The sequence below is a fragment of the Lentzea sp. NPDC055074 genome, from assembly GCF_053608005.1.
In genome coordinates this window covers 1-224,087 of sequence record NZ_JBSGUQ010000002.1, presented here as the reverse complement: position 1 = coordinate 224,087, position 224,087 = coordinate 1, and the positions used below count along the sequence as shown (strand labels likewise).

At 69.0% G+C, this 224,087-nt stretch carries 221 protein-coding genes, 1 tRNA gene and 1 pseudogene (1 of these 223 running past the window's edge); 122 read left to right on the top strand and 101 right to left on the bottom strand.

Going from position 1 to position 224,087, the window contains the following annotated elements:
* The 4 genes in view from ACWF7A_RS05045 to ACWF7A_RS05030 are tightly spaced (at most 47 nt apart) and all read left to right on the top strand, a layout consistent with a single transcriptional unit that may run on beyond the window.
* Positions 1-567, top strand: partial view of an RraA family protein gene (locus ACWF7A_RS05045; RefSeq protein WP_452249120.1) — the 3' portion only. It extends 105 nt beyond the left edge of the window; 567 of the gene's 672 nt are visible here — the last part of the coding sequence; its start codon lies off the left edge, out of view; the stop codon is at positions 565-567.
* Positions 568-571: 4 nt separating this feature from the next.
* Complete coding sequence (locus ACWF7A_RS05040) at positions 572-1,138, top strand: TIGR03086 family metal-binding protein (RefSeq protein WP_452249119.1); 567 nt, start codon at positions 572-574, stop codon at positions 1,136-1,138.
* Positions 1,139-1,185: 47 nt separating this feature from the next.
* On the top strand, positions 1,186-1,584 hold the full coding sequence (locus ACWF7A_RS05035; protein WP_452249118.1) for a VOC family protein: 399 nt from the start codon (positions 1,186-1,188) through the stop codon (positions 1,582-1,584).
* Between the two features lie 5 nt (positions 1,585-1,589).
* A complete protein-coding gene (locus ACWF7A_RS05030; protein ID WP_452249562.1) occupies positions 1,590-2,000 on the top strand; it encodes a YciI family protein in 411 nt (136 codons plus the stop codon).
* A 37-nt stretch (positions 2,001-2,037) separates the two neighbouring features.
* Here ACWF7A_RS05030 and ACWF7A_RS05025 read toward each other — a convergent pair whose 3' ends face one another.
* From ACWF7A_RS05025 to ACWF7A_RS05015, 3 genes are all read right to left on the bottom strand, one after another.
* On the bottom strand, positions 2,038-5,190 hold the full coding sequence (locus ACWF7A_RS05025) for a S8 family serine peptidase (RefSeq protein WP_452249117.1): 3,153 nt from the start codon (positions 5,188-5,190) through the stop codon (positions 2,038-2,040).
* Positions 5,191-5,285: 95 nt separating this feature from the next.
* Positions 5,286-5,978 carry an aspartate/glutamate racemase family protein gene (locus ACWF7A_RS05020; protein ID WP_452249116.1) on the bottom strand — a complete coding sequence of 231 codons (693 nt, stop codon included), beginning with the start codon at positions 5,976-5,978 and terminating at the stop codon, positions 5,286-5,288.
* Positions 5,979-5,986: 8 nt separating this feature from the next.
* The gene (locus ACWF7A_RS05015) at positions 5,987-6,541 is read right to left on the bottom strand and encodes a TIGR03086 family metal-binding protein (RefSeq protein WP_452249115.1); all 555 of its coding nucleotides are present in this window, start codon (positions 6,539-6,541) and stop codon (positions 5,987-5,989) included.
* 66 nt (positions 6,542-6,607) lie between these two features.
* On the opposite strand from ACWF7A_RS05015, the gene ACWF7A_RS05010 reads away from it, so the two are divergent.
* On the top strand, positions 6,608-7,378 hold the full coding sequence (locus tag ACWF7A_RS05010) for a DUF6597 domain-containing transcriptional factor (RefSeq protein ID WP_452249114.1): 771 nt from the start codon (positions 6,608-6,610) through the stop codon (positions 7,376-7,378).
* Here ACWF7A_RS05010 and ACWF7A_RS05005 read toward each other — a convergent pair.
* Entirely contained in the window at positions 7,371-7,808 is a 438-nt protein-coding gene (locus ACWF7A_RS05005; protein WP_452249113.1) for a VOC family protein, read from the bottom strand. The two genes, ACWF7A_RS05010 and ACWF7A_RS05005, sit on opposite strands and share 8 nt — an antisense overlap.
* Before the next feature lie 108 nt (positions 7,809-7,916).
* On the opposite strand from ACWF7A_RS05005, the gene ACWF7A_RS05000 reads away from it, so the two are divergent.
* Both ACWF7A_RS05000 and ACWF7A_RS04995 read left to right on the top strand, forming a co-directional pair.
* Entirely contained in the window at positions 7,917-8,507 is a 591-nt protein-coding gene (locus ACWF7A_RS05000; RefSeq protein ID WP_452249112.1) for a LysE family translocator, read from the top strand.
* A 117-nt stretch (positions 8,508-8,624) separates the two neighbouring features.
* On the top strand, positions 8,625-10,505 hold the full coding sequence (locus ACWF7A_RS04995) for a hypothetical protein (RefSeq protein ID WP_452249111.1): 1,881 nt from the start codon (positions 8,625-8,627) through the stop codon (positions 10,503-10,505).
* Between the two features lie 14 nt (positions 10,506-10,519).
* On the opposite strand, the gene ACWF7A_RS04990 is transcribed toward ACWF7A_RS04995, so the two are convergent.
* From ACWF7A_RS04990 to ACWF7A_RS04940, 11 genes are all read right to left on the bottom strand, one after another.
* On the bottom strand, positions 10,520-11,764 hold the full coding sequence (locus ACWF7A_RS04990) for an RNA polymerase sigma factor (RefSeq protein WP_452249110.1): 1,245 nt from the start codon (positions 11,762-11,764) through the stop codon (positions 10,520-10,522).
* 7 nt (positions 11,765-11,771) lie between these two features.
* The gene (locus ACWF7A_RS04985) at positions 11,772-12,002 is read right to left on the bottom strand and encodes a hypothetical protein (protein WP_452249109.1); all 231 of its coding nucleotides are present in this window, start codon (positions 12,000-12,002) and stop codon (positions 11,772-11,774) included.
* Positions 12,003-12,065: 63 nt separating this feature from the next.
* On the bottom strand, positions 12,066-12,902 hold the full coding sequence (locus ACWF7A_RS04980) for an NAD(P)H-binding protein (protein WP_452249108.1): 837 nt from the start codon (positions 12,900-12,902) through the stop codon (positions 12,066-12,068).
* Positions 12,899-13,654 (bottom strand): TetR/AcrR family transcriptional regulator, encoded by a 756-nt coding sequence (locus ACWF7A_RS04975; RefSeq protein WP_452249107.1) that lies wholly within the window; start codon positions 13,652-13,654, stop codon positions 12,899-12,901. Before ACWF7A_RS04975 ends, ACWF7A_RS04980 begins: the two co-directional genes overlap by 4 nt.
* Before the next feature lie 62 nt (positions 13,655-13,716).
* On the bottom strand, positions 13,717-14,412 hold the full coding sequence (locus ACWF7A_RS04970) for a hypothetical protein (RefSeq protein ID WP_452249106.1): 696 nt from the start codon (positions 14,410-14,412) through the stop codon (positions 13,717-13,719).
* Positions 14,413-14,499: 87 nt separating this feature from the next.
* Complete coding sequence (locus ACWF7A_RS04965; RefSeq protein WP_452249105.1) at positions 14,500-15,009, bottom strand: general stress protein; 510 nt, start codon at positions 15,007-15,009, stop codon at positions 14,500-14,502.
* Positions 15,010-15,047: 38 nt separating this feature from the next.
* Entirely contained in the window at positions 15,048-15,824 is a 777-nt protein-coding gene (locus tag ACWF7A_RS04960; protein ID WP_452249104.1) for an arylamine N-acetyltransferase family protein, read from the bottom strand.
* Positions 15,802-16,311, bottom strand: a complete 510-nt coding sequence (locus ACWF7A_RS04955; RefSeq protein ID WP_452249103.1) for a GNAT family N-acetyltransferase — start codon at positions 16,309-16,311, stop codon at positions 15,802-15,804. The genes ACWF7A_RS04960 and ACWF7A_RS04955 overlap by 23 nt, the downstream gene beginning before the upstream one ends.
* Entirely contained in the window at positions 16,293-17,903 is a 1,611-nt protein-coding gene (locus ACWF7A_RS04950) for an MFS transporter (protein ID WP_452249561.1), read from the bottom strand. The genes ACWF7A_RS04955 and ACWF7A_RS04950 overlap by 19 nt, the downstream gene beginning before the upstream one ends.
* Before the next feature lie 88 nt (positions 17,904-17,991).
* A complete protein-coding gene (locus ACWF7A_RS04945; protein ID WP_452249102.1) occupies positions 17,992-19,248 on the bottom strand; it encodes a hypothetical protein in 1,257 nt (418 codons plus the stop codon).
* Positions 19,245-19,823, bottom strand: a complete 579-nt coding sequence (locus ACWF7A_RS04940; RefSeq protein ID WP_452249101.1) for an RNA polymerase sigma factor — start codon at positions 19,821-19,823, stop codon at positions 19,245-19,247. The genes ACWF7A_RS04945 and ACWF7A_RS04940 overlap by 4 nt, the downstream gene beginning before the upstream one ends.
* A 113-nt stretch (positions 19,824-19,936) precedes the next feature.
* On the opposite strand from ACWF7A_RS04940, the gene ACWF7A_RS04935 reads away from it, so the two are divergent.
* A complete protein-coding gene (locus tag ACWF7A_RS04935) occupies positions 19,937-20,197 on the top strand; it encodes a hypothetical protein (RefSeq protein ID WP_452249100.1) in 261 nt (86 codons plus the stop codon).
* 493 nt (positions 20,198-20,690) lie between these two features.
* A complete protein-coding gene (locus ACWF7A_RS04930; RefSeq protein WP_452249099.1) occupies positions 20,691-21,422 on the top strand; it encodes an SDR family oxidoreductase in 732 nt (243 codons plus the stop codon).
* Here the strand turns inward: ACWF7A_RS04930 and ACWF7A_RS04925 are convergent.
* Positions 21,404-21,907, bottom strand: coding sequence for a DUF2087 domain-containing protein (locus ACWF7A_RS04925; protein WP_452249098.1), 504 nt, complete (start codon positions 21,905-21,907; stop codon positions 21,404-21,406). The two genes, ACWF7A_RS04930 and ACWF7A_RS04925, sit on opposite strands and share 19 nt — an antisense overlap.
* Positions 21,908-21,980: 73 nt before the next feature.
* The gene (locus tag ACWF7A_RS04920; RefSeq protein WP_452249097.1) at positions 21,981-22,457 is read right to left on the bottom strand and encodes a hypothetical protein; all 477 of its coding nucleotides are present in this window, start codon (positions 22,455-22,457) and stop codon (positions 21,981-21,983) included.
* Between the two features lie 49 nt (positions 22,458-22,506).
* On the opposite strand from ACWF7A_RS04920, the gene ACWF7A_RS04915 reads away from it, so the two are divergent.
* Entirely contained in the window at positions 22,507-23,475 is a 969-nt protein-coding gene (locus tag ACWF7A_RS04915; protein WP_452249096.1) for a helix-turn-helix transcriptional regulator, read from the top strand.
* Here ACWF7A_RS04915 and ACWF7A_RS04910 read toward each other — a convergent pair.
* Genes ACWF7A_RS04910 through ACWF7A_RS04890 form a run of 5 tightly spaced genes read right to left on the bottom strand, consistent with a single transcriptional unit; the run spans position 23,463 to position 28,424 of the window.
* Positions 23,463-24,215 (bottom strand): DUF3626 domain-containing protein, encoded by a 753-nt coding sequence (locus ACWF7A_RS04910; RefSeq protein WP_452249095.1) that lies wholly within the window; start codon positions 24,213-24,215, stop codon positions 23,463-23,465. The genes ACWF7A_RS04915 and ACWF7A_RS04910 overlap by 13 nt on opposite strands.
* Positions 24,208-24,822, bottom strand: a complete 615-nt coding sequence (locus tag ACWF7A_RS04905) for a DUF2238 domain-containing protein (RefSeq protein ID WP_452249094.1) — start codon at positions 24,820-24,822, stop codon at positions 24,208-24,210. The genes ACWF7A_RS04910 and ACWF7A_RS04905 overlap by 8 nt, the downstream gene beginning before the upstream one ends.
* Positions 24,812-25,330 carry a sugar O-acetyltransferase gene (locus ACWF7A_RS04900; RefSeq protein ID WP_452249560.1) on the bottom strand — a complete coding sequence of 173 codons (519 nt, stop codon included), beginning with the start codon at positions 25,328-25,330 and terminating at the stop codon, positions 24,812-24,814. The genes ACWF7A_RS04905 and ACWF7A_RS04900 overlap by 11 nt, the downstream gene beginning before the upstream one ends.
* Positions 25,331-25,347: 17 nt before the next feature.
* Positions 25,348-26,106: an SWIM zinc finger family protein gene (locus tag ACWF7A_RS04895; RefSeq protein WP_452249093.1), complete on the bottom strand. Its 759-nt coding sequence runs from the start codon at positions 26,104-26,106 to the stop codon at positions 25,348-25,350.
* Positions 26,106-28,424, bottom strand: coding sequence for a DEAD/DEAH box helicase (locus ACWF7A_RS04890; RefSeq protein WP_452249092.1), 2,319 nt, complete (start codon positions 28,422-28,424; stop codon positions 26,106-26,108). Before ACWF7A_RS04890 ends, ACWF7A_RS04895 begins: the two co-directional genes overlap by 1 nt.
* A 35-nt stretch (positions 28,425-28,459) precedes the next feature.
* Between ACWF7A_RS04890 and ACWF7A_RS04885 the strand changes: the two genes are divergently transcribed.
* The 7 genes from ACWF7A_RS04885 (at position 28,460) to ACWF7A_RS04855 (ending at position 35,719) form a co-directional block, all read left to right on the top strand.
* On the top strand, positions 28,460-29,215 hold the full coding sequence (locus ACWF7A_RS04885; protein WP_452249091.1) for a TetR/AcrR family transcriptional regulator: 756 nt from the start codon (positions 28,460-28,462) through the stop codon (positions 29,213-29,215).
* A gap of 228 nt (positions 29,216-29,443) precedes the next feature.
* Entirely contained in the window at positions 29,444-30,685 is a 1,242-nt protein-coding gene (locus ACWF7A_RS04880; RefSeq protein WP_452249090.1) for a hypothetical protein, read from the top strand.
* Positions 30,682-31,638: a glutamate ABC transporter substrate-binding protein gene (locus ACWF7A_RS04875; RefSeq protein WP_452249089.1), complete on the top strand. Its 957-nt coding sequence runs from the start codon at positions 30,682-30,684 to the stop codon at positions 31,636-31,638. The genes ACWF7A_RS04880 and ACWF7A_RS04875 overlap by 4 nt, the downstream gene beginning before the upstream one ends.
* 13 nt (positions 31,639-31,651) lie before the next feature.
* Entirely contained in the window at positions 31,652-33,778 is a 2,127-nt protein-coding gene (locus tag ACWF7A_RS04870; protein WP_452249088.1) for a tetratricopeptide repeat protein, read from the top strand.
* The gene (locus ACWF7A_RS04865; RefSeq protein WP_452249087.1) at positions 33,778-34,749 is read left to right on the top strand and encodes a PP2C family serine/threonine-protein phosphatase; all 972 of its coding nucleotides are present in this window, start codon (positions 33,778-33,780) and stop codon (positions 34,747-34,749) included. The genes ACWF7A_RS04870 and ACWF7A_RS04865 overlap by 1 nt, the downstream gene beginning before the upstream one ends.
* A 59-nt stretch (positions 34,750-34,808) precedes the next feature.
* Positions 34,809-34,955 carry a hypothetical protein gene (locus ACWF7A_RS04860; RefSeq protein WP_452249086.1) on the top strand — a complete coding sequence of 49 codons (147 nt, stop codon included), beginning with the start codon at positions 34,809-34,811 and terminating at the stop codon, positions 34,953-34,955.
* Positions 34,952-35,719 (top strand): alpha/beta hydrolase, encoded by a 768-nt coding sequence (locus ACWF7A_RS04855; RefSeq protein WP_452249085.1) that lies wholly within the window; start codon positions 34,952-34,954, stop codon positions 35,717-35,719. The genes ACWF7A_RS04860 and ACWF7A_RS04855 overlap by 4 nt, the downstream gene beginning before the upstream one ends.
* Here the strand turns inward: ACWF7A_RS04855 and ACWF7A_RS04850 are convergent.
* Positions 35,712-36,740: a LacI family DNA-binding transcriptional regulator gene (locus ACWF7A_RS04850; protein ID WP_452249084.1), complete on the bottom strand. Its 1,029-nt coding sequence runs from the start codon at positions 36,738-36,740 to the stop codon at positions 35,712-35,714. The genes ACWF7A_RS04855 and ACWF7A_RS04850 overlap by 8 nt on opposite strands.
* 136 nt (positions 36,741-36,876) lie before the next feature.
* Here ACWF7A_RS04850 and ACWF7A_RS04845 point away from each other — a divergent pair, with 136 nt between their 5' ends.
* From ACWF7A_RS04845 to ACWF7A_RS04835, 3 genes are read left to right on the top strand one after another with little or no spacing between them, the layout of a single operon-like run.
* Positions 36,877-37,887, top strand: a complete 1,011-nt coding sequence (locus ACWF7A_RS04845; RefSeq protein ID WP_452249083.1) for a substrate-binding domain-containing protein — start codon at positions 36,877-36,879, stop codon at positions 37,885-37,887.
* A 3-nt stretch (positions 37,888-37,890) separates the two neighbouring features.
* A complete protein-coding gene (locus tag ACWF7A_RS04840) occupies positions 37,891-38,892 on the top strand; it encodes an ABC transporter permease (protein WP_452249082.1) in 1,002 nt (333 codons plus the stop codon).
* Positions 38,889-39,662, top strand: a complete 774-nt coding sequence (locus ACWF7A_RS04835) for an ATP-binding cassette domain-containing protein (RefSeq protein ID WP_452249081.1) — start codon at positions 38,889-38,891, stop codon at positions 39,660-39,662. Before ACWF7A_RS04840 ends, ACWF7A_RS04835 begins: the two co-directional genes overlap by 4 nt.
* Before the next feature lie 12 nt (positions 39,663-39,674).
* Here the strand turns inward: ACWF7A_RS04835 and ACWF7A_RS04830 are convergent, their stop codons facing one another.
* Positions 39,675-40,016 carry a YybH family protein gene (locus ACWF7A_RS04830; RefSeq protein WP_452249080.1) on the bottom strand — a complete coding sequence of 114 codons (342 nt, stop codon included), beginning with the start codon at positions 40,014-40,016 and terminating at the stop codon, positions 39,675-39,677.
* Between the two features lie 39 nt (positions 40,017-40,055).
* Here ACWF7A_RS04830 and ACWF7A_RS04825 point away from each other — a divergent pair, with 39 nt between their 5' ends.
* Positions 40,056-40,445: a winged helix-turn-helix transcriptional regulator gene (locus ACWF7A_RS04825; RefSeq protein ID WP_452249079.1), complete on the top strand. Its 390-nt coding sequence runs from the start codon at positions 40,056-40,058 to the stop codon at positions 40,443-40,445.
* Here the strand turns inward: ACWF7A_RS04825 and hrpA are convergent.
* On the bottom strand, positions 40,415-44,281 hold the full coding sequence (gene hrpA / locus ACWF7A_RS04820) for an ATP-dependent RNA helicase HrpA (protein WP_452249078.1): 3,867 nt from the start codon (positions 44,279-44,281) through the stop codon (positions 40,415-40,417). The genes ACWF7A_RS04825 and hrpA overlap by 31 nt on opposite strands.
* Positions 44,282-44,357: 76 nt before the next feature.
* Here hrpA and ACWF7A_RS04815 point away from each other — a divergent pair, with 76 nt between their 5' ends.
* The 3 genes from ACWF7A_RS04815 (at position 44,358) to ACWF7A_RS04805 (ending at position 46,226) form a co-directional block, all read left to right on the top strand.
* Entirely contained in the window at positions 44,358-44,924 is a 567-nt protein-coding gene (locus tag ACWF7A_RS04815; protein WP_452249077.1) for a DUF4240 domain-containing protein, read from the top strand.
* 421 nt (positions 44,925-45,345) lie between these two features.
* Entirely contained in the window at positions 45,346-45,900 is a 555-nt protein-coding gene (locus ACWF7A_RS04810; protein WP_452249076.1) for a DUF4240 domain-containing protein, read from the top strand.
* On the top strand, positions 45,900-46,226 hold the full coding sequence (locus ACWF7A_RS04805) for a hypothetical protein (RefSeq protein WP_452249075.1): 327 nt from the start codon (positions 45,900-45,902) through the stop codon (positions 46,224-46,226). The genes ACWF7A_RS04810 and ACWF7A_RS04805 overlap by 1 nt, the downstream gene beginning before the upstream one ends.
* Here the strand turns inward: ACWF7A_RS04805 and add are convergent.
* Positions 46,142-47,170 (bottom strand): adenosine deaminase, encoded by a 1,029-nt coding sequence (gene add, locus ACWF7A_RS04800; RefSeq protein WP_452249074.1) that lies wholly within the window; start codon positions 47,168-47,170, stop codon positions 46,142-46,144. The two genes, ACWF7A_RS04805 and add, sit on opposite strands and share 85 nt — an antisense overlap.
* Positions 47,171-47,222: 52 nt before the next feature.
* Entirely contained in the window at positions 47,223-47,942 is a 720-nt protein-coding gene (locus ACWF7A_RS04795; protein ID WP_452249073.1) for an alpha/beta hydrolase, read from the bottom strand.
* 204 nt (positions 47,943-48,146) lie between these two features.
* Between ACWF7A_RS04795 and ACWF7A_RS04790 the strand changes: the two genes are divergently transcribed.
* From ACWF7A_RS04790 to ACWF7A_RS04780, 3 genes are read left to right on the top strand one after another with little or no spacing between them, the layout of a single operon-like run.
* A complete protein-coding gene (locus tag ACWF7A_RS04790; RefSeq protein WP_452249072.1) occupies positions 48,147-48,518 on the top strand; it encodes a DUF4180 domain-containing protein in 372 nt (123 codons plus the stop codon).
* Positions 48,519-48,569: 51 nt separating this feature from the next.
* Positions 48,570-49,616: a threonine aldolase family protein gene (locus ACWF7A_RS04785; protein WP_452249071.1), complete on the top strand. Its 1,047-nt coding sequence runs from the start codon at positions 48,570-48,572 to the stop codon at positions 49,614-49,616.
* The gene (locus ACWF7A_RS04780; protein WP_452249070.1) at positions 49,613-50,731 is read left to right on the top strand and encodes a site-specific integrase; all 1,119 of its coding nucleotides are present in this window, start codon (positions 49,613-49,615) and stop codon (positions 50,729-50,731) included. The genes ACWF7A_RS04785 and ACWF7A_RS04780 overlap by 4 nt, the downstream gene beginning before the upstream one ends.
* Positions 50,732-51,115: 384 nt before the next feature.
* Here ACWF7A_RS04780 and ACWF7A_RS04775 read toward each other — a convergent pair whose 3' ends face one another.
* The gene (locus tag ACWF7A_RS04775) at positions 51,116-51,565 is read right to left on the bottom strand and encodes a YybH family protein (RefSeq protein WP_452249069.1); all 450 of its coding nucleotides are present in this window, start codon (positions 51,563-51,565) and stop codon (positions 51,116-51,118) included.
* 102 nt (positions 51,566-51,667) lie between these two features.
* Here ACWF7A_RS04775 and ACWF7A_RS04770 point away from each other — a divergent pair, with 102 nt between their 5' ends.
* Together ACWF7A_RS04770 and ACWF7A_RS04765 are read left to right on the top strand one after the other, a co-directional pair.
* Positions 51,668-52,042, top strand: coding sequence for a YciI family protein (locus ACWF7A_RS04770; protein WP_452249068.1), 375 nt, complete (start codon positions 51,668-51,670; stop codon positions 52,040-52,042).
* Positions 52,039-53,217, top strand: coding sequence for an RNA polymerase sigma factor (locus ACWF7A_RS04765; protein ID WP_452249067.1), 1,179 nt, complete (start codon positions 52,039-52,041; stop codon positions 53,215-53,217). Before ACWF7A_RS04770 ends, ACWF7A_RS04765 begins: the two co-directional genes overlap by 4 nt.
* Here ACWF7A_RS04765 and ACWF7A_RS04760 read toward each other — a convergent pair.
* From ACWF7A_RS04760 to ACWF7A_RS04750, 3 genes are read right to left on the bottom strand one after another with little or no spacing between them, the layout of a single operon-like run.
* Complete coding sequence (locus tag ACWF7A_RS04760) at positions 53,189-53,872, bottom strand: histidine phosphatase family protein (protein ID WP_452249559.1); 684 nt, start codon at positions 53,870-53,872, stop codon at positions 53,189-53,191. The genes ACWF7A_RS04765 and ACWF7A_RS04760 overlap by 29 nt on opposite strands.
* A 19-nt stretch (positions 53,873-53,891) precedes the next feature.
* Entirely contained in the window at positions 53,892-54,719 is an 828-nt protein-coding gene (locus ACWF7A_RS04755) for an undecaprenyl-diphosphate phosphatase (protein ID WP_452249066.1), read from the bottom strand.
* Positions 54,716-55,765 (bottom strand): LLM class F420-dependent oxidoreductase, encoded by a 1,050-nt coding sequence (locus tag ACWF7A_RS04750; protein ID WP_452249065.1) that lies wholly within the window; start codon positions 55,763-55,765, stop codon positions 54,716-54,718. Before ACWF7A_RS04750 ends, ACWF7A_RS04755 begins: the two co-directional genes overlap by 4 nt.
* Before the next feature lie 72 nt (positions 55,766-55,837).
* Between ACWF7A_RS04750 and ACWF7A_RS04745 the strand changes: the two genes are divergently transcribed.
* From ACWF7A_RS04745 to ACWF7A_RS04735, 3 genes are all read left to right on the top strand, one after another.
* Complete coding sequence (locus ACWF7A_RS04745) at positions 55,838-56,803, top strand: aldo/keto reductase (RefSeq protein WP_452249064.1); 966 nt, start codon at positions 55,838-55,840, stop codon at positions 56,801-56,803.
* 200 nt (positions 56,804-57,003) lie between these two features.
* Positions 57,004-57,660 (top strand): YncE family protein, encoded by a 657-nt coding sequence (locus ACWF7A_RS04740; protein WP_452249063.1) that lies wholly within the window; start codon positions 57,004-57,006, stop codon positions 57,658-57,660.
* Positions 57,657-57,869 carry a DUF5703 family protein gene (locus ACWF7A_RS04735; RefSeq protein ID WP_439658172.1) on the top strand — a complete coding sequence of 71 codons (213 nt, stop codon included), beginning with the start codon at positions 57,657-57,659 and terminating at the stop codon, positions 57,867-57,869. Before ACWF7A_RS04740 ends, ACWF7A_RS04735 begins: the two co-directional genes overlap by 4 nt.
* Here ACWF7A_RS04735 and ACWF7A_RS04730 read toward each other — a convergent pair.
* Positions 57,862-58,794: an aldo/keto reductase gene (locus ACWF7A_RS04730; protein WP_452249062.1), complete on the bottom strand. Its 933-nt coding sequence runs from the start codon at positions 58,792-58,794 to the stop codon at positions 57,862-57,864. The two genes, ACWF7A_RS04735 and ACWF7A_RS04730, sit on opposite strands and share 8 nt — an antisense overlap.
* Before the next feature lie 69 nt (positions 58,795-58,863).
* Here ACWF7A_RS04730 and ACWF7A_RS04725 point away from each other — a divergent pair, with 69 nt between their 5' ends.
* From ACWF7A_RS04725 to ACWF7A_RS04715, 3 genes are all read left to right on the top strand, one after another.
* Positions 58,864-59,586: an MmyB family transcriptional regulator gene (locus ACWF7A_RS04725; protein WP_452249061.1), complete on the top strand. Its 723-nt coding sequence runs from the start codon at positions 58,864-58,866 to the stop codon at positions 59,584-59,586.
* A 46-nt stretch (positions 59,587-59,632) separates the two neighbouring features.
* Positions 59,633-63,268: an nSTAND1 domain-containing NTPase gene (locus ACWF7A_RS04720; protein ID WP_452249060.1), complete on the top strand. Its 3,636-nt coding sequence runs from the start codon at positions 59,633-59,635 to the stop codon at positions 63,266-63,268.
* 169 nt (positions 63,269-63,437) lie between these two features.
* Complete coding sequence (locus tag ACWF7A_RS04715) at positions 63,438-63,899, top strand: hypothetical protein (RefSeq protein WP_452249059.1); 462 nt, start codon at positions 63,438-63,440, stop codon at positions 63,897-63,899.
* Here the strand turns inward: ACWF7A_RS04715 and ACWF7A_RS04710 are convergent.
* From ACWF7A_RS04710 to ACWF7A_RS04665, 10 genes are all read right to left on the bottom strand, one after another.
* A complete protein-coding gene (locus ACWF7A_RS04710; RefSeq protein WP_452249058.1) occupies positions 63,880-64,980 on the bottom strand; it encodes a hypothetical protein in 1,101 nt (366 codons plus the stop codon). The genes ACWF7A_RS04715 and ACWF7A_RS04710 overlap by 20 nt on opposite strands.
* Positions 64,981-64,996: 16 nt before the next feature.
* Complete coding sequence (locus ACWF7A_RS04705) at positions 64,997-66,082, bottom strand: hypothetical protein (RefSeq protein WP_452249057.1); 1,086 nt, start codon at positions 66,080-66,082, stop codon at positions 64,997-64,999.
* 11 nt (positions 66,083-66,093) lie between these two features.
* Positions 66,094-66,927, bottom strand: a complete 834-nt coding sequence (locus ACWF7A_RS04700; protein ID WP_452249056.1) for an alpha/beta fold hydrolase — start codon at positions 66,925-66,927, stop codon at positions 66,094-66,096.
* 64 nt (positions 66,928-66,991) lie between these two features.
* The gene (locus tag ACWF7A_RS04695) at positions 66,992-67,777 is read right to left on the bottom strand and encodes an SDR family NAD(P)-dependent oxidoreductase (RefSeq protein WP_452249055.1); all 786 of its coding nucleotides are present in this window, start codon (positions 67,775-67,777) and stop codon (positions 66,992-66,994) included.
* A gap of 12 nt (positions 67,778-67,789) precedes the next feature.
* The gene (locus tag ACWF7A_RS04690; protein WP_452249054.1) at positions 67,790-69,115 is read right to left on the bottom strand and encodes a M20/M25/M40 family metallo-hydrolase; all 1,326 of its coding nucleotides are present in this window, start codon (positions 69,113-69,115) and stop codon (positions 67,790-67,792) included.
* 19 nt (positions 69,116-69,134) lie between these two features.
* On the bottom strand, positions 69,135-70,025 hold the full coding sequence (locus ACWF7A_RS04685) for a glutaminase (protein WP_452249053.1): 891 nt from the start codon (positions 70,023-70,025) through the stop codon (positions 69,135-69,137).
* Between the two features lie 26 nt (positions 70,026-70,051).
* Positions 70,052-70,645, bottom strand: coding sequence for a DUF6801 domain-containing protein (locus tag ACWF7A_RS04680; RefSeq protein WP_452249052.1), 594 nt, complete (start codon positions 70,643-70,645; stop codon positions 70,052-70,054).
* Positions 70,646-70,788: 143 nt separating this feature from the next.
* Positions 70,789-71,865 carry a PucR family transcriptional regulator gene (locus ACWF7A_RS04675; RefSeq protein ID WP_452249051.1) on the bottom strand — a complete coding sequence of 359 codons (1,077 nt, stop codon included), beginning with the start codon at positions 71,863-71,865 and terminating at the stop codon, positions 70,789-70,791.
* 138 nt (positions 71,866-72,003) lie between these two features.
* Positions 72,004-72,672 carry a GAP family protein gene (locus ACWF7A_RS04670; protein ID WP_452249050.1) on the bottom strand — a complete coding sequence of 223 codons (669 nt, stop codon included), beginning with the start codon at positions 72,670-72,672 and terminating at the stop codon, positions 72,004-72,006.
* Positions 72,669-73,235 carry a TetR/AcrR family transcriptional regulator gene (locus ACWF7A_RS04665; protein WP_452249049.1) on the bottom strand — a complete coding sequence of 189 codons (567 nt, stop codon included), beginning with the start codon at positions 73,233-73,235 and terminating at the stop codon, positions 72,669-72,671. Before ACWF7A_RS04665 ends, ACWF7A_RS04670 begins: the two co-directional genes overlap by 4 nt.
* A 170-nt stretch (positions 73,236-73,405) precedes the next feature.
* Here ACWF7A_RS04665 and ACWF7A_RS04660 point away from each other — a divergent pair, with 170 nt between their 5' ends.
* The 6 genes from ACWF7A_RS04660 to ACWF7A_RS04635 all read left to right on the top strand — a co-directional run bounded on the left by ACWF7A_RS04660 (position 73,406) and on the right by ACWF7A_RS04635 (position 78,018).
* Entirely contained in the window at positions 73,406-73,720 is a 315-nt protein-coding gene (locus ACWF7A_RS04660; RefSeq protein WP_452249048.1) for a hypothetical protein, read from the top strand.
* A gap of 18 nt (positions 73,721-73,738) precedes the next feature.
* Positions 73,739-74,620 (top strand): LysR family transcriptional regulator, encoded by an 882-nt coding sequence (locus tag ACWF7A_RS04655; RefSeq protein WP_452249047.1) that lies wholly within the window; start codon positions 73,739-73,741, stop codon positions 74,618-74,620.
* Positions 74,621-74,688: 68 nt separating this feature from the next.
* The gene (locus tag ACWF7A_RS04650; protein ID WP_452249046.1) at positions 74,689-75,573 is read left to right on the top strand and encodes an ABC transporter ATP-binding protein; all 885 of its coding nucleotides are present in this window, start codon (positions 74,689-74,691) and stop codon (positions 75,571-75,573) included.
* Positions 75,570-76,277 carry an ABC transporter permease gene (locus tag ACWF7A_RS04645; RefSeq protein WP_452249045.1) on the top strand — a complete coding sequence of 236 codons (708 nt, stop codon included), beginning with the start codon at positions 75,570-75,572 and terminating at the stop codon, positions 76,275-76,277. The genes ACWF7A_RS04650 and ACWF7A_RS04645 overlap by 4 nt, the downstream gene beginning before the upstream one ends.
* Positions 76,250-77,416 (top strand): sensor histidine kinase, encoded by a 1,167-nt coding sequence (locus ACWF7A_RS04640; RefSeq protein WP_452249044.1) that lies wholly within the window; start codon positions 76,250-76,252, stop codon positions 77,414-77,416. Before ACWF7A_RS04645 ends, ACWF7A_RS04640 begins: the two co-directional genes overlap by 28 nt.
* A complete protein-coding gene (locus tag ACWF7A_RS04635) occupies positions 77,413-78,018 on the top strand; it encodes a response regulator (RefSeq protein ID WP_452249043.1) in 606 nt (201 codons plus the stop codon). The genes ACWF7A_RS04640 and ACWF7A_RS04635 overlap by 4 nt, the downstream gene beginning before the upstream one ends.
* Here ACWF7A_RS04635 and ACWF7A_RS04630 read toward each other — a convergent pair.
* The gene (locus ACWF7A_RS04630) at positions 78,015-78,941 is read right to left on the bottom strand and encodes a squalene cyclase (RefSeq protein WP_452249042.1); all 927 of its coding nucleotides are present in this window, start codon (positions 78,939-78,941) and stop codon (positions 78,015-78,017) included. The two genes, ACWF7A_RS04635 and ACWF7A_RS04630, sit on opposite strands and share 4 nt — an antisense overlap.
* A 146-nt stretch (positions 78,942-79,087) precedes the next feature.
* Here ACWF7A_RS04630 and ACWF7A_RS04625 point away from each other — a divergent pair.
* Positions 79,088-79,173: transfer RNA gene (locus ACWF7A_RS04625), tRNA-Leu, on the top strand.
* A 281-nt stretch (positions 79,174-79,454) separates the two neighbouring features.
* Here the strand turns inward: ACWF7A_RS04625 and ACWF7A_RS04620 are convergent.
* Complete coding sequence (locus ACWF7A_RS04620) at positions 79,455-79,589, bottom strand: hypothetical protein (RefSeq protein WP_452249041.1); 135 nt, start codon at positions 79,587-79,589, stop codon at positions 79,455-79,457.
* A 217-nt stretch (positions 79,590-79,806) separates the two neighbouring features.
* Between ACWF7A_RS04620 and ACWF7A_RS04615 the strand changes: the two genes are divergently transcribed.
* The 3 genes from ACWF7A_RS04615 to ACWF7A_RS04605 all read left to right on the top strand — a co-directional run bounded on the left by ACWF7A_RS04615 (position 79,807) and on the right by ACWF7A_RS04605 (position 82,554).
* Positions 79,807-80,811 (top strand): tyrosine-type recombinase/integrase, encoded by a 1,005-nt coding sequence (locus ACWF7A_RS04615; RefSeq protein ID WP_452249040.1) that lies wholly within the window; start codon positions 79,807-79,809, stop codon positions 80,809-80,811.
* Positions 80,812-80,979: 168 nt separating this feature from the next.
* A complete protein-coding gene (locus ACWF7A_RS04610; RefSeq protein WP_452249039.1) occupies positions 80,980-81,774 on the top strand; it encodes a hypothetical protein in 795 nt (264 codons plus the stop codon).
* Between the two features lie 198 nt (positions 81,775-81,972).
* Positions 81,973-82,554 (top strand): DUF3885 domain-containing protein, encoded by a 582-nt coding sequence (locus tag ACWF7A_RS04605; protein WP_452249038.1) that lies wholly within the window; start codon positions 81,973-81,975, stop codon positions 82,552-82,554.
* On the opposite strand, the gene ACWF7A_RS04600 is transcribed toward ACWF7A_RS04605, so the two are convergent.
* On the bottom strand, positions 82,515-83,285 hold the full coding sequence (locus ACWF7A_RS04600) for a DUF5984 family protein (protein WP_452249037.1): 771 nt from the start codon (positions 83,283-83,285) through the stop codon (positions 82,515-82,517). The genes ACWF7A_RS04605 and ACWF7A_RS04600 overlap by 40 nt on opposite strands.
* A 224-nt stretch (positions 83,286-83,509) precedes the next feature.
* Here ACWF7A_RS04600 and ACWF7A_RS04595 point away from each other — a divergent pair, with 224 nt between their 5' ends.
* The 3 genes from ACWF7A_RS04595 to ACWF7A_RS04585 all read left to right on the top strand — a co-directional run bounded on the left by ACWF7A_RS04595 (position 83,510) and on the right by ACWF7A_RS04585 (position 89,285).
* Complete coding sequence (locus ACWF7A_RS04595; RefSeq protein WP_452249036.1) at positions 83,510-84,517, top strand: tyrosine-type recombinase/integrase; 1,008 nt, start codon at positions 83,510-83,512, stop codon at positions 84,515-84,517.
* Positions 84,518-85,770: 1,253 nt separating this feature from the next.
* The gene (locus tag ACWF7A_RS04590; RefSeq protein WP_452249035.1) at positions 85,771-87,141 is read left to right on the top strand and encodes a TIR domain-containing protein; all 1,371 of its coding nucleotides are present in this window, start codon (positions 85,771-85,773) and stop codon (positions 87,139-87,141) included.
* Positions 87,142-87,203: 62 nt separating this feature from the next.
* A complete protein-coding gene (locus tag ACWF7A_RS04585) occupies positions 87,204-89,285 on the top strand; it encodes a tetratricopeptide repeat protein (RefSeq protein WP_452249034.1) in 2,082 nt (693 codons plus the stop codon).
* On the opposite strand, the gene ACWF7A_RS04580 is transcribed toward ACWF7A_RS04585, so the two are convergent.
* Both ACWF7A_RS04580 and ACWF7A_RS04575 read right to left on the bottom strand, forming a co-directional pair.
* On the bottom strand, positions 89,279-92,140 hold the full coding sequence (locus ACWF7A_RS04580; RefSeq protein ID WP_452249033.1) for a TIR domain-containing protein: 2,862 nt from the start codon (positions 92,138-92,140) through the stop codon (positions 89,279-89,281). The genes ACWF7A_RS04585 and ACWF7A_RS04580 overlap by 7 nt on opposite strands.
* Positions 92,141-92,757: 617 nt before the next feature.
* Positions 92,758-94,116, bottom strand: coding sequence for a hypothetical protein (locus ACWF7A_RS04575; RefSeq protein ID WP_452249032.1), 1,359 nt, complete (start codon positions 94,114-94,116; stop codon positions 92,758-92,760).
* Between the two features lie 195 nt (positions 94,117-94,311).
* On the opposite strand from ACWF7A_RS04575, the gene ACWF7A_RS04570 reads away from it, so the two are divergent.
* Positions 94,312-94,536 (top strand): hypothetical protein, encoded by a 225-nt coding sequence (locus tag ACWF7A_RS04570; RefSeq protein ID WP_452249031.1) that lies wholly within the window; start codon positions 94,312-94,314, stop codon positions 94,534-94,536.
* Positions 94,537-94,993: 457 nt separating this feature from the next.
* Here the strand turns inward: ACWF7A_RS04570 and ACWF7A_RS04565 are convergent, their stop codons facing one another.
* Positions 94,994-95,344, bottom strand: a complete 351-nt coding sequence (locus ACWF7A_RS04565) for a hypothetical protein (RefSeq protein ID WP_452249030.1) — start codon at positions 95,342-95,344, stop codon at positions 94,994-94,996.
* Positions 95,345-95,740: 396 nt separating this feature from the next.
* Positions 95,741-95,938: a hypothetical protein gene (locus ACWF7A_RS04560; protein WP_452249029.1), complete on the bottom strand. Its 198-nt coding sequence runs from the start codon at positions 95,936-95,938 to the stop codon at positions 95,741-95,743.
* Positions 95,939-96,065: 127 nt separating this feature from the next.
* Here ACWF7A_RS04560 and ACWF7A_RS04555 point away from each other — a divergent pair, with 127 nt between their 5' ends.
* From ACWF7A_RS04555 to ACWF7A_RS04545, 3 genes are all read left to right on the top strand, one after another.
* On the top strand, positions 96,066-98,057 hold the full coding sequence (locus tag ACWF7A_RS04555; RefSeq protein WP_452249028.1) for a Z1 domain-containing protein: 1,992 nt from the start codon (positions 96,066-96,068) through the stop codon (positions 98,055-98,057).
* Between the two features lie 424 nt (positions 98,058-98,481).
* The gene (locus ACWF7A_RS04550; RefSeq protein WP_452249027.1) at positions 98,482-98,925 is read left to right on the top strand and encodes an excisionase family DNA-binding protein; all 444 of its coding nucleotides are present in this window, start codon (positions 98,482-98,484) and stop codon (positions 98,923-98,925) included.
* Positions 98,926-98,928: 3 nt separating this feature from the next.
* Positions 98,929-100,713 (top strand): nitric oxide synthase oxygenase, encoded by a 1,785-nt coding sequence (locus tag ACWF7A_RS04545; protein ID WP_452249026.1) that lies wholly within the window; start codon positions 98,929-98,931, stop codon positions 100,711-100,713.
* A 230-nt stretch (positions 100,714-100,943) separates the two neighbouring features.
* Here the strand turns inward: ACWF7A_RS04545 and ACWF7A_RS04540 are convergent, their stop codons facing one another.
* Together ACWF7A_RS04540 and ACWF7A_RS04535 are read right to left on the bottom strand one after the other, a co-directional pair.
* On the bottom strand, positions 100,944-102,032 hold the full coding sequence (locus tag ACWF7A_RS04540; RefSeq protein WP_452249025.1) for an integrase core domain-containing protein: 1,089 nt from the start codon (positions 102,030-102,032) through the stop codon (positions 100,944-100,946).
* A gap of 197 nt (positions 102,033-102,229) precedes the next feature.
* On the bottom strand, positions 102,230-102,400 hold the full coding sequence (locus ACWF7A_RS04535) for a hypothetical protein (protein WP_452249024.1): 171 nt from the start codon (positions 102,398-102,400) through the stop codon (positions 102,230-102,232).
* 967 nt (positions 102,401-103,367) lie between these two features.
* Here ACWF7A_RS04535 and ACWF7A_RS04530 point away from each other — a divergent pair.
* Genes ACWF7A_RS04530 through ACWF7A_RS04520 form a run of 3 tightly spaced genes read left to right on the top strand, consistent with a single transcriptional unit; the run spans position 103,368 to position 107,981 of the window.
* Positions 103,368-104,453: a hypothetical protein gene (locus ACWF7A_RS04530; RefSeq protein ID WP_452249023.1), complete on the top strand. Its 1,086-nt coding sequence runs from the start codon at positions 103,368-103,370 to the stop codon at positions 104,451-104,453.
* The gene (locus tag ACWF7A_RS04525; protein WP_452249022.1) at positions 104,450-105,583 is read left to right on the top strand and encodes an effector-associated constant component EACC1; all 1,134 of its coding nucleotides are present in this window, start codon (positions 104,450-104,452) and stop codon (positions 105,581-105,583) included. Before ACWF7A_RS04530 ends, ACWF7A_RS04525 begins: the two co-directional genes overlap by 4 nt.
* On the top strand, positions 105,573-107,981 hold the full coding sequence (locus ACWF7A_RS04520; RefSeq protein WP_452249021.1) for a caspase family protein: 2,409 nt from the start codon (positions 105,573-105,575) through the stop codon (positions 107,979-107,981). The genes ACWF7A_RS04525 and ACWF7A_RS04520 overlap by 11 nt, the downstream gene beginning before the upstream one ends.
* A gap of 782 nt (positions 107,982-108,763) precedes the next feature.
* Here the strand turns inward: ACWF7A_RS04520 and ACWF7A_RS04515 are convergent.
* The 7 genes from ACWF7A_RS04515 to ACWF7A_RS04485 all read right to left on the bottom strand — a co-directional run bounded on the left by ACWF7A_RS04515 (position 108,764) and on the right by ACWF7A_RS04485 (position 117,155).
* Positions 108,764-109,834: an integrase core domain-containing protein gene (locus tag ACWF7A_RS04515; RefSeq protein ID WP_452249020.1), complete on the bottom strand. Its 1,071-nt coding sequence runs from the start codon at positions 109,832-109,834 to the stop codon at positions 108,764-108,766.
* 542 nt (positions 109,835-110,376) lie between these two features.
* Positions 110,377-111,246: a hypothetical protein gene (locus tag ACWF7A_RS04510; protein ID WP_452249019.1), complete on the bottom strand. Its 870-nt coding sequence runs from the start codon at positions 111,244-111,246 to the stop codon at positions 110,377-110,379.
* Positions 111,247-111,535: 289 nt separating this feature from the next.
* Complete coding sequence (locus tag ACWF7A_RS04505; protein WP_452249018.1) at positions 111,536-114,364, bottom strand: ATP-binding protein; 2,829 nt, start codon at positions 114,362-114,364, stop codon at positions 111,536-111,538.
* Between the two features lie 362 nt (positions 114,365-114,726).
* Complete coding sequence (locus tag ACWF7A_RS04500) at positions 114,727-115,113, bottom strand: hypothetical protein (protein WP_452249017.1); 387 nt, start codon at positions 115,111-115,113, stop codon at positions 114,727-114,729.
* A complete protein-coding gene (locus ACWF7A_RS04495; RefSeq protein WP_452249016.1) occupies positions 115,067-115,804 on the bottom strand; it encodes a hypothetical protein in 738 nt (245 codons plus the stop codon). The genes ACWF7A_RS04500 and ACWF7A_RS04495 overlap by 47 nt, the downstream gene beginning before the upstream one ends.
* Positions 115,805-115,927: 123 nt before the next feature.
* The gene (locus tag ACWF7A_RS04490; protein ID WP_452249015.1) at positions 115,928-116,098 is read right to left on the bottom strand and encodes a hypothetical protein; all 171 of its coding nucleotides are present in this window, start codon (positions 116,096-116,098) and stop codon (positions 115,928-115,930) included.
* Positions 116,099-116,471: 373 nt separating this feature from the next.
* Positions 116,472-117,155 carry a TetR/AcrR family transcriptional regulator gene (locus ACWF7A_RS04485; protein WP_452249014.1) on the bottom strand — a complete coding sequence of 228 codons (684 nt, stop codon included), beginning with the start codon at positions 117,153-117,155 and terminating at the stop codon, positions 116,472-116,474.
* Between the two features lie 59 nt (positions 117,156-117,214).
* On the opposite strand from ACWF7A_RS04485, the gene ACWF7A_RS04480 reads away from it, so the two are divergent.
* The 4 genes from ACWF7A_RS04480 to ACWF7A_RS04465 are packed head-to-tail and all read left to right on the top strand — an operon-like array spanning position 117,215 to position 121,768.
* Positions 117,215-118,042, top strand: coding sequence for an alpha/beta fold hydrolase (locus tag ACWF7A_RS04480; RefSeq protein WP_452249013.1), 828 nt, complete (start codon positions 117,215-117,217; stop codon positions 118,040-118,042).
* Positions 118,039-118,929, top strand: a complete 891-nt coding sequence (locus ACWF7A_RS04475; RefSeq protein ID WP_452249012.1) for an alpha/beta fold hydrolase — start codon at positions 118,039-118,041, stop codon at positions 118,927-118,929. The genes ACWF7A_RS04480 and ACWF7A_RS04475 overlap by 4 nt, the downstream gene beginning before the upstream one ends.
* Before the next feature lie 2 nt (positions 118,930-118,931).
* Entirely contained in the window at positions 118,932-120,461 is a 1,530-nt protein-coding gene (locus ACWF7A_RS04470; RefSeq protein WP_452249011.1) for an FAD-dependent oxidoreductase, read from the top strand.
* On the top strand, positions 120,458-121,768 hold the full coding sequence (locus ACWF7A_RS04465; RefSeq protein ID WP_452249010.1) for an amidohydrolase family protein: 1,311 nt from the start codon (positions 120,458-120,460) through the stop codon (positions 121,766-121,768). Before ACWF7A_RS04470 ends, ACWF7A_RS04465 begins: the two co-directional genes overlap by 4 nt.
* A gap of 195 nt (positions 121,769-121,963) precedes the next feature.
* Here the strand turns inward: ACWF7A_RS04465 and ACWF7A_RS04460 are convergent, their stop codons facing one another.
* Complete coding sequence (locus ACWF7A_RS04460; RefSeq protein ID WP_452249009.1) at positions 121,964-123,280, bottom strand: MFS transporter; 1,317 nt, start codon at positions 123,278-123,280, stop codon at positions 121,964-121,966.
* 88 nt (positions 123,281-123,368) lie between these two features.
* Complete coding sequence (locus ACWF7A_RS04455) at positions 123,369-124,199, bottom strand: alpha/beta fold hydrolase (protein WP_452249008.1); 831 nt, start codon at positions 124,197-124,199, stop codon at positions 123,369-123,371.
* Between the two features lie 208 nt (positions 124,200-124,407).
* Here ACWF7A_RS04455 and ACWF7A_RS04450 point away from each other — a divergent pair, with 208 nt between their 5' ends.
* The 4 genes from ACWF7A_RS04450 (at position 124,408) to ACWF7A_RS04435 (ending at position 129,932) form a co-directional block, all read left to right on the top strand.
* Complete coding sequence (locus tag ACWF7A_RS04450) at positions 124,408-125,238, top strand: IclR family transcriptional regulator (RefSeq protein ID WP_452249007.1); 831 nt, start codon at positions 124,408-124,410, stop codon at positions 125,236-125,238.
* Between the two features lie 24 nt (positions 125,239-125,262).
* Positions 125,263-126,843 carry an AMP-binding protein gene (locus ACWF7A_RS04445; protein WP_452249006.1) on the top strand — a complete coding sequence of 527 codons (1,581 nt, stop codon included), beginning with the start codon at positions 125,263-125,265 and terminating at the stop codon, positions 126,841-126,843.
* A 69-nt stretch (positions 126,844-126,912) separates the two neighbouring features.
* Positions 126,913-129,153, top strand: coding sequence for a CoA transferase (locus ACWF7A_RS04440; protein ID WP_452249005.1), 2,241 nt, complete (start codon positions 126,913-126,915; stop codon positions 129,151-129,153).
* A gap of 11 nt (positions 129,154-129,164) precedes the next feature.
* On the top strand, positions 129,165-129,932 hold the full coding sequence (locus ACWF7A_RS04435; protein WP_452249004.1) for an enoyl-CoA hydratase/isomerase family protein: 768 nt from the start codon (positions 129,165-129,167) through the stop codon (positions 129,930-129,932).
* A 43-nt stretch (positions 129,933-129,975) separates the two neighbouring features.
* Here ACWF7A_RS04435 and ACWF7A_RS04430 read toward each other — a convergent pair whose 3' ends face one another.
* Both ACWF7A_RS04430 and ACWF7A_RS04425 read right to left on the bottom strand, forming a co-directional pair.
* The gene (locus ACWF7A_RS04430) at positions 129,976-130,311 is read right to left on the bottom strand and encodes an indolepyruvate ferredoxin oxidoreductase subunit alpha (protein ID WP_452249003.1); all 336 of its coding nucleotides are present in this window, start codon (positions 130,309-130,311) and stop codon (positions 129,976-129,978) included.
* 17 nt (positions 130,312-130,328) lie between these two features.
* On the bottom strand, positions 130,329-131,315 hold the full coding sequence (locus ACWF7A_RS04425) for an NAD(P)/FAD-dependent oxidoreductase (RefSeq protein ID WP_452249002.1): 987 nt from the start codon (positions 131,313-131,315) through the stop codon (positions 130,329-130,331).
* Positions 131,316-131,540: 225 nt separating this feature from the next.
* Here ACWF7A_RS04425 and ACWF7A_RS04420 point away from each other — a divergent pair, with 225 nt between their 5' ends.
* From ACWF7A_RS04420 to ACWF7A_RS04385, 8 genes are all read left to right on the top strand, one after another.
* Positions 131,541-132,764 (top strand): aromatic ring-hydroxylating oxygenase subunit alpha, encoded by a 1,224-nt coding sequence (locus ACWF7A_RS04420; protein WP_452249001.1) that lies wholly within the window; start codon positions 131,541-131,543, stop codon positions 132,762-132,764.
* Complete coding sequence (locus ACWF7A_RS04415; protein ID WP_452249000.1) at positions 132,764-133,696, top strand: DODA-type extradiol aromatic ring-opening family dioxygenase; 933 nt, start codon at positions 132,764-132,766, stop codon at positions 133,694-133,696. Before ACWF7A_RS04420 ends, ACWF7A_RS04415 begins: the two co-directional genes overlap by 1 nt.
* Positions 133,693-134,964 carry a M20 family metallopeptidase gene (locus ACWF7A_RS04410; RefSeq protein WP_452248999.1) on the top strand — a complete coding sequence of 424 codons (1,272 nt, stop codon included), beginning with the start codon at positions 133,693-133,695 and terminating at the stop codon, positions 134,962-134,964. The genes ACWF7A_RS04415 and ACWF7A_RS04410 overlap by 4 nt, the downstream gene beginning before the upstream one ends.
* Positions 134,961-135,827, top strand: coding sequence for an alpha/beta fold hydrolase (locus tag ACWF7A_RS04405; protein WP_452248998.1), 867 nt, complete (start codon positions 134,961-134,963; stop codon positions 135,825-135,827). The genes ACWF7A_RS04410 and ACWF7A_RS04405 overlap by 4 nt, the downstream gene beginning before the upstream one ends.
* A gap of 106 nt (positions 135,828-135,933) precedes the next feature.
* Entirely contained in the window at positions 135,934-136,791 is an 858-nt protein-coding gene (locus ACWF7A_RS04400; protein WP_452248997.1) for an alpha/beta fold hydrolase, read from the top strand.
* Complete coding sequence (locus ACWF7A_RS04395; protein WP_452248996.1) at positions 136,788-137,741, top strand: quinone oxidoreductase family protein; 954 nt, start codon at positions 136,788-136,790, stop codon at positions 137,739-137,741. Before ACWF7A_RS04400 ends, ACWF7A_RS04395 begins: the two co-directional genes overlap by 4 nt.
* A 69-nt stretch (positions 137,742-137,810) precedes the next feature.
* On the top strand, positions 137,811-138,569 hold the full coding sequence (locus tag ACWF7A_RS04390) for an IclR family transcriptional regulator domain-containing protein (RefSeq protein ID WP_439657640.1): 759 nt from the start codon (positions 137,811-137,813) through the stop codon (positions 138,567-138,569).
* A 469-nt stretch (positions 138,570-139,038) separates the two neighbouring features.
* Complete coding sequence (locus ACWF7A_RS04385; RefSeq protein WP_452248995.1) at positions 139,039-139,338, top strand: hypothetical protein; 300 nt, start codon at positions 139,039-139,041, stop codon at positions 139,336-139,338.
* 67 nt (positions 139,339-139,405) lie between these two features.
* Here ACWF7A_RS04385 and ACWF7A_RS04380 read toward each other — a convergent pair whose 3' ends face one another.
* Complete coding sequence (locus tag ACWF7A_RS04380; protein ID WP_452248994.1) at positions 139,406-139,672, bottom strand: hypothetical protein; 267 nt, start codon at positions 139,670-139,672, stop codon at positions 139,406-139,408.
* Positions 139,673-139,682: 10 nt separating this feature from the next.
* On the opposite strand from ACWF7A_RS04380, the gene ACWF7A_RS04375 reads away from it, so the two are divergent.
* Complete coding sequence (locus ACWF7A_RS04375) at positions 139,683-140,039, top strand: hypothetical protein (protein WP_452248993.1); 357 nt, start codon at positions 139,683-139,685, stop codon at positions 140,037-140,039.
* Between the two features lie 279 nt (positions 140,040-140,318).
* On the top strand, positions 140,319-141,080 hold the full coding sequence (locus tag ACWF7A_RS04370; RefSeq protein ID WP_452248992.1) for an endonuclease/exonuclease/phosphatase family protein: 762 nt from the start codon (positions 140,319-140,321) through the stop codon (positions 141,078-141,080).
* Positions 141,081-141,138: 58 nt separating this feature from the next.
* Here the strand turns inward: ACWF7A_RS04370 and ACWF7A_RS04365 are convergent, their stop codons facing one another.
* Together ACWF7A_RS04365 and ACWF7A_RS04360 are read right to left on the bottom strand one after the other, a co-directional pair.
* Complete coding sequence (locus tag ACWF7A_RS04365) at positions 141,139-141,309, bottom strand: hypothetical protein (protein ID WP_452248991.1); 171 nt, start codon at positions 141,307-141,309, stop codon at positions 141,139-141,141.
* A 183-nt stretch (positions 141,310-141,492) separates the two neighbouring features.
* Entirely contained in the window at positions 141,493-143,106 is a 1,614-nt protein-coding gene (locus ACWF7A_RS04360) for a peptide chain release factor 3 (protein ID WP_452248990.1), read from the bottom strand.
* Positions 143,107-143,257: 151 nt separating this feature from the next.
* Here ACWF7A_RS04360 and ACWF7A_RS04355 point away from each other — a divergent pair, with 151 nt between their 5' ends.
* Together ACWF7A_RS04355 and ACWF7A_RS04350 are read left to right on the top strand one after the other, a co-directional pair.
* A complete protein-coding gene (locus ACWF7A_RS04355; protein ID WP_439664745.1) occupies positions 143,258-143,629 on the top strand; it encodes a MerR family transcriptional regulator in 372 nt (123 codons plus the stop codon).
* A gap of 72 nt (positions 143,630-143,701) precedes the next feature.
* Positions 143,702-145,378, top strand: a complete 1,677-nt coding sequence (locus ACWF7A_RS04350; protein ID WP_452248989.1) for a ribonuclease J — start codon at positions 143,702-143,704, stop codon at positions 145,376-145,378.
* 214 nt (positions 145,379-145,592) lie between these two features.
* Here the strand turns inward: ACWF7A_RS04350 and ACWF7A_RS04345 are convergent, their stop codons facing one another.
* From ACWF7A_RS04345 to ACWF7A_RS04335, 3 genes are all read right to left on the bottom strand, one after another.
* Positions 145,593-145,967, bottom strand: a complete 375-nt coding sequence (locus ACWF7A_RS04345) for a hypothetical protein (protein ID WP_452248988.1) — start codon at positions 145,965-145,967, stop codon at positions 145,593-145,595.
* 155 nt (positions 145,968-146,122) lie between these two features.
* Positions 146,123-146,293 (bottom strand): hypothetical protein, encoded by a 171-nt coding sequence (locus ACWF7A_RS04340; protein ID WP_452248987.1) that lies wholly within the window; start codon positions 146,291-146,293, stop codon positions 146,123-146,125.
* A gap of 445 nt (positions 146,294-146,738) precedes the next feature.
* On the bottom strand, positions 146,739-147,329 hold the full coding sequence (locus tag ACWF7A_RS04335; protein WP_452248986.1) for a TetR family transcriptional regulator: 591 nt from the start codon (positions 147,327-147,329) through the stop codon (positions 146,739-146,741).
* 109 nt (positions 147,330-147,438) lie between these two features.
* Between ACWF7A_RS04335 and ACWF7A_RS04330 the strand changes: the two genes are divergently transcribed.
* The 9 genes from ACWF7A_RS04330 (at position 147,439) to ACWF7A_RS04290 (ending at position 156,938) form a co-directional block, all read left to right on the top strand.
* Positions 147,439-148,455, top strand: coding sequence for an NAD(P)-dependent alcohol dehydrogenase (locus ACWF7A_RS04330; RefSeq protein WP_452248985.1), 1,017 nt, complete (start codon positions 147,439-147,441; stop codon positions 148,453-148,455).
* A gap of 211 nt (positions 148,456-148,666) precedes the next feature.
* Positions 148,667-149,332, top strand: coding sequence for an NADPH-dependent F420 reductase (locus tag ACWF7A_RS04325; protein WP_452248984.1), 666 nt, complete (start codon positions 148,667-148,669; stop codon positions 149,330-149,332).
* A 506-nt stretch (positions 149,333-149,838) separates the two neighbouring features.
* Entirely contained in the window at positions 149,839-150,168 is a 330-nt protein-coding gene (locus tag ACWF7A_RS04320; RefSeq protein ID WP_452248983.1) for a hypothetical protein, read from the top strand.
* 594 nt (positions 150,169-150,762) lie between these two features.
* A complete protein-coding gene (locus ACWF7A_RS04315; protein WP_452249558.1) occupies positions 150,763-151,017 on the top strand; it encodes a DJ-1/PfpI family protein in 255 nt (84 codons plus the stop codon).
* Complete coding sequence (locus tag ACWF7A_RS04310; protein WP_452248982.1) at positions 151,014-152,153, top strand: glutathione-independent formaldehyde dehydrogenase; 1,140 nt, start codon at positions 151,014-151,016, stop codon at positions 152,151-152,153. Before ACWF7A_RS04315 ends, ACWF7A_RS04310 begins: the two co-directional genes overlap by 4 nt.
* Before the next feature lie 45 nt (positions 152,154-152,198).
* Entirely contained in the window at positions 152,199-152,507 is a 309-nt protein-coding gene (locus ACWF7A_RS04305) for a putative quinol monooxygenase (protein WP_452248981.1), read from the top strand.
* A 1,289-nt stretch (positions 152,508-153,796) separates the two neighbouring features.
* Entirely contained in the window at positions 153,797-154,792 is a 996-nt protein-coding gene (locus tag ACWF7A_RS04300; RefSeq protein WP_452248980.1) for an NADP-dependent oxidoreductase, read from the top strand.
* A 65-nt stretch (positions 154,793-154,857) separates the two neighbouring features.
* A complete protein-coding gene (locus ACWF7A_RS04295; RefSeq protein ID WP_452248979.1) occupies positions 154,858-155,724 on the top strand; it encodes an alpha/beta fold hydrolase in 867 nt (288 codons plus the stop codon).
* Positions 155,725-156,350: 626 nt separating this feature from the next.
* The gene (locus tag ACWF7A_RS04290; RefSeq protein ID WP_452248978.1) at positions 156,351-156,938 is read left to right on the top strand and encodes a TetR/AcrR family transcriptional regulator; all 588 of its coding nucleotides are present in this window, start codon (positions 156,351-156,353) and stop codon (positions 156,936-156,938) included.
* A gap of 816 nt (positions 156,939-157,754) precedes the next feature.
* On the opposite strand, the gene ACWF7A_RS04285 is transcribed toward ACWF7A_RS04290, so the two are convergent.
* Together ACWF7A_RS04285 and ACWF7A_RS04280 are read right to left on the bottom strand one after the other, a co-directional pair.
* Entirely contained in the window at positions 157,755-158,147 is a 393-nt protein-coding gene (locus tag ACWF7A_RS04285) for a TIGR03618 family F420-dependent PPOX class oxidoreductase (RefSeq protein ID WP_452248977.1), read from the bottom strand.
* A 10-nt stretch (positions 158,148-158,157) separates the two neighbouring features.
* A complete protein-coding gene (locus ACWF7A_RS04280) occupies positions 158,158-158,790 on the bottom strand; it encodes a TetR/AcrR family transcriptional regulator (protein WP_452248976.1) in 633 nt (210 codons plus the stop codon).
* Between the two features lie 102 nt (positions 158,791-158,892).
* On the opposite strand from ACWF7A_RS04280, the gene ACWF7A_RS04275 reads away from it, so the two are divergent.
* On the top strand, positions 158,893-160,068 hold the full coding sequence (locus ACWF7A_RS04275) for an epoxide hydrolase family protein (protein WP_452248975.1): 1,176 nt from the start codon (positions 158,893-158,895) through the stop codon (positions 160,066-160,068).
* Positions 160,069-160,146: 78 nt separating this feature from the next.
* On the opposite strand, the gene ACWF7A_RS04270 is transcribed toward ACWF7A_RS04275, so the two are convergent.
* Positions 160,147-161,082, bottom strand: coding sequence for an AraC family transcriptional regulator (locus tag ACWF7A_RS04270; RefSeq protein ID WP_452248974.1), 936 nt, complete (start codon positions 161,080-161,082; stop codon positions 160,147-160,149).
* Positions 161,083-161,210: 128 nt separating this feature from the next.
* Here ACWF7A_RS04270 and ACWF7A_RS04265 point away from each other — a divergent pair, with 128 nt between their 5' ends.
* A complete protein-coding gene (locus tag ACWF7A_RS04265; RefSeq protein WP_452248973.1) occupies positions 161,211-161,498 on the top strand; it encodes a DUF1330 domain-containing protein in 288 nt (95 codons plus the stop codon).
* 16 nt (positions 161,499-161,514) lie between these two features.
* Here the strand turns inward: ACWF7A_RS04265 and ACWF7A_RS04260 are convergent, their stop codons facing one another.
* Positions 161,515-162,336: a helix-turn-helix domain-containing protein gene (locus ACWF7A_RS04260; RefSeq protein WP_452248972.1), complete on the bottom strand. Its 822-nt coding sequence runs from the start codon at positions 162,334-162,336 to the stop codon at positions 161,515-161,517.
* Between the two features lie 102 nt (positions 162,337-162,438).
* Here ACWF7A_RS04260 and ACWF7A_RS04255 point away from each other — a divergent pair, with 102 nt between their 5' ends.
* From ACWF7A_RS04255 to ACWF7A_RS04230, 6 genes are all read left to right on the top strand, one after another.
* A complete protein-coding gene (locus ACWF7A_RS04255) occupies positions 162,439-163,293 on the top strand; it encodes a helix-turn-helix transcriptional regulator (protein ID WP_452248971.1) in 855 nt (284 codons plus the stop codon).
* Positions 163,294-163,439: 146 nt separating this feature from the next.
* On the top strand, positions 163,440-164,288 hold the full coding sequence (locus ACWF7A_RS04250) for an SDR family NAD(P)-dependent oxidoreductase (RefSeq protein WP_452248970.1): 849 nt from the start codon (positions 163,440-163,442) through the stop codon (positions 164,286-164,288).
* Positions 164,289-164,325: 37 nt separating this feature from the next.
* The gene (locus ACWF7A_RS04245) at positions 164,326-165,102 is read left to right on the top strand and encodes an SDR family oxidoreductase (protein WP_452248969.1); all 777 of its coding nucleotides are present in this window, start codon (positions 164,326-164,328) and stop codon (positions 165,100-165,102) included.
* An 81-nt stretch (positions 165,103-165,183) separates the two neighbouring features.
* Positions 165,184-165,762 (top strand): flavin reductase family protein, encoded by a 579-nt coding sequence (locus ACWF7A_RS04240; protein WP_452248968.1) that lies wholly within the window; start codon positions 165,184-165,186, stop codon positions 165,760-165,762.
* A gap of 21 nt (positions 165,763-165,783) precedes the next feature.
* On the top strand, positions 165,784-167,160 hold the full coding sequence (locus tag ACWF7A_RS04235) for an amidohydrolase family protein (RefSeq protein ID WP_452248967.1): 1,377 nt from the start codon (positions 165,784-165,786) through the stop codon (positions 167,158-167,160).
* 34 nt (positions 167,161-167,194) lie between these two features.
* Positions 167,195-167,464 carry an Atu4866 domain-containing protein gene (locus ACWF7A_RS04230; protein WP_452248966.1) on the top strand — a complete coding sequence of 90 codons (270 nt, stop codon included), beginning with the start codon at positions 167,195-167,197 and terminating at the stop codon, positions 167,462-167,464.
* 138 nt (positions 167,465-167,602) lie between these two features.
* Here the strand turns inward: ACWF7A_RS04230 and ACWF7A_RS04225 are convergent, their stop codons facing one another.
* Positions 167,603-168,232: a hypothetical protein gene (locus tag ACWF7A_RS04225; RefSeq protein WP_452249570.1), complete on the bottom strand. Its 630-nt coding sequence runs from the start codon at positions 168,230-168,232 to the stop codon at positions 167,603-167,605.
* A 102-nt stretch (positions 168,233-168,334) separates the two neighbouring features.
* A pseudogene (locus ACWF7A_RS04220) lies at positions 168,335-168,673 on the bottom strand (hypothetical protein); the annotation flags it as partial.
* A gap of 1,041 nt (positions 168,674-169,714) precedes the next feature.
* On the opposite strand from ACWF7A_RS04220, the gene ACWF7A_RS04215 reads away from it, so the two are divergent.
* Both ACWF7A_RS04215 and ACWF7A_RS04210 read left to right on the top strand, forming a co-directional pair.
* Positions 169,715-170,257, top strand: a complete 543-nt coding sequence (locus ACWF7A_RS04215; RefSeq protein ID WP_452248965.1) for an SRPBCC family protein — start codon at positions 169,715-169,717, stop codon at positions 170,255-170,257.
* The gene (locus tag ACWF7A_RS04210) at positions 170,254-171,429 is read left to right on the top strand and encodes a zinc-dependent alcohol dehydrogenase (protein WP_452248964.1); all 1,176 of its coding nucleotides are present in this window, start codon (positions 170,254-170,256) and stop codon (positions 171,427-171,429) included. Before ACWF7A_RS04215 ends, ACWF7A_RS04210 begins: the two co-directional genes overlap by 4 nt.
* Before the next feature lie 54 nt (positions 171,430-171,483).
* Here the strand turns inward: ACWF7A_RS04210 and ACWF7A_RS04205 are convergent, their stop codons facing one another.
* From ACWF7A_RS04205 to ACWF7A_RS04190, 4 genes are all read right to left on the bottom strand, one after another.
* A complete protein-coding gene (locus ACWF7A_RS04205; protein ID WP_452248963.1) occupies positions 171,484-171,774 on the bottom strand; it encodes an STAS domain-containing protein in 291 nt (96 codons plus the stop codon).
* 106 nt (positions 171,775-171,880) lie between these two features.
* Positions 171,881-172,921 carry a hypothetical protein gene (locus tag ACWF7A_RS04200; RefSeq protein ID WP_452248962.1) on the bottom strand — a complete coding sequence of 347 codons (1,041 nt, stop codon included), beginning with the start codon at positions 172,919-172,921 and terminating at the stop codon, positions 171,881-171,883.
* Positions 172,922-172,984: 63 nt separating this feature from the next.
* Positions 172,985-173,527 (bottom strand): MEDS domain-containing protein, encoded by a 543-nt coding sequence (locus ACWF7A_RS04195; protein WP_452248961.1) that lies wholly within the window; start codon positions 173,525-173,527, stop codon positions 172,985-172,987.
* Positions 173,524-175,224 carry a PucR family transcriptional regulator gene (locus ACWF7A_RS04190; protein WP_452248960.1) on the bottom strand — a complete coding sequence of 567 codons (1,701 nt, stop codon included), beginning with the start codon at positions 175,222-175,224 and terminating at the stop codon, positions 173,524-173,526. The genes ACWF7A_RS04195 and ACWF7A_RS04190 overlap by 4 nt, the downstream gene beginning before the upstream one ends.
* A 166-nt stretch (positions 175,225-175,390) precedes the next feature.
* Between ACWF7A_RS04190 and ACWF7A_RS04185 the strand changes: the two genes are divergently transcribed.
* The 12 genes from ACWF7A_RS04185 to ACWF7A_RS04130 are packed head-to-tail and all read left to right on the top strand — an operon-like array spanning position 175,391 to position 186,295.
* Positions 175,391-175,798, top strand: a complete 408-nt coding sequence (locus ACWF7A_RS04185) for an Hsp20/alpha crystallin family protein (RefSeq protein ID WP_452248959.1) — start codon at positions 175,391-175,393, stop codon at positions 175,796-175,798.
* A gap of 9 nt (positions 175,799-175,807) precedes the next feature.
* Complete coding sequence (locus ACWF7A_RS04180; protein ID WP_452248958.1) at positions 175,808-176,338, top strand: general stress protein; 531 nt, start codon at positions 175,808-175,810, stop codon at positions 176,336-176,338.
* Entirely contained in the window at positions 176,338-178,215 is a 1,878-nt protein-coding gene (gene dnaK / locus ACWF7A_RS04175; protein WP_452248957.1) for a molecular chaperone DnaK, read from the top strand. The genes ACWF7A_RS04180 and dnaK overlap by 1 nt, the downstream gene beginning before the upstream one ends.
* A gap of 5 nt (positions 178,216-178,220) precedes the next feature.
* Complete coding sequence (locus tag ACWF7A_RS04170; RefSeq protein WP_452248956.1) at positions 178,221-178,712, top strand: nucleotide exchange factor GrpE; 492 nt, start codon at positions 178,221-178,223, stop codon at positions 178,710-178,712.
* A 6-nt stretch (positions 178,713-178,718) separates the two neighbouring features.
* Positions 178,719-179,600 (top strand): DnaJ C-terminal domain-containing protein, encoded by an 882-nt coding sequence (locus ACWF7A_RS04165; RefSeq protein ID WP_452248955.1) that lies wholly within the window; start codon positions 178,719-178,721, stop codon positions 179,598-179,600.
* A complete protein-coding gene (locus ACWF7A_RS04160) occupies positions 179,600-179,890 on the top strand; it encodes a chaperone modulator CbpM (RefSeq protein WP_452248954.1) in 291 nt (96 codons plus the stop codon). The genes ACWF7A_RS04165 and ACWF7A_RS04160 overlap by 1 nt, the downstream gene beginning before the upstream one ends.
* Positions 179,891-179,897: 7 nt before the next feature.
* Positions 179,898-182,525, top strand: coding sequence for an ATP-dependent chaperone ClpB (gene clpB, locus ACWF7A_RS04155; RefSeq protein WP_452248953.1), 2,628 nt, complete (start codon positions 179,898-179,900; stop codon positions 182,523-182,525).
* Positions 182,522-182,962 carry a thioredoxin gene (gene trxA, locus ACWF7A_RS04150; RefSeq protein ID WP_452248952.1) on the top strand — a complete coding sequence of 147 codons (441 nt, stop codon included), beginning with the start codon at positions 182,522-182,524 and terminating at the stop codon, positions 182,960-182,962. The genes clpB and trxA overlap by 4 nt, the downstream gene beginning before the upstream one ends.
* Positions 182,959-183,384, top strand: a complete 426-nt coding sequence (locus ACWF7A_RS04145) for a hypothetical protein (protein WP_452248951.1) — start codon at positions 182,959-182,961, stop codon at positions 183,382-183,384. Before trxA ends, ACWF7A_RS04145 begins: the two co-directional genes overlap by 4 nt.
* Positions 183,381-183,644, top strand: a complete 264-nt coding sequence (locus tag ACWF7A_RS04140; protein WP_452248950.1) for a UBP-type zinc finger domain-containing protein — start codon at positions 183,381-183,383, stop codon at positions 183,642-183,644. Before ACWF7A_RS04145 ends, ACWF7A_RS04140 begins: the two co-directional genes overlap by 4 nt.
* Positions 183,622-185,301 carry an FAD-dependent oxidoreductase gene (locus tag ACWF7A_RS04135; protein ID WP_452248949.1) on the top strand — a complete coding sequence of 560 codons (1,680 nt, stop codon included), beginning with the start codon at positions 183,622-183,624 and terminating at the stop codon, positions 185,299-185,301. The genes ACWF7A_RS04140 and ACWF7A_RS04135 overlap by 23 nt, the downstream gene beginning before the upstream one ends.
* A gap of 40 nt (positions 185,302-185,341) precedes the next feature.
* Positions 185,342-186,295: an AraC family transcriptional regulator gene (locus ACWF7A_RS04130; protein ID WP_452248948.1), complete on the top strand. Its 954-nt coding sequence runs from the start codon at positions 185,342-185,344 to the stop codon at positions 186,293-186,295.
* Between the two features lie 17 nt (positions 186,296-186,312).
* On the opposite strand, the gene ACWF7A_RS04125 is transcribed toward ACWF7A_RS04130, so the two are convergent.
* From ACWF7A_RS04125 to ACWF7A_RS04110, 4 genes are all read right to left on the bottom strand, one after another.
* Positions 186,313-187,470, bottom strand: a complete 1,158-nt coding sequence (locus tag ACWF7A_RS04125) for a glycosyltransferase (protein ID WP_452249557.1) — start codon at positions 187,468-187,470, stop codon at positions 186,313-186,315.
* Between the two features lie 111 nt (positions 187,471-187,581).
* Entirely contained in the window at positions 187,582-188,718 is a 1,137-nt protein-coding gene (locus ACWF7A_RS04120) for a glutathione-independent formaldehyde dehydrogenase (RefSeq protein ID WP_452248947.1), read from the bottom strand.
* Between the two features lie 22 nt (positions 188,719-188,740).
* The gene (locus ACWF7A_RS04115) at positions 188,741-189,010 is read right to left on the bottom strand and encodes an iron-sulfur cluster biosynthesis protein (RefSeq protein ID WP_452248946.1); all 270 of its coding nucleotides are present in this window, start codon (positions 189,008-189,010) and stop codon (positions 188,741-188,743) included.
* A 16-nt stretch (positions 189,011-189,026) separates the two neighbouring features.
* Positions 189,027-189,998 carry a S1C family serine protease gene (locus tag ACWF7A_RS04110; RefSeq protein WP_452248945.1) on the bottom strand — a complete coding sequence of 324 codons (972 nt, stop codon included), beginning with the start codon at positions 189,996-189,998 and terminating at the stop codon, positions 189,027-189,029.
* Between the two features lie 191 nt (positions 189,999-190,189).
* Here ACWF7A_RS04110 and ACWF7A_RS04105 point away from each other — a divergent pair, with 191 nt between their 5' ends.
* The 3 genes from ACWF7A_RS04105 (at position 190,190) to ACWF7A_RS04095 (ending at position 193,948) form a co-directional block, all read left to right on the top strand.
* Positions 190,190-192,331: an amylo-alpha-1,6-glucosidase gene (locus ACWF7A_RS04105; protein ID WP_452248944.1), complete on the top strand. Its 2,142-nt coding sequence runs from the start codon at positions 190,190-190,192 to the stop codon at positions 192,329-192,331.
* Positions 192,319-193,419, top strand: coding sequence for a glycosyltransferase family 4 protein (locus ACWF7A_RS04100; protein ID WP_452248943.1), 1,101 nt, complete (start codon positions 192,319-192,321; stop codon positions 193,417-193,419). The genes ACWF7A_RS04105 and ACWF7A_RS04100 overlap by 13 nt, the downstream gene beginning before the upstream one ends.
* Before the next feature lie 97 nt (positions 193,420-193,516).
* Positions 193,517-193,948 (top strand): DUF1931 family protein, encoded by a 432-nt coding sequence (locus tag ACWF7A_RS04095; RefSeq protein WP_452248942.1) that lies wholly within the window; start codon positions 193,517-193,519, stop codon positions 193,946-193,948.
* A 28-nt stretch (positions 193,949-193,976) separates the two neighbouring features.
* Here the strand turns inward: ACWF7A_RS04095 and ACWF7A_RS04090 are convergent, their stop codons facing one another.
* Entirely contained in the window at positions 193,977-194,372 is a 396-nt protein-coding gene (locus tag ACWF7A_RS04090) for a pyridoxamine 5'-phosphate oxidase family protein (protein WP_452248941.1), read from the bottom strand.
* A 1,054-nt stretch (positions 194,373-195,426) separates the two neighbouring features.
* On the opposite strand from ACWF7A_RS04090, the gene ACWF7A_RS04085 reads away from it, so the two are divergent.
* The gene (locus ACWF7A_RS04085; RefSeq protein WP_452248940.1) at positions 195,427-195,837 is read left to right on the top strand and encodes a hypothetical protein; all 411 of its coding nucleotides are present in this window, start codon (positions 195,427-195,429) and stop codon (positions 195,835-195,837) included.
* A gap of 119 nt (positions 195,838-195,956) precedes the next feature.
* Positions 195,957-196,754 carry a leucine-rich repeat domain-containing protein gene (locus tag ACWF7A_RS04080; RefSeq protein WP_452248939.1) on the top strand — a complete coding sequence of 266 codons (798 nt, stop codon included), beginning with the start codon at positions 195,957-195,959 and terminating at the stop codon, positions 196,752-196,754.
* A 178-nt stretch (positions 196,755-196,932) separates the two neighbouring features.
* On the opposite strand, the gene ACWF7A_RS04075 is transcribed toward ACWF7A_RS04080, so the two are convergent.
* Positions 196,933-198,555 (bottom strand): hypothetical protein, encoded by a 1,623-nt coding sequence (locus ACWF7A_RS04075; protein ID WP_452248938.1) that lies wholly within the window; start codon positions 198,553-198,555, stop codon positions 196,933-196,935.
* A 431-nt stretch (positions 198,556-198,986) separates the two neighbouring features.
* Here ACWF7A_RS04075 and ACWF7A_RS04070 point away from each other — a divergent pair, with 431 nt between their 5' ends.
* Positions 198,987-199,676 carry a DUF7822 domain-containing protein gene (locus tag ACWF7A_RS04070; protein ID WP_452248937.1) on the top strand — a complete coding sequence of 230 codons (690 nt, stop codon included), beginning with the start codon at positions 198,987-198,989 and terminating at the stop codon, positions 199,674-199,676.
* 341 nt (positions 199,677-200,017) lie between these two features.
* Complete coding sequence (locus tag ACWF7A_RS04065) at positions 200,018-200,224, top strand: hypothetical protein (RefSeq protein WP_452248936.1); 207 nt, start codon at positions 200,018-200,020, stop codon at positions 200,222-200,224.
* A 249-nt stretch (positions 200,225-200,473) separates the two neighbouring features.
* On the opposite strand, the gene ACWF7A_RS04060 is transcribed toward ACWF7A_RS04065, so the two are convergent.
* The 6 genes from ACWF7A_RS04060 to ACWF7A_RS04035 form a co-directional block, all read right to left on the bottom strand.
* Positions 200,474-200,917: a hypothetical protein gene (locus ACWF7A_RS04060; protein ID WP_452248935.1), complete on the bottom strand. Its 444-nt coding sequence runs from the start codon at positions 200,915-200,917 to the stop codon at positions 200,474-200,476.
* Positions 200,914-201,357, bottom strand: coding sequence for a hypothetical protein (locus ACWF7A_RS04055; protein WP_452248934.1), 444 nt, complete (start codon positions 201,355-201,357; stop codon positions 200,914-200,916). The genes ACWF7A_RS04060 and ACWF7A_RS04055 overlap by 4 nt, the downstream gene beginning before the upstream one ends.
* A complete protein-coding gene (locus ACWF7A_RS04050) occupies positions 201,347-205,525 on the bottom strand; it encodes a WXG100-like domain-containing protein (protein ID WP_452248933.1) in 4,179 nt (1,392 codons plus the stop codon). Before ACWF7A_RS04050 ends, ACWF7A_RS04055 begins: the two co-directional genes overlap by 11 nt.
* Before the next feature lie 9 nt (positions 205,526-205,534).
* Positions 205,535-205,852 (bottom strand): WXG100 family type VII secretion target, encoded by a 318-nt coding sequence (locus ACWF7A_RS04045; RefSeq protein WP_452248932.1) that lies wholly within the window; start codon positions 205,850-205,852, stop codon positions 205,535-205,537.
* Complete coding sequence (locus ACWF7A_RS04040; RefSeq protein WP_452248931.1) at positions 205,849-206,370, bottom strand: YbaB/EbfC family nucleoid-associated protein; 522 nt, start codon at positions 206,368-206,370, stop codon at positions 205,849-205,851. Before ACWF7A_RS04040 ends, ACWF7A_RS04045 begins: the two co-directional genes overlap by 4 nt.
* Before the next feature lie 339 nt (positions 206,371-206,709).
* A complete protein-coding gene (locus ACWF7A_RS04035) occupies positions 206,710-207,924 on the bottom strand; it encodes a saccharopine dehydrogenase family protein (protein ID WP_452248930.1) in 1,215 nt (404 codons plus the stop codon).
* Positions 207,925-208,761: 837 nt separating this feature from the next.
* Between ACWF7A_RS04035 and ACWF7A_RS04030 the strand changes: the two genes are divergently transcribed.
* Complete coding sequence (locus ACWF7A_RS04030; RefSeq protein ID WP_452248929.1) at positions 208,762-209,061, top strand: hypothetical protein; 300 nt, start codon at positions 208,762-208,764, stop codon at positions 209,059-209,061.
* Positions 209,062-209,352: 291 nt separating this feature from the next.
* Here ACWF7A_RS04030 and ACWF7A_RS04025 read toward each other — a convergent pair whose 3' ends face one another.
* From ACWF7A_RS04025 to ACWF7A_RS04015, 3 genes are read right to left on the bottom strand one after another with little or no spacing between them, the layout of a single operon-like run.
* Positions 209,353-210,273: an SDR family NAD(P)-dependent oxidoreductase gene (locus tag ACWF7A_RS04025; protein ID WP_452248928.1), complete on the bottom strand. Its 921-nt coding sequence runs from the start codon at positions 210,271-210,273 to the stop codon at positions 209,353-209,355.
* A gap of 18 nt (positions 210,274-210,291) precedes the next feature.
* Positions 210,292-210,903, bottom strand: a complete 612-nt coding sequence (locus ACWF7A_RS04020) for a TetR family transcriptional regulator (protein WP_452248927.1) — start codon at positions 210,901-210,903, stop codon at positions 210,292-210,294.
* A 9-nt stretch (positions 210,904-210,912) separates the two neighbouring features.
* Complete coding sequence (locus ACWF7A_RS04015; protein WP_452248926.1) at positions 210,913-212,313, bottom strand: fatty acid desaturase; 1,401 nt, start codon at positions 212,311-212,313, stop codon at positions 210,913-210,915.
* A gap of 135 nt (positions 212,314-212,448) precedes the next feature.
* Here ACWF7A_RS04015 and ACWF7A_RS04010 point away from each other — a divergent pair, with 135 nt between their 5' ends.
* Positions 212,449-213,120 (top strand): AIM24 family protein, encoded by a 672-nt coding sequence (locus ACWF7A_RS04010; RefSeq protein ID WP_452248925.1) that lies wholly within the window; start codon positions 212,449-212,451, stop codon positions 213,118-213,120.
* Between the two features lie 49 nt (positions 213,121-213,169).
* Here ACWF7A_RS04010 and ACWF7A_RS04005 read toward each other — a convergent pair whose 3' ends face one another.
* A complete protein-coding gene (locus tag ACWF7A_RS04005; protein ID WP_452248924.1) occupies positions 213,170-213,706 on the bottom strand; it encodes a phosphotransferase-like protein in 537 nt (178 codons plus the stop codon).
* 170 nt (positions 213,707-213,876) lie between these two features.
* Here ACWF7A_RS04005 and ACWF7A_RS04000 point away from each other — a divergent pair, with 170 nt between their 5' ends.
* Positions 213,877-214,521 (top strand): dihydrofolate reductase family protein, encoded by a 645-nt coding sequence (locus tag ACWF7A_RS04000; RefSeq protein ID WP_452248923.1) that lies wholly within the window; start codon positions 213,877-213,879, stop codon positions 214,519-214,521.
* A gap of 9 nt (positions 214,522-214,530) precedes the next feature.
* On the opposite strand, the gene ACWF7A_RS03995 is transcribed toward ACWF7A_RS04000, so the two are convergent.
* The gene (locus ACWF7A_RS03995; RefSeq protein ID WP_452248922.1) at positions 214,531-215,118 is read right to left on the bottom strand and encodes a hypothetical protein; all 588 of its coding nucleotides are present in this window, start codon (positions 215,116-215,118) and stop codon (positions 214,531-214,533) included.
* 189 nt (positions 215,119-215,307) lie between these two features.
* On the opposite strand from ACWF7A_RS03995, the gene ACWF7A_RS03990 reads away from it, so the two are divergent.
* Positions 215,308-216,045, top strand: a complete 738-nt coding sequence (locus tag ACWF7A_RS03990; protein WP_452248921.1) for a D-Ala-D-Ala carboxypeptidase family metallohydrolase — start codon at positions 215,308-215,310, stop codon at positions 216,043-216,045.
* 48 nt (positions 216,046-216,093) lie between these two features.
* On the opposite strand, the gene ACWF7A_RS03985 is transcribed toward ACWF7A_RS03990, so the two are convergent.
* Positions 216,094-216,522, bottom strand: coding sequence for a DUF6069 family protein (locus ACWF7A_RS03985; RefSeq protein WP_452248920.1), 429 nt, complete (start codon positions 216,520-216,522; stop codon positions 216,094-216,096).
* Between the two features lie 108 nt (positions 216,523-216,630).
* Between ACWF7A_RS03985 and ACWF7A_RS03980 the strand changes: the two genes are divergently transcribed.
* Complete coding sequence (locus ACWF7A_RS03980) at positions 216,631-217,194, top strand: TetR/AcrR family transcriptional regulator (RefSeq protein ID WP_452248919.1); 564 nt, start codon at positions 216,631-216,633, stop codon at positions 217,192-217,194.
* Here the strand turns inward: ACWF7A_RS03980 and ACWF7A_RS03975 are convergent.
* Both ACWF7A_RS03975 and ACWF7A_RS03970 read right to left on the bottom strand, forming a co-directional pair.
* Positions 217,183-219,198 (bottom strand): protein kinase domain-containing protein, encoded by a 2,016-nt coding sequence (locus tag ACWF7A_RS03975; protein WP_452248918.1) that lies wholly within the window; start codon positions 219,196-219,198, stop codon positions 217,183-217,185. The two genes, ACWF7A_RS03980 and ACWF7A_RS03975, sit on opposite strands and share 12 nt — an antisense overlap.
* 159 nt (positions 219,199-219,357) lie before the next feature.
* Entirely contained in the window at positions 219,358-220,056 is a 699-nt protein-coding gene (locus tag ACWF7A_RS03970; protein WP_452248917.1) for an alpha/beta fold hydrolase, read from the bottom strand.
* A gap of 56 nt (positions 220,057-220,112) precedes the next feature.
* On the opposite strand from ACWF7A_RS03970, the gene ACWF7A_RS03965 reads away from it, so the two are divergent.
* Complete coding sequence (locus tag ACWF7A_RS03965; protein WP_452248916.1) at positions 220,113-220,529, top strand: MarR family winged helix-turn-helix transcriptional regulator; 417 nt, start codon at positions 220,113-220,115, stop codon at positions 220,527-220,529.
* A gap of 37 nt (positions 220,530-220,566) precedes the next feature.
* Positions 220,567-221,745 (top strand): thiolase family protein, encoded by a 1,179-nt coding sequence (locus ACWF7A_RS03960; protein ID WP_452248915.1) that lies wholly within the window; start codon positions 220,567-220,569, stop codon positions 221,743-221,745.
* A gap of 4 nt (positions 221,746-221,749) precedes the next feature.
* Here ACWF7A_RS03960 and ACWF7A_RS03955 read toward each other — a convergent pair whose 3' ends face one another.
* Entirely contained in the window at positions 221,750-222,220 is a 471-nt protein-coding gene (locus ACWF7A_RS03955) for a winged helix-turn-helix transcriptional regulator (protein ID WP_452248914.1), read from the bottom strand.
* Positions 222,221-222,304: 84 nt separating this feature from the next.
* Between ACWF7A_RS03955 and ACWF7A_RS03950 the strand changes: the two genes are divergently transcribed.
* A complete protein-coding gene (locus ACWF7A_RS03950) occupies positions 222,305-222,748 on the top strand; it encodes an SRPBCC family protein (protein ID WP_452248913.1) in 444 nt (147 codons plus the stop codon).
* Here ACWF7A_RS03950 and ACWF7A_RS03945 read toward each other — a convergent pair.
* The gene (locus ACWF7A_RS03945) at positions 222,707-223,324 is read right to left on the bottom strand and encodes a TetR/AcrR family transcriptional regulator (protein WP_452248912.1); all 618 of its coding nucleotides are present in this window, start codon (positions 223,322-223,324) and stop codon (positions 222,707-222,709) included. The two genes, ACWF7A_RS03950 and ACWF7A_RS03945, sit on opposite strands and share 42 nt — an antisense overlap.
* Before the next feature lie 51 nt (positions 223,325-223,375).
* Here ACWF7A_RS03945 and ACWF7A_RS03940 point away from each other — a divergent pair, with 51 nt between their 5' ends.
* On the top strand, positions 223,376-223,606 hold the full coding sequence (locus ACWF7A_RS03940; RefSeq protein ID WP_452248911.1) for a hypothetical protein: 231 nt from the start codon (positions 223,376-223,378) through the stop codon (positions 223,604-223,606).
* Position 223,607: 1 nt separating this feature from the next.
* Here ACWF7A_RS03940 and ACWF7A_RS03935 read toward each other — a convergent pair whose 3' ends face one another.
* Positions 223,608-223,871 carry a LuxR C-terminal-related transcriptional regulator gene (locus tag ACWF7A_RS03935; protein ID WP_452248910.1) on the bottom strand — a complete coding sequence of 88 codons (264 nt, stop codon included), beginning with the start codon at positions 223,869-223,871 and terminating at the stop codon, positions 223,608-223,610.
* Positions 223,872-224,087: the final 216 nt, after the last annotated feature.

Genomic DNA, 224,087 nt, shown 5'->3' with positions numbered 1-224,087 from the left:
TCGAAGACCGCCGGCCGCGTCCTGCCCGCCCGCCACGCCGGCAGCGTCGACGTCTTCCTGGAGGCGCTCGAACGCAGCCGGCCCGGCGACGTGCTGGTCGTCGACAACGACGGCCGCACGGACGAGGCCTGCGTGGGCGACATGATGGTGCTCGAAGCGCAGCAGGCGGGGCTCGCGGGCGTGGTGATCTGGGGTCTGCACCGCGACACCCACGACATCCGCGCGATCGGCCTGCCGGTGTTCAGCCTCGGCGCGAACCCGACGGGCCCGTTGAGCCTGCGCGACCGCGCACCCGAGGCCCTCTCGACGGCCGAGGTCGACCAGTGGACCGTCACCTCCGACGACGTCGTGTTCGGCGACGACGACGGCGTGCTGTTCGTACCGGCGTCCGAGGTCGAGGCGCTGCTCGAGAAGGCGCGCGGGATCCGCGACGTCGAACGAGCGCAGGCCGACCGCGTGCGGCAGGGTGAGTCCCTGCGCGAACAGCTCCGGTTCGGCGAGTACCTGGCCAGCGGTCTCACCTTCCGCGAGCACCTGCGCAAGATCGGCGGCGCCGTGGAGGAGTGAGACCGTGATCGTGGACAGGTACAGGGCGCGCGCCGACGCGTTCGAGCAGAAGATCGTCGCCGTGCGCTCCGACCAGTGGGGCGCCCCGTCGCCGTGCGCGCAGTGGACGGCACTGGAAGTCGTGGACCACGTCATCGACATGCACGGCGTGATGCTCGGCCAGCCTGTCCCTCGCACCGAGGACCCGCTCACGGACTTCCGCGAAGCCCGTCGCCTGGTGCTTGAGGCGCTCACCTCGGACCGGGCGAAGAGCGAGGTCTCCACACCGAGCGGCCCGATGACGCTGGAGGACCACGTCGACCAGGTCGTGAGCGACGACCTGGTGCTGCACGGCTGGGACCTCGCCCGCGCCACCGGCCAGGACGAGACGATCCCGGCCGCCGACGTGGAACGCCTGTGGGCGTCGGCGACCGCCGTGCCCGCCGACCTGATGGAACGCTTCCGCACCCCCGGCGCGTTCGGTCCCGGCATCGAGGTCTACGGCGCCGAGGTCCCCGTGCCGCCTGACGCTCCGCTGCAGGACCGGCTGCTCGGGTATGTGGGCCGGGACCCCGTGTCGAAAAGTTCCTGAGCACTTCGACGGGTCGGTGCAGGCAGCCGTTGAAAGGAACTTCGAACATGGACTGGACCCTGGAAGTCGTCGTCGTACCGGTGTCGGACCTCGACCGGTCGAAGCGGTTCTACTCCGAACAGCTCGGCTTCACCGTCGACCACGACACGACGTTCAACGAGGACACGCGCGTCCTGCAGCTCACCCCGCCGGGCTCGGGCTGCTCGATCGTGATGGGCAAGGGCATCGTCAAGGGCGAGCCGGGTTCGCTCAAGGGCGTGCAGCTCGTCGTGTCGGACCTGGAGAAGGCCCGCGCACAGCTTTTGGAGCGCGGCGTCGAGGTCGGTGAGATCGTGCGCATGAACGAGGCGGACGGAGGGTCGTTCATCTTCTTCGACGACCCGGACGGCAACAGCTGGGCCGTGCAGGAGATCAAGGCCCGCGCTACCGGTGGGGAGTGGAAGTGAAGTACATGCTGGTCAGCTACGGCGGCAGCCAGGAGGACTGGGAGGGCCTCGCCGCCTGGTCGGACGAGGACATGCACCGCATGATCGCCTACATGCGCGACCTGGACGCCGAGCTGCGCGCGTCCGGTGAGCTGCTGCAGTCCGAGGGGCTCAGCGGTCCGGCGCGGGCGTTCGTGGTGCGGGGCAGCGACAGCGGGCCGGTCGTGGTGGACGGTCCGTTCGCGGAGTCCAAGGAGGTCATCGCCGGGTACTGGGTGGTCGACGTCGCCAGCCGGGAGCGGGTGCTGGAGATCGCGCAGAAGGCGTCGGCCTGTCCTGGGCCTGGCGGGAAGCTGCTGAACCAGCCGATCGAGGTGCACCCGGTGATGGGGGCGCCCGACGTGGACTCGGAGACGCTGGCGCCGTACCAGACGTAGCGGTGTGGGGGCCGGGAGTTCCGGCCCCCACACGCGGTCACTTCAGGTCGTACGCGCGGATGATCGTCTGCTGGACGTCACCACCCGAGTCCGCCGCCCGAGCCTTGAACGACACGTTCTCGGCCCCGTGCGGATGGATCAACGTGACCTGCCACCCGGCGCGCGTCTTGCGCAGCGGCACCGGCTTCCACGTCTTGCCCTCGTCGTAGGACACCTGCACCGCCGGGTCCTTGATGTTCGTGACGGTGCCCGTTCCGTTGCGCTCCACCGTGATCGGCACGGTGACGACGCGTCCGGCGCGGTTGTGCTCGTCCAGCGCGGGTGCGAACCGGACGGCGAGCAGCGGGATCGACTGGAACTGGTCGCCGGGCACGTGCTCCGAGGTGAACGACCAGTCCGCGGTGACCGTCGACGACGCCGAGTCGCGCGTCGCCTCGGTGTGGACGGTGTAGCGCTTCTTTTCCGCCGGCGCGTCCGGGATGTTGGCGTACCCGGAGTCCGGCTGGTCCGAGATGACCTTGCCGTCCACCGTGACGGTGGTGCGGCCGGTGCTCTGGGTGTACCCGTACATGCCCTGCGAGCTCTGCAGGGGCAGGTCCATGCGCATCACGTTGCCCACGCGGCCGGCGAAGCGCACCGCTCCCGGCTGGTGCGGCACGCCGGGGCCGTAGACGGCGCTGTTCCAGTGCTCCGTCACCACCCTGCCGAGCTTGAACACGCGCGGCGTGACCGAGGACTGGAAGCCGAGGCTGGGCCACTGGCCGAGCTTCGTGAACTCCGTCAGCGACCCGGACCACTCGACGCCGGGGGTGTAGAACTCCTTGAGCCGCAACGGCAGCGGGCCCGAGGCGCCGCCGTCGCGCTGGCCCACCGAGCCCGGTACGCGGGCGTGCGTGACCGAGTTGACGCGCGCCAGTTCGCGGTCCTTCACCGAACGCTGCACGTTCGCCGGCACGCGGGTCTTCTCGCTGATCCGCACGTGGTACTGGTACGGGCTGCCGTCGTAGGTGCCGTTGGCGTCCGGCTTCGCCATCACGGTCTCGGCGTAGAAGTCGAACTTGGGCCACGTCGTCTTCGACGGGCGGACGCGGACCGAGTCGAAGTTGTTGAGGTACCAGGTGCCGCCGGTCTGGCCCCAGTTCGCCTGCATCAGGAAGCCCAGGCCCGCGCTCGCCGACTTGGCGTCCTTCTGCTCGATCGTGATGGCGGGCTGGACGCCGTGCCGTGCGTCGAACACGATCTCGGCGTTGCCGGTGACCTCCATCGCCGGTTCGGTCAGCGTGGTGTTCAGGCCGCCCTTGGTCGGGTCGGGGTCACGCGTGCTGATGGTGCCGTCGAGGAAGAACTTGCCCTTGGGCAGGCGCTGCACGATCGTGCCGGACGCGTCGTAGCGGAAGTACGCCTGCGGCTGGTCGAGGCTGACGAACCGGTAGTCGTAGTACTGCGTCGGCGCCCCGTTGTGGTCGAGGAACGTGAGCTTGAGGTCGTAGCTCTCGACCTCCTTCACGACACCGATCGCCACGCGCACGCCGTCCGACGAGAGAACGACCGCGCCGTAGATGCCGTCCGGGACGTTCGCCTTGGTGTCGGCGGTGACGGTCGCGTCGGCCGTGCCGCCCGCGGGGATGGTGAGCTTCGCCGGGGAGACGCTGAACAGGCCGGCCGCGGCGGGCTTGACCTCGGCGACGGTCAGGTCGACGGTCACGTCGGTCGTGCCGTTGTTGCGGTAGGTCAGCTTCTGCGTGATGGGCTTGTCGTCGTCGTGTGGCCACGCCGCGGTGCCCAGGGAGAAGCTGCCGTGGTTCGTGGTGACCGCGGACGACGCGGCGCGGCCGACGTCGAGGCGTCCGGCGCCCTGGTCGTAGATGGTCAGCGACGGGTTGGGCTTGGCGCTGTTCATCAGCGCGGCCTTGATGTCCTCCGCCTTCCACGCCGGGTTCTTCGACGCGAGGATCGCCGCTGCTCCCGCCACGTGCGGGGTGGCCATCGACGTGCCGGACAACGCGACGTGGCCGTCGCCGACGGGCGTGCCGATCTGGCCGTTCTTGGCCTTGGCGGCCACGATGTCGACGCCCGGCGCGGTGATGTCGGGCTTGACGGCGTTGTTGAACCAGCGCGGGCCGCGCGAGGAGAAGTCGGCGAGCGAGTCGTCGCGGTTCACGGCGCCGACGGTGAGGGCCGCGTCGGCGGAGCCGGGTGAACCGATGGGGCCGCCGGAGTTGCCGGCGGCGACGACGAACAATGCGCCGGTCTGCTCGGTGATGCGGTTGAGCGCGAGCGACATCGGGTCGGTGCCCTCGTCGGGCCACGAGCTGCCGAGGCTCATGTTGATGACCTTGGCCTTGGCCGCGGCCCACTCCATGCCGGCGATGATGTCGCTCTCGCGGCCGCCGCCGTAGTCGCCGAGCACCTTGCCGTTGACGAGCTTCGCGTCGGGCGCGATGCCCTTGTACTTGCCGTCGCCGGTCACGGTCGACGCGACGTGCGTGCCGTGGCCGACACGGTCGTCGGTGGTGTCGCTGTCGGAGAAGTTCTTCGACTCCAGGACTGCGCCCGCGAGGTCGGGATGGGTCTCGTCGACGCCGGTGTCGAGGATCGCGACGGTGACGTCCTTGCCGGTGAGGCCCTTCTCCCACGCCTGGGGCGCGCCGACCTGCGCGGCGCTGCGGTCGAGCGACGCGGTCACCTTGCCGTCGAGCCAGATCCTGCCGGTGCCCGCCGCCCGGGCACCGGCCCAGAACGAGCCGTCCTTGCCGATGGTGATCGCGTGCGAGCCGATGCTCGGCAACGACTCGGCGTTCGCCGCGCTGACCGCCTGCCCCTGCACGATCAGCGGGATCGTCTTGCTCGCCGCGTCGTCGTAGCCGGATCTGGCGAGCAGCGAGACGTCGAACAGCCGCTCGTCCAGCGCGCCGGAGTTGAGTCCCGCCTGGGCGTCGAGCGGGACGACGTGCAGGTCTCCGCGCGGGTCGGTGAACGAGCGGAACCCGACGTTCTCCCTGCCCTGGGCGCCCCTGGCCTGGACCTTGCCGTTGCTGACGGTGACCTCGTCACCGGTGACGAGCGTGACCTTGGTGGTCAGCCCGCCGGCACGCACCTCTGGCTCCTGCGGTGCCGCGGAAACGGGAACGGCTGCCGTGGCGGCAACCACGACAGCCGTCAGCCCTGCGGCGATGTGTGATCGTTTCAACGCGAACTCCCCTAGTTCACTGAAGAAGGAATAGCCCTCAGTGACTAAGACACTTCGTTGAGTCGCGGCGTTGCTGGATCGAGCGGCTCATCCGTTCACAGAGTTGTCTGGATTGCCCGTTCGACGGCCGCCTCGACGTGCAGGCGGGTGGTCGGGAACACGGGAACCGGCACGTCAGCCTGCGTGATCAGCAGCTCGATCTCGGTGCAGCCCAGGATCACGCCCTGGGCCCCTTCGAACCGGGAGATCACGTCTCGATAGGCGTCGCGGGACTCGTCGCGGACGATGCCGAGGCACAGCTCGTCGTAGATGATCCGGTGCACGGTCGCGCGGTCCTCGGCCGAGGGCAGCAGGACCGTCAGGCCGTGGGACTCCAGGCGTTCGCGGTAGAACGGCTGGTCCATGGTGAAACCGGTGCCGAGCAGGCCGACGGTGGTGAGGCCGGCCTGCTCGATCGCCTGTGCGGTGGTGTCGCCGAGGTGGATGACCGGGATGTCGACGGCGGCCTGGACCTGGTCGAACACCTTGTGCATGGTGTTGGTGCAGATCAGCAGGAAGTCGGCGCCGCCTGCCTGGACGTGTGCGGCGGCGTCGGCGAGCGCCTTGCCCGCGTCGTCCCAGCGGCCCTCGACCTGCATGCGTTCGATCTCGGCGAAGTCGACGGAGTGCAGCACGACCTTGGCCGAGTGCAGGCCTCCGAGGCGTTCGCGTACCAGTGTGTTCGCCAGCCGGTAGTACTCCGCGCTGCTCTCCCAGCTCATCCCGCCCAGCATCCCGATCGTCAGCATGGGGCCAGTCAAGCACTCCAGCGCGGGTCGCGGCCGGTGACGGCCAGCAGCTGCTCGAACGGCGACGCGTCGGCGGGTGCCTCGACGGGCGCGTGGAACACCTTCATCTCGATGGCCATCGGGCCCATCTGCTCGACCAGGCCCTTGACCTCGGCGAACACCTCGGCGTCGGGCTCGAAGCGCTGGCCGGTGGCCTGAGCGAGGTCGGAGGCGTGGACGGTGAGGTCGAGCAGGGCGAGCCCGCCCACGACCGTCGCGGGCATCTGCATGTTGCCGGCGATGCCCTCGGTGGCGCCGGGCTGTCCCCAGGCGTCGACGAGCTTCGCGGACTCGGCCGGGTACCGGTCGCGCCAGTCCGGGTAGGACGGGGTGTGGCTGAAGTCGGCGTCCTGCTTCGCGGCGAGCTTCTGGAACTCCACGACGACGTGCAGCAGGTGGTCGAGCAGGGCGCGGACGTCGTAGTCGGCGCACGGCGTGGGCTTGGCCAGGTCGTCGTCGGTGATGTTCGCGATGACGGGCAGTGCGTGGTCGCGGGCTCGGTCGAGCAGAACGCTGAGCTTCATGGCGCTGAGCCTATTTCGGGGTGTTCCGGTCCTCTTGAAGAAACGCGCCAACCTAGGATCGGCGCTGTGCAGGGGCCGCGCCGGGACACTCGGGGGATCGTGGACGCGCGCGAGCTGTTCGCCCGCGTGCGGTTCCGCCGCCGACTGCCGTGCGCGGAGCTGCGGCCGTACCTGGAGCACTACTGGCTGATCGACGGTGAGCTGGACTCGCCGTACACCACACACGTCGTGCCGCATCCGTCCGTGAACATCATCTTCGAGCGAGGGTTCGCCCAGCCGGAGATCGCGGGCGTCGGGCTGGGCCTGTTCAGCCGGGTGCTCGACGGGCGGATCCGGGTGGCGGGGGTGCAGTTCCGGCCCGGTGGGTTCCGGCCGTTCCGCGCCGAGCCGGTGTCGGAGTGGACCGGGCGGCACGTGCGGCTCGACGTCGCGTCGGCGCCGGTGCTGGACGTGGAGGACGAGGACGACCGGGTGGCCGCGCTCGACGCGTTCCTGCTCGGGCTCGGACCGGTGGCCGATCCGCAGGCGACGCTGGCGATGGACCTGGTCCAGCAGATCCGCGACGACCGGGACATCCGGCGGGTCGCGGACTTCGCGCGGGACTGCGGCGTGGCGGTGCGGACGATGCAACGGCTGTTCGCGGACTACGTCGGGGTCAGCCCGAAGTGGGTCATCCTGCGGTACCGCATCCACGAGGCCCTGGAACGGGCCGAGTCGGACGTCGAGTGGGCCCGTCTGGCCGCGGACCTGGGCTACAGCGACCAGGCCCACCTCGTCCGCGACTTCACGCAGACCGTCGGCGTCTCCCCCACGGCGTACGCGCGCGCTCTCACCTGAGGTACTCGCACAGCTCGATGAGGATTCCCTCGGGCCCGCGGACGTAGCAGGTCCGCAGGAGGTCCTGGTACTTCTCGACGTTCTTGACCAGTTCGGCGCCGTGCGGCTCGATCCGGGCGAGGGTGGCGTCCAGGTCGTCGACGGTGAACGCGACGTGGCGCAGCCCCAGGGCGTTGATCGGCGCGCGGGAGCTGCCGTCGATGCTCCGCGGGTTCTCGAACTGGCTGAACTCGATCCGGTACCGGTCGTCCGGGGTCTTCATCATCGCGATGTCGCTGACAGAGCCTTCGAGACCGATGACGCCGTCGACGAACTCGCCCTCCATGTGGGCCTTGCCCTCGAGCTCCATGCCGAGTGCCTCGAAGAACGCGACGGTGGCCGCGAGGTCGGTGACGGTCATCCCGACGTGGTGCATGCTCTGGATGCTCATGCCCCTGGGACGGGGCCGCCCACACGTTCTCGACATCAGAAGTGGTCCAACTTCGTGGGCAGTTTGTGGCTCTCCTGCCTGGACCGCTTTCCCGGCAGAGTTCCCCGCATGAGCCTCGCTTTCCTGATCACGACGTTGATCGCGGTCGCCACACCGGGCACAGGTGTGCTGTACACGTTGTCCGCCGGCCTCGCGCACGGGCGGAAGGCGAGCGTGATCGCCGCGTTCGGCTGCACGCTCGGGATCGTGCCGCACGTGCTCGCCACCGTGACGGGGCTGGCCGCGTTGCTGCACGCGAGCGCGCTGGCGTTCGAGATCGTGAAGTACCTGGGCGTCGCGTACCTGGTCTACCTGGCGTGGGCGACGTTGCGGGACAGGAGCGAACTGGTCGTGGACACCGCGGCGGCGCCTACGTCCGCGCGCCGGGTCGTGGTGTCGGCGGTGCTGATCAACCTGCTCAACCCGAAGCTGACGATCTTCTTCGTGGCGTTCCTGCCGCAGTTCGCGACGGGGTTCGGGCAGATGGTGATGTTGAGCGCGGTGTTCATGGCACTGACGTTCGCGGTGTTCGCCGTGTACGGGGTGTTCGCGGCGTCGATGCGGGACCGGGTGCTGGGGCGGCCTCGGGTGATGGTGTGGCTGCGGCGGTTCTTCGCGGCGTCGTTCGCGGCGCTGGGGGTGAAGCTGGCGTTGAGCTGAGCGCCGTCACACCCCGGGACAAGGAGCGGCCGGGTGGCCGGACGGGACGGATCCTCCGCCCCTGCGGTTGTTCCCGTGCCACTGGCACCCGCGCGGTGATCTCGTAGCGTCCAAAACGTGCGATCACGACAGCCCTACGAGCAGGCGGCCGATCCGGACCGCGGCGGCCGGAAGGCGGTGCCGGCCGGGCTGCTGGCGCTGCAACGCGCCGCAGGCAACCGCGCGGTGGCCGGGTTCCTCGCCGGACCGGTCGTGCAACGCTCGATCTCTCACCAACCCGCCGGCAAGAAGGCGCAGAAGGTCCTTTGGGCGAAGGTGTCCAAGTGGCCCGACGTGGTCAAGGCGGACGACCTGGTCACCGAGGTGATCCGGATCGTCGCCGGCAGCACGTCGATCAACCTGACGGTCACCGGCGGCGCCGACCTGGTCTTGCGGGCCACCGCGTTGGCCGACGCGCCCACCAGGGCCCTGATCAACGCGGTCGACGACCACGAGGTGCTCCAGCGACTGCTCGACCGGTGGGCGCTGAACGGCCAGCAGGTCAAGGTCAAGGCCCACGACGATCTGATCGACCAGCGCATCGCCGAACTGGGCGGGGTGGGCAGCCGGATCACCGGCAGTGGCCTGAGCATCACCGTGCCGGCCGCGCACAAGGGCTACAGCGTGCCCGGGAAGTTCGTCGGCGCGCCCGCCAACCCGAAGGGGCGGGACCAGGGCAAGTTCAAGAGCATCACCCACTCCACGTCACTGCGGTCGAAGACGACCAGTTCGGTCAACGCCCACCTGCTCGGGGAACTGGCCAAGCAGGGCCAGCTCAAGGCGATCGGCGGATCCGGCGGCACCCTCCAGATCTGCCCGACCTGCGGCGTGGACAACTTCCTGGAGTCCTTCGAGGTCGACCACCAGGTGGCCTTCGCCGACATCAAACGGGCATTTCTCGACCTGGCCGAGGAGATGACCGGCAACCCGACACTGCTCCACCAGGTGAAGAAGAAGAACGCGAAGGCCTTCGACAGGTGCTTCACGGTAGCCAAGACCAAGGGCAAGAAGGCCTCCACCGTCGTGACCGCCACGGCCGAGGCCCTGCACGTGTTCTCCAACGACGTCGACAACCTGATGCGCATCTGCCGGACGTGCAACGGCGCCTTCGGCAAGTCCGACATGAACTACCTGAAGTGGTACCGCGAAAACCCCTTGTTCGGCCCCCACTTCGTCGAGGAGCACCTGTGCGACGGCAAGGGCCACCTGATACCTGGCGCGAAGGGCGGCGTCGGCTGGGGGCGGGCGGCCCGTACGTGGTTCAACACCCACTACTACCCGATCCTCAAAGACGTCCTCGATCTTCGGAGCCTGACCGAGGCGGGTCGCTCGACCATGATCAGGGAGGCGAACAACCGCGTCGCCGTCGACCGGACGTCAGACCCGGCCCGCAAGCGGAAGCTCAGGGAAGACGTCAAGCAGGACAAGTACGCGAACCGGACCCTGGTCGGGTCCGCGCGCATCCTGACCAAGGGGCACACCGACCCCGCTCGCGCCCGGATGCGCTCGGGGTCGCCGGAGCGGCAGCTGAAGGGATTGGACAACTTCTTGGAGGGCCAGGAGCGGGACCGCAAGCGGCGGCGCACCGAGGAGACCACCGACTACCAGCGGGGTCACGCCGATGGCCACGCCGGCAAGAAGCAGGTCAAGAAGACAGCGGAGTACAAGGCAGGCCATGCCGCCGGCGTGGCCGCTGCGGGCAAGGAGCGCGACACCGGCTACGAGCACGGGGTCACCGGCGTGAAGCGCGCCCAGGCCAAGGGCACCCTGCCAGCCTACGACCAGGGCTTTCAAACGGGGACGAAGCGCCGCGCGGACGTGTACGAGACCGGTCGTGACGACGGCGCAGCCGACGACGACGTGGACACCAAGATCGCCCAGCCCACCGAGGTGGGTTACGCGAGCCTGCTGGTGCACTACCTGGAGGGCTACAACGAGGGCCGCGGGAACCGGCCGTAGGGACCTGCCCCGGATCAGCAGGAAGCCGCGCGCTCCAGCAGCAGGGTGCGTTCCCGTTCGTTGCGGGTCAGGGCGGCGGCCTTCTCGAACTCGGCCTTCGCCTCGGCGTTGCGCCCCAGCTTCACCAGGAAGTCTCCCCGCACGCTGGGCAGCAGGTGGTACCCCCGCAACGCCTTCTCGCCGGCGATCTCGTCGACCAGCGCGAGCCCGGCGGCGGGCCCGAAGGCCATCGACAACGCCACCGCCCGGTTGAGTTCCACGATCGGCGACGGCGAGATGCCCGCGAGCACCTGGTAGAGGGTGGCGATGCGTTGCCAGTCGGTGTCCTCGGCCTTGCGCGCGCGGCCGTGGCACGCGGCGAGGGCGGCTTGGACGTAGTAGGGGCCGGGTGGCTGGTTGAGGGCTTCGGCGCGTTCGAGGGCCTTGAGGCCGCGCCCGATGAGCAGCCAGTCCCAGCGGCCGCGGTCCTGCTCCAGCAGCAGCACGGGTTCGCCGCCGGGGCCGGTGCGGGCCTTGGTGCGGGACGCCTGGATCTCCATGAGCGCGACCAGGCCGTGGACCTCGGCCTCCTTGGGCGCGAGCTCGGCCAGCACACGGCCGAGGCGCAGGGCCTCGGCGCACAGTTCGGGGCGCAGCCAGTCGTCGCCCCGGGTGGCGGAGTACCCCTCGTTGAAGATCAGGTAGATGACCTCGAGGACGCTGGCGAGGCGGGTGGCCAGTTCGGGGCCTTCGGGGACCTCGAACGGAACGCCGGCGTCGGCGAGGGCCTTCTTCGCCCGGACGATGCGCTGGGCCACGGTCGCGTCGCTGACCAGGAACGCCCGCGCGATCTCCTCGGTCTTGAGGCCGCCCAGCATCTTCAGCGTGAGCGCGACGCGCGCCTCGGTGCCGAGCACCGGGTGGCAGGCGGTGAACATGAGGCTGAGCAGGTCGTCGCCGATCTCGTCGTCGATGCCCTCGCTCGCGTCCGGGGTGGCCTCCTGGACGTCGCGGCCGATCTCCTCGACCTTGCGGTTGAGGTTCTCCCGCCGGCGGATCTGGTCGATCGAACGCCGCTTCGCCGTCGTCATGAGCCACGCGCCCGGGTTGCGCGGCACGCCCTCGACGGGCCACTGCTCCAGGGCGGCGACCAGCGCGTCCTGGGCCATCTCCTCGGCGAGTCCGACGTCGCGCGTGTACCGGGCCAGGGCGGCGATGACCTTCGCCGACTCCATCCGCCAGACCGCGTCGACGGTGCGGTGCACCGAGGTAGCCCCCATGGGGGCATCAGACCACAGCCACCTGACGTATTTCCACGACGCACGCCGGGAGCGCGACGCGTTTGATCCGCTCGACCGCCTCCTCGTGGTCGCGGACGTCGATCAGCCAGTACCCCGACACCCCGCACGCGTCCGGGACGAGGTCGCCCGCGTCGAGCAGGACGCCCGCGCGCCGCAGCGTGTCGCCGTGCAACGCCGTCAACGGGATCGGGCTCCTGACGAACACCATGAACCGCACCGGGCCTCCTCGTTCGCCGTCTGCAGGGACGTCGAACGAGGAGGCGCCGGATCGACGCGGTGATCAGCCGCGGAAGTCCGCCGCGTGATCGCGTGCCCACTGCGCGAACGTGCGGTACGGCCTGCCCATGAGGTTCTCGTAGTCCGGTGACACGACGAACTCGTAGTCGGTGAAGTCGTCGGCCTCACCGCCCTCGTAGCCGTCGAGGCCGAGGATGTAGCGCGCCATCTCCTCGGGCCAGCCGACGCTCACGTAGTGGGCGAGCGCCTGCTCGGTGGTGACGTCCTGGAACGTCAGCGTCCGGCCGATCGCCTCGCCGATGTCGCGGGCCATGTCCCGTTGCGTGATGTGAGCGGGGCCGGTCAGGTCGTAGGCCCTGCCCGCGTGGCCGTCCTCCTGCAGCACCTTGATCGCCACGTCGGCGATGTCGGCCTCGTGGATCGGCTGGCCGAACGCGTCCGGCTCGGGGTGCACGATCGTGCCGTCGGCCCGGATCGACGGGCCCCACAGGTCGATCTTGTTGACCGCGAACTCGCCCGGCCGCAGGTGCGTCCACTCGGCACCGGATGCCTCGACGGCCCGCTCGACCGGGAGGTGGTGGGTGGTGTCGTAGCCGTGGGTCACCGCGCCCGAGGACAACGTGACGATCCGGCGCACGCCCGCCCGCACCGCGCGGTCGACCACCTCAGGCGCGGTCGGTGGGTGCACGAACAGGTAGAGCTTCTCGACCCCGTCGAACGGGATGCTGTCCGGATCGTCGAGGTCGGCCTTCACGACCTCGACACCCGCGGGGAACCTCGCCCGGGCCGGGTCGCGGGTGATCGCCCGCACCGGGCCGGTCAGTCCGTGCACCACCAGCCGTCCGACGTTGCCCGTCGCGCCGGTCACGAGCGTCGTCATCGCAAGCCCCCTTCGATGCCGTCCAGCAACCTGTCGAGCCCGTAGTCCCACGAGCTGTGCACGTGCTCCGCGAGCGTGCCGCCGGTCTCGTAGGCGCCCGCGTTCCACAGCGCCGTCATCGCCGGGTAGCGCTCGACGTCGAAGTACTCGTCCCAGAACACCTGGCGCGCGCCCCACCACGAGTCGCCGGACTCACCAGTGCTCGCCGCCAGCTGCTGGTCGTCGACCTCGGACGCCGCCGCGCCGTGCACGAAGCCCTCCACGGCGACGTGCGCGACGGTCACCTGCCTCGGCTCCAGCCCGGACTCGGCGAGCGCGGCCAGCACGAACTCCTGGCCGTCCATCAGGCCGGGCCCGAGCGGCGGCCGCACCATCGACACGTCCCGCATCCACGGATGTGCCTGGTAGACCGCACGCGTGCGGTCGGCGTAGTGCTTGACGCGCTCACGCCACGTGCCCTCGGGCGTGAGCTCCCGTTCCTGCAGGACCGTGTCGGCCATGAGGTCGATCAGCTCTGCCTTGCCGGGCACGTGCGTGTAGAGCGACATGGTGCCGACGGTCAGTTCCTGTGCGACGCGGGCCATCGACATCGCGCCGAGCCCCTCGCGGTCGGCCACCGCGATCGCCGCGGTGACGATCTGGTCGACGCTCACCTTGGGCTTCCTGCCGACCTGCTTCGGCTCCCGCGGCGTGCGCCAGAGCAGTGCGAGCGTCCTGGCCGGGTCTCCCCCGCCGCTGCGTTCGGCGGCCATCCGTCCACCCCATTTCCGTAGGCCATACGGAAACAATACCGTATGCCGTACGGAAATGGGTGTCAGTTGACGTACCAGACGACCGCGACGCGGTCCGGGGTGATGGTCTTCGACTCCGCGCACACCTCGTGGGTGAACACGAGTCCGGTGGCCCGGCACATCCGCTCCGGCGTGCGAGCCGTGAAGCCACGCGACTCGAGGTGCTCGCGCACCAGCTCGGGAGCCCGATCGCCGACCAGGACCACCTCTCGCGAGCAGTTGCCCGAACCGCAGTGCCCGTCCATCTCGGTCGTCCGCAGGTCGGACGGTCCCGGCAGCACGCTCTCGTCGCCGGGCTTGTCCTCCAGCTGGTCGAACAGCACGACGGCCGTGATCAGCAACCCCGCGCCGACCATCGCCACGAGTCCGAGCGAGCTGGCGGTCAGGCCGCGTTCGCGCGGCATCGCGATCAGGCAGACGACCGCCGCGACCATCGGGTAGAGCCAGCACACCTCGAGGGCCGAGGGCACCAACGGCCCGGACCAGCCCAGTCCGCGCGGCACGACGAAGTACGCGAGCAACGCCAGCAGGACCGAGCCGGTCACCACACCCTTGCGCGCGGACCGGGCGAGCAGGCACCAGATCAGGATCGGCACCACTCCGGCCAGCCCGAACGGCGCGGTGTTCCACGGGAACGTCCCCACGACCACGGCGGCGGCGACCAGCGCGACCCGCCACCCGAGCTGCGTGAGCCGGGCCGTCTCCCCCAGGTTCGACATGATCGCCAGTAAAGCGGAAACGCCGCCCCGGTGACCGGAACGGCGTTTCCTGTGGTGGGAGCTGGGGTCAGGCTGTCACGGCGCCGGTCAGGACCTCCAGGCCAGCGCGGTCAGCATCTCCTTGCCGCGTTCGGCGCTGCGGGGGTCGCTGAGCACGTCGTAGCGGCCGGCGACGAGCTGGGTGGTCGAGGCGAAGTCACGGCGGCCGCGGGTGGCGGCATAGCGCATCGCGGCGCTGGCCAGGCCGAAGACCGTACCGACGACGAGACCCGTCACGATCGGAGCGAGAGCGCCGCCGGTCGAGAACAGGCCGAGCAGCAGACCGACGAACAGACCGAACCAGGCACCCGACGCGGCACCGGCGCCGAGCACGCGGCCCCAGGTCAGGCGGCCGGTGACCCGTTCGACGATCATCGGCTCGACGCCGACGATGGTGACGTCCGCGACGGGGAAGTCGTTGTCCGCCAGGTGATCCACGGCCCGCTGTGCCTCTTCGTAGGTCCCGTAGGACCCGATGGGCCAGCCCGTGGGCGGGGTGGGCAGTGCGTTGACGCCCGTGGAATTCGTTCCCGTGGCGAACGGAGTCGCGGTGGTCATTTCCAACACCTCCGAATTGCGAATCCCTACACCTGGTACTACGAACGCGGCCGCCCGATTGTTCCCGGAGTTGAGCCGATGTGACTCAGCTCCCTGTCGGTAAGCGTGATGTCCAGTGATTCCAGCGTTTTCCGGAGGTCGTGAACCTGAGAATTCTCAGGTTTCCCGCCGGCGCGTTCGACGGTGAGCTCCGAACCGACCAGACGGCGGCTCAAACCCGGTTCCAGACGCATGACGACGAGACGGCGGCTGAACGGCGACCGTTCGTGGGTGGCGACGTAGTAGTTGGCGGCCTCGTAGTCCACGGGGTGCTGCTCGACGTCGGGCTCGAACGCGTGCAGCGGCTCCCAGCCGTCGTCCGACTGCTTCTCCAGCACCCAGCGGTCGTCCTCGCGGCGCAGGCGGTGCGGCCATCCGGCCTGGTCGACGACGACGCCGTCGACGAGCGGCATGGGGTGCAGGACGCCGGCGCCGAACCCGACGTCAACGAGGTGGTCGTCGACGAGCGACACGCAGTGCGTGCGCGGCCCGGTCCGCACGCGGCTCATCCGCCGACGCACCGTGTGCCCGAGCCGTTCGAGCACGGCGGTGAACAGCAGCTGGTGCTCGTAGCAATAGCCGCCGCGGCGCCGTCCGACCATCTTGTGCTGGATATCGCCGAGGTCGAGCGACGGGACACGGCCGAGCATCACGTCGATGTTCTCGAACGGAATGGCGCGCACATGCGCTTCGTGCAACTCCGTGAGCGAACTCGACGCCGATGCTCCCGTTCGCGCGAAGTACGCGCTCAAATCAACTTTTTCCGTCTGCCACATCGTGTTCCCGCTCGCCCTCTAGCCACTCTTCTTTTGTCAGTGCGTACTCGACCTCACCGTGCTCCGAGCCGGGCAGCGGGTCGGGGAAGTCGACGTGGAACGTGCGCACGTGCCGCAGCCCGCACTTCTCCATCACGCGCCGCGACCGGGCGTTGACGAACATCGTGGTGGCCACGACGCGCCGCACGCCGCCGGTGGTGAAACCGCGTTCGATCAGGGCTTTCGCGCCCTCGGTGGCGTAGCCGAGGCCCCAGAACGCGCGGTGCAGCCGGTAGCCGAGCTCGACCTCGCCGGCGCCCTGGAACTCGAACCAGCCGACGAACCGGCCGCTCGCCTTCTCGATCGCCGCGTGGAAGCTCCCGCCGAGGTAGTTCTCGACCGGCGCGGGGTCGAGGTACCGCATGACCTCGGGGTCGGCGTGCAGCTCTTGCAGCGCGTCCACGTCGGACCGCCCGACGGGCCGCAGTGTCAGTCGTTCCGTTTCCACGGGGAGATCGTGCCGCACTTGAGCGAGGCGAACGCGGCCACCAGGCACAGCACGATGGCGAACCCGAACGCGATCGACAGGCCCTGGGCGAACGGCGCGGAGATGAGGCTCGGGAAGAACCCGCGCCCGGTCAGGAACGCGGCCTGGTCGGGCGGCAGCGTCGCGAGCTGGTCGCCGAGCAGCTGCTGGATCGGGTTGTAGCCGAGGAACGCCGCGAACAGCACCGCGACGGCGGGCAGGGACGCGACCTGGGCCGCGGCACCGGGTGCGACGCCGTGCTCGACGAGTCCGGTGCGCATCGCGCCGGGCAGCGACTGGGAGAACCCGACGATGATCAGGCTGAAGAAGAACCCGATCGACAGGACCATAGCGGTGTTCTGGAAGGTGGTCATCATGCCGCTGCCCGAACCGCGGGCGCCGGCGGGCAGCGAGTTCACGACCTCGGCGCGGTTGGGCGAGGAGAACATGCCCATGCCGATGCCGGTGAACACCAGGACCACCGCGAACTCCCAGTACGGGAAGTCGACGGGCAGGGCGATGAGCAGCGCGAACGTGACGGCGGTCAGCACGTTGCCGGTGAACGCGAGCGCCCGGCTGCCCAGCCGGTCGGACAGCACGCCGGCGGTGGGCGCGGCGAGCAGGAACCCGACGGTCATCGGCAGCATGTAGATGCCCGCCCACAGCGGCGTCTGCTCGAAGGAGTACCCGTGCAGCGGCAGCCAGATGCCCTGCAGCCAGATGATGAGGATGAACTGCAGCCCGCCGCGGCCCAGCGCCGAGGCGAAGTTCGCGATGTTGCCCCAGGTGAACGACGGCAGCGAGAACAGGTGCAGGTCGAACAGCGGGTTGGGCACGCGGTGCTCGATCACGACGAACGCGGTGAGCACCGCGAGCCCGCCGATCAGGCAGGACAGCACGAACGGGCTGGTCCAGCCGGTCTGCGAGGTGCCGTGTGGCTGGATGCCGTAGGTGATGCCGACGAGCAGAGTAATGAGACCGACGGCGAAGGTGATGTTGCCCCACCAGTCCATCCGGGCGTGGCGGCGCTCGCCGGTGTCGTGCAGCTTCAGGTAGGCCCAGACCGTGCCGAACAGCCCGAACGGCACCGAGACGATGAAGATCAGGTTCCAGTTGACCGGGGCCAGCAGACCGCCGACGACCAGCCCGAGGAACGACCCGGCGATCGCGGCCACGCCGTTGATGCCCAGGGCCATGCCGCGCTGGGTGACCGGGAAGGCGTCGGCCAGGATCGCCGAGGAGTTCGCCATCAGGAACGCCCCGCCGACGCCCTGCACGACGCGCCAGCCGATCAGCCACAGCGCGGCGGCGTCGCCGTCGAACCAGGTGATCGCGAGCATCACCGAGGAGAACGTGAAGATCGCGAAGCCCAGGTTGTACATGCGCGCCCTGCCGTACATGTCGCCCAGGCGCCCGAAGCTCACCACCAGCACCGCCGTGACGACCAGGAACCCCATGATCATCCACAGCAGGTAGCCGGTGTTGGCCGGGTCGAGCGGGTTGATCGCGATGCCCTTGAAGATGTCGGGCAGCGCGATCAGCACGATCGAGGAGTTGATCGTCGCGATGAGCATGCCCAGCGTGGTGTTGGACAGCGCGATCCACTTGTACCCGGCCGGAGCCGACGTCTCGACAGTCACTTCGCCATGCTAATCAAGTTGTCTAGGAGGGGCTTTTCGGCGTGATCGTCTCCAGAACTGTCCCGGCGGCGTCGCGCACGACCACGCGGGCCTCGGGATGGCGGTCGAGCAGCTTCGCCGCGAGCACGAACGTGCCGTTGCCGATCGTGGCGGGCACGTCAGCCGCCCCGGGACTGGTGTAGGTGATCGAGGCGACGCGCGGGTCGAGGACCAGGCCGACGGCCGCTGCAGTGGTGCTGCCCCCGTCGTAGTACTCCCCCTGCTCGCTGATCTTGTACGGCTTGAAGTCGTAGAACGCCGTCATCGCCGCGATCGTGTCGCCGCGGTACTCGCCCAGGTCGTCGAGGTCGATCACCGAGCCGGGCGACGGCTCGTAGTTCGAGTCGCGGCAGTAGAGCAGCAGGTCGCCGAACCGGCCGGTGATGAACGTGTCGGTGGCGCTGACCTTCACCGTGAGTCCGTGCGCGAACTGGTCGGGGTCCGGGACCGCCCGGTTCTTCAGGCAGGCGCCGAACCGCGCGGCCTCGGGGGTGTCGCGGGCCGCGGGCGGCAGCGGCCGGTCGACGACCGGAGTGGTGGGCTTCACGACGCCCCGCACGGCGAACTCCTCGCCGTTGGCCAGGGCCTTGGTGCCGTTCTCCGCACTCGGGAACCCGCTGGGCGCGAGGAAGAGGCCGTCCACGAGCGCGGGCATCGTGTTGCCCTGCCCGGAGTCGGCGATCTGGGACAGGCTGAGGAACTCGATGTCCGAGGCGACGAGGCCCGCCATCGTGCCGCTCGGCGTGGTGAACAGGATCTCCACCCGGTCGGCGCCCTCGAGCACGGCCGGGTTCGGCACGGAGATCGTGGTCGTGGTCGCGGTGTTCGCGCAGAAGAACACGCCCGCGGGTACGCGGAACGCCGTGAGCACGGTGCCGTTCTTGTTGCTGGTCGCCATCGGCGTCCACTCGGCGGCGGGCGGGTGCTCCTTCGCGGCGGCGGCACAACGGGCCAGCGCCTCCGGCGCGACCTTGCCGGTCTCGACGTGGTTGACGATCTTGCGGTCCTTGCCGACGAACTCGCCGTTGTGCTGGATCGGCGGGGCCGCGGGGTCCGCCGGGGCTCCGAGCAGGGCCTGGCTCGCGAAGACGGCGCCCGCGGCGAGCACGGCGACGCCGGCGGCGATCAGGACCGGCCTGCCGTTGCGGGCGGCCGGACGCATGCCTTCGGAGAGCCTCTGCCGGGCGCGCATGCGGACGTCGTCGGGCAGTGCGCGGTGTTCGGGCAGCTGGTCGATCACGGGGTGTCCTCGGAGGTCAGGTCGCGCAGCCGGGCGCGGGTGCGGGAGACGCGGGCGCGCACGCTCGACTCGGTGATCCCGAGGAGCGCGGCGGCGTCGGCGGTGGACACGTCGCCCAGCAGGCAGAGCTGGGCGATCTCGCGTTCGGACGCGGGCAGCTTCGCGATGGCGGCCACGACCTCGGCGAGGCGGCGTTGCGCGTCGGTGCGGGCGGCGACCTCGTCGGCGTGGTCGCGTTCGTCCTGCGGGGTCAGCTTCCCGACCAGCCGCAGGGCTCTGCGCGAGGCCCGCCACTCGGTGCGGGCGCGGTTCGCGGTCACCGTGTAGAGCCACGGCAGGGCCGAGTCGCGCACCAGCTGGGCGTCGCCGCGTTTTCTCCACGCGGTCAGGAAGGTCGCGGAGAGCAGGTCCTCGGCCTGCGACCAGGAGGCCGTGAGGCGGTAGGCGTAGTTCCAGACCGCTTCGGCGTGGCGTTCGAAGAGCTCGGTGAACGCGGCGTGGTCGCCTTTCGCGATCTGTTCCCAGAGGCGCGTGTCGGGCGGCCCGACGTTCGCGCGCTCGGTCGTCTCAGTCATCACACTCCGCCTGGGGCCGTCACGGCCCAGTGTGCTGCGTGACCTGTGTCACTCCTCCAGGGGGAGCAGCCCCTCATTCGAGGCGTGAATGACACCGATGGCAAGATCGTGGTGTGCCGATCGAGCAGAAGCAGCCCGGCAATGTCGAGGCGGAGACCCAGGTGTTCGCGAAGATCACGACCCCGCTCCCGGACGCGGCGACGATTCCCGGTGTGCCGCCGGTGACGCCCGCTCCCGCGGCGGTTCCGCCTCCGGTGACTCCCGCGGCGGCCACCACCGCGGCGTCCGCCCAGAAATCAGCGCAGAAGTCGAAGTCGCTGACCCGGCGGTTGGCCCGCCGGATCCTCGGCCCGACCTTGATGACGAAGAAATAGGCCCTGCGACGACTATCGATCGGGAACCTGACCCAGGCCTCCGCAGACCCGGCAGGCGGTCCGGTCCTCGTTGAGCCCAGAACCAAGGCAACGGCTGCACTCCTTCACAGAAGAACAGTGTCCGCTTCTACTCCGAGTGGGGGCATCCACCAAGCAGGGACCGTCCCGGCGATAATGGGTGACCCCCATCGTTCACGCTCGGTGATCAGGCCTGGGTGGACGGTCGGGCTGGAATCTCGTTGGCACGTGCGACATTGCCTGCGACGATGCCTCTGCTCTCCCCGTGCGGGAGCCTCCACCAGCCGGAGCAGCCGCGCGGGCACGGGTGCGACATCTCGTGCAGCACAAGCCCTTCCGGACCGGGAACGGGTTGCTGCCACGACATGGTTCCGGACCCTGCGCAGAGCAGGCAGGTGTCCTCTTCGCACTCCACACCTGTAAGTACTCCACACGGGACACTTCGGGCAATCGCTGGATCGAGGGGAGATCACCGATGGCGGTCGCGGTCGTGACGGGAGCCGGTTCCGGGGTGGGGCGCGCGGCGGCGCGAACCCTGCTGGCGGCGGGGTTCCAGGTGGCGCTGGCGGGTCGGCGCGAGGACGCGCTGACCGAGACCGGAGAGGGCTTTCCCGAGTCCGCTCTCGTCGTGCCGACGGATGTGTCGCGTGAGGACTCGGTCGTCGCGTTGTTCGAGGCGGTCGTCGCGCGCTTCGGCCGTGTCGACGTGTTGTTCAACAACGCCGGGATGAACGTGCGCGCGACGCCGATCGAGGAGTTCTCCCTCAGCGCGTGGGAGAAGGTCGTCGGGGTGAACCTCACGGGCGCGTTCCTGTGCGCCCGCGAGGCTTTCAAGGTGATGAAGACCCACGGCGGCGGCCGGATCATCAACAACGGCTCCATCTCGGCGTCCGTACCGCGCCCGCACGCCGTGGCGTACAACGCGACCAAGCACGCGATGACCGGGCTGACGAAGTCGTTGTCGCTGGAGGGCCGTGCCTTCGACATCGCGTGCGGGCAGATCGACATCGGCAACGCCGCCACGGAGATGACCGAGCGGATGGGCGCCGGTGTGCTGCAGGCGAACTTCGAGACGAAGGCAGAGCCGACGTTCGACGTGCAGCACGTGGCCGACGCCGTGCTGTACCAGGCTCGGCTGCCGCTCGACGCCAACGTGCAGTTCATGACCGTGATGGCGACGGCGATGCCCTACATAGGCAGAGGCTGAGCCTGGTACATGCCGCCGCCGCGCTCGAGCAGACCGAGGTCGACGAGGTAGCGGCGGATGGTGACGTGGTCGACCTCTCCCCCGTCGCACCACGCCTTGAGCAGTTCGTTGATCTCGGTCTCGTCGTAGTACGTCCGCGCGACGAACGCGTGGGCGGCGACGTGCTCGAGGATCTTGCGGCGGCGTTCGTGGGCGACGGGCAGGGACAGGAGCTTGTCGCCCCGGACGAACGGCGCGAGCCCGTCGGCGGGCATCGCGTCGGTGAGCGTCGCGGCGAGCGGCTTGAGGTCGGCCGGCCGGACCGGGTCCCCCTCGACCAGCCCGGCCTCGCGCAGCTTGACCAGCGCGGTGCCGGCGTCCTTGACCTTCAGTCCGGAGGCGGCGGCGATGTCGGCCAGCGTGCCCGCACCGAGGACGACGGCGGCGAACGCCCGCAGCCTCGTGGGTTCGGCCAGGGCGCGCACGACGGATTCCGGTGTGGTCATGTCTGCGAACCTAACGCCGCCGTCCATCCGTTTTCGGGGACTCAGCGGGCGGGTGAGCCCTGCCAGTCCCGCCTCACCTGCCCACCAGGCCCTCGGCCATGACGTCGGCGAGGTAGCCCTCGAAGTCCGGGGTGTCGGACTCGAGCACGTGCCGCACCCACGCGGTGCGTTCGTGGGCCAGTGGCGGAAGCTCCCAGACGCAGCCGATGAGGTCCTTGGGGATGACGGTGAAGTGCGTGAGGTCCGGGTCGGTGGAGCCGAGGAACGGCTGGTCGCCGGACACGGCGGTGCGGCAGTGCAGGACGTTGTCCCAGACCCAGTTGTAGGCGTTGAGGTACATGCCGGCCGCGCTGCGGTGCAGGACCGTCACGGTGGCGGGCGGGGTCGGGTCCTCGAAGTCCGGGTAGATCCGCGGCAGGAACGCGTAGGCGGCGTCGCGGACGTCGTCGGTGATCTCCAGCCCCGGGGTGACCACCTCGTAGCGCTTGACGTGTCTGCCCGCGACGACCAGCGGTTCCCTGACCGCCAGCTGCTTCTCGTAGAAAGCCATGCGTCGAACGTATGAGCTAACCCTGACAGGGTGTGTCAGTGTGTTCCGCGTGCGTGCGAGTCGACTGGTGTCGTTGCTGCTCCTGCTGCAGGCCAAGGGCCGGATGACGGCCCAGGCGCTGGCCGACGAGCTGGAGGTCTCGGTCCGCACGATCTACCGCGACGTGGACTCCCTGCACGCCGCGGGGGTGCCGCTGTACGGCGACGCGGGCCCGTCCGGCGGCTACCAGCTGCTCGACGGCTACCGCACCCGGCTGACGGGCCTGACCGAGCAGGAGGCGGAGTCGCTGTTCCTCGCGGGCATGCCGGGCCCGGCGGCGGACCTGGGGCTGGGGGACGCCGTGTCGGCGGCGCAGCTGAAGCTGATGGCCGCGTTGCCCTCGTCGATGCGGGACCGGGCGTCGCGGATGGCCACGCGGTTCCACCTCGACGCGCCCGCCTGGTACTACGACCCGGAGCGCTCGCCGTTCCTGGAGGTCGTGGCGGACGCGGTGTGGCGCGAGCGGCTGCTGGAGGTGAGCTACCGGCGGTGGCGTTCACCCGAGGACGTGACGCGGGTGCTGCGGCCGCTGGGGCTCGTGCTCAAGGCAGGGCGCTGGTACCTGGTGGCGCTGGGGTCGTCGCGGATCTCGACCTACCGGGTGTCGCAGATGCAGTCGGTCGCCGTGCTGGACGAGTCGTTCGCGCGGCCGGAGGGTTTCGACCTGGCGGCGCACTGGACGGCGTCGCTGGAGGAGTTCCAGTCGCGGCAGTACACGGGGTCGGCGGTGGTCAGGTTGTCCGCGCGCGGCTGGGAGATGTTCGCCGACCACGTGCTGCCGGTCGTGGCGAAGGCGGCCGGGGAGTCCGTTGTGGAGGATGACGCCGGCTTCACGGTGACGATCCCGATCGAGTCGGTCGGGCACGCGGCCGGGATGTTGCTGCGGCTGGGCGGCGAGGTCGAGGTGCTGGAGCCGGCGGAGCTGCGCGAGCGGGTGGTGGAGTCGGTGCGGCGGCTGGCGTCGATCTACCTGCCGTAGCGGGCCAGGTGGTGCCAGAGGTGTTTGACGACCTGAGGTGGCGCGTCGGCCTCGTCGAGGAGGTGCGGGGTGAGCAGCCCGTCCCGGGCGAGGGCGAGTCCCAGTGCGACGGACTCGGGGGTGCGGTAGTCCGCGTGGCGCAGCAGGTCCTGTGTGGACAGCCGGAAACCGGGGTGCCGTTCGACCGGGCACGGCAGGTCGACGTCGGGGAAGGTCGGGTCCAGCACCACGGCTTCGACGTCGTGGAGGGTGACCGGGCCGTGGACGTGGGCCTCGACGTAGTCGTCGAGCTCGTCGCGGTCGTCGATCCGCCTGATCAGGTCGAAGCGCCGCGCGGTGCCGAAGTCGACCGGGTCGAAGACGCTGTCGGGGTAGCAGAACGTCGTGCGGTCGAGCACGTGTTCCTTGAGGCGCAGGTGGGCGGAGCCGAACCTGGGTGCGGCGCCGTGCTCGCGGCGGCGGTGGTTGAGCGCGCCGTACTTCGGCCGGTCCGCGGGGGCCGCGTCGTCGTAGGCGCCGCCGAACAACCGGCTCTCCCACTCCCAGCGGGCGCCGCCGGGGTGCGCGGTCAGGCCGCCGTTGCTGGTGCCGGTCTCGAACTGGGAGCGGTACACGCCGTCGGCCACGAGCTTCGCCAGCACGCCGCGTCCGGGGTGGAAGTTCAGCGTGACGCGCAGGTCGCGCGGCAGCGGCTCACCCGACGAGCGGGCATCCACGTACGCCACCGCGCGCTCAGACACGCGCGAGCTCCCGGTCGTGCACCCGCCTGAGCAGCAGCTGCGCGGTCATCGCTCCCAGCAGTGCCATGAACATGTCCCACTGGGTGTCCCACACGTCGCCCTGTGTCCCGAGAAAGTCGCCCGCCGCTTCGCCGCCGATCACCGCGGCCAGCCACTCACCCAGCTCGTAGGTCGCGCTGAACGCGAGGCACACGCAGACCACCAGGAAGAACAGCCAGCCGCCCGGCCGCACGACGCCGCGGCGCACGAGGATCTCGCGGGCGAGCACGGCGGGCACGAACCCCTGCACGAAGTGGGCGAAGCGGTCGTAGTGGTTGCGCGCCAGGTCGAACCAGTCCTGCACCCAGAACCCCGCGGGCACCCGAGCGTAGGTGTAGTGGCCGCCCAGGACGAGCACCAGCGCGTGCAGGAAGATCAGCCGGTAGAGCAGCGGCGTCAACGGGAACCGCCGGTAGGTCGCGGCCAGCAGCACTGCGCCGATGAGGACGGGCGCCACCTCGAGGTACCAGGTCGAGCGCGAGTGGGGCCCGATCCCGGACGCGACCAGCGCGACGACGGTCAGGCCCAGCAGGACCAGCGGTTCGACGACGCGCCTGTCACAGCTCACGGATCACCTTGCAGGGGTTGCCGACGGCGAGCACGCGCGGCGGGATGTCGCGCGTGACGACGCTACCGGCTCCGATGACCGCGTCGTCGCCGATCGTGACGCCGGCGCAGACGATGACGCCGCCGCCGAGCCACACGTTGTTCCCGATGGTGATGGGGGCGGCGGTCTCGAAGCGCTGCCGGCGGGCCTGGTGGTCCTCGATCGGGTGCAGGGCGGTGAGGAGCTGGGCGCGGGGGCCGATGGAGACGTCGTCGCCGATGGTGATGGTGGCGCAGTCCATGAGGATGGCGTCGTAGTTGAGGAAGCTGTTGGAGCCCATGTGGATCTGATAGCCGTAGTCGCACTGGAACCGCGGCATGACCCACGAGCCCTCGCCGATCGAGCCGAAGAGCTTCGTGATGACCTCGCCGGAGCGGGTGGCGTTGAACTCGTCGACCAGGGCCTGGCACCGCAGGCGTTCGGCGACGAGCTCGGGGTCGGAGTCCTTGTAGAGCTCGCCGGTCATCATCTTCTGCTTCTCGGTGATCACTCGTCGAGAGTGCCCGAACGCAGCAGCGCGCGTGCGCGGGATGCGGCGATCTCCATCAGGGCGACGATGTCCGCGGCCTCGAAACCGGGTGGCGGTTCGACCGCGAGCACCACAGGTGTGGTGGCCGGAAGTGGGGGACGTGCAGGGAGCTGACCTGCGGGTTCAGCGGAAACCACCACAGGTGTTCTGGTCCCGACGGGGCCGGCGACGCGCTGGCGCAGGGCGTCGAGGAGTTCCTGTTCCGGTTTTCCCTTGAGCAGCAGGAGGACGAACGGGTCGGCGTCGAGCAGCCAGCCGACCTGCAGCGCCAGGGCGGCCGCGTGCCGGCACGGCAGCTCCCAGCCGTCGCAGTCGCAGTCGGGTTCGAGGTCGCCGATGCCGGGCAGCAGGTCCACTCCGGACTCCTCGGCGGCCAGGACGAGGTCGCGCGGAACGTCGTTGTCCAGCAGGGCGGCGATGTGGCCGGGGTGTTCGGCGACGCGGTCGAGGAACCGTCCCCATTGGACCTCCGACAGCACGGGGACGCTGACGGTGGTGTTGTGGACGGTGCCGTCGTCGTGGACCTGGGCGTGCAGGCGGCCGGGGCTCACGGTGATGGGGCCGACGACGCCGGCGTGGGCGTAGCGGCGGCCGAGGCGGATCAGGCCGGTGTCGAGCGCGGTGTCGGCGAGCGCCTTCACCCACGCCTTGCCCCACCACGTGGTGGCGACGCGACGGCCGACCTTCGGGAACGCGGCGAATCCGCGTGCGGTCACTACGAGCTCCTCAGTGCGACGAGGTCGGCGAGTTCGGCGTCGGTGAGTTCGGTGAACGCGGCCTCTCCCCCGTGCAGGACGGCGTCGGCGAGGTCGCGCTTGTCCTGCAGGAGCGCGGCGATGCGTTCCTCGACGGTGCCCTCGGTGACGAGCTTGTGCACTTGGACGGGCCGGGTCTGGCCGATGCGGTAGGCGCGGTCGGTGGCCTGGTCCTCGACGGCGGGGTTCCACCAGCGGTCGAAGTGGATGACGTGGTCGGCGCGGGTGAGGTTGAGCCCGGTGCCGGCGGCCTTGAGCGAGAGCAGGAACACGGGCGCGCGGCCGTTCTGGAAGTCGTCGACCATCTCCTCGCGCCGCGCCACGGGGGTGCCGCCGTGCAGGAACCGGGTGGGCTGCTCGATGTGCCGCTCCAGCAGCCGGGCCATGCCGACGTACTGGGTGAAGATCAGCGCGGAGCCGTCCTCGGCGACGATGGTGACGAGCAGTTCGTCGAGCAGGTCGAGCTTGCCGGAGGGGCCCTGCAGCGCGGAGTGGCCGAGGTAGTGCGACGGGTGGTTGCAGATCTGCTTGAGCCCGGTCAGGAGTTTGAGCACGAGTCCGCGCCGGGCCATGCCGTCGCTCGACGCGATCTGGTCGAGGGTCTCGCGGGTGAGCGCCTCGTAGAGCGCTGCCTGTTCGGTCGAGAGCGAGACGTAGCGGTCGGTCTCGGTCTTGGCGGGCAGTTCGGGGGCGACGCCGGGGTCGGACTTGCGGCGGCGCAGCAGGAACGGGCGGACGACCTTGGTGAGGGTGTCGTCGGGTTCGGGCCAGCGGGTGCGGAAGGCGCGGTGGGTGCCGAGCAGGCCCGGTGTCGTCCAGTCCAGGACGGACCACAGTTCCGACAGCGAGTTCTCGACGGGCGTGCCGGACAGCGCGACGCGGGCGGCGGCGGGGATGGAGCGCAGTGCCTTGGCGGTGCCGGAGTGCGGGTTCTTGACGTGCTGGGCCTCGTCGGCGACGACCATGCCCCACGCGTGCTCGCGCAACGCCTCGGCGTCCAGGCGCATCGTGCCGTAGGTGGTGAGGACGACGCCGTCGGTGGCGAGGGTCCGTTGTGGACCGTGGTAGCGGCTGACGGGGGTGCCGGGGGCGAAGCGGTGGATCTCGCGTTCCCAGTTGCCGAGCAGCGACGCCGGGCACACCACGAGCGTCGGGTGCTCGTGGCCGCGGTGCAGGTGCAGGGCGATGAGGGTGATGGTCTTTCCCAGGCCCATGTCGTCGGCGAGGCAGGCGCCGAGCCCGAGGCCGGTCATGTGGGCGAGCCAGCGCAGTCCGTGCAGCTGGTAGTCGCGCAGCCGTGCCCGCAACGCCTGCGGCTGGTCGAACTCGGGGACGGTGGTGATCGTCGTGGCGAGGTGGTGCGGGGCGACCTCGACGTGCTCGCCGTCGATGACCGTGGCGCCGGTGAGCGCGGCGGTGACGGCCTGGGCCGCGGTGATCGGCTTGAGGTGCTGCCGTGCTTTGCGGCGCAGGGCGGGGTCGACGAGCACCCACTGGTCGCGCAGCTTCACGACCGGCCGGGACGCCTCGGCAACGAGGTCCATCTCGGCCTCGGTGAGCTCCTGGTCGCCCAGGGCGAGCCGCCAGTCGAACGTGAGCAGGTCGCCTGCCTCGAACCGGCCGCTGTGCTCGCCGATGACGGCCTTGGCGGACAGGTTCGTGGCGAGGTCGCGGGGCCAGTGGACCTCGATGCCGGTGGTGAGCAGTTCGCCGACCTCGGCGTCGGTGAGCTCGGACTCGTCGAGCAGGCGCTCCAGCGGCGCCCAGCCGGCGCGGGCCATCGCCCTGATGGCGTCGAGCTCGCGGCCGGAGCCCCGCACGTCGCGCGGGTAGGGGTCGGTGACGGCGCGGACCTGCACGATCGCCCGGAACCGCTGGTCGTCGGTCGTCTCGATGCGCAGCGACAGCGTGATCTGCTCGTCGGCCCACGTCTTGAGCCCGGAGACGTCGCAGGCCTGCGTGCCGGCGAACGGTCCGGCGCCGGTGCGGGGCAGCGTGTCGGCGACGGCGTCGAGGAACGCGCGCAGCGAGTCGTAGTCGCCGTGGGCGGCGAGGCGGCGCAGGTGCAGCTCGTCGGCGTGGTCGAACGGCCCGATCCGCCACGTGTCGTGCCCGGCGGCCGTCACGCCCGGCACGATGCGGCCGCGGGCGACGAGGCTGAGCGCGGTGGCGGCGGCCACCGACCAGTAGCCGTCGCCGGACAGCACCTCGGGTAAGGCTTCGAGCAGGGGTTTTCCGTCGAACTGGCCGAATCTGGGCGGGTCGGCAGGCACGAACATACTCTGTACCGTACACCATACGGTACGGTAGTGTCGTGCTCGTGATCGAACACACGGGCAGCGGTGACCCGGCGCGGACGCTGGCGTTGCTGTGGCGCACCCAGGAACGCGTGTCGCGCAAGGGCAAGCCGGACCTGAGCGTGGACCGGATCGTGCGGGCGGGCATCGACCTGGCCGACTCCGACGGCCTCAAGGCGCTGTCGATGCGGCGCGTGGCCGAGTCGCTGGGTGTCGGCACGATGTCGCTCTACACCTACGTGCCGGGCAAGGGCGAGCTGATCGACGTCATGGTCGACACGGTGCAGGCCGCGACCGGGCGTGAGGCGGCGCAGGGCTGGCGGGCGCACCTGACGTACGTGGCGCGGGAGAACCTGGCGCTGTACCGGCGGCACCCGTGGTTGCTGCAGGTGGCGCCGTCGCGCACGGTGCTGGGCCCGCAGGTGGCGGCGAAGTACGACTTCGAGCTGCGCGGCCTGGACGGCATCGGCCTGTCGGACGTGGAGATGGACTCGGTGCTCGAGCTGGTGCTCGGGCACGTGCAGAACTCGGCGCGGGGGCTGACGGCGGCCGCGGTGACCGAGCAGGAGACAGGGCTGACCGACCAGCAGTGGTGGGACGCGGCGGCGCCGGTGCTGATGACGGTGTTCGACCCGGCCCGCTACCCGGTGGCCGCGCGTGTGGGTGCCGCGGTCGGCGAGGCGCACCAGAGCGCGTTCAGCCCGGAGCACTCGTTCGAGTTCGGGCTGGAGATGCTCCTGGACGGCGTCGGCCGGCTGATCGACTCGCGATAGTGGTGGGTCCGCCGCACCTCGCCGGCTTCTTTCGCGCCCAGGTGGGTGCGGCGTGGTGTCCTGCCGGGTGTGAAAGAGACCTGACGGCGTCGGCCGGCTGATCGACTCGCGAGCGCTGTAACACCTGAGTGACGCTTGCCGCGATGCGTCGTTAGTTCCCACGCGGGGTCACCGAGGTGCCTACAGTTACGCGACGCCGATCAACTTCGTCGTTCGGGAGGCCCGCTCGTGGTGATCGACTCGCAGCCGCGGCAGGCGCTGGTGCGCCGCGTCACCGGTCTGGCGCGGTCGACCCCGGGCCGGCTGGGCCTGATCGTCGTGGTGCTGGTCGTGGCGAGTCTCGCGAGCGGGTGGCTCTCGACGTGGAGCGTGAACCGCCAGGAGCGGGCGCTGGAGGACCTGGCGACGCGGTCCGAACCGCTCGCGCACGCGGCGCAGGAGGTCTACCGGGCGCTGCAGGACGCCGACGCGACGGCGGCGAGCGCGTTCCTCTCCGGCGGACTGGAGCCCTCTGAGCTGCGGCAACGCTACGAGGCGGACATCGCGCAGGCGCAGGCGGCGCTCTCGGTCGCGACGGCCTCCTCCCCCGATCTCACGGCGACGCTCTCGGCGCAGCTGCCGGTCTACACGGGGCTGATCGAGACGGCGCGCTCGAACAACAGGCAGGGTTTCCCGGTGGGCGCGGCCTATCTGCGCGAGGCGTCGGGGCTGATGCGCACGCAGCTGCTGCCCGCGGCGCAGGAGCTGTACCGGGCGGAGACGGACCGGGTGGCCCGCGCGCAGGACGAGGCGAGCTTCCCGGTGGTGCCGGTGCTGGTGGCGCTGGCGTTCGTGATCGGCCTGGTGCTGATCCAGCGGTACCTGACGCGCAAGACGAACCGGCTGCTCAACGTCGGGCTGCTGGTGGCCACGGGTGCGGCGGTGCTGTCGTTGTTGTGGGTGACGACGGTGTCGGTGCTGGTCATGAACGACGTGGCGGACTCTCGGACGGCCTCGGAGAAGGTCGACGTGCTGGCGCAGGCGCGGATCGCGACGCTGACCGCGCGCGGCGAGGAGACGCTGACGCTGGTCGCGCGGGGTGCGGGCCAGTCCTACGAGAAGAACTTCGTCGAGGTCTCCGCGCGCCTGGAAGGGCTGCTGAACCAGGCGAAGGCGCTGGAGGACACCGAGGCGGTGGAGCAGGCGACGCGGCACTTCCGGCAGTGGCAGGAGGTGCACCAGCGCATCCGCGAGGCCGACGACGCCGGGCAGTACAACGACGCGGTGGCGTTGATCGGCAACCCGTACTTCGACTCGCTGGACCAGGCGCTGGTGCGGGCGATCGGGCAGGCGCGGCAGGACTTCAGCGACGAGGTGGCGGTGGCGCGGGCGTCGCTGGCGGGCACGGTGGTCGGGGTGCTGGTGCTCGCGGCGATCAGCGCGGCGGGCTCGACGACGGGACTGTGGCAGCGACTCAAGGAGTACCGATGAGGCGACTGGCACTGGCGGGGTTGCTGCTGCTCGGGGCATGTTCGGCCGGGCCGCCGCCGAGCGAGGTCGTGCCGCGCAGCGCCGCGGCCCCGCAGCCGGCGGGCGCGAGCACGGTGTCGGCGGCGCCCAGCAGCTCGGCGGGCGCGCCTCCGTCGTGCGACGCGACGGCGAGCCTGCGGCCCGGCCCGGTGCCCGCGGCGGGTCAGATGCCGGGCGGGTCGACGATGGCGAAGATCCAGCAACGCGGCCGGTTGATCGCCGGGGTGGACCAGAACTCGTACCTGATGGGGTTCCGCAACTCCTTCACCGGCGAGATCGAGGGTTTCGACGTCGACGTGGCACGCCAGATCGCGAAGGCCGTGTTCGGCGACGAGAAGAAGGTGCAGTTCAAGGTCGTGACGGCCGCGGAGCGCATCCCGATGCTGCAGAGCGGCGCGGTCGACGTCGTGGTCCGCACGATGACGATCACGTGCGAACGGCTGGAGAACGTCGCGTTCTCGCAGGTCTACTACCAGGCCGGGCAGCGGGTGCTGGTGCGCCGCAACTCCGGGATCACCGGCGTGGACGGCCTGAAGGACAAGCGGGTGTGCGTGGCGTCGGGGTCGACGTCGCTGGGCAACGTGGTCAACCGGGCGAAGACGACGGTGAGCGTGCCGAACTGGACGGACTGCCTGGTGATGCTGCAGCAGGGGCAGACCGACGCGATCTCGACCGACGACACGATCCTCGCGGGGCTGGCGGCGCAGGACCCGTACACCGAGGTCGTGGGGGCGCGGTTCACCGACGAGTCGTACGGGGTGGGGATCCCGAAGGGGCAGGACGACCTGGTCCGGTTCGTCAACGGCGTGCTGGAGCGGATGCGCGCGGACGGCACGTGGGCCGCGATCTACGGGCGGTGGCTGACGCCGCTGGGCCCGGCACCTTCGCCGCCGGTCGCGCGTTATCGGGACTAGGAGGGGCCCGCCGATGAGTGAAGAGCTGCCCGAGACCGGGCCGTCGACGGCACCGGGGACCGCGCCCTGGTCGGTGTCGCAGGAGGTGTCGCGGTCGAGCTCGGGCCGCACCCGCCGCGGCAGCGCCCGGTCGATGAGCCGCGGCCGGCTGGGCGCGGGCCTGGTCGAGGTGCCGCGGGTGCCCTACCGGGACCCGAAGACGGCGGTGCTCGAGAACCCCGAGGTGCCCGAGGCGAAGCGGTTCTGCTCGAAGTGCGGCAAGAAGGTCGGGCGCACCTCGGAGCACAAGCCGGGCCGGGTGGAGGGGTTCTGCCCGCACTGCGGGCACGCGTACTCGTTCACGCCGAAGCTGGCGCCCGGTGAGGTGCTGCACGACCAGTACGAGGTGCTGGGGTGCCTGGCGCACGGCGGACTGGGCTGGCTGTACCTGGCGCTCGACCACGCGGTGAGCGACCGGTGGGTGGTGCTCAAGGGCCTGCTCGACTCGGGTGACGCGGACGCGATGGCGGCCGCGCTGGCCGAACGCCGGTTCCTCGCGGAGGTCGAGCACCCGAACATCGTGAAGATCCACAACTTCATCCGTCACGAGAACAAGGCCAGCGGCAAGCTCGTCGAGTACATCGTGATGGAGTACGTCGGCGGCGAGTCGATCAAGGACATGATCACGAACCGGCGCCGGGACGGCCGCGGTGACGAGGCGCTGCCGCTGGCGCAGGCCATCGCGTACGTGCTGGAGATCCTGCCCGCGGTCGGCTACCTGCACGGCGTGGGCCTGCTGTACTGCGACTTCAAGCCGGACAACATGATCCACACCGAGGAGCAGCTCAAGCTGATCGACCTGGGCGCGGTGCGCCGCATCGACGACCACCACTCCCCCATCTACGGCACGATCGGCTACCAGGCGCCGGAGATCCGCGCGATCGGCCCGTCGGTGTTCTCCGACATCTACACCGTCGGGCGGGCGCTGGCGGTGATGAGCTTCCCGTTCGACTTCCGCGGCCGCGCCAAGGACCGCCTGCCCACGGTCGAGGAGGAGCCGCTGCTGGGCCGGTTCACCTCGTTCCACCGGCTGCTGCTGCGCGCCACGAACCCGAACCCGGAGCTGCGGTTCTCCTCCGCGCAGGACATGGCCGAGCAGCTCACCGGCGTGCTGCGCGAGGTGCTCGCGATCGAGGACGGCGTGCCGCGGCCGGGCCCGTCGCGGCAGTTCACGCCGGAACGCCGCCGCTTCGGCGTGGAGGGCGTGCTCGACCTCGCGGAGGTGGCGCTGGCGTTGCCCGCGCCGAGCGTGAGCACCACGGACGCCGCGGCCTCGTGGCTCGCGACGGCGACCACGTCGGACCCGGAGGGCCTGCGCAAGGCCCCGGAGGTCACGGTGGAGGTGCGGCTGCGGATCGTGCGGGTGCTCATCGAGTCCGGGGACACCGCGGCGGCGTTGCGGGAGCTCGAGTCGCTGACGGCGCCGTCGATGTTCGACGAGCCGGAGCTCGACCCCGCCGAGGACTGGCGGCCCGACTGGTACCGGGGGCTCGCGGCGCTGGTGGACGGGCGTGCGGAGGACGCGACGCGGTTCTTCGACGCGGTGTGCGCGGCGGTGCCGGGTGAGGCGGCGCCGAAGCTGGCGCTGGGCGTGTGCCGCGAGGCCCTCGGCGACCTGAAGGCCGCGGTCGGCTGGTACGAGCTCGTGTGGCACACGGATCACTCGTACGTGTCAGCGGCGTTCGGGCTGGCGCGGGTGCTGCTGGCGTCCGGTGACCGTGCGCGAGCGGTCGAGGTGCTGCTGGCGGTCCCGGACACATCTTCACAACACTTGCCGGCGCAGATCGCGGCGGTGCGCGCGCAGCTCGGTGACTGCGCGGCGGAGGACCTCGTCGCGGCCGGGGAACGGTTGCGCGCCTTGGACATCGACGTCCACTCGCACACGCAGCTGTCGGCGGAGGTGCTGGAGGCGGCGTACGACTACGTGACCCGCAATCAGGCCGCCGAGGGCAAGGTGCTGGACTGTGCACTCTCCGAACACGAGCTTCGGCTGGGTCTAGAGGCGCGCTACCGCACGCTTGCCCGGTTCGCGGCCACGCCGGAGGAACGGATCGCATTGGTGGACCGCGCGAACGCGGTAAGGCCTAGGACGTTGGTTTGATGGACACCCTGAAGTGCCCGGAGTGCTTCGCGCCCGTCGCGGCGGAGGACCGGTTCTGCGAGGCGTGCGGACGCAACCTGCTGGTCCGCCGCACGCCGCTGGGCGGACCGACCGGTCCCGCGCAGGCCTCGTGCATCCTGTGCGGGTCGCCGGACATCGATGACGAGGACTACTGCACCCAGTGCGGCCGTCACCAGCCCTCGGCGCGTGACCGGGTCGAGTACACCCTGGGTCCGGTCTCGGGGGTGTCCGACCGCGGCAAGAGGCGGGCGCGCAACGAGGACTCGATGGCGTTCGGCCACGTCGCGGGCAAGGGTGTCGCCGCCGTGGTCTGCGACGGCGTGGCGTCGTCCGAGCGCGCGGAGCAGGCGTCGCAGGCCGCCGCCGACGCCGCGGTGGACGTGCTGCTCAACGCCCTGATCGACACCGCCGACGCCGAGCAGGCGATGGTCGACGCGGTCGCCGCGTCGTGCTCCGCGGTGGAGAAGCTGGTCGAGGACGAGCCGATGGAGCCGGGTGCGCGGGGCGTGGCGCCGTCGTGCACGTTCGTCTCCGCCCTGGTCACGGGGTCGTCGGTGACGATCGGCTGGGTGGGCGACTCGCGCGCGTACTGGCTGTCGGACGAGGGCTCCAAGCAGCTCACGGCGGACGACACGTGGGCGGCGCAGCTCGTCGCGGAGGGCGTGCTGACCGAGGAGCAGGCCCGCACGGACCGCCGCGCGCACGTGCTGTCGCGCTGGATCGGCGCGGACGCCGGTGTGGTGGAGCCGCAGGTGGTGACGCTGCAGCCGACGTCGCCGGGGGTGTTCCTGCTGTGTTCGGACGGCCTGCACAACTACCGGCCCGAGCCCGAGGACCTGCAGCCGCTGCTGCCGTGCGGGCCGGAGGAGTTCGTGAAGGTGGCGCTGGAGGCGGGCGGGCACGACAACATCACCGTGGTGCTGGTGCCGTTCGCGCCGGAGGAGCCGTAGAGGTTCACTCCATGTGGTGATTTACCGCTGACCGACCGGGGGCGGCCACTGTTGCGGCGGTGGCCGCTTTCGTGTGGGCGGGGGTGTCCTCGTGGATCGTGCAGGGCCGGGCGTCGGGGACGTTCGTCGACCTGGCCGGTGACCCGGGCTCCGGTTTCCGGGAGTTCACCGGCAGGCGCTGCCGAGCGGACAGAATGGTCCGATGAGGAGGGCGGTGTTGATCGCGGTCGCGGTGGTTGTCACCATCGTCGCCGTGGTCTTCACCTTCCAGCGCAAGCTCGTGTACTTCCCCTCCCCCGGCCCGCTGCCCTCAGCGGACGAGGTGCTGCCCGGTGGCCGTGACGTCCGGCTGGTGACGGCGGACGGTCTGCTGCTCGACGGCTGGCACTTCGAGCTGCCCGAGGCGCCCGCGACGGTCATCGTGTTCCCCGGCAACGCGGGCAACCGCGAGGGCCGGGTGACGCTGGCGCGGGAGCTGACCGCGCGCGGGCTGTCGGTGCTGCTGTTCGACTACCGCGGCTACGGCGGCAACCCGGGCAAGCCGTCGGAGGAGGGGCTGGGTTTCGACGCGCGGGCGGCGCTGGACCTGATCGACGGCCCGGTCGTGTACTTCGGCGAGTCGCTGGGCGCGGCGGTGGCCGCGGAGCTCGCGACGTTCCGCGCGCCGAAGGCGATGGTGCTGCGTTCGCCGTTCACGTCGCTGGCGGCGGTGGGGTCGCACCACTACCCGTGGCTGCCGGTGAAGATGTTGTTGCAGGACAAGTACCCGGTGGTGGAGCGGGTGTCCGCTGTGGACGTTCCGACGGTGGTGCTGCTGGGGACGCGGGACTCGGTGGTGCCGCCCGCGCAGAGCCGTGAGGTGGCGGGCGCGGCGCGGGCGAGGCTCGTCGAGATCGACGGCGCCGACCACAACGACCCGGTGCTCAACTCCGGTCCGCAGGTGATCGACGCGGTGCTGTCGGTCAGCTGAGCGGGGTGATCTCGCCGGAGCCGCGGGCGACGAGGGCGGCGGGGACGACGGCGTGCACGGGCGGTGAGGTGTCGCCGTCGATGCGGGCCAGGACGAGCTCGGCGGCCTTGCGGCCGATGCCGGGGACGTCCTGGCGCACGACGGTGATGCCGGGGTCGAGCATGTCGGCGAGCGGGAAGTCGTCGAACCCGATGACGGCGACGCCGCGGTGCAGGTCCCGGGCCCGCAGGACGCGCATGGCGCCGACGGTGACGAGGTTCTGGGCGGTGAACAACGCCGTCGGGGGCCGGTCGAGTGCGAGCAGGCCGGCGGTGGCGGTCTCGGCGAGGTCGACGCCGTGCAGGTCGGTGCGCACGAGCTCGTCGCGCAGCGCCACGCCGGCCTGGGCGAGGCCTTCGACGTAGCCTGCGTAGCGCTCCTGGCTGGTCCACAGGGTGCGGCGGTCGCCGAGGAACGCGATGTCGCGGTGCCCGAGGGCGGCCAGGCGCAGCACCGCGTCGCGGGAGCTCTCGCGGTTGGTGGTGGTGACGCAGTCGGTGCCGCCGAAGGTGGGCGGCCGGTCGACGAGCACCATCGGCGTGCCGCGTTCGCGTTCGTGCTGCAGCGCGTCCTGGTGGCCGCCGGCGGCCATGACGACGACGCCGTCGACGCGGCGCGCGGACAGCGACACGAGCAGTTCTCGTTGCAGTGTGTGGTCGTCCTCGCTGCTGCCCGCGAGGACGAGGACGCCGCTGTGGCGGGCCCGGTCCTCCACGGCGCGCAGCAGGGCGGCGTCGAAGGGGTTGGACAGGTCCTCGAACAGCACGCCGATGGTGGCGCTGCGCCGGTCGGAGCGGCGCAGGCTGCTGGCGGTGAGGTTGGGCCGGTAGCCCAGGGTGCGGGCGGCGTCGCGGACCCGGTCGGTGACCTCGGCGCCGGCGCCGGGCAGGCCGTTGATGACGCGCGAGACGGTCTTGGTGCTGACCTTCGCGAGCGCGGCGACGTCGCGCATGGTGGCTTCGCGTCTGCCGGTCGGCTCCATACCCACGTCCCTTGGCCTCTTGCGTCAACGATGACGCAAAGGGTATACCCGATCGATATCACGCGTAGCCGCTCTTCCGTTACTCACGGTAGGACCGCGGAGGCTTGGTTACGTCAACGTTGACGTAGGAGTTGTCATGCGCAGAACGGTCGGGGTTGTCGGCGCAGCGGCGTTGCTCGTGCTCACCGCGTGCGGAGGTGGTGGCTCGTCGGGCGGTGCGACGCTGGTGGGTTTGGTGACGAAGACGGACACGAACCCGTTCTTCGTGAAGATGAAGGAGGGCGCGCAGCAGTCGGCGGGCTCTTCGGGGGCGACGGTGCAGTCGTTCGCGGGCAAGCAGGACGGCGACAACCAGTCGCAGGTCGACGCGATCGAGAACCTGATCGCGTCGGGCGCGAAGGGCATCCTGATCACGCCGAGCGACTCGAAGGCGATCGTGCCGTCGGTGGACAAGGCGCGCGCGGCGGGCCTGCTGGTGATCGCGCTGGACACGCAGCTGGAACCGGCCGACGCCGCGGACGCGACGTTCGCGACGGACAACTACAAGGCCGGGCTGCTGATCGGGCAGTGGGCGAAGTCGAAGTTCGCGAAGGAGGGCAAGCAGGCCAAGATCGCGCTGCTGGACCTCAACCCGAACCAGGTGTCGGTCGACGTGCAGCGCGACCAGGGGTTCCTGGAGGGGTTCGGTGTCGACGTGAAGGACAAGACCCGCATCGGGGACGAGTCCGACCCGCGGATCGTGGGCCACGACGTGACCGACGGTGACCCCTCCGGTGGCCGCACGGCGATGGAGAACCTGCTGCAGAAGGACCCGTCGATCAACCTGGTCTACACGATCAACGAGCCCGCGGCCGCCGGCGCGTACGAGGCGTTGAAGGCGGCGGGCAAGGAGAAGGACGTCGTGATCGTGTCGGTCGACGGCGGCTGTCCCGGCGTGAACAACGTCAAGGCCGGCGTGATCGGCGCGACCTCGCAGCAGTACCCGCTGAAGATGGCGCAGCTGGGCGTGGAGGCGGTGGCGAAGTTCGCGAAGGACGGCTCGAAGCCGCAGAACACCGACACCGGGGTCACGCTGATCACCGACCAGCCCGCGGACGGCGTGGAGTCGAAGGACTCGGCGTTCGGCCTGCAGAACTGCTGGGGCTGAGCGATGACCGCGGTGGTGGAGGAACGGGATCGTTCCGTGCTCACGCGCGTGCAGCACCTGCTGCACGCGCAGGCCACGATCGGCCCGGCCGTGGTGCTGCTGGTGTCGGTGGTCGTGTTCGCGTTGCTGTCGGAGCGGTTCCTGACGCCGGGCAACATCTCGCTGATCCTGCAGCAGGTGGCGGTGGTCGGGACGCTCGCGGTGGGGCAGACGATCGTGATCCTGACCGCCGGGATCGACCTGTCGTGCGGGGCGATCATGGTGCTGACCTCGATCGTGATGGCGAAGGTCGCGGCGGAGACGGGCCTGCCCGGGCTGCCGGCGCTGCTGCTGGGGTTCGCGGTGGGCACGTTGTGCGGGCTGCTCAACGGGGTGCTGGTGACGCGGCTGAAGCTGCCGCCGTTCATCGTCACGCTGGGCACGTTGAACGTGTTCTTCGCGCTGAACCTCTGGTACTCGGGCAGTGCCACGATCCGCGGCACGGACATGCCGTCGTTGCTGCTGTGGACGGGGCAGACCGTCAACGTCGGCGGGACGCGCATCACCTACGGCTCGATCCTGCTGGTGCTGCTCGTGGCGGCGATGGCGTTCGTGCTGAAGAACACCGCGTGGGGCCGGCACGTCTACTCGACCGGGGACGACCTGGAGGCGTCGCGGCTGTCGGGGATCCGCACGGCGCGGGTGCTGCTGTCGGTGTACGCGACGGCGGGCCTGATCTACGCGGTGGCGGCGTGGACGTTGATCGGCCGGATCGCGTCGGCGAGCCCGCAGGCGGGGCAGACCGACAACCTGGACTCGATCACGGCGGTGGTGATCGGCGGGACGTCGCTGTTCGGTGGCCGGGGCGCGGTCGTGGGGTCGCTGATCGGGGCGTTGATCGTCGGTGTGTTCCGCAACGGTCTGGCACTGGCCGGGGTGGACGTGCTGTGGCAGACGATGGCGGTCGGTGTGCTGATCATCGTGGCGGTGTCGCTGGACCAGTGGATCAGGAAGGTGAAGGCATGACCACGCCGATCCTGCGGGCCGCGGGCCTGGTCAAGCGGTACGGGAAGGTGACGGCGCTGGCGGGCTCGGACCTGGAGCTGCTGCCGGGCGAGATCCTGGCGGTGATCGGCGACAACGGCGCGGGCAAGTCGTCGCTGATCAAGGCCCTGTCGGGGGCGGTGGTGCCGGACGAGGGCGAGATCTTCCTCGACGGCTCCCCCGTGTCGTTCCCGTCGCCGCTGGACGCGCGGCGGGCGGGGATCGAGACGGTGCACCAGTCGCTGGCGGTGGCGCCGTCTCTCGACATCGCGGCGAACCTGTTCCTGGGCCGTGAGCTGCGACGCAAGGGCGTGCTGGGGTCGGTGTTCCGGATGCTCGACCGCGCGGGCATGCGGGAGGAGGCGCGCCGCCAGCTCGACGCGCTGGGGATCATGACGATCCAGCACCCCGGCCAGGCGGTGGAGACCCTGTCGGGCGGGCAGCGCCAGGCCGTGGCGGTGGCGCGGGCGGCGGCGTTCGGCAGCCGGGTGGTGATCATGGACGAGCCGACGGCGGCGCTCGGGGTGCGGGAGTCCCGCGCGGTGCTGGACCTGATCCTGCAGGTCCGCGACCGCGGCCTGCCGGTGATCCTGATCAGCCACAACATGCCGCACGTGTTCGAGGTCGCCGACCGCATCCACATCCAGCGGCTGGGCCGGCGCAAGGCGGTGGTGGACCCGAAGTCCGTGTCGATGTCGGACGCGGTGGCGATCATGACCGGCGCTCTCGAACCACCGGAGCAGGCCGCCTAGCGCCGGTACCGCTCAGGCGGTGCCGAAGGGGTTGTCGATCACGTACCGCCACCGGCCGACCGCGCCTTGGCGTGCGACGTCGGTGGCGGTACCGGTCACGTCCCCGATGGTCCAGTCGACGATGAGCAGCGCGAGGCCGTCGTGTTCGTAGACGTGCCGGGGCCGCACGTCGATGGGCAGGCCCAGGCCGAGGAACCGGCCGTTGGCCTCACGGCGGGCCTGCCCGCTGACGGTGTGGCCGGGTTCGGGGACGAACAGGGCGCCGGGTTCGTAGACGGCGTCGACGGCGTGCGCGTCGCGGGTGTTGAACGCGGCGGCGAAGTCGTGGGCGACACTGGCGGGGTGGATGGTCATGGGGTGAGCGTCGCGGGCGCCGGCGTGGGTCACCAAACGGTGACCTGGGACGCCGAGCTGGTGCCGTCGGAGTCCGGGCGCACGACGCGGCCGAGCGCGGACTGCCCGGTGGAGGTCGCGCTGGCGGCGATCAGCGGCCGGTGGGCGACTCTGGTGGTGCGGGACCTGATGCACGGGCCGAGGTCGTTCTCGCAGCTGCGCGCCGGGTTGCCGGCGCTGAGCGCGAAGGTGCTGACCGAACGCCTCGACTCGCTGGTGGCGCACGGGGTGGTGTCGTGTTCGCGCTCCCCCGGCTTCCCGGTGCGGACGTCGTACGAGCTGACGTCCGCCGGGATGCTGCTGCGGCCCTTGCTGGTGGAGCTGTACCGCACGGGTGAGGCGCTACTGGCGGCCGCGTCTCACAACGGGACCGCGTCGAGTGCTTTGTAGATGCGTTTGTCGCTGATCGTGTAGCGGGTCTTGATGGTCTGCGCGAAGTAGGACAGCCGCAGTTCCTCGATCATCCACCGGATCTCGTCGAGCTCGGGCGCGGGCTCGTCGGCCGGGGTCTGGGCGCGCAGTTCCCGGTACTCGGCGTGGACCTGGTGCACCGTGGCGGTCCACTCCAGGTCGCGGCGCGGGTTCTCGGGCAGTTTCTCGATGCGCCGCGCGACGCCCTTGAGGTAGCGCACGAGGTCCGGCAGCCGGTCGTAGCCGGTGCGGGTGACGAACCCCTTGTACACCAGTGAGTTGAGGTGTGCGCGGATGTCGTTCGCGGAGTCCGGCGCGCCCTTGAGGCCGGACAGTCTCAGTTCGGCTTCGTGGTGGGCTTCGAGGACCTTGCGGACCTCCTGCACGACGACCCAGGTGGTGTCGTTGAGCGCGGCCTGGACCTTCTTGAGCTGGGCGGCGTAGGACTTGGCTTCCCAGGCGGGTTCGCCCATGAGCCGGTCGACGGCGGCCATGATGCAGTCGGCGAGCAGGGCGGCGACGCTGCCGTGGGGGTTGCGGGTGAGCGCGAGCTTGGCGGCGTTGTCGAGGTGGCGCTGCAGGTGTTTGACGGGTGAGTTGATGCCGAGCAGCAGGAGCCGGCGCACGCCGCGGCGGTGGGCGTAGGCCTGGCGGCCCGGGGTGTCGAGAACCTTGATCGCGGCGGTCTCGCCCTGGTCGACCAGTGACGGGTAGGCGGTGACGGTGATGCCAGACTGCCGTTGCTCGATGGTCTTCGGCAGCGCGTCGAGGTCCCAGGTCGTGAGGCCGGTGCGTTCGAGGTGCCCGGCGGCCTGGCTGAGCGACTCGCGGACCTCGTCGCGCAGTTTCTCCTTGAGCGCGGCGATGTCCTTGCCCTCGGCGAGGGTGCGGTTGTGCTCGTCGACGACCTGGAAGGTGAGCTTGAGGTGGTCGGGGACGGTGTCGAACTGCCAGTCCTCGCGGTGCACGGTGACGCCGGTGAGGGCCTTCAGTTCGCGTTCGACGCCGCCGAGCAGGCTGGTCTCGCCGGGCTTGATGCGGGCGAGCACGGCGGTGGCGACGTCGGGGACGGGCACGAAGTTGCGGCGGATCTGCTTGGGCAGCGACCGGATGAGCGCGACGACGAGGTCGTGGCGCAGGCCGGGGATCTGCCAGGAGAACGCGTCGTCGTCGAGCGTCGTGAGCGCCGGCAGCGGCAGCTGGACGGTGACGCCGTCGTTCTTGGTGCCGGGTTCGAAGTGGTAGCTCAGCGGCAGCGTGAGCTCGCCCTGGCGCCACTGGTCGGGGTAGGCGTCGGGGGTGACGTCGGCGCGGTCGTTGACCAGCATCTCCTTGGTGAAAGTGAGCTGGTTCTTGTCCTTCTGCTTCTTCCACCACGAGTCGAAGTGCCGTGCCGAGACGACCTCGGCGGCGACGCGCTTGTCGTAGAACTCGTAGAGGGTCTCCTCGTCGACGACGATGTCGCGGCGCCGGGCGCGGTTCTCCAGTTCGCCGACCTCCTCGAGCATCGCCCGGTTGGCGTGGAAGAACCGGTGGTGGGTGGTCCACTCCCCCTGCACGAGCGCGTGCCGGATGAACAGCTCACGGGACAGTTCGGGGTCGATGCGGCCGTAGCTGACCTTGCGGCCCGCGACGATCGGCACCCCGTAGAGCGTGACCTTCTCCAGCGCGACGACGCTGCCGCGTTTGGTCTCCCAGTGCGGTTCGCTGTACTGGCGTTTGACGACGTGCTCGCCGAGCCGTTCGGCCCATTCGGGTTCGATCTTGGCGACGATGCGGCCCCACAGGCGGCTGGTCTCGACCAGCTCGGCGGCCATCACCCACTGCGGTGGTTTCTTCGCCAGCGCGCTGCCGGGGAAGATCGCGAACTTCGCGTTGCGGGCGCCGAGGAACTCCGTCATGGGGCGGCGTTTCTCGTTGGGGGCCTGCTTCTTGAGGACGTCCTTGACGCCGATGTGGCTGAGCAGCCCGGACAGCAGGGCGATGTGGATGTTGCGCGGGTCGCCGGGGGCGTCGTCGAGGTGCATGCCGATCTGCTTGGCGACCTGGCGCAGCTGCAGGTAGATATCCTGCCATTCGCGCACGCGCAGGTAGTTGAGGAACTCGGCCTTGCAGCGCTTGCGGAACTGGTTGCCGCTCAGTTCCTTCTGCTGTTCCTTGAGGTACTGCCAGAGGTTGAGGAACGTGACGAAGTCGGATTCCTTGTCCACGAACCGCGCGTGCTGCTGGGTCGCGGCCTCCTGCTGGTCCGCGGGCCGTTCGCGGGGGTCCTGGATGGACAGTGCCGCGGCGATGATCATGACCTCTTTGAGGCAGCCGGTCTTGTCGGCTTCGAGCACCATGCGGCCCAGGCGCGGGTCCACGGGCAGCGCGGCGAGCTTGCGGCCGGTGGGGGTGAGCTTCTTCTCGGCGGCGTTGATGGCGCCGAGCTCCTGCAGCAGGCCGATGCCGTCGTTGATGTTGCGGGAGTCCGGCGGGTCGATGAACGGGAACCGCGCGACGTCGCCGAGGCCGATGTTGGTCATCTGCAGGATGACGCTGGCGAGGTTGGTGCGCAGGATCTCCGCGTCGGTGAACTCCGGCCGCGCCTCGAAGTCGTCCTCGGAGTACAGGCGGATGCAGATGCCTTCGCTGACGCGGCCGCACCGGCCTTTGCGCTGGTTCGCCGACGCCTGGCTGATGGGTTCGATCGGCAGGCGCTGGACCTTGAGGCGGTGGCTGTAGCGGGAGATGCGGGCGTTGCCGGGGTCCACGACGTACTTGATGCCCGGCACGGTGAGGCTGGTCTCGGCGACGTTGGTGGCGAGCACGATCCGCCGGCCGGTGTGGCGCTGGAAGACCCGGTGCTGCTCGCCGACGCTGAGCCGGGCGTAGAGCGGGAGGATCTCGGTGTTGCGGAGGTCTTCGGCTTTGAGTGCGTCGGCGGTGTCGCGGATCTCGCGTTCGCCGGACAGGAACACGAGCACGTCGCCGGGCCCTTCGGCCTGCAGCTCGTGGACGGCGTTGATGATGCCCTGGGTCTGGTCGTCGTCCTCCTCGAGCGGCCGGTAGCGGGTCTCGACGGGGTAGGTGCGGCCGGAGACCTCGATGACCGGGGCGTTGTCGAAGTGCGCGCTGAAGCGTTGCGGGTCGATCGTCGCGCTGGTGATGACGATCTTGAGGTCGGGGCGGCGCGGCAGCAGCTGCTTGAGGTAGCCGAGCAGGAAGTCGACGTTGAGGCTGCGTTCGTGGGCCTCGTCGATGATGATCGTGTCGTAGCGGGACAGGTCGCGGTCGGTCTGGATCTCGGCGAGCAGGATGCCGTCGGTCATGAGCTTGACGAGCGTCTCGTCGCCGGACTGGTCGGTGAACCGGACCTTGTAGCCGATCGTGTCACCGAGCTTGGTGCCCAGCTCCTCCGCGACGCGTTCGGCGACGGTGCGCGCGGCGATGCGGCGGGGCTGGGTGTGCCCGATCTGACCGGTGATGCCGCGCCCGAGCTCCAGGCAGATCTTGGGCAGCTGCGTGGTCTTGCCGGACCCGGTCTCGCCCGCGACGATCACGACCTGGTTGTTCGCGATCAGCTCTTTGATGTCGTCCTTGCGCTGGCTGACGGGCAGCTCGGCCGGATAGCTGATCTTGGGGACGGACTCCCGGCGCAGCGCGACCTTGAGCGCGGCCTCGTCGATCTGGGCGGCGATCTCCTCGGTGATCTTCTTGCGCGCCAGAGGGTCCTTGACCTTGCGTGCGCCGTCGAGGCGCCTGGCGAGCCGGCGTTGATCACGCGGCATGAGCTCGGGCAGGCGTTTGTGCAGTTCAGCGTGCGGGGTGTCCATTTGCGCTCAAGGATAGTCAGGCCCCCGCGGTTCGCTCGCGTCAATAACTGTCAGACCCCGCCGTTAGCGTGACGCCATGGACTCGGTGGCCTTCTGGAACCTGGTCGACGACGCGGTCGCCGCCACGCCTGACCTGGAACAACGCGCGGAGTGGCTCACAGCCCGCCTGGCCGCGCTGCCGGCGGGTGAGATCGCCGACTTCGCGGTGCGGCTCGACGAGGCGCGGGTGCGCGTGGACACGTGGGCGCACTGGCAGGCGGCGACGCTGATCTGTTCGGGCCTGTGCGGGATGGACTCGTTCTTCTACTTCCAGGCCTGGCTCGTCGGCCAGGGCTCGGAGGTGTTCGCGTCGGTGGCGGAGTCGCCGGACGCGCTGGCCTCGCTCCCGTCGGTGCGGCACCTGGCGTCACTGGGGTCGGTGGACGCGTGGGCGGACGAGGACTGGCCGGAGTGGGAGGCGCTGTACCGGGTGGCGGACGAGGCGTTCCCGTCGGGCGACGTGGACGCGCTGCTGTCCGCGCGGGGTGAGTCGCGCGCGTTCGACGTGGATCCGGGCGGCGAGGACGTGGAGATGGAGGACCCGGCGGACATCGCACGCCGCATTCCCTTGTTGTGGGCGTTGTTCGGAAAGTCCTCGGGCTGAGCCGCGAGGGGCTGGCCGGAGGGGCGGCGGAGGCTGCCTGATCCGCTGGGTCTCGTGCCTCACCGTGCACCCCCACCGCCCGTCCTCCCTGCGAACCTGCCTTTCCGCGACTCCACTCGCCAGCCTGTCCACCTCCTCGCGCACTCCTACCGCCGTCCCCGCACGCCGCCCATCTCTTCGGGTTACCTCAGGACCAATCGCTCGCCGCCCCTCGTACCTGCCCCCGGTACCTGGCTGCCGCGCCCGCCCCTCACCCCTGATCTCACCGGCGTCCGCCCTGTCTCCCAGGTGGACACCCACCCGTCTCCCGTAGCGACTTCATCCCCGCCCCAGCGCCCACGCCCACGCTCCAACCACCGCTGACCTGCGCGGATGTCGGGGCGTCCGAAAATTGTCAGACCCCCTCGCTAGCGTTCGGGGCATGGACCTGAACGCGTTCTGGGGCCTGATCGAGGAGTCCGCGGTGGCCGCCTCGGATCAGGACGACCGGCTGGAGCGGCTGACCGCCGCCCTGGCCGCGCTGCCTCCTGCCGAGGTGGTGGAGTTCGCGGTCCGGCTCGACGAGGTGCGCCGGCGGGTCGACACGTGGGGGCATTGGCACGCGGCGCACCTGATCTGCGGCGGGTTGTGTTCTGACGACGGGTTCTTCTACTTCCAGGCGTGGCTGGTGGGTCAGGGGCGGGCGGTGTTCGAGGCGGTGGCCGCGGACCCGGACGCGTTGGCCGATCTGCCGCACGTGCGGGTGCTGGCGTCTCGTGGCGGTGTGCACGCGTGGGCGGATGAGGAGTGGCCCGACTGGGAGGGTCTCGACTACGTGGCGGCCGAGGCGTTCGACGGTGATCTGGAGGAGCAGCCGGCGGTGGGCGGGGTGCTGGTGTCTCCGGAGCCGGTGGGTGTGTCGTGGGATTTCGCTGATCCGGCGGAGATCTCCGCTCGGATTCCGCGGTTGGGTGTGTTGTTCGGGAAGGTGGCGTGATGGACGTGCCGGTCGATGTGGTGGTGTGGCGGGCTCCTGGTCCGGCGTCGTTCCCGGAGGCGGCGGCCCGGTACGCGGAGTTGCGGTCGTCGCCGTTGGGGGCGTTCGAACCCTCCGTGGCGGCGTTCGTGCGGGAGTTACGCCGGACTTCGCCGGATCCGTCGTCGCCGGTGTCGTGGGACGAGGCGCTGACGGTGGGGACGGACGCGGTGATCGTGCACGTGGTGTGGCCGGGGCGGCGTCAGGTGCTGGAGCTGGTGGCGTTGCTGGCGGCGCGGCACGGGCTGGTGTGTTTCGAGCCCGCGCGCCAGGCGGCGATGTCGTGACGTAGCGCGGTCTTCGTCGTCTCGGGTGCGTAGGAGGCGTCGACGGCGTTGGTGGCCAGGCGGGCGAGGGTGTCGTCGTCGAAGCCGAGGTGGTCGCGCAGCAGCCGGTACTCGTCGGTGAGCGTGACGCCGGTGGAGGCGGGGATGTCGGTGCTGAGCGTGACGGTCAGGCCGGCGTCGAGCAGGTGTGGCAGCGGATGAGAGGAGAGCGAGTCGACCAGTCCCAGCGCGACGTTGGACGAGGGGCAGGCTTCGAGCGGGGTGGCGCGGTCGCGCAGCATCGCGACGACCTCAGGGTCTTCGAGGGCGCGGAACCCGTGGCCGATCCGGTCGGCGAGCCCGACGGTCAGGGCCTCGGCGACGCTCGGTGCCCCGCAGCACTCTCCGGCGTGGTGCACGAGCCCGATGCCGGCGTCTCGCGCGGCGCGGAACACGGCGGTGAACGGGGTGAGCGGGTGGTCTTCGGCGCCGGCCATGCCGATCGCCACGACCTGCGGGTGTGTCACCGCGAGCCGCAGTGAGTCCTGAAATCGCGCTACCGATCGCTTTCTGGGGTGGTCCACGATCACACGGCATTCGATGCCGTGGGCGGCCTGTCCTGCGGCGAGCCCGGACAACACCGCCTCGAGCGGCATGTCCGGATCACCGAGTCGTTCTCCGTGCGCTGCCGCGGTGAACGTGACCTCGGCGTACCGGGTCCCCTGCGCTGCTTCCTCGGCGCAGAACTCGTACGCGATCCGGTGGAAGTCCTCGGCTCGCCGCAGGCAGTCCCGCACCGCCCCGTTGTGGGCGGCGAACAGCGCGAACCCGTCGAACGCCCCTGCCTGTGCGGCGGGGACGTCGACGCCGTGGTGCTCGGCGAGCTCCGCGAGGGTGTCCGCGCGCATGGTGCTCTCGAGGTGCACGTGCAGGTGGGCTTTGGGCAACGCCGCGAGGTCACGCATGGGGCTCGACGCTACCCAGGCCCGTCAGCGAGCGCCCGGCATTTTCGGCCCGTTACCCGGCGAGGAACTCGACGAGGAACTCGGCGGCGCTGTCGATCTCGTGTTCGGGGACGTCGCCGTGCCCGCCGGGGTTGGCGTGCAACGACTTGTGCGGTGTGGCGAAGGCGTCGAACAACGCGAGGCCGGCGTCACGGGCGACGAGCCTGTCGTCGCACTGCAGCAGGAACCGCACGGGCACGGTGATCCGCCTGGCGGCGCGCACCAACGCCTCGGTGGCGCCGATGAGCCCGAACACGGCGGCGCGGACGCGGGGTTCGGCGGCGACGAGCGGGATGCCCAGGGCGCTGCCCATCGACACGCCCCAGAACCCGACGTGCTCGCCGGTGAACGGCAGCGCGTCGAGCATGGAGCGCCATTCCGGGATCGCGCGCCCGGCCTGCAGGGCGTTGTACTCGGAGATGAGCTCGGTCGCGTCCTGGCCGGCGGTCATGCGGGCCCGGATCTCGGTGGTGAACCGCTCGTCGTCGGCGGTACGGGGCCTGTCGCCGTGGCCGGGGGCGTCGAGGGTGACGACGGCGAGCCCGGCGGCGGTGCAGCGGTGGGCGCGGGCGAGCACGCCGGGGGCGTGTGTGTGCTGGCCGCCGCCGTGCGCGCCGAGCACGAGGCCGGTGGGTTCGCCGGCGGGGGTCCAGAACGCTCCGGGGACGCCGTCGTGGACGAAGTCGCGCCGGGTGGTGCCGTCGGCGGAGGGGGTCGTCGAGGTGAAGTGCAAGGTTGATCGCCTTTCGGGGGCTGCGCGGAGCGCTCCCGTGGCGTCAGGCCGGGTACGGGAGGGAGCGCCCATCTGGGATCACCGCGTTGATGGGACTCACCTCCTCTGGCCGATCGCGTGCGGTGACCGTAGCAAGCGGTGGCCGGCGGGCGCGCGGGTATTGCGCGCGACATCGGGTGCGGGCCGCTACTAGGTTCCGGTGCCATGCCTGATGTTGTGCAGACGCGCCACGGCGCGACGGTGCTGATGTGCGCCGAGGACGGTCCCGCGATCACCGATGAGCAGTCCGCTGTGGACTTGATGGGCACGTTGTGGGGTCAGGACGTGCAGTGGCTGGTGCTGCCGCTCGCCCGGCTGTCCGAGGACTTCCTGGTGTTGCGCACACGGGTCGCGGGCGCGGTGGTGCAGAAGTTCCAGCAGTACGGGTTCCGGCTCGTGGTGCTCGGCGACATCACCGAGCAGGTGGCGGCGAGCACGGCGTTGCGGGACTTCGTCTACGAGTCCAACCGGGGCCGGCAGCTGTGGTTCGTCGCGGACGAGGCGGAGCTGGATGACCGCTTGAGTGCGGCGGCCTGACCACGCCGAACGGCTCTATTGCATATAAGTTGCAATAGGTAGTGTCGGGGCATGGACATCCGCCGTTCCCTGTCGCAGCACAGTGGCCCGCGCAGGTCACCGCACGAGCTCCTCGGCCGTCTCGCCGAGTGGCTCGCCCCCGGCACGAGACCCGAGGATCCCGTGCGGGAGCTGGAGGAACGGGTCGTGGGCCTGCTGGGCAAGCCCCGCGCCCTGTTCTTCCCGTCCGGGACGATGGCGCAGCAGGTGGCGTTGCGGGTGCACGCCGACCGGACGGGCCGGCGCGCTTTCGCGGGGCACCCGCAGTCGCATCTGCACGTGTGGGAGAACCAGGGCTACAACGCCCTGCACGGCCTGTCGTTCCACCCCACCGGTGACCGCAACGAGCTGTTCGGCCTCGACGACCTGACGGCGGTGCACGAACCGCTCGCGGCCGTGGTGTTCGAGCTGCCGCAACGCGACATCGGCGGCCTGCTGCCGTCCTTCGACGACCTCGCCGCCCAGACGGGCTGGGTGCGGGAGTCCGGCGCGGCCGCGCACTGCGACGGCGCACGGCTGTGGGAGGCGCAGACCGGCTACGACGCCTCGTTCGCCCAGATCGCGGCCCTGTTCGACACGGTGTACGTGTCGCTCTACAAAGGACTCGAAGGCGTGCGGGGCGCGGTGCTCGCCGGCGACGAGGAGACGATCGGGCACGCGGCGGTGTGGCGGCGCCGGATGGGCGGGGCGATCGTCGACGCGTGGCCGCTGGCCGCGATCGCGTTGATGGGCATGGACGTGAACCTGCCGAGGATGGCCGAGTTCGCGCACCACGCCCGACAGCTCGCGGAGGCGATCAACGCGGACGGGTTCGCCCACACCACGCCTCACACACCGGCCACTCCCCTGTTCCACGTCCACCTGCCGATGTCGCGGCACGACGCGCAGAAGGCCGCGCGGCACCTGCTGGAGGAGACCGGGATCCGGCTGTTCCTGTACGCGCGGTCCAATCCCGACCCGGGCCGCTGCTCGTTCGAGGTGAGCGTGGGCATCAGCGGCCTGGAGTTCACGCCGCGCGAGGTGGTGGAGTTGATCAGAGGACTACCATCGCGGGTGTGAGCCTGCCCGAACCCGTCCAGCACGCGCTGGTCAGGGTCTCGCACTCGGTCCTGATCGACGTCGACGCGCTCGCGAGCGTGCGCGAGAGGTTCGACGACGAGCAGGCCGCGTCGCTGAGCGGCTACCTGCGCAGCGCCCAGTCCCCGAACACGGTGCGCGCCTACCGGTCGGACTGGATCGCGTGGGCCGGGTGGTGCCAGGCGGAGGGCCGTCAGGCGCTGCCCGCGGACCCGCTGGACGTGGCGGTGTACCTGGCGGTCGCGGCGGACACGGTGAAACCGGACGGCTCACCGGCGTTCGGGCCCTCTACGCTGGAACGCAAGTCGGCGGCGATCTCCGCGGTGCACGCGGCCAACGGCCTGCCCAGCCCGACCCGCAGCGACGTCGTGCGGCTGACGCTGCGCGGTATCCGCCGCACCCGCAAGGCCCAGCCCCAGCGCAAACGGCCGGTGCTGCTCGACACCCTGGAAGCGCTGCTGAACGAACGCCCGCCGCAGGGCCCGGCCCGCACGCGCGACGCACTGCTGCTGCTGGTCGGGTTCGCGGGCGCGTTGCGGCGCAGCGAACTGGCGGGCATCGAGTTCTCCGACATCACCGTCGACGTCGATCCGCGCACGCACGAGCCGCTGCTGCTGATCCGGCTCGGCACGACCAAGACCGACCAGACGGGCAAGCACCAGCAGTCGGTCGTGCTGCCGCGCGGCAGCAGGCGCCCGACGTGCCCGGTGTGCGCGTTCGCGGACTGGACCGACGTGCTCGACGGCAGGGAGATCTCCGAGACCGGCCTGCACCGCTGCCACGGCTTCCGGCAGAGCGGCCGGCAGGGCGCGGTGTTCCCGATCATCAACCGCCACGGCGGCGTCAGCGGCAAGGCGATGTCCGGGCGCGCGGTGGCCGAGCTCGTGAAGCGCTACGCGGTGCGGGCGGGCCTGGACCCGGCGCTGTTCGGCGGGCACTCGCTGCGGGCGGGGTTCGCGACGCAGGCGGCGCTGGGCGGGGCGAGCGACCGGGAGATCATGCGGCAGGGCCGGTGGACCAACCCGCGCACGGTGCACCGCTACATCCGGACCGCGAACCCCCTGGAAGACAACGCCGTGACCCGCCTCGGCCTGTGAATCTGTGACTCAGCTCTCACTCTGCGTAGTTAACTGTAAACAAGATCCCCTCCGGTAGGAGTGCGCCGAACAGGGCAGTCCACTGCGCCGGAAGCAGGCTCGTACCGGGAAGTTTCCGGCGTGTTTCCACACCGTTTGAGCTGCTCTTATGGTCCGCCATCCGGCGAAAATCCGGCCCCTTGACCAGCGGTTCGACCCAATTCATGAATCGATCTCGCATTCTGGGAGTGGGTGGAAGCATGCACCGAGAGCAATACGATCACCACACCCGGTCATCGACGACGCCCGGACGGCCCCCACACCTTGCGAGATCCGCCGCAGGAGCGCCGAGGTCCGGACCGACCCCCTGCACGGTCCGGACCTCGGCACAGTGACCCCGCCCGCTCACGGCTCCAGATCGGTCGCCGCCAGGAACGACCCGTCCATGTGGAACGGCACCGAATCGTGCACGTGCGTCACCAGCCACCGCCCCTCACGCCGCTGCAACCCCACGGTCGTCCGCATCCACATCGAGAACCCCTCCGGATACCCGACCGGCACCGCCGCCAGCCGCGCCAGCCCGTGCGCGAACGCCACGTCCCCCGACACCACCACCGCCAGGTCCCGGTGCTCCAGCGTGATCGGCCCGGAGAACCCCGCCATCCACCCCGCCAGCGACTCCACGTCCCGCGCCGCCGGCCCCTCGTTGCGCAACGGCGGCGCCAACGTCGCCGTCACCACGTCCGGCGCGTACCGGGCCACGACCCGCGCCGGATCCCTCAACCGCATGCCCTCCTCCTGCTCCGTGAACGTCGCACGGATCGCGGCCTCGTCCTGCGTCAGCGTCCGGGTCATCTCAGAACCTCCATCTCGAAGTGACACTCCGGTGTCGAGACACGGCCCGCGGTCTCGACATGGCGGTGAGAAGATCTTTCGGCAGCCACGAGCGGAGACGACGTGAAGTACCTCATCCTCATCTACAGCAACCCGAAGTCACGGGCAGCGTGGGACAAGCTCACCGACGAGCAGCAGATGAAGTTCGGCCAGGACCACTACGACCTGTCCGCCAAGCTCCGCGCCTCCGGCGAGCTCATCGTCAGCGAAGGCCTGCCCGGACCCGAGACCGGCAAGGGCGTCAGCATCCGCGACGGCGAGGTCGTCGTCACCGACGGCCCCTACGCCGAGGCCAAGGAGTACCTCGCCGGCTTCTACCTCGTCGAAGCCGACTCGATCGACGACGTCATCGCCCACGCCGCCACCCTGCCCGACGCCTACAACGACGGCATCGAGGTCAGGCCCGTCTGGGACATGTCCATGCTGGACGACGCGTGACCCCAGACATCGAGGGCCTGCTGCGCACCCTCGCGCCGCAGGTCCTCGGCGTCCTCGTACGCCGCCACGGCCAGTTCGACGTCTGCGAGGACGCCGTGCAGGAAGCACTGCTCGGCGCCGCCCAGCAGTGGCCGGCCGACGGAGTCCCGGACAACCCCCAGGGCTGGCTCATCACCGCCGCCAGCCGCCGGTGGATCGAGCAGTACCGCTCCGACACCGCACGCCGCCAGCGCGAGGACAAGGTCGTCGCCCTCACCCCGGCACCACCCGACCCGGTCCCGGCACAGGACGACACCCTCACGATCCTCGCCCTGTGCTGCCACGAGTCCCTCACCACGGCCTCACAGATCGCCCTCACGCTGCGCGCCGTCGGCGGGCTCACCACCGCCGAGATCGCCCGCGCGTTCCTCGTCCCCGAAGCCACCGTCGCCCAGCGCATCAGCCGCGCCAAACAGAAGATCAAACAGTCCGGCGCCCGGTTCCGGCCACCCCGCGACCTCACCGCCGTCCTGCACGTCCTCTACCTGATCTTCACCGAAGGCTCCACCGCCAGCTCCGGCGACGACCTCGTCCGCGTCGACCTCACCGCCGAAGCCCTCCGCCTCACCCGGCAACTGCACAAACGCAGGCCGAACGACGGCGAGCTCACCGGCCTGCTCGCACTCATGCTGCTCACCGACGCACGCCGCCCCGCCCGCACCGACCCCCACGGCGCCCTCGTCCCCCTCGCCGAACAGGACCGCGGCAAGTGGAACGCCGACGCCATCACAGAAGGCACCGAGCTCATCAGCACCGCGCTCGAGACCGCCCAGATCGGTCCCTACCAGCTCCAAGCCGCCATCGCCGCCGTCCACGCCGAAGCCAAGACCGCGCAGGACACCGACTGGCACGAGATCCTCGGCCTCTACGACCTGCTCACCGTCACCGCACCCGGCCCCATGGTCTCGCTCAACCGCATCGTCGCCGTCGCCATGGTCCACGGCCCGGACCAGGCACTACGAGAACTGTCCACGCTGGAACTCGACCACTACCGCGTCCACGCCGTCAAAGCACATCTCCTCGACCTGCAAGGCCACCACGACCAAGCCAGGACCGAGTACGAGAAAGCCGCGAAACGCACGCTGAGCGTCCCCGAACAGCGCTACCTCACGCTCCGGTCGCGCCACCCACGGTAGCGTCCGACGACGGAGCCTCCTGCGGCGGCGCCACCGGCACCACACCCGAAAGATCCCCACCGTTGTCGTTGGTGCGCAACACAAAAGGCCGCGTCTGCGTGTACTGCACCACCGAGATCGAACACGGATCCACCACGATCCGCTGGAACCCGTCCAGATGCACACCCAACGCATCCGCCAGCACAGCCTTGATCACGTCACCGTGCGAGCACAACACCCACACCGCACCCGGACCGTGCTCCTCCGAGATCCGCGCGTCATGCGCCCGCACCGCCGCAACAGCACGAGCCTGCACACGAGCCAGACCCTCACCCTCCGGGAACACCGCAGCGGAAGGATGCTGCTGCACAACCGCCCACAACGGCTCGTCGTACAGGTCCTTCAACGCCTTACCGGTCCACGCCCCGTAATCCACTTCGGACAGTTCCGGCTCCGCCACGGCCTCCAGAGACCGATCGGCCAGCAACGGCGCCAACGTCTCCTCACACCTCTGCAGAGGAGACGACACCACCGCGCTGACCGGAACGTCCTTCAAACGACCCACGAGAGCCGCCGCCTGAGCCCGCCCGCGCTCGTCCAAACCCACACCCGGCGAACGCCCGGCGAGCACACCGGAACCGTTGGCGGTCGAACGCGCATGTCGAAGCAGGATCACCGTGGCCACGACACCCACCTTAGAGCGGCTGCAACAACCCCATCGACAGCAGCCCCATCAGCACCAGACCCAGCATCAACCGGTACCACACGAACGCCGAGTACGAATGCTTCGACACGTACTTCAACAACCACGCGATCGTCGCGTACCCCACCACGAACGAGATCAGCGTCGCCACGATCATCTGCGGAATCGACGCCTGCACACCCGAACCCGAACGCTCCAGCACGTCCGGAATCGAGAACAACCCCGCCCCGAACACCGCCGGAATCGCCAGCAGGAACGAGTACCGCGCCGCCGCCTCCCGCGTCAGCCCCAGGAACAACCCCGCCGTCAACGTCCCACCCGAACGAGAAACGCCCGGGATGAGCGCCAGCGCCTGTGCCAGACCCATCCCGATCGCGTCCTTCATCCGCAGCTCGTCACGCTGCTGCTTGGCCAGCTGGTCCGCCAGACCCAGCAGCAGACCGAACACCACCAGCATCGTCGCCGTGATCCACAGGTTCCGCGCCGACGTCCGGATCTCGTCCTTGAGCAGGTACCCGAGAACCGAGATCGGCACGGAACCGATGATCACGTACCAGGCGAGCTTGTAGTCCTTCTCCTTGCGCGCCTCCGCGGAGAAGAGGCCGCGGAACCAGGCGCTGATGAAGCGCCCGATGTCCTTGGCGAAGTAGATCAACACCGCCACCTCGGTACCCAACTGGATCACCGCGGTGAACGAAGCGCCCGCGTCGTTGCCGAAGAACAGCGTCGACGTGATGCGCAGGTGCGCACTGCTGGAAATCGGCAGGAATTCCGTCAGTCCTTGGACCAGTCCGAGGACCAGAGCCTGCAACCAGCTCAACTACCCACTCCTGCCAGATCCAAAGCCTCGGCCGCGGTCCGAAGACCCGCGATCCCCTGCTCCAGATCTTGCAGCATCGGCGAAACGGACAGCGTGGTGACCCCCGCCGCGGCGAGCGCCTTCATCCTGTCTGCTATGCGCTCCTTCGGGCCCAGCAACGACGTCGCGTCCAGGAACTCCAGCGGGATCGCCGCCATCGCCCCCGCGTAGTCACGCGACAGGTACTTCTCCTGGATCTCCTCCGCCTGATCCGGGAAACCCATGCGCACCATCAGGTTGTTGTAGAAGTTCTGCTTGCGCGAACCCATACCGCCCACATAGAGCGCCGTGTACGCGCGAACCGGATCCGCACAGGTCTTCCAGTCATCACCCACGACCAGAGGCACCGTCGGGACGACGTCGAACCCCTCCATCGTCAGCCCGGCCTTCTCCCGGCCCGCCTTCACCGACGCCAGCGACTCCGCCGAGTACTCCGGCGAGAAGAAGATCGCCAGCCACCCGTCCGCGATCTCACCCGTCAGCTCCAGGTTCTTCGGACCCACAGCGGCGAGGTAGATCGGGATCTGCTCCCGCACCGGGTGGACGGTGAGCTGCAACGCCTTACCAGGACCGTCCGGCAACGGCAGGGTGTAGTGCTCACCCTCGTACCGCAGCTTCTCCCGCGACAACGCCTTCTTCACGATCTCCACGTACTCGCGGGTGCGCGCAAGAGGCTTGTCGAACCGCACACCGTGCCAACCCTCCGACACCTGCGGACCCGACACACCCAGCCCCATCCGGAACCGGCCACCCGACAGAGTGTCCAAAGTAGCCCCGGTCATCGCGGCCATCGCAGGCGTCCGCGCCGGAATCTGGAAGATCGCGCTACCGACGTCGATGCGTTCGGTCTGCGCGGCCACCCACGCGAGCACCGTCGGCGCGTCGGAACCGTAGGCCTCCGCGGCCCACACCACCGAAAAGCCGAGACGGTCGGCCTCTTTGGCCAGCTCAAGGTTCGCGGCGTCGTTGCCGGCGCCCCAGTATCCGAGGTTCAATCCGAGCTTCACGAAGCGAGACCCTACCGGTCAGTAACACCGATTGCCAGGCTCACACGATGATCACCCCTTAGCATCGCGCACGTGGAACAGCGATACCTCGGCCGCAGCGGCCTCCGCGTCTCCAGGACCGCACTGGGCACCATGACGTGGGGACGCGACACCGACCCGGACGAGGCCGCCACCCAGCTCATGGCCTTCGCCGACGCCGGAGGCACCCTCGTCGACACCGCCGACGTCTACTCCGAAGGCGAAGCCGAACGCATCCTCGGCACCCTCCTGCACGAGGTCGTCCCCCGCGACGAACTCGTCCTCGCCACCAAAGCCGTCGCCCGCCGCACCGAAGGCCCCTTCGGCGGAGGCGCCTCCCGCGGAGCCCTCCTGTCCGCATTGGACGGATCACTGCGCCGCATCGGCGTCGACCACGTCGACCTCTGGCAACTCCACGCCTGGGACGCCGGCGTCCCCGTCGAGGAATCCCTCTCCGCCCTCGACCACGCCATCTCCAGCGGCAAGGTCCGCTACGCCGGCATCTCCAACTACAGCGGCTGGCAACTCGCCACCGCCGCCATGACCCCCACCACCTACCCGCTGATCTCCACCCAGGTCGAGTACTCCCTGCTCGAACGCGGCATCGAACGCGAAGTCGCCCCCGCCGCCCGCCACCACGGCCTCGGCCTCCTGCCCTGGGCACCGCTGGGCCGCGGAGTCCTCACCGGCAAGTACCGCAACGGCACCCCACCCGACTCCCGCGGCGCCTCCGCCCACTTCGCCGGCTACGTCGAACAACACCGCAACGACCGCGCCGCCCGCATCGTCCAGGCCGTCGCCACCGCCGCCGAAGGCCTCGGCACCTCCGCGCTGTGCGTCGCCCTCGCCTGGGTCCGCGACCGCCCCGGCGTCGTCGCCCCCGTCGTCGGCGCCCGCGACACCAACCAGCTCCTCGCCTCCCTCGAAGCCGAAGCGCTCACCCTGCCTCCGGCGATCCGCGCCGCCCTCGACGACGTCAGCGCCATCGAGCTGGGCTATCCCGAGCGCCCGATGCCCTGACCCTCTGCCGTCTTTTGCTGTAGTTGGACTGTGGTCGCAGCCGAGTCGGATTCCCGATGAGGGCTGAATTTAGTCAACACTGAAGCTATAGAGATAACTGCACAAGCAGCCGAACGGGGTTTCACCCCACCCCTTGCGTGACCTCCGCCCGAACGTCGTGGATCCTGGAAGACCACGACGTTTCACAGGAGGAACCGATCTTGCGCCGGCTCGCTGCTCTGATCCTGACCACCGCCACGCTGGCAGCGTGCGGCCAGCGTGGCGGTGGTCAGGATCCGCTGCAGGTCGCGGAGGTCCTCGAAGCCGCCGCCCCGGCCCGCTCCCCCGCCCAGAACGCCACCCCGCCCGGCGAGATCACCCCCGGCGGCACGTTCACCGACAGCGGCACCACCCTGAAGTTCCAGGTCAACGGCCGCGACGTCGAGCTCGACCGGCTCCGCAGCGCCGTCTTCGAGATGACGAAGGACGACAAGGGCAGCGAGACCAGGGGCGCCGGCCTGCGCGCGGGCGACGGCGCCACCAACGCCGTCCCCGACCGATTCGGCCGCCTGCTCGTCGTCGACACCCGCGGCGGCGAGTTCATCGCCTTCTCGATCAACCCGCTGATCATGCGCCAGCGCTACCCCGTGCCCGGCACGCCCTACGGCATCGCCTACGACGGCAAGCGCGACATCGCGTGGATCACGCTCACCGAGCGCAACGAGGTCGTCGGGCTCAACGTCGCCGCCGGAGAACCGGCCGAGAAGTACCGGTTCCCCACCGTGCGTCAACCCAACACCGTCAGCGTCGACCAGGAGTCCGGACGCGTCACCGTCACGTCCGGCGACAACGGAGGGGTACAGGTGATCTCGCCATGACCGAAGGGGTGATCGACGGAGACTGGGAGTACAGGCCGCTGCGTCTGCCGCCCGGCGTCTCCCGCCGCACCGCGACCACGCAGCTGGCCATCCAGGCCGAGTTCGCGGGCTGGGAACTGTCCCGCACGCTGCTCTACAGCGACGGCTCCCGCAAGATGTGGCTGCGCCGCAAGGTCCAGCCCGCCCTGGTGCCAGGCCTCATCACCTGACCACCAGACCCTCGCCGAACGCGACAGGCTCGCACTCGGCGATGAAGTCCGCCGGAAAGCCCCGCTCGAACGGGGCCGCCGCCTCCAGGCGCGCGACCGCTTCCGGCGGCAGCACGACCTCGCCCAGACAGTCCAGCACCTGCTCCGGAGTCCGCGCGCCCACCAGCGGCAGCGCCCCGGAACCACGCACCCACGCCAACGCCACCTGAGCCGCCGTCGCCCCCAGCTCCTCGGCGACAGCGCGCACGACGCGGGCCACGCCCTGCTCCCGTTCGGACAACCGGCCGGACCGCTGCGTCCCTCCGGAGAGCTTCCCCGCCGCCAACGGCGCCCAGGCCGCCACGGTCAGCCCCAAGGCCTCCGCCATCGGCAGCAGCTCCCGCTCCACGTCCCGCTTCAGCAGGTTGTACGGCACCTGCAACCCCGCGAACGCCGTCCAGTCCCGCCACTCCGCCAGCGCGTTCGCCCGCGCCACGAACCACGCCGGCGCGTCCGACACCCCGACGTAGAGCACCTTCCCCGCCCGCACCACGTCGTCGAGCGCCCGCATCGTCTCCTCGACCGGCGTGTGCCGGTCCCACAGATGCACCCACAGCACGTCCACGTAGTCCGTCCGCAGCCGCCGCAACGACTGCTCCAGCGACAGCACCAGGTTCTTGCGGTGGTTCCCGCCCGCGTTCGGATCCCCCGCGTCCCGCGACAACGCGTACTTCGTCGCCACCACGAACCGGTCCCGCCTCCGCAGCACCGCCCCCAGCACCTCCTCGCTCTCGCCGTAGGCCGAGGCGGTATCGAGGAAGTTCCCGCCCGCGTCCGCGTAGGCGTCGACCACCCGCCGGGCGAGGTCCTCCGAACGCAACGTCATGGTGCCCAGCAACAACTCCGAGACACGCAGGCCGGTCCTGCCGAACAGTCGGTATCGCATGATCCACAGCATCACCGGGCGCGCGGAAACCAGGGAGACCCGCTCAGGGCCCCTCTAAGCTCAGCCGTCATGGCCGACAACGCACTGGGCCGCTTCCTGCGCGCCCGCCGCGAAGCCACCGCTCCCCCGACCACCGGCCGCCGCCGCACCCCCGGACTGCGCCGCGGCGAGCTCGCCGACCGCGCCGGCGTCAGCGTCGAGTACCTCACCCGCCTCGAACGAGGCACCGACCGCTCCCCCTCCGGCCAGATCCTCTCGGCCCTCGCCGACGCGCTGGCGATGACCGCGGACGAGCGCGTGCACCTCTACCGCCTCATCAAGGCCGGCTCGACCTGCTCCCCTGTCCCGCCACCGCCGCTGCGGCCAACCGTGCACGCGATGTTGGACACCCTCGAGCCCGCCGCCGCGGCCGTGCTCTCCCCCGCCGGCGACGTCCTCGCGAGCACGGCGCGCTTCCGCGAGATCTCCGGTCTGGGCGACGAGCCGAACCTCGTCCGCTTCGCGTTCGGCCCCGAGGCCAAGGCCCACTACCCCGACTGGGAGCAGATCGCGAACGACCGGGCCGCGGCCCTGCGCGCAGCCGCTGACCTGGGCGATCACCCGGCGGCGACGCTCGCCTTCGAGCTCTCGATCACCGCGGGCGCGGCCTTCACCGACCGCTACGACGCCGCGGCGTCCCTGCCTCCCGCCACTGGCACCGAGCGCTGGGGCTCCTACCTCTTGGCGTTCGAGACGCTGTACCTGGCAGGTGAAGGTGATCAACGACTAACGGTTTATTTTGGTCAACACTGAAGCTATAGAGTAGAACGATGTTCGGACGAATGACAGAATCCGCGCCATGCCCCGCCCGGAAAAACCGCTCGACCCGTTCGCCGGGCCTGTCGAACAGTTCGCCTTCGACCTGCGCAAGCTCCGCGAGAAGGCCGGCTCCCCCGGTTACCGCGAGCTCGGAAAACTCAGCCACTACTCCGCCAGCACCCTCGCCGACGCAGCCCGCGGCCAGCGGCTCCCCAGCCTCGCCGTGGCACTCGCGTTCGTCCGCGCCTGCGGCGGTGACGAGGAGCTGTGGGAACAGCGTTGGCGTGAGATCGGCGAGAACGACGCACAGCCCGAGAACGGGGTCTCCCCCTACGTCGGCCTCAAGGCGTTCACCGAACACGACGCCGACCGCTTCTTCGGCAGGGAACGGCTCGTCGGCAAACTGCTCGGCAAGCTCGAGCACCACGACACCGTGCTGGTCGTCGGCGCCTCGGGATCCGGCAAGTCCTCACTGCTCAGAGCCGGTCTCCTCGCCCGCACCCAGGGCGAGCTGACCACCCCGGGCACCGCTGCTCTCCCCCAGACCGACGGTCTGCTGGTCGTCGACCAGTTCGAGGAGATCTTCACCCTCCCGCACCGCGACGAGTTCATCGCCGCGCTCACCCGGCGCACAGGTCAGACCGTCATCGGCCTGCGCGCCGACTTCTACGGCCACTGCGCCCGCTACCCCGCCCTGGCGAAGGCCGTCGAGGACGCTCAAGTGCTCGTCGGCCCCATGACCACCGACGAGCTGCGCAAGGCCATCACCCAGCCCGCCGTCGAGGTCGGCTGCGCGCTCGAGACCGGACTCGTCGCACGGCTCATCGCCGACGCCACCGGCGAACCGGGTGTGCTCCCCCACGTCAGCCACGCCCTGCTCGAGACGTGGCAACGCAAGCGCGGCAACACCCTCACGCTCAGCAGCTACCACGAGAGCGGCGGCATCGCCCGCGCCATCGCGAACACGGCCGAGCACGCGTTCACCGGGCTCGACGAGCACCAGCAGGCCAGGGCGCGCCAGGTGTTCCTGCGTCTCGTGAACCCCGGCGACGGCACCGAGGACACCAAACGCCGCGTCACACGCTCCGAGCTGGCGGCTGACGACGTTGTCGAACATCTCGCGAGCGCACGCATCCTCACCGTCGACGACGACAGCGTCGAGATCAGCCACGAAGCCGTCATCCGCAGCTGGCCGCGCCTGCGGGACTGGCTCGCCGAGGCGCGCGACGACCTGCGCGTGCACCGCAGGCTCACCGCCGCCGCGGTCGACTGGGAGGCCCACGACCGCGACCCCGGTTCGCTGTACCGGGGCGTGCCCTTCGCCCAGGCCGCCGACTGGGCCCAGCGCGAACCGACCGCCCTCAATGCCGGCGAACAGGCGTTCCTCGACGCCAGCAGGGCCGCCGTCGAACACGAGCAGGCCGCCGTCAAGCGCCGCACCACCAACCTGCGCCGCGTCGTCGCGTTGCTCGCCGCCCTGCTGCTCGTGGCCACCAGTGCGACCGTGTTCGCCGTGCGCGCCCAACGCCAGACCACCGAGCAACGCACCATCGCACTGGCGCAGAAGGCCATCGCCGAGGCCAACGGCGTGCAGGCCCGCGACCCCGGTCTGGCGAGCCAGCTCCGCCTCGCCGCCTACCGCCTGACCGGGCTGTCCGCCGCCCGCGACAGCCTGCTCAGCACGTTCGCCGCTCCCCAGGTCACCATCGCCAGAGGCCACTCGGAAGCCGTGGCGTACGCGCTGTTCAGCCCGGACGGCAAGCTCATGGCCTCGGCCGCCGACGACAAGGCAGTGATCATCTGGGACGTCACCGACCGCTACCACCCGGCCGAGCTCGGCCGCGTGCACGCCGGTGACGACGCCACCCACGGCATGGCGTTCAGCCCGGACAGCCGCACCCTCGCCGCGGCGGGCTGGGACGGGTTCATCCGCCTGTTCGACGTGTCGAACCCCCGCGAGCCCGTCGAGAAGGCCCGCATCAGCGGCCACGAGGGCCAGGTGGAGGCAGTCCAGTTCACCCCGGACGGCCGCACGCTCATCAGCAGCGGCGAGGACGGCACCATCCGGGTCTGGGACGTGTCCGGCCGCGCCACCCCCGTCCGCACGGTCAAGGCCCACGACGAGCTCGTGCACGCCATCGCGCTCAACGCCGCCGGGACCACCGTCGCGTCGGTGTCCTGGGACGGCACCGCCCGGCTCTGGGACCTGGCGACCGGGGAGAACCTGTCCAAGATCACGTTGGCGCGGAGTGACCTCTCCTCCGACGCCGTCGCCTTCTCCCCCACCGGCCTGCTCGCCACCGGTGGCGACAACGGCGGCGTGCAGATCTGGGACGCACGCGACCCGCGCAACCCCGTGCTGCTCGGCGCCGCCACCGGGCACATCTTCACCGTGCACACGATGGCGTTCTCCCCCGACGGCAGGTTCCTCGCCACCGGAGGAGGCGACAAGACCGCACGCCTGTGGGACGTCACGGACCCGCGCGACGTGCGCCCCGCCTCGTCCATCTCGGGCCACACGGACGGGGTCTGGTCGGTCGCCTTCAGCGCCGACTCCCGGCAGATGGTCGCCGCCACCTCCGACGCCGACGTCCGCGTGCTCGACGTCGCGAACCTCAACCCGGTGCGCCACCGCGAGACGGTCTGGAAGCTCGACCACGACCCGGCCGGGAAGTTCCTGACCACAGTCTCCTCCGATGGCGACATCAGACTGTGGCGCCAGGACGACCGCCACGTCGAGCTCGTCTCCGCGCTGCCGAGACTGCCCGCGACCGAGGAGTCGGCGACCGTCGACATCCACCCCGGCGGCAAGGTGCTGTTCGGCTCGACCAGCACCGCCGGCGTCCTGTGGGACGTCAGCGACCCCGCCCGGCCGCGTGAGCTCAGCAGGCCTGTCACCGGCGCTCAGGCCATCGAGGCGGCGGCTTTCAGCCACGACGGCACCACGCTCGCCGTCGCCGAGAAGAACGGCGTGGTGGGGTTGTGGAGGATCAGCGATCCCGCCAACCCGGTGAAAGCGGGCACCTTCGCGGTGCCCGCCGCGGACCACGTGTGGCAGATCGAGTTCTCCCAGGACGACCGGACGCTCGTCATCGCGAGCGGCACCCGTGAGCTCCAGCTCTGGAACGTCAGCGACCCCGCCTCACCCCGCGCGTACCCGGCGTTGCGCACGGACGACAACCCCGACCCGATCCGCCGCGGCGGCCAGGCCGGGCGGCAGGAGGTCATGAGCGTGGTGATCCACGGCAACGTCATGGCTTTCGCCAACATGGACAACAGCGGCGCGTTGTACGACATCAGCGATCCCGCGCGGCCGCGCGCGCTGGGAACGCTGCCCAACGACGGTGGACCGCTGCAGCGCCTCGCCTTCTCCCCCGACGGCACCCACCTCGCCGCCGGCACGACCGACGACGTGGTTCGCGTGTGGAACGTGAGCGATCCCCGGAACCCCCAGCTCCGGGCAGTGCTGCACGGTCACACCGAACGGGTGTGGGGTGTGGCCTTCGCGCCGGACAACCGCACCTTGGCGACCGCCGGCGCGGACCGCACCGTCCGCGTCTGGGACATCGACGTGGAAGCCACAGCGGCCCGCGTGTGTGCGACTACGACGGCGCACCTGTCCACTCGTCATTGGGAGCAATACTTCCCCGGCGTCGAGCCGAGGCCACTCTGCTGACCAATCCCCCCACCTTTCCTCTCCACCGCCTTTGTAGTGCAAAAACGTTGTGTGGTGTCGATGTCCGGGCGCCTTACAACAACGTTCGTGCAACTCGTGGCGCCGAACGGGGGAAGGTGAGCCTTCAGTCAACACTGAAGGAATAAAATTCACCGAAGTGGTTGTCGATATGATCAGATTCTGGGTCATGGAGCTCGTGCCGCACGAAGTCGGGGTCGCTCACAGCGCACTGCCGCACGACGAAACGTCCGCCCGTGCCCTGCTCGCGCAAGCCGCGGCGCAGGGCCTGCACACAGTTGTCGTCACCGCCGAGGAAGGTGACGAACGCGCGATAGCCGTGCTGCGCGAACTACGCGCGGAATGGGAGACCGAGGACGGCCGGGTCACCGCCCGGCTCGACACGGACGCGGAGGGCCAGCTGCAGCACCTCTGGGGACTCACGGCGGACGAGCGGGCCGCGTGGCTCGCCGCGTTCCCCCGCCACGACGACCCGAACTGGTGGATGCACCGGCTGCTCGTCCTCAACCACCACCCGGAATGGGCGCCGCTCAAGGACTGGCTGGTCGACGAGCACGTGCGGCTCTTCGGCCGTCCGCCGGGACGGCGCAGGTCTAGCGCGGCAGGCCGCTGAAGTCGGGCCGGTGGAACCGCAGGATCGGCGGGATCGGGTCCTCCTTCGGGGTGTCCCGGTCCGGCTGGACCGCGGCGAACGTCAGCACCGGCACCCTCGGCACGCCCACCGCGATCACGTCGCCGTGCGTCCCGGCGATCCACATGACGCCGGTGTCGGCGATGTTCGCGACCACGCTCAGCTCCGGTAGCACGAACTGCACCAGCGCGAGCCCGCCCGGCATCTCCGCGAGCCCGGCGACGTGCTGGCTGGGCTGCCACGGGAACAGCGTGATCGCCACCGGCGTCCACTGCGCCGAGTTCTCCACCGCCCTCACCGCGTCGCGGTACCAGCGGCTGATCTCGACCGCCGTCGGGATGCCGAGCAGCCCCAGCGCCAGCACGAGCCCGCCGACGACCAGACCGGCCGGCGCGAGCGGGAACAGGCTCAGCAGCACCAGCACTCCCCCGGACACCGCGGGCACGGCGGCCCACAACCACGCCCGCACACCCCACCGCATGCCCTTGAACGCCCTCGCGGTCGCCTCGTCGTCCAGCGGCTTCCCGAGTGGCCGCTCCACGCGTTCGCGAACGGGTTGAGCACGCCCGTCCTCACTGTGATCGACCTTGGCGTTCTCCCACTTGGCGAACCCCGCGGCCCGCACCACCGCCCTGCCGTCGGCGTCCGGTCCGCAGACGAAGACCTCCTGCCGTTCCAGCACCATGTCCGGCAGGTCCTGGAACCAGCCGCGGAGCACGACGTCGTCCACGACCAGCCGGTCGGTCCCGTCGGCGTGCTTCTCCAGCACCTCGGCCGGGACCCGGCGCCACGGCTGTTCCAGCAGGCCACGCCGCTGTGCCTTCGTCTCCGCCCGGTACATCAGCGGCGCCAGCCCGAACAGGAGCGTGACCAGCGCCAGGACCACGAACGCGCCGATGTGGCCCGGCGAGGCCGGCAACAGCCAGCACGTCACCGCTCCGGCACCCGTCGCGAGCGCGAGAACACCGAGGGTCCGCGCGCCCCAGCGCAGGTCCTGCAGGATCAGGCCGGTCGACCAGTCGTCCTTCGCCGGCACGTCGGTCCGCGGCTCCAGGTACTGCATTCCAGTCCCTCCCCGGTCAGCGCGGCAACACGCTGAAGTCGACCTGCCCGATCCTCCGCCACCAGGCCATCGGGTCGCTCGTCGCCACCGGCCGCACGACCGCGGTCATCAGTTCGTCGGCACCGGGCAGGCCCACGGCGAGCCGTCCCCGGTGCGTGCCCGCGACCCACATGACCCCGGTGCCGGCCACGTTCGCGACCAGGTCGAGGTTCGGCCTGGGGAACCGCACCAGCGCCGGGCCACCGGGCAGTTCCGCGATCCCGGCGACGTGGTGACCGCGCTGCCAGGGGAACAGCGTGACCGGCACCGGAGTCCACTCGCCCGAACCTTTGACGGCCTCGGCGTTGTCGCGGCGGTGGAGGAACGCCTCGATCACCGCGGGCAGGAACAACAGCTGCAGCACCATCACCGCGACCGCGACCAGCCCCGCCGGCGCGAGCGGGGACACGCTCAGCACGAGCAGAACGCCCGCGACCACGATCATCAGCGCCGCAAGTCCCCAGAAGAAGTACGTGGCCACGCGCATCGTGTCGAGGGCGTCCTGGAGCCCCTGGTCGTCCGCGGGACGGCCGAGCACACGCTCCACGCGTTCCTCCGCGCGGTGCCCGTCCTCGTCGACCGGCGCCGCCACGTGGATCGACGTCGACCCCGCGGCCCGGAGCAGTGCCAGGCCGTCGCCGTCCGGCCCGAGGAGGAAGACCTCCTGCCGTTCGGCCACCCTGTCCGGCAGGTCACCGAACGAGCCCACGAGCACGAGGCCGTCCGTCAGCAGCCGATCGCGCGGATCGTTCTCCTGCTTCTCGGCGACCGCCGCCGTGACGCGCCGCCACGGTGCGTCGAACACCCCGAGCCGCAGCGCACGCCGGATGTGCCGATTGGGCAGGTACACGCCCAGGGACATCACCGTCAACACGCCCAGCACGATCCGTGCGGCCGTGTTGCCCGGTGAGCCGGGCAGGAAGAACGTGGCGACGAACGTGGCCGTCACGATGAACGTCTCGACGCCGTGCCTCGTGCTGATGAGGATGTCGGTGAACGCGAGCCTGGTGGACCAGTCCTCCTTCGCGGGCACGTCCGTCCGCGGTTCCAGCAACGGCAGCATCAGCCCCCCAGCTATGCCTTGGCGGCCACCTCCCGGATGAGGTTCGCGAGTTCGGTGGGCCGCTCCAGGGGGAGCATATGTCCGGCATCGGCCAAGATGACCGAAGTTCCGCCGAACCTCACAGCGTCCGTCTCGGGCACGAGCCGGTCCTCGTCCCCCACCACGGCGACGACGGCCTTCTCCTTCGCCACGGTCAGCCCGGCCTCGCGGTCGTAGCGGTCCACGGCGGGCCGGAACAGCGCGACCGTCTCGGGCCAGTGCCCCCACACCATGTCCGCGGTCAGGTCCACGTCGGCGTCGGAGGGCTCGTCGCCGAACAGCCACCAGCGCAGCCCGGCGGTCTTGGCCGGCTCGATCTTCTCCCGCACCGCGCGCACGATCGGCCCGAAGGCCCGTTCGAGCTCCCGCACGAGCTTGCCGACGGCCTTGGGCCACGCCAGCGTCGTCTCGGACATGCCGCTCGCCGCGGTCGACACGAACACGTTGCCCAGCACCCGTTGCCGGAACAGCCGCGGCCGGCGCTCGGCCATCGCGAGCGCCGCCATGCCGCCCATCGAGTGCCCGGCGATCACGACCTGGCCCTGCGGCACGGCGCGTTCGATCAGCTCACCCAGGTCGTCGCCGAGCTGGTCGATCGTGGCCGTCTCCTTCGACGCGGCGCCGGACTCGCCGTGGCCGCGGTGGTCGTAGGCGATGACCTGGAACTCGGGGCTCAGCTGCTCGACGACCTTGTGCCAGGTGCGGTGGTCGAGCGCGTACCCGTGGGCCAGCACGACCGTCACCGGCGCCTCGGGGTCGCCCGCGCGCACCACGTTGAGCTCGGTCCCGTCCTCCAGCCGCACCATGCGGTTGTCCTTTCGCCGTGTCGTCTCTTCGTCCTAACGAGACAACCCGGTTCCAGGACACGCTCTAAATCCGGCCGAGCACCACATCGGGCGGCATCTGGCCGCCACCGACGCCCGGCACACCGCGGAAGTCGTACGCCGTGGCCTTGCCGCCGGGCTGGATGATCCAGGCCTCCCCCGGCCCGCCGTCGGACAGCACCGACTGCACGGCCTCGGCGACGTCCGAGGGCGTCAGCAACGGGAACGAGGCCGCCGCGAACTCCTCCTTCGCCGCGCCCAGCAGCAACGTGTCGACGAACCCGGGGCACAGCGCGGACACCGTGATGTCCTCCCCCGCCAACGCCTTCCCGGCCGCCCGCGCGTACCCGACGACCGCGTGCTTGGTCAGCGTGTACAGCGGATCCGACGGCATGGCGGCGATGCCCGCGAGCGACGCCGTGATCACGATCTTCCCGCCGCCCTGCCGCCGCAGCGCCGGAACGGCCGCGCAGAGCCCGTACACGACGTGGTCGACGTTGACGCCGACGAGCTTGCGGTACCGGGCGACGTCCAAGGCGTCCACACCGGCCTGGCCGCCCCCGATCCCGGCGTTGAGGTGCACGACGTCGAGGCGTCCGAGCTCCTTCTCGACCTGCTCCACCACGGCGGGCATGGTGGCGGGATCGGCGACGTCACCGGTGAGGGCGATGCCGTCCACCGCGGACGCGACCCGCTGCGCCCCGGCCGCGTCGAGGTCGAGCGCGGCGACGCGGGCACCCAGCTTCGCGAGGCGGCGCACCACGGCGCTGCCGATGCCTCCCGCGCCGCCGGTGACCAGGGCGACCCGGCCGGTCAGGTCCACGGTGGACACGACACCACTCCCCTAGCTGTTGCGCAGGAATCGGTCGAGGACCCGGACGCCGAACTTCAGGGCGTCCACCGGTACGCGCTCGTCCACGCCGTGGAAGAGCCCGGAGAAGTCGAGGTCCGCGGGCAACCGCAGCGGCGCGAAGCCGAAGTTGCGGATGCCGAGCTGCTGGAACGACTTGGCGTCCGTGCCGCCGGAGAGCATGTACGGCAGCACGCGGGCACCGGGGTCCTCGGCGATGAGCGACGCCGTCATCGCGTCCACCAGGGCGCCGTCGAACGTCGTCTCGACCGGCGGCAGGCCGACCCACTCACGTTCCACGTCCGGCCCGAGGAGCTCGGCGAGCTCGCGGTCGAACGCCTCCTCGCGGCCCGGCAGGATGCGGCAGTCCACAGTGGCCTCGGCGGTCGACGGGATGACGTTCGCCTTGTACCCGGCGGAGAGCATCGTCGGGTTCGCGGTGTCGCGCAGGGTCGCGCCGATCATCCGCGACAAGGCGCCGAGCTTGCCGATCGAGCCCTCGACGTCGTCCTCGGGGAACTCGAGCCCGGTGATCTCGGTGACGCCGTCGAGGAACTCGCGCACGGACGGGCGGATGATCAGCGGCCACTGGTGCTGGTCGAGCTTGGTGACGGCGGCGGCGAGCTTCGCCACGGCGTTGTCGCGGTGGATCATGCTGCCGTGCCCGGCGGTGCCCTTGACGCGCAGCTTGAGCCAGCGGATGCCCTTCTCCGCGGTCTCGACGAGGTACGCGCGGACGTCGTCCTTGAGCGTGATGGAGAAGCCGCCGACCTCGCTGATCGCCTCGGTGACGCCCTCGAACAGCTCGGGCCGGTTCTCCACCAGCCACTTCGCGCCGTAGAGGCCGCCCGCCTCCTCGTCGGCGAGGAACGCGAACACGATGTCGCGCGGCGGCACGATGTTCTCGCGCTTGAAGTGCCGGGCGAGGGCCAGCGTCATGCCGACCATGTCCTTCATGTCGACCGCGCCGCGGCCCCACACGTACCCGTCCTGCACGGCTCCGGAGAACGGGTGAACCGACCACTCGGAGGCGTCGGCGGGCACGACGTCGAGGTGTCCGTGCACGAGCAGCGCGCCGCGGCTGGGGTCGGAGCCCTCCAACCGCGCGACGACGTTGCCGCGGCCCTTGGCGCCGGACTCGACGTACGTGGTCTCGTAGCCGACCTCGGACAGCTTCTCGGCCACCCACTCGGCGGCCTCGCGCTCCCCCACGACCGTCGCCGGATCACCCGTGTTCGTGGTGTCGATCCTGATCAGCTCGCTGACGAGCGTGACGGCCTCTTCTTCAGCCAGTGCCAGTGCGTTCCCCGTTGTGCTCACCCCGTCTTCCTACCATCCGTCAGAACACGCTCCACCCTGTGAGAGTGGTGAAGCGGTCCAGCGCGTCGACGCCGGCGACGGAGTTCCCGCGTGCGTCCAATCCTGGACTCCACACGCAGATCGCGCACTTCCCGGGGACGACGGCGATGATCCCGCCGCCGACGCCGCTCTTGCCGGGCAGGCCGACGCGGTAGGCGAACTGGCCGGCGGCGTCGTAGGTGCCGCACGTGAGCATCACGGCGTTGACGCGCTTGGCGCCACTCACGCCGAGGAGCCGTGTGCCGTCGTTGCGGACGCCGTGGCGGGCGAGGAAGAGGGTGGCGCGGGCGAGGTCGGCGCAGCTCATTGCGATCGAGCACTGCCGTACGTACTCGTGCAGCACCACGTCTACGGGGTTGCGCATGTTGCCGTAGGAGGCCATGAAGTGCGCGAGGGCGCGGTTGCGGTCGCTGTTGTCGGACTCGGACTTCACGATCTCGGGGTCGGCGCCCAGCGCCGGGTTGCCGCTCTCGCGCCGCAGGAAGTCGAGGAGCCGGTCGGCCGCGCCGAGCCCGAGGTGGTCGGTGACGACGACGGCGCCCGCGTTGATGAACGGGTTGCGCGGGATGCCCTGCTCGGTCTCCAGCTGGACGAGCGAGTTGAACGGCGACCCGGACGGCTCTCGGCCGACCCGGGTCCACACGTCGTCGCTCTCGGCGAGGGCCAGGGCGAGCGTGAACACCTTGGAGATGCTCTGGATCGAGAACGGCCGGTCGAACTGCCCCGCGCCGAAGACCTCGCCGTCCAGTGTGGCGACGGCGAGGCCGAAGGCGTGCGGGTCGATCCTGGCCAGTGCCGGGATGTAGTCGGCTGCGGCGCCACCTGGCGTGACCTCGGACGCGATGCGGTCCACCAGTTGCTGGAGCTCCATGCCGTCATCCCATCACGGGATGAGCCTTACGCCACCTGGAACTCGTAGAACTTCGTGGCCTGGCCCGCCTTCACGACGCACGGGACGTGCACGACGCCGATCCAGGTCGGCTCGCCGTTCTGGTAGCGCGGCGTCAGGGCGAGGTCGGCGGTGCCCAGGTTGATCGACGTCGTGCCGGCGTTGGCCAGCGTCAGCGCGGGCAGGGTGCCGCTGGCGACGACCTGGAACGTGCCGGAGGAGGGAACCGGCGTGTTCGGGATGGTCAGCGTCGAGGACAGGTTCTGGACGCTGCCGGCGTTGTCCACGGCGATGTTCGTGGTGAGCGTGCCGTCGACGGAACGCCCGCCGATCCACCACAGGGTGTTGCGGACGTCGTCCGACACCGTGGACGTCACCGTCGCCGAGGACGGTGCGGTCGGCACTCCGACGGCGGCCGAGTCCGGCAGGTCCGGTGAGCTGACCACGGACGGCACGTCGTGCGTGCCCGCGATCGAGAACTGGCACGAGTACGTGATGTCCAGCGAGGCGGTCGCGGCGGAACTCGTGCCGGCCGTTGCCACGCTCAGCGCTCCGGCGACCATCAGGACTGCGGCGGCGCGCGCGAAAAGTCCGGTCTTCATCTGCAGGGACCTCCTGAGTACGACATTGAACTGCAAGAAGGCGGTGTTGCTTTACTCGCCAGTAAAGTAACCACCCCGCATTCCGGGAGGCAAGCGAAAACACGCTTTTGTCATCCGCGTACGAAATGTGCGAACGCCTTTTGTCAGTCGCGCTGCAACAAATAGTGGGCGCGCAGGGCGAGTTCGAGGGAGAACCGCTGTCCGGCGTCGTGCATTCGGTCGCCGAACAGTTCCTCCAACTGGTTCACGCGGTAGCGAACGGTCTGCGCGTGCACCTGCAGCCGTGCGGCCACCTCGGGCGCGCCACCCCGGGCCGACAGCCACACCAGCAGCGTCTCGGCGAGCTTGGTGCGCTGCCGGTCGGTCAGCGGTGCCAGCGGCGCGAGCGCCCGTTCGGCCAGCTGCCGGGCCAGGAACTCGTCCGCGAGCACGGTCAGCTCGACGACGTGGTCGGCGCAGTCGAGGACCGGGCGGTCGGGCAGCACCCCCTCCCTCGACAACGCCAGCACGCGGCGTGCGCAGGCCAGCGACCTGCGTGCGTCCTGCGGAGCGACCGGCAGGCCGACCGCCGCACGCCATCCCGGCAGAGCCCGGTGGATCCAGCGGGTCACCGCGGCCGGGTTCGGCACCAGGAGGTACGGCGTGGCGTCCTCGAGGTTGACCAGGACCTCGGCCGGCAGGTCGTCCGCGGCCGCGGCGGACGGCTCCAGCGCCACCGCCACCAGCCGGTCCGGGATCGGCCACGCCGCCGCCTGCGCCGCGTCGATCACCGCCTGCCAGTTACCCGCGGAGTCCGCGACCAGCAGTTCCAGCAGCTTGCGCCTCCGGCGTTCGAGCGTGCCCGCCGCACTGGCCTGGGCGGCCGCGTACCCCTCGACCGACAGGCTCACCAGCTCGTCGACGTGGGCGATCATCGCCTCGCCCAGCACCGACATCGCGCGCAGCGACAGCGAGCGCTGCTCGGCGAACCCGCAGACGTGCCGCCACGCGACGCGCGCGCCGATCCGGTAGGCGGCCTGCAGGCTGTCGAGGCTGCGGCCGGACTTGAACTCCCACGCCCCGAGCTTGCGGTGGATGTCGTCGTGCGGGTCGGCCTCGGAATCCGGCGCGGCGATGCGGTCGACGAACTTCACCAACGCCTGCCGGATTCCGTCGACGACGTTCTCCCGGAACGAGCTGTATTCGGGGATCGATTTCTCGATCGCCTCGAAAATGCTCACCGAAACGGGCGCCACTTCCATTCGGAGCAAGGGCGCCAGCTCACGGGGGACCGATCTGCGCGGATCGTCCAGCCCAGTCATCCTGGGAGTGTAGGAGGAAAACGAAACCGGGTCGTTCAGCCAACTGGACCAAATGGTTCACAGGAAGAACAGCCGGGCGACGGCATCGCGCGCCACCAGGAACCCGGCGATGCCGAGAATCCAGCCCGTCGCGCCCGCCCCCTTCTCCGCGAACCACGTGCTGACCCGGTTCAGGAACGGCTCGATCCTCGTGCGCAGGGCGAGTCTCGCGCCGAGCAGCACCAGCGCGGGCACGATCATGACCAGGCAGTACCCGGCGAGCAGCAGCCCGATCTGGGCCGGACGCAGGTCGGCGGCGCTCATCATCCCGATCGCGCCCAGGTAGGGCAGCATCGTCGCGAGCTCCACGACGCCCGCGAGCACCGCGACCCCGGCCAGCGCGGCCGCGGACCCGTTGGCGTTGATCCGGTTCCGCCACTTCCCGGTGTCCGACTTCTTCTTGCTGTCGAAGCGGAAGCTGACCGCGAACAGGAACACGCCGATCACCAGCTGGATCCAGTACGCCACCGGGTTGTCGAGGTGGCCGATCAGCCGCGTCGCGCCGAGCACGATCAGAACGCCCACGGCGAAGTAGAAGACGGTGATCGCGCCGAGGTAGACGGCGAACCTGCTCAGCCTCAGCCGCCCCGGTGTCAGCATCAGCCAGATCGGGATGAACAACGTCCCGATGCTCGTCGAGTCGAGCAGCGCCAGTCCCGCCAGCGCCGCGACCAGTCCTGTTGTCACGTACTCCCCCACAGTCGTTCGAGGTGGCGGCCGATCACTCCGGCCGCGACCTCCCCTGTCATCACCTCGGGTTCCAGCGCCCGTTGCGCCGTCACCCCGTCGACCAGCGCCGCGAGCCCGACGGCCTCCCCGCCGTCCAGGCCCGCGGCCTCCAGCACGTGCCGGCACAGTTCCCGGATCTCACGTGCGCCCTCCACGTGCCGTTGGAGCAACACGGGATTCGCCGCCGCGCGAGCGGTGAACGCCAGCCACACGCGTGCGCGCGCTCCGTCATCCACGAGCGCGATGACGCACAGCGCGTTGTGCAGCCGTTCCTGGAGACTCCCCTCCTGCCCCAGAGCCGACTGCACGGCCGCAGTGAGCTCCTCCACGAGCTGGTCCTGCGCGAACAGCAGCAGCTCGTCCTTGCTGCGGAAGTACTTCTGCAGCAGGCCCGTGGTGGCGTTCAGCTCCCTTGCGATCCTGGGCAGGCTCGCCGCGTCCAACCCTTCGGCGTCGACCACCCGGTACAGGGCGGCCGCCACCTGCCGGCGCCGTTCGACGGGATCCGCATGTTTTGGCACGATCGTTAGATTACGACCTTAATCTGATCATCGCAACCGCCTTGGGCAACCCCGCGGTCGTGCAAGGCGTCGAACACGACGTGAAGCGTTGGATCTGAGCGGCAGCGGTCGCGGTACCGGTCGTCGCGGGCGCGATCTGGTGGGCACTGCCGGACACCACGGACGTCGCGGTGATCACCGCGATCGACCCGGACAGCACCGCGCACTGGGTGGACGGGGAGATCCGGCCCGCCGAGGAGAACAACTCCGTGGTCCACGAGCTGCCCGGCGAGACACGGGTGTCGCGGCTGGCCGACGACGTGGTCATCCACACGCCGTTCGGCTGCCGGGAGTTCCAGGGCATCTCGCTGACGTGGACCGGGATGGGCGCGGCCGAGTGCACCCGCGCCGACTTCCTCGCCCAGGCCGACCCGCCCTACGCGCCCCGCCTCACGTTCAACGGCGACGGCGAGATCACCGAGATTCAGGGGCGATACCACCCGTAGGCCGTATACATCAGGGTCATGGACCTCTCTGCGGTTCCGCTGGTGGCGTTGCGGGTGTTCCAGGAGGTGGCCGAACGCGGCTCGCTGAGCGCCGCGGCCGCCGCTCTGGGCTACACGCAGTCGGCGGTCACCCGGCAGATCGCGGCGCTCGAGCGGGTCGTGCGCGCGCCGTTGCTCGACCGTCAGCGCGATGGCGTGCAGCTGACCGACACCGGACATGTGCTGCTGCGGCACGCGGGCCTCGTTCTCGTGCAGCTCGACGCGGCGAGCCGTGAGCTGTCCGGGCTGCCGGCCACAGCGGGCACCGTGCGGCTCGGGTGGTTCACCAGCGCCGGGGGAACGCTGGTGCCGTCGGCGCTGGCGTCGTTGCGGCGCAGTCATCCGGCGTTGACCGTGACCACGCGCGACGGCACGACGGCGTCGTTGGTGCGGGCGTTGCGGGCGCGCACGGTCGACATCGCGGTGCTCGCGTCCGAGCCACCGTTCCCGCCGCTGGACGACGAGACGCCCGCGTTGCGCACGAAGGTGCTCGACGAACGCGAGCTGCTGCTGGCCGTGCCGTCGACGCATCCGCTGGCGCACAAGGACTTCATCGACGTGGCCGACCTGCGTGGCTGGGCGTGGATCGCGGGCCCGCCGGGGTTCGGCGTCTGGCCCGGCCTCGACGAACGGGTCGTCGTCGCGCACGTGGCCCGTGACTGGCTGGCCAAGCTCCAGCTCGTGGCGTCCGGTGCGGGCATCACGACGTTGCCCGAGCCGTTGGCGACGTTGGTGCCGCAAGGGGTGCAGGTGATCCGTGTGCGTTCACGAGAACGTCAGCGCGTCGTCGTGGCGTGGCTGAACCTGTCCGAACCGGCGTCCGTGGTGGTGGACGCGCTCGTCAGCGGCACGCATCCGTGACATCTGTCATGGGGTTTTGATGTACGACAGCACTGCCGATCGACGCCGTGTCCCGAGATCGTTGGTGCATGACAGCGATCGAGGTGCGGGGGCTGACCCGCCGGTACAGCGGAGGTTTCGAAGCTGTGCGGGGCGTGTCCTTTGATGTCGAGAAAGGCGAGATGTTCGCGCTGCTCGGCACGAACGGTGCGGGGAAGACCTCGACGGTAGAGGTGGTGGAAGGGCTCTCGCGTCCGGCCGAGGGGTCCGTGCGCGTGCTGGGCCACGACCCGTTCGCGGAGCGTGCGCTCGTGCGGCCGCGAATGGGCGTGATGTTGCAGGAAGGCGGTTTCCCACCCGACCTGACGGCGAGCGAGGCCGCGAAGATGTGGGCGGGGACCCTGACGTCGCCGCGGCCCGTCGACGAGGCGCTGGAGCTCGTCGACCTGGCACACCGCGCGTCGGTGCGGGTCAAGCAGCTGTCCGGGGGCGAGCGGCGGCGGCTGGACCTGGCGCTCGCGTTGCTGGGGAAGCCGGAGGTGCTGTTCCTCGACGAGCCGACCACCGGGCTCGACCCGGAGAGCCGCCGCAACACGTGGGAACTGATCCGCGCCCTGCTGCGCGAGGGCGTGACCGTGCTGCTGACGACGCACTACCTGGAGGAGGCGCAGGCACTGGCCGACCGGCTGGCGATCATGCACCGAGGCCGGATCGTGGCGCAGGGAACGGTGTCCGAGGTCGTGGACGCGTACCCGTCGCGCATCTCGTTCACGCCGCCTGACGGGGTCGCGCTGCCCGTCGTCGCCGACGTGGAGTCGTCGGGACGCGTGACCGTGCGGACGAACGAACTGCAGGCGACCCTGCACGAGCTCCTGGTGTGGGCTGCACACAACAACGTTGAACTGTCCGGTTTGGACGCCCGCTCGGCGTCGCTGGAAGAGGCGTTCCTGGCGATCGCGGAGGAGGCGGCATGAGGGCCGTGGCCATTGGACAGGCCGAGCTGAAGTTGTTCTGGCGCAACAGGACCGCGCTGTTCAACTCGCTGCTGCTGCCGTTGTTGCTGGTGCCGGTGCTGTACTCGGTCGACGCCGACGGCGTGCCGCTGGTCGTCGGCCTGGTCGGGTTCGCGCTGCTGATGGCGGTGTACTACAACCTCGTGACGACGTTCGTCGCTCGGCGCGAGGAGCTGGTGCTCAAGCGGCTGCGCGTCGGCGAGCTGACCGACCCGGAGATCCTGGCCGGCGCCGCCCTGCCGTCCGTCGTGGTGGCGCTGGGGCAGATGGTGCTCTACTCGGCGGTCGTCGGGGTGATCACCGGAATCGCGCTGCCGACCCGTCCGTGGTTCATCCTGCTCGGGGTGCTCGGTGGCACCGCGGTGTTCGTGCTGCTGGCGGCGGCGTCCTCGGCGTTCACCCGGACCGTCGAGATGGCGCAGGTGACGTCGTTGCCCGTGCTGATGGCGTGCCTGTTCGGCTCCGGCCTGGTGTTCCCGCTGTCGGTCCTGCCCTCGGGCCTCGCGACCGTCCTGCAGTACCTGCCCCTCACGCCGGTGCTCGAACTGCTGCGCGCTGGCTGGGCAGACGGCCCCGTGCTGAAGCCGGCGTCCGTCCTGGCGGTGTGGATCGTGCTGGGGACCTACGCTGTGCGGCAATGGTTCAGGTGGGACCCGCGGAGGTGAACTTGCTCGGCTGGTGGCGGTCGCGTGGCAGCGCGGCGCGGTTCGACCTGTTCGTCCGCTACACGTTCTACCTCAGCTACGTGTTCCTGCCACCGCTGCTGATCACCGGCTTCGCCAACGAGGTCGGCACCGTCGGGCTGATCGTCCTGATCGCGACGGTGCTGACCTACGTGGTCGCGAGCATCCGCCTGGTCCACCTGGGCATCGAGTACCACCTGGACCGCGCCCCGTTCCCCCGCCGCCTGCTGACGACCTACCTCGTCGCCACCGGCGTCGTGCTGGCCTTCGGCCAGGTCTTCTACCCGGACCCGTTGCCCGGCAAGCCCGACAGCCCGGGCGACGGCATCTCGGTGATCTTCCTGGTCCTGGCGATCACCACCCTGTCCGCCGTGCTGCGCCCGCGCACCCTCGTCCTGCTGGCCCTGGCGGGCGGTGCCTGGATGCTCCTCACTGCACCCCCGGGCCACGCCCTGTTCATCAGCCTGATGCTGCAGTTCCTGGTGGGCGCGTTCCGCTCGACCCTGTGGATGCTGCGGATCGTGTGGGAACTGGACCGCAGCCGCGAAGTGCGCGCCAACCTCGCCGTAGCCGAGGAACGCCTCCGCTTCGCCAGGGACCTGCACGACGTGGTGGGCCGCAACCTCTCCGCCGTAGCCCTCAAGGCAGACCTTGCGGCGCAATTGGCACGCCGGGACCGTTCCGCCGCCGCCATCGACGAGATGCTGGAAGTCCGCCAGATCGCCCAGGACTCGCTGGACGAGCTCCGCGCCGTGGTCAGCGGCTACCGCACCGCCGACCTCGCCGCGGAACTGGCCGGAGCCCGCTCGCTACTGGCCTCGGCCGGCATCGACTGCCGGGTGATCGGCGAGGTGACCGTCGAAGGCGACCAGGCCGCAGCCCTGGGCTGGGCAGTGAGAGAGGGCGTCACCAACGTCCTGCGCCACAGCGAGGCCGGCACGTGCACGATCACGTTGCGGGGCAAAGTACTCACCATGACCAACGACGGCGCCACCTCGTCCTCGTTCCGCTTCGGCAGCGGCCTGACGGGCCTGCACGAACGCATAGCGGCCCTGGGCGGCACCGTCACCGCAACCCCAGAAGCTCCCCACCGCTTCGTCCTGACCGTGGAGCTCCCGTGATCCGCATCCTCCTGGCCGACGACGAACACCTCATCAGGGGAGCCATGGCCGCTCTCCTCTCCCTGGAGGACGACCTCGAGGTGGTGGCCCAAGCGGCCACAGGCGCAGAAGCCCTGGCCACAGCACGGGTGGTCCGCCCAGACGTGGCCGTGATCGACCTGCAGATGCCAGACCTCGACGGCGTCTCGGTAGCCCAGTCCCTGGCCGTGGAACTGCCCAGCTGCTCCACGATGATCGTCACCAGCCACGGCCGCCCAGGCCACCTCAAACGAGCCCTGGCAGCAGGAGTACGAGGCTTCCTGCCGAAAACAGTCTCGTCCGACGTCCTCGCCACGGTGGTGAGAACCGTCCACACAGGCGGCCGCTACGTAGACCCGGCCTTGGCCGCAGAGGCAATCAGCGCAGGCGACAGCCCCCTGACCCCAAGAGAAGCAGACGTCCTGGAACTGGCCCTGGAAGGCGCCCCCATCGACGAGATAGCAAGACGCGCCTCCCTCTCCCCAGGCACAGTCCGCAACTACCTGAGCTCAGCGGTAGGCAAAACCGGAGCCTCGAACCGCCACGAGGCAGCCCGCTTCGCCAGGGCCAAAGGCTGGATCTAACGATCCCACCACTCAAGCACCCGCAAGGCATAGAACGTCAGCCACTTCGACGGCTCCCCCTCAGCAACGTCGATCTCGAACCACACCCGCCCAGGATGCCGCCCACCCTGCAACCAGGTCCCGTCCTCCTGCCGAGCAGCGCGAACGATCTCCACGGCCTCAGCCATCCGAGGATCCTTGACACCGGCCTCCCGGAAGTGGTCCAGGGCGTTCAACACGCTGTACGCCCACCGAAAAGGCGACCGGAACCGCAAAGCCCACTCCCCCACGACCTCCCCGGTGGACAACCGCCGAAAGAGGTCCCGCTCGAGCAGGTACTCCTCCCCCCGAGCCCGAGCGGCCCGAGTAGCAGCAGTCCCACCAGTAGCCATCTCGTGAAAGAGCAACCCCTTCACCGAGTTGAGCGTCGAGTGGAACGAGGACCGCTTGGACCCCTCGACCCACTCGCAGTTCCACCCGCCGTCCTCGAGCTGATGCTCGACGAACCAATCGGCGATCCCCTGCACCTCAGCCCCGAGCCACACCCCGTTGGCCAAGGTCCACGAGTTGATGCAGCAGTCGACCTCCCCACCCCAATAGGGCAGGTCCTCGTACTCCCACCGACACGAGGCGGCAAGCAACTCGACGGTCCCCGCCAACGCAGAGGCCTCGAGCCCCCACTCCCGCAACGAAGTCAACGACCAGGTAGTGGCCGTCCAAGGCTGCCCGGCCTCAGTCCCGTCGAACCCGGCGGGAAAGAAGGCCCCACCGGCCCACATCCCGTCGTCCCCCTGAAGGCCACGAAGCCGAGCCCCGAACCCCTCAACCCCCACCAGAGCCCGAGTAGCACCCCAAACCTCCTCAGGCCTACCCAGCAGATCCCGCTCGACCTGCCACCGCAGGGCCGGATCGGAGTCGAGCAACCACCCAGTGATCTCCCGCATACCTGGACCCTAACCCCACGGCACGCGCACCAACCACACCCGCCCGACCAGCACAGACGCACCCAAGGCCCCCCGATTTTGGCCCGCGCTGACGATCATGTAATCTAGGCACACACCACGGCGCAAGCCGAGGCAGAACTGAATACGTCCGGGTGGCGGAATGGCAGACGCGCTAGCTTGAGGTGCTAGTCCCCGAAAGGGGGTGGGGGTTCAAGTCCCCCCTCGGACACCAGAACGGCTGGAATTCCAGCAACCGAATCCCACGCAAGGTCAGCGATCAGCTACCGAGCGTGGGATTTCTGCTTGCTTTAGCTTCCCCGCAGGAGCCTTCACCTAGCGCGGACCCACGCTCGTACGGTGACCGCGGGCTTACGCGGCCTCAGTCGGCACCGCTATCACTGGTATCCCAGTCGTCGGCGGTGATCCGGCATGCGTGAGCGTCCAGTACCGCCGTTGCTGCCACCGACACCACGCCACCATCAGGTCCCCAGGCACGCCGCGTCGCCAGCCGGCTCAGGCACCGAGCACGATGACCTGCAGCTGGCCGTCTCCAGACTCGATCATTCTGGCCGCGTCGGCGATCACGTCCTGCTCACCGCATTGGGCTGGCTGCCCGGTGATCGCCACGATGTCCGTCGAGCTCCGCACGGCGCCGAGCTCTACCGCTCCCCTGCCGGCAGATTCCGTATCGACTCACGCGGCAACGTTTTTGTCCCAGCGCCAACCCGGAAACTACTCGGACTTCGTTCAGGTGACCGCGTTGTACTCGTGGCCTCTCTGAGCACAGGCACACTCCACATTCACCCTGTCGGCATCGTGACCGCACTACTCGCGAACCTCTATCGGCAATCAGCGGGTGATTCCGATGCCGAGTGACGCCGAGAAGATCCGCCTCGCTCAGAGCCTCATTTCCCAACTCGGCCTGCACTGGACTGATCTTGCAGCACCGCACACGGCGCCCATCCTCAGTGACTACCTGCCGCGGGTCATCGCGGCGGCGAACCCGACGCAGCGAGCCAAGTACGGCACGTACTGGAACCGCGCGAAACGGTTGTACGGCGAGAGGCCTCTCGATGACATCCGCGTCAGCGATCTTCTCGCGCTACAGCAAGAAGCGATCAACTCGGCACGCCGCCGATCCAACAGCCGCCGCGGACGGCACGCCGGCGAAGGATGCCTCCGCGCGATGCGGTTCCTGTACCGACTCGCCGTCGCCGACGGCCTGATCTCCAGCAGCGCCAATCCCGCCGCGGCGATACCGCTCCCCCGCCGACTGCCCAACCTGCGCCGAGCGCTGACGTCTCGCGAACTGGCGGCGATCTACGACGTCGTCTACAGCAGCGGCAACGACGTCGCGCTCGACAGCCTGCTGCTACGCCTGCACCTCGAGACCGCCTGCCGCCGAGGCGGCGCCCTCGCGCTCACCCTGAACGACCTTGACGACACCTTGTGCTCGGTGCGGCTACAGGAGAAAGGAGGAACGCTGCGCATACAACCGATCAGCCCGACCCTGTGCGCGGCCTTGCTCGTCCACGCCGCCAACCGGGGCGCCGCCGGACCATCTGATGCACTTCTGCGCTATGCCAACCACACGTCGCTGACGAGCCGACGCTACGACCACCTCTGGACCCGCGTGCGGACAGCGCTGCCCTGGGCCGCCACACTCGGCGTATCAACGCACTGGCTGCGCCACACCACGCTCACCTGGGTCGAACGCAACTACAGCTACGGCATTGCCCGCGCCTACGCCGGCCACACCGACACTAAGAACGGCTCCACCCTCACCTACATCAAAGGCATGCCGCGCGAAGTCGCCACCGCACTATCGACGCTGACGGGCGAACCACACCCGCTCTCGTATTCGGTGTGATCAGCGCTGAACGGCTGTCCGATCGCCGCGTCATCCAACCCGATCACTGCCTGCGCGGTTACAGTCTGCAACAACGTTTGGGACCGGATCGCGAGTTGGTGAAGCATGTCGACAGATGAAGGCACGAGTCGGCGGGGCGGACTCCCTGCCGCGCAGGAAGAGCTTCTGGTGGAGGCGATGCTGCGCCACCAGGTCGGCATCGACCCCGCGCATGTCGGCGAGGTACTGGACCTGGCCGCGGTCGGGTTCGTCAACAGCGCCTGGCGCAACAGCCCGGTAGAGAACTGGCATGCACGCGGCGGCCCGCTGCGCGACGGCGACATGCTGCGCATCAACTCCCACACCACCAACCGAGTCCGCGACATCGTGCGGCGCTGGCGCACCGACTGCCGCATCGACGCCCACTCCCCCACCTCCACGCTGGACACCCTGGACATCGAGGCCGTCGACTGGCTCATCGCCAAGATCTACCGCTGGCTGATCGACCCCCGACGCAAACTGCCCATCGGACTCACCCTCGCCGACATCGCCGGCCACGAACTCGACGAGTACGCCGATCATGCCGCCGTAACCCTCGGCGGCATGGCCGAACTAGCAGAAGAACGCGGCATCCACTTCGCGTTCTGGCGCACCGCTGCACACGGTGGGCTTGCCTGCCGCCACTGGTGGGGCACACCGACCTGGCCAGGGCTGGTCGACCGCTTCCTCGCCGCACTGGACGACCCCTCAGCTCCACACTGGGGAAGGGACCAGCAGTTGCTCAGCCGGCTGCCAGCACCTCCAGCCGAGATCAAGAACACCAGCGCACTACGGCGGATGCTGCTGCAACACCCCTGGAAGCTGGACACCGCATCAGCGAGGTACATCGTGGCCGCAGGCATCGGCTCCATGCGCGAACCGATGCCACCACTACCCACCTTGCCCACACCCGACGATCAACGTTCAGGCGCCAGCACGACTTGATGTACCTATGGACAAGCCATGTCGGCTTCCTGTCACGCTCGCAGTCGTCGTTCGGTTCCCGAGGCACATCCGCACATGCCGATGAGCGTGCGTCGACGACAGCGGAAATGGACTGCACGAAGACGACTCCGTACCTAGGCTCAGCAAGCCCCGTCGACTGAATCCGACAGGTCCACGATCCATGGGAGAAACAACCACGTGTCTGACGACCTGTCGGTGCTGTGGCAACAGCAGTGGCCCCATTGTCCTCCGCTGGCCGACAACTTGAAGCACGTCTACCGGGACCGTTGGGTGCGCTTCCACAGCCTGCCGGAATCCAAGCGCTATCCCGATGACAGTTCCGAGTACGACATCGTGCTCCACCGCTACAACACGGTCCTGGACGAGCTGTTCCGCGAGCAGGAGGTCCGGATCGTCACAGCCACCTGGTCGGACGGCCCCGAGCCTCCGGCGCTGCCCGAGCGTCATTCACGCTGGCATCCCGATGCGGGTCACTGGACGTCCTTGCGCACCGACGAGGACGAAACGGATCCGGACTTCATCACCTACATCCACCTACACGCAAGCCGCGTGTCCTGGCGACGTGGTCTGGCGGACGACCTGCTCCGCGCCGTGGCCGACGATCTCACCGCTGGAGTGATGATCACCAGCCTGACCTTCGACCGGATCCACCACCCCTACGACGGAGGCGCCGACATCCTCTTGCCCACGGCTGTCGACCGCGACGCTATGAAACACCGTCACACCGACTGGCTCTCACTCCATCCCGGCGGCTTCTGAACGTCCGGGGTCCGCGTCGAGAAGATACGCGCGGCGCCCTCGCGAACGGCTGGCCAGTCCGTGTCGGGGACGCGGCGCCTGGCAGCCGCCAGGGATCCTGAACGATGCCGGTGTTCGTGGCGGAGTTGCTCGAGATCGACTCGGATGTCCGCAGCCAGCCCGCCGGCCTCGATCTCGGCGATGCGCTGGTCCATAGCGGCAATCAGTTCCCGGTCGAACTCCTCCACGGCTCGCAGGAACGTCTCGGTGTCGACAATTGTCCGCCCCCGCCTCGGCACGGTGCAATCAAGTCCGTTCCCTGCGTGATGCCGCCAGTCGACGGTGATCGTGTCCCGGTCGATGACCGATCGCCACCACAGGATGTACGCGGAGGCGACGAGGTAACTCGTGTACATGAAATGGCTGCTGTACCAGTCGAGAGCCGTTTCCGCGTCCTCGGCATGCGCCCCGTACCACGCGTCCTGATCACTGGTCATGAGGTGGACGAGATCCGCGGGCACCGGTTCCAGCACAGACGGCAGCACTTCCTGGATGTCCTCCCACAAGCGGACGACGTAGTAGTCGACCGGTGAGGGCTGTTCCCTGTCGGCGTTCGCCGGGTGGTGGAACAACCGGTGCCCGTCCGCTTCGATCCAGTACCAGCCGTCCGTCAAGGCGAACCAGTGCAGGATGCGATCACCCCAGGGCTCCACATCGGCCAACGGTCTGAGACGGAATCGAAAACGGATCACGCTCGCAGTGTGCTTGCGGTCTTGGACGGCTGTCGAGCACTTTGCCTCTGATGTCCGCTCATGCCGCGAGGCGCGTCCTAGCCGGGTAAGCCGGACGATAGTGCTCCCATCTCTCGCTGATGCTGCGAGAACAGACAGCAGGCTCGCCCCTACCAGCCGAAACCTTCAGAGGCTGAGCCTCAGTCACGTCTCGTAGCCAGCACGCCAAAGCCTCGAGGCGCACAATGAGCACCAACACCAAAACAGTCCAGGCAGCACAACTACTTCTCACTCGTCTTGGCCTCTCACCCGAAGACCTTCTCCGAGAGCCCGCACAAGTCCCCACCTTCGCCGAGTACATACCCAAAGTCGCCCTCGCTGCCGGCCCAGGAGCACGCCGCACCTACTCCACGTACTGGGCACAGATCATCGCCGCCCTCGGAGACAGGCGACTCGATCAGTGCGACGCCACCGACGTCGAAATCTTGATGCGCCAGAGCATGCATACGCGCATCGTCCGGCGCACCGACCGCGGCGGCCACAGCACAGGCGAACATCTCCTCGCCGCGATGCGCACCATCTACACGCACGCGATTCGCGACGAACTCCTTCCGCTGCAGGGCAACCCCGCCGCAGCCATACCGAAACCCAGTCGGCAACGCTCCCTGCGCAGAGCACTCACCAATCCGGAGCTGGCCGCGATCAATGACATCGCCGCTACGACAGGTAACGACACTCCACTCGACACACTCATCCTGCGACTGCACACAGAGACCGCCTGCCGCCGCGGCGGAGCACTGGCGCTCCGCGAGGACGACGTCGATCCTCACTGGTGTCTGCTTCGCCTGCGGGAAAAGAACAACACGATCCGCTGGCAACCCGCCAGCCCCACCCTGATCACGGCCCTGCTCCACCACCGCGATCAGCGTGGCACCGGCAGACCCTCACCTGGGCAACTGCTTCGCTACCACGACGGAACACCGATCACCAGCCGCCGCTACGACGGACTATGGCGCCGAATCGGCGACCACCTGCCATGGGCAGCCGTACAAGGCGTGTCCACCCACTGGCTCCGGCACACCACCCTCACCTGGGTCGAACGCCACTTCGGACACGCCGTAGCCCGCGCCTACGCCGGCCACAACGACCACCCCGACGACAGCACCAGCATCTACACCCGCGCACAACTCCCCGAACTCGCCACCGCACTCGCCACGCTCACCGGCGAACCCCACCCACTCACGCTCGAATAACCAGACACACACCCGCCTGCCGACCGCACGAGGTGAGCACCATGTCCGACTCCCCTACCCCACTGTTCGTCCCACCCTGCTCACCGCGACACCCAGCGCTACCTGCGGCCCTCCCTCTCACCTCGCAGGTCCCCGCTGCCTCTACCTCTGAGCCCTCACTGCTCATGACAATCGCGAAGATCGACCACTCCGGCCGAGTTCCTGCTACCGACCTACTCACTGTCCTGGGCTGGAACACCGGCGACCACACCTACACGTCGGTAGCCGCCGACGCCATCATCGTCCGCAAAGCACGTGACGAACGGCCAAGCTCGCCGATCGACCCACGACGACAAGTCCTCATCCCGGCAGGTGCCCAAGCGCACTTCAACCTTCACGCGGGCGACCGCCTACTTCTCGTCGCACTCCCCCTACCCGTAGCAGCGCTGCTGGCACACCCGATCGCGGCGGTCACGTCCATACTGACCGCGCACTACGCCGTCTCCGGCGACCTAGCAGGTACGTACCTACGATGGCTACGAGCACCACGAGAGCGATCAGGCTGAGCATCGACGTCGCGGACATCACCGCACTGCCGGTCGCCGAACGTTCCACAGCGGTTCGGCGGCAAGCAGCTCCAGCGCTTGCCGCTCGAGGTTCACGGCTGAGGCGCGATCGGCTGTGCACGCCCATCTCACATACAGGTCAAGCGCGTCGATGGCCGACCGAGCCCAACTCCGTGCCGTACTTGGCTTACCCGCTTCAAGATCCGCGAGCCGATCACGTATCCAACATGGGTCCACAACCGCCCGGTTGAAGGCAGCTTCACCCAAGCCACTCACCGCGCCCTTGCCACTGGCATACACGGCAAGGCGGCCTCGAAGTCCTCGACCATGGCGTTCTCCAGCCATACCCACGTACACAAGCGGGCCAACCACCCCAGTCCGAGCCAGATAGACACCAGGGCATGTCGGCGCATGAGCGACAGCATCGGCAAACCTGAGCCACTCAGACCAGGTAGCGAGTGAGGAAAGCTCCACAACCACCCTCCAACAGTTTCACGTCCTGATCGCGGAGGCCATGGGCAACGAGGGGTCTCACGCAGATGGGTCCGCGCGGTACCGAGGCAGCGACGTCGTGGGTCACGGTGCCACACCCGGCGTTGAAGGACCTTCGCGTCGATCTGGCGGTCGGGCGGCCCAAACCGAAGCGTTGATCTAGTTCAAGTTCCCTCGGGCGCCCAACGAGATGACTGCAGCGCGGACGAGGGATAGGTGAGCCTGACTGACACGCTCGAAGACGAGACCCCGGAAATTCTGTCAGCGCGCGGCGATAAACTCCCACCCATGGAGGCACGGGGCCCGTCAACGGGGCTCGAGGAACTGATCTCGCAGGTGTCCGAGTTCGACGCACTGGCCAAGGAGACCCAAGTCGATGACGCCGAAGTGGGTGAGCGGACAGCACGAGAACTCGCCGCCCGGTACGAGGTGTGGTTCGCCGACTGCCTGTCACTGCTGCCCGGCGACCTGAGGCAGAAGTTCCGCAGCCACTACGAGGGCAGCTTGGTGTTCCCGCGCATCAAGAACTTCCTCAACGAACCTCGCCGCGCACGGGTTAAGTTCTTCGGCAAGTGGGAGAAGCCGCCAAGCCAGAACAACGGCCGCTTGAGCTACTGGCAGCACCCGTACGAGAGCGGCTTTCAGCAGCCCGTCAGTGAGCAGAAGCAGATCTTGCTGGAGGCGCAAGCGCGACTCGCCAGGCGCCCGGCGAAGACACCACGTGTCGAGGTGAGGCCAAAGATGCTGGACAACTCCGTCTTCGTCATCCACGGACGGGACAAGAAGGCGCGCCACGAGTTCTACACGTTCCTCCGCGCAATCGGACTGGCTCCCATCGAGTGGACCGAGGTACTCGGCGAGACCGGCAAAGGTCTCCCCCACATCGGCGAAGTCCTGCGCAACGTCATGAGCAAGGGTCGCGCCATCATCGTGCTGTCGACACCGGATGAGATCACACAGCTGAAGCCAGAACACGCCGATGACGAGGACGACCGCGAACTGCGGCCGACCGGTCAGGCTCGACCGAATGTCATCTTCGAGGCGGGTATGGCATTCGCGCTCGAACCCGACCGCACTCTGCTCGTCGAGTTCGGCAAGGTCCGCAGGTTCACCGACATCGACGGCTACCACGCGGTGCGGCTCGACAACAGCGCCGAGAAACGCCAGCTCCTAGCCCAACGGTTGGAGGGCATCGGGTGCCCGGTAAAGCGCGTCGGCACCGACTGGCTGCAGTCGGGCGACCTGACGCCACCGGTCACCCGCACACCCGAGCTCGCGAACGGACACACCGGCATCAACCCGTCGACGCAAGGCAATGGCAACGGGAATGGGTCCGGGCTCTCCCTGGACAACTACACCGTCGCAGCGGACCGTACCGTCCACGGGGAGGCTCACAACCCCGGTCCCGGCGTGAAGAGCGCGATCCTCAAAGCGACGTTCTACGACGCAGAACGACGAATCGTCGGTACGGCGACCGGGGCGGTGAACCAGATCAGTCCTGGGGACACGAAGACGTTCACGCTCACGACCACAACCCACATCGCCGCCTACGACAGTTTCAGGGTGCAGGTCGACGCCGAGTTCTGATCCGCAGACGTCACCGGGGCAGAGCATCGTCTCAGGGTGCGTCAACGTCCGAGAATCAAACCATGGCAGACGTGCACAACGAGTTCACAGGATCCGCATCCGGTGTCGTGCAGGCGGGCGTCGTCCATGGCGGTGTGCACGTCACCGCTATCGACGCACCGCCTGCCGTCATTCCTCACCAGTTGCCGGCACCTGGCCTGCTCACCGGTCGCGCCACCCTCCTAGAACAGCTCGACACCTCCCTCCTACCCCAAGGCGTCGCCGTGCTGACGGGGATGGCAGGTGTGGGAAAGACCGCACTCGTCCTTCACTGGGCAGATCACAACTCCGCCGCGTTCCCGGATGGCCAGCTATATGCGGACCTCCGCGGGTTCGGCACCGACGAGCCGCTGAGCCCGAATGACGCCCTCGCGGGATTCATGCGGGCACTCGGGCACGCCCGGCCCGAGGAATTCACGTCCGTCGAGGAGCGCGCGGCACAGTTCCGCACGCTGATGAGCGAACGCAAGGTCCTGCTGGTGCTGGACAACGCGCACTCGGTCGAGCACGTCCGGCCTCTGTTGCCGGGCGCCGGACCGTGCTCCGTCGTCGTGATCAGTCGCCACCAGCTGCGCGGCCTCGTGATCCACCACCCCGCCTCTGTCATCACCGTCGGGCCGTTGGCTGAGGCGGACGGCTTGGCCCTGCTCAACAAGGCGGCGGGCAGCGAGCTGGACGGGGACGCGGCCGCGCAGCTTGTCCGCTACTGCGGTGGGCTCCCGCTCGCGTTGCGAATCGTCGCGGAACGCCTGGCTGACGCGCCGGACGACATCACCGAAGTAGTCAGCGAGCTGGCCGACGAGCGCGCGAGGCTCGACGCCCTGGACACACAGGACGACGCCCGTTCCGCCATCAGGACCGTCTTCTCGTGGTCCTACCGAGGTTTGCCGGCACAAGAGGCTCGGGCCTTCCGTGTGCTCGGTCTCCACCCCACCAACGAGTTCAGCACCGATGCCGCCACAGCCCTGCTCGGCTTGGATCGCAGCGCCGCTACCCGAACGTTGCGTTCGTTGGTGCAAAGGCATCTCCTGCTGAGCTTCGGCCGTGGCCGATTCGGCGTCCACGACTTGCTGCATACCTACGCCGCAGAGATCTGCGAGTCGCACGAGAGCACCAACGACAAGTCCTGCGCGCTGAGGATGCTGTTCGACCACTACCTCCACTCCGCCGATCTCGCGGGCCGGCGCGTAATGCCGCACCGGCTCCGCCTTCCCTTGCCCGGCAAGCCCCGCGCAGTCCCAGCACTCGACAACAGGCAGCAGGCGCTGAACTGGTTCGAGGTGGAACGCCGGAACCTCGAAGCCATGTGCGGACTGGACGCCTCGGCGTACGACGAGCGGATCTGGTTGCTGGCCTACACGTTGCGGGACTACTACTTCCTGGACAAGCTCCTCGACGGCTGGCGCGGCACCCACGAGAAGGCGCTAGCGGCTGCCATCCGCGCCGGTGATCCGCTCGCCGCTGCCAGGACGCGAAACAACCTGGGCATGGCGCTCGTCGAGGCAGGGTTGCTGGACGACGCCGAGATCCACTACCGCGAAGCCCTTCGGTTGTTCGAGCAACTCGGAGACGGGCACGGCCGGGCGAACGCGCTGGCCAACCTCGCCGCCGTGCTGCGGCGGCGAGGACGATTCACCGAGGCGTTGAGCAACCAGCAACTCGCACTCGACTGGTATCGAAGCACCGGAGCGAGCCGGAACATCGGGATCACCTTGCGCAGCATGGCGTTGGCCATGATGGAGCTGGAGCAGTACGACGAAGCCATTCGGCACGTCCAGGAAGCGCTGGACGTCGCGCTGACGCTCGGGCTCGACCTCGACGCCGCCGAGGGATTCGGCCGCCTCGGCCGTATCCAGCAGCGGGCAGGTGACCACGCGGCAGCCGACGTGGCGTTGTATCGAGCCGTCCACCACAGCCGGCGTTGCGGAAGCCGCCACGAGGAGGCCCGCGCTCTTCGCCTGCTCGGCGACGTCGCCGCCTCCACCGGACGGACGGCGGACGCCCGCCGGTGGTGGCTCGAAGCGCTGCGCGTCTATCAGCTGCTGGGATCACCAGATGTCAACGTGCTCCAGGAGACGCTGGACGCTTTGCCGGATGATCAGTAATCCGGTTCCTCACCCATGAGGTCCAGGATCCAGTGGTGAACGATCTTCGCGACCTCCAGATCTGCCGGGTCCACGTCGTCCGGACGGCGGGCGCCAACCTCCTCCAGGCCGTCACGGGAGTCCTCGACGATGACCCGCGCGGTCTCGATCTGGCCGTCCAGTTGGTCGGCTGCCGCCATCGCGTGTGCCAGCAACACCTTCGCTCGCAGTGCTCGCGGATCATCCGCACCGTGCGCGGACTCCTGGTCCTCCAGCGCAACAGCGGCTTCAATGAGGTCGGCCAGCAGTTCCGTGTGATCCCCTTCCAACCGCGGCGCCAGGTCGTCCTGCAGGCCGGGCTCGTCACCCGTCGCTTCCTCCGCGGAGCGCGGTGCCTCCCGCAGACTGGTCTTCAGCAGCCGCGACAACGTCTGCAGGGTGTCGAGGTGTCCAGGACCTTGCACCTTCAGCCGTTCCACGTACGTCGGCCACTGGCTCTGCCTGCGCGCCGTCAGCGCGTTCTCCTCCGCGTCGAGCGTGTCGGGGTGTTTCGGGCCGAGCACATCCTTTCGCTTCGCCGCGACGTAGAGGTAGGTCGCCTCGGCTTCCGGCAGCCAGCCGAGGTGGAAGAGACAGTTGCCGATCGCCTCGACGACTTCCAGGGTTTCGGGGGCGTCCGGCCCCACGGTCCGATGCCAACGCGCCCACGCACCGAGACCGAGCCGGAGCCCGAGCTTCGACGCACCGGCCCGGTCGACAGCGAGCACGAAGTTGTTGAGCGAGATCAAGGCACGGCGTGAGGTCGGCCCTTTGGTGCGGGACCTGATCCGATAAACCCGCCTCAGCTGTGCCTTCGCGGCGGCGTGCTCACCGAGTTTGCCCAGCGTGTTTGCCAGGTTTTCTCGGGCCTGCAGGGTGCTTTCGTGATCCGCGTCGTACAACGCCTCGAACCTGCGCACGGCTTCCTGCTGGACCTGCTTCGCCTCGGTGTATTCGCCCTGCCCGAAGTGCGCGGCGCCCAGACTCACCAGCACGACCGACTTCGTGTCCTCGTCAGCGTGCGGGGAAGTCTGACAGGACCGGTGGAGAATTTTCGCCGCGTACAGCGCTCCAGCCGTGTCGCCCAGCTCGGTCTGCATGCGCACGACCTCGTTCAGCCCGTGCCACTCGTCCGTGCCCGGCATCCATTCGCTGGTCGTCGCGAGCGCGATGACGTGTGGCAAGCGTGCCGCCAACGCCCTCGCGCGGTCGTACCGGTCGCGGGTGGCTTCCAGGGAGTCGCCGATCAGCTCGGCCGCCGCGGCGTGGAACCTGCGCCGGTGCTCGACGGGGAAGAAGAACCGCGCGGCCCTCGCGACTAGCGCGTGAACGCTGCGGAAGTCGTCTCCCAGCTGCATCGCGAGCCCGTGCTCCTCCATCCGCGTGAAGCCCTGCAGTGAAGGCCGGGTCAGGACCTCGTCCACCAGGTCCAGCGGCAACGGGGCGCTGCCGAGCACGCTGCACACGGCGAGCACATCCCGTCCGGCATCGGAAAGAGCGTGGAAGCTGCGCAGCATCGTGGCGCTGAACGCCTCGCGGAAACCCAGCGGGATCTCGGTGAGATGCGCAGCCATCTCGAGCGAGTCCGGCACGGCCAGCCGCAGGCCATCGCGCAGGGCCTGGTATCCGGTGAAGTCCGGCAGCCTGGTGAGGCCGGCCGCGATCGTCAAGCCGAGTGCGTTGTGACCGAGGTCGGTGGCGATCCCAGCCGCGGCCGTTCGTTCGTCCGACCGGCCTTTCGCCAGAGGATGAGCGGCCGTCAGCACCGCGACGCTCTCGCGCTCGGTCAGCGGCTCCAGTTCGAACTCTCCCGACAGAGCGCCGTGGAACCGCCCTCGGGTGGTGATGAGCGTCTTTCCGTTGCTGGTCGGCGCCCACAGCCGGCGCAACAGCTCCTGATCCACAGTGGATGGAACGTCGTCGACGAGCCAGAGGTAGGGCTTCCGCTCGCGAAGCTCGTGGCCGATCACGGCGGCGAGCCCTTCCGTGGAGTCTGCGCGGACGTGCGGACCGAGCCTCTCGGCGATCTGCCCCAGCTGCTGGTGCAACCTCGTCATCACCGTGGTGACGTCCGAGGGCCTGCCCCGGTCGCTGCCCTCGAGCCGGATCACGAACACCCCGCCGGGGTGGTCCTCCGCGAACAGCTGGGCGTACTTCTCGCACAGCGCAGTCTTGCCCTGGCCGCCCTCGCCCCGCACCACCACGACCGGCTGCGCCCGGTTGCCCGGCTTGTCCTTGACGAGCAACGCCTCGTGGATCTCCCACATCAGCTCGCCACGGCCCTGGAACCTCTTGTTCGCCGGCAGCGGCACGGGCCACCACTCCGGCTCCGGGTACCAGGGCGCATCGCCGAACCTGCGATTGTCGCTGTCCCTGATGCGCGTCACCTTGGCCGCGATGGCGTCCGCCAGTTCCGCGACGTCGTGTTCCTCCCGGCGCAGCAGCTTGGGGTGCTTGAGCTGTCGCGGGCGCAGCTCGCTGGGCCGCACCCGCCAGGCGACCGGCATGATCCGTTCGGTGAAGCCCTTTTCGAGCCGATAGGCCGCCGTCAGCGCGGTCAGCAGTTCCTTCCGGCAGCTGGCGCTCTCGTGGAACGTCGGGGTGACCAGCGGGACCAGCATTCGCGACCCGAAAAGCGCGTCGCGGAGTTTCGGCAGCAACGTGTCGCCGAAGTCGATTTTCTTGTCGTCCTGGAATACCCGCACGTCGCGTTCCTCCAACGCGTCGTGCAGTTCGTCAGCCAGCGGCTTGTCGTCCCAGTTGTAACAAATGAAGACGTCGAACATCCGCGTCACATTACCGGCTCCATGTAACACGCAACTGTCGGCCAACGACATGGCCGGGAAGCACGAGAGGCTCCTCACCTACGACGAACGGTCGACCGGCGGCTCGTCGCAGCCATTGCGGCGTGAAGTCAACCGAGCACACAACGTGAGCTCGGAGCCAATTTTTGAATCACTCAAGCGCTTATGACCACTATTTGTCCACAAGACAAGGTTGTGAGCAGAAACTGTACGGCCGTGAGGCATATTGACCACGACCGCCGAGATGAAACCCGCCTTTAGTCCCGCTGAACCAACAGGCGGCGCGACGCGACCATTCGGCGCGAGTTCCCGGCCGTTCGTCCGACTCGGGCGTTGTGCGTGCCGAAACTACATTTATGCAGATCAAGGCGCGTAGTGATACTCATGGATACCTCACCGAGAAGATCACACCGGTCTATGATGAGGCGTTTGGTCTGAGTGGGTTCGCCAGGCTGAGGCCGGTCCCGCAAGGGTGGTGCCCAGCGTGCGATCAGCGGGCTCGGTGCTCGCTGCACTGCCGCTCGGCACGCACAGGGTTGCATCGGTAACGCCTGGCCGCGGTGACCCGATTGCTGGGTGCAGGTCTGGGAGCGGCCGTCGACGTCCCAGCGAGACCCTGCTCCCGGACCAGCTCCCAGGCGCCCGGCGCCCTACTTCTCCGGCGGGAACGCCAGGGCGAAGAACTCGCGCAGCGTCTCCTCGCTGTTCTCGATACCGCCGTCCATGTTGATGGCCCTGGTCAGCGAGCGTTGCGTGACCGCCGGAGGGATCTTGAGGCCACGCTCGGCCTCGCGGACGATGGTGCCGAACAACGCCGGGGCGCTGGCGGGCTTGTGGGAGATGAACCAGCCCAGGACGTGACCGATGGGTCTGTTGAAGGGGATGACCCTGGCGATGGCGGGCCCGACCTCGGTGCCGTCACGCAACTCGGCGAGCGCGGCGTCCGCGAGAACGTAGGACAGGTCGGTGAAGGGCACCGCCTGTTCCAGGCCCAGCGCGCCGATCCAGCCCGCGTGCTCGGCCATGTCCCGCACTGCGACCTCGTTGCGGTGCGGGCGCGACCAACGCCGACGCATGGGCGCCGCGTCCCACCAGTGCATGAAGAAGCTGTCGGCCAGCTTCCTCCACAACGCCCGCAGGCCGGGTGACAGGGAGTTCTCCTGCTCCCCGGTCAGCAGCGAGGCCAGCGCGCCGGGATCGCGGCGGCGTCGTTCGGCCCAGTCCTGCGCCACCGGCCGCGACCAGCGCTTGCGACTGCCGTCGACGACCTGGGGCAGCGGGATGTCGCCCTCCTCGCGGGAGAGGTAGGCGCGCAGGGTGGACGCGGCGATCCCCGCCTCCTGGGCGAACTCGTCGACACCGAGCAGCGCGCTGTCCATCAGCTCGGGCGCGGTGAGGGTGATCACGCACTCCCTCAGCGGCAAGGCGCCTGGGCGCTGACCCTGGCGCTGCGCCCACAGGGCCAGGTCGTGGCGCCACTGCTGCATCGGGACCGGTCCGGGTTCCAGATGCAGGATCTGGTGCACCTGGCCGCGGTCTGCCTGGGCGCTGGGATCGAGGAAGTCGGCCGCGGTGAGGGCCGTGGGCTGGCGCACCGGGCGACGCATGTACTCCTCGCTGGCGTAGCTGAGCACCTGACGCGGCCGATACCAGGTCTGTCCGTCCCACCAGTAGCCGCCGGCGCGCAGCAGCAGCGGCCGGTCACCGAACCAGTCCTGATAGGCCGAGGCCGCGTCGGACGCGCGGTAGACGGTGACGGAGCGGCCGTGGTCGGGGTGGTAGCGCACCAGCCAGGCGAACAAGTTGTACTTCGGATCGGTGGTGAACGCCGCCCACTCCCCCGTGGCCGCGTCGAGGTCGTAGCGGCCCCACATTCCGGTCCCCGCGTGCCGGCCGATGGCCTCAACCTGCTCGGGATCCTCGACCGGGATATGAGCGTCTTCGACGAAGGGCAGATTCGGGGCGGGGTGGTCGGTACGGATGCCGTTCGCGACAGGCTCCCAGGACACTGCGGACTCCTCCCTCAACCGCCGTGTTGGCACAGCGGCTATGCTGCATCAAACTACAGCATTAGCGCTGCGGGAGGCGGCAGCCACGTCGGACGCCTTCCTGCGGAACCGTGAGCAGCTAGCCCTCGACTCGCAGAACTCCTCTCGCGTAGAGCCAGAACAACAACGCCGGCCATATCGAGATCGGATCCGACGATGACTTCGACGACTCCCTCACACGACACCCCGCCTCCGCCGCCTTCCGGCGAGGGGCCGCTGCTGAGCCAACGCACCACCCTGGTTCTTCTGGTCGCGGTCATCGCCGGCATGGCCCTGGGCGTTCTCACCTACGGCCACACCAGCAACGTCTTCGCCGCCCTCATCGCCACTGCCGTCACCTTCGGCGCCGCGCTTCTCGGCGCTCACAAGCTCATCAGCTGATCCGCTCTGAACGCGCCGACACGGGACGGCGCTCACGGGGCGTGCAGCGGCCGGGAGCATGAACGGTTCGTGACACGCTTTCCTGGCTGATCATGCTGGTACCGCGGAACACCGCAGGCGCGGCCGCCGAGATCGGTGACCCACACATCGAGGAAGGACACGCACGTCATGGCGCTATAGATGCGCACCGCACAGTCGTACGTGCCTCCGTGCCTCCGTGCTACCGCGGCGCATGGATTCCCGGGTGTGCTCCCTGGTCATCGACTGCTGCAGGTTCGTCGTAGACAGCCTGAAACGAGCGCCCGGATCTGACCGACTTCCGGCTCGGTCCCCGCCCATGGTCCGGCTGCGCCGCTGTGCCCTGAACCTGCGCCTATCGGAAGTCCTCGTCGCTGGTGGAGCGGGTGTCGCCGTGTTTGAGACCACGTCCGGGCGATCGTGTCCTCGCTATACAGGTTCAGAGGGTTTCCGACTCGGTCACACTTCCTGTTGGATCCCGGCGCGCGATGGCAGCGATGTCCTCCAGGCCGAAGACCCGGATCAGGTCTGCGCCGACAATCTGCGTTGCGGCCCACTCTCGTATGAGGCGTTCGTGCTCGGCCGTCTTGCCGCCAGCGAACTTGCCGGCGCAGAGCCGAAGTTCGATCTGGTCGACCGGGTATCCGTAGCGCTGACTTGCCCCGTCGATGACCGCGTCCCGTACCACCGGATCGTTGATCAGCGCGTACAGCGAGTTGAAGCGCTTGGTCGGTGAGCTGCCCATCACGTGCTCGGCTACAACGCCGCGTGAACCGGAGAACGACTTCACATTGGCGAGTACCAGCCTCGGCGGCGCGGCGAATCGGACCGGTCTGCGGGCTCATAACGAACCGGCCCGGTCAACTGCCAACGAAGCGCAACGTTCGTGCCGCAGTACAAAAGCTCCGCATCCTTCGCCGCCTCACTGCGAAGCAGGACCGCCGGGGCAGACAGCAACTCGCACAACACCTGGTACAACAGCGAACCGATCACCTGGGCATGCTCGCAGCCGGGAAGCCTCACCGCTCAGAGCACCGATGACTTTCCGGGCAGCACAGGATCATCGAGGTCGACCTCGGGCGCGAGTGGCAGCCGTCCGTCCCATCGGTGCTGCACGACCGCGACCGACCTCGGCAGTGTGCGGAGGTCGGTCGGGATCGCGTTCAGTCAGGTCTTCGCCGGCCGGTCACCACTGACCCGCCCACATCATCACGCCGGCGACGACGAGCTTGCCGGTCGCGGTCGCCATTCCGTTCAGCAGCCCCAGCGCGACCACCTGTCCTGCGCGCTTCGCCCAGCGTCGCCAGGTCTTCTTCTTGGCTGCCGCAGCCGACTTGTGCTCCATCGTGATCTCCGATCTCCAGCGGTTGTTGTCGCCGATCACGATGCCGACCGCGGTGTAGATGCATCGAGCGCAACGCGTTGCAGTAGTTGTGCAACACTTGGTTGTGCCACGCGTCGTGGGCCAGTTCGGCCCCCTGAGTTCCGAGCTGTCGAGGCAGCGTGCGGAGTTGGCAGCTGCGCTGCGCGGGACGTTCGAGATGATCGAAGGACAGTCCATGCGCATCCACGCGGAGATGGCCGGTCTGTCTCCCAGCTCGGTCTCTCGATATCTCAGCGGGCAGGTCCTGCCGTCAGAGGAATTCATCGAGGACTTGGTCGACGCCGTGGAACGGCAGACGGGGCAGTCTCTACCCGAAGAACTCGACCGGCTGCGCAAGCTGCTCTACGCAGCGCAGGACACGTCGACCGGCACGTGGAATCACCTGAAGCGTCTGCAGGAACGTGCACGGCGAGCAGACGAGAAGACCGCAGTTCTCCAGGAGCAGAACACGGAGCTCCACATGGAGAACCAGATGCTCCAGCAGCGCCTGGACCTCGCACTTCACACCATGGTGCAGTCTGACGTCCTGACTGCCGCACAGGACCGAATCTCGTCGTTGGAACTCGAGTCCGCCTCGCTGCGGGCGAAGGTCGCGGCTCTCCTGGGCGAAGAGACGGTCTCCCACCCTGGTTGGCGGCCCCACGACTACCTGGCCAGCCACAGCTACTGGAACTCCCACGCCTCGACGCTGCTGAAACGTGGCTGGACCGCCTCGTCGGTCGCATTGCTCGACCGCACGACCTCGTCGATCCTGGAGCAACTGCCCTCGCAGTCGCTCCCCTCTCCCAGCCCGGCACGAGGCCTGGTTCAGCTGCTGCCTCAAGCCGGCAAGACGACGAACGTCGTGGGGACTGTCGCTAAGGCCGCAGACGCCGGCTACCGGTTGATCATCGTGATCGCCGGGACGGTCGACGCAAGCCGCCGGCAAATGCAGACGAGTCTCGACGAAGGCTTGCCGTCGTCACCTGGCACGCCGGGAATCACGAGGCTCACCGATCAGACGATGGACTATCGCCGACTCCGCGCACGCTTGTTCGAGCTCGACTTCGAGAAGAAGGATCCGAAGCAGCCCTTCAACAGTCCCGACAACCTTGCCGCGAGTCCCGTGCGGCTCATAGTCGTCAAGCGGAACTCTGCCGTGCTCCGCAAGCTGCTGGATGACCTAAAGGCCGTGCCCGCGCTCCACGAAGTCCCGACACTGGTGATCGACTCCGAGACCGCGGCGGTCGGCGGAATCGTTGACAGGTTGGTGGGTCTCCTGCTGGACACCCTGCCGAGGGCCGACTACCTCGCGTTCTCGACTCAGTTGCTCATCGCAGGCGGTGCGCGATCACCTGGGGACCCGTTGGCACCGGCCGACTTCGTCATCACGCCACAACAACCACCCGGCTACTTCGGCCCCTTGGACCTGTTCGGTCGCGAGGGTTCCGAGAACGCAGGGACTCTCGTCCGCCGCAGGGTCTCCGGGGCGCCGGGGTTGTACGAGGCTCTCGACATGTTCGTGCTGACCGGCGCCATGAAGCTGTACCGCACAGCGCGCGGGGCAAGAGAGTTCAGTCAGCATCTCATGATGGTCGGCACCGGTGCCCTGTCCCAGGTCGAGTACGAGGACCTGCTGAATGAGCTTCGGGAACTGTGGGACAGGGGAGATTACAGAGGTCCTGAGGCACTGGAGCGGCTCCGGCAGCTGTTCTACACCGACGTGCTTCCAACGTCGCGTCTTCTCACCGAAACCGAGCCGACACCCAAGTCGTTCGACGAGTTGCTTCCCCACCTGAGTGCCGTAGTGGACCGCACCAGGAGACCACTGTTGATCGGTGGTGTCTACGACATCCCCACCGAGCCGCTCTGGGCAGCCGTAGTAGTCACCAACAAGGCAACAGAACACGTGTCGAATGATGGACTGACGGTTCTGTTCGTGCACAGCACGAACCAACGCCTGTCCGAGGCGATCCTCACCAGCACTGGAAAACTGTTCGGGTTCCGTCCCGGCTACGCGGACCTCGTCCGTCTCTATCTTCCTGAACCAGAGCCCGGAGCTGACGGCACCGACCTGTACGCAGCGCTCACCACGGCTTGGGCCAGCGAGATCGAGATGATCGACGAGTGGAAGCAGTAGGGGGTCTGCTGCACGAGTAGGTGACAGTGTGTCACCAATCCGTGCAGCAGACCCGGAATGTCGGCTCATCGGGCGCGTCCTACCAGGTGCACCAGTGTTGCCAGCGCGGTCAACCCGCCCATGGCAGCCAAACCAACAGCTGGCTTGAAGTATATGAGCACAGCGATGGCACATGCTGCGCTGATCAGCACGAACGAGCGGAGGTCGAGCAGGTGGCGATCCGGCGTCCTGCCTTCATCTGAGTTGCGGGAGCCGTCCTCGCTCCGCACAGGGTGATCTTGCATACGTCAGAGTCCCTTCACGACACCACACCAGAGCGTTGCGCTGCATGACCAAGCCGATACCACGGCCACGACTGCGCCAAGCTGTTGCGTTTGCTTCGTTTGTTGCGGATAATGCAAGCAGAGGTGAGGTGATGCCGTCAATGACCGGAGGCAAGATGAACCCTGGGCTCGTCGAACCGGAGGTAGCAGCTAGAGCCCTAAGCCAGGTAAACGACCACTTGGCAGTGGGAGGAGATGAGGAGCTCCGCTTGGCCAGCACAGTCGCCTCGACTGATGTGGTCGTCGTCCCGAAGCCCGCACTGGAGCTGCTTGCACAGATCCTTGAGGTGATGGCTAGCGGTCAGGGCGTGCAGATAGTTCCAGTCAAGATGGAGTTGACCACCCAACAGGCGGCCGACCTACTAAACGTATCTCGCCCCTACTTGATCGGCCTCCTGGAACGCGGAGAAATCGAGTACCGCCTAGTCGGCAAGCATCGACGCATCCAGCGAGACAAGCTCATGGAATACATCTATAAAGATGACCTCAAGCGCAAAGAAAGCCTAGCTAACCTCTCGCGCCTCAGCCAGACAGAATTGGACTGAGGGATGATCTCCACCGTAGTATACGATGCGTCCGCCCTACACGACGGCGCAGTACGAGATTTACTGATTCGACTATCCGCCGCCAGACTAATTCAGGCTAAGTGGCCAGTCCAGGTTCTAGATAACCTCGATCGGCACCTCAAAGTCGATCGTGGAATTAATGAGGTCCACAGAAGAGACCTACGCGCCGCAATAAGCAACACTCTTCCAGACAACCTCATAACTGGCCACGAACTTCTCTCAGATACTCTTCCTTTAGGCGAACCGTATGAGCGCTCCGTGCTTGCCGCCGCAATAAAGGCCAGAGCCGATATGATCGTCAGCGCAGAACCTGACCGATATCCAGTTGCCGTCACCACGGACTGGGGAATCGTCGCCATTCCAGTCGACGCATTTATTGCGCGCATTGCCAGAGAACACCCATCAGAAGTTCTACAGTGCGTAATCGCTATGGCAGTCTTTTACCATGCATCAACGGACTTCAGCAAAATGATCGCCAGACTGAAGAAGTCCGGACTATCCGACTCGATAATCGCCTTGCAGGCTGCAAGGATTCACGAAATTCACGAATTTTCCAAACAAGAAGGTGCTGAGACACAACGAGTCGGCGGTTCGCCCCTGCGTGGCACCAAATCCGGATCTCGTTCGCCCGATAACTTAGCACGCAATCCTTCCTCCGCAATCGAAGTTGACATCGCTGAAGCCGAAGATTTTATTCGACAGCACTTTGCGGAATGTCCAGATCTTGGAAGAGTGGAAGAAAGACTGATAGAAGTAAACGCCGAGATCGCTGCCACCGGCACCTATCGACACACCAGCCAGGAACTCACTTTCGGCGCCCGCTTAGCATGGAGAAATAGCGCAAACTGCCTTGGGCGCTTATACTGGAAAAGTTTAAAAGTTCGCGACCTTCGGGACATCAGCGACCCAGGAAAGGTGGCCGACGAATGCATACAGCATATTAGGATTGCAACAAACTCAGGTAAGATTCGCCCCTTGATTACCGTTTTTGCGCCAGATGAGCCAATGAACCCAGGGCCGCGAATACGAAATAGCCAGCTCGTTCGCTATGCCGCTTACAGAGGCACCGATGGCGGCGTCCTAGGCGATCAACGAAATTTAGCATTGACAGATTTTGCTGTATCGCATGGGTGGCGGCCACCAACGTCGCGATCTCCATTCGATGTACTACCGCTCATTATTGAGACAGCTAGCAATAATGTTTCCGTCACTAATCTACCTTCCGACGTCGTACTTGAAGTATCCCTGACCCATCCAGAGATGAAATGGATAAAGGGACTTGGGCTACGATGGCACGCAGTATCCTCGATCAGCAACATGCGAATGCGCATCGGCGGTGTAGACTATCCGGCGGCTCCATTCAGCGCTTGGCATATGGATGCCAGCATTAGCACAAAAGCACTAGCGGCCGCCGATCGATACGATCTTTTGCCATACATCGCCAAGCGCATGGCCCTTGATATGTCGTCAGAGGCCACGTTGTGGCGAGATCGAGCTTTGGTGGAACTTGCTCGAGCCGTTTTACACTCTTTCTCTCGCGCTGGAGTGACTATCACTGATCACCATACAGAGGCGCGGAGGTTTTTGACGCATCTCGAGAAGGAGGAGGCCGCAGGGCGCTCGTGCCCCGCAAATCCCCTATCGATGATTGCGCCGATGTCAATCTCTCCGATGGTTGCACTTGATTGGCGGCGCGAAATTGATGCCGCAGTTCCCAACTTCTTTGCCGCAGGCGATTCTTCACAAAGCTGGCAGGAGGGACATTAATCACCATTATGACGTTGCACATACCGAAAACTGCGTCCATGCAGACTAAGTCGCGTAGCGATACTCGTGAATGACTCCGCCGAGACGGTCCCGTCGACCTATGATGAGTCCTTCAATCCGAGCTGTGGGGTGCCAAAACATGGCTCAACGTGCCTGAACTGCGGATCAAGCTGCTGCAGGTTCGTACTCGTTGATCAAGCCTGTGCCGCTCGAAAAGTCATCGCTGCAGCTCACGCGGCGTACCTGTACTCGTTGATCACCCCACCGAGGATCCGGGTGCGTAGTGGTCGACGACGAAGGTTGTCGAGGTCACGCGTCGCTGCGAGGTGCTGTTGGATGCCTGGTGGTCGCTGGTCCCGTGCCTGGTGAGGCCGGTGCTCGTTGTAATGCGCTTGGTAAGCCGCGAGAACTTGACGCGCGTGAGCTTCTCCCAGGATGAGGACGTGGTCGAGAACTTCGCGGCGGATGTTGCCGATGATCCGTTCGCAGTTCGCGTTCATCCGGGGAGCTCGCGGCGTAGTCGCAATCACATGCAGTTCCTCTGCCTCAAATACGGCGTCGAAAGCGTCGCCGTATTTGCCGTCGCGGTCACGAAGCAGGAAGCGCAGTGACTCCATGCGCGCTCCGAGCTCGCCGGCCAGATTCCTCGCCTGCTGCACCGTCCACTCTCGCGTCGGGTGCGCGGTGACGCCGGTGACATGCATGCGCCTCGTGCCGTGTTCGAGAAACACCAACGCGTACAGACGTTGGCCGAACACGGTGTCGATGTGGAAGAAGTCCGTCGCGATGATGCCCTCCGCCTGCGCGGTCAGATACTCCCGCCAGGTCGGACCGCCTCGCCGCGGTGCCGGATCGATGCCCGCGCGGTCCAATATCTCCCAGACCGTCGAGGCGCCCAGGCGATGACCAAGCCGAACCAGCTCGCCATGGATCCGCCGATGTCCCCACCGCGGATTCTCTCTGGCAAGCCGGAGCACGAGCGCCCTGATCGCAGTCTGAGTGGTAGGACGCCCAGTGTGCCGACGCGCGGTGTAGTCCCACTTCCAGGACACGAACCTACGATGCCAGCCGAGCAACGTCCCAGGAGTAACCGGGAAAACCACCTTCCAGCGCGAGCGGTCCACCAGTCTCGACAGCGCGGCGAACCAGAACCGGTCGGGGGTCTCGTAACGGCGCGGCCCGGTCAACTGCCGACGAAGCACAACGTTCTCGTGCCGCAGCACCAGAAGCTCCGCATCCTTGGCTGCCTCACTGCGAAGCAGAACCACCGGAACAGACAGCAACTTGCAGACCACCTTGTACAACAGCGAAACGATCACCCGAACATGCTCGCAGCCGGGAGAACATCGCTGTTCAGAGCTGCGATGACTTTCCGGGCGGCACAGGATGCTCAACGGGGCTTCGCGCGGGCCGCGTGAACCCTAGAAAGCGTCGGCGCTGAACGGAAATCCGTAGACGGAAGGTTCCTCGCGTTCAGCCTGGACGCAAACCTTCTGCGCCTGCAGGCATGGATGACCTAGTGCTCGTTGTCCTTCGAGTTGTCGCGCCTGCCGTCGTGCTCGATCTCGAAGAAGCGGCCGAGGATCTTCACGCGGAACCTGCCACCGGGCCGGGACGCCACGGCCGTGATCAGGACGGCCGAGAGGAGGAGCGCCGCGAGTGCGGTGACAGGGGGCCATGAGGTCATGGCACTGAGAATCATATCCACGCCAGCTAGTATCGCGGGTATACACCACCCATCACACCAAACTCTACGGGTATTAACCCAGCGCGTAAGGTTTTTTACGACCAAACCGCGTGTCGTGTGGGTACAACTGCCGTTTGAGGCGACAGGCTTACCTGAAAGCAAAAACCGTCTAACTGGGGCTATCCCGTTATGCAGCACTATCTGCATAGTCTCGCGCTAGACCAATCCCGCTCTAAACTGGTTATGTGATTCTAGTCACTTAACTGCCTGGCGACCTCCTTGCGTGGTCCCCTTGACAGCGTTCGGCCTGTCCGCTCGTTCAGTGCACGGATGATCGCGGGTCGCTCGGACGGCTTGGTTCCGCGCAACGCCACGACCATGATCAGCACGCGCCCGGCGACCACGCCAAGCAGCGCGAGCTGCAGCGACGACTTTCCGGGCGGCACACGGTGACCTGCTGCTAGATCTCCTTCGACTCGCAGGTGGCGGCGAACCCCGCAGACCCACAGGAGGTTCACCCAGGCCGCCTCGGTGGCGTCGGCCGACACCTGCAGTTCGAATCCCAGTGCGTTCGGCCGACACTAATCGGTCTGCCTCCAATCCTGTCCCCCGCAAAGAATGTGACGTTGGTTCGCTCGGCTCGGCGCAGGGCAATCATCTCCACAGCGTCTTCGGTGGACACAGTGCTCGCAGGGCCGTGGCCACGAAGACAGGCTTTGACCGCGCGCAGGCAGCCGAGCGTCGCCTGCACTATTCCCCCCGGCGAGGACCAGCAGGTGAGCCGTAACGCTTCGGACAACCGCCCGATCAAACACATGCCCGTCGCACCGCTTTGCTACGTTGATCCGCTCACCCCAGCGTGGTGAGAGCAGGTGCGCCAACCTGCCCACCGCCCGAACGCCGTCACCACCTCCTCGAAGCAGGTCCATGTGGTGCCGACGTCCGCGGATCCGTTTCGGAGCGCACGATGACAAGCGGCGACAGACCCAGAGGTCACTTCTCACCGGTACGCCCGTTACTGGCCGGCGATGTTCTGGGCAACGACGTGGTAGCGGGTTTCGCCTGGCAGTCCTGCGGCAACGGGGAGCCATCGACACACCTGGACGATAAGTTGCTGCTGGTAGGCGACGAGAACCTGGACGTACCACCGGAACGTCCCGTACCGCAGACCTCGGAAGGAGCGGTGGCACGCGCTGCCATGCCACCAGCTGACCTGGGCGGTGGAGGTGTCCGCGACGCCGCTTCCGTAGACCCGACTGTGCCGCATCGAGTGGACGCGTTGCTGGACCTGCCTGGAGCGCCGTGGCAACCGGTCGCCCGGTCGTTGTTCGGCTCTGTGCACGCCACTGGACACCGGGTGTGGTTGTCAGGCGGTGTGGTGCGCGATGTCGTCAGTGGCGCGGGTGCACGGCAGATCAACGACCTTGACCTGTCCGGCACAGTTCCGGCTGGGAGGTTCAGCGACATCCTCTACCAGTCTTTGCGTGCGTCACGCATGGCGGAGTTCCCGACCAGCGTGACGCCGGGATCGTTGGTGTGTGCGGTCACACCGCCAGGCTCGAGGACGCGGTTGATCGAGTACAGGGGTCTGTCTACCGCAGGTTTTCGCTTCCCCGCTGTGGGCAGCAGTCTCCGGCAGGACGTCCGAGCACGTGACTTCACCTTCAACGCCTTGTTTTACGATATCTACAATCACGAGATCTTCGATCCGACTGGCAGAGGCATCGACGATCTTCTGGCCGTTGAACGGAAGTTCGTGGCCCTCAAGGAGACTGGTGACTCCTTCGCACGTGCCGAGGTGATCGTCCGCGCTCTCAAGTTCGCCATGCGCTGGATGCAGGACAGGCCCTCGAACGTCGACGGCATCAACTCCTGGCTTTCGCAAGGCGATCCCGCGCTGTGCGAAACCCTCACCAGCAAGCAGTGGCGTGCGCTCGACGAGCGTTATCGCAAGTCTGTGACGGGGCCGAAGGAGGATCAGCGGGCGTTCGCCGAACGTCTCGCGGCACCAGGCAGGGAGCTGCTCGAGAACCTGATCGGTGGTGCTCGATGACCGCAGTGCACCGCCCGCTCAGCGCCTGGATCTCTCATCTCGACGGATCGGCGCTTGAGCCTGTGAACGACGGGGACGACCGTCACGACGCCCGAGCTTTCACCTACTTCGATGAAGGATGGACTCGCACCATCGTGCGCTGCGGTCATGCTCACGCGCTCGCGCTGACCAACGGCTCCGCGACGGTGGTGGAACTGGACAACTTCGGCCGTCCCATCTTCGCCACGTCGAGCATCGCCGCCGCGGTCGAACGGGTCGAACAGAACTGGCCGCACGTGCATCCAGATCCGGTGGACTTCGCTGAAGCATCCATTCCGCTGCGCTATTGGCTGCTTCAGCGTCTCGACGAAGAGGGTTCACCACCGGACGAAGCGTTCGCAGTGCTGCCGTGGGAGTTGCTCGACCGTGCTCTCGCATCGCTGTTGATCACGCTCGACAATCCGGCGACGCCGGGAGAACTGGTCGAGATGAGGCACTGGCTCACCCCAGCGGTACGCGGTCTCACAGGGCCGCTGGAGCAGCTCGACCACGGGCTGAGAACCGGCGACGAGCACATCGCGCGGCTCGGCGCATCCGGACTGCTGGACAACCTGCGGCACATCCGGCTGACGCGGGTTCCTGCCAGCTCGCTAGTCGCGCTGTCGAAGCTCGTGTGGCGTCTCGCGACGAGCGATCCAGCGCTCGCTGAGGCGGAGCGTCTGATCCAGGCTCGAATTCACGACGCGTCAGCACCTCGAACGACGTCGAACCATCCTGCGGTGACGGAGATCGAGGTGCGGGTAGGAGCCGAAGGCAACCTGGACGAGCTGGTGAATCTCCGCAACTGGCTACACGCCTACGACCAGCTCGATGTACAGGTCAAGCTCGTACGACCTCCCACACTGTCCGGTCATCTGGGTGGTGCGGTGGAAGCCCTCGTCTTCGCCCTTTCAGCTCTTGATGTTGCTCCAGGCGGATTCGCTGTTCGGGTGTTCGCGAGGGCGCTGTCGACCTGGGTCGCACGTCGCAGGGTCCAGGTCGAGGTGACGCTCAGGGACACCGATGGTTCGGCAAGGACGGTCGTCGTCCCCGCCGACCACGATCCAGCCATGATCATCCGATCTCTTCTGATCGACAATCATGGCGCGTGAACAGGCTTTCCGGTTACCGGATCCACAGCGCACACGCGTCCTGCTCATCGGCATGTCGACCTACGACCAGGCCGACCTGCACGACTTGCCGATGGTGCCGAACAACCTCCAGGCGCTCAAAAGAGCCCTCACCGATCCGATGCTCGGCGGTTTGCTCCCCGAACACTGCAGGATCCTCCTGAACCCCGAACGTGTGCACCACCTGCTCGAAGCGATCACAAGGGCAGCCAGCGAGGCCGAGGATTTCCTGCTCGTGTACTTCGTCGGACACGGCGTTCTCGATGATGACGCGGTGTTGCGCCTGGCCGTGCGGGAGACGCGCAGCGAGTACCTTCGAAGCACTGCCGTCGACCTCCTCGACGTGAAGAAGGCCATTCGTCCCAGGGCGAAGCGCAGGGCGCTGGTCTTCGACTCGTGTTACAGCGGGCAAGCCGTCAAACGCCTGCTCGGTCCCGCCGAACCACTCGTGCGCGCCACGAGCTTGTTCGACGGCGTGTACGTGGTCGGGTCCGCCGGCGAGTACGACCCCGCGGCAGCGCCCGAACACGAGCGCTTCACCGTTTTCACCGGGGAGCTCGTCGACCTCCTTCGCGCCGGCGTACCAGAGAAACCCGCGCTGCTATCCCTGCACACCGTTTTCACCGAGGTACAAAGACGTCTGGCCAGCAAGGGGCTGCCGAGGCCCCGCCTCGGTTCCGTCGACACCGTCGGCGGGATGGCCCTCGTGCGCAACGCCGCCGCGGGTTCGGGCGGAACTGAACTCGCACCGCTGCCGGAGCAAACTCCGGCAGTGGACACCGAGCAGGTCGTGTTCCCGGAGGCGAAAGGGCCGGGGCGTCTGCTTGCGTACCTCGCCGCAGCAGCTGCCGCTGGCGGGCTTCTCGAACTGCTGGACCGCGTGCAGCCGCCTGTACAACAGGTCTCAGCCAGCACCTTCGCGGCATGCGTGTCGCTGTGGGCGTTGTGCGCCTTCTACGTCAACATCCGTATGCCAGCCCCGTATTCGTTGACGGTCAACCGCGATGTGCTGTCCCTGAGAGTGGGCCGAAAACGACACCTGGTGCAGTGGGAGAACATCGACAAGGTCGAGCTGGAACGCAGACCGAACGGAAGCTTCGATCTGCGTGTACGGCAGTCACGCAGTGCGATCCCAGTACGCACCAGCAGGTGGAAGGCGGGCCCACGACCATCGGACGACGGAGACGGGTTCTACATGGCCGAGATCCGCCGTCTCCGTGCTCGCGTCGAAGATGTCGAGTCCGCCTTGCAACGCTTCGGCGGCGCCGTGTGGCACCGCTGTCCGGACATCCCCACGACTCCCACACCAGTAAGGTTGCGCCGAACCCACTTCGCGACCAAACCGCGCCTTTTGACAGCGCTCGGGGTCTTGCTGCTTCTGGTCGGTCTGTCCCCCTTCGCAGCATTGGCCTCGCACCCAAACCCGTGGGCCGCGGTGCCGCTCTCACTGATCTCACTGCCCTGGTGTCTCCCCGGCGTGCTGGTACTGCGCGCCGCACACCGACCCGCCACGCTGGAACTAAGCACAGCCGGCCTGCGATATCGCCGAGGCGCACACGTCTTGCGACTGAACTGGGCCGACGTCGATCTGATCACGGCGATCGGGCGCCTCGGACCCGGTTTCGGTCCAAAGTTTCTCTACGTGCGCCGACGCGGATCGGTCGACGGCCGCGGCGAGCTGCTGTGCGACGTCTTCTCGTTGTGCACCTCTAAAGACTCCATCTTCAAGGCGATCGCCACCACCGCGGGCGATCGGTGGCAACCCGGCTTCCGGCTGGACACTGAGGTTCGCCGCGACCAGAACGGCACGATCTTCGGAGGCAGAACGGCTTCCGCGCGAACCGCAGTCGCCGCTGCGCTCGCTGCGGCCGTCTCAGCGACGTTGCTTTGGGCGCTTCCCCTTCAGGAACACCCGCAGAACAGCAGTGCGCTTTGGGCGCCAGCAGGGCTCTTCTGCAACCTCCTGCTGCTGGCGAGTTTAACCGGCTGTTCACTCCTGGTGCGGTCCAGGTGCACCCTCACACTGGATCCCACCGGCATCACAGTCCAGAAAGGACGTCGAGCCGCGAAGCTTCCTTGGGCGCAGATCAGACACATCCGAGTGATGAAGATGCAGAAGGTGATCCGGCAGAAGCATCGCAGTCCTCGCGTGAGTACGGTGAACGCGATCCAGGTCTCGCTGACCTCCAACCAGGAGAAGGCACCCGCGTCATGGCTATTCGCACCTTGTTTCAGGCGCGTCAACGACATCATGATGGTCTGCCCGGTAGACGCGCTTTCCTTTCACCTCAACGCATCGGCGTCCACGCTCGATGCGGAGCTCGCCAGATTCGCCGGACCGCAGCGGTGGCTGCCTCCGGTGACGCACGACAGGACATAACGGTGGCCGGGCGCGTCGCAGGCGCCCGGTTTTCGGCATGGAGGTCATCAGCCCGTCTTTGCGAACGTCGTATGTAAGGTTGTGCCGGTGGTGTGGGATGCCGAGATCGACCGGCTGCGCCTGTGCGTGCCGAAAACCTCATCCATGCAGGTTAAGCGGCTCAGTGATACTCATGGATGACTCCGCCGAGACGGTCCTGTCGATCTGCGGTGAGCCTTCGATCTGGGCGGGCTCGAGTGGCTGCGGCCGGGTTCGCGGGGGTGCTGCGGCGGCGAGTGATCGGCGAGTTCGGTGCTCGTTGTAGTGCCGCTCGTACTCGCGCAGCGCGTGCCACAGGCGAGCCTGATTCCAGATCAGCGCGCGGTTCAACAGTTCGCAGCGAAAGTCCCGGGCCCCAGTCGCCAGAACTTAGCGACAAAAGATTGAATCGCGTCGACTGGCCCTCTATACTAGGTTCGAGCTATCCAATAGCACATGAACACACAAACTGCGCAAGCTTGCTACATATGGGAACTCAAGTCCCCCCTCGGACACGAGCGTTATTCACCCTCACGGGGTTGATGGAGACATCAGCTTCGTGGGGGTTTTGCTTGTACCGAACTTGCAGGTCTATCGCCTCGTACAGCTCTTCGAGTCTCGTCGGCGCACTGCCTCTCAGTGCCGCGCTGACGTCTCCTATCAGATCGATCGCCGCGTAAATCTCAGCGACGTCCACCTCCACCGGTGCTGGGACGTTGTCCTGTGGGGTGCCAAAACACGGCTCAACTTGCCTGACCTGCGGATCACGCTGCTGCGGGTTCGTACTCGTTGATCAAGCCGCCGAGCACTCGCCGACGACGTACGGATCTACAACCTGGCCCTGCGATGGGGTGATCCGGTAGCGGCGGAGCGTGGCCCCGCGCTCTGTGTGGCCGTCGGTGGTTGTAGTGGGACACGTAGCGGTTCAGCACTGACGTCAGATGATGCTCGTTGATGATGAGCAGCCGGTCTGTGAGCTCACGCCTCACGGTGCCGACGAACCGCTCGGCGTAACAGTTGGCCCGCGGACATCGCGGTGGGATCTTCACGACGTCGATGCCGGCGTCCGCGAGAACAGAATCAAACGACGCCACGAACTGGCCGGCCCTGTCACGAACCAGGAAACGAAAGTCGTTCGCCCGGTCTTCCAGCCCCATGAGGAAATTGCGAGCCTGCTGCGTAGTCCACGGGCCGTCGGGGTTGGTGGTAGTGCCGAGGATGTGGACGTAGCGGGTGCCGACCTCCATCACGAAGAACACGTACACCCGCTTCAGCGTGACGACGCAGTCGACATGGAAGAAGTCGCACGCCAGCATGCTCGCCGCCTGGACACGCAGAAACCGCCGCCACGACGTGTCGGAGCCCCGTGTCGGCGAAGGCGGAATCCGAAGCCGTTTCAGCACACGACGAACAGTCGACGCGGCCGTCCGATGACCAAGCTTGAGCAGCTCACCTTGGATACGGCGGTAACCCCAGCCCGTGTTCTCCCGCGCCATCCGCTCGATCAACGCCACCACGGTCTCATCGACCCGCGGTCGCCCAGCCCGGTTCGGATAGGTCCACTTCGTCGCGACCAGGCGCCGATGCCACCGCAGAACGGTGGCCGGAGACACCAACCGGTGCTCTCGCAGCCACACCGGTAACCGCCGCACCAACGCGGACAGCACTGCACGATCAGCCCAATCCAACCGCGGACGACCATGAGTACGGCGCAACAACGCGACCTCATGCCGCAACACCAACAACTCGACGTCCTTCGACGCTGACGACCGGCCGAGCAGGACCAGCCAGCCACCCAACTGGACAAAAACGAGGTACAGCAGTCGCAGCGCCACACCCACGATCATGCCGACCGAACGACAGCACCCGACCACCGCAGCTCAACGCATGTGTGCAGAGTTCTGGCACCCCACAGGTCTGGTGCCGCGGGCGTGGCGGCGGGACACACCCCGACAGCACCAGGCCACTACGCGGCCGAACGCACCAAGAACGCGAAAAGTCCCTACTCCCGCACCCGCAGTGGCCTATATCAGGTTGGGCTGAGCTGAGCGAACTCTCCTTCGATGTTGACCTCGATCGTGTCGAAGAAGTTGAAGTTCTCCGAGTGGGTACGGGAGATGTGGGCCAGGACCTTGTCGCGAAAAGCCCTTGGCCCGCCACTGCGGGAAGCGGTGGCGGGCTAAGGGCCGTACTTGGGAACGGACGGCTGAGCCGTCATCGTGGTGCGCTGAGGCACGAGGCTCACCCCGTGCCTCAGCGCTGGTTGTCCGCGTCCGTCCAGGTCGAAAGGATCACGGCGCGGCTGGAACTGGGCGTGGTGGAGGGCGATCTCGAGATCGTGATGATCGGCTGCTTGTGCAGCGGATCATGTTGGTTGTCAGACGTGCATTCGCTGCCGGGCAGCCACGATTGTGCCGTTAATGCCGCCTGCCCACCTAGCGTTGATCATGTAGGCGAGGGCTCCGGCGGCGGCGGCCATGATTCGAACGTTCGCCGTGTTGACGACCCACTGCTGCACCCTGGTGAGCAATGCGCCCAGCTGAGCCGCGGTGGCACCACCGGTGAGGCATGCCACCAGCCCCTGAACGACCTGGAGATCCGCGGCCGACCTGTCTGGCGTCCAGACCTGGTACACCACGTGGCCCGCTACTCCGCCGATGCATCCGCCGATCGCGGCGGCAACCGCAGGGACCGTGCCTCCTGTGACTGAGGTGAGGAACGCAGTGGCGAAGGTGGTGACAGCGAGCGCGGCGGCGACACCTGCCGCTGCGGCCAGGAGCTCCTGTGCCCACCGCGGCACGGAGGACAGCGCGCGGCCCCGGTGCGGAGCGACCTTCTGCTCGAGACAGCTTCCCGAGGGAACGCCCGCCACGTCCGAGTACCCCCACACCGTGAAGGTGTTACCACCGTTGTGGTTGACGTAGGTGTTGAGCCTGGGCCGGCCGGTGCCGTTCGACTTGCCGTTGAGCTTGCGGTACACCTGCGCGAGGTTCGCGGCCTCCGTCGCACTGCTCGCGTTGATGTCGTAGCGATGACTCACGCGGCAAGAACCCTGCGAGTTGACCGCGATGACCTCGTCTTTCTTGACGGGAGTCGAGTGCTGCGGAGCGGCCTCGGCGACGCCCTGGACCAGGGTGGCGAACAGCGCTGCCGCCGCGACGAGTACAACGGCAGGGCGGCCGGCTGCGACCTTCAGCGATCGCGGCCGACGTCGAGATGATGGTGATGCGGCTTCGGTAGCGTCCATTGCGGATACCTCCTGAGCAGGGCTGACTGACAGCGATAACCCTCTCTTTCCGAGGAGACATGGGGATCCGCTTGGGCACCTAGCTTTGAGCAAACCAAAACGGCCGCTCTATACCACGCTATGCCCGGCTTCCGCAAGCGCGAGAACGCGTAACTTTTACGATAATCAACGCCCTGGGGCACGAAGGCGGCCACTTGTTTCACAGTCCCGCCGCACCGCTTCTCAGCACCAGCAGGCGCCTACCCGCCAGCGTGATCTAGCCCGCGCGGCGAAGGCTTCTTGACGTTGGTCACGCTGAGGCCCACTTGGTGGACTGGACGGCGATCTCGACCCTTGAACGCACGCCCAGCTTGGTGATGATGTGACTGACGTGGGTCTGGACAGTTCTGCGTGAGAGGAACAAAGTGGTCGCGATGGCGGGATTGGACAGTCCGTCGGCGACCAGAGCGGCGACACGTTTCTCGGTCGAGGTGAGCGCTTCCCAGCCCGTCGTGGGCTTGGTCGTGCGAGCGGGCGAACCCGTGCGCACGCCCAAGTTCCGCAGCACCGCAGTCGCCCGTCGGATCTCGTGCTCGGCACCGAGCATCCGGTACACCTCCGCCGCCGCAGCCAGTCTGCTGCGCGCGCCGGCTGAGTCTTCACGCGCGGCGCAGGCGAAGGCAGCGTCGGCGCTGGCGTCCGCGAACAACGGCAGATATCCGGCCTCGCGGTAGAAGTCCGCGCACGTGTCGAGCGTCGTTACGTCACCATCGGTCAAAGCCACACACCACCTGGCAGCCGTGCGCCTGGCGCCGTCCTCCTCGCCTTCTGCATCCGCAGCGGCCGCTTCGATTCCGGCGCGCACCAATTCCTTTCTGTCCGCTCTTAGCGCTGTCCGTACGATCCGCGTGATCCAGCGGTGCCGGATGTTCGCAAGGTCCACGTTTTCCGCCGCGAGAAGATGCGCCATCACCTGGGCGAGCTCAGCGGCTTGATCGTTCTGAGCGAGCATCTCGGCCTGGGCGAGACGGGCGTAGACCAGGGCGATCTGCGAGAAGGCATCCGTTCGCGGTGTGGTGGACATGTGGCCGAGCCACGTCGCGGCTTCGTCAAGGCGGCCACGACGAGCGGCGATCAGGGCCGCCAGCCCGAGTCGGATGTGCCTGCGGTTGAGGTATGGATCATCGACCGCTGTCGGGATGTCGAGCTCGCTGATGGCATCGTCCCAGCGTCCGGTCCGAAACAGGTGCCCTGCGGCAGCCAGCGCCAGATTCACCGTCGAGCTGGACGAGGTGAGGTCCGCGGCAATGGTCTGCGCCGCTTGCAGCGAGGACTCAGCCTCGCGTGCGTTCTCCGACCACGCGGTGCGATTCCCGAGCAGCACCAGCTTCAGGTCCGCCAGCTGCAGGTCACCCAGAGCGTCAAGCGCTGCATCGACCATCCTCACGGCGCGCCGGTACCGCCCGGCCTGCCATGCTGCCAGCGACAGTGCGTGATAGGCGTAACCTTCGGCGAACCCGTCTGGACGCACTCGAAGGGTCTGCAACACCTCGTGCGCCTGCTCGCAAGCCTGCTCGGCTTGCCTGCTCCCAAGCAGGCCCAGACAGTACAGCGCCCGCAGTCGGTTCGTCCACAACGGACACGCCTCGGACATGGCATCGGAGATGACGCCGAGCGCGTCCGGAAACTGGCCGGTGGACAGCAGGCTGTATCCCAGCATCCACGCCAATTCGGCTGCCCGTGCCGGTGGAGGCCGACGAGTCAGCGTTCGCCGGCCCACCCGTGTCACCACGTCGAACGAGCGCTGACTGAACGCGGAGGCGGCCAGCACGAACTCGAGGCCGTCGCGACCAGGTGCGCGGACCAGTCCGCGTTCGAGGACCCTGGTGATCAACTCTTCGGCGACGGACGGCATGCGGGTGGCGAGAGCCTCGCCATGTTCGACGAGCCAGTTCACAACCCAAGCGTCGGCGCTCTCCGAGGCGGACATGAGCTGCGCGACAACACGCTCGATCGGCGTTGCCACACGGTGCAGCGCCTCGGCCATGTGCCGGTGCAGTGCCGCGCGGACTGTCGCGGGCATCGAGAGGTACACGCAGTCGCGGATCAAGCCGTGACGAAATATCAGTTTCTGCTCGTGTTCAGCAAGCACACCCGCACGCACCGCCTCGTCGAAGCTCGGCAACAAGTCAAGAACCGAGCGCCCGGTGACCGCCGCGAGATCGGAGACAACGAAGCCGTGGCCGAGCATGCTGGCAAGGCGGAGCATCTCCCGTGTATCCGCGGTCAGGCCGTTCACGCGATCTGTGATCACCCCCGACAACGAGGCCACTGGACGAGTCTCTGTGTCGGAGATGTCCACGATCTCACCGTCCAGAGCCAGAGACCCCGCGCGCCGCACAGCGTCAACGACCTCCCGGACGTAGAGCGGGTTTCCTCCTGCCGCGGCAATGGCCTCCGTTAGACGCGGACCTACGATGTGACCAGCGAGCCGGCTGGCCAACTCTCCTGCTTCCGTCGCCGACAGCGCCTGAAGCTCCAGCGTCGTCCCGCCATGCCGTTCGAGAACGTCACGCAGCTGGGAACGTTCAGGCCAGTCCGTCGTGGAGCGACAGGTACCTACCAGCAGCAGCGGTGCCTGGGTGGTCACGCTGACAAGCCGTGCCCAGGCAGCGATGCTTGCCTTGTCCGCCCACTGCAGATCATCCACCACCAACACGGTGGGCGCGATCACGCACAGTTCGTCGACCGCGGCCAGAATGCGCTCCGTAAGTACGAGCACAGGGTCGGGTAGAGCCCATTGCCGCACCGACTCCGGTTGTGTTCGATCTGCGCCATCGGAGATGCTCGGTCCACCGGCAGGTGGTCGCGACAGGCCGACGCTGTCCAGCAGAACGCGCAACGGAAATCCAGTCGTCAGCTGATCAGCAGTGCCCCTCATCACCTGACACGAAGACGCCGCTGCCTGGGCGGCGATGATGCCGGCCAGATGAGTCTTGCCGATCCCCGGCTCACCCTCGACGAGTATCGCCTGACCGCGTCCGTCCACCAGCCCAGCCACTGCTGTGGTGACCGCGTCCAGTTCACAGCGTCGCCCAATCCACGTCACATCGTCAGGCACAGAGCCAATGCCGAGCACTGATGAACCATAGCGATCGCACGGAAGGACCGCCCGGAGCGAGCCGTGCGGGAGCTGGCACGAGCCACTTCTCAAACAGCTGTAGTCGCTGGGTTGGCGGGCATGCTGATTTCGGATGGTGTCGGCTATCCGTAATCGAGACGTGACTAGCTTGGCTGCTGCCGGCGGTCGGATGTAGCGCTACCTTCGCGCCCTGGTAGCAGCCTGAAACCTTTGCGGACATGCGCAGTAGCGGGTAGCGGCCCAAGGAGCGGCGCACACCGTTCCCCAAGGCTCGTAGGCCTGCAGGACCGGAGGACCGGAGGACGAGGCTGCCTGAACGTCGTCCACTGCCCGCCGCTACCGCACCGGGCCGTACTCCCTCAGCGAGGCTCTGCGGCGCTGCAATTTGCAAAGTCCATCGAGTTCCGCGTGGTCGGGTCTGCTGCACGAGTGGGTGACAGTGTGACCTGTGGGGTGCAAAAACATGGCTCAACGGTCTTAACCTGCGGATTAAGCGGCCGGGAGACGTAGCGGTTCAGCACTGGCTTCAGGTGCCGTTCGTTGATGATCAGCAACCGATCCGTGAGCTCGCGTCTGACGGTGCCGACGAACCGTTCCGCGTAGCAGTTCGCCCGCGGACATTGCGGTGGGATCTTCACAACGTCGATGCCGGCGTCCGCGAGAACGGAATCGAACGACGTCGTGAACTGGCCAGCCCTGTCACGAATCAGAAAACGAAACTCGCTGGCCCGGTCGTCCAGCTCCATGAGGAAATTGCGCGCCTGCTGCACCGTCCACTCTCGCGTCGGATGCGCCGTGACGCCGGTGAGGTGCAGGCGCCTGGCGCCTGGTGCCGTGTTCGAGAAACGCCAGCGCGTACAGGCGTGCTCCGACCACTGTGTCGATGTGGAAGAAGTCCGCCGCGATGATCCCCTCGGCCTGCGCGGTCAGAAACTCCCGCCACGTCGGGCCGCGTCGCCGCGGCACCGGATCGATGCCCGCGCGGTTCAGGATCTCCCAGACCGTCGAGACACCCAGGCGATGACCAAGCCGAACCAGCTCGCCATGGATCCGCCGATGACCCCACCGCGGATTCTCTCTAGCAAGTCGGAGTACGAGCGCCTTCATCGCCGCTGCGGTCGATGGACGCCCGGTTCGTCGGCGCGCGGTGTGATCCCACTTGCGAGCGATGAACCTGCGGTGCCAGTCGAGCAACGTCCCTGGGGTAACCGGGAAGACCTCCTGCCAGCGCGAGCGGAGCACCAGTCTCGACAGCGCCGCGAACCAGAACCGGTCCACGTGCTCGTAACGAACCGGACCAGTCAACTGCCGACGTAGCACAACGTTCTCGTGTCGGAGCACCAGAAGCTCCGCATCCTTGGCTGACTCACCCCGAAGCAGCACCGCCGGAACAGACAGCAACTTGCACAACACCTGGTACAACAGCGAGCCGATCATCCAGACATGCTCGCAGCTGGGAGAACCTCACCGCTCAGAGCAGCGATGACTTTCCGGGCGGCACAGGCTCGCACAGCTCGGCATCGGCGGCAAAGACGAGGCATGAATACGCGTGGTGCGGCTTCACGCTGAGATCGACGCGTTCACCGCGCCGCGCCTGAGCCCGCCGGTCTTGCGCGCTGCCGCGGCCCACTGCGCGAACGGCTCGGGCAGCGGGCCGCCGCACGAGAGCGTCGCCGCAGACCACCCGGCGGCACACCCACCGACCGGCCGGGCGGCCGTATCACGCGGCACCGCACAGGGTGGTCGACCAGCAACGTTCGGGACGACGGCGAATCGCACACGTCCGCGGCGATGGTGACGGAGCAGCTCGCAACCGGGGAAGCGTCGCCTCGCATTCTCACCAGAGCAGGCAACTGCGGCACGCGGTTGGGTGAGCCCTGGTCGACGGCGTCCCATGGATGATTTGGTGAGGGCCCTGGTGCAGCGGGAGGCCACAACTTCAGCAACTGGACTTCACCGCGTCCCAGGGCGCTGGACGACGTCGTGAACACGATCAACCGGAGTGGCCGGGCCGACCCGAACCCATCCCGCCCGATCAGGGTGGGACCCCCTTCTTCGCCGGTGTCCTGCGCGGGATGCCGGCGCGAGCGTTCACTCGGAGAAGTCAACGGGTGTGCAGCTGGCGCAAACCGTTGATGATCAGCTCCAGCCCGAAGGCGAACTCGTCCTCCAGCGGCACCGGCAACGAGTCCGCGACCGCAAGGGTGGCCGGATACTCCGCTGACGAGAGATTGTGGAAGTGCTCCGACACCTGCTTCTGCTCGGCCCCGTTCCCTGATCCGGCGAGCTGGATGGCGAAGCCCAGGACGTAGCGCGCGAGCGTCGCGTAGGCGCGCGCCGCGAGACTCGGGGACAGTCCACCGTCGAGCAGGACAGCCAGGCAGCGTTCCCGCAGCATCATCGCGTTCGGACCGATCGGCGTCTCTTCGATCAGCAGGGGTGCGACCTTGCGATGCTTGCCCAGCGTGTCGAACATCGCCTGACTGAGCGCCCGACAGGCCTGGTCCCAGCTCATCCCCGCAAAAGCGTCGGAATCGAGTTCGACCTCGCCGAGGACGCGATCGACCACGTGCCCGATGAGCACTGCCCGGTTGGTGAAGTGGCGGTACAGCGTGGCCGTGCCGGATTCGAGGCGTTGCGCGAGGGTCCGCATGGACAGGGCCTCGGCGCCTTCCTCGTCGACGAGTTGCAGCGCCGTGGCGAGGATCCGGTCCAGCGGGACGGCGGGACGGCCACGTGAGCGCCGGGTGGACTCGGTGCCGGCGGCGGGCAGAGACGAACTGGTCACAGGCATCAGTATCACCTCCGGTTGACACCTCGCACAATAACGGCAACACTGTTGCCATTATGAAGAGCAACCACAACCCCACCTCCGACACCGAGATCGTCTCGGTGAACGGCCTGCGCGTTCACTACAAACGAGCAGGTCAGGGGCCAACGTTGGTGCTGCTGCACGGCAGCGGGTCGTCGTTGGAGGGCTTCGAGCGGGTGGCGGCGCTGCTGTCGTCGTCCTACGACGTGATCCGTCCGGACCTGCCCGGCTTCGGACGGACCGGGCCACGGCCGGACCGCGACTACCGCGTCCGGACGTACGCGCGAACGGTCGCCGACTTCATGACGGCGTTGCAGGTGCCGCACTTCGCGGTGGCCGGGAACTCGTTGGGCGGCAACATCGCGTGGAACCTGGCGTTGGACGCCCCGGAGCGGGTCGACGGGCTGGTGCTCGTCAACGCCACCGGCTATCCGGAGAAGTCACTGCCCGCCGGGTTGAGACTCGCTCGGAATCCGCTGCTGCGCCCGGTGTTGCGGCGATGGCTCCCGCGCGGCGCGACCGAACGAGGGCTGCGTGAGGCGGTCGGCCCGAAGTCGTCGATCGTGGACGACGCCATGGTGGACCGGGTGTACGCGTTGACGAGCCACCCGGGGAACCGGTCGGCGTTCGTCGACTTCGCCAACACCGACCAGCCGGACCGCAGCGGAGAGATCACGCGGATCAAGGTCCCGACGCTGGTGCTGCGCAGCGCCAAGATCGACGGGCAGCACTTCGCCCGCGACATCCCCGGCGCCCAAGAGCGCGTGCACCCCGATGGCGGGCACCTGCTTCCAGAGGAGTACCCGGACTGGGTGGCTGCGGCGATCGCCGAGTTCCTGCCCGCGAAGGAGGAGCGGCGATGAGGTACTTCATCGCGTCCGATGAGGACCGTCGACTCGACGCGGCAACACGGCGCACACTGCGGGGCAGTTACGTCGAGCTGTCCGACGGTGTGACGCACTACGAGCTGGCCGGTCCCGACGACGGCGCACTCGTCGTGCTCGTCGGCGGCATCACCATTCCGCTGTCCTACTGGGACAAGACCGCCGAGCAGCTGCACACCCGAGGACTGCGCACCCTTGCCTACAGCGCCTACGGGCGCGGCGGTTCCGACAGGGTGCGCGCCACCTACGACGAGGCGTTGTTCGTCCGGCAACTGGCCGAACTGACTGCGACCCTGGACCTCACGCCACCGTGGCACGTGGTCGGCACGTCGATGGGTGCGCTCGTCGCGATGGCCTACACGAACCGGTATCCCGAGGCCGTGGCCACGCTCACCATCGTCGGGCCGGCCGGACTGGGCCCCCGTCCCCTGCCGCAACGGTTGCTGCGCAACGATCTCGTGAGCGGGTTCGTCGCCAGGCGCTTCGGCCGCAAGTTGCTGGAGGGGCACCTCGGGCACAACGTCCGCGACCCAGCGCTGTCCGCCGAACTGGTCACGATGGTGCGCGACGCCTACCGCTGCGAGGGCTCGCTCTACTCGTTCTTCCAGACCCTGCGGGACTTCCCGTTGTTCGAGCGGCAGGAACTCTTCCGACTGACGGGTGAGCTGGGCATCCCTGCCCTGCTCGTGTGGGGCGACGACGACCAGGTCACCCCGATCACCCATCTCGACACCGTCACCGAGCTGCTGCGCCCACGACAGACACACGTCATCACCCAATGCGGCCACATGGCTCCCTTTGAACGGCCTCACGACGTCAGCGATCTGCTCGCCTCGTTCACCGTTCCCCACCCAGATCGGCTCTGACCATGAACGACCCCAACACCTCCCGAATCATCGACGTGCTGATCGCCGGTGCCGGCCCGACCGGCACCACGCTGGCGATCGACCTCGTGCGCCGCGGCGTGAACGTCCGCATCATCGACAAGGCCCCGCACTCGTTCGAAGGCTCACGCGCCAAAGGCATCCAGCCGAGGACACTCGAGGTGTTCGACGACCTCGGCGCGATCGACGAGGTTCTCGCGGCCAGCAGCGACTACCCGCGCCTGGGCATCCACCTCGGACCCGTCGCCGCACCGTGGCGCATGTTCCGCAACCGCGACCGCACCTCCGGCGTTCCCTACCCCAACACCCGGCTGATTCCCCAGTACCGCACAGACAGCGTGCTGCACGACCGGCTCGAGCAGCTGGGCGGAAGGGTCGAGTACGGCCGCGAACTCGTCGAGCTCGTTCAGGACAGCACGTCGGTCACCGCGACGACGACCGGGGACGGCGGCACCGAGAAGATCACGGCACGCTATCTCGTGGGAGCCGAAGGCGGTTCGAGCGCCGTGCGCAGCCAACTCGGCCTGAGCTTTCTCGGCACGACCGACGAACAGGACCGGATGCTGATCGTCGACGCCGTCACGACCGGTCTGTCCCGCGATCGCTGGCACGTCTGGCCGGGCGTGAAGGGCCGGTTCGCAGGGGCCTGCCCGCTGCCGCACAGCGACCTGTTCCAGTGGATGATCCGTCTGGCCCCGGACGAGGAACCCCCGGTGGGAGTGGAGGCGATCACCCGGCGGATCCAGGCCCACACCCGCAACCGGAACATCGAGCTGAGCGACATCCGTTGGCGGTCGGTGTTCCGGCCCAACATCCGCCTGGTGGAGGCCTACCGGCGCGGACGGGTCTTCCTCGCTGGCGATGCCGCGCACGTGCACACCCCCGCCGGCGCGCAGGGCCTCAACACCGGCATCCAGGACGCCTACAACCTCGGCTGGAAACTCGCCCAGGTCCTCGCCGGAGCCGATCCGCGGCTGCTGGACAGCTACGAGGCCGAACGCCTGCCGATCGCCGCAGGCGTGCTCGGCCTGTCCACGCAGAAGTACGAAGGCATCGCGAAGCTCGACCCGTCGAGCCTGCGCCGCGGCAAGGACGAACAGCAGTTGTCACTGACCTACTACGGCGGCCCGCTCGCACCCACCGACTGCGATCGCACAACGACACTGCAGGTCGGCGATCGTGCGCCGGACGCCGAACTGCTCGGCACGGACGGCACACCGGTGCACCTGTTCGACACCTACCGGGGTCCCCACTTCACCCTCGTCGCCTACGGCCCGGATGCCGCCGCTGCGAGCGAGGAGCTCGAGTGGCCAAACGCGGGGGCGCCGCTGCGGCGTGTCGCCGCCGATGCCGGGGAAGACTTCCGCCGCATCTACGGGATCGAGGGTGACGCCCTGCTGCTCATCCGGCCCGACGGTTACATCGGGCACATCGCCACCCGGAACTTCCTCACCTCGATCCAGACCGCCGCCCGCGCGCTGACGCCCGTGGCCCAGCAGGAGACCGTCCGATGACCCGCATCCTGCTGCGCGGCGCGCAGGTGATCACGATGGCGCCGCACCGGCCCGACGCCGAACGATGCGACGTCCTCATCGACGGCGACCGCATCGCCGGGGTTGGCGACGACTTCGACGACACCGGTGCGGAGATCGTCGACGTCACGGACCGGATCATCATGCCCGGCCTGGTCAACGCCCACCTGCACACCTGGCAGACCGCGCTGCGCGGTGCAGGCGTCGACTGGACGCTCGCGGACTACCTCGGTCGCATGCACGGCACCGTGGCCGAGCACTACCGCCCGGAAGACATGCGCGTCGGGACGCTCGCCGGCGCGCTGAGCCAGCTCGACCGCGGCACCACGACCCTGGGCGACTGGTGCCACAACACGCCCACACCCGAACACACCGACGCGGCGATCGACGGCCTGCTGTCGTCCGGCATCCGCGGGGTCTTCCTGCACGGCACCCCGTATTCCGCCGCCGACGCGGCCCACCCGGTGAGTGAGATCGACCGGCTGCTCGACGGCCCGGCCGGCACCCACGCGTTGCTGACCTTCGGTGTGGCCGTCCGCGGCCCGCAACTGTCCACTCCGGACGTCGCGGTCATCGACTTCCGCGTGGCCGCCGAGCGCGGGCTCGTCGTGTCGATGCACCAGAGCGGCGGAGTGCCGGGGCCGGGGTGGGAGGCGGTGCGGACGGCCGGACTGCTTAGCCCTTCGACCAACGTCGTGCACGGCGCCGGGCTCACCGACGAGTGGATCAAGATCCTGGTCGACGCAGGGGCGAGCGTCACGTGCACGCCGGAGAACGAGCTCGGCCAGGGCCACGGCTCCCCCGTCACCGGACACCTGCTCCAGCTGGGCGCCGCACCGTCGCTGGGCACCGACACCGACGCGGTCACCCCCGCTGACGTCCTCTCCGCCGCCCGGATCGCGCTGGCCCACCAGCGCGGCCGCGACCACGACCACCATCGGCAGACCACCGGCGCGTTCTCCCTCACCGCCACGATCACCGCCAAACAGGCGCTGTCCTGGGCGACGGTCGAAGGCGCCCGAGCGCTCGGCCTCGACGACCGCGTCGGCAGGCTCGAAACGGGCATGCAGGCCGACCTCGTCGTCATCGACGGCTCCGCGCCGAGGCTGTGGCCGATCACCGATCCGGTCGCGACGGCGCTCTACGCGAGTTCCGGCGACATCGAGGCGGTCATGATCGCCGGACGCTGGCGCAAACGGCAGCACGCCCTCGTCGACGTCGACCTCGACGCCCTGAGAGGACAGCTCCAGGAGTCCGCGGGTCACCTCCTGCCCAACCTCGTGGACTGACCGCTGCTGTTCCTGTGCGGCAGGCTCAAGAGGATCTTCGTGGACGCTGCCGGAGCTCGGGCGTGCAGACCGCGACACCGCCCAGTCGACGTCTGCCTCGTCAACATCCTCAACTCGCACCGGGGTGATGAGAGGCAGCCGCGCCCAGGTTCGCCGGCGCGGCTGCCTCTCGTCACCGAAGTCCGCTCAGCACGTTCACACCGCGGGCGCCACCGCCTTCACCTCGGCGCTCTCCGGGTGTTCTGCGCGCGGTTGCCGCAGAAGGAGCCCGGCGACAAGACTGATGATCGCCGCCACCGCCATGTACACCGCGATGGAGAGCCAGGTGCCGGTCGACTCCAGCAGTGTCGCGCTGATGGCCGGTGCCAGCGCGTTGCCGAAGATGGTGCCGAAGGTGAAGCCGATGGCCATGCCGCTGAACCGCAGCGACACCGGGAAGGCCTGGGAGAAGAACACCGGGAACATCGCGAAGTTGGCCGCGTAGCCGCCGAACAGCAGGGCGAAGCCGAGGAACATCAGGATCGGGTCCTTGGTGTGGAGCAGGGGGAACCACACGAACGGGAAGACGGCCATCGCGGCGGCGCCGGCGGTGAAGACGGTGCGCGGTCCGATGCGGTCGGCGAGCCGGCCGTAGAGCGGTGCGCTGATCACGACCACCACCAGGCCGGGCAGGATCACGCTCAGCATGGTGGTCGTGCTGATCTGCAGTGCGGTCTTGCCGTACGTGAGCACGTAGATCGACCCCACGGTGATGCTGACCCCCGCGCTGATCGTCGCGAGGGTCACGAGAGCGACGGTGCCGCCGCACTTGCGCAGGACGTCCACGAGCGGCAGCTTGCGGACCGCACCGGTTCCCTTGGCTTCCTCGAACTCGGGGCTCTCGTGAAGCTTCACCCGGATCACGAACCCGGTGACCACGAGCAGGAAGCTCGCCAGGAACGGGATCCGCCAGCCCCACGAGAGGAGGTCTTCCTCGGGCAGCTGCGACACCAGCAGGAACGCGATGTTGGCCAGGATGGTGCCGACGGCCGTGCCGGTGTTGAGGATTCCGCCGAAGAAGCCGCGCCGGTGTTCGTCCGCGTGTTCGACGGTGAGGAGCACCGCGCCGCTGGACTCACCGCCGAACGACACACCCTGCACGACGCGCAGGACGACCAGCAGCACGGGTGCGGCGATCCCCCACTGGCCGTAGGACGGGAGCAGCCCGATCGCGGTGGTCGCGAGACCCATCATCACCAACGTGGTGACCAGGATGAACCTGCGGCCCATCCGGTCGCCGAGGTGGCCGAACAGCAGGGCGCCGAAGGGACGTGCGACGTAGCCGACACCGAAGCTGGACAACGAGATGAGCGTGCCGACGAGCGGGTCCGCGGCCGGGAAGAAGATCTTCGGGAACAGCAGCGACGCCGCCAGGCCGTAGAGCACGAAGTCGTAGAACTCGATCGTGGTCCCGAACCACCCGGCCAGCGCGGCCCTGGCCGGTTGCCGGTGCGGTTGTGTACCAGTGGACATGTCTGCCTCCGAGCGAGCTGGGCGAGTTGACGTACCTTTGCCCCGCGACGGGATCGCGACAACGCGCCGGTTCAGTGAGCGGACCGGGTCAGCGGGCGAACCGGTGCAGGAACGGCAGCACCGCGGCCGCCACCTCGTCGGCCTTGTCCTCCATGAGCGCCACCGTGCCGCCCCCGATCACCGTCCGGTGCACGACCTCGGCCGCGCTCAGGTTGCGCGCCAACGGTTCCAGAGCGGGCAGCGCGAACGGGTCGTCGGCGCCGCCGAGCAGCAGGACAGGTGCGGTGACGCGGCCGATCCGCCGTTCCATCTCGTACCTGGCGCACGCGAGGTGGCCTTCGCGGGGATCCACGCCGGGAGCCAGCGCGTCGCGCACGAACCGGTCCAGCAGGCCGGTCGCCGCGGGCGGGTAGTGGGGCCGCCGCTGCTCCCACCACGTCAGCAGGTGACCGCCGCCGGGATCGCGAGGCGCGTCGTCCACGCCCGGTCCCTCCCCATGCGACCTCCGGAAACCGGCATCCGTCCACGGCGTCGAGGACAGCACCGCCGCGGTGATCCGCTCGGGCACCGCGGCGGCCAGCTCGACCGCGACCGCGCCGCCGGTGTGGTGGCCGAGCAGCGCCGTGCGGTCGACGCCCAGTGCGTCCAACGCGGCGAGCGTCCCCCGTGCGTAGTCCTCGACGTGTTGCGGGGCGGACAGCGGCGAGCTGTTGCCGAACCCCGGCATGTCGATCGCGATCACCCGGTGGCCGGTCGCCAGCAGCGGTTGCAGCTCGCGGAACTCGTCCAGCGAGCGCGGGGCCTGGTGCAGCAGGAGCACGGCCGGGCCGCTCCCCTGCTCCGCGTAGTGGACCTGGCCACCGGGGACGGTGACGTAGCCGTACTCGGCCACGCTCCCCGCCGGAACCGTCTTGCTCACCGTCTACCTCCGCCGAGCCGTGTCTGCCGGATCCCGCAGTGTCCGTCGTCACGGTCGGTGAGCCCAGCCGCGCGGTCCGCCCAGCGGACCGCGCGGGCACAACGGCCACGCGCGGAAACACGCAGGTAACGGGCAGTGACAGCTACTGGACTTGGATCTTTCCGGATGGCGATAATCGCGACCCGTGCACGCTCGGTGAGGAGGCTCCATGTCAGCAGAGGACTCGGGCCGGCCGAGCTCGGTGCTCGGCAAGGCGCAACTGCTCCTGCGGGCCTTCGAGTCCGGCACCTACCAGCTGGGGCTCACCGACCTCAGCCGCCGGTCCGGCGTGCCGAAGGCGTCGGCCTATCGGCTCGCGCAGGAACTGGTCGAGTGGGGCCTGCTCGAACGCCGCGGCGACCACTACCAGCTCGGCATGCGGATGTTCGAGCTCGGGCAGCGGGTGCCGACCTCCGCGGTGCTGCGGTCCGTCGCGGGACCGGCGCTGGCCGACCTGTTCGCCGTCACCCGCGCCACGATCCACCTGGCCGTGCTCGACGGTGCCCACGTGCTCTTCCTGGAGAAGGTCGCGGGCGAGGCCAACATCCTCTCGCACTCCCGCATCGGTGGGCGGCTGCCCGCACCGTGCACGGCGACGGGCAAGGTGCTGCTGGCCGCGGCGACCGATCTCGACGAGCACCTGGCCCGCTTCCGCGAGGCCGGGCTCGCCCACCTGACCTCCCGCACCGTGTCCTCTGTGGACGATCTGCGCAAGCAGTTGACGGCGGTGCAGGCGCAGGGGTTCGCCTTGGAGATCGAGGAGACGATGCCCGGCGTCGGCAGCCTCGCGGTCCCCGTCACCGGCGCGGACGGCACCGTCCACGCCGCGGTGTCGACCACCGCGCCGGTCACCCGGCTGACACCCCGGCACCTGCTGCCCCAGCTGCGCACGACCGCAGCCACCATCGCGCGAGCGCTCGACCGCGCGCTGCTGGCCGCCGCCGCTGTGCGCGACGCGCCCTCGTCCCCGGCCGCCGCGGTGAGACGAGCAGCCGGCTGACGGTCCGCTGAGCGGATCGCCCGCTTGGCCGGGCAGGCCGCCGGCTCGACGATCGGCCAGGTGCGCGAGGAACGAGCGAACTCCCCGGTAGAACTGCTCAGCGCCAGTTCGCGAAAGGACCCGGATCGGGAACTGGTCCGGTTCGACGACGGCACACGGCTACTCGTGGGTGAGACCGAGGAACGCTCACGTGCCCTCGCCGCCCGGCTCCGGGTCCCACCCGGCCGCCGAGTGCTCACGTGCGTGCGGCCGGGCCGCACGGCGGTGGACCTGCTCTTCGGCCTCGCCCGCCAGGGCGCGGTCGAGGTGCCGCTCGCCCTCGACGTCACGATCGCGGCAGCGGAGTCGATCCTGCGGTCCACAGGTGCGTCGATGCTGGTCGTGGGCACATCCGTGCTCGCGGGCAACGCGGCTCTGCGGGCTCTGCTGCCCCGCGTGGAGCGGGTCGTGCTGGTGGCCGAGGACGATCCCGGCCCAGGTGGCCATCCGTTCCTGGACGAGCTGCCCGCGTTCGGTGGGCGGGAGCACCGTCCCGAGCCAGGAGACGTGCTCGTCGTGCTGTCGACCTCGGGCACCACCGGGCGGGCCAAGGCGGCCGAGCTGCCGCACTTCGCGGCGGTGCGGCACGCTCGCAGGGTCGCCGCGACGATGGAGTACGGCCCGCAGGACGTGCTGTTCAACGTGTTCCCGTGGCACCACGTCAACATCCGGCACACAGCGCTGCTGCCCGCGCTCCTGACCGGCGCACGGCTGGTCGCGCACCGGCGCTTCTCCGCGTCCGGGTTCTGGGAGACGTGCCGGTCCGAAGGGGTCACCGCGTTCAACTTCATGGGCGCGATGCTGGCGATCCTCGACCGCCGGCCGGAGGACGACCGCGCCCACCCGGTCCGCCTCGCCTACGGCGCTCCGGCGCCCGCCGACCTGGCCGCCCGGTTCCTGGAGCGGTTCGGGGTGCGCGCCCTGGAGGCGTACGCGAGCACGGAGCTGGGGGACGTCGCGGTCAACACCCCGGGCGACTGGCGGCCGGGCACGGCGGGTCGCGTCGTTCCGGAGTACGAGGTGGTGATCGTCGACGAGACCGGGCGTCCCCTGCCGACGGGGTGCACCGGGCAGATCACCGTCCGCTCCCGGCTGCCGCACATGCGGTTCCTCGGTTACGCCGGGGATCCGTCCACCACCGCCGAAGTCCTGCGCGACGACTGGTTCCGCACCGGCGACCGGGGTCGTCTCGACGCGGAGGGCCGCCTGACGTTCGCCGGGCGCCGGGGTGACGTGGTGCGGCGGCGCGGGGAGAACATCTCGGCCTGGGACGTCGAGCAGGTGGTGCGCGCGCTGCCCGGCGTGGTGGACGCCGCCGTCGTCGGGGTCGACTCGGAGCTCACCGAGCAGGAGGTGCTCGTGGTGCTGACCACCACCGACCGGCGCCTCGACGGACCGGCGGTGCGGGAGTGGTGCCGCACCCGGCTGCCGCGGCACGCCCTGCCGCGGTACGTGCGCCTCACCGGCGAACTGCCGCGCAACGGCAGCGGCAAGATCGTCAAGTCCCTGCTGCCCGCGGTCGTGGACGAGTCCACGTGGGACGCCGAGCACCGGTCCGCCCAGTGAACCGGACGCGGGCCGCCTGACGTCAGCGCTTCTACGGTCGGGGAAACCAGTCACGCCTGGAGGGCAGCGTTGCGCGTACTCGACCTCACCGATGATCTGGCCTGGCAGGGCGCACGGCTCCTGGTCGGGCTCGGCGCCGACGTCCTGCGCGTCGACGCCGACGAGCACCTGGGCGAGGCGGAACGCCTGCACTGGCACGCCGGGAAGAAGCTCGTCCGGATTTCCAGTGACGAGGACCTCGACGCGCTCGCACGGGACGCGGACGTGGTGCTCGAGAGCGGCCCTGTCAAGAAGCTGCGCGGTCTGCGCACCGACGGCACCTCGCGCTGGCCGCACGCCGTCCACGTGGTCGTGACCCCGTTCGGAGTCACCGGCCCACACCGGGACTGGGTCGGCGGCGACCTGGTACTCGCCTCGGCCGGCGGGATGACCTGGCTCGGCGGGCAGCCGGACGGCGAGCCCAAGCCCCCGCCGCGCGAGCAGGCGTGCCAGGTCGCCGGGGCGCACGGGGCCATCGCGGCCCTGCTGGGCGTCCTCGCCTGGGACCGCGTGGGCACCGGCCAGCTGATCGACGTCTCGGTCCAGGAAGCGGTCGCGGCCACGCTGGAGACCGGCGCGATCTCGTGGATCCACGCCGGTCGGTTCCCGGTCCGCACCGGCGGTGTCTACGACCACGTGGCGCACCGGATCTTCGCGACCGCCGACGGGCACGTGGCGGGCGGCTACTCCGGCAGCGAGCGCATGTGGACGGACCTGCTGGCCTGGCTTTCCGAGGAGGGCGAGGCGGGCGAACTGCTGGACGAGCGGTTCGCCGACCCGGTGGCGCGCTGGGCTGAGCGGCTGCGGGTCGACGCCGTGGTCTCCCGGTTCGTCGCGAAGCGGACCGCGCGGGAGGTGGCCGAGCAGGGCCGGGAACGGGCGCTGCCGTGGGCCGAGGTGACCACGCCGGCGGACTTGGTCCACAACCCGCAGCTGCGCAACCGGCGGTTCTTCGTCTCCGTCGGCGGCACCGAGGACGCCGGGTTCCCGTGGAACGCGCCGGGCCTGCCCCGGCCGGTCGTGCTGTCCCCGCTCGCCGAGGGCACGTGGACCGGAGCGGCACGCGGACGGAGTGCCACCGACGGTCGCCGTCCGCTCGACGGGGTGCGGGTGCTGGACCTGACCTGGGTGCTGGCCGGGCCGTACGCGACGAAGGTCCTCGCCGAGCACGGCGCCGACGTGATCAAGGTCGAGTCGCGGCACCGGCACGACCCGACCCGGTTCTCCCCGTCGATGCGGCTGCGGCCGGACGCGGGACCGGACGACTCGGGCTACTTCCTGAACTACAACCGCGGCAAGCGCAGCGTCGCGCTCAACCTGCGCACGCCCCAGGGCCAGGAGCTCCTGCGCGACCTGGCCGCCTGGTGCGACGTCGTGGTCGAGAACTTCAGCCCCGGCGTGCTGGACCGGTGGGGCCTGGACTACGAGTCGCTCCGCGAGCTCAACCCGCGAGTGGTCCTGGCGTCGATGTCCGGTGTCGGTCACACCGGGCCTTGGCGCAGGGCGGTCACCTTCGCCGACACGCTCGCCGCGATGTCCGGGCTGTCCAGCGAGACCCGCGACCCCGGCCTGCCACCGCAGGGTCTGGTTTTCGGGCTCGGTGACGTGGTGGCGGCCAACGCGGCGGTGCTGGGCGCGCTGGACCTGCTCGTGCGCGGGCACGGCGGACACGTCGACCTGTCCCAGCTCGAAGCGATGGCCGCCACGATGGGACCGGCCGTGCTCGACCACGGGCACGACGACCCACGCACGGCCGCGCACCCGAACCGGTCGCGGCACGCCGTGCCGCACGGTGTCTACCCGGCCGCCGGAGACGACCGCTGGGTCGCCGTCACCGCACTGGACGAAGCCCAGTGGGCCGCGCTGCGAGACCTCGCGGACCTGCCCGGCGACGGCGACCTCGCCCGGCGGCGGGCGGCCGAGGACGAGATCGACGCGGCGCTCGCGGCGTGGACGCGCGCGCAGGACGCCGAGGAACTCGTCGCACGACTGCAGCACGCCGGAGTCGCCGCCGCACTGGTCGCGACCGGCCGCGACCTGGTCGAAGGCGATGAGCACCTGGCCGAACGCGGCTTCTACCAGCCCTTGGACCACCCGATCGCGGGCACGGTGCTGCACGAGGGCGTCGTCGCCCGCCTGACCGCGACGCCCGGCGCGCTGACCTCCCCCGCTCCCCTGCTGGGCGAGCACACCGACGAGGTTCTGCGAGAACTGCTGGGCCTCGACGACGACCGCCTGGCCGCACTGCGTGCCGCCGGGGTCACCGAATGAGAGGAGTACCGATGCCGGTGCTGACCACCACCCTGGACGCGGGCGTCGCCACGATCCGGATCGACCGGCCCCCGGCCAACGCCGTCGACCCGGCCATGATCGCGGAGTTCCACGAGGTGCTGCCCCCGCTGGTCGCGGACTCGGCGGTGCGGTGTCTCGTGATCACCGGCACCGGGCGGTTCTTCGTCGCCGGCGCCGACATCGCCGTCATGCGGGACCTGTCGGAGGCCAACCAGGCGGCGATGCGCGGGTGGATCGACGTGCAGCGCATCCTCGAACTGGCGCCGAAACCGGTGGTCGCCGCCATGAACGGCCACGCGCTGGGCGGCGGTGCCGAGCTGTCGTTGGCCTGCGACCTGCGGATCCTGTCGTCCTCGGCGAGCTTCGGGTTCCCCGAGATCGCGCTGGGCCTGTTCCCCGGCGCGGGTGGCAGCCAGCGCCTGCCCCGTCTCGTCGGGCCGCACCGGGCCAAGCGGCTGATGATCGACGGCACCCGGCTCGGCGCACAGCAGGCGCTGGAGCTCGGGTTGGTGGACCAGGTGGTCGGCGACGACGTCTTCGACGCCACCGTGGCCGAGCAGGCACGGCTGCTGGCCGCCAAGCCGACCGCGGCGATCGGGCTGATCAAGAAGGTCGTGGACGAGGGGTACGGGCAGCCGATCGAGGAGGCGCTGCGGCACGAGGAGAAGGGTGTGCTGGAGCTGACTCGCACGGAGGACGCGGCCGAGGGGCTGCAGGCGTTCCTGGACAAGCGCGCGCCGGTCTTCACCGGCCGCTGAAAGTGCGGGGCGGCAACGGTTCTCCGTTGCCGCCCCGCGTTCGTCAGTACTGCGCGACCAGAGGGGTGTCCACGCCGATGTCGCCGATCTTTCCGGCGCCGCCGGGGTCGCCCAGAGGTGCGTCGCGGCCGGGCAGAGTCTGCTGGAAGAACCCGATCGAGTCGGTCACGAACACCGCCTTGCCCTCGTCCCCGCGTGCCTTGCGGTCGACGAAGATGGCGTCCACCGGGCACTCCGGTTCGCAGGCACCGCACTCGATGCACTCGGTGGTGTTGATGTAGCTCTTGCGGTCGCCGACGTAGATGCAGTCGACGGGGCAGACGTCCAGGCAGGCTCGGTCGGTGACGTCGATGCAGTTCGCGCCGATGACGTAGGCCATGGTTCTTCCCTCCGGGGTCAGGGGTTCTCGGTCGAGTGGCCGGGGAACAGGGACAGCTCGGGGTCGAGCACGACCGCGGCGTTGTTGACCGCTGTCGCGACCTCGCCGAAGCCGACGGACATCAGGCGCACCTTGCCCTCGTGCTCCGCGACGTCGCCGGCGGCGTAGACGTGCTCCAGGCTGGTGCGCATCCGCGAGTCGACCAGGATCGACCGGCCCCGCAGCCTCATCCCCCAGCCGGCGAGCGGACCGAGGTCGCTGACGAACCCGAGTGCCGCGATCACACTGTCCACTTCGAACACCCGAGGTGCGTCCTCCCCGCGGACGCGGACGTGGGCCAGCCGTACCGTGTCCCCGCCGACCAGGTCCTCCACCTCGGCGTCGGTCACGATCCGCGTACCGCCCGCGGCAACGGCCGTGACGCTGGCCGCGTGCGCGCGGAAGGCCGACCGGCGGTGCACGAGGGTGACCGATCGCGCGATCGGCCCCAGCGCCAGCGCCCAGTCCACCGCGCTGTCACCACCGCCCACGACGAGCACGTCCTGCCCGCTGTGCGCGCCGGGGTCGGTGACGAAGTAGCTCAGGCCGCGGCCGAGGTACTCCTCCCCTGCGGGCAGCTTGCGCGGCGTGAACGTGCCGATCCCCGCCGTGACGATCACCGCGCCGGCGCGGACGACCTGACCGTCGGACAGCGTGACCTCGGGCCGGCCCTGCTCGTCACGGCTCAGCGCCACGGCCTGGCGGCCCAGCAGGTACTCCGGGTCGTACCTGCCCGTCTGGTCGAGCAGCGCGGCCACGAGGTCGCGGCCTCGCACCCGAGGCAGTCCGGCGACGTCGAGGATCTCCTTCTCCGGGTACAGCGCGGAGATCTGCCCGCCCGCCTGCGGCAGACCGTCGACCACGACGGTGCGCAGACCGCGGAACCCGGCGCAGTAGGCGCCGTAGAGGCCGGTCGGTCCGGCGCCGACGAGCAGGACGTCGGTGTCAATGGGAGCAGGGGGCATGAGCCGGCCTCCGTCGGTGCGGTGGTGTCTGGAGTGGACGGACAGCGTCCGCGGTTCACCGGACCGTAGGAGGACGTGACGGCGCGGTCGCGCATCGCGGACCGCTGAGCGGACCACATCCCCGATTTCGGATCCCGGTCCGGTGAGCGGACCGGAGGCGTTGGCCGGCGGGCACGCCGGTGGTGGACTCCGCTTCGGCTTCGGCACAACGGACTTGGAGCGGCCATGAACGCGCAGAACGGGGAGAAGACGGGCACACCGCCGCGGCGGACCCGGCGACCGACGAGCCTCCCGGGCCGGCAGGACTGGTCGAGCTGGCCGCACTACCAGGCCGCGGCGGCGGGCTTCCGCGGCTACTGGTACCCGGTGGGCTACTCGTCGCGGTTCACCGGCAAGCCGCGGCAGATCACGTTGCTGGGGCAGAAGATCGTGCTCGTCCGCGACGACGGCAAGATGTACGCGTTGAAGGACCGGTGCCCGCACCGCGGTGTGCCGCTGTCCGAGGGCAACCAGCAGTTCCCCGGCACGATCTCCTGCCCGTACCACGGCTGGACGTTCGACCTGAAGACCGGCGACCTCAAGGCCGCCATCACCGACGGCCCGGCCTCGCCGATCTGCGGCAAGGTCACCCAGCCCACGTACGCGGTCGAAGAGCGCCTGGGCATGGTCTGGGTGTTCGTCGGTGACGGCGAGCAGGCCCCACCGATCGACGAGCAACTGCCCGAGGAGTTGGTGAGCAACGCCGCCGTCATCGGGTCGAGGATCCAGCCGCGCGAAGGCAACTGGCGCTTCGCCTGCGAGAACGGCTACGACGAGGGCCACGCGAAGTACCTGCACCGCACCGCGTTGTGGCGGTTGTTCAAGTCGATGCCGGTGTGGAACGAGACCCGGATCGTGCAACGCGGCCGGTGGATCTACCGCGTGCAGGACGAGCAGTACTGGACGGCGGACTTCCCGGGGCTGGGCAGGTGGGACAACCAGGCGTGGTTCAAGCTGCGGCCTCCGAAGGAGGTCGGCAACATCGGCAACACCGGATCGCACCGCCAGGTCAACCCGGTGATCGAGGCCCAGGACTTCCCGGGCTTCGCCTCGGTGAGCATGCCCGGCGTGCTGCGGATCGTGTACCCGACGTTCATCCACTACGAGTTCTACGTGCCCGTCGACGAGGACAACCACCTCTACGTCGGCGTGCTGGCGAGCTTCCAGCGCGGGTGGCGGACGCTTCCCTTCTACGCCAAGTACCTCGGCTTCGTCCGGTGGCTGTTCCACGGCCAGTTCTCCGCGCAGGACAGGTGGATGGTCGAGGTGACCGACGCGCCACCGGAGAAGCTCTACCGGCCCGACGACTCGTTGCTCAAGTGGCGCAAGCTCGCCGAGGACACCTGCGAGGAACGCGTCGACCGGTTGAGCGCGCGGGGCGTGACCGTCCCGGTCCCGGGGGCGAACTGATGGCGCGCGTGGTGCTCGGCGTCGGCGCGTCCCACTCGACGTTGATGAACACCCACTGGGACAAGGTCGTGCACACCGACCGCGCGCAACGGTTCCGCGACGCACTGCGGGAAGCGCGCGACGAGATCGCCGCGGCGGAGCCCGACGTCGCGATCATCGTGGGGTCCAACCACTTCCGCGGGTTCTGGCTCGACATGATCCCGTCGTTCACCCTCGGTGTCGGCGAGGTGATCGCCTCGGGTGAGGCGAAAACCCCGTCGGGACCGCAGAAGACCGCGCCCGACGTCGCGCAGCGGCTCGCCGAGGAGTTGGTGCAGCGCGGTACCGAGGTGGCGATCTCGGCCCGCCTGCAGATCGACCACGGTCAGACTCACGCGATCCAGTACCTCCTCGACGGCATCGCGGTACCGGTGGTGCCGCTGGTCGTCAACGTCTTCGCCGCGCCGCTCCCCCGGCCTGACCGCTGTGCCGAACTGGGGCGCAACCTCACCGCCGCGATCGAGGCGCTGCCCGAGGACCTGAAGGTGGTCGTGATCGCCTCCGGCGGCCTGTCGCACCAGCTGCCGTGGCCCGACGACTGGCGCGCCCCCGACGGCGAGGACGAGGAGTTCCTCGTGGAGGCGTGGCTCAACGGCCGCGGTGACTGGGAGCGCTACGACGGCCGGCGCCGCGACATCATCACGGCCGCGCGACCGGTGCTGTTCCCCGAGTTCGACGAGACCTTCCTGGCCGATCTCGAACGCGGCGAACTGGAGAAGTACACGGCGCTGACCGCAGAGGAGATCGGCGAGGCCGCGGGCAACGGCGGCCAGGAGCTGCGCTCGTGGCTCGTCATGGCCGCCGCGCTGGGTTTCGCACCAGGTCGCGCGCTGGCCTACTCCCCCATGCCGGAGTGGCTGACCGGCATGGGCGTCGCGGTGATCCGGCCATGACCGCGCTCGACGCGGTGCTGGACCACATCACCGAGGACCGGCTCCGCGCGGCGGCGCACGCCGTCACGGCCATCCCGAGCCCCACCGGCCGTGAAGCGCCGTTGGCGCGCATACTCGCCTCCCGACTGTCCGCGGCGGGTTTCGCCGCGCAGGCACAGTACATCGACGAGTTCCAGGCCAACGCGGCCGGCAGGCTGCGCGGGTCGGGCGGCGGCGAGGACCTGCTGCTCTACGCGCCGATCGACACCCTCACGACCGGGCAGCCGGAGCTGGACGTGCCGTGGATCGGGCCGGAGCTGCGCCAGGACATGCGGGCGCAGGCGCGGGACGAGGGACCGTTCGTCTCCGGTCTCGGCGCGAGCAACCCCAAGGGCCACGCCGCCTGCGTCCTGGTGCTGGCCGAGGCGCTGGGCGCGGTGCGACCGGACCTGGCCGGTGACGTGGTCGTGGCGTTCGGTGCGGGAGGCATGCCCACCAACGCGATCGAGGCACCCGGCTACCCCGCCCGCGCCAACACCGGTCACGGCACGGGATGTTCCTTCCTGCTCGAACGCGGCTGGTACGCCGACCACGCGGTGATCGCGAAGCCGGGTGACTTCGTCGCCCACGACGAGGTCGGGCTGTGCTGGTTCGAGATCACCGTGTCCGGCGTCCACACCTACGTCGGCAGCCGCCACCGGCTCCCCTACCGCAACCCGATCGTCACCGCCGCCGAGGTCGTGACCCGCCTGGAGCGGTGGCTCGCCGACCACCCCACGAGGCACCGCACCGCCTCCGCCGCGCCGCAGGGCGTGATCGGGTCGATCGCCGGCGGCTGGGAGCGGATGCTCGCGGTCACCCCGGCCGTCTGCCGCATCCGGCTGGACCTGCGGATCGCGCCGGGCACCACACCGATGTCGGTCAAGCGGGAGCTGGCCACGTTCCTGGCGCGGTTCGACGACGTGCTCGGAGTCGAGATGGTGCTGGCGATCCCCGGCACCAGCACCCCGCCGGGCGCACCGATCGTGCGGACGGCGATCGAGGCGTGGGAACGCACCTCCGGGCGTCCGCACCAGCCGGTGCCGGACAACAGCGGCGCCACGGACGCGAACATCCTGCGGTCGCGCGGCATCCCGACCGTCCGCACCGGAATGCCCAAGGTCGCCTCCACCGAGCTCGACGTCGACTTCAGCCGCGGCATGAACACCGTCGACGTGCGCGCGATGCGCCGCCTGTGCGAGGTGCTGGCACGCACCACCTTCTCCACCACCGCAAAGGGAGCAGCATGACCCCACCACCCGCCAGCCACTACGCCGACGGCGGCGGCGTCACCTACCACTACCACGACCTCGGTTCCGGACCCGACACCGTGTTCCTGCACGGCGGTGGCCCCGGCTGCACGGGGTGGAGCGACTTCGGGCCGGTGGCGCCGTTGTTCGCCGAAGACCGCCGTTGCCTGCTCGTCGACATCCAGCAGTACGGCCGCTCCTCGAAGACCACCATCAGCGGGCCGATGTGGGACCACCACGCGGCGAAGACCGTCGCCCTGCTCGACACCCTGGGCGTCGAGCGCGCCGACTTCGTCTGCAACTCCTGGGGCGGCACCATCGCCCTCAACCTCGCCGCCAAGTATCCGGAGCGGGTGCGGTCGCTCGTGGTCACCGGCAGCATGCCGGTGTTCTACGGTCCGCTCGCCCCGCTGCCCGAGGGTGGTCGCCGCGGTCGCAACGCCCGCGACGTCTACTACGGCGGCGAAGGGCCGACGCGCGAGAAGATGCGCCGATTGATCACCACCCTCGAGTGGTACGACGGGGAGCAGCTGCCCGAGGAGACGCTCGACCTCCGCTACGAGCAGAGCCTCGACCCCGGCGAACGCGCGCTCGCCGGCATGTCGGACTCGCCGCGCGGTGAATGGCAGGACCTGACCGGGGAACTCGGCCTCATCGAGGCGCCGGTGCTGTTCGTCTGGGGCATGCAGGACGCGTTCCTCACGCCCGACTACCCGCTGATGCTCGCCCGCATGGTGCCGCGCGGAAACCTCCACGTCATGAACCACGTCTCCCACCACCCGCAGGAAGAACGCCCGCACGCCTACCACGCGGTCGTCGACGGGTTCTTCCGCTCACTCGTCCCGGAAGGGGTCCCCGCGTGAAGACCCTGCTCGCCCTGACCGCCGCGGTCGCGGCTATCGCCGCCCTGCGCAGGCTCGCGGCGTTCAGCAACACCCAAGTGCACCGCATCAACACCGAGGAGTCCGCGTGAGCATCTGGACAGACCTGAGCCCACTGCCCCACCGCGTCGCGTACGTCGACGCGGCGGGCGTGCCGACCCGCGCACTGCGGGCGGGCGACCCGGACGCCGAAGCCGTGGTGTTCCTGCACGGCACCAGCGGGCACCTGGAGGCGTTCAGCCGCAACATCTCGGCGCACGCCGAGTTCGACGTGCACGCCATCGACATGCTCGGCCACGGCTACACCGGCAAACCCGCCCGGCCCTACGAGATCGCCGACTACGTCCGGCACCTGCTGGACTACTTCGACGCCGTCGGCATCGGATCCGCGCACATCGTCGGCGAGTCGCTGGGCGGCTGGGTCGGGGCGCGTGCCGCGATCGACTTCCCGGAGCGGGTGACGAGCCTGCAGTTGTTGTGCGCCGGTGGAACCGTGGCCAACCCCGAGGTCATGAACCGCATCCGCACCAGCACGAAGGACGCCGTCGCCACCGACGACGTCGAGCTGACCCGGAAACGCCTGCGGTTGCTCATGGCGAGCGAGCAGGACGCGACCGAGGAGCTGGTCGAGGTGCGGCACGCGATCTACCACACGCCCGAGTTCGTGGCCAATGTGGACAACCTGCTGTCGTTGCAGGACATGGAGAGGCGGCAGCGCAACCTGTTGCGCCCGGAGGACCTCGCCCGCATCACCCAGCCGACGCTGATCGTGTGGGGCCGGCAGAACCCGTTCGGCGAGGTGCCGGAGGCCACCAGGATGCACCAGAACATCCCGGGATCGCGGCTGGAGCTGTTCGAGGAGTGCGGGCACTGGCCACAGCACGAGCAGGCGGCGCGCTTCAACCCGCTGAGCCTGGAGTTCCTGCGCAAGGCGAGCGCGGCATGAGGGCCGCGCGGTTCCACGAGTGGGGCTCGGCCCCCGTCGTGGAGGACGTGCCGGAGCCGGTGCGCGCCGCGGGCGAGGTGCTCGTCGAGGTGCAGGCCGCCGCGGTGGCGCACCTGGACACCACCGTCGCGAGCGGAACCTTCGACCTCAAGCCACCTCTGCCCTACATCGGCGGGGTGGAGGGCGCGGGGATCGTCGTCGAGTGCGACGCGGACTCCGGCCTCGAACCCGGCTGCCAGGTCCGGTTGCGCGGCGGGGGCCTGGGCCTGCTGCGCGGTGGCACCTGGACGGAGCGGCTGAGCGTGCCGGCCAAGGCCGTGACCCGGCTCGACGCACCGCTCGCCGCGGAGGTGGCGGCGACCTTCTTCGTCCCGGCGACGACCGCCTTCGCGGCCCTGCACGACGTGGCGCGCCTGGGCGACGACGAGGAGGTGATCGTGGTCGGCGCCGCCGGCGCGGTCGGCTCGATGGTCGCGCAGCAGGCCAGGTTCGCCGGCGCGAGGGTGATCGGCGTGGTCGGCCGCGCCGAGCAGCTGGCCGACGTGCCCGAGGGAGTCACCGGCGTGGTCCTGGACTCGGCCGAGGACGTCGCCCGGCTCGCCGCGGACCGCACAGCGACCCTGCTGGTCGACACGCTGGGCGGCGACGGACTCGTGGCCCGCACCCGGTGGGTCCGTCCCGGCGGGCGCGCGGTGGTGGTCGGCTACGTGACCGGCGCGGAGGTCCGCGTCGACCTGCCGTCCTGGCTGCTCGACGACGTCGCCCTCCTGCCGCTCAACATGATCCGCCGGGAACGCCGGGCCCGCGAGGTCGCCGACGACCTGGCGAAGCGGCTGTCCGCGGGCGAGCTCCGCGTGGACGTGCAGAAGTACGCGTTCGCCGACGCGGCTTCGGCCGTCGAGGACCTGAAAGCCGGCCGGGTGCGCGGCCGAGCCGTCCTGATCCCCTGAACCCCGGGTTCGGCCGGCGATCCGATCCACCCGGCCGAACCCGGCCCGACTCAGGACTGGCGGTGCCCCATGACGGCGAACAGCGTCCTCGGCAAGGTCCAGCTCATCCTGGAGGCGTTCGGGCTCGACGACGAGCACCTGAGCCTCACCGAGCTGTCCCGGCGCTCCGGTGTGGCCAAGGCGTCCGTCCACCGCCTGGCGCAGGAACTGCTGGCGTGGGGCGTGCTCGAACGGCGCGGCAGCGACTACTGGCTCGGCATCCGCCTGTTCGAGATCGGGCAGCGGGTGCCGCGCCAGCGCATCCTCCGCAACGCCGCCCGTCCGTACATGGAGGACCTCTACCACGCCACGAACGAGACGATCCACCTCGCGGTCCCCGACGGCCGCGAGGTGCTGTACCTGGAGAAGGTGTCCGGCCACACCGAGGTGACCAGACCGTCCAGAGTGGCCGGTCGCATGCCGTTGCACTGCACCGCCACCGGCAAGGTCCTGCTCGCCTTCGGGCCGCGGGCACTGGTCGAGGAGGTGATCGCCGGCCCGCTCGAACGCGTCACTCCCCACACGGTCAGCGCGCCGGGACTGCTGCTGAACGAGCTGGGTCAGGCGAGGGCGAACGGCTACGCGGTCGAGTACGAGCAGACCCGCGTCGGCTTCGTCAGCGTCGCCATTCCCCTGACGGGTCCGACCGGCCTGACCACCGGTGCGCTGTCCATCACCGCGCCGCTCTTCCGGGCCGACGTCCCGAAGTACACGGGCCTGCTGACCATGGTCGGTCACCGGATCACCAGAACCATCAGTGCCCTCCAGTCGGCGTCCGCCGAACCGTGAACCACGGGTCCGGTGACCGACGCGGAGAAGACTCGGACGGCTCTGCCTCGCGGTCGCCGCACTGGTCGCCGGGGCCGCCAGCGGCCCCGGACAGGTGCCGCGCTCTCGAGGTCGAAGTCGGCTTCGCTGAACGCGTAGCAGTCCAGCACTGACTTCTGGTGATGAGCGGTCTGAGGATGCCGGCGAACTATTTCGTGTCGCAGTTGACCCTCGTGCCCTGGCGGGATCTTCATGACTTCAATACCGACACCGAAGAGAAAGACGTAAAACGACGCCGCTGGTCTTGCCCAAGAGCAAGCCACACCAGACATATGGCCAGCTCACCGCCACGGAAGGCCAACTCAGGTGTCACCTAACGGCGCTGCAGCCCTCCACACTCCGTACCGTCCACGGCCGGAGAGCGGTACTCACCAGCGTCGAGGTCCGACTCGATCGACTGTTCGCCCGTGTCGCAGGTGCACAGCGACAGGTGATCGAGACCGACCTGGACACGACCGGCGAGGCCCCCGGCAGGCTTCACGGCCGCTTCCCGAGCGTCGACGGCGACTGGTTCGGCGTCGTCAACTACGAGATCGGCTACGCGGACGGCCGCCCGCAGAAGATGTACCTGGTCGACCAACTCATGCCGTTCCACGTACTGCGACTGCGCGACCCAGACCAAGCCGCGGTGACGGGCGAAGCCAGACCGGACGAGTCGCCTTCGGATTGGCTCGTGAGATGGCGGCGAAGTAGGCCGCACGCTCCTGTTCGACGTCTCCCCAGGACATAGCCGCCCTGCCACGACTGGGCACCGCCCCGGGCTCGAACGGGCGCGGGCCCGGCGCAGTACCGAGGGTTTATCGGAGCAGGGGCATGAGGACGCCGTCGACGATCTGTGCGATGTCGTCGTCATTGATCGGGCGATCGTGGACGGCTCCCCAGTGGACCAGAAGGGCGATGGCGGCGGAGACCGCGATCGGGTGTCCGTCCTGCGGGTGGTTGCGTCGGGGTGGCAGGTCGCCGCGCTGTACGGCGTGGTCCAGCACGCCTGCGAGGGCCTGGTGCAGGGAGTCGACGTAGCGCTGTGCGTGCCGAAAACCACATCCACGCAGTTCAAGCGGCATAGTGATACTCATGGACGACCTCGCCGAGACGGTCGCGTCTGTCGATGGCGAGGCGTTCGGTCTGATCGGGTCCAAGAGGCTTGGTGCGGACTCGCAAGGGTTCTGGCACCCCCACAGGGCCAACAAGCCATCGGTCGCCGACGAGGGCACCGAGCTCGCCCGCCTGGTCTGGAACACCTGCGTGGAGGAAGTGGCCGAGATCGTGGTCGTCCTCAACGGCGTCACCCTGGGCGGCACGAGGGAGCAGCTGCAGGAGGGGCCGGCGTCATCTCGACCATCGTCCTCGTGGTCAAGGTGCTGGGCTTGCTCGGACGCCGCCGCCGGTCGTGACCGGATCCCGGGCCTCGCAACATCCACGGTGGCGTGAAGCGTATCGAGACGAGGTGCGACCGTTCGGACTGAAGAGTTGCGACACGCTTGAACTGCAAAGACGCATTTTCAGGCACGGAAGGCCAACACAACCCCACGCAACGCGGGCAGCAGGTGCGCGTCACTGTGAGAAAGACGTCCCTGCCGTCGGAGGTAGTTAGCCGTGCGAGTCTTGGTCTGCGTCATCCTGTTGGCAGCAAACCTGATGAACGCAGGGAATGCGGGGGCCTCCGAACGGCCGTTGATCGGACCCGCACGCGGCGATTCGTTGCACATCATGTCGTTCAACCTGAGATACGCCTCGCTCCAGGAACCGAACTCGTGGACAACCAGACGGCCGATCATGGCCGAGCTGCTGCGGCGCGAGCAGCCGACCGTGATCGGCACGCAGGAGGGCCTTTTCGCTCAGCTCAAGGACATCGAGCGCGACCTGCCCGCGCAGTACGACTGGATCGGTGTCGGCAGGGCCGGGGGCAGCAGGGACGAGTTCACGGCCGTGTTCTTCGACAGCTCGCGGGTCGATCCCCTCGAGTTCGACCACTTCTGGCTGTCCGCGACGCCGACCGTGATGGGCTCGAAGTCGTGGGGCAACAAGGTGATCCGCATGGTCACGTGGGTGCGGTTCACCGATCGCGTCACAGGCAAGCAGTTCGTCGTCGTGAACACTCATTTCGACCACGAGTCGGAGACCTCCCGCCTGCGCAGCGCGGAGCTGGTGCGTGACCGGGTCGGTGCCATCGCGCCGGGACTGCCAGTTGTGCTCACCGGTGACTTCAACGCCGCACCCGCCGCGCCCACACACGACATCCTGACGAGCGGGACGGGCCTGACCGACTCCTGGCTCGCCACCGTGGAACGCCGTACCCCGCTGTACGCGACGTTCCACGGCTACCGGCCGCTCGTGCCGAACGGGTCGCGCATCGACTGGATTCTCATCCGAGGCGTCCGGGTGCTCCTGGCCGCGGCGATCAACACCTTCCAGCGAGGTGGCCGGCTCCCGTCCGACCACCTCCCGGTCCAGGCGTTGATCAGACTCTGACAGCGCCTCGTTTCTCAGCGGCGGACCCGCACGACGGTGAACCGACCAGCTGCGGCCGCTACGCCGGGAAGGTCATGGTGCGGTCAGTACGGCATTGTTCTCCTGTGAGCCCGTTGCGCCAGCTCGGGTCGTAGGCTGGCACTGCTTCCAGTTCCACCAGCACGTCCGCGAAGCGCTGGAGGTTATCCGGTTCCGGCGACGGCACAACGTCGACATCGTTGGGCTGCACGTCCGCGCCATAGACGGCTAGAACGACCGATCGCTCATCATCCAGTCAACGTTGTGGCGATGCAGCGCCTCGAGCAAATCTCGCAGACGCACCCGCGGACGGTCTAGTGGCTCAAACACAGAGCTACAGCAGCGATCCGCTTCCTCCAGGTGCAGCGCAGACCCCTCCCCCAGCGAAGGACGGTCAGTCGTCGGTTCCTGCGACGAGGGACTCCAGTCGCACCTCGGGATGCAGGCGCCGCATGACGCCCAGCGCGGTGGAGTCGACGAACAGGGCGAGGTCCACGCCGTCGGTGCGGGTGAGCACCTCGGTGCGGTTGCCGTCCACCAGGGACCGTTGCCTGGGGTCGGCCAGGCGGCGCACGACGGTGTAGGGCAACGGTTCCAGCCGCACGGGTGACTTGAACTCCGCTTCGAGGCGATGTGCCGCGACCTCGAACTGCATGGGACCGACCGCGGCGAACACCGGCGCCCCGTCACCGCGACGCGACGAACGCAGGATCTGCACGACGCCTTCGGACTCCAGTTGCTCGATGCCTCTGCGGAACTGCTTGGAGCGACTGAGGTCCGCCGGTCGCGCGACGGCGAAGTGCGCCGGCGCGAAGCTGGGCAAACCAGGAAAACGCACCACGGGTTTGCCCGCGTGCAGGGTGTCGCCCACGCCCAGCGCGGTGGCGTTGACCAACCCGATCACATCACCGGGAAAGGCCGTGTCCAAGGTGGAGCGCTGTTGGCCGAAGACCTGTTGCACGTACTTGGTGGCGAACGGCTTGCCCGTGGCGGCGTTGGTCACGACCATGCCTCGCTCGAACACGCCGGAGCACACACGCGCGAACGCGATCTGGTCGCGGTGCGCGCGATCCATGCCCGTCTGCACCTTGAACACGAACGCCGAGAACGGCGCGTCCAGCTCGCGCGGATCACCGGCGGCATCCGGCCGCGCGGTGGGGCGGGGCGCGATCTCGACGAGCAGGTCGAGCAGCTGCCGCACACCGAAGTTGAGCACCGCCGACCCGAAGAGCACCGGTGTCGCCGTGGCGGCGAGGAACCGCTCGAGCTCGAACTCACCGCCGGACGCGCCGAGCAGTTCCGCTTCCTCGCAGGCACGCGTCCAGCCCGCGCCCTCCTCGGCTTCGGCCTGGCTCGGCAGCAGGTGCTCCTCGCCCGCGGCGGTGGCTCCGCCCGCGGTGCGCTGGTAGCGCACGAAGTGCCCGCTGCGGCGGTCGAGCACGCCGCGGAAGTGGCCGGCGTCGCCGACCGGCCAGGTCAGCGGCATCGCCTGCAGCCCGATCCGCTCGCCCAGCTCGTCGCACAGGTCCAGCGCGTCCCGGCCGGGACGGTCCCACTTGTTGATGAACGTGATCACGGGGATGCCGCGGTAGCGGCAGACGTCGAACAGCTTGAGGGTCTGCGGCTCCAGGCCTTTGGCCGCGTCGAGCAGCATGACCGCACAGTCCACCGCCGACAGCACCCGGTAGGTGTCCTCGGAGAAGTCGGCGTGGCCGGGAGTGTCCAGCAGGTTGATCACGCAGTCGCGGTAGGAGAACTGCAACGCGGCGGACGTGATGGAGATCCCGCGCGCCTTCTCCATCTCCATCCAGTCCGACACCACACCGCGCCGACCGGCCTTGCCGTGCACCGCGCCGGCCTCGGAGATCACCTTCGCGTGCAGGGCCAGCGCCTCGGTCATGGTCGACTTGCCCGCGTCCGGGTGGCTGATCACCGCGAAGGTGCGCCTGCGTTCCGCCTCCGCGAGCACGGTTGCGGACGAGGCGGTCACCGGGGTGGCGGTGGTCATTCGCGGTCCTTCGGGGTAGACGACATCTCGCCAAACTCTACCCTCACGTGACGGTAATCTGACCTGTCCCCGGAGGCACGAGTGGGGGTACGAGCACCAGAATGGCTGGTGATCGTGACGCAGTTCGGGAAGGGATGTTGTGGGCGAGCACATGCAGATCGGCGAGGTGGCTGAGAGGACCGGTCTGTCGTTGCGCACGATCCGGTACTACGAGGAGGTCGACCTGGTGGTGCCGAGCGCGCGCAGCCAGGGCGGTTTCCGTCTCTACACCGAGCCTGACGTGCAACGCCTCGACGTGATCAAGCGGATGAAACCTCTCGGCTTCCAACTCGAGGAGATGCGCGAGCTGCTCGGCATCCTCGACGCGCTGTCCACTGGCGACGATCCCGATCGCGACAAGCACCTCGACCGCCTCTCCGGGTTCTGGACCGCCGCCGACGAACGCTGTCAGCAGCTGCGCGCGCAGCTGCGCATCGCCGAGGACTTCGCCACGACGCTGCGGTCCCACCTGCCCTCGGACTGACGAACATCACGCCTGGCCCGCGTCGCCGATTTCCTCTCACCGGCAACTCTCACGTAACGTGAGGGTGTGACCATGGCTCGAACGTCCACCCCTCCGCCCGCACTCGCCCCGGATGCCCTGCGGGTCATCGCCCTCGGCGGCCTCGGTGAGATCGGCCGGAACATGACCGTGTTCGAGCACGAGGGCAAGCTGCTCATCGTCGACTGCGGGGTCCTGTTCCCCGAGGAGCACCAGCCCGGCGTCGACGTGATCCTCCCGGACTGGAGCTGCATCCGGGACCGGCTGGCCGACGTGGTCGCCATCGTGCTGACCCACGGCCACGAGGACCACATCGGGGGCGTGCCGTACCTGCTGCGGGAACGACGGGACATCCCGGTCATCGGCTCCCGGCTCACGCTGAAGTTCCTGGCCGCCAAGCTGGCCGAGCACCGGATCAAGCCCGTCCTGGTCGAGGTCCGGGAAGGCGAACAGCTCACTCGAGGGCCGTTCGACCTGGAGTTCCTCGCCGTCAACCACTCCATCCCCGACGGTCTGGCCATCGCCATCCGCACCGACGCCGGTCTCGTGCTGCACACCGGTGACTTCAAGATGGACCAGTTCCCGCTCGACAAGCGGATCACCGACCTCCGCGGTTTCGCCCGCCTCGGCGAGGAGGGCGTCGACCTGTTCCTCGTCGACTCCACCAACGCCGACGTGCCCGGCTTCACCACCTCGGAACGCGATCTCGCGCCCGCGATCGACGAGGTGTTCCGCACCACGCCGCGCCGGGTGATCGTTTCCAGCTTCGCCAGCCACGTGCACCGCATCCAGCAGGTGCTCGACGCCGCGGCAGCGCACGGCCGCAAGGTCGCCTTCGTCGGCCGCTCCATGGTCCGCAACATGGGTCTGGCCGCCGAGCTGGAGTACCTGAAGGTGCCCGACGGGCTCGTCGTCGACGTCAGGGACGCCAACCGGCTTCCCGCCCACCAGGTGACGCTGGTGTGCACCGGGTCGCAGGGAGAGCCGATGGCCGCTCTGTCCCGCATGGCGGCCGGCGAGCACGAGATCGTCATCGTCGAGGGCGACACCGTCCTGCTGGCCAGCTCTCTGATCCCCGGCAACGAGACCGCCATCTACCGCGTGATCAACGGCCTGACCGACCTCGGTGCCAACGTGGTGCACAAGGGCAACGCCAAGGTCCACGTCTCCGGGCACGCCAGCGCCGGTGAACTGGTCTACTGCTACAACCTCGTGCAACCCACCAACGTCCTGCCCGTGCACGGCGAGGCACGCCACCTGCGGGCCAACGCCGAGCTGGCCGTCAAGACCGGGGTCGGCCGCGACCAGGTGCTCGTCGCCGCGAACGGCCACGTCATCGACCTGCACGAGGGCCGGGCCTCGGTCACTGGCCAGGTCGAGATCCACAACATCTACGTCGACGGCCAGACCGTCGGCGGCGTCACCGAGGACTCCCTGGCGCAGCGCCGCACGCTGGGCGAAGAAGGCATGATCACCGTAGTCGCCATCATCGACACCGACACCGGGCGGCTCGACGACACACCCGACTTCATCGCCCACGGCTTCGAACACGACGCCTCGACGTTCCTGCCGGTGATCCCCGCCATCGAAAAGGCCCTCGCGGGCGCGGCGGAGAGGAGCACCACCGACGTGGCGGAGTTCGAACGTCTCATCGGCCAGCAGGTGCAGATGTGGGCACAACGCACATACCGCCGCCGACCGGTGGTCATCCCGGTCGTCATCGAAGCCTGAATCGCACGTGGTGATGACCATGAGCAACCCGTGCTGATTCGAAGCGACGAGCATCTTGCAGATGTCCTGGTCTGATTCCAGATCAGCGTGCGATCCGACAGTTCGCCGCGAAATTTCTTGGCCCCGGTCGACATGACTTAGCGACGAAAGAGTGAATCGAGTCGACTGTCCCTCTATACCAGGTTCGAGCTATCCAATAGCGCATGAGCGTTGTTCACCCCCATGGGGTTGATGGAGACATCAGCTTCATGGGGTTTTGCTTGTACCGGACTTGCAGGTCTATCGCCTCGTACAGCTCTTCCAGTCTCGTCGGTGCGTGACCTCGCACCGACGAGCTGACGTCTCCTGTCGAGTCGATCGCCGCGTGGATCTCCGCGACGTCCACTTCCACCGGTGCTGGGACGTTGTCCAGGGCCGCTCGTGACGCGAGCCTCTCGGTCTGCGCCTCGTTGATCGGCTCGACCAGCGCCGCAGGGTCCACGCCGGCCACGATGGCGTTCTGGAACCTGGTCAGCTTGGCTTCCGCCTCAGCGAGCCGCTTCTTCGCAGCATCACGACCAATCTGAATGACCGGCTCTTGCGAGTGCATCAACGCGGCGACGGTCCGATCACGGTTCTTCCGATCGAAGACGTGCCCAGCCAGCCGTCAACGGAATCCTGAAGGGCGTCCTCACTCAAACAGACCGCGCCAGGATGTGACTCGAGCACAGGAGATCCCGGAGCCAATGTGCGCGCCGGGCACCGCTACCACATCGCTTTCTTGCGCGGGCTGCCCTCCATCTTCCGCCCGCAGATGTCACACCGGATGCGACCGCGGAACAGGTAGCGGTGTTCGCCCGCCCGGCCCGCTCCGCCTTCCGCGCCGCCCTTCGACTTCCGCAGAAGCTGAGCCGCCGTGAAGTCCTCAACCTCCACGATCTTCGGACCGCGCCCGTACCGCGGACCCGCTCACCGTCGACCCACTGATCGCATTCCCCCACCCGCCCAACGCCCACAGGGTCGACCAGTGCCGCGGCAGGGGGTTCAGAACGCGGTTGCCGGGCTTTCAGCAGGCCATGGGCAGACAGAGCCAGACCCATCGCGCCGCAGACGCCCCACCAGACGCAACCACGAACGCGCCACACACCGACGACCAAGGAAATTCCAGCTGAGCCGCCCACGGCACAACGTCCGCTCATGCCGCTGATCGCGTGTCGAGCGAAGACGCGCTCATGTCGACAGGCGGTTGCAAGACGGTGCAGATCGGTGAGCAGCATTCGGACCCCTGGTGTCGACAGCTGCCCACCGTCGCGAGCACTCCGCTGGCTTGGCTCGAACCGGAAACGCCTGCTGCAGAACGAATTCAGCAGTGGGTCGTCATCTACTCACGTGTGTCGGGCGGTCCAGGCGGGCGGAAAGCACGGCGGACCGTCTCGGCGAGTGCTTGGCGGCGGCGCTGGTGGTCGGCTTCCTGGTCGCTTGTCGTCGCGGCGTAGAACAGGCTGGCCGGCGACCAGGTGAGTGCCATCATCGACACCATCGCCAGGACGTCCGCGGGCTCGAGCGCCGGGTCGATGTGGCCGGCGCGCTGGGCGTCGGCGATGGCTGTCAGCTTCTGCGCGGTCTCCTCGGGCATGGTGACCAGTTCGCCGGCGGGTACGCGTTCCAGCCTCGCCCAGGTGGCCAGCCTGACCAGGTTCGGCTTGGTCAGGCAGGTGTCGTAGATGCCGACCGCGTAGGCCGGTAGGTCATGCGCGGTCATCGGCACGGCGTTGACGATCTCGTTGGCGTGTTCCTGAAAGACGGTGTCGAACAGGCGGTCCTTGTCGCCGAAGTACGCATACAGCTGCGCCTTGTTGGCCTTGGCATTGGCTGAGATCCGGTCGACGCGGGCACCCGCGATGCCGTACCTCGCGAACTCCTCGGCCGCAGCCTCCAGCAACCGGCGGCGCGTGGCGTGTCCATCCTTCACGTCTGCAGTGTAACTAACCAGTTTGTTTGACAGTGCTCCGGCCGGTGGCTAGCGTGAGATCGTAAGCAACTAACTAGTTTGTTTTAATGCTGGAAGGGACGTGCGAAACGTGAAGGTCCAGGCGTATGCGGCACACGAGGCCGGCGGTCCGTTGCGACCGCATGAGTACGAGGCCGGACAGCCCGGACCCAACGAGGTCGACGTCCGCGTGACGCACGGCGGGATCTGCCACACCGACATCGGGATCATCGACAACGAGTGGGGAATCTCGCGATACCCGGTCGTAGCCGGGCATGAAGCGGTGGGTGTGGTGGAGGCCGTCGGTGACGCGGTCGACCAGGCCGTCCTGTCCGTCGGGCAACGGGTCGGCGTCGGTGCCATCGCCGGATCCTGCTTCCGCTGCGAGTGGTGCGTCAGCGGCCGGACCAACCTGTGTCCCCACAGGGACGACACCGTCCTGCGTGGCGACCGCGGTGGATTCGCCAGCCACGTCCGCGCGAGCGACTGGCGACACGTGCACCCGATCCCCGACGCGATCCGGTCCGAGCACGCGGCACCGCTGCTCTGCGCCGGGACGACGGTGTTCTCGCCGCTCCTGGTCCACAACGTCCTGCCGACACACCGAGTCGCCGTGGTCGGCATCGGCGGCCTCGGTCACCTGGCCATCCAGTTCCTCGCGAAGTGGGGATGCGCCGTCACCGCCATCTCGACAACCCCCGCCAAGCGTGCCGACGCGGAACGCTTGGGCGCCAAGGACTTCATCGTCTCCGGTGAGCCAGGGGCCCTGCAGAAGGCCGCCGGCACGTTCGACTTCGTCTTGTGCACTGTGTCCGCGGACCTGCCCTGGGACGACTACCTCGCCATCCTGCGACCAGAGGGCCGGCTGTGCCTCGTCGGCGTCCCGGAACAACCCATCACGGTCTCGCAGCTGAGCCTGATACCCGAGGCGAAGACGGTCGTCGGTGGCATCGTCGGGTCGGCAACGCAGACCCGACAGATGATCGAATTCGCCGTCCGCCACAACATCCGACCTACCGTGGAGACGTTCCCGGCGACGAACTTCGACCATGCGCTCGACCGCGTCCGCACGGGCCGCTCCCGCTACCGCACCGTCGTCGAGTTCTGACCAAGCCGCGGCCGGTGTTCGTGTTGGACGAGGAATCGGAACAACCGGAGCCGTAGTTCTGGAATCCGCAGTTCAGGGACCGGCAGGGAGTGTTTCGGCGGCGGCTGCTACTCGACAGCAGCCTCACAGTGACGATCGTGGAATCTGTGTGCCACACATCACCGTGGCCGCAGGTCGGAATCAGGTGAAGGGCGCCGAGGTTCCGGATGACATGACGACGATTGGCATCATCGGCAGTGGCAACATCGGAAGCACCGTGGCGCGGCTGGCGGTGGCCGCCGGGCACGACGTGGTGTTGAGCAACTCTCGTGGCCCGCACACCCTTCAGGACCTCGTGGCCGAGCTGGGGCCGAAGGCGCACGCCGCGACCCCCGCAGAGGCGGCCGCGGCCGGCGACGTCGTGGTGGTGACGGTGCCGCTGCGGGCGTACCGGGACGTCCCTGTGGAGCCGCTGACGGGCAAGGTGGTCATCGACACCAACAACTACTACCCGGACCGCGACGGCGTCTTCGACGAACTGGAGGACGGCTCCAGCACCACCGGTGAGCTGCTGCAGAAGCACCTGCCGGAAGCGCACGTCGTCAAGGGCTTCAACAACATCTGGGCCGGGCACCTGGGTGACCTGGCCCGTCCGGCGGGGAGCGCGGACCGGTCGGCGCTCCCCATCGCCGGTGACAACGAGGCCGCCAAGCAGGCGGTCACCGAGTTCTTCGACAGCCTCGGCTACGACACCGTGGACGCCGGACCGCTCGCCGAGAACTGGCGCACCCAGCGGGACACCCCGGTATACGTGACTCCCTACGGCGCTTACGGAGAACTCCCCGGCACCCAAGCGAGCACGCAGGTCGTCCGTGACGCACTCGCCGCGGCCAAGTGAGGGTCTGCGGGTCCATCCGGTGACGGCTCGCCCGTTCTCCTGGACGCTCACGGCGTCCTCCAGGTGATCGTTGTGCCGGAAATCTGGATGATTCCCGGCACATCGGTTGGACGGCGTCAGTTGAGCCTTCAGATGCCGACGGCGTCCAGGCCGCCTGAACGCGTGCGGCTCGGTGCCAGGTGTCATCAGCTCAGGCTGTCCTTGCCGCGCGCGAACACCTCCGTCGCGCCGGTGCTGGGCTGATGTTCTGAGTCAAGCGCCCCCTTTCCCACCGGGGACGGATCACCGGGCGGCACCGACACGTACGCCGCGTCGGTGCTTCAGAGCCGAGCGGTGCACGGCGAAGTGCTTACGCGACGCGGTTGGCCGCCCGTCCTTCCAGGCGCTTGCCCAGTACCGCGTCGGTAAGCCTCGAGCCTGGCAGCACTACGGGGATCTGACAGTCGATCGTCGAGCCACCGACCGATTTCAGGGCCGTTACGAGCTCGCAGCCGGCGATCGGCCACGTGATGCTGCGCGGCTACGGCTACGGTTTCGGATCGAATCCCACCGGTGCCAGCCCACCCTTGCGAGCGGTCGAGCAGGTGCTTCTCGAAGTCGATCAGTCCGTATTCGACGCGGCCCGCCGTCAGGGCACGCACTGCTTCCTGGTGGAGCGCTGTGGACTCCGTGCACTGCTCAGCATGCAGAGACGCCCCCAACACCTGGCGCTCGCAGTTCTGCGGCGCACCGGCGCAATTCTCGACCTCTACCGCCCCCGGCTCCCCCACCTCGATCTTCAGGCACGTCCACATCATGCCCAAACGACGTCGGCGCCCGTTTCCAACCACCCCTGACAGCCGGTTGGACCCTGGCGAGCACACGAACTCCCAGGCGGACTCAGCAACTCCGTGCAGCCAGGACAAGGCTGCTGTCGCCGCAACCGCAACCGCCCTTCTAAGGACATTTGTCTGCGCGGATGGCCGAGCTCGCTTGTGCGGGTGCTGTGGAGGTTCGCTTTCCGAACGGTCGGGCCCGTGTCAGAGGCGCTCGGCGCAGCCAACCGGCGCTGCGAGGCAGGGGTGAGCCTTGCGGCCCCGGTGCTCGCCACCGTCCACACCGCCTGCCGATCCGCGCGGACCGTCACCCGGTGCGTGTTTGCGTCCAGTCTGACCGGGAAGGCTGTCTCTGTGGTTCTTGCCACACCTTGAGGAGACGCGATTCCCATGGCAGATGAGTTGCACGGCCGGCGGGTCGCGATCCTGGTCACCGACGGTGTCGAGCAGGTCGGACTCACCCAGCCCCGCCAGGCAGTCGAGCAGGCCGGGCGCAGGCGAGGCCGCTGTCGACACACACCGGTGAGATTCAGTCGATGAACGCCGAGGTCGACAAGGGCGACACCGTCACCGTCGACCGATTGGTCTCCGACGTTCGGCAACGACTCCGACGCCCTGATCCTGCCCGACAGCACGGTCAACCCCGACCGGCTGCGGGTCAACTCCGACGCGATGGGTTCCGTACGGGAGTTCGTGGGCTCCGGTGAGCCGGTCGGCCCGCTGTGTCACGGGTCGTGGACATCAGCCGAGGCCGACTTGGTCCGCGGCAGCACGTTGACCTCTCCAAGATCGTCGAAGAATTCGCCGAAGGCCGCCAACGCGCCCCACCCAGCCCTGAACCGCACCGTCCACAGAGGAGAAAGAACATGAAGGCAGTGGTTTACAACGGTCCCTACGACGTCAGCGTCTCCGACGTTCCCGACGCACGTGTCGAGGGGCCCAACGACGTCCTGGTCAAGATCACGGCGACGAACATCTGCGGGTCGGACCTGCACATGTACGAAGGGCGCACCGATTTCGAGAAGGGCCGCATCTTCGGTCACGAGAACGTCGGCGAGGTCGGTGCCGGGGTCGACAAGGTCGCGGTCGGGGACATGGTCTCGGCGCCGTTCAACGTCTCCTGCGGGCATTGCCGCAACTGCGAGCACGGCCTGACCAACTACTGCCTGACCTCCAACGTGGAGGGTGTGGCCGGTGGCGCGTACGGGTTCGCCGACATGGGTGGCTGGGCCGGTGGGCAGGCCGAGTACCTGCGCGTCCCGTGGGGCGACTTCCAGTGCCTGCGCCTGCCCGAGGACGCCCGCGAGAAGCAGAACGACTACGTGATGCTCTCCGACATCTTCCCCACCGGCTGGCACGCCGTGGAGATGTCAGGGCTGAAAGCCGGCGAGACGATCGTGATCTACGGCGGCGGCCCGGTCGGGCTGATGGCCGCCCTCTCCGCCACGGTGAAGGGTGCGGCGAAGGTGATGGTCGTCGACCGCCACCCCGACCGGCTGCGTCTGGCCGAGGAGATCGGGGCGATCGCGATCGACGACTCGAAGAGTGATCCGGTCGAGCAGGTCATGGAACACACGAAGGGGGTCGGCGCCGACCGCGGTGCCGAGTGCGTCGGCTACCAGGCCCACGACCCCCAGGGCAACGAGGACAACGCGGCGACGCTGAACAAGTTGGTCTCCTCGGTGCGGTTCACCGGCGGGATCGGCACCGTCGGGGTGTTCGTCCCGCAGGACCCGGGCGGCCCGGACGAGCTGGCCCAGCAGGGCAAGGTCCGGTTCGACTTCGGCAACTTCTGGTTCAAGGGTCAGCAGATGGGCTGCGGGCAGGCCCCGGTCAAGCGCTACAACCGCCACCTGCGTGACCTCATCGCCGTCGGCAAGGTCACCCCGTCCTGGATCGTGTCCCACAACCTGCCCCTCGAGAAGGCCCCGGACGCCTACAAGCACTTCGACGCCCGCGAACACGGCTGGACCAAGGTCGTGCTCAACCCCGGCCAGGCCACCTGAGCTGGTCCCCGGCCTGGACAACCCGTTCGAGTAGGAGGCAAGAGCATGGCTGAACCGGTGACCGTCGGGCTCCTCGTCCGGTTCGAGGCGCTACCCGGACGAGAAGAGGACGTCGAGAACTTCCTGCAAGAGGGGCTCGGCATCGTGGAGCAGGAGCCCGACACGGTGCGGTGGTTCGCTCTCCGCTTCGGTCCCTCGTCCTTCGGAATCTACGACGCCTTTCCCGACGACTCCGGTCGCCAGACCCACCTCTCGGGCCAGGTCGCCAAAGCCCTCACCGAGAACATCGGCACCCTGTTCGGCCAGCCCAGCTTCGAACCCGTGGACGTGATCGCCGAGAAATCCCCGATCTGACACGCGGGCAGCCGGCGGGTCGCTGCGGCAGCCGACGGCGCTCGACCCGTGCGGGAGGTGTGACGTCGTAGCAACCAGGGCCGCGCCGCGGCTGACGCGCTGACGGGTGACGCTGGGCCTGCTCGGCACCCATGGACCACTGCCGAGTGGTCCGCCGACCTCACAAGCACTGCCCGACCTGCTCGAACACGAGACCGACGGTCGGCGACCGGAAGCATTCGCAGCTCGACGGCGGGGGCGACCGACCAGCCCCGAGAGGTTCCTGCAGGAACTCCTCGGTGACTGAGTTGCGACCCTCGCCGCCCGCCGCTGCGCGTGCCGAAACCGCATCCGCGCAGGTGAAGCAGGATGGCGGTTTCGCGCATGACTCCGTCGAAACGGCTCTTCGATCTATGGCGAGACGTTCGATCCAGCCGGGTTCGAGAGATCAAGGCCGTGGTCGCGGGGATACTTCGCCGGCGAGTGATCGGTGGGCCGCGGTGCTCGTTGTGAAGTCACTCGTACTCACCGCGAACCGCAGGTTGGCCCGATTCCAGATCGACTTTCGATCCAACAGTTCACTGTGAATGCTCTTGGCCTCAGCTGAGAGAAAAATTTGGGGACTCAAACCCCCTCGGACAAGGACATGTCGCAAATTTGCGACGTCTGCGTGGCAGGTGCTCAAGTCCGCTTGAGCACCTGTTCTGCGTTTCGGCGCTATTTCCGGGTGGCATCCGCTGACGGTTTCCTGCATCCGGCCCGTCGTCCCTGAGACCGCGTCAGGGAATGCGACGGGCGCGTCAGCCCGTGCCGTTGGTCAGCCGCTCCCGCTCATCGTCGTCCCGGCGTCACGACCGGCCCCGGCAGACGAACGTTCTGCACCGGAGGGCCGCCATCGACCACCGCGGCCGAGTCGCCGCATCACGGCCACACCAGAATCAGACGCGGCCACCCGTCTGAGCGTCCGCGAACACGACGGCCTCTTGGTCGTCACCGCTGACCCGCACGGCGTCTTCAAGCTAGCTCTCGCCTGCAGAAATGCCTGCCGCGTCGTGACCCGTTGACGCCGTGGCCGGCGAACAGTTCGCGGGCCGCGGTCATGCTGCGGTCGCGCTTGGCGTGCTTGGCCGCTCGCGGCGCCCGATCGCCATGTGACCGCTTCGCATGGCCCTCCCTTGACAACAATTCTGAGTACCCTCATAGTTGAGCGCACTCAGTTCGAGCGCGTGGGGCGAGGCCCCAGATGTCGAGCCGTGGTGGCTGACCTGGCCTCATGCCTGGATGAATCGGATGAAGACAAGGAGTGCCCCGTGCGAGCGTTCGTCGTCGCCAAGTACAAGGAGCCGCTGCAGGAGGCGGACGTCCCCGAGCCCACCGTGGGAGAGCACGACGTGCTCGTGCAGGTGGAGGCCGCCGGGCTGAACCGGCTGGATGAGAAGATCCGCGCCGGCGAGTTCAAGCAGATCCTGCCCTACGAGCTGCCGCTGATCCTGGGCAACGACGTCGCGGGCACCGTCATCGGCGTCGGGACGGCGGTTCGCGGCTTCAGGCCCGGAGACGAGGTCTACGGCCGGCCCGACCAGGGGCGCATCGGCACGTTCGCCGAGCGCATCGCCGTCGCGGAGGGCGACCTGGCTCTCAAGCCCGCCTCGATCAGCATGGACGAGGCCGGCTCGTTGCCGCTGGCGGCCCTCACGGCGTGGCAGGCGCTGGTGGAGCGCGGGAAGGTGCGGCCAGGGCAGAAGGTTCTCATCCACGCCGGCGCCGGCGGCGTCGGTTCGATCGCGATCCAGCTCGCCGCACACCTCGGCGCGAGCGTAGCCACGACCGCCAGCGGTTCCAACGCGGACTTCGTGCGCGCGCTCGGTGCGGACACAGTGATCGACTACCGCACCCAGGACTTCGAGCAGCTCCTGACCGGCTACGACCTGGTGCTGGACAGCCTCGGTGGGGAGACTCTCGAGAAGTCCCTGCGGGTGCTCGAGCCCGGCGGCAAAGCCATCGGGATCGCCGGTCCCCCGGACCCCGCGTTCGCCCGCGAGGCCGGCCTGAACCCGCTGCTGCGCCTGGCGGTCGCAGGCATGAGCGCCAAGATCCGCAGACAGGCCAAGAAGCTCGGCGTGACGTATGAGTTCCTGTTCATGCGCGCCAGCGGCGACCACCTCCGCCAGATCACCACCCTCGTCGACGAGGGCGTGGTGCGTCCGGTCGTGGGAAAGGTGGTCGGCTTCGACCAGACCCCGCAGGCGCTGCAGTCCCTGTCCCGGGGTGGCATCCGAGGTAAGGCCGTCATCGGCAACAGCTGAACCGCCGCAACCGCGACAGGCGACACGAAACACACAGCGACACAGAACACGCAGGAGAATCCGCCATGAGCAGCGCCAACACCCCTGAAGAAGCCGTTATCACCTCCTACGCGAAGGCCCCGGCCCGCACCGTCAGCGCCGGTGGCGTCACCTATGCCTACCGCGAGCTGGGCCCGAAGGGCGGTGTCCCCGTCGTCTTCTTCGTCCACCTCGCCGCGACCCTGGACAACTGGGACCCCCGCATCGTCGACCCCGTCGCGAAGGGCCGTCACGTCATCGCCTTCGACAACCGGGGTGTGGGGGCGTCCACCGGTCAGGTGCCGGACAGTGTCGAGGCGATGGCCGACGACGCCTACACCTTCATCAAGGCGCTCGGGTACGACAAGATCGACGTCTTCTCCTTCTCCCTCGGCGGCATGGTCGCCCAGGCCCTGGTGGTGAAGCACCCCGAGCTCGTCCGCAAGCTGGTCCTCACCGGCACCGGCCCCAAGGGCGGCAAGGACATGGACAAGGTCGCCGGAGTCACCTACTGGGACATCCTGCGCGCCACCTTGACCCGTTCGGACCCCAAGGAGTTCCTGTTCTTCAACCGCAACGCCACCGGAAAGGCTGCCGGACGCGCGTTCGTCAACCGGCTCAAGGAGCGCACCGCCGACCGCGACGCGGAGATCAAGACCAAGGCGTTCCAGACGCAGCTGAAGGCGATCAAGAAGTGGGGGCGCTCCGCCCCCGACGACCTGTCGTCGGTCACGCAGCCCACCCTGATCGCCAACGGCGACAACGACCGCATGGTGCCGTCGGTCCTGTCGGAGGACCTGCACCGGCGCATCAAGGACAGCGAGCTGATCATCTACCCCGACTCCGGGCACGGCGGCATCTTCCAGTACCACCGGGAGTTCGCCCCCGTAGCGGTCGAGTTCCTGGCCCGATGACCACCACCTGACAAGGAAAAGGGCAACACCGTGAGCACGTCACATGCCGTCGCGCCCGTGCTGTGCAAGGCCGGGTAAAGCGCCTCGATCGGGCCGCTCAGTGCCGCCTTGGCCCCCTTGGTCAACTCGTCGGCCAGGACGTCGTGTTCTCCGGCCTCGACGGCGTCGTAGACCGTCGTCACCAGCTGCGTCGGCAGCATCTCTCGGGCCAGCCGGCAACGGACTGCACGTCGACGAGGACTGCCCCTTCCTGGCGACGAGTACCGGCGCGAAGGCGCGGCGAGGAAGACCGGCCAGAAGAAGTTCGTCGCCACGTTCGCCCGGATGTCCGCCTCGGTGACGACAGCAGGCTCGCGCTCGGCGGGATGGCACCCGCGTTGTCGACGAGCACGGTGACATCGCCGCAGCGGCGATCGACGCGCGGTCGGTGACGTCAAGGATCAGCGGGACGATGCGTGCATCGTCCCAGGCGGGAAACGCGGCGGTAGCGTACGCCTTGGCGGCGCCGCGTGTGCCAGGGCGTCGTGGACCAATGGGAGAATGAGCGGAGCCACATTCGAGCTCACACGGTATTGAGCACAATCAGAACTGATTACAGCCAGAATCCACGCCTGGAGGACACCGTCATGCCTGTCGGACGGCGCGAGCGGAACAAGCAGGAGAAGCTCGACCGCATTGTCGATGCCGCCAGTGAGCTGTTCGCCGAGCACGGCGTCGATGAGGTCACGACCCAGCAGATCGCGGACAAGGCCGACATCGGCACCGGGACCTTGTTCCTCTACGCCAAGACCAAGGGCGAACTCCTCCTGCTCGTGCAGAACGCCAAGTACGCCGAAGCGCTCGCGCAGGGCCGGGCGGACGCCGAGACCGTCCCAGGCGTGCTGGACGCGGTGATGGCGATCGTCCGGCCGATCGTCGAGTGCAACCGCACCCAGATCGACAACGGACGCACTTACCTGCGAGAGATGGTCTTCGGCGACCCCGAGGAGCCCCAGCACAGCGCAGCACTCGCCATCATCGTGCAGACCGAGGAGGCCGTCGCCGCCGTTCTGCGCCGAGACGAGCGGGTCGCAGAGGGCGACGCCGCGAGGCTGGCACACATCGTGTCCGCCGTGATGTTCCTCAGCATGGCGGCGAGCGTGAACATCGCCTTGAGCGTCGAGGAGATCGTGCAGGACATCCGCGAACAGGTCGACGCCCTGCTGTCTCGCTGAAGCGCGGTCCACGGCCTCGCGGAACTGATCGCCACAAAACGCACGCTCGTACTCTTCCACGACCACCGCCGCGACACCGTCGATCAGCTCATACGACACGGCACGCTGCCACCCACGAGGCGTCTGCACATCCTGAAAGTGCTCGTCGACATCCGGCCGTAGAACGCACAGCGCAGACCAGGCTCCCCAAGGCGGTGCCGCCGGACGGCGACGCCAGGTCAACGCGGCAACCAGTTCGGTCTGCGCGTCCTGCCGGAACTCGTCCGGGCCGGCGAAGAAGCCGCCGCCTTCGACGATGGCCGGCGCGGCGCCGTTGTTCTGTGATCTGGCCGCATGGCACTTGATGTGTTTTTCGTGACCTGTGGCACGACGAACGCACCCACGCGCCACGGATGTGGTCCATCGACCGCGTCCACCCCGGCACGCACGGACACGCCGGCATCGCCCACAGCTTCGCCGAGCTCATCCTCGGCCGCGCCCGCTCCCCCTGGACCCCGGCCGGACCGGCGGTGACCGCGGCGCAACGACTGGCCGAGATCCGCTCGCTCCGCACCATCCTGCGAACCGACCGCGGCCCACCCAACTCCCCGGCGCACCGCGGAACCTCACCCAGACCGGCGCACAACACTGATCGGTTGATCCACAAGTACGAGCCCCACGAGGCACACGAGCTGCGGGCGATCGCCGCGCTCCACGAGTGCGACGCGCCCGCGCTCATCGCCGGGCCGAAGGAGACGCCGGGCACCCTCAGACCGTGCGCGAGTCTGGAATCGCACCTGGGCCGAGGACCGCTCCGGCGAAGAGCGCGGTGCCTGGTCAAGGCGTGTGCACGCGGTCGACCTCGATGGTGAGGACAACGCGCTGCTGCGCACCGCCGCCGAAACCGGGGTAGGGCCGGCCGAGGTACTTCTCGGACAACTCGTCGATGTGCTCGCGAGCGCCGTCCGCGGTGATGTCCACGACACTGCCTCGCAGAGCCCAGTACCGCGAGGGAGCGGCGGGGTCGGCGATGCCGAGGGCGACCCGCTGGTCGCGGCGGACGTTGCGGGTCTTCTGGTGGGTGTCGACCGTGTTGACGAGCACGTGCACGCCGTCGGTGCCCGCCCAGGTCTGGGAGATCTGCGGCGATCCGTCCGGCATGAGCGTGGACACGAAGCAGATGGCCTTGGCGTTGAGCACGTCGATCAGGTCATCGGACAGAGCGGTCATGGGTGGTCCTTCACTTCGTCTGGTCGTTGTACAGGTGGTCGATGACCGTCTCGTCCGGCTGGTCGCCGGACAGGTCGGCGTGACGCAGGCCCGTCAGGGCGATCCGCAGGGCACGGCGCCACAGCTGCGGAGCGTGCTCGCGGGAGGCGTCCATGACGCTGCCCACCATCACGTGCACCGCGGCGAAGTCCGAGGGCGTCGCCCCGGCCGGCAGCTGTCCTGCCCGGACGGCGCGGTCGACGAGGTCGGCAACGAGTGGTGTCATCTGCTCGTGTGCCCGTTGCACCAGTTCGGTGGCCTGGTGGCGGCTTCGGAGCAACTCCCCCAGTCCGCGGCTCTGAGCCTCGATCTCGAGTTGTCGTTCGAGGAACCAGGTGAGCCCGGCCCACGCGTCGTCGTACCGCGAGGCCTGCACGGCGAGGTCGGTCACGGTGTCGATGTGCTCGCTGAACAGGGCGTTCAGCAGGTCCTGCCGGTCGGGGAAACGGCGGTACACCGTGCCCATACCGGTACCGGCGGCCCGTGCGATGTCCTCGTAGGAGACGTCCAGCCCTCGTGAGGCCATGAGTTCACCGGCGGTCCGAAGCACCAACTGGCGGTTGCGCTCGGCGTCGCGGCGCAGAGGAGGAGAGGCTTCCGTCACGCCCTCGACCGTAGTCAAGCGGAAGAGAAATTCCAAGTTGAAGAGTTCTTCCACTTCTGCCTACGATCGAGTCGTCCCTCCCCCGATCCACGGAGCACTCCAGTGTCCTTCACGCCTGCCCACGAAGCGGTGGAACCGTTCCCGATCTCCGTGCCCGAGGCCGATCTGGCGGACTTGCGGAACCGCCTGGCCGCGACCCGGTGGCCGGACCGCGAGACCGTTCCCGACGGCCGCCAGGGGCCGCAGCTGGACCGGATCCGGGACCTGTGCGAGCACTGGGCCACCGGGTACGACTGGCGGCGTGCCGAGCGGGACATCAACGGCCTCGGCTCGTTCCGCACCGCGCTCGACGGGATCGACATCCACTTCCTGCACGTCAGGTCCGCCGAGCCGCACGCGGTTCCACTGCTGCTGTGCCACGGCTGGCCGGGCTCGATCCTCGAGTTCCGCCGCCTCGCGGGCCCGTTGACCGATCCGGCCGCTCACGGCGGCGACGCCCGCGACGCGTTCCACGTGGTGATCCCCTCGATGCCGGGCTTCGGGTTCTCCGGCAAGCCGGACTCGACCGGCTGGAACACCGCGCGCATCGCCGACGCGTGGATCACCCTGATGCGACGCCTGGGCTACGGCGGCTTCTTCGCCCAGGGCGGCGACTGGGGCGCCGCCGTCGTGGAACAGATCACCCGCAAAGCGCCCGAGTCGTGCCTGGGCGCGCACTTCAACCTGCCGCTGGTGTTCCCCACCGCGCAGGAGGTGGACGAGGCGACAGCGGAAGAGCGCCAGATGATCGCTCGCGCTCAGCACTACCAGGACCGGCAGAGCGCGTACGCCCGTGAGCAGGCGACCCGGCCGCAGACCATCGGGTACTCGCTCGCGGACTCGCCGGCCGGGCTCGCCGCCTGGATCTACACGCTCTTCCAGGACGTCACCGACAGCGGTGGCGATCCCGAGGCCGTCCTGGACCGCGACGACATCCTCGACGACGTGATGCTCTACTGGCTGCCCAACGCCGCGGCGTCCTCCGCTCGGCTGTACTGGGAGGAGGACTTCGGCAGCGCCGCGCCTGCCGGGCAGCCGAACCCCGTCCCCGCCGGATTCAGCATCTTCCCCGGCGAGGCCGTGCAGGCCTCCCGGCGTTGGCTCGAACGCCGCTACGAGACGGTGCTGCACCACGCCCGGCTCGAACGCGGAGGTCACTTCGCCGCGCTCGAGCAGCCGGAGGTCCTCACCGAGGAGATCCGGAAGACCTTCCGATCACTGCGGGGTTCCCGGTCGTGAGGTGTCCACATTGGACATGATCGGCCTGCGCGTGCTCGGGCACCCTCCTTCGTGCGCCGGCCTCGCTCTCCCCCACGTTCAACCGATCGCAGCCATGTCGGCGATGTCGCGTTGCTGTCGGCGGAACTTGCCGGGCGCGGTGCCGAACTCCCGCTTGAAGGCGTTGGAGAAGGCGAACTCCGAGGCGTAGCCGACGGTGCGGGCGATCGTCGCCAGCGGCGCCTGGCCGTCCCTCAGCATCCGCGCACCGGTGCTCAGGCGCCACCACGTCAGGTAGGCCATCGGGGACTGCCCGACCAGGGACGTGAACCTGCGGGCGAAGGCGGTTTTGGACAGTCCGACCTCGGCGCCCAGTTCCTGCACCGTCCACGGGTGCGCGGGCGCACGGTGGATGTGCTGCAGCGCGGTGGCGACGACCGGGTCGGTGAGTGCGACGCACCAGCCCCCACGCGGGCCGTGCCGCGCGGCTTCCTCGTCGAGCCAGGCCCGCAGCAGGTAGACCAGCAGCAGGTCCATCAAGGCGGGAACCGCCGCCGCGGCACCAGGACGGTCCTCGATGAGGTCCGCACCGAGCAGGTCCACCGCGCTGCGCAGGGCGGAGTGGTCACCGAGCCTGGCCGGGAGGTGGACGACCTCGGGCAGCGTCCGCAGGAACGGGTGGGCCTGCCCGCGATCCAACCGGTAGGCGCCGCACAGCAGTTGCGCCTGGTCCGGTGCCGGCTCGTGGTCCGGCGGGCCGGTCTCCGGGGCCGCGGGCAGTTCGGCGATCGTCCTGTCGGGACTGTCGCTCATGCCGTGCACCGCGCCGTGCGGCAGGAACACCACGTCGCCCGCTCCGAGGGCGACCGGAGGGCCCGACGGGGGGATCAGCCAGCAGCCGCCCTCCAGGACGACGTGGAAGCCGGCTCCGGGGTACGGGCCGAACGCGTACCCCCACCGGCCGCTCAGCCGGGACCGGGTGAACTTCGCACGGCCGGCCCTGACCGTGGAGATCACGTCGCTGAAGACGTCCATGACATCATGCTACAGCTGACACGGTCCGATCGATTATGTGTGCGATCGATTCTCGCATTGGAAGGACCGATTCGGATCCCTAACGTTGCTGTCGACCAACCCATCGCAACTCGAGGAGACGCGCGGACATGACCGCATACGTCGTGATCGATCTGAACATCGCGGACCCGGCCGGCTTCCAGCAGTACGTGGACGGGGTGACGCCGTTGCTCGCGAAGGCCGGCGGCCGCAACGTGCTGACCGACGGCGACGCGCTGGTGCTGGAAGGCGACTGGACCCCGCCGACTCTCGTGATCCACGAGTTCGCCGACAAGGCCGCGGTCCAGGCGTTCTGGGACTCGCCGGAGTACCAGCCGTTCAAGGACCTGCGCCGCAGGTACTCCACCGTGCGGGTCGTCGTCGGCGAGACCACCTGATCCGGGACCACGCCGGTCACGCGGCGAGCGTGCTCAGCAGGACCAGCGCGTCGGCGGAACGGGAGCCCGGTTCGGCGGGCTGCGCGACCAGTCGCTGACCCGGCGCGCTGCTGATCGGGAAGATCTCCGTGCGTAGGTCCAGCTCGCCGATGTCGGGGTGGAAGAAGCAGGTTCCCGGGCGGAGCGGGCCGCGTGGCGCCGGTGCGGCCCAGAGCCCGCGGAACCGGGGACTGGCGATGGCGAGTTCGCCGACCAGCTCCCGCAGCCCGTGTTCGTCGGCGGCGTGGCCGTGCACGACCTGCCACAGGTCGTGCACGGCCACGCGGGCCGTGGCGGTCCAGTCGCGGAAGAACTCGAGTCCCGCGGGGTCGAGGAAGATCATGCGGTACAGGTTGTCCCGGTGGACGAAACGCGAGTGCAGTGCGCTCGCGAGGGCGTTGCGCGCCAGGACGTCACCGGACCGGCCGAGGACGTAGGCGGGCGCCGCGGTCCAGTCGTCGAGCAGGCCCAGCAGGTGCGGGCTGACGCGCTCGGGCCGGTCGCGGGACCGCCGGCGGGTGGCGGGACGCGCCAGCCGGTGCAGCTCGACGGCGGCGGTCTCGTCCAGGCGCAGCGCACGCTTCAGGCTCTCCACGGTCTGGTGGGTCGGGCGCTCGTGTCCCTGCTCCAGCCGGGCGTAGTGGCCCGCGCTCAGCCCGGCGAGCAGGGCGACCTCGTCCCGGCGCAGTCCGGGAACCCGACGGCGTCCCTCGGTGCTCAGCCCTGCCTGCTCGGGACGAACAAGAGCACGGTGCGTGCGCAGGAACGCGCCCAGCGCCGTGTTCCGCTCGTGACTCATGTGACCGAGGCTAGGACAGGAGCAGGGTGCTCAGCCTGGGTGCGTCTCACCCAGGCTGACCCCGGTTGACGAGCCGCCGCCGCACGGGTTGAGTCTGCCGTCATGACCGGCACACCTCTCGGCGACTTCCTCCGTGCCCGTCGTGAAGCCCTCACGCCTCACGACGTCGGACTGCCCGAGCACGGGCGCCGTCGCGTCAAGGGCCTGCGCCGTGAGGAGGTCGCGATCCTCGCGGGGGTGAGCAGCGACTACTACATGCGTCTGGAACAGGGCCGTGAGTCCAGCCCGTCGGCGCAGGTCGTGGAGGCGGTGGCACGGGCGCTCAAGCTCGACGCCGCGACCACCGAGCACCTCTGGCTGCTGGTGCGAGCGGCGGAGGCCAGGACGTGGCTCGGCAACGGCCGCCCGCCGGTCAGCGCGCAGCTGCGGCAGCTCATGGACAGCTGGTCCGACTCACCGGCGTTCGTCGTCGGACCCGCGCTGGACGTCCTGGCGGGCAACGCCATGGCCGACGCGCTGCACGCGGGCTTCACCCCGGCGGACAACCTGGCCCGCATGGTGTTCCTCGATCCGGCCGGGCGCGAGTTCTACCGGCAGTGGGATCGCGCGGCGCACTCCTGCGTCGCCGAGATCCGCGCCGCGTACGGACACGATCCCGGCAACGCGCGCATCGCCGAGGTCGTGGCCGCGTTGTCCGAGCGCAGTCCGGAGTTCGCCGAGCTGTGGGCCCGGCACGACGTCAAGCCGAAGACCCAGGAGAGCAAGCACCTGCACCACCCGCAGGTGGGCGACCTGGAGATCCAGTTCGCCACCTTCACCGTCAGCGGCGCTCCGCACCAGCAGCTGGTCGTCTACCAGGCCGAGCCCACCTCCCCGACCGCGGAGGCGTTCCGGCGGCTGCGCACCCACGCCGACGCCGCACTCGCCTCCCCCGCGACGGAGCTCCCGCTCGTCTAGATCTCGGCGCGGCGCCTTGGGTGGGTGCGTTTCTCCCAGGAAACCCGCGGCCTTCTTCCGGCTGTCCCGCGTGGACAAACTCGTTCCTGTCAGCAGCGGCAAACGCCCGCCGCACAGGCAGAACAGCCGGAAGGAACGAGATCCCCATGTCCACCTGGTTCATCACCGGAGCGTCCCGCGGCCTCGGAGCGGAGATCGCCCGCGCCGCTCTCCGCGGCGGCGACAACGTCGTGGTCGCCGTGCGCAACCCGGACCGCGTGCCGGAAGACCTGAAGACGGCGGCGAACGCGTTGGTCGTCGCGCTGGACGTCACCGACGCCCAGGCCCTCCCCGGCGCCGTGCAGACCGCCACGGACCGCTTCGGCGGCATCGACGTGCTGGTCAACAACGCGGGCCGCGGCCTGCTCGGCGCGCTGGAGGAGATCACCGACGCCGAGGCGCGGTCCCTGTTCGACCTCAACGTCTTCGGCCTGATCAACATGACCCGCGCGGTGCTGCCCGGCATGCGCCGGCAGGGTTCCGGCAAGGTCGTCCACATCGGCTCCCGGTCGGGTTTCGAGGGCGAACCGGGCGTGAGCCTGTACAGCGCCTCCAAGTTCGCCGTGGCCGGGATCAGCGAGGCCCTGTCGGCCGAGCTGGCACCGTTCGGCATCCAGTCCATGGTGGTCGAGCCGGGCGTGCTGCGCACCGACTTCCTCGACGCCAGCTCGCTGTCGCTCGCGGCCGAGCGCATCAGCGACTACGACGGCACGCCCGCGCACGTGACGCTGGACTGGGTCGGCACGGCCAACCACACCCAGCTCGGCGACCCGGTCAAGGGCGCTGCCCTGATCCACGAGGTGACCAGCGGCGACACGCTGCCCACCCACCTGTACCTCGGCCCCGACACGATCGACCGCCTGCAGGTGAAGCTCGCCCAGATCGAGCAGGACCTGGCGCCGTGGCGGGACAAGTCCGCCGCCACCGCCCACGAAGACGTCGTCGCCGCGGTCTGACCCCCCAACCACCCGTTTCCCAGAAGAGGACATCACCATGTCTGCTCTGCTCACCGACACCCCGCTGGCCAGCCGCGTGGCCGTCGTGTCGGGTGCCTCCAGCGGCATCGGCGCCGCCACCGCCACCCGCCTGGCCGAGCTCGGCGCGAAGGTCGCCGTGCTCGCCCGCCGCAAGGACAAGCTCGACGCCCTGGTCGAGTCGATCACCAGCACCGGCGGCACCGCGATCGCCGTCCCCGTCGACGTCACCGACCGGGAGGCCGTGCACGCCGCGGCCCGCCAGGTCGCCGACCAGCTCGGGACGGCCGACCTCGTCTTCAACAACGCCGGCGTGCAGCTCATCTCGCCGATCGCCGACCTGCGCCAGGACGAGTGGCAGCGCCAGATCGACCTGAACGTCACCGGGGTCATGAACGTCATCGGCGCGTTCGTGCCGCACCTCACCGCCACCGCGGAGGCGGGCAAGCCGGCCGACCTGATCACCACGTCCTCGATCGCGGCCACCCGGATCCTGGAGAAGTTCTCGGTCTACTCCGGCACCAAGGCCTACATCAGCCACCTGACCCGGCTGCTGCGCGTCGAGCTCGGGCGCAAGAACATCCGGGTCGCGACGATCGAGCCCGGCATGGTCGACACGGAGCTGCCCGACCACGTCACCGACCCGGACGCCAGCAAGCTGATGGCCGATCTCATCGACCAGATCGACGTGCTGCAGTCCTCGGACGTCGCCGAGACCGTGGCGTTCATGGCCTCCGTGCCGCGCCACGTCAACCTCACCGAGATCACGATCCTCCCGACCGCACAGGCGATCTAGCCGCATGCGGTGCGCGTTGCCGGTGACGGCGGGAGCGAGCTCGCCGTCACCGCCCGCGTCTCCACCAGAAGGGTTCCGACCATGACCACCGCCAGTCTCGACCGCCAGGGTTTCACCGAGTACCCGATCAGCGACGTCCACCGGTTGATCGAGCCCGGCCCTGTCGTCATGGTGTCCACTTTCGACGGACACCGCGCGAACCTGATGACCAACGGTTTCAACATGCCGATCGCCCACGGCGCGTTGATCGGGCTGATCGTCGGCCCGTGGGACCACAGCTTCGACGCACTGCGCTCGACCGGGGAGTGCGTCATCGCGATCCCGTCCATCGACCTCGCCGAGCGCGTGGTCGGCGTGGGCAACACCTCCGGCAGGGACACCGACAAGTGGCGGCGGTTCGGCCTCACCCCCTCCCCCGCCAGCGTGGTGCGAGCGCCACTGGTCGCGGAGTGCTTCGCCAACATCGAGTGCACCGTGGCCGACGACCGGCTCGTCGACGACTACCACCTGTGGATCCTGCGCGGGGAGCGGGCGTGGTTCGACGCCGCCAAGCGGGGAGCCGGCGAGTTCCACCACCGCGGCGACGGCACGTTCTCCGCCAACGCGTCCACTGTGGACCTGCGCGACCGCATGACCAAGTGGCACCACCTCACCCGCTGAACCCAGAAGGCAGGAACCACCATGTCCACCACGCTCGAACTGCTGCGCCGGCGCGACTCCGATCCGCGGCGCCGCGTCCTGTTCACCGGCGCCACCGTCGTCACCGCGGACCCCGGACTGGGCACCCTGACCAGAGGCGACGTGCTCGTCGAGGGCGACACGATCACCGCCGTCGCCGCCGAACTGCCCGTCACCGACGCGATCGTCGTCGACGCCACCGGCTCGATCATCGCCCCCGGCTTCGTCGACACCCACCGCCACGCCTGGGAGGCGCAACTGCGCCGCGTCATGCCCGACGTCAACGACCTCGGCGAGTACGTCATGTCCACCCTGGCCGGCATCGCCCCGGTCTACCAGCCCGACGACATGTACATCGGGACGAAACTGGCCGCGCTGACCGCCATCGACAGCGGCATCACCACCATGCTCGACTTCTCCCACAACTCCCGCACACCAGCCCACTCCGACGCCGCCGTCCAGGCCCTGATCGACACCGGCATCCGCGGCGTGCACGCCTCGATGCGCCCGCACTTCGGTGAGTGGGAAGGCCAGTGGCCGGCCGACCTCACGCGGTTGAAGAACACCTACTTCTCCGCCCGCGACAGCCTGGTCACCCTGCGCCTCGCCACGCTGGCCACCGACGAGATCGCCGGACCCGACCTCGCCTACGGCCCCCGCCTCGCCCTGATCGCGCGCGACCTCGACATCGGCGTCAGCGTCGACGCCGTCTTCGGCACCTCCTCCTCGGAAGCGATCCTCCGCTGGGCGGAGGAAGGCGTCCTCGGCCCGGACGTCTCCCTGATCCACTGCACCGGCCTCACCGGCGCGGCCTGGCAGGCCATGGCCGACACCGGCGCCGGCGTCTCCCTCGCACCCACCTCCGAAGCGCAGATCGGGCTCGAGACCGCGGTCCCCGCCATCGACGAGGCACTCGCCGCCGGCATCCGCCCCGGCCTGAGCATCGACGTCGAGGTCGCCCTGGCGAGCGACATGTTCACGCAGATGCGTGCCCTGCACGCGATCCAGCGCATGAGGGCCGTCAACGCCGCCTACGGCACCACCGCCACGCCGTCCCGGATCGGCGTCCGCGACGTCCTCGACTTCGCCACCCTGCACGGCGCCGAGAGCATCGGCCTCGGCGACGTCACCGGCTCCGTCACCCCGGGCAAACAGGCCGATCTGCTGCTCGTGAACGCCGAAGACCTCAACAACATGCCGCTCAACGACCCGATCGGCACCCTCGTCCTGGGCTCCGACCCCCGCAACATCCACGGCGTCTTCGTCGCGGGACGCGTCCGCAAGTGGGACGGCACCGTCCTGGACGTCGACGTGCCCGCGCTCAGGCAGGACGTCCGAGCCTCACGTGACCGCATCTTCACAGCCGCTCACCCGCGCTGAACACACCGCAGACCACCGTAGAAGGGCCAAGACCATGTTCGAGGACGCAACACGCACCCCGGCCACCGCACCGCACCCCCACGTCGGCATGTGGGTCACAGCCGACGGCCGCATCCGCCAGGAACTCCTGCCCACCGGTCGCTACGAGGAGGAGCGCGACGGCCGCGAACGCGCCTACACCGGCCGGTACACCGTCGACGGCGACCACATCGACTACTTCGACGACCTCGGGTTCACCGCGACAGGCGACGTCCGCGACGGAATCCTCTACCACGAACACCTCGTCCTGCACCGTGAACAGTGAGAGATCCGCAGCAGGTGACGGCCGCGATGGCGAGGTCACGACGCGAGCGATCTCCTCATGCCCGTCGGGCAGGAAAAGGCCACCCCGCCCCGCTGATCAGGCTCGTAACTGAGACTGGCCGTCAGATCCCTTCCCTCCTCAGGCCGCATCACCGGCTACGCAGCGAGTGCCAAGTCGTCGCCACGCAACCGAAGCCGACGAGTTGAGAGGAATCGACGCCGGTCGGTGCCCAGGATGGTCGGCGAGCACACCGACGAGCAGCCACGTGCACAGCTCGGCCACGCCGGTCGCCAGGCCCGGTGACCCGGTCGCCGCGGCGCGGAGTGCGATCACCGCTCCGCGGGTGGGCAGGTGGCCGGCGAGGGAGGCCAGTCGCCCTGCCCTGCCGAGAATGGCGGTGGCGGCTTGGTTGAGTGCGACGAACGTACCGGCCATCAGAAGTGCCACCAGGACGATGGTGCCGCCGAGACCCAGGTTCAGTGCTGGTGCGGCGATCGCGGTGATGGCGAGCGCCGCTAGTGCGGCTGCGGCTGCGGCTGCGGCTGCGGTTGCGGTTGCGGCTGCGGCTGCGGTTGCGCCGGGTGTGGCGGCGCGGACGATGATGCGCCAGGTCGGTTCACGAGCGGTGAGCACGGCTCCGGGGACCGCCTGGATTACCAGGTAGGTGGCCAGGGCGAGTGCCCACCACGCCAGCACGACGAACAGCGGGCTGCCGAAGGTGCCGATCGGTGTGCGGTCGACGGTGGCCGTGGTGAGGTCCGCCGCCACGGTCTTGAGGTGGGCACGTTCCTCTTCGGTGTAGGTGGGGACTTGGTTTCGGCCCTTGTCGAGTTCGGTGGCGAGTTGCCGGGCTCCCTCGTCGACCTTGATCGCACCGTCGCGCAGCTGGGCTGCTCCCCCTGCGAGCTGAGCCGATCCGGATGCCAGTTGCCGGACGCCTGTGTTGGCTTGGTGGACGCCGGTGTCGAGTTGCCGCGCTCGGCGGCTGCGTCGGCGATGCCCTTGGCCAGGGCACTTGAGCGGTCGGCGAGCTGGGCGTTGCCGTTGGCGACCTGTCGTGCGCCGGTCGCGAGCGCCTGCACGGAATCCCTGGTGCGGACTGCGGCGGCGCGCACGTGCGCCTTGGCTCCGTCGGTCTTCTCCGCGTCCGCGGCGAACTTCTCCGCAGCAGAGGTGAGTTCGCGACGGAACTCCAGTGTGCCGGTGCATTGTCTTGCCAGGCGGCGGAATTCGGCTGCGGCGGCGGTTGCCGAGGGCAGTGCGTCGATGGCCGCGATGATCCGGTTCGCCAGTGGCACATCGGTTGCTGCGAGCTGTTCGTTGCCCTGGGCGACCTGGTTCGCGCCGTCGGCGAGCTGCCGGGTGAGTGCGGGGAGCTGGGCCGTGTCCCGTTCGGCCTGGGTGAGGCGCGCCGCGAGCTGGGAGGACCCAGCCGCGAGTGGGGAGGTGCCGGCGGCGAGTGGGGAGGTGCCGGCGGCGAGCGACCCCCAGCGCGTTCAGTCCTGACACCACCTCGCGGAACTGATCACCATGAAACGCCCGCTCGTACTCCCCCACCACGACCGAGCCGAACTCGCGACCAAGGTCTGCGGCGGCGGCCAGCAACGCCCCGGCTTCCGGACGGTCCAGTCACCACGCTGCCACGCACGAGACGTCTGCACGTCCTGGAAAGTGCTCGTCGACATCCGGCCGTAGAACGCAAAGCGCGCGCCAGAGTCCTCGACCGATGCAGCCAGAGCAGGTCGGCATTCGTCAGCGCGGTCACAGTCAGCTCCCCCGGTAAGAACCGAGACCCCGGCACCGAAGGCATCGTGACGAAGGCGCGCCCATTCCACCCGAACAGCGAAGACCCGTGTCGGCTTCAGGACCGGGGCACTCGGTCGGACGGGCTGCCGGAACCGCGCGGCGGACCGGAAGCCGCGTCAGGGTCGAGGAGCATGTCGCACTTCGAAGATCGCCTGAAGAACGCATGTCGGCATCGATGCGCAGGTCCTGGAGCCGCAGCCGAGTGTCTGGAGCCGGTGCCTGGTTAGGCGGGTTTTCCAGGGGTAGTTCGGGGAGGACGCCCCCTGGTTCGGGCGATGTGGTGGATGTGACCGCGTTCGAGAAGGCCATCTCCACCGTCGCGTGCGATGGCAGGTCACCGACGGCGTTCGTCGGATGACAGTGCCTGTGGATCACCGTGCGGGCCACCTGGCCAGGGCGAGCTGCTCCGTGCCTGTGGTGCGGGGATCACGCGAAGGAGGATCCATGGAACTCACGGCTACGACCACGATTCGCAAACCCGTGTCGGAGGTGTTCGCGTTCTGGCGTGAACTGGAGAACCTGCCGACGTTCATGGCGCATCTCGACGAGGTCCGTGCCACCGGTGACCGGACGAGCCACTGGGTGGCCAGTGCGCCGTTCGGTGCGAACGTCGAGTGGGACGCGGAGATCGTCGAGGTGGTGCTCGCCGAGAAGATCGCGTGGCGGTCGACCGGTAAGGCGGACGTGCCCAACGCCGGTGTGGTCCGGTTCGTGCTCGCCCCGGACGGTGTGAGCACGGAGGTGCACGTCGGGCTCGTGTACGACATCCCGGGCGGCGCGATCGGCAAGGTGGTCGCCAAGTACTTCGGCGAGGAACCGCACCAGCAGCTCGATGACGACCTTCGCCGGTTCAAGCAGGTGATGGAGACCGGTGAGGTCGTGCGCTCCGACGGGGCTCCGTGGGGCAAGCGGGCGCGCAAGGAGTTCCCGCAGCGTCCCGCCCAGCCGTTGTCGGACGCCGAACTGGAGAAGGGACCGGACGCATGAGGGCGAACACCTGGGCCGGGCGCAACAAGGTCGAGGTCCGCGACGTGCCGGACCCGAAGATCCTCAACGGCCGTGATGCGATCGTGCGGATCACCTCCACGGCGATCTGCGGCTCGGACCTGCACCTGGTCGACGGGTACGTGCCCACCATGCAGGACGGCGACGTCCTGGGGCACGAGTTCATGGGCGAGGTGGTCGAGGTCGGCGCGGGCGTCGATGCTTCCCGGCTGCGCGTCGGGGACCGGGTCGTCGTGCCGTTCCCCATCGCCTGCGGGGCGTGTGGGGCGTGTGCCGCCGAGCTGTACTCGTGTTGTGAGAACTCCAACCCGAACGCCGGGATCGCGGAGAAGATGTTCGGGCACCCGGTCGCGGGGATCTTCGGCTACTCGCATCTGACCGGGGGCTTCGCGGGCGGGCAGGCGCAGTACGCGCGCGTGCCGTTCGCCGACGTCGGGCCGTTGAAGATCGAGTCGGACCTGACCGACGAGCAAGTGCTGTTCCTCTCCGACATCCTGCCCACGGGCTACATGGGTGCCGAGATGTGCGACATCCAGCCCAGCGACGTGGTGGCGGTCTGGGGTGCGGGTCCGGTGGGCCAGTTCGCCATGGACAGCGCCAGGGTTCTCGGCGCCGCGAAGGTCATCGCCATCGACAAGGAGCCCTACCGGCTGCGGATGGCGGAGCAGGCGGGCCACACACCGGTGAACTTCGAGGAGGTCGACGTGCGGTCCCGGCTGCTGGAGCTGAGCGGTGGGCGCGGGCCGGACAAGTGCATCGACGCGGTCGGCCTGGAAGCCACGCACGGCAGCGCGCACGTCGCCGCCTACGACCGGATCAAGCAGGCCGTGCGGTCCGAGTCCGACCGTCCGCACGTGCTGCGCCAAGCCATCATGTCGTGCCGCAGCGGCGGTGTGGTCTCGGTGATCGGCGTGTACGGCGGACTGATCGACAAGTTCCCCGCCGGCGCGTGGATGAACCGGTCGCTGACCCTGCGGACAGGACAGTGCCACGTGCGGCGTTACATGGTGCCGCTGCTGGAGCGCATCGAGCGCGGGGAGATCGATCCCACCAGGATCATCACCCACACCCTCCCGCTGGAGGAGGCGGAACGCGGCTTCGAGATGTTCAAGAACAAGCAGGACGACTGCGAGAAGGTCGTCCTCAAGCCCTGAGGCCCCAGGCGGGTCCGGCCACCGAGGCGAGCAGCTCGGTGGCCGGACCCGGCGTCACTCGCGCAGCATGTCCAGCACCGCCAGGGACCGCTTCACCGCGGTGTTCCCGCTGACCAGGCAGAGTTTCGACCCCATCTGGTTCGCGTGTCGCTCGGCCCGCACGAGCGCTCTCAGGCCCGCGGTGCCGAGGAACGTGACCTCGCTCAGGTCGACGACGATCGTCCCGTGTGTCAGATCCAGATGCGGTTCGATCGCGTGGACCAGCAGGTCCACAGTGGACGCATCGATCTCCCCGCTCAGATGGATCACTCGGACTCTGGTCGCACTCGCGACGGAAACCGCCATTGCTCACCTCCGGCAGATCTTCGAGGTGAGGACGGTGCCGCACCGCACGCGTGCGACGCTTCGGTCCACGAGGTGGAAATCCCCGGCGGGCCGTGGACCTGCCGGGTCACGCCTGGAGCTTCTCGCGGCGCTCCTGCTGGCGGTGGCCGTACGCGGCGTTGCGCACCGCCTCGTCGCTCTCCAGCCGCGCACCGAGCGCACCGGCCACGGTCGCGACCGACGCCGCGAGCCACGCCATGCCGAGGTAGTCGCGCACTGCAGGCGAATGGCCGATCTCCTGTGCCAGCACGGACGGTTCGAGCACGAGCACGGCCGACGCGAGCACCACCACGAACAACGCCAGGTACAGCGTGGATATCCCCAGCACCAGCGTGACCACAGTGGTCAGGTTGTACAGCCGCGCCCTCTCCCGCCCGATCGCGTCGGACGGGCGCTCCCACAGCTCGTGGGTGACGATCAGCCATACCACCATGGCCGCGATCGACAACAGCGTCGCCGCCACCAGCCTGACCACGCTCGAGTGGGTACCCAGCATCCACATGGTCGAGCTGATCAAGGTGTACGCACCCGTTCCCAGCGCCGCGACGAGCACGCTGGACAGGCCCATCGCGAGCCGCCACGGCCGGTTCGCCCTGACCATGCCCGCGAACAGCCTCAGCCGGCCGCGAAAACCCGGGGCCACGAACCGCACACCGATGTCGTCGCTGGGCGAGTCGACCCGGTGGGCCAGCCGTTCCATCGGGACCTGACGATCCCGCAGCTCAGCCACGAGGGCGCTGACCACGTCACCGGTCTTGCGGCGCAGACCCCAGCCGCCCAGCGCCGGAAGTGACGCCACGGCCAGCCCGTCGTCGGCGCTCGCGTCGGCGACGACCGGGTCGGTGCCGTCTCTGCGCGGAAGGTCCGTCAGGCACACCCACAGGTCACAACGTTCCTCCACGACCTGATCTCGCACCGCTTGCACGACGTGCCGCACGGTGCCGTGCTCGTCGGCGGCGAACTGGTCGCACACGGGCACCACCCGCCACTCCACGTCACCGTCCACATCGCGGCTCAGCCGCCGCGGCAGTTCTTCAGCGAGATCCTCGACGATGTCGGTGGCCAGCCCGGGATCAGCGAGCAGGCCGAGCACTACGGTTCTCTGCATGCGCCGCCGAGTACCCCGCGAGAACTCGGATAGTCGGGAACCCGGAGAGGAACGGGCCGCGGGCTAGTGGTGGTACGGGTTGTCGAGGAGCACGCCGGTCATCCAGATTTGAGGATGGGCCTTCACCATCGGGACGATCACGTCACCGTCGAACACGTCGAGGTCGTAGAAGCACAACGCGTACACCGGACGCCTGCTCGCCCACAGGCCCGAGTTCATCTCGTACCGGAACAGCGTGTCGAGCTGTTCCGGGCTGCGCGGCGACCTTCCCGCCCAGCGCATGTCCCCCGCGACCCGGCACGGTGTTCCCTCCCGTTGCGTCCACTCGTCCAGCTCCGCCAGGACCGCATCGCCGTCGAACACGTCGTCGCGCTGGTAGCGGACGTCCGGTTCCCGCACCCGCAGCCGCGGCTGCGGACCCCCGAGTCGCTGCTCGACGTCGTCCGCCTCCCCCGCGACGCCGATGTACTGGCACGCCTCGCCGCGGCGAAGTCCGTCGGACAGGAACGGGATCAGCAGCTCGTCCCGTTCCTCGCGGCCGTGGTGGAACACGCACAGGTGTGAGTGCACCTGGAGCGTCCCGCCGTCGAACATCGCGTTCGTCACCGGCCCCCCAGCTGCTGCCCCTGCACCACCTGCCACGCCCGAGTCGCGACGTGGACGTTCAGCCGGGTCTCCACGTCACCGAGGTCGAACCCGGTGATCTCCTTCATCCTGCCCAGCCGGTACCGCAACGTGCTGCGGTGGATCATCAGCTCGGCCGCGGTCCGGTCGTAGTTGCCGCCGCACTCCAGGAACTGCGACAGCGTGCGGACCATGTCCGCGCCCCGCCTGGTGTCGTAGTCGATCAGGCCGCCCAGCCACTCCCACACGAACGACGTGATCTCCGCACGGCTCTCCCCCGTGTCGAGGATCCGGTAGAGGCCGAGCTGCTCGAACGACGCCACACCGCTGGGACTGCGCGACGACCGCCGGATGCGCAACGCGCGTGAGGCCTCCTTGAACGACTGCGGCAGTCCGTCCGGCGCGGCACAGGCGCGACCGATGGCGACCACGCCCGTACCGTCGCCCAGTTCCTGCACCAGTGACAGGAACAGCGCCGCACCGTCCGGCTGGCCGCGCGCGATCACAACGCCGACGCCGGAACGCCGTGAGCACAAAGCCTTCCATCCGAGCTCGGTGATCGCATGGGACAACGCCTGCGACAGCGCTCCATCGGTCTGGCCGCCGCTCCACTGCACCATCACCACGTGGTGCGCACCGTGCAGGTCGTGACCCAGCGCGCCGGCTCGTGCGTAGGCGCTGTCGTTGTCCGTGCCGGTCACCAGGTCGTCCACGAGTTCGCGGTGCAGCCGCAGTTCCACCTCGGCGAGGCTGCGCTGGTGGGCCAGCTCCGACGCGAGCACGACCGTGCCGTACTCCAGCGTGAAGGTCTCGTACTCCCGCGAGGTCCTCGCCGGATCGATCAGGGCGACCACGCCCAGCACCTCGTGGTGCGGCTTGACGAGCGAGACCAGCCGGTCCCGTTCTCGCAGCGGGGAGGTCAGGCGGGCGGCGCGGCGAAGCAGGTCCTCCCTGCGCCGCGCGGACAGTTTCGGATAGGGGTCGGGACGGCCCGGCCCCGCCCACGCGCGCAGGTTGCCGAACTGGTCCTCGATGGCCACGGGCAACGTGGTGAGCTCGTTGAGCGCGTCGGCGATTCCCTGTTCGCCGGCGCCGCTGGCAGTCACCCGGGTCAGCACCTCGTGCACTCGTTGTTGTTGCCGCAGCTTGGTCACCGTCGCGGTCAGCCGCGCGTTCACCTCGGACCGTTCGTCGTTGGACCGGCGCAGCCTGTCGGCGTACGCGTCCTCGTCGCGGTGCAGGGTCGCGTTCGCGAGCGCGGCGGTGGTCTGCTGCCCGAGCACCTTGAGCAGGAACATCTCGTCGACCGTCGGTTCCGACCGCGCCACCACGACCAGGCAGCCGGCCAGACCGCTCGTCCCTCTCAACGGGAACGCCCAGCGCCATGTGCCGTCGGCGAGCACCACGCCGGAACCAGGGGCGTCGAGTTCGGACACGAACGGTCTGGGTTCCGGATCGGTGGCCCCTCCCGCAGGTTGCCGCTCGAGGCTGCCGTTGGTCATGAGGTAGGTCGCCACGACCGTGCACGGCCCCAGTGACGGCACCGAAGTCGCCGCGAGGGCAAGGATCTCCCGAGGATCCCTGCCGCTGAACATCTTCATCGACAGGACGAACAGGGCGTAGAGAGTGGACAGTTGGGCGCGAGCCCGACCATCCAGTTCTCCTGTTCCCGCAGCCATGCCTCCCCCGCGCAGTCGCTCGTCTGCCACCCAGCCTAGTGCTGCCGTGTCCAGCGCGCAGGACGCGTTTCGCCCTCGCAGGGCGACGCGCCGCACGGATGCCCTTCGTCAGGGTGGAACCGATGCACGTCCCCGGAACACGAGATCCAGAAGGGCATGAGCCCAGATGACACTGATGCGTTTCGACCCGTTCCGCGAGCTCGACCGGCTCACCGAACACACCACGCGCACCCCGCGTGCATTGCCGATGGAGGCGTTCCGCCGCGGTGACCGGTGCATCGTGGCACTCGACCTGCCAGGTGTGGACAGAAAAGACGTCGACGTGACCGTGGAACGCAACGTGGTCATGGTCAAGGCCAGGCGCGACCCGCTGCGGCACGAGAACGACGAGGTGCTGATCGACGAACGACCGCACGGGGAGTTCAGCCGTCAGTTCTTCCTCGGCGACATGCTCGCCGCCAGTGACCTGACCGCCGAGTTCGACCGCGGTGTGCTCGTGCTGACGATTCCGATCGCCGAGTCGAGCAAGCCTCGCAAGATCGAGGTTTCCGAGCAGACGACCATCGACGCCTGAGGGGTAGTCATGACCACTCACCACAGCGGCGCGCACACTCGCGTTGACACCAGCAGTGCTGCCGCGCAGAGCGCGTCGCAGCGGCGCAAGATCGCGTCGTTCACCAACTACCGCGACGCCGAGCGCGCCGTCGACTACTTGTCGGACAACAAGTTCCCGGTCGGCCGGACCGCGATCATCGGCGGCGACGTCCGCATGGTCGAGCAGGTCGTCGGCCGGATGAACTGGGGCCGCGCCCTGCTGAACGGTGCCACCTCCGGCGCGGTTCCCGGCCTGTTCTTCGGCTGGATCTTCGGATTGTTCGACCTCATCAACCCGCTCGTCGCCGCGTTCACGCTCGCCCTGTACGGCCTGGTGTTCGGCGCGTTCATCGGCGCTGTCATGGGCGCGGTCTTCTACGCGCTGCAGCGCGGCAGGCGCGACTTCAGCTCCGTGACCATGATGGTGCCGAGCCGGTACGACCTCGTCGTGGACGAGGAAGTGGCGGACGAGGCACAGCGGCTGCTCTCCGGCTTGACCCCCGCCGGGGGTGCTTCGTAGTGGCCACGGCAGTGGGGATCGACCTGGGCACGACGAACTCCGCGATCGCGGTCGTGGAGGGCGGCCAACCGGTAGTGATCGCGAACGCCGAGGGGGCCAGGACCACGCCGTCCGTCGTGGCGTTCACCGAGAGCGGCGAACGGCTGGTGAGCCAGCTGGCGAAGCGCCAGTCCGTGCTGAACCCCCAAGGCACGATCTACTCGGCCAAGCGCTTCATCGGCCGGCGCTTCGAGGAGGTCGACGAGGAGGCGAAGACGGTCACGTTCGACGTCGTCAGCGGACCGAACGACTCGGTGCGCTTCAAGGTGCGCGACAAGCTCTACGCGCCCGAGGAGATCAGCGCGCAGGTGCTGCGCAAGCTGGTCGACGACGCGGGCAAGTACCTAGGGGAGAAGGTGCGCGAGGCGGTGATCACCGTGCCCGCGTACTTCAACGACTCGCAGCGACAGGCGACCAAGGACGCTGGCAGGATCGCGGGTCTCGAGGTCCTGCGGATCGTGAACGAGCCGACGGCCGCCGCACTGGCGTACGGCCTGGACAGGAAGGGACACGAGACGGTCCTCGTGTTCGACCTGGGCGGCGGCACGTTCGACGTGTCCCTGCTGGACGTCGGCGACGGCGTGGTCGAGGTGCGCTCCACCTCCGGTGACACCCACCTCGGCGGCGACGACTTCGACCGCAGGCTCGTCGACCACCTGGCCGACAAGTTCAAGAACGACACCGGAATCGACCTGCGCAACGACGCCCAGGCACTGCAACGGCTCTACGAGGCGGCGGAGAAGGCCAAGGTCGAGCTCAGCTCGGTCGCCCAGACCCAGGTGAGCCTGCCGTTCGTCACCGCCGACTCCACCGGACCCAAGCACCTGACCGAGACCGTGACGCGGTCGACGTTCGAGCAGATCACGGCCGACCTGGTGGAGCGCTGCCTCGCCCCGGTCGAACAGGCGATGGCCGACGGCAAGGTGTCCGCGAACGACATCGACGAGGTCGTCCTCGTCGGCGGTTCGACCAGGATCCCGGCCGTGCAGAAGCTCGTCCGCCGCCTGACCGGCGGCAAGGACCCGAACATGAGCGTCAACCCGGACGAGGTCGTGGCACTCGGTGCCGCCGTCCAGGCCGGGGTGCTCAAGGGCGAGGTCAAGGACGTGCTGCTGCTCGACGTCACTCCCCTGTCGCTGGGCGTGGAGACCCGCGGCGGCGTGATGACCCGGATCATCGAGCGGAACACGACGATCCCGGCCCGCCGTTCCGAGGTGTTCTCCACCGCCGAGGACAACCAGCCCGCCGTGGACGTCGTGGTGCTGCAGGGCGAACGGGAACGCGCGGCCGACAACCGCGTGCTCGGCCGGTTCCAGCTCACCGGGATCAGGCCAGCACCGCGCGGCGAACCGCAGGTCGAGGTCATCTTCGACATCGACGCCAACGGCATCCTCAACGTGACCGCCCGAGACAAGGACACGGGCGCGGAGCAGGGCATCACCATCAGCGAGAGCTCGAACCTCGACACGTCCGACATCGAGCGGATGGTGACCGACGCCGAGGCGAACCAGGCGGAGGACCGGCGGCTGCGCGAGGCCGTGGACGCCCGCAACACGCTCGACTCGATCGCCTACCAGGTCGAGAAGACCCTGTCGGACCTCGGCGACAACGCGCCCGCGCACGAGAAGGCCCGCGCCGAGATGCTGGTCTCCGAGACGCGCGAGGCGTTGCAGAACGAGGCTCCGCTGGAGCGCGTGCGGGAGCTGACCGACGAGCTCACCCAGGTGCTGAACGGTCTGATGGCGGCACGGTCGTCCGCGCCACCGCCGTCTTCCGGCACGAGCTCGGCGGTGGCTTCGGACGACGACGTCATCGACGCCGACTTCGACCGGGTCTGACCACGATGACCACCCAGGGGAACGCCGCGAACGCAGCGGCTGGTTCCGGGGCCGACGCCGCCCCTCCTCAGGCGCCGGCCCCGGAACGGGACGCCGCCGAGCTGGAAGACCGCTGGCTGCGTGCCATGGCGGAGCTGGAGAACACGCGCAAGCGGCACGACCGGGAGCTCGACCGCGAACGCACCGCCGAACGCGGACGGGTGGCGTCGGCCTGGCTACCGGTGCTCGACAACCTGGAGCTCGCGCTCGGGCACGCCTCCGACGACGCGTTCGCCGAAGGCGTGCGGGCGACCCTCGACCAGGCCGTCGAGGCGCTCGCCAGGCTCGGCTACCCGCGTCACGACGCCACCGGCGTGCCGTTCGACCCGGCCGTGCACGAGGTCGTGACGGTGATGGACGACCCGGACGCGCCGGCGAACACGGTCGTGCGCGTGCTGCGGCCGGGTTACGGCGATCTTCGTCCCGCGGCGGTCGCGGTGTCGCGCCGGCGGGAGTGAGCCGGCGTGGCCACGGACTTCTACGACGTGCTCGGCGTGCCCCGCGGCGCGGGCGACGACGAGATCGGGCGGGCGTACCGCAAGCTCGCACGGCAGTACCACCCGGACGTCAACCACGACCCCGGCGCCGAGGACCGGTTCAAGGAGGTCAGCGAGGCCTACGAGGTCCTCTCGGATCCGGCGCAGCGCAAGCGGTACGAGCGGTTCGGCGAGGACTTCCGGCGCGTTCCGGAGGACTACGGCGAACGCGCTCCTCGGGGACGCACGGTGTACACGAGCGGACCGGACCGCGGCGGGTTCGAGGACTTCGACTTCGAGGACCTGTTCGGCGGGGTCTTCCGCCGTGCCGGCCGCGGCGGCCCGGTTCCCGGCGCCGACCAGGAGGCCGAGCTGACGCTCTCGGTCGAGGACGCCTACCGCGGCGGCCAGCGCAGGCTCACGATCGGCGGCCGCGACCTCGACGTCACGATCCCGCCCGGTGTGGTGGACGGCCAGCGCATCCGCCTGTCCGGCCAGGGCGGGCAGGGTTCCGGCGGCGGCACGTCCGGGGACCTGTTCCTGGTGGTCCGGATAGCGCCGCACCCCCGGTACCGGCTGGAAGGCCGCGACGTCGTCGTGGACCTGCCGGTCGCGCCGTGGGAGGCGGCCCTCGGCGCCACCGTGCCGATCACGACACCGGGCGGCGAGGCGAAGGTCCGCGTGGTGGCCGGCTCGTCGAGCGGACGACGGCTGCGGCTGCGCGGTGAGGGAATGCCGAACCCGCGTGGCAAAGCCGGTGACCTCTACGCGGTCGTGAAGGTCGTGGTCCCGAAAAAGCTCGGCAGGCGGGAACGGGAACTCTTCGAGGAACTCGCCGCGGTCTCCGACTTCGACCCGAGAGGCTCGTGATGTACGTCCTGACGAAACCGGCCAGGCTGAGCGCCGACCACGTGTCCGTCCACACAGGACTCCACCCGGACCTGGTGCGCCGGTTCGCCGCGCTCGGGCTGATCGAGTGCGCGGTGGACGACGGCGGACGGCTGTGGTTCCCGCCGGACACCGCCGCCCGCATCGCGCGGATCCAGCGGCTGCGCGGCGGGCTCTCGCTCAACTACAACGCGATCGGGCTCGTGCTGGACCTGCTCGACCGGATCCGAGTCCTCGAAGCGCAAGTGCGCGGGAGTGAAACATGGAGGTGAACCGGCTGTGGACCTGAACCGGCTGACGCAGAAGTCGCAGGAGGCGCTGCAATCCGCCCAGGAGGTCGCCCAGAGGCTCGGGCACACCGAGACCGACGGCGAACACCTCCTGATGGCCCTGGTCGAGCAGCCCGACGGCCTGGTGCCGCGACTGCTCACCCAGGCGGACGTGGACGTGCCGGCGCTGACGGAGGACGTGCGGACCGTTCTCTCCCGCCGCCCGAAGGTGACCGGACCGGGTGTCCAACCAGGGCAGGTCAGCGTCACCCGCAGGCTGATGGGCGTTCTCGACGCCGCGGAACGGGAGGCCAAGCGGCTCAAGGACGAGTACGTCAGCGTCGAGCACCTGCTGCTCGCGCTGGCGGAGGAGGGCGAGAGCACCAAATCCGGCCAGATCCTGGCGCGGTACGGCGTCACCCGGGACCGGTTTCTGGAGGGTCTGGCCCGAATCCGCGGCAACCAGCGCGTGCGCAGTGCCACACCGGAGGGGACCTACGAGGCCCTGGAGAAGTACGGCCGCGACCTCGTGAACGACGCCCGGACCGGCGACTTCGACCCGGTGATCGGCCGGGACGCGGAGATCCGCCGGGTGGTCCAGATCCTCTCCCGCAAGACGAAGAACAACCCGGTGCTGATCGGCGAGCCCGGCGTCGGCAAGACCGCGATCGTCGAAGGGCTCGCCCAGCGGATCGTGCGCGGCGACGTGCCGGAAGGCCTGCGGGACAAGACGGTCTTCTCCCTCGACATGAGCTCCCTCGTGGCCGGCGCCAAGTACCGCGGCGAGTTCGAGGAACGGCTCAAGGCCGTGCTCGCCGAGGTCAAGGCCGCCGACGGACGGATCCTGCTGTTCGTCGACGAGTTGCACACCGTCGTGGGCGCGGGCGCCGCCGAGGGGTCCATGGACGCGGGCAACATGCTCAAACCGATGCTCGCGCGCGGTGAGCTGCACATGATCGGCGCCACCACGCTCGACGAGTACCGCAAGCACATCGAGTCCGACGCCGCGCTGGAACGGCGGTTTCAGACCGTCGTCGTGGCCGAGCCGTCGCCGGAGGACGCGATCTCGATCCTGCGCGGCCTGCGGGAACGTCTCGAGGTCTTCCACGGCGTCAAGATCCAGGACGCCGCGCTCGTGTCCGCCGTGGTGCTGTCCCGGCGCTACATCACCGACAGGTTCCTGCCGGACAAGGCGATCGACCTGGTGGACGAGGCGTGCGCACGGCTGCGCACCGAGATCGACTCGATGCCGGCCGAACTGGACGAGACGTCGCGGCGCGTGACCCGCCTGGAGATCGAGGAAGCCGCGCTGGCCAAGGAGACCGACCAGGCCAGTGAGCAACGACTGGCCGCGCTGCGCAAGGAGCTCGCCGACCTGCGCGCCGAACTCGACGCCATGACCGCGCAGTGGGAGGCGGAGCGGCAGGCCATCCGGCGCGTGCAGGACCTGCGCGGCGAGCTGGAACGCGTGCGCCGCGAAGCCGAGGAGGCCGAACGCGCCTACGACCTCAACCGGGCCGCGGAACTGCGTTACGGCACGCTCACCGAACTGGCGACCCAGCTCGCGGCCGAGGAGGACCGGCTCGCCGGCAAACAGGGCGGGCACCGGCTGCTCAAGGAAGTGGTGACCGAGGACGAGATCGCCGAGATCGTCGCGGCGTGGACCGGCATCCCGGTGTCGAGGCTCCAGGAGGGCGAGCGGGAGAAGTTGCTGAAGCTGGACCAGATCCTGCACGAGCGGGTGATCGGCCAGGAGGACGCGGTGCGGCTGGTCGCCGACGCGATCATCCGTGCGCGGGCGGGGGTGAAGGACCCGCGCAAGCCGATCGGGTCGTTCATCTTCCTGGGCCCCACCGGGGTCGGCAAGACCGAGCTGGCGAAGACGCTGGCGGCGGCGCTGTTCGACAGCGAGGACAACATGGTGCGCCTCGACATGAGCGAGTACCAAGAGAAGCACACGGTCTCGCGGCTCATCGGCGCGCCTCCCGGCTACGTCGGCTACGACGAGGGCGGCCAGCTCACGGAAGCGGTGCGGCGCAAGCCCTACTCCGTCGTGCTGCTCGACGAGATGGAGAAGGCGCACCCGGACGTGTTCAACACGTTCCTGCAGGTGCTCGACGACGGCCGGATCACCGATGCGCAGGGCCGCACGGTCGACTTCCGCAACACCGTCATCATCATGACGTCCAACATCGGCTCGGAGCACCTGCTGGACGGCGTCACCGCCGACGGGGAGATCAAACCGGACGCGCGCGGGGCCGTGCTGGCGTCCTTGCGCGACCACTTCCGGCCCGAGTTCCTCAACCGCGTCGACGACATCGTCCTGTTCACGCCGCTGCGGCTGGAACAGATCGAACGCATCGTGGACCTGCAGTTCGCCGAGCTGCGCGCCCGCCTGGCCGAACGCCGGATCGACGTCGAGCTCACCGAACCGGCCCGCGAGTTCATCGCCCTGCGCGGCTTCGACCCCGTCTACGGAGCACGGCCGCTGCGCCGCTACATCGCGCACGAGGTCGAGACGCGCGTCGCCCGCGCACTGATCGCGGGTGACCTGGCGGAGAACACGACGATCCGGGTGGACGTGGTGGACGACGAGCTGTCCGTCGTCACGTCCGGTGAGAGCAGGGCGGTCGCATGAGGACGACCGACATCGCCTGCCAGAACTGCGGCAAGACCAACCGCATACCCGTTGTCGCACAGGGCAAGCCGAAGTGCGGTAACTGCGGCCGACCGCTGCCGTGGATCGTCGACGCGCTCGACGACGACTTCGCCGAGGTGGCCGAGCAGGCGGAGGTTCCCGTGCTGGTGGACATGTGGGCGACGTGGTGCGGGCCGTGCAGGATGGTCAGCCCGGTGCTGGACCAGCTCGCACACGAACGGGCCGGCGACATCAAGCTCGTGCGGGTGGACGTCGACCGCGCCCCCCGTCTGTCAGATCGGTTCGAGGTGCGTTCGATACCCACGCTGATGATCCTGCGCGCCGGTGAGGTGATCGCGCGGCAACCCGGCGCGGTGCCCGCACCCCAGCTGCGCGCCTGGCTCGACCACGCTCTCGTTCCCGAGGTGAAGACATGATCAGCCGATACCTGCTGCGACAACTGCCCGCGCGCGTCACCACCGGCGCGTACGTGCTCAATTCCGGACTCGGCAAGCTGCACGCCGACCAGGAGACCGCGGAGTCCCTGCAGGGCTTCGCGGCGACCACGTACCCGGTGCTGGGCAAGCTCGACGCCCAGCGGTTCACGACGCTGCTCGCGGCCGGGGAGATCATGACCGGCGTGGCGTTGCTGGTGCCGCTGGTGCCCGCGGTCGTCGCCGGTGCCGCGCTCACCGGGTTCGCCGGCGGGTTGCTCGGGCTCTACCTGAAGACACCCGGGATGCGACAGAAAGGCAGCCTGCGACCGACCGAACAGGGCATCTCGCTGGCGAAGGACGTGTGGTTGCTGGGGGTCGGCCTGTCGCTGGTGCTCGACGACGTGACACGGGAGGACCGATGACCACGATCGTGGACGAACACCTCGCGCTCGTGCGCGAGGTCGTGCCGCAGACCCCGCAGGGTTGCCGTGAGTGCCTCATCTCGGGCACCCAGTGGGTTCACCTCCGACTGTGCCTCACGTGTGGGCACGTCGGCTGCTGCGACTCCTCGCCGATGAAACACGCGCGCAGGCACGCTTTCGGCATCGGCCATCCGATCGTGCGTTCTTTCGAACCCGGCGAGAACTGGCGGTGGTGTTATGTCCACCAGGCTTTCGTCTGAGCAGCGTTCGTCCGGGCCGCAGGAGACACCGGACGAGCACGGTGCCTTCCCCCGCCTCGACGAAGACCAGATCGACCAGATCGCGCTGCACGGCACGAGGCGCCCGACACGAGAAGGGGAAGTGCTGTACGCCGAAGGCGACCGCGACCACGACTTCTTCGTGATCGTCAGCGGTGTCGTGCAGGTGCTGGAGCACGGCGAGGTCGTGCGGGTGCACGGACCGGGCCGGTTCCTCGGCGAACTCGGTCTGCTGGAAGGGCAACCGTCGTTCGTGACGGCCGTCGTCGCACGGCCCGGCGAGGTCGTCCAGCTGTCCGCGGCCGAGCTGAACGAGCTGGTGCGCAACGACCCGGTGCTGGGAGGCCTGGTCCTGCGCGCGTACCTGATGCGCCGGGCGGTGCTGATCGGCAGGGGCAGCGGCCTGCAGATCATCGGCTCGTGCTTCTCGCCGGACACCAAGCGGCTGCTGGAGTTCGCCGCGCGCAACCGAATCCCCCACCGGCTGGTCGACACCGACAACGACAGCGACGCCGAGGAACTGCTGCGCCGGTTCGGCGTGACCGTCGACGAGATCCCCGTGGTCGTGGTGCCCGGCGGCGGGACGCTGCGCAACCCGGGCAACCGGGAGCTGGCCCAGGCACTCGGTCTGCACGCGTCGTCCCCGCCGGGCGACCTCACCGACCTGCTCGTGGTCGGCGCGGGCCCCGGTGGCCTCGCGGCCGTCGTGTACGGCGCCGCGGACGGGCTCGGCGTGGTGGCCGTCGACTCGGTCGCCGCCGGTGGCCAGGCCGGGACGACGTCGCGGATCGAGAACTACCTGGGTTTCCCGGCCGGCATCTCCGGCCCGGACCTCACCGAACGCGCCGTCCTGCAGGCCGGGAAGTTCGGCGTGCCCGTGAACGTGTCCGCGGAGGCGGTCTCGTTCTCCGCGCACGACGGCCACTACGTGGTGGGCTTCGACGACTCGTCCCAGGTCAGGACGCGATCACTGGTGATCGCGACCGGCGCGCGCTACCGCAGGCTCGACCTGCCCCGGCTCACCGACTTCGAGTCGACCGACGTGTACTACGCCGCCACGATCCACGAAGCCCGCGAGTGCCAGGCGAACCCGGTCGCGATCGTGGGCGGGGGCAACTCGGCAGGCCAGGCCGCCGTGTTCCTCGCGGACCGGGTCCCCCAGGTCCACCTGGTGGTGCGCGGCGGCGATCTGAACAAGGACATGTCCCGTTACCTGGTCGACCGCGTGACGAGCCATCCCCGGATCGAGGTGCTGCTGCACCACGAGGTCGTGGAGCTGCTGGGTGGCGACAAGCTCGACGGCGTCGTCGTGGAGGACAACCGCAACCACGACCGGCGCGCCCTGCAGGTGCGGGCGCTGTTCGTGTTCATCGGCGCGAAGCCGTGCACGACCTGGCTCTCGTCGTTGATCGCGCTGGACGACGACGGCTTCGTCCTCACCGGTGAACACGTCGCCACCGACGACTCCTGGTGGCACAAGGGCAGAAGGCCGTTCCCGCTGGAGACGAACCGGCCGGGCGTGTTCGCGATCGGCGACGTGCGCAGCGGGTCGATCAAACGGGTCGGCTCCGCGGTCGGCGAGGGCGCGATGGTGGTCCGGCTCGTCCACGACCACCTCTCGTTCGGAGCAAGCAGATGAGGCGGACGGCCGCAAGCACCCGTTTGGCATGCTGTGACGCGTGGAGAGACTACTCAACCATCCGGTGAGCCGCGCGACCCGGATCGATGAGGCGGAGGACTCGGTCGCCCGTGTGTTCCTGCCGCACCAGATCGCTCCCAAGGGCAGGGAGAAGCCGCTCGACATGCGGTTGAACGCGGTCCGGCTCGGTTCCCTCACGGCCGGCTACCTCGCGTACGGCCAAGAGGTCGACATGCGCACGACGAACGCGTTCGCGTACCACTTCAACATGCCGGTGCAGGGCCGTGCCCGGTCGTCGTTCGGGCGCGTGTCGGTGGACGCCGGTCCCGCCGAGACGGTCGCACACCTGCCGGACGAACCGGCGTCGATCACGTGGAGCGCTGACTGCGCGCAGCTGTGCCTCATGGTGGAACGGGTGACGCTGGAACAACGGCTCGCGGCCATGCTCGGGCGTCCGGTGGGCCGGATCGGGTTCGCGCCCGCACCGCAGCAGGGCGTGCTGGACGTGCTCGCCCCGTTCCTGCGGGAGTTCGAGGGGCCGGCCCTGCTGCGCCGCCACCCCCTCGCGGCCGGCACGCTGGAGCAACTCGTGCTGGACGGCCTGCTGCTCACCCTGCGGCACGATCACCGTGCGGAGCTGGAGAGAGCACGCCACATCCCGCGCGGTCCGGTGCGCGAGGCCGTGGAACTGCTGGAGGAACGGCCGCACGAGGCGTGGACCACCACCACGCTGGCAGCGGCGGTCGCGGTCTCGGCGCGGGCGCTGCAGGCCGGGTTCAGACTGCACACCGGGGTGTCGCCGACGACGTACCTGCGCGACGTGCGGCTGGGTCGGGTGCACCGCGACCTCACCGCGGCGGCGCCGGGCCTGACCGTCACCGACGCGGCCGCCTCCTGGGGGTTCGTCCATCTGGGACGGTTCGCGGGAACGTACCGCCGCCGTTTCGGGGAGTCGCCGTCCGAGACGCTCAGAAGAAGCCGCAGACACCGCTGATCCCCCGGCCGGCGACTTCACCGCCGCGAAACAGAGTCCTGAACGGCTCGCCGCGCGGGACCGGCGGTCCGCGCGCCCGCCCGTTCGTACGCCCGCAGCGTGTCGGTCGCGATCCGGTCCCACGAGTACCGCGCGCACGCCCGGTCGCGGGCCGCGGCACCGAGCTCTTGGCGGCGGACGCCATCAGCGAGCAGCCCGCACAACGCCTTCGCCAGCAGGCGCGGTCTCCCCGGCGGGACGTGCAGACCCGTCACCCCGTCGACCACCGAGTCCGCCAACGCGCCCACCGCGGTCGCCACGACGGGCACTCCACACGCCATCGCCTCGAGCGAGGCGTGACCGACCGGTTCGCACCGCGGCGCGCACACCACGACGTCCGCGGAACGCAGCAACGCGACAGTCCGCTCCCGTGACACGCCTCCGGTGAACACGACCCGGTCCGCGACACCGACCTCCGCGGCGAGCGCGCGCAACCGCCGCATTCCGGGGTCCTGACCGATCCGCCGTTTCCCCGGCCCGCCGATGATCAGCAACTCGGCGTCCTCCACGTGGGACAGCACCTTCACGAGATCCGCCAGACCTCTCTGCGGCGCGGCGGTCACGATGCGACTCCGCGTGCCGCGTTGTGCCGTTCGTCCCCACGGTGTGAACGTCCGCACGTCCACACCGGTCGGAACGACGGAGATCCGGCTCCGGCCGACACCCGTGCGATTGAGCGCGAGCACCTCGTTGGACGACATCGCGGCGACCCGCGTGACCTCGCGCCCGACGATTCGTTCCGCCAGCGACCTCCTGACCGAACCGCCGAGTCCGTAGTACGTCTGCACCACGGGAATCCCCTGGTGCTCGGCCAGCACGCTGGCCAGTCCCGATGTCCAGCCGTGCGCGTGCACGACGTCCGGCGGGGCGTCGCGCCACTCACGTCCGAGAAGTTCGGCGAGCCGGCCGATCTGGGAGATCATCTCGTTCTCGTCGATCGGCACCACGGGCCCGGCTGGCAGGCGCACGACGTCGTAACCGAGCTCCGTGCGCTCGCGATCCGGCGAAAGTGCGCTCTCCAGGCGGGTGTAGGCCGTGACAGCGTGGCCGCGGCAGGCGAGTGCCGCCGACAGCCCCGCCACGTGCGCACGCTGTCCGGCGCTGGGCTCCTCCGCCGACACCATCGCGATCCGCAACCGGTCGTGCTCCACGTGTTCCTCCTCGCGTCGAATCCGGGAGGCAATCGTCGACGGACCGGTCGCGGCAGCGCTTGGGCAGACGAGGACGAACTCAGCGACCGTTTCCGGTCATGGGTGCAGCACGACCTTGGTGAAGCCGTCGACCCGCTTGTCGAACTTCTCGTACGCCATCGGCGCCTCGTCGAGTGAAAGTTCGTGCGACACCACGAAACTCGGCTTCGCCCGGCCCGCGACGATCAGGTCGCGCAACCGCGCGTTGTAGCGCTTCACGTCGCATTGGCCCGTGCCCATGCGCAGACCCTTTTCGAACATGCGACCGATCGACACGAGCAGCATGCCCTGTTTCGACTGCTCGTCCGGCGCGCCGGGGTCGGCGGGCACGTAGAGACCGGGTACGCCGAGCATGCCGGTCGCACGCACCGTCTCGATCAACGAGTTCAGCACGACGGCCGGTTCCTCCTTGGTGCCGCTGTCCGAATGCGCCTGGTACCCGACGGCGTCGACGCCCTTGTCCACACCGCCGAGATCCCCGCACTGCTCGACGATCTGCTGCGCGGCGTTGCCCCGGCTGAAGTCGATCGGCACGGCGCCGATCTCCTCGGCCTTGCGCAACCGTTCCGGGACGCGGTCGACGACGAACACCTTCGCCGCGCCGCGCAACAGCGCGGAGTACGCGGCCATCAGGCCGACCGGACCGGCGCCGAACACCGCGACCGACTCGCCGAGAGTGACCTCGGCGAGCTCACAGCCGTGGTAGCCGGTCGGGAAGATGTCGGCCAGCAACACGAAGTCGAGCTCGTGGTCGGTTCCCGGCCCCAGTTTCAGGCAGTTGAAGTCCGCGTACGGCACGCGGAGCTTCTCGGCCTGCCCACCGGAGTACGGGCCCATGGACACGTATCCGTAGGCGCCGCCGGCGAATCCGGGATTCACCGTGAGGCAGAACCCCGTGTAGCCGCGCACGCAGTTCACGCAGAACCCGCATGCGACGTTGAACGGCATCACCACCCGATCGCCCTGCTTGATCGTCGTGACACCGTCACCGGCCTGCTCGACCACACCCATGTTCTCGTGCCCGAACACGATTCCCGGTTCGGCGGCGGTCCGCCCCTCGTACATGTGCAGGTCCGATCCGCAGATCGCGGTCGAGGTGATGCGGACGATCACGTCGTTGGGATGCTCGAGCTTCGGCTCCGGCACCTCCTCGACGGCTACCTCGTACGGGTTCTTGTACACGACGGCTTTCATGATCCCTGCCTTCTTGGGGTGCTCATCGGCGTGACACCCCGAAGACCGGGGTGCCGTCGGAGTCCGTGCGGGCGTCGAGGACCTTGTCGTCCAGGTAGTCCGCGGATTCCGGGGCGACGAAGACGCGTTCGCCGGAGCGAGCGGTGACCACCTCGTCGCCCTCCTCCGGACCGGCGGCGCGCGTGACGTGCAGGTCACCGTCGGCGAAGTCGAGCCGCAGTCCCGCAGACCGCCCCTCCCCCTCCATCAGGTCCCTGATCACAGCAGCGGCAACGGACGTCATCTCCAGCACGGCAACCTCCGAACGCTCATCGGCTGCCCAGGGCAACCGTCAACTGGGTCAGCTGGTCCCCGCGTCGCACCGAGACGGGGATCCGTTCCCCGACGCGGGAGGACCGCAGCACGGCCTGGACGTCCTGGACACCGCCGACCTGCTGGTCCTTCATCTCCACGACCACGTCCCCGGCGCGCATCCCACCGGCCTCGGCGGGCCCCGCGGGCTCGACCTCCAGCACCAGGGCACCGCGTTCGGTGGTGATCCCGAACCGCGAGCGGATCTCCGGCGTCAGGTCTCCCAGGGACGCCCCGAGGTACGGGTGTTCGACCTTGCCGGCGGACAACAACTTCTCCGCCACGTCCAGGGTCACGCCGGACGGAATCGCGAACCCCAGCGACACCGCACCCTGCGAGGGCGGGATGTAGGACTCGTTGATCCCGATGACACGTCCCGCCGAGTCGAGCAGTGCGCCACCGGAGTTGCCGGGCGAGATCGGCGCGTCGGTCTGGATGAGCTCGACCTGCGGACCGCCGGACAACGTCCGGTGCAGACCGGACACGATTCCCGCGGTCACCGTGAACTCCAGCCCGAGCGGACTGCCGATCGCGAGCACGGCCTCCCCCGGCCTGGGCAACTCGGCGCGGAACTCGGCGACAGGCAGGTTCTTCCGCTCGGTGCGGACCACCGCCAGGTCCGACAACGGATCCGTGGCGATCACCTCGCCACCGGACTCCTGCCCGTCGGCGTACCGGATGCGCACCTGCCGGTTGGTCTTCACCACGTGCTCGTTGGTCACCACGACGTCGGAACGCAGTACGACCCCGCTGCCCACACCGTCCTCGACCCGGACGGTCACCGCGGACGGTGCGGTGCGCGTGACCACGTCGGCGTAGGAACCGGCACCCTCGCTCTCACCCGCGCCGGCGGGTGGCGGGGACCGGTTGTCCGTGCACGCGACCAAACCCAGCAACAACAACAAAAATGCCAGAACTCTTGGGAACATGCCGCCCGGCTACCCGTCGAAACCCGGCTCACACGGTCCCCGCCGAGACCTGACCCCGCAGGCCCAACGCAAGCGGGAAATTTCGACCTCGCAGGAGAAGGCGCGCTCCGCCGAACCATTGCAGCCTGCTGGTGGTGCCCAATCACGAGAGGCGGCAGGACGATGATGCTCGATCTCCACGCCGGAACGAGATGACCGGGGGCTGGGCATTCGACGGCCACCCCGCCACGCTCTCCGCCGGCACGGTCACCCTGGTCAACGGCACGTCGTTCTGCGTGTGCGGGCACGACGGCGACATCCACACCGAAGGCGCCCAGGGCACGTTCTTCATGGACACCCGGATCGTGTCCGGCTGGCGGCTGAGGATCGACGGCGCACCGGCTGAGCCGATCACCGCGGTGCCGGCGGAACCGTTCCGCACGACGTTCCTCGGGCGAGCGCTCCTCGGCACTCGCGGCGAGAGCTCCCTGCTGGTGGAACGCACCCGGTACATCGGCGCGGGCATGCGCGAGGACGTCGTGCTGCGCAACTACGGACCACAGGACGTGTCGGTCACACTGACCGTGCACGTGCACGCCGACTTCGCGGACCTGTTCGAGGTCAAGGAGGATCGCGTGCGTGCCGACCACCGCCGTCACGGCGCGGAGGCCCGCGACGACGGGCTCACGCTCAGCCGCGGTGGCCGGGGCGTGTGGGTGAGCGCTGATCACGCCGAGTACGACCTGGACCGGCTGACCTTCCACGCGGTGGTGCCCGCGCGGGGTGAGTGGTCGACCCGTGTCACCGCGCGGCCGGTGGTGGACGGCGAGCTGACGCCCGCGATGTTCCCGCTGGACCAGCCGGTCGAGCAGTCGGCACCCATGGCGCGAGCGCGGCAGTGGCACGAGACGGGGCCGGTGCTCCGGGTGTTCGGCGCACCGGCGCTGATGCGCACGCTCCAGCAGAGCAGAGAGGACCTCGGCGCACTGCGCATCTTCGACCCGGAACGGCCCCAGGACACCGTGATCGCGGCCGGAGCACCGTGGTTCATGACCTTGTTCGGGCGCGACTCGATCCTGTCGTCCCTGATGGCGCTGACGATCGACCCCACGCTGGCGCTCGGCACCGCACAGACGCTCGCACGCCACCAGGGCACGACCGTGGAACCGAACAGCGAGGAGGAACCCGGCAGGATCCTGCACGAGATCCGGTTCGGCGCGGACTCCTCCCTCGCGCTCGGCGGACGCAACGTCTACTACGGCACCGCGGATGCCACACCGTTGTTCGTGATGCTGCTCGGCGAACTGAACCGGTGGGGCATCGGCGACGACCGGATGGCCGCACTTCTGCCGCACGCCGACCGCGCGCTCGAATGGATCGACCACTACGGCGACCGCGACGGTGACGGGTTCGTCGAGTACCACCGCGCCACCGAGCGCGGCCTGGTGAACCAGGGCTGGAAGGACTCGTGGGACGGCGTCAACTTCGCCGACGGCACGATCGCGAGCAGCCCGATCGCGTTGTGCGAGGTGCAGGGCTACGTGTACGCCGCGTTCCGCGCGCGGGCGGGTCTCGCACGGGTCGCCGGTGACGATCCGCAGTACTGGGAGGATCGGGCCCGGACGCTGAAGGAGAGGTTCAACGAGGCGTTCTGGCTGCCCGAACTCGGCCGTTACGCCGTCGCGCTGGACCACGCCAAACGACCGGTCGACTCGGTCACGTCCAACATCGGGCACTGCCTGTGGACCGGCATCGTCGACGAGGACAAGGCCGGGCGGATCGCGGAGTCGTTGATGTCGAAGGAGATGTTCACCGGCTGGGGTGTGCGCACCCTGTCGTCCGACATGGGCGCGTACAACCCGATGAGCTACCACAACGGATCGGTGTGGCCACACGACTCCACCATCGTCGCGGCGGGACTCATGCGGTACGGGTTCGTCGAGCACGCCCAACGGCTGGCGAGCGCGCTGTACGACGCGGCGGCGGCGTTCGGCGGCCGGCTGCCCGAACTGTTGTGCGGCTTCGACCGCACCGAGTTCTCCCGGCCGGTCCCCTATCCGACGTCGTGCTCGCCGCAGGCATGGGCTTCGGCGGCGCCCGTCCACCTGCTGCGGGTGTTGCTGCGCCTGGAACCCGACGTGCCGGACAGCACGGTGCGGCTCGCCCCGGCGTTGCCGGGGCACTTCCTGCCGATCGCGGTGGACAACGTGCCGCTGGCCGGCGCACGGGTGACCGTCGAGGTCGACTCCGAGGTCCGTGTCGCCGGTCTGCCAAAGGAAATAGTGCTCGCGAATGAGGTGCCGGATGGTTTCATCGCAAGCGCTGGGGAAACTCGTCCAGAATGGACGAACTGAAAGTCGCGATGGTGGCACCCCCGTGGTACGAAGTCCCACCGAAGGCCTACGGTGGCATCGAATCCGTGTGCGCGGACCTCGCCGACCAACTGCCAAGACAGGCCGTGCACGTGACGTTGATCGGGGTTGGACGCAACGGCACCGACGCGAAGTTCATATCGCTTTCCGAAGTGCCACAAGAGAACCGCATCGGCCTGAGCATGCCGGAGGTCGGACACGCGGCCGCGCTGCCGAACGCGCTCGCCGGTCTCGACGTCGACCTGGTTCACGACCACTCGCTCGCCGGCCCTCTGCTGGCCCGCGGCCGCGCGCTGCCCACTGTGGTCACCGCGCACGGTCCGGTGACCGGTGAGATGGGACGGTACTACCGGGCGCTGGGCCGCAGCGTGCATCTCGTAGCACTGTCCGAAGCCCAACGCGCACACGCACCGGACCTCAACTGGGTGGCCACTGTGCACAACGCCGTGCGCGTAGCCGAGTTCCCGTTCCGGCAGACCAAAGAGGACTTCGCGTTGTTCCTCGGCCGCTCCTCACCCGAGAAGGGCATCCCGGAGGCGATCGAGGCGGCCAGGGCGGCGGGGGTACGTCTGCTGATCGCGGCGAAGTGCCGCGAACCAGAAGAGATCCGCTACTTCGACGAAGTGGTGAAGCCGTTGCTGTTTCAAGGCGATGGCGTCGAATGGCTCGGCGAGGCGGACCGCGAGCACAAGCTCACGTTGCTCGCGGCGGCCAGGTGCCTGCTGTTCCCGATCCAGTGGGAGGAGCCGTTCGGCCTGGTGATGGCGGAAGCACTGGCGTGCGGGACGCCGGTGGTCGCGCTGCGCCGCGGTTCCGTGCCCGAAGTGGTGACACACGGCAAGACCGGCTGGGTGTGCGACGACCTGGAAGAACTGGCAAGTGCGTTGACCCGAGTCGGCTCGCTCAGCCCCGCTCGGTGCAGGGCGGACGCCGAGGAACGCTTCGACGTCCCGCTGATGGCACGACGCTACAAGGCGACATACCGGTCGGTCCTCGAACGAGCCGCCGGAAACGAGGAACGAACTCTCCACTTGGCCAGGGCCCCGCGACGTCCTGTCCCCGCAGGGTGAACCCGGCGACCGGATCTCGTCCCGCGAACACGTCGAGCGGACGGCGCGGGGCCGCAATGCTCGAAGGACCCCAGATGAGGAGCCAACCGTGCCGGTCATGAACGTAGCCAGGTTCGAGCACTTCTTCCGCACCGCGGCAGGCCTAGACGTCGACAAGGACGACCTCAAGCGCTACAACGACTTCCTCGACCAGCAGCTGCGGGACATGTACCTGATGGCAGGCATCACGGCGAAGACGAACGCCCGCGACGTGGTGCAGGCCTACGACTTCCCGATCACCAAGGGCCTGCAGGAACGCGTGCGCGAGTTCGACAAGCTCTTCGCCGAACTCGAGGACGCCCTGGACACGATGGCGCCGCACCCACCGGACATCACCCTCTCCGACGAGGCCGAGGCCCAGGTGCCGCACATCGCCGGCGGGATCAGCATCGGTCTGGCCCGCACCTTCAAGATCATCGAACCCACCCTGGTCAACCCGCAGACCAAGCACTGGGAATCGGCGTTCCGCCTGTTCGACCTTCTCCTGTGACCGTCCTCGACGCTGCGGGATTGACCGGTCAGGCGCGAAGATCCAGCCGGCTGCCGCGCAGATGCGTCGGCGCGACACAAGCGTAGACGGCGTTCCCCTCGTGGCTGGGCAACCCGGCCGCCTCAGCCCTGCCGCGACGTTGCTGGGACACCACCTGCGCCCTGCCGTACACGGTCACCGAACGTCCCGTCTGCGCACCCTCGACGAGGTCATCGGCCTGAAGTGCGACGAAATCGACCCCCGCCGGCAACACCTTGGCCGCGGTGGCCTGGTCGAGGCTGCCCATGACCACCTTGTTGCGCACGACGAACCGCACGAGCTGAGCCACCGGCAAACCAGCCGAGCTGTACAACAACCGTCCCAGGCTGACACGGTCCAGCACGTCCCAACACTCACTGTTGGTGAGTTCGCATGCAACCGTCACCGCACATCACGCTTTCACTCGTCCAAATACACCGGGATGTTCTGCCTCGCCGAGCCTTCCCGGCGTCCTTGAACCGGCCGCATCGCCGAGCCCAGCCGCGACCGGCACGGCCGCCTCCGCGACCCGCGAACTGCGGACGATCACCAGATTCGCCGCCCGCATCTCAAGAGTGACGCTCGGACGGAACCCGGTGGCGCCCACGACTCCAGCAGGACAACGCGACCAGCAAGTCGGCGTCGACCAGGCCACCTGACTGACGAACCGCTCGCGAACGCGCCGCGGACGCCGGCGAACACCGCGCCCACCCCTCCTGCACGCCCAAGATCCACAAGCTCAGTCAACCGCCACCGCCCAACTGACACTATCCGCCTGGCGACTCGTGGCTGTCCGTTCCAGGTCAGCTGTGGTCAGGGTGTGAACGAAGGTTTCGAGCATCACGACCTGATGTTCTGCAACCGCTGGCTCATCCGCGACCCCGGATGACGTGTGACGCCTCAGAGTTGCTTGCGAGTCACCTGGTGCGATTTCATTCTCGCAATTGATACTCGGCATTCAGATCACCCAGGACACCTGATCGAACTACCTGAGTTAGCCCTCTAATCTGGCGGCAATCTCCCCATGACCACATGAACACAAAAACCACGCACGCTTGCACATACGAGCGTCCAGGTCTCGGACATTCTCTTACCCCACGGGATTCATCAGAATCCCGTGGGGTAATTCATATTTCGGCCACTTTCGTATCATCACACCAAGTCAACGAGAGCGTCGGCCGATCTGGTCGACGGGCAGTTCCACAGCTTTGAGCGTTATCGGCGTGGGTTGAATTTCAAGACAATGGTCACTGTGGTGAATCTGCAAATGTTGCTCGCGTACTTTGATCGACCAGGTCTTCGCCGAGACCTATTTCCACAGGTCCCGCGGCCCGCCCGAGCAGGTGTGGCAGTGCCTCGATGAGCGTGCGCTCAAAGGAGCGTAGGTACGACCTCGGTCGCGGTGGCGGATGATGACTCCGCTGCACGAGGATGCGGCTCGATCGAACTGGAGGTGTCCGATGTTCGAACTGAGCATCGAGGAGGTGGTCGCGGAGAGCAATCTCGAACTCTTCACGCGTGGTGACGGATTCAAGATCGAGCTGTTTCAGCGCAGCAGCAGCATCGCGCTGCGGTTCACCGATGACCAAGGCCAGGAGATCGCCGGCTTCCCCTGGTGGGACGACGTCGACCAGGATCTCCGTAGGTGGACTGTGGAAAACATCCCTCTGGGCAACATCCTGCAGCCGTACACGGACCTCGACCAGGGCTGGGGCATCCTGATCTGGCGCCAAGCAGATCGGGTGTACATCGCGGAGTGCAACGGCGAAAAACTGTTCCACAGCCTGCGCTGGGTCGTTGCAGATGAGTACACAAACGCATGGACTGATGCTCTCGCACAAGCACGCCGAACCCCCGAACCAACGGCTTGACTTGCTCTCATGCCGCTGATCGCGTTGCCCGAGCGCGCTCATGCCGATGACAGGAGGTTGCGCACCGTGGGTCGTCGCGGTGCGCACCGGTTACCGATCATCATCGATACGCTTCTCAGGTGTCGACCGACGAGAGCACACCGCAGGTATTCCCCAATCGGTTCGCCGACGCGATCGGACCGCCGTCAGGTGAACTCGACCGGGATCCGTGCCGGTGCGTCGGCTATTCGAAGTCGACCCGACCGCTGACCGTCTCCTTCCACCAGGACAAGCAGGACCACGCGGCAGCGGGCTGGCGGCACCTGCTTGCGCTGGTCGACGAGGCCGCCGCGGATGAGCGGACGGAGTTCGCCCCGTTCAGGGAGATGAGCGCTGCGGAACGGCGGCAGGTCATCACCCTGCCGTCCACGATCGCTAAGTTGACTGCAGTCACGCGCCTGGTCCTCTATGGGACGAATTTGGTGCGCCTGCCACCGGAGATCGGAGCGATGACCAATCTCGAGCTGTTCGAGCCCTACACCTCGCACCGGCTGCACTGGTACCCGTACGAACTCACCAGGTGCGCGAAGGTCGCCGATAGCACGGTGAGTACCCGCGTCCTGTACGGGAACGTCAAGTTCCGGCCGCCGTTTCCGGCATTGCGGCCGGTCACCTACGCCGACCAGGTGGACTTCGCCGCGCTCGATCCGGGTGTGTGGGGCACCACCGCCGTACGGATTTGCAGCGTCTGTGACGGGCCGGTCGACCAAGAACTGCACCAGGTATGGATTTCCCGCTGGGTCGGCACAGACGTGCTGCCACTGCTGGTGAACGCCTGCTCCGCGAACTGCGTGGCCGCACTACCGGAACCGGCACAAGGCTACGTCCCGACGCCGCACGCCGGCGGCCCGGACATCGTCCAGCCCGTCGGCAGGTAGCGGAGCAACGGCCTGCAACCCGCAAGACGCACTCTCATGCCGCTGGTCGTGGGCGCCGAATCGCAGCGGGCGGCTTTGATCATTGGATGCGCGCGACCAAGCACCGCTCGTTGTCGGTGAGCATGGACCCCGTGCGGCGGGATGGCTCAGCCCAGAGCACGGTCGGTTCCTGTGTCTGTCACCTGCTCGACGGCCGGTTCCAGATGCGCCACCACTGCCTGTGAGACGTGACTGGTACCGATTCGGAGTGCGGGACCGGTACGCAGTCCTGCGCTGCGGAAGGGCGGGGCAGGTCGGGAAGTCCGGCAGCGAACGCGATGGAGCTGCGTTGATCGCGCTCGATGGGGACGGTGGAGAGCAGCTCCGTGATGCGGCGCTGCTGGGTGACGGTCGGCTGCAGGTACATCGGCAACTCGCGCTGCCGGCCCCAGGCGGCCAGCCGCGGGTCTGAGTCGTGGAGGAGCTCGAGATCAGCGATGACCGCTTCCCACCCGCCGCGGCGGCGGTGGATCCACCATGCCCGGCGGCGAAGTTCCGGATCCTTCGCTGCTTTGAGCGGGGCCAGGTCGGTGAGAGACCACAGCCGAGGGCTGCCGATGAGGACCTCGCTGGCCAGCCGGGCCACCCGTGAGTGGTCACCGGCTACCGACCGGAACAACAAGGGGATGTCCTCGGCGGTGGCACCGCCCCGGAGCAACGACAGGCCGACTTTCCGCAGCGGAAGCTCCGTGCTGCGGACGAGGCCGACTATCTCCTGTCGTTCGATGGCGGCGCCTGTCTCGGCGAGCCCGACGTAGGCGCGAGCTCGCACGACGGGCTTGGCGGTGGAACGTGCGCACGCGACATAGACAACCGCTGGATCGCGTCCCATCTCCTGCCAGCGACGACGCGCCCACAACCGGGTGAGCACAGAGGAGTCGAGCAGAAGCCGCTCCACGTCGGCGGGGTCGAGCTGCGCAGCCGTCAGCTTCACCAATGCCAGGGTGCGGCTCTCGGCGGACCGGTCGCGAAGCAGCACCCTGGCGATGACATCAGGAGTCGCCGAGTCGGCAATGACCTCGATGAGCCGCTGGCGGACCACCTGGTCCCTCTCTCCGGGCAGCAGCACGACCGCGTCCGGCAACCCGAGCAGTCCAGAGTCGAAGCTGTGCTGGAAGGCAGCGCGCCGGAGGTCGTAGTCCGTGGACCTGCGGAAGCGGGCCCACACGTCCGCCTCGCCATGTTCGGTGACCAGTGCGTGCATGTACAGCGCCAAGACCTCGAAGCCCCGGCCGCGCTGCTCGATCCGACGCAGTAGCGGCACCACGTGGTCGGCGTGATCCAACGTCCGTCGTCGCAGCACCTCGCCCGCAGCCACCTCGCGGATCACTCGAACGTGGTCGTTGACTCGGACTGCCAGGGCACGATCGCTCAACGCGTCGAGGGAGATGACCAAGGACCGAACGGCGCGCTCACGCACGTATCCGTCGGGGTGCATGCTGGCCAGTACCGCGACGACGGGCAACGAACTCGCCAGAACCTCACTCGTCCACTCCTCCGACCTTCCCAGCGCCGGCCGTTCGTAGCGGAACTGGCGAGCATCGTGGTCGATCCGCAAGAACTCACGTGCGGTCACCGAGGTGAGCCAGGACGCGGTCTCGTCCAGAACAAGCCGGCCGCCCTGCACGGCCGCCACGGCACCCTCACTCAGTCGGCGACGGATCTCCAGCGGGGTCAGCATGCAGACGATTCTGACGGCTTCACGTCCAACGGTCATCCGAAATGAACCTGCGGCGCCCTTGCCAGGCCAGCCGAAGAACATCCTGTCCCACCGCTGATCGTGTGCCGAACGAAGACGCGCTCATGCCGCCGAGCGCGCTGGTGTCATCGAACGGCGGTTCAGGGTGATGTACGGATAGGGCTCCATAAGCCACCCGAGTGGCCGGGCTACGCCAACTCGTCCTCCAGACACCGGCACCCGTGATCGCGGACGCGCTCGACTTCCACGGCAAGCACGTCACCCGAGTCTGGGCCGACGCAGGTGGCGTCTGGAAGACCTACACCTCCGGCGATCACAGCCGGTGAGGTTCACCGTGGAATACCAACTACTCGATCATTGAAGCCTGCCAGTCTCAAGGGCCAACTCCTGCGGGGCGGGGGAAGCGGAGAACGCCCGCGTCTAACCGCAACCGAAACGAACCATCTGCCTCGGCCAGGTCCAGCCCCGCCGCAGACCCGTCATAGGATCCGGTCATGGCAAACCGTTCGTACCTGTACAGCACCGCCAACCGGCCGGAGTCCTATGAGGACCGGCCGGAGACGGTCTCCGGGTTGTCGGAATGGCCCTACGCCATCCCGTTCTCCTTCCTGGTGCTCCTGTCCGGCGATCCCCGGCTGTGCGCGTCCCTGATCGCCGACGGGTTCGACGGCGAGCCCCCGGAGAGCAGGACCACGCTGTACGCCATCAGCGGTGAGTTCGACGCCGGGTTCGCGCGGCTGACGAAGTTCGCCGCCGCCGTGCGCGCCGTGAGCGACGCCGAAGGCCTGCACGCCGCGCTCGCCGAGGCGGAACGGTTCCTCGACGCACACCGCGACCGGTACGTCCTGCTCGAGACCATCGAGCTCGACACCATGATCGAGAGCGGCGAGGACGAGCTGCGGGCACTCATCGAAGGCCACCTCGACCTGTGCCGAGCAGCAGGCGCGGCCATCGACGCGCTACCCGACGACGCGGCGGCGGCCGGGGCCGCGCTCGCCGCGGCGGCGGCCGAGCGGTCGGCGCCGCCGCTGGACGCGTTCCACGGACTCGTGCTGACCGACGACTTCGACAACACGCGCGACGACAGGACCGAGAACCCGATCGGCCTCAGCTGGTGGACCGACGTCCTCTACTTCGCGCTGTGGAACCGGGCGGAGTACGCGGCGAACCAGCCGAATCAGTAACCCGCGGCGGCCAGGACGGCCTCGGCGGGTGCCTCGTGCCCGGCCGGGGTGGGGTGGACGTCGGTGACCGTGCAGAAGTACGGCAGCGCGCACACCCGCGCCTGAGCCGCTTGGAAAGTGGTCGCTGCAGCTCAAGCTGCATATCGGTACTCGTTGATCACCCCACCGAGGATCCGCGTATGGATGGGTCGACGGCAGAGCTGTCAAGATCATGCGCCGCTCGGTGTGCTCTTGGACGTCTGGCGGTAGCTGGTCGCGGGCCTAATAGGCCAGTGCTCGTTGTAGTGCTTCTGATATGCCGCAAGTACTTGACGCGCATGGCCTTCTCCCATGATGAGGACGTGTTCGAGAACGCCAGCGCATACAGGCGTGCTCCGAGCACGGTGTCGACGTGGAAGAAGTCCGCAGCGACAATCCCTCGGCCCGCGCAGTCAGAAACTCCGATGCGGATCATCACCCACACCCTCCGGCTCGATGAGGCGGAACGCGGCTTCGAGATGTTCAAGAACGAGGAGGACGACTGCGAGAAGGTCGTTCTCAAACCCTGACAGGGCAAGGTTGTCCGGCCGCCGTGGCAAGCGCGGTGGCCGGACGCGGCGCCAGCACGTCACGCGTGCAGCGAAATGTCCTGGTGCGGCTCGATCGAGCGGACCGCGAGGTCCACTGTGGACGTATCGATCCACACTCACACGGACTCTGATCACCCTGCGGCGACAGAACCAGGATCGGAACCATCTGCGTGGGCGGTGCGCACTCTCGGACGTGTCACCGCCAAGTGGCGATGATCTTCCCGGACATCAGCCGTCCAGTCCGTCGAGCCCCCGCTGGAACCACTCGGGCGTGTTCTCCGGCGTGCGCGGGAACCGTTCCTGGTCCAGGGCGAACTGCTCGCGGGCGGGCGGTGCCGGGAACGGCGGCTGGTCGTTCCAGTTGTACTGGATGGTGAACCGGTCCGGCGGCTGCACGATCAGCCGGAACGAGTACCAGGCCCCGCCGTCCGGTGTGTACATGCCCTGCCGCAGCGCGGAGAGCATCGGCGCGAGCTCTCGCGGCGCCGGGAACCGTTGCGTGCTGCCGTCCTGCAACCTGGCGATCGCGCCGACGTTGACCTTCCTGCCCACCACCATGTAGTCCATGATGATCCGGTCCCAGCCGGAGGGCGCCTGCCCGAGCAGGGTCTTGGTCGCCTCGCCCACCAGGTGATGCTGCTCGTCTGGGGGCATCGGCGTGGGCGTTGTCATCCGGGGATGGTCCTCTCGTCGGTAGGTCGGGGCAGCACGTCGAGCCGTTCACGCAGCCAGCCCGGGACGTGCTCGTCCGCCCTCGGGAAGGTCGCGAGGTCGCGGGCGAAGATCCAGGACGGGATGTCCGGGAACCATTGTGGATCATCGTCGTAGTTGAACCGGACCTCGGGCTCGTTTTCCCCGGTGAGCACGAAACGCGCCGAGAACCACGTGCCGCGCTGCGGCACGTACATCTCCGAGCGCAGTTCGGCCAGGTCGGCTTCCGGCGCCCGGAGCGACATGTCCGGAGTGGAGCCGTCCACCATGGTGACCGCGAACTCGGTCTGCACCAGGGCGACCGTAGCCCAGACCGTGAACACGATCCGCCGCCAGCCGGGCGGAACCTCCCGCCGCAACGCTGCCAGCACGCGCGCGATCCGCTCGTCCTCACTCGCCATAGCGGGGCACACCTGACCAATCGCTGATTCCCAGGTTCTCCGGGACGTTGACGAACGTGCGCTGGAACACCCTCACCCTGGGCTCCCCCGTCTCGGGGTCGGTGTCGCGAACGTGCCAGCGCATGACCTCTTCCGGTGCCATGCCGTCACCCTCGCGCCGCAGCACCTCGACCTCGAGCAGCTCCACGTCGTGGCCGTCCTGCTTCGCGTGGGCCGCGATCTGCTCCTCCTGCAGCCGCCACGATTCGACACGCGTCCAGCCGTCGCGGTTGTTGCCGCTGTTGGAGGCCGCCATCTGGCCGTGCTGGTTGCCGTAGCCGCCGGGCGCGCCCGACTCCGTCGCCAGCAGGTGCCCGCCTGCCCACCTGACCTGGCTGTGGTCGGGGTGCGTGGCGTACGGCGCGCCGGTGCCGTCCTCCCGGCCGCGCCAGCCTTCGCGGGCGGCGCGGTTCTGCGCCGCCTGGTCCCGGTAGTTGTCGTCGGACGCACCGTACGACGGCTGACCGCTGGCCCGCACCGCCTGACCGCGCTCGTTGGTCTCGAAGTGCATGTGTCTGCTCGGGTCGCGCCAGTTCTCGACCCGGTACTGGCAGTTGGGCAGCACCTGGTTGAAATCCGGGTTGGTACCGGCCCTGGTGCCGTCCGGCGCGAGCTGGGCTCCCGGGCTCAGCTCCACCCACCTGATGGCGCCGGCGCTGTCGGTGTAGAAGGTCGTCCGCGCGGCCACCTCGCCGTTCGCCCCGAGGTACTCGACGGGAATGGCGGTGTCCGGGCGCAACCGCCCGTTCTCGAACAGTTCCGGGTGGCCGCGCAGCGCTCGGGGCACCTGGTAGCGCTCCGGCAGGTCCCGGTTGAGCGGCGGGAACAGCGCCCGCGCCGGCATCTCGGTGCGGATGGTCGGGGCCGGGGAGTCCGGCGGCCGGTTGTAGGGGTTGTCAGGCGGGGAGGCGTCCGGGGCGCCGAGACCCGGCCGGTCGTACTCGATGATCGGCCGGTGCAGGTCCGGATCGTCGGAGGAGACCTCGTAGTCGCCCCACTCCTCGTCCCAGTCCGTGTCGGCGTAGCGGTCCGGCCGGCCGTCGCCGTCCTGGTCCTCGTCGCCGGTGTCCCCGTCGCCGTCGCCCCGCGCACGTGCGCTGTCCGGGTCCGGCTGGTGCTTGTCGGAGTCCGGCGTGTCCGGTGTGAAGCCGTCTTCGCCGACGCGCGTCGACGTGCCGTCGGGCGAGTGCACGGACCACTCGCCGGTCGGTGGGATCCGGGGACGGGTGCCGCCGTCCGGGCCGACCTCGTAGTCGGACGAGAACACCCGCCCGCCCGAGTCGGTCCACGCCGGCCGGTTGGGCGCCATGACCTCGGTGCCCAGCGCCTGCGCCAGGCGCGGCGCGAAGCCGTTCGCGCTCGCGTCACACCCGATCAGGCGGATCGGGCGGCCGTCGTAGTCGCCGCCGCGGCGCAGGACCTCGGCGAACTGCTCCGGGGTGTAGCGCCGCCCGCCGATGTTGGCGTGACCGTCGGGGTCGATGTGCACGTCGACGGTGTACCGGCCGTCCGAGTCGGGCCGGACGCGCTGCGGCAGGTCGCCCATGTCCGCGTCGCCGCGGTGGTAGGAGACTCCTGCCGGAGTCGGCTCCGCGTGCCGCTGGTTGACCTCGTCCGGCGACAGCGGACCGGTGTCGCGCGGCGCACCCGGACCGCCGTCGGCGTCCTGGGACGCTCGCGGATCGTGCTGGTCGGGTCCGTTCTGCCCGCTGGTACCGGGGTGCCGGCCGTTGTCGGGGAGTCCGGCGTGTTGTGGCTGACCGCCGTGCGGTGGCGCGACCGGTCCACGTGCGACCGGTGACTGTGAACCGGCGTGATCCGGTCCGGCCGGACGCGGACCCGGCCCACTGGCCGGACCGTGGGTGCCGGGGTGCGAAGGCGGTCCGGGCCGGTGCGGCGGCTGCGAACCGGCCTGGTCCGGGCGGCCGGGCGCGTGATCGCGTGGGCCGGGACCGTGCGGCGTGTTCGGTGCCGGGCTCCCCGGTGTGCCGGTCCACCCGGGACGGGACCCTGCCGAGGGGGAACCGCCTGTGCCGCCTGGACTTCCGGGCTGCGCGCCGCCCAGCGGCATTCCGCCCGCGGGTGGGAGGCCCGCCGGGGAGTCGGTGCCGCGGTGGGTGGGTGCGGACTGGCCTCCGGCCGGCCTCACGTCGGCCGGACCGGAGTGGAACGCAGGCCCGGTCGACGTCTCGGCGCGGGCCGTCGCGGTGGTGTGGCTCGCGGGGCCGTTCGGCATGGCGTGCGGTGCACCACCTGGGCCGTTGCCGTTCGGGGCGGGGCCGGTGGGGTGCGGGGCGCTGCTGGCAGGAGAGTGCGGCAGCGGGCCCGCGGCGTGCGACGGTCCGCTGTTGCCCGGTCCGCTGTTGCCCGGTCCGCTGTTGCCCGGTCCGCTGTTGCCCGGTGCGCCGGGGTTGCCCGCGTTGCTGAAGTTCCCCGGCACGCCAGGGTTGCCTGGCCCACCAGCGTTGGCCGGACCACCGGGGATGCCGGACCCACCGGAGTTGCCAGGCACACCAGCGTTGCTCGGTCCACCGACATTGGCCGGTCCACCGGCGTTACCCGGTCCACCGGGATTGCCCGCGCCGCCGAAGTTCCCAGGCCCGCCGGCGTTGCCCGGCCCACCAGAGTTGCCCGTGCCGCTGAAGTTGGCCGGTCCACCTGGGCTGCCGGACGTTCCGGTGCCGCCCGGCCCACCGGACGCAGGAGACCCGCCGGGTGAAGCGTGCCCGCCCGGCGTGCCGCCACCGGCACCACCTGGCGCGGTCGAGGCGTGACCTCCCTGCCCGCTCGGGCTGGGACCACCTGACGAGGGCTGGCTGCTGGGCCCACCCTGGGGGCTGGGCCCGTGCGCTCCGCCCGGCGTCGGACCACCGAACCCGCTCGGACTCGTCGGCGCGAACCCGCCCGGCCGCGCACCGCCGCTCGACGGACCGCCGCTCGACGAGCTGCCACCGGACGGGACGCCGCTGGGAGCGCCGCCCATCGGCACCCCGCCGCCCCCGAACGGAGCGGGTCCGCCGGAGGTGGAGGAGCCGGGTTGGGACGGCGAGGACGGTGCGTGCGGGACGGGTGGAGCCGGCGGTGCGGCCGCCGCGGCACTGGTCTCGGAGTTGGTGGTGCTGCCCGGAGTGTTCGAGGGGCCCACGGGCGGCGCCGACGGGCCGCCGGACGGGCCACCGGGTCCGGCGGGAGGCCCGCCTCCGGGGCCGCCGGACGGTCCGGGAGGCGCTGCGGGCGGACCGCCAGGAGGCGGCGGGGCACCCGGCCCGTCACCGATGCCGGGTGCCGTCGGAGCGTCGTAGTGCGACGTCGCCCCGCCGATCCCGCCGGATACGCCGCCGGAGACGCCACTGCGCGCGAGGTCGCCCGCGGTGATGTCCTCGCCGGTCACCGCCGCGTTCGCCACGGTGGAGGCGACGCCCTCGACGCCGCCGCGGACGGCGCCTTCGACGACGTTGCCGCCCAGGCCGGTCGCTCTGGTCGGGACGAAGTCCATGCCGCCGCCGATCGCGCCGGAGATGGCCCCGGAGAGCGCGGCGCTGCCGGTCTTGTTCCAGTCCCAGCTGTGGCGGTCGCCCTTGGCGATCTGGATGCCCTGGATCGCCGCGTCGATGGCGACCTCGGTGAGCACCTCGCGCAGGATCGCGGTGATCAGCTTGCGGAAGATCATCTGCACGGTGATGCGGGTGGCCGCCTGGGCGATCGGGATGCCCGCCGTGGACGTGCCGAACGTGCCGAACGCCGCCGCGATCAACGCCGCGATCTCGATCGCGAGCATGATCAGCGCGGCGATGATGGCGTACTTGGCGTACTCCACCTCCAGCGCGGTGTTGTCACACGAGCCGGCCAGGCCGTCGCAGGACTCCTTCAGCTTCACCAGATAGGCGTCCGCGCCCTCGACGAACTTCTTCCAGTACTCCCCGAACGCGTCGGCGGCCTGGCCCTCCATGGCGCCGAACGACTTCGTCGCGGCGTTGCCGGCCTGCGTGATGACCTCGTCGATGTCGGCGGACGCGGCCCGCCACGCATCGCCGAGTGCTCTGAGCTTGTCCTCATCGCCCTCGGGCCAGCTCTCGCCGACCACGATGGGGAACAGCCAGGTGATCTCCGATGGAATGGTGATCGACATGGTTCCCGCTCAGCCCCCGATCGCGCCGAGGCCGCCACTGCTGGTCTCGTCGATGTCCTGATGCGTGTTGGCGGTCTCGTTCAGCGCGGTCTTGATCGCCTGGATCGCCTCGCTCAGCTGGCCGAACGCCTTGACGGTGCCCTCCGCGGCGGGCACGTAGTCCTGGGAGAACTGCCGGCCCGACTCGTCGCCACCCCAGCAGGCACCCTGCGCCGACAGCGCGCTGGACAGCGTGCCGCCCGCCTCGGAGAGCATCTCCGCCGCCACGCCGAACCCGCCGGCGCCCGCCCGGACCTGGTCGGGCTCGATCCGAAACGCGCCCGTCATCGCTGACCCGGACCCTTGAGCACACTGCCGAAGCCCTCGTCGTCATCAGGATCGTCCTGGCGGGGCGGCCTGCCCCGCTGCGGCGGCGCCTCGGCCGCGGGCGGACCCGCAGGCGGCGGCGGCCGCAGGAGGTCGACGAACGACGGCGCGCCCTCGACGAGCTCGGACAGGTCGGTCTGACCCTGCAACGGCGCGAGCACGCCCTCGACCTGCTCACGCGCCGACCGGGCCGCGGACTGCGCGGTCTCGATCACCGAACGCGCCAGCTTCTCCGGCGTCGACCGCTGAAACGCGGCAGGAGCGAACCGCAGGTCCGTCAGCACCCCGGCCGGGTTCACCTTGGCCTGCACCAGGCCGTCCGGCGAGGTCGCCTCCCCGGTCACCGCGGCCGCACGGGCCTGCGCCCCGGCGAACTCACTCGTGCGACGCCGCAGATCAGCCATCAAGTTGTCGACGTTCTCCCGCATGGCGGCGTTGCGCGCTTCCAGCTCAGCCTTACGCGCGGCAGCGTCACTCATGTGTCCCCTCCCCCTGAATGCCCGAAGGACACACACACGTCCCGGAAACACAGACGCCCAACTTAGCGAAGCGGGCCCGCTCGCCTCAGCCGTTTGGAGATGATGACCTCGTGGGGAGCGGGTCCTGCTGACAGCTCACCTCGACCGGACCGTGACGGTGTTCCCACCTGCCGCTCTGGACAGCCTGTGGGGGTGCCAAACATGGCTCAACATGCCTGACCTGCGGATCACGCTGCTACAGGCTCGTACTCGTTGATCAAGCCGCCAAGCACTCGCCGACGACGTACGGATCTACGTCCTCGCCCGCTGCCTGCGCCCAACCCCGCAAGGTGGCGTGGGTCAGGCGGTCGTGACGTCGTAGGTGTGGCCGGCGAGCCGCAGGCGATCGATCAGAGGCCGGCCCATGGCCGTCGCAGGTGTGAGCGAGCCGGACCGCTGCGGGAGGTCGTCGAGGGCCAGGCAGAGGGCGCTCTGCCCGAGCATGACGGCCGTGGCGGCGTAGCCGGGATCGCCCGGTCCGGCGACTGTGGCGCGGTAGCGGCGTCCCGAGCTGGTGGTGGCGTGCAGCACCGAACGGAACCAGCCCTTCGCACGAGCCTGTTCGCTGGGCCCGGTACCGGGCGCGGGCAGCACCCGGTCGAGCAGGCCGCGGACGGGCTTGACCGACATCGCGCCGACCAGCCCGGCCAGTCCACCGGTGATGCCGGCCGCCATGAGCGCTCCGGTGACGCCCGACCCGGCGCCCATTACCTCGCCGTAGCGCAGCTCCGGCCCGTAGGCCCACTCGAGCAGGGCGTTGCTGCGCCGCACGATGCGGGTGTTGAACGGGGCCATCACGAACGGCGCCTGCCACGTTCCGTCGGCGGCGCGGGAGGGCATCCCCGCGTCACGGGGCTGGGCGGGCGTCGGCTCTGCTGCGCGGTCGGGACTGAGCGCATGCGGATCGGCGGCGACGCGGCGCAGGCCGGGATTGCTCTCGTAGGCCTCGATCTGCGCCCGCAGTGAGTCGATCGTGCCGCCGCTGAAACCGCCGCGGACCGTGGCCACCAACCGCACGTCGGTGAGCGGACCCGCGCCGTCGGCCACGGCCCGCTCGTGCAGCAACAGCATGCCCAGGTCGGACGGGATCGAGTCGTAGCCGCAGGCGTGCACGATCCGGGCTCCGGACTCCAGGGCCAGCTCGTGCACGCCGTCGATCGCGGCGCGGACGAACAACACCTCGCCGGTCAGGTCCGCGTAGTGCGTGCCGGCCCGTGCGCACGCCTCGACGACCGGGAGCCCGTAACGCGCATACGGGCCGACGGTGGTGGCGAGCACTCGCGTCGACGCGGCCAGCGCCGCCAGCGCGACCGGGTCCTTCGAGTCGGCGACGACCAGCGGCCACTCCCGCGCCGCCGCAGGCAGCCCGGCCCTGGTGGCGGCGAGCTTGTCCGCGGACCGCCCGGCCAGCGCGATCCGTACACCCTCGGGGGCGTGCCGGGCCAGGTAGGCGGCGGTCAGTGCCCCAACGAACCCGGTGGCGCCGTAGACGACGACGTCGTGCTCACGATTCATGGCCGTCAGCATGCCCCCAGGCTCCGGCCACCGCGCCGGTCGGGTGGCCTGGGCGCGGTGTGGGAGAAACACGATCTTGTTCTCCTGTGGGGCGCCGAAACATGGCTCAACGTGCCCAACCCGCGGATCACGCTCATGCGGGTTCGTCCTAGTTGATCAAGCCGCCGAGTACTCGCCGACGACATGCGGATCTACAGCCTGGTTCTCCGGTCGGGTGATCGGGTTGTAGTGGGATACGGAGCGGTGCAGCAGTGACGTCAGGTGCCGCTGGTTGACGAACAGCAGCCGGTCGGTGAGCTCTCGTCTGACAGTGCCGACAAACCGTTCCGTGTGGCAGTTGGCCCGCGAACACCTCGGCGGGATCGTCACAACCCGCAGCGGCGTTGGTGCGCCCCAAGGTCGCCAAGTGGCCGCTCAACCGGGCTCTCGTGCTGATAGTGGCTGTGCAGGCAGCACCGGCCGGTGGAGGCGCGGCCGCTGCTGGTCGAGGCTGCCGAGTCGGTCTCCCAGCTCGGTGCGGCCGAACTGGAATGACGGGCGCGCGCCAACCTGCGCGCCGCCGGTGTCGCCCCGCCACCCGCGCCGGCGGACCTCGCGGAGCTGAGCGGGCAGCAGCAACGGGTGGCGCGCGTCCACAGCCTCATTCCGCTCCGACGGTCAGGCCACCACCGTCGAACACCAGACAGTCCAATGTAGACCATTCGCAAGTGGACACAGTAGTGGACATCTGGTCGACGGGTTTTTCCATCTGGGCAACGAAGTTGGTCCATTCAGACGTCTCCGCGCACACACGCCCTGGCTACCGTCGGCTTGACGTCACGTCCGGGGAGGCCGCGAATGCCAGTGCAAGCTGGACTCATCAGGAAGTACAACGGCAACAAGGTGGTCGTGGTGAAGACCGGGTTGAGCACCGACGGCGAGGATGCCGTGGTGGTGGCCCGGCTCACCCAGACGAAGCCGTCCGGCAACACCCCCAGCGTCAGGGCGAAGACCTACGTCACCGCGTACTGGGTCCTGATCGGCCAGGCGAAGACCATCAAGGTCGCGGAACTGGGCACCGCGTGGACCCCGCCGAACCGCCTGGAACCGGCTGACGTCAGGAGCATCCAGCAGGAGCTCGACAAGATCACCGGCTGACGTTCTGACGAAGCGAACCCGATCTCCAGGAAACGTCCACGGAATCCCCACCGGCATTGCGCGAGCGTGACCGGTGCAACGCGCACGACCGTGCGGCGACATCGTGGTGAGTGGTCCGCGCCGCTGAGAGCACGCGTATCGAGCCTGCATCGCCGGCGTGGCGTTCCGTCGCTCGCGCAGCTCTCCACGCATGAGCCACAGCATCGTCAGCACGACCGCGCCCAGGCCCGACGACCGGTTAGAACACGAGAACGTCTCCCGTCCGGCGCCGAGGTGCCGACAACGCGTTGCTCATCTGAGGCCTGCGGCGTCGAGGCAGTACCGCCAGAACCCGGCCACCTGGTCCGGTTCCTCCGCGGTGCCCGGCAGCACGTGCGCCGGGCGTTCGCGGCGGTCGTGCCAGAAGCGGCCGCCGGGGTGGCTCGTCGCGGCGAGCCACACGACGGTGTCCGCGCCCTCCTCGGAGGTGCGGAGGAACGTCCTGGTCAGCTTGTGGAATCCCGGCAACGAGCCGGCGACACCGGGTGTGTCCGCCCATCCTGGGTGCATGGCGTGCACGGCGATGCCGTCGGCGGCGTACCGCTCGGTCAGCAGCGGGGCGAGCACGACCTGCATCCGCTTCGTGCGGGCGTAGGCGGTCGCGCCCTTGTAGGCGCCCTCCCGGTACTCGGGGTCGTCGGCGCGCAGGCGCTGGGTGTACATGCCGCCGGACGAGACGAGCACGACCTGCGGGTTCGGCGAGGCCGCGAGGACCGGGCGCAGCAGGTCGGTCAGCAGCACCGGGCCGAGGACGTGGGTGGCGAACGTGAGCTCGTGGCCCTCCGCCGTGACCTGGCGTTCCTGCGGGAGCACTCCGGCGTTGTGCACCAGGACGTCCAGGCTCTCGATGTCCGCGGCGAACCGGCGGACGGACTCCGGGCTCGACACGTCGCACCGCCGGACCACGACGGTGGCACCAGGCACCGCGGCGAGGATCTCCGCTCGGGCCGCCTGGCCCTTGAGCTCGTCGCGCACGGCCAGCACCACCTCGGCGCCGAGGCGGCTCAGGCCCAGCGCCGTCGCCTTGCCGATGCCCGAACCGGCGCCGGTCACGACGGCTTTGCGGCCGTGCAACGCGCCGGGGTCCAGTTCGGACCAGGTCCTCTTGCGCAGCCAGTAGCCCCACTTCGAGTAGCCGGGGACGACGAGCCGGTCCGCCACAGTGTCGAGCACGCTCACCTCTGGTGTTCGTCAGCCGAAGCGCAACGGTTTCCTCGCGGGCTCCTCCAGCACACGTGACGCGAGCCACGCCAGGCCGTCCGCGGTGCCGGCGGGGGTGCCCGTGGGCTGGACGACGTGGCTGAGCACCGTCCGCGTCATGAGGTCGATCAGCACCTCGACCTGCTCGGCCGTCAGGCCCGGCCGGTAGGACTCGACCCGGGCCGCGAGCATCGCCTTGACCTCGACGAGCAGGGTCTCGGCCTGGGTGGTGAGCAGGGGCACCAGCTCGGTGTCCGCGCCGTGCGTCGCGGAGGCGATCGCGCGGACCAGCAGGTTGCCGCGCGCGAGTTCGAGGACGTCGCGCACGGCGTCGTGGATCGCCTCCACGAGGTCGTCGGCGTGGCGGTCGAAGGCGGCGCCGATGGCGTTGAGGAACCGGCCCAGCTCGTGCGCCAGCATCGCGTCGGCGAGGGAGTTCTTCGAGCCGACCTCGTTGTAGACGGTCTGCCTGCTGACACCGGCCTGCTCGGCGAGCCGCGTCATGGTGACCGCGGCCCAGCCGTCGCGGGCGGTCATCTCGATCGCCGCCTCGACGATCGGCTGCCGCCGGCCCGAGGCCGCTGCCGGAGATGTCCCGCCCATGCCCCGATCCTAAGCGGACGCCACTCGGCCCGGCGCCACGAAGTCGATCTTCTCGCGCACCCCGCAGTCCGGGCAGCACCACGAGTCGGGGATGGCCGCCCACGGCGTTCCGGCCGGGAAGCCCTCACGCGGGTCGCCCGTCCGCTCGTCGTAGATGTACCCGCAGCCGGGGCACATGCCGCCCGCGGTCGCGTCGCCGCGGCTGTCCGCGACGACCGTCTCCCCCGCGTCGGTGCCGCCGTAGCGGGCGAGCACCTCGGCACGCTTGCCGGGCTGGATGTTGGCTCGGCCGATGTCGCCGTCGAAGTGACCGCGCACCCGCGGGTCCATCACGCGCCGCCACAACGGCGGCACCAGGGCCAGCAGGATCATGCCCGCGTACCCGGTCGGCAGCACAGGTGACTCGGCGAAGTCGCGCAACGTCTGGTAGCGCCGGGTCGGGTTGGCGTGGTGGTCGCTGTGCCGCTGCAGGTGGTAGAGCAGGACGTTCGTGGCGATGTTGTTGGAGTTCCAGCTGTGGCTGGGATCCACCCGCTCGTAGCGGCGTCGCCCCGGTGCCCCGACCATCTGCCGCAGCATCCCGTAGTGCTCCATGTAGTTCACGACCTCGAGCAGCGAGAAGCCGATCACCGCCTGGATCAGCAGGTACGGCACGATGCCGGGACCGAGCCACACGATCATCGCCGCCCACAGCACCGCGGACATCAGCCACGCGTTGAGCACGTCGTTGCCCAGGCGGTACGGGTGCCGGTCGCGCCGCGCGTACCGCTTGCGCTCGAGCCGCCACGCCGACTTGACCGACCCGAAGACCGTGCGCGGCCAGAACCGGTAGAAGCTCTCCCCCACCCTGCTGCTCGCCGGGTCCTCCGGCGTCGCGACCCGCACGTGGTGGCCGCGGTTGTGCTCGATGTAGAAGTGGCCGTAGAAGCTCTGCGCCAGCGCGATCTTGGACAGCCAGCGCTCGTGGCTCTCCTTCTTGTGCCCCAGCTCGTGCGCGGTGTTGATGCCGATGCCGCCGATGCACCCGATCGACACCGCGAGCCCGATCTTGTCCACAACGGACAGGTCGCCGCGCGCGATCAGCCAGAACGCCACCACGAACCCGACGTACTGGATCGGCAGGAAGAGGTACGTGATCCACCGGTAGTAGCGGTCGTTCTCCAGCCGTTCGATGACGTCGTCGGGCGGGTTGCTGCGGTCGAGCCCGGCGAAGAGGTCGATCGCCGGGACGATCAGCAGCACCACGATCGGGCCGATCCAGAACCACACGCCCCAGCCCGTCGCCGCGTGCATCCCGATCGCCAGGAACGCCAGGGACGGCACGACCAGTCCCAGCAGCCACAGGTACCGCTTGCCGTCCGTCCACTGCTCGGTTGAGCCGACGGGCACCGTTGCCTTCGTGTCGCTCATGCCACGCTCCTCGGGAGGTTGACAGAACGGTAAGACACGTAAAGCTGATTTGACAAGAGAGGACTCTTTGTAAAGTGCGCTTCGCGATTCCACCCCGGCGGTGCACGGACCCAAGATCACCTGCATCATCTGGGCATGCGCAGCTCACTGTTCAACCACCAGGAACGGGCCGTAGAGCCGGGAAGCTTCCAACTGCAGAACGAACGCATGTTGAAGGTGGACCTCACCGGCAGCGGCGGGTTCTTCTTCGCCAAGCAGGGGTCGATGGTCGCCTACCAGGGCGACGTCGACTTCGCCTACGAGGGCGCCGGCGGCATCGGCAAGCTGTTCAAGAAGGCCTTCACCGGTGAGGGCATGTCGCTGATGAAGGTGTCGGGCAGCGGCGACGTGTTCCTCGCCCAGGACGCCGACGAGATCTTCGTGCTCTACCTGGAGAACGAGTCGGTCACCGTCAACGGCCGCAACGTGCTCGCGTTCGACAGCACGCTGCAGTGGGACATCAACCGCACCGAGGGCGCGTCGTTGCTCAGCGGCGGCCTGTTCAACACCACGTTCACGGGCACGGGCGCCCTGGCCGTCACCGCCTACGGCACGCCGGTCGTGCTGAACGTGGACGTGCCGACCTATGTCGACATGCAGTCCGCGGTGCTGTGGTCGACCTCGCTGCAGTCGTCGATCCGCAAGACGGCCAAGCTCGGCGCCATCATCGGCCGCGGCTCGGGCGAGGCGTACCAGCTCGCGTTGCAGGGCAACGGCATCGTCGTCGTGCAGGCCTCGGAAGGGCACCCGCTGCCGACCGCACAGTGACGCCGTGCGGACCCGTCCGGGCAGCCGCTGCCCGGACGGTCCTCCGTCCTCAGTGGACCAGCCGGTGGCGGCCCGCGGCCAGCACGCGCCGGACCTCGGCCGCCGTCTGCTCCGGGTCGAGTCCGCCGCTGTCGAGCACGTGACCCTCGAGGTCGCCGAGATCGGCGAACGCCGTGTGCAGGCCGGTGATCGCCTCGACGTCCTTCAGCTCCTCGTCGGCACGCTCCTGCGCCCGCCCCAGGGTGACGTCCAGGTTCGGCCTGAGCACGACGTACGACACCACGAGGTCGGGGGTGAGCGCGCGGAACGGTGGCAGGAACCACGGCCCCACGATGCCGTCGACCACGACGTCGTACCCGCCGCGCGCGAACGTGGCGGCCGTGCTGACGATGGCGTCGACGACGACCTCGTTCTGCCCGTGCGCCTCGGGCAGGAACGGCAGGACGAAACCCGTGCGGATCGAGCGGTAGAACCGGTCGGTCACGAGGTGCACCGTCGGGACGTCCGCGCCGGTCGCGAGAAGTCCCGCCACCGACGTCTTCCCCGCCGCGGGCGGTCCGGTCAGGATGATCACTTCGCCAGTCACGGCTGCGAAAGCTAGCGGCGGGCAGGCGGGACGACCAAGTCCTGATCTCCGCACTTGACCGGACGCCGGGAGGCACCGGGGTCGCCCGAGGAGCATGATCTTCCCGCCGGACCGATGAGTTCTCGCGACCGCCGCGGTCCACCTGACGACCAAGAGTGGAAGGAAGCTCCATGCCCCAGCTGGTGAAGGTCCAGAACTTCGTAGTGTCCCGGGACGGCTTCGGCGCCGGTGAGGACCAGACCCTCGACAGGCCGTTCGGCCACGCCGACCCCGGCACGATGTTCGCGTGGGCGGGTGCCACGGCGAGCTGGCCCAACCGCACCGACCCCGGCGGCACCCGCGGCCTCGACGACTACCTGACCCGCGACTTCGCGCACAACATCGGCGCGGAGATCATGGGCGCCAACAAGTTCAGCCCGCACCGCGGCCCCTGGGAGAACCACGACTGGCAGGGCTGGTGGGGCGGCGAGCCGCCGTTCCACACGCCGGTCTTCGTCCTGACCCACCACGAGCGGCCGTCGTTCACCCTGTCCGACACGACGTTCCACTTCGTGAACGCCGAGCCCGCGGACGTCCTGCGGCGCGCGAAGGAGGCCGCGCAGGGCAAGGACGTGCGGATCGGCGGCGGTGCCACCACGATCAGGGCGTTCCTCGACGCCGACCTGATCGACACGCTGCACGTCGCGGTGTCGCCGGTCGAGCTCGGGCACGGGGTGCCGTTGTGGAAGTCGCCCGACGAGCTGCTCGACCGGTTCCACGTCGACGTCGTGCCCAGTTCGAGCGGGGTGACGCACCACCTGTTCTGGCGGAAGTGACGACGCGGGCTAGAGCAGGTCGTCCCAGAACGGGATCGGCTTCGGGTGCCGCCACGGCCGTTCCGGGTCGCGGACGTAGAACTCGTGGGCGACGTAGTCGAGCAGGTCGAAGCCGTAGTAGATGACGTCCGTCTGGTACAGGGACAACACCGGGTTGCCGAAGGTGCCACGTCCCGCGGGCAGGCAGCGGTGCAGGAACACCGGGACCATCCGCGGCACGGACGCGAGGTGGTGCCTCGCCTGCTCGACGGCCTCGGCGTCACCGGACGGCCGCTCTCCCCAGCCCTCGTGCCAGTACTCGTTCTCCTCCACGTCGAACAGCACACCGCGGACGGGCCAGCCGGCCTGGTCCCGCAGGACACCGGGGTCGCCGCCGCGCCAGTCCGGCCAGCCGGGCCCGGCCGGCAGCACCTCGGCGAGCAGGGCGCGGTGGTCGTCGGCGAACTCGATCTCGCAGACCTCCTCCGCCGCGGCCAGCTCCGCGTCCGTCAGGCCGCGTTTCAGGGTCACGCCGTCGCGCACACCGGGCCGGATGAGGTGCCGCCGCAGGAAGTCCGCCGCCGCCGCGCCCAGCGCTGCCCCGTTGTCGAAGTTCACCGTTCCATGGTCATCGCCGTGGCGTGACCGCGCCACCGCGTTTCGAGCTCACCGCGCGCCCGTTCGAACCGTCCGGCTATCCGGGTGGTTTCCGAGCGCCCAACCAGGGACGGAGTTGGTTGGTCGTTGACAGACCCGGTGGGACCTCGACACGCTGCACCTCCCTGTGATCGAAAGGTGGCGCTTGTCATGAAACTCCGTTTCGTCTTACCGGTGCTGGCCCTGCTGTCCGGCATCGTGGTCACCGCGCCCGTCGCGGCGCAGGCGGACCCCTCGGCGGCGGACGCCTGCTACACGTGGGGCCGCACGCTCTCCCAGGGGGCGTCGGGCGAGGACGTGCGTCAGCTGCAGATCCGGGTGGCGGGCTACCCGGGCTACGGCGCGGTGCTCGGGCTGGACGGGCAGTTCGGGGCCGGCACGAAGGCGGCCGTGACGCGGTTCCAGCAGGCCTACGGGCTCGGTGCCGACGGCATCGCGGGGCCGGCGACGTTCGCGAAGATCTACGCGTTGCAGGACAACGACTGCACGCCGATCAACTTCACCTACGACGAGCTGAACAACTGCAACTCGGACTGGTCGGGCGGCAACGTGTCCGCGGCGACGGCGCGTGCCAACGCGTTGGTGTCCATGTGGAAGCTGCAGGCCATGCGCCACGCGATGGGTGACAGGCCGATCGACGTCAACGGCGGCTTCCGCAGCGTGTCGTGCAACAACGCCGTGGGCGGCGCGGCCGGTAGCCGTCACCTCTACGGCGACGCGGTCGACCTGGGCGCCGGTGCGCAGGGCTTCTGCGCGCTCGCGAAGCAGGCTCGCAACCACGGCTTCAACGAGATCCTCGGTCCGGGCTACACCGGCCACAACGACCACGTGCACGTCGCCCACAAGTCGTCGCGCTTCTGGTCGGCGCCGAGCTGCGGCGTGTCCTGACACGGCTGGGGGCCGCGCGGCGGCGCGGCCCCCGTTCTCCGTGCGCTGTCAGCGGGCGTCGAGCGGCATGACCCGGGACAGCACCGGCACCGTGGCGGCGGCCACGACGGTGTGCATCGCGATCAGGGCGAGCGAGTTCACCAGGGAGGCGCCTCCCGCGAGGATGCCCAGGTCCGGGATCCACGAGACCACGACCACCGCCGGCACCAGGACGCGCAGCACGCGCCGCGGGTCGCCGGCGAAGCGGCGCACGAGGTACCAGCCGAGCGTGCCGAGCGCGATGCCGATCACGGTCGCCGGCGCGTACTCCGCCACCGCGAGGCCCATGCGTTCGGTGCCGTCCGGGATGAACTTGCCCGCGACCAGCGCGATCAGCGCGTTGACCACGATCGAGATCACCGCGGCGCCCAGCAGGCCGACGACGACCTCCGCGGCGGTGGGCGCGAGAGCTCCGGTGCGAGCGGTGGTGTCGGCCATGAGCCCCGTCCTTCGATAGACTGATTTGCAAGCGGTCACTTGCATTCAACGTAGCCATCCGGCCTCACATATGCAAGTGTCCACTTGCATTGATGTCGAGGAGGGTGAGTGGCGAGCCGGGTGACCGACCAGGCGGTGTACGACGCGGCGCTGGAGGTGATCGCCGAGCAGGGGTACGAACGCGCGACCACCCGCGCGATCGCCGACGCCGCCGGGATCAACGAGGCGACGCTGTTCCGCCGGTTCGGCTCGAAGGAGAACCTGCTGCGGGAGGCCGTGCGCGGCAACTTCGCGGGGTTCTCGCTCGACCTCGACACACCCGGCGACGACGTGGCCGCCGACCTGCTCACGATCGTGGGCTACTACTCGTCGCTCTACGAGAGGCGCGGCGGCGTCGTGCTGACCCTCATGCGGGAGGCCAAGTTCAGCCCGGAGGTGGCCGCGGTGCTCGCCGCGCCCGAGTCACTGCTGGAGAAGGTCGACGCCGTCATCCTGCACCACCAGCGGCGCGGGGCCCTCGTCGTGGAACCGCCGCGGCACACGTTCTTCGCCCTCATCGGACCGTTGATGATGCGCGCCTTCGCCCGGCGGGTGGACCAGCGGGCCACCCAGGCGCCCGCCGACCCCGAGACCGTCGTGCGGCGGTTCCTCGAGGGACACCTAGAACGCTGACAGGATCTGGTGGTTCCACCACAGGTCGAGCTTGTCGAGGACGTCGACGTCCCCCGGCTTCTTCAGCGCGCCGATGGTGAGGGTCTTCGTGTCGACCCACCAGACCTGGGCGTTGCCGCCGTCGAGGAAGCACGTGGTGAACTCGCCGTCCAACGGCCCGGAGACGTCGCGGTAGTAGAGCGCGTAGTGGATGGGGTCGGACTTGGGCCGGCAGCCGCCGCGCTCGTCCATCCGCGGGATGCCCCGGCTCGTCACCAACGTCTTGAAGAACGCGTCCTGGGCCGCCCGGTCGGCGAACAGCCGGAACTCGGCCTCGGCCGGCGGCGGGAACCCGAGCCCGTCGGGCTTCGCGCCGGTGCAGCGGACCGCCGCCACCACGCCGTTGTCCGGGGCGGCGGGCGCACACGGCGGACCGGTGCGGAAGACGGCCGGGAGGGCACCGACCAGCTTGTCGTACTCCGGTGACCGGGTCGTGGTGGTGACCTTGGAGGCGGACGTGGAGGTCGTCGTCGTGGTGCTGGACGGGGTGGTGCCGGCGGTGGTGCCGGAGCCCTGGGTCTTCTCGCCGTTGCCGATGATCAGGATGGTGGCGACGATGCCCGCCACCAGCGCCACCACGCCTGCGGCGAGGGCGATCCGCTTGGCCGGGGACGGGGACTGGACGCGGGTCGGCGGGTACTGGTGGGGGCCGGTGGCCGGGTGGAAGGCCTGCTGGGGTCGCTGCTGGGGGAACTGCGCCGAGGCGGGTCGTGGCCGGCTTCCCGCGGGGGTGCCGGGTGGGAGCGGGCCGTTGTGGGTCTGGCCGGGCGGGGCGGTGGGCGGGAACTGGCCGCCTGGCGGAGTCGGCGGGCCGAACCGCGCCGCGGCCTGGCCGCCGGGTGGAGTGCCGAGGTGTGCCGCGGCCTGACCGCCGGGCGGGGTGCCGGGGTGCGCCGCTGCCTGACCGCCTGGCGGAGTGCCGGGGTGCGCCACCGCCTGGTTGCCACCGGGCGGGGTGCCGGGGTGCGCCACCGCCTGGTTGCCACCGGGCGGGGTGCCGGGAGGGGCCGCCGCCTGACCGCCACCGGACTGGGCGCCGGGGTGCGCAGCCGGTGAGGCCACGCCGCCAGGCGGAGTCGCGGGGTGGGCCGCGGGCGCGACCGCGCCGCCCAGCGGAGTCGTGGGCGAGGTCGCAGGCGGCGTCACGGGTGCGGCCAGCGCCTGAGCCGCCGCCCGGGCCAACGCCCCCGCCGTCGCGTACCGGTCGGCCGGGTCCTTCGCCATGCCCTTCGCGATGACCGCGTCCAGCGCCGCCGGTACCGCCGGGTTCAGCGGCGACGCCTTGGGCGGCTCCTCCTTCATGTGCGCCCAGATCTGGGCGGCGGTGCCGTCCGCGGTGAACGGGCGGCGCCCCGCCAGGCACGCGAACAGCACGCAGGCCAGGGCGTACACGTCGGCTCGGCCGTCGACCGGGCCGCTCTCGAAGCGTTCCGGAGCCATGTAGTCGAGGGTGCCGACCACGGAGCCGGAGGCGGTGAGGCTGGTGGCGGCCGGGGAGACGCTGCGGGCGATGCCGAAGTCCACCAGGTACACGAAGTCGCCGGAGGTCACGAGGACGTTCGACGGCTTCACGTCGCGGTGCACGAGGCCGTCGGCGTGGGCGGCGTCGAGGGCGCTCGCGACCTGGTCGACGATGGTGACGGCCCTCGACGGCTCGATGGTGCCCTCGCGGATCACGTCGGAGAGGTCGGCGCCCTCGACGAGTCGCATGTCGAGGTAGAGGCGGCCCTCGATCTCGCCGTAGGCGTGGATCGGGATGACGTGCGGCTCGCGCAGCCTGGCGACGATCTGCGCCTCGCGGCGGAAGCGGGCCCGGTAGTCCTCGTCGTCGTGGTAGCCGGGCGAGAGCCTTTTGAGCGCCACGAACCTGTCGTGCGCCGTGTCGTAGGCCCGGTGCACCTCGCCCATCCCGCCGCGCCCGAGTAGCTCCTCGATCCGGTACGGCCCGAACGTCTCTTCCGTCATCGTCCTCGTGTTTTCCGAGCGGCCTGTTCCCGTTCGAGTCGACGCACGCCGACCGTCGCGGGTTCCGCCGGGCAGCCTACGTCGGCAGTCGCTCGAAAGTGATCGACACGGTCAGGTCAGAGCCATCCGCCGTCCTCGGCGACCTTCACGGCCTCGGCGTCACGTCCCGGGAATGACGGACGTCATGGCCGTGATCAGCTCTTCGGGCGTCTCGACCTGCGGCAGGTGACCGGTGCGCGGGAGCAGCGTGAACGTCGCCGACGGGATCGCGGCCGCGTAAGCCTTGCCGTACGCGGGGTCCACGATCCGGTCGCTCTCGCCCCACAGCACGTGCACGGGGATCTTCACGTCGGCGAGCCTGCCGAGCAGCGTGGGGTCCGACATGGACGGTCCGGCGTACCCGACGAGCGCCTGCACGTCCGGGCTCGGCCCCGAACCGCTCGGCGGCACCGGGAGCTTCGAGGGGTCGTGGAACGAGAACGAGCGGATCTCGGCGACGCTCAGGCCGCGCACGTCGGTCATGGGATGGCCGTCGACCTCGACGCCGATTCCGTTGACGATCATCGCGGCGCTGACGCGGGGGCTCGCGCACAACGCGATCTCGGCCGCCAGCCAGCCGCCGAACGAGTTGCCGGCCACCACCACGTCCGCGAGGTCCAGCGAGTCCAGCATCTCGACGTAGTGCCGCGCGAGCTCGCGGACACCGGTCAGCCCGGCGGGCTTCGGGGTGCCGCCGAACCCGGGATGGACGGGCGCGAGCACCTGGGCGCCGGTGCGTTCGGCCAGCAGCTCGGCGAACGGGGTCATCGTGGCGGCACCGCCGCCACCGTGCAGCAGGAGGTGGGTTCGAGGAGTCATATAAGGAACCTTAAGTAAGGATGCTTATATAAGCAAGGTTGGTTAAGCTGCCCCTCGTGACCCACCGCCCCGCCGACGTCGCGCTCGCCGTGAAGCGCCTGCAACACCGCCACCACCGGGCGCTGAGTCAGGCACTGGCCCCGCTCGGGCTGTCCCTCGTGCAGTGGGACACCCTGCGCCACCTGCACCGGCAACCGGACGCGTCGCTGCACGACCTCGCGGTGCTGACGTTCCAGACCGACCAGTCCTTCGGCTCACTGGCGGTGCGCATGGCCGAACGCGGGCTCGTCGAACGGGTTCCGGGACCGGGCCGGGCGGTGCGCCATCGCCTCACCGAGGAGGGCGCCCGGCTGCGAGCCGAGGGACAGGCGCTGGCCGACCGGATCATCGAGTCGTCGTTCAGCGGGCTGTCGTCCGCGCAGCTCGACCAACTGGGCGACCTCCTGGAGGTCGCGCTCGGCAGCGACCTCTGACTTGGCTTGGCACTAGTCAGGGTCTATCGTGCTGACTATGTCCTCACATAGCCAGCATGCAGTCATCGTCGACGCCGTCCGCACGCCGCTGGCCAAGGGCAAGCCCGGCGGCGCGTACTCCGAGATCCACCCCGTCGACCTGCACAGCACCGTCCTCGCTGCTCTCGTCGAGCGCACCGGCCTCGACCCCGCCGCGGTCGACGACGTGATCAGCGGCGCCGTCGGGCAGGTCGGCGAGCAGTCGGGCAACACCGCCCGCTGGGCCGCGCTCGCCGCCGGCTTCCCCGAGTCGGTGCCCGGCGTCACGGTCGACCGGCAGTGCGGTTCCAGCCAGCAGGCGCTGCACTTCGCGGCGCAGGGCGTGATGGCCGGCGCCTACGACGTCGTGATCGCGTCCGGGGTCGAGTCGATGAGCCGGATCCCGATCGGGTCGCAGACCCTGGGCAAGGACTTCCTCGGGTCCGCGGTCGGCGCGCGCTACCCCGAGGGGCTGGTGCCGCAGGGCATCAGTGCCGAGCTCATCGCCCATCGCTGGAACCTCTCCCGCGCACAGCTCGACGAGTTCTCCGCCGAGTCGCACCAACGCGCCGCCACGGCGTGGAAGAACGGGTTCTTCGACTCCCAGATCGTGCACGTGAACGACCTCGCCACCGACGAGACGATCCGCCCGGACACCACGCCCGAGGCCCTGGCCGGGCTGCGGCCCGCGTTCCGCGCCGAGCACTGGGAGCAGCGGTTCCCGGAGCTCGACTGGCGCATCACCGCGGGCAACAGCTCACCGGTCAACGACGGCGCCGCGGCCGTGCTGGTGACGAGCGAGGAGGCCGCCGCACGTCTCGGGCTCACGCCGCGCGCCCGCGTCCACTCGTTCGCCGTCGCGGGCGACGACCCGCTGCTGATGCTCACCGGCATCATCCCGGCGACGCACAAGGTGCTCGCCCGCGCAGGGCTGAGCGTCCACGACATCGACGTCTTCGAGGTCAACGAGGCGTTCGCGCCCGTCGTGCTCGCGTGGCAGGCCGAGACCGGCGCCGACCTCGCCAAGGTCAACGTCAACGGCGGCGCCATCGCGATCGGCCACCCTCTCGGCGGCTCCGGCGCGCGCCTGATGACCACCCTGCTCGGCACCCTCGAGCAGACCGGCGGCCGCTACGGGCTGCAGGTCATGTGCGAGGCGGGCGGGCTCGCCAACGCGACCGTCGTCGAGAGGCTCTGACGCCTCACCGGTTGATCCGCACCGCCAGCCCCTCGGGCTCCAGCGAGGCGGAGCCGGACGGGGCGACCAGCACGCGGACCGGCTCGCCGGTCTCGGCGGACACGACCTGCAACGGAGCGCCGGCGGGCTGCAGGTACGCGTCACCCCACTGCATGAGCGCGACGACGACCGGGAGCAGCGCGCGCCCCTTCTCGGTGAGGACGTACTCGAACCGGGTGCGCGCGCCGGGCTCCTGGTACGGCCGCTTCTCCAGCAGGCCCGCCTCGACGAGCTCCTTGAGTCGCTTGGCCGCGACCGCCTCGGTGATCCCCACGCGCCGTACGAAGCCGTCGAACCGGGTCGTGCCGTAGAAGGCCTCGCGCAGCAGCAACATCGCCGACTTGGTGCCGACGACGTCCAGCGCCTTCGCGATCGAGCACCCCTCCGGCTGCCACTGGTCCAGCGCGGCCAGTGGCCCGTTCATCCGCATGGCCATGACGGGCAGCCTACCTCTGACTTGTGCCGAGCAAACCCAGCCCGCGTTGTGCATGGATCGGCCGCGAATGCTTGGCTTGCGAACGTGCCGAAGAGAAGTGTTTCCGTCACCACGACCGTCCCCGCCCCCGCCGAACGGATCTTCGACCTGCTCGCCGACCCGGCGAAGCATCCCCTGATCGACGGCTCCGGCTCCGTGCTCGCGCCGCGGCCGGACGCACCGGACCGGCTCACGCTCGGTGCCGCGTTCGGGATGGACATGAAGATCGGTCTGGCGTACAAGATCGAGAACACCGTCGTGGAGTTCGAGGAGAACCGGCTGATCGCCTGGCGCCACTTCAACGGCCACCGCTGGCGCTGGCAGCTCACGCCCCTCGGCGACGGCACCACCGAGGTGACCGAGACGTTCGACTGGTCGACGGCTCGTGTCCCGCTGCTGCTCGACCTCTCCCCCGTGCCGCGGCGCAACAAGGCCTCGATGCGACGGTCACTGGAGCGGCTGACCGCCCTGTTCGGCGCCGCCGCCTGACGGCAGGGCGCCGTCCAGGACGTGGGCGAGGATGGCGGCGGGATCGCCGGCCGGGGCGACCGACTGCCGCAGCGCCAGCCCGATGCCCAGCGCCCCGAGCATCACGACCAGCTGGGGCAGGGGTAGCGCGGGCGTGATCCCCAGCCGTTCGACGTGCTCGCCCAGGCACGCCACGACCTGGTCGTCGTGACGTGCCTGGAGGGCTGCGATCCGAGTGGCGATCTCGGGTTGCCGGGCCGTCGCGGCGAGGACCTCGGCGGCCGCCTTGGTCCACTTCCGCGCCTCGTCCGGCGCGCCGGCCAGGACCGCGATCAGCTCCTCGCGGCCGGCGGTCCCACCGAGCGCGGCCCGCAGGCCCTGGAGATGGAGGTCGGTGTCGGCTTCGACGATGGCCAGCCACAGGCCTTCCTTGCCGCCGAAGTGCTTGTAGACGGCGCCACGGGTGTAGCCGGCCTCGGCGGCGATCTCCTCGACCGTCGTCTTCAGGAAACCCTGCCGCAGGAACACCTCACGACCGGAGCCCAGCAGGTGCTCGTGCGTCTGCGCCTGCTGCTCCGCGCGCGTCAGCCGGGCCATTTCAGTGACACCGCGTTTCTGGAAACACCGTGTCACTGTACCGTCGGGCGCATGGGTCTCCTGGCTAGCGTGGCCGCGTTCCTCAGCGTGCCGCTCACCCTCGTGGCGTTCACCTGGTACGCCCTGCGGGCGCGCCGGACCGGCAGCGGCCAGTCGCTGATGGCGCCCTTCGAGGAGATCTGGGACCCCGTCTCACACCGGACGAACGTCGAGATCCAGGCCGAGGCCGAGCGCACGCCCGAGACGCCCTCGCCCGGAGACCCGCCGGTCCTGCGCCTCTGACCTACTCCCCCGACGCGCGTGGCGGGGTCACCGAGAGCCACTCCAGTTCGGCGGCCAGCACTCCCAGCTGAAAGCGCGACTGCACACCCAGCAACGACTGCAGGCGGGCGATGCGGCGGTTCAGCGTGCGCAGGCTGACGTCCAGCTCACGGGCGATCGCACGATCGGTCGCACCGGTGCGCATGAGCTGCAGCAGGTGCTGGGTGTCCGTCGTCGGTTCGTTGCGCGTCCACCCAACGGGGTGCGCGGCCACCACCGATGTCATGGGGGTCACAGTCATAAGGCGACGGTATGTCGGACTATTGGCGACTGTCAATCAAAAGTCCGCACATGGATGCCAAATGGCAGGCATCTTCAGGTTGAACGTCGCCGTTACTCGGCCTGGACGAGGGCGTGCGAAAGGCGCGCCGTGGCTGAGCCACGACGCGCCGAAGAACCGTCTCCAGTGGTGTGGCTCAGAACGTGGGCGGCACATCCGCAC

Bases quoted from the DNA above. Each gene is read 5' to 3' on its own strand.
- ACWF7A_RS05035 (WP_452249118.1), top strand. From the start codon at position 1,186: ATGGACTGGACCCTGGAAGTCGTCGTCGTACCGGTGTCGGACCTCGAC.
- ACWF7A_RS05030 (WP_452249562.1), top strand. From the start codon at position 1,590: ATGCTGGTCAGCTACGGCGGCAGCCAGGAGGACTGGGAGGGCCTCGCC.
- ACWF7A_RS05020 (WP_452249116.1), bottom strand. From the start codon at position 5,978: ATGCTGACGATCGGGATGCTGGGCGGGATGAGCTGGGAGAGCAGCGCG.
- ACWF7A_RS05015 (WP_452249115.1), bottom strand. From the start codon at position 6,541: ATGAAGCTCAGCGTTCTGCTCGACCGAGCCCGCGACCACGCACTGCCC.
- ACWF7A_RS05005 (WP_452249113.1), bottom strand. From the start codon at position 7,808: ATGAGCATCCAGAGCATGCACCACGTCGGGATGACCGTCACCGACCTC.
- ACWF7A_RS05000 (WP_452249112.1), top strand. From the start codon at position 7,917: ATGAGCCTCGCTTTCCTGATCACGACGTTGATCGCGGTCGCCACACCG.
- ACWF7A_RS04990 (WP_452249110.1), bottom strand. From the start codon at position 11,764: ATGGGGGCTACCTCGGTGCACCGCACCGTCGACGCGGTCTGGCGGATG.
- ACWF7A_RS04980 (WP_452249108.1), bottom strand. From the start codon at position 12,902: ATGACGACGCTCGTGACCGGCGCGACGGGCAACGTCGGACGGCTGGTG.
- ACWF7A_RS04975 (WP_452249107.1), bottom strand. From the start codon at position 13,654: ATGGCCGCCGAACGCAGCGGCGGGGGAGACCCGGCCAGGACGCTCGCA.
- ACWF7A_RS04970 (WP_452249106.1), bottom strand. From the start codon at position 14,412: ATGTCGAACCTGGGGGAGACGGCCCGGCTCACGCAGCTCGGGTGGCGG.
- ACWF7A_RS04965 (WP_452249105.1), bottom strand. From the start codon at position 15,009: ATGACCACCGCGACTCCGTTCGCCACGGGAACGAATTCCACGGGCGTC.
- ACWF7A_RS04960 (WP_452249104.1), bottom strand. From the start codon at position 15,824: ATGTGGCAGACGGAAAAAGTTGATTTGAGCGCGTACTTCGCGCGAACG.
- ACWF7A_RS04950 (WP_452249561.1), bottom strand. From the start codon at position 17,903: ATGCTCATCGCGACGATCAACTCCTCGATCGTGCTGATCGCGCTGCCC.
- ACWF7A_RS04940 (WP_452249101.1), bottom strand. From the start codon at position 19,823: ATGACTGAGACGACCGAGCGCGCGAACGTCGGGCCGCCCGACACGCGC.
- ACWF7A_RS04930 (WP_452249099.1), top strand. From the start codon at position 20,691: ATGGCGGTCGCGGTCGTGACGGGAGCCGGTTCCGGGGTGGGGCGCGCG.
- ACWF7A_RS04925 (WP_452249098.1), bottom strand. From the start codon at position 21,907: ATGACCACACCGGAATCCGTCGTGCGCGCCCTGGCCGAACCCACGAGG.
- ACWF7A_RS04920 (WP_452249097.1), bottom strand. From the start codon at position 22,457: ATGGCTTTCTACGAGAAGCAGCTGGCGGTCAGGGAACCGCTGGTCGTC.
- ACWF7A_RS04900 (WP_452249560.1), bottom strand. From the start codon at position 25,330: ATGATGACCGGCGAGCTCTACAAGGACTCCGACCCCGAGCTCGTCGCC.
- ACWF7A_RS04890 (WP_452249092.1), bottom strand. From the start codon at position 28,424: ATGTTCGTGCCTGCCGACCCGCCCAGATTCGGCCAGTTCGACGGAAAA.
- ACWF7A_RS04875 (WP_452249089.1), top strand. From the start codon at position 30,682: ATGAGGCGACTGGCACTGGCGGGGTTGCTGCTGCTCGGGGCATGTTCG.
- ACWF7A_RS04870 (WP_452249088.1), top strand. From the start codon at position 31,652: ATGAGTGAAGAGCTGCCCGAGACCGGGCCGTCGACGGCACCGGGGACC.
- ACWF7A_RS04865 (WP_452249087.1), top strand. From the start codon at position 33,778: ATGGACACCCTGAAGTGCCCGGAGTGCTTCGCGCCCGTCGCGGCGGAG.
- ACWF7A_RS04855 (WP_452249085.1), top strand. From the start codon at position 34,952: ATGAGGAGGGCGGTGTTGATCGCGGTCGCGGTGGTTGTCACCATCGTC.
- ACWF7A_RS04850 (WP_452249084.1), bottom strand. From the start codon at position 36,740: ATGGAGCCGACCGGCAGACGCGAAGCCACCATGCGCGACGTCGCCGCG.
- ACWF7A_RS04845 (WP_452249083.1), top strand. From the start codon at position 36,877: ATGCGCAGAACGGTCGGGGTTGTCGGCGCAGCGGCGTTGCTCGTGCTC.
- ACWF7A_RS04840 (WP_452249082.1), top strand. From the start codon at position 37,891: ATGACCGCGGTGGTGGAGGAACGGGATCGTTCCGTGCTCACGCGCGTG.
- ACWF7A_RS04835 (WP_452249081.1), top strand. From the start codon at position 38,889: ATGACCACGCCGATCCTGCGGGCCGCGGGCCTGGTCAAGCGGTACGGG.
- ACWF7A_RS04830 (WP_452249080.1), bottom strand. From the start codon at position 40,016: ATGACCATCCACCCCGCCAGTGTCGCCCACGACTTCGCCGCCGCGTTC.
- hrpA (WP_452249078.1), bottom strand. From the start codon at position 44,281: ATGGACACCCCGCACGCTGAACTGCACAAACGCCTGCCCGAGCTCATG.
- ACWF7A_RS04815 (WP_452249077.1), top strand. From the start codon at position 44,358: ATGGACTCGGTGGCCTTCTGGAACCTGGTCGACGACGCGGTCGCCGCC.
- ACWF7A_RS04810 (WP_452249076.1), top strand. From the start codon at position 45,346: ATGGACCTGAACGCGTTCTGGGGCCTGATCGAGGAGTCCGCGGTGGCC.
- ACWF7A_RS04805 (WP_452249075.1), top strand. From the start codon at position 45,900: ATGGACGTGCCGGTCGATGTGGTGGTGTGGCGGGCTCCTGGTCCGGCG.
- add (WP_452249074.1), bottom strand. From the start codon at position 47,170: ATGCGTGACCTCGCGGCGTTGCCCAAAGCCCACCTGCACGTGCACCTC.
- ACWF7A_RS04790 (WP_452249072.1), top strand. From the start codon at position 48,147: ATGCCTGATGTTGTGCAGACGCGCCACGGCGCGACGGTGCTGATGTGC.
- ACWF7A_RS04785 (WP_452249071.1), top strand. From the start codon at position 48,570: ATGGACATCCGCCGTTCCCTGTCGCAGCACAGTGGCCCGCGCAGGTCA.
- ACWF7A_RS04775 (WP_452249069.1), bottom strand. From the start codon at position 51,565: ATGACCCGGACGCTGACGCAGGACGAGGCCGCGATCCGTGCGACGTTC.
- ACWF7A_RS04735 (WP_439658172.1), top strand. From the start codon at position 57,657: ATGACCGAAGGGGTGATCGACGGAGACTGGGAGTACAGGCCGCTGCGT.
- ACWF7A_RS04730 (WP_452249062.1), bottom strand. From the start codon at position 58,794: ATGCGATACCGACTGTTCGGCAGGACCGGCCTGCGTGTCTCGGAGTTG.
- ACWF7A_RS04725 (WP_452249061.1), top strand. From the start codon at position 58,864: ATGGCCGACAACGCACTGGGCCGCTTCCTGCGCGCCCGCCGCGAAGCC.
- ACWF7A_RS04720 (WP_452249060.1), top strand. From the start codon at position 59,633: ATGCCCCGCCCGGAAAAACCGCTCGACCCGTTCGCCGGGCCTGTCGAA.
- ACWF7A_RS04715 (WP_452249059.1), top strand. From the start codon at position 63,438: ATGATCAGATTCTGGGTCATGGAGCTCGTGCCGCACGAAGTCGGGGTC.
- ACWF7A_RS04710 (WP_452249058.1), bottom strand. From the start codon at position 64,980: ATGCAGTACCTGGAGCCGCGGACCGACGTGCCGGCGAAGGACGACTGG.
- ACWF7A_RS04705 (WP_452249057.1), bottom strand. From the start codon at position 66,082: ATGCTGCCGTTGCTGGAACCGCGGACGGACGTGCCCGCGAAGGAGGAC.
- ACWF7A_RS04700 (WP_452249056.1), bottom strand. From the start codon at position 66,927: ATGGTGCGGCTGGAGGACGGGACCGAGCTCAACGTGGTGCGCGCGGGC.
- ACWF7A_RS04685 (WP_452249053.1), bottom strand. From the start codon at position 70,025: ATGGAGCTCCAGCAACTGGTGGACCGCATCGCGTCCGAGGTCACGCCA.
- ACWF7A_RS04680 (WP_452249052.1), bottom strand. From the start codon at position 70,645: ATGAAGACCGGACTTTTCGCGCGCGCCGCCGCAGTCCTGATGGTCGCC.
- ACWF7A_RS04655 (WP_452249047.1), top strand. From the start codon at position 73,739: ATGGACCTCTCTGCGGTTCCGCTGGTGGCGTTGCGGGTGTTCCAGGAG.
- ACWF7A_RS04650 (WP_452249046.1), top strand. From the start codon at position 74,689: ATGACAGCGATCGAGGTGCGGGGGCTGACCCGCCGGTACAGCGGAGGT.
- ACWF7A_RS04645 (WP_452249045.1), top strand. From the start codon at position 75,570: ATGAGGGCCGTGGCCATTGGACAGGCCGAGCTGAAGTTGTTCTGGCGC.
- ACWF7A_RS04640 (WP_452249044.1), top strand. From the start codon at position 76,250: ATGGTTCAGGTGGGACCCGCGGAGGTGAACTTGCTCGGCTGGTGGCGG.
- ACWF7A_RS04630 (WP_452249042.1), bottom strand. From the start codon at position 78,941: ATGCGGGAGATCACTGGGTGGTTGCTCGACTCCGATCCGGCCCTGCGG.
- ACWF7A_RS04615 (WP_452249040.1), top strand. From the start codon at position 79,807: ATGCCGAGTGACGCCGAGAAGATCCGCCTCGCTCAGAGCCTCATTTCC.
- ACWF7A_RS04595 (WP_452249036.1), top strand. From the start codon at position 83,510: ATGAGCACCAACACCAAAACAGTCCAGGCAGCACAACTACTTCTCACT.
- ACWF7A_RS04585 (WP_452249034.1), top strand. From the start codon at position 87,204: ATGGCAGACGTGCACAACGAGTTCACAGGATCCGCATCCGGTGTCGTG.
- ACWF7A_RS04580 (WP_452249033.1), bottom strand. From the start codon at position 92,140: ATGTCGTTGGCCGACAGTTGCGTGTTACATGGAGCCGGTAATGTGACG.
- ACWF7A_RS04570 (WP_452249031.1), top strand. From the start codon at position 94,312: ATGACTTCGACGACTCCCTCACACGACACCCCGCCTCCGCCGCCTTCC.
- ACWF7A_RS04550 (WP_452249027.1), top strand. From the start codon at position 98,482: ATGACCGGAGGCAAGATGAACCCTGGGCTCGTCGAACCGGAGGTAGCA.
- ACWF7A_RS04545 (WP_452249026.1), top strand. From the start codon at position 98,929: ATGATCTCCACCGTAGTATACGATGCGTCCGCCCTACACGACGGCGCA.
- ACWF7A_RS04535 (WP_452249024.1), bottom strand. From the start codon at position 102,400: ATGACCTCATGGCCCCCTGTCACCGCACTCGCGGCGCTCCTCCTCTCG.
- ACWF7A_RS04530 (WP_452249023.1), top strand. From the start codon at position 103,368: ATGACAAGCGGCGACAGACCCAGAGGTCACTTCTCACCGGTACGCCCG.
- ACWF7A_RS04525 (WP_452249022.1), top strand. From the start codon at position 104,450: ATGACCGCAGTGCACCGCCCGCTCAGCGCCTGGATCTCTCATCTCGAC.
- ACWF7A_RS04520 (WP_452249021.1), top strand. From the start codon at position 105,573: ATGGCGCGTGAACAGGCTTTCCGGTTACCGGATCCACAGCGCACACGC.
- ACWF7A_RS04510 (WP_452249019.1), bottom strand. From the start codon at position 111,246: ATGGACGCTACCGAAGCCGCATCACCATCATCTCGACGTCGGCCGCGA.
- ACWF7A_RS04500 (WP_452249017.1), bottom strand. From the start codon at position 115,113: ATGGAGCTGGACGACCGGGCCAGCGAGTTTCGTTTTCTGATTCGTGAC.
- ACWF7A_RS04495 (WP_452249016.1), bottom strand. From the start codon at position 115,804: ATGATCGGCTCGCTGTTGTACCAGGTGTTGTGCAAGTTGCTGTCTGTT.
- ACWF7A_RS04480 (WP_452249013.1), top strand. From the start codon at position 117,215: ATGAAGAGCAACCACAACCCCACCTCCGACACCGAGATCGTCTCGGTG.
- ACWF7A_RS04475 (WP_452249012.1), top strand. From the start codon at position 118,039: ATGAGGTACTTCATCGCGTCCGATGAGGACCGTCGACTCGACGCGGCA.
- ACWF7A_RS04470 (WP_452249011.1), top strand. From the start codon at position 118,932: ATGAACGACCCCAACACCTCCCGAATCATCGACGTGCTGATCGCCGGT.
- ACWF7A_RS04465 (WP_452249010.1), top strand. From the start codon at position 120,458: ATGACCCGCATCCTGCTGCGCGGCGCGCAGGTGATCACGATGGCGCCG.
- ACWF7A_RS04460 (WP_452249009.1), bottom strand. From the start codon at position 123,280: ATGTCCACTGGTACACAACCGCACCGGCAACCGGCCAGGGCCGCGCTG.
- ACWF7A_RS04450 (WP_452249007.1), top strand. From the start codon at position 124,408: ATGTCAGCAGAGGACTCGGGCCGGCCGAGCTCGGTGCTCGGCAAGGCG.
- ACWF7A_RS04435 (WP_452249004.1), top strand. From the start codon at position 129,165: ATGCCGGTGCTGACCACCACCCTGGACGCGGGCGTCGCCACGATCCGG.
- ACWF7A_RS04430 (WP_452249003.1), bottom strand. From the start codon at position 130,311: ATGGCCTACGTCATCGGCGCGAACTGCATCGACGTCACCGACCGAGCC.
- ACWF7A_RS04425 (WP_452249002.1), bottom strand. From the start codon at position 131,315: ATGCCCCCTGCTCCCATTGACACCGACGTCCTGCTCGTCGGCGCCGGA.
- ACWF7A_RS04420 (WP_452249001.1), top strand. From the start codon at position 131,541: ATGAACGCGCAGAACGGGGAGAAGACGGGCACACCGCCGCGGCGGACC.
- ACWF7A_RS04415 (WP_452249000.1), top strand. From the start codon at position 132,764: ATGGCGCGCGTGGTGCTCGGCGTCGGCGCGTCCCACTCGACGTTGATG.
- ACWF7A_RS04410 (WP_452248999.1), top strand. From the start codon at position 133,693: ATGACCGCGCTCGACGCGGTGCTGGACCACATCACCGAGGACCGGCTC.
- ACWF7A_RS04405 (WP_452248998.1), top strand. From the start codon at position 134,961: ATGACCCCACCACCCGCCAGCCACTACGCCGACGGCGGCGGCGTCACC.
- ACWF7A_RS04395 (WP_452248996.1), top strand. From the start codon at position 136,788: ATGAGGGCCGCGCGGTTCCACGAGTGGGGCTCGGCCCCCGTCGTGGAG.
- ACWF7A_RS04390 (WP_439657640.1), top strand. From the start codon at position 137,811: ATGACGGCGAACAGCGTCCTCGGCAAGGTCCAGCTCATCCTGGAGGCG.
- ACWF7A_RS04380 (WP_452248994.1), bottom strand. From the start codon at position 139,672: ATGCCGCTTGAACTGCGTGGATGTGGTTTTCGGCACGCACAGCGCTAC.
- ACWF7A_RS04375 (WP_452248993.1), top strand. From the start codon at position 139,683: ATGGACGACCTCGCCGAGACGGTCGCGTCTGTCGATGGCGAGGCGTTC.
- ACWF7A_RS04370 (WP_452248992.1), top strand. From the start codon at position 140,319: ATGTCGTTCAACCTGAGATACGCCTCGCTCCAGGAACCGAACTCGTGG.
- ACWF7A_RS04360 (WP_452248990.1), bottom strand. From the start codon at position 143,106: ATGACCACCGCCACCCCGGTGACCGCCTCGTCCGCAACCGTGCTCGCG.
- ACWF7A_RS04355 (WP_439664745.1), top strand. From the start codon at position 143,258: ATGCAGATCGGCGAGGTGGCTGAGAGGACCGGTCTGTCGTTGCGCACG.
- ACWF7A_RS04350 (WP_452248989.1), top strand. From the start codon at position 143,702: ATGGCTCGAACGTCCACCCCTCCGCCCGCACTCGCCCCGGATGCCCTG.
- ACWF7A_RS04345 (WP_452248988.1), bottom strand. From the start codon at position 145,967: ATGCACTCGCAAGAGCCGGTCATTCAGATTGGTCGTGATGCTGCGAAG.
- ACWF7A_RS04325 (WP_452248984.1), top strand. From the start codon at position 148,667: ATGACGACGATTGGCATCATCGGCAGTGGCAACATCGGAAGCACCGTG.
- ACWF7A_RS04310 (WP_452248982.1), top strand. From the start codon at position 151,014: ATGAAGGCAGTGGTTTACAACGGTCCCTACGACGTCAGCGTCTCCGAC.
- ACWF7A_RS04305 (WP_452248981.1), top strand. From the start codon at position 152,199: ATGGCTGAACCGGTGACCGTCGGGCTCCTCGTCCGGTTCGAGGCGCTA.
- ACWF7A_RS04295 (WP_452248979.1), top strand. From the start codon at position 154,858: ATGAGCAGCGCCAACACCCCTGAAGAAGCCGTTATCACCTCCTACGCG.
- ACWF7A_RS04290 (WP_452248978.1), top strand. From the start codon at position 156,351: ATGCCTGTCGGACGGCGCGAGCGGAACAAGCAGGAGAAGCTCGACCGC.
- ACWF7A_RS04285 (WP_452248977.1), bottom strand. From the start codon at position 158,147: ATGACCGCTCTGTCCGATGACCTGATCGACGTGCTCAACGCCAAGGCC.
- ACWF7A_RS04270 (WP_452248974.1), bottom strand. From the start codon at position 161,082: ATGGACGTCTTCAGCGACGTGATCTCCACGGTCAGGGCCGGCCGTGCG.
- ACWF7A_RS04265 (WP_452248973.1), top strand. From the start codon at position 161,211: ATGACCGCATACGTCGTGATCGATCTGAACATCGCGGACCCGGCCGGC.
- ACWF7A_RS04260 (WP_452248972.1), bottom strand. From the start codon at position 162,336: ATGAGTCACGAGCGGAACACGGCGCTGGGCGCGTTCCTGCGCACGCAC.
- ACWF7A_RS04255 (WP_452248971.1), top strand. From the start codon at position 162,439: ATGACCGGCACACCTCTCGGCGACTTCCTCCGTGCCCGTCGTGAAGCC.
- ACWF7A_RS04250 (WP_452248970.1), top strand. From the start codon at position 163,440: ATGTCCACCTGGTTCATCACCGGAGCGTCCCGCGGCCTCGGAGCGGAG.
- ACWF7A_RS04245 (WP_452248969.1), top strand. From the start codon at position 164,326: ATGTCTGCTCTGCTCACCGACACCCCGCTGGCCAGCCGCGTGGCCGTC.
- ACWF7A_RS04240 (WP_452248968.1), top strand. From the start codon at position 165,184: ATGACCACCGCCAGTCTCGACCGCCAGGGTTTCACCGAGTACCCGATC.
- ACWF7A_RS04235 (WP_452248967.1), top strand. From the start codon at position 165,784: ATGTCCACCACGCTCGAACTGCTGCGCCGGCGCGACTCCGATCCGCGG.
- ACWF7A_RS04230 (WP_452248966.1), top strand. From the start codon at position 167,195: ATGTTCGAGGACGCAACACGCACCCCGGCCACCGCACCGCACCCCCAC.
- ACWF7A_RS04215 (WP_452248965.1), top strand. From the start codon at position 169,715: ATGGAACTCACGGCTACGACCACGATTCGCAAACCCGTGTCGGAGGTG.
- ACWF7A_RS04210 (WP_452248964.1), top strand. From the start codon at position 170,254: ATGAGGGCGAACACCTGGGCCGGGCGCAACAAGGTCGAGGTCCGCGAC.
- ACWF7A_RS04205 (WP_452248963.1), bottom strand. From the start codon at position 171,774: ATGGCGGTTTCCGTCGCGAGTGCGACCAGAGTCCGAGTGATCCATCTG.
- ACWF7A_RS04200 (WP_452248962.1), bottom strand. From the start codon at position 172,921: ATGCAGAGAACCGTAGTGCTCGGCCTGCTCGCTGATCCCGGGCTGGCC.
- ACWF7A_RS04190 (WP_452248960.1), bottom strand. From the start codon at position 175,224: ATGGCTGCGGGAACAGGAGAACTGGATGGTCGGGCTCGCGCCCAACTG.
- ACWF7A_RS04185 (WP_452248959.1), top strand. From the start codon at position 175,391: ATGACACTGATGCGTTTCGACCCGTTCCGCGAGCTCGACCGGCTCACC.
- ACWF7A_RS04180 (WP_452248958.1), top strand. From the start codon at position 175,808: ATGACCACTCACCACAGCGGCGCGCACACTCGCGTTGACACCAGCAGT.
- ACWF7A_RS04170 (WP_452248956.1), top strand. From the start codon at position 178,221: ATGACCACCCAGGGGAACGCCGCGAACGCAGCGGCTGGTTCCGGGGCC.
- ACWF7A_RS04160 (WP_452248954.1), top strand. From the start codon at position 179,600: ATGTACGTCCTGACGAAACCGGCCAGGCTGAGCGCCGACCACGTGTCC.
- trxA (WP_452248952.1), top strand. From the start codon at position 182,522: ATGAGGACGACCGACATCGCCTGCCAGAACTGCGGCAAGACCAACCGC.
- ACWF7A_RS04145 (WP_452248951.1), top strand. From the start codon at position 182,959: ATGATCAGCCGATACCTGCTGCGACAACTGCCCGCGCGCGTCACCACC.
- ACWF7A_RS04140 (WP_452248950.1), top strand. From the start codon at position 183,381: ATGACCACGATCGTGGACGAACACCTCGCGCTCGTGCGCGAGGTCGTG.
- ACWF7A_RS04135 (WP_452248949.1), top strand. From the start codon at position 183,622: ATGTCCACCAGGCTTTCGTCTGAGCAGCGTTCGTCCGGGCCGCAGGAG.
- ACWF7A_RS04120 (WP_452248947.1), bottom strand. From the start codon at position 188,718: ATGAAAGCCGTCGTGTACAAGAACCCGTACGAGGTAGCCGTCGAGGAG.
- ACWF7A_RS04110 (WP_452248945.1), bottom strand. From the start codon at position 189,998: ATGTTCCCAAGAGTTCTGGCATTTTTGTTGTTGTTGCTGGGTTTGGTC.
- ACWF7A_RS04105 (WP_452248944.1), top strand. From the start codon at position 190,190: ATGACCGGGGGCTGGGCATTCGACGGCCACCCCGCCACGCTCTCCGCC.
- ACWF7A_RS04100 (WP_452248943.1), top strand. From the start codon at position 192,319: ATGGACGAACTGAAAGTCGCGATGGTGGCACCCCCGTGGTACGAAGTC.
- ACWF7A_RS04095 (WP_452248942.1), top strand. From the start codon at position 193,517: ATGAACGTAGCCAGGTTCGAGCACTTCTTCCGCACCGCGGCAGGCCTA.
- ACWF7A_RS04085 (WP_452248940.1), top strand. From the start codon at position 195,427: ATGTTCGAACTGAGCATCGAGGAGGTGGTCGCGGAGAGCAATCTCGAA.
- ACWF7A_RS04075 (WP_452248938.1), bottom strand. From the start codon at position 198,555: ATGTTCTTCGGCTGGCCTGGCAAGGGCGCCGCAGGTTCATTTCGGATG.
- ACWF7A_RS04070 (WP_452248937.1), top strand. From the start codon at position 198,987: ATGGCAAACCGTTCGTACCTGTACAGCACCGCCAACCGGCCGGAGTCC.
- ACWF7A_RS04060 (WP_452248935.1), bottom strand. From the start codon at position 200,917: ATGACAACGCCCACGCCGATGCCCCCAGACGAGCAGCATCACCTGGTG.
- ACWF7A_RS04055 (WP_452248934.1), bottom strand. From the start codon at position 201,357: ATGGCGAGTGAGGACGAGCGGATCGCGCGCGTGCTGGCAGCGTTGCGG.
- ACWF7A_RS04050 (WP_452248933.1), bottom strand. From the start codon at position 205,525: ATGTCGATCACCATTCCATCGGAGATCACCTGGCTGTTCCCCATCGTG.
- ACWF7A_RS04045 (WP_452248932.1), bottom strand. From the start codon at position 205,852: ATGACGGGCGCGTTTCGGATCGAGCCCGACCAGGTCCGGGCGGGCGCC.
- ACWF7A_RS04040 (WP_452248931.1), bottom strand. From the start codon at position 206,370: ATGAGTGACGCTGCCGCGCGTAAGGCTGAGCTGGAAGCGCGCAACGCC.
- ACWF7A_RS04035 (WP_452248930.1), bottom strand. From the start codon at position 207,924: ATGAATCGTGAGCACGACGTCGTCGTCTACGGCGCCACCGGGTTCGTT.
- ACWF7A_RS04030 (WP_452248929.1), top strand. From the start codon at position 208,762: ATGCCAGTGCAAGCTGGACTCATCAGGAAGTACAACGGCAACAAGGTG.
- ACWF7A_RS04020 (WP_452248927.1), bottom strand. From the start codon at position 210,903: ATGGGCGGGACATCTCCGGCAGCGGCCTCGGGCCGGCGGCAGCCGATC.
- ACWF7A_RS04015 (WP_452248926.1), bottom strand. From the start codon at position 212,313: ATGAGCGACACGAAGGCAACGGTGCCCGTCGGCTCAACCGAGCAGTGG.
- ACWF7A_RS04010 (WP_452248925.1), top strand. From the start codon at position 212,449: ATGCGCAGCTCACTGTTCAACCACCAGGAACGGGCCGTAGAGCCGGGA.
- ACWF7A_RS04000 (WP_452248923.1), top strand. From the start codon at position 213,877: ATGCCCCAGCTGGTGAAGGTCCAGAACTTCGTAGTGTCCCGGGACGGC.
- ACWF7A_RS03990 (WP_452248921.1), top strand. From the start codon at position 215,308: ATGAAACTCCGTTTCGTCTTACCGGTGCTGGCCCTGCTGTCCGGCATC.
- ACWF7A_RS03985 (WP_452248920.1), bottom strand. From the start codon at position 216,522: ATGGCCGACACCACCGCTCGCACCGGAGCTCTCGCGCCCACCGCCGCG.
- ACWF7A_RS03975 (WP_452248918.1), bottom strand. From the start codon at position 219,198: ATGACGGAAGAGACGTTCGGGCCGTACCGGATCGAGGAGCTACTCGGG.
- ACWF7A_RS03970 (WP_452248917.1), bottom strand. From the start codon at position 220,056: ATGACTCCTCGAACCCACCTCCTGCTGCACGGTGGCGGCGGTGCCGCC.
- ACWF7A_RS03960 (WP_452248915.1), top strand. From the start codon at position 220,567: ATGTCCTCACATAGCCAGCATGCAGTCATCGTCGACGCCGTCCGCACG.
- ACWF7A_RS03955 (WP_452248914.1), bottom strand. From the start codon at position 222,220: ATGGCCATGCGGATGAACGGGCCACTGGCCGCGCTGGACCAGTGGCAG.
- ACWF7A_RS03945 (WP_452248912.1), bottom strand. From the start codon at position 223,324: ATGGCCCGGCTGACGCGCGCGGAGCAGCAGGCGCAGACGCACGAGCAC.
- ACWF7A_RS03940 (WP_452248911.1), top strand. From the start codon at position 223,376: ATGGGTCTCCTGGCTAGCGTGGCCGCGTTCCTCAGCGTGCCGCTCACC.
- ACWF7A_RS03935 (WP_452248910.1), bottom strand. From the start codon at position 223,871: ATGACATCGGTGGTGGCCGCGCACCCCGTTGGGTGGACGCGCAACGAA.